General features: G+C 70.5%; 187 protein-coding genes and 4 pseudogenes (2 of these 191 only partly in view). 97 read left to right on the top strand and 94 right to left on the bottom strand.

Annotated features, from left to right (window positions below; translation table 11 throughout):
- Positions 1 to 1,292: the 3' portion of a rhamnogalacturonan lyase B N-terminal domain-containing protein gene (locus KCH87_RS05040; RefSeq protein ID WP_210584468.1), read on the top strand. It extends 388 nt beyond the left edge of the window; only the last 1,292 of its 1,680 coding nucleotides appear in the window; the start codon falls outside the window, past its left edge; its stop codon occupies positions 1,290 to 1,292.
- Positions 1,293 to 1,304: 12 nt separating this feature from the next.
- Here the strand turns inward: KCH87_RS05040 and KCH87_RS05035 are convergent, their stop codons facing one another.
- Both KCH87_RS05035 and KCH87_RS05030 read right to left on the bottom strand, forming a co-directional pair.
- Positions 1,305 to 2,717 carry an RICIN domain-containing protein gene (locus KCH87_RS05035; protein WP_210584467.1) on the bottom strand — a complete coding sequence of 471 codons (1,413 nt, stop codon included), beginning with the start codon at positions 2,715 to 2,717 and terminating at the stop codon, positions 1,305 to 1,307.
- 1 nt (position 2,718) lies between these two features.
- Positions 2,719 to 3,807, bottom strand: coding sequence for a family 43 glycosylhydrolase (locus KCH87_RS05030; RefSeq protein ID WP_210584465.1), 1,089 nt, complete (start codon positions 3,805 to 3,807; stop codon positions 2,719 to 2,721).
- Positions 3,808 to 4,014: 207 nt separating this feature from the next.
- Between KCH87_RS05030 and KCH87_RS05025 the strand changes: the two genes are divergently transcribed.
- From KCH87_RS05025 to KCH87_RS05005, 6 genes are all read left to right on the top strand, one after another.
- Complete coding sequence (locus tag KCH87_RS05025) at positions 4,015 to 6,117, top strand: autotransporter (protein ID WP_210584463.1); 2,103 nt, start codon at positions 4,015 to 4,017, stop codon at positions 6,115 to 6,117.
- A gap of 142 nt (positions 6,118 to 6,259) precedes the next feature.
- Positions 6,260 to 6,463, top strand: coding sequence for a hypothetical protein (locus KCH87_RS50695; RefSeq protein ID WP_374198955.1), 204 nt, complete (start codon positions 6,260 to 6,262; stop codon positions 6,461 to 6,463).
- A gap of 78 nt (positions 6,464 to 6,541) precedes the next feature.
- Positions 6,542 to 7,450 (top strand): homocysteine S-methyltransferase, encoded by a 909-nt coding sequence (gene mmuM / locus KCH87_RS05020; RefSeq protein ID WP_210584461.1) that lies wholly within the window; start codon positions 6,542 to 6,544, stop codon positions 7,448 to 7,450.
- A gap of 86 nt (positions 7,451 to 7,536) precedes the next feature.
- Positions 7,537 to 7,824 carry a hypothetical protein gene (locus KCH87_RS05015; protein WP_210584459.1) on the top strand — a complete coding sequence of 96 codons (288 nt, stop codon included), beginning with the start codon at positions 7,537 to 7,539 and terminating at the stop codon, positions 7,822 to 7,824.
- A complete protein-coding gene (locus tag KCH87_RS05010) occupies positions 7,821 to 9,380 on the top strand; it encodes an amidase (protein ID WP_210584457.1) in 1,560 nt (519 codons plus the stop codon). Before KCH87_RS05015 ends, KCH87_RS05010 begins: the two co-directional genes overlap by 4 nt.
- A 205-nt stretch (positions 9,381 to 9,585) precedes the next feature.
- Positions 9,586 to 10,635 carry a LacI family DNA-binding transcriptional regulator gene (locus KCH87_RS05005; RefSeq protein WP_210584456.1) on the top strand — a complete coding sequence of 350 codons (1,050 nt, stop codon included), beginning with the start codon at positions 9,586 to 9,588 and terminating at the stop codon, positions 10,633 to 10,635.
- 15 nt (positions 10,636 to 10,650) lie between these two features.
- Here the strand turns inward: KCH87_RS05005 and KCH87_RS05000 are convergent, their stop codons facing one another.
- The 7 genes from KCH87_RS05000 to KCH87_RS04970 all read right to left on the bottom strand — a co-directional run bounded on the left by KCH87_RS05000 (position 10,651) and on the right by KCH87_RS04970 (position 21,772).
- The gene (locus KCH87_RS05000) at positions 10,651 to 12,255 is read right to left on the bottom strand and encodes a carboxylesterase/lipase family protein (protein ID WP_210584454.1); all 1,605 of its coding nucleotides are present in this window, start codon (positions 12,253 to 12,255) and stop codon (positions 10,651 to 10,653) included.
- A gap of 95 nt (positions 12,256 to 12,350) precedes the next feature.
- Entirely contained in the window at positions 12,351 to 13,601 is a 1,251-nt protein-coding gene (locus KCH87_RS04995; RefSeq protein WP_210584452.1) for an alginate lyase family protein, read from the bottom strand.
- 26 nt (positions 13,602 to 13,627) lie between these two features.
- The gene (locus tag KCH87_RS04990; RefSeq protein ID WP_210584450.1) at positions 13,628 to 16,960 is read right to left on the bottom strand and encodes an alginate lyase family protein; all 3,333 of its coding nucleotides are present in this window, start codon (positions 16,958 to 16,960) and stop codon (positions 13,628 to 13,630) included.
- A complete protein-coding gene (locus KCH87_RS04985) occupies positions 16,957 to 18,486 on the bottom strand; it encodes a glycosyl hydrolase family 28 protein (protein ID WP_210584448.1) in 1,530 nt (509 codons plus the stop codon). Before KCH87_RS04985 ends, KCH87_RS04990 begins: the two co-directional genes overlap by 4 nt.
- A gap of 33 nt (positions 18,487 to 18,519) precedes the next feature.
- Positions 18,520 to 19,344, bottom strand: a complete 825-nt coding sequence (locus tag KCH87_RS04980; RefSeq protein ID WP_308298769.1) for a carbohydrate ABC transporter permease — start codon at positions 19,342 to 19,344, stop codon at positions 18,520 to 18,522.
- Between the two features lie 80 nt (positions 19,345 to 19,424).
- Positions 19,425 to 20,426, bottom strand: a complete 1,002-nt coding sequence (locus KCH87_RS04975; RefSeq protein WP_210584444.1) for a carbohydrate ABC transporter permease — start codon at positions 20,424 to 20,426, stop codon at positions 19,425 to 19,427.
- Positions 20,423 to 21,772 (bottom strand): ABC transporter substrate-binding protein, encoded by a 1,350-nt coding sequence (locus tag KCH87_RS04970; RefSeq protein WP_210584442.1) that lies wholly within the window; start codon positions 21,770 to 21,772, stop codon positions 20,423 to 20,425. Before KCH87_RS04970 ends, KCH87_RS04975 begins: the two co-directional genes overlap by 4 nt.
- Before the next feature lie 418 nt (positions 21,773 to 22,190).
- Here KCH87_RS04970 and KCH87_RS04965 point away from each other — a divergent pair, with 418 nt between their 5' ends.
- The 8 genes from KCH87_RS04965 to KCH87_RS04930 all read left to right on the top strand — a co-directional run bounded on the left by KCH87_RS04965 (position 22,191) and on the right by KCH87_RS04930 (position 31,589).
- A complete protein-coding gene (locus tag KCH87_RS04965; protein ID WP_210584440.1) occupies positions 22,191 to 23,204 on the top strand; it encodes a hydroxyacid dehydrogenase in 1,014 nt (337 codons plus the stop codon).
- A gap of 362 nt (positions 23,205 to 23,566) precedes the next feature.
- Positions 23,567 to 24,661, top strand: a complete 1,095-nt coding sequence (locus tag KCH87_RS04960) for a LacI family DNA-binding transcriptional regulator (RefSeq protein WP_210584438.1) — start codon at positions 23,567 to 23,569, stop codon at positions 24,659 to 24,661.
- Positions 24,662 to 24,957: 296 nt separating this feature from the next.
- Positions 24,958 to 26,289: an ABC transporter substrate-binding protein gene (locus KCH87_RS04955; protein WP_210584437.1), complete on the top strand. Its 1,332-nt coding sequence runs from the start codon at positions 24,958 to 24,960 to the stop codon at positions 26,287 to 26,289.
- A gap of 10 nt (positions 26,290 to 26,299) precedes the next feature.
- Positions 26,300 to 27,184 (top strand): carbohydrate ABC transporter permease, encoded by an 885-nt coding sequence (locus KCH87_RS04950; protein ID WP_210584436.1) that lies wholly within the window; start codon positions 26,300 to 26,302, stop codon positions 27,182 to 27,184.
- The gene (locus tag KCH87_RS04945; RefSeq protein ID WP_210584435.1) at positions 27,184 to 28,098 is read left to right on the top strand and encodes a carbohydrate ABC transporter permease; all 915 of its coding nucleotides are present in this window, start codon (positions 27,184 to 27,186) and stop codon (positions 28,096 to 28,098) included. Before KCH87_RS04950 ends, KCH87_RS04945 begins: the two co-directional genes overlap by 1 nt.
- Entirely contained in the window at positions 28,095 to 29,732 is a 1,638-nt protein-coding gene (locus tag KCH87_RS04940; RefSeq protein ID WP_210584434.1) for a glycoside hydrolase family 43 protein, read from the top strand. Before KCH87_RS04945 ends, KCH87_RS04940 begins: the two co-directional genes overlap by 4 nt.
- A gap of 314 nt (positions 29,733 to 30,046) precedes the next feature.
- Entirely contained in the window at positions 30,047 to 31,099 is a 1,053-nt protein-coding gene (locus KCH87_RS04935) for a LacI family DNA-binding transcriptional regulator (protein ID WP_210584433.1), read from the top strand.
- A gap of 91 nt (positions 31,100 to 31,190) precedes the next feature.
- Positions 31,191 to 31,589: a VOC family protein gene (locus KCH87_RS04930; protein ID WP_210584432.1), complete on the top strand. Its 399-nt coding sequence runs from the start codon at positions 31,191 to 31,193 to the stop codon at positions 31,587 to 31,589.
- Here KCH87_RS04930 and KCH87_RS04925 read toward each other — a convergent pair.
- Both KCH87_RS04925 and KCH87_RS04920 read right to left on the bottom strand, forming a co-directional pair.
- Positions 31,575 to 32,258 (bottom strand): helix-turn-helix transcriptional regulator, encoded by a 684-nt coding sequence (locus tag KCH87_RS04925; RefSeq protein ID WP_210584430.1) that lies wholly within the window; start codon positions 32,256 to 32,258, stop codon positions 31,575 to 31,577. The genes KCH87_RS04930 and KCH87_RS04925 overlap by 15 nt on opposite strands.
- A gap of 78 nt (positions 32,259 to 32,336) precedes the next feature.
- On the bottom strand, positions 32,337 to 33,272 hold the full coding sequence (locus KCH87_RS04920; protein WP_210584428.1) for an AraC family transcriptional regulator: 936 nt from the start codon (positions 33,270 to 33,272) through the stop codon (positions 32,337 to 32,339).
- A gap of 80 nt (positions 33,273 to 33,352) precedes the next feature.
- Between KCH87_RS04920 and KCH87_RS04915 the strand changes: the two genes are divergently transcribed.
- Positions 33,353 to 34,189, top strand: a complete 837-nt coding sequence (locus tag KCH87_RS04915; protein ID WP_210584425.1) for an NAD(P)H-binding protein — start codon at positions 33,353 to 33,355, stop codon at positions 34,187 to 34,189.
- Positions 34,190 to 34,206: 17 nt separating this feature from the next.
- Here KCH87_RS04915 and KCH87_RS04910 read toward each other — a convergent pair whose 3' ends face one another.
- On the bottom strand, positions 34,207 to 35,355 hold the full coding sequence (locus KCH87_RS04910) for a YihY/virulence factor BrkB family protein (RefSeq protein ID WP_210584423.1): 1,149 nt from the start codon (positions 35,353 to 35,355) through the stop codon (positions 34,207 to 34,209).
- Positions 35,356 to 35,711: 356 nt separating this feature from the next.
- Between KCH87_RS04910 and KCH87_RS04905 the strand changes: the two genes are divergently transcribed.
- The 15 genes from KCH87_RS04905 to KCH87_RS04835 all read left to right on the top strand — a co-directional run bounded on the left by KCH87_RS04905 (position 35,712) and on the right by KCH87_RS04835 (position 50,642).
- Entirely contained in the window at positions 35,712 to 37,361 is a 1,650-nt protein-coding gene (locus KCH87_RS04905; RefSeq protein WP_210584422.1) for an acyl-CoA dehydrogenase family protein, read from the top strand.
- Between the two features lie 354 nt (positions 37,362 to 37,715).
- Entirely contained in the window at positions 37,716 to 38,975 is a 1,260-nt protein-coding gene (locus KCH87_RS04900; RefSeq protein ID WP_210584421.1) for a GAF domain-containing protein, read from the top strand.
- 177 nt (positions 38,976 to 39,152) lie between these two features.
- A complete protein-coding gene (locus tag KCH87_RS04895; protein ID WP_210584420.1) occupies positions 39,153 to 40,463 on the top strand; it encodes a hypothetical protein in 1,311 nt (436 codons plus the stop codon).
- A gap of 48 nt (positions 40,464 to 40,511) precedes the next feature.
- On the top strand, positions 40,512 to 41,084 hold the full coding sequence (locus KCH87_RS04890; RefSeq protein ID WP_210584419.1) for a GNAT family N-acetyltransferase: 573 nt from the start codon (positions 40,512 to 40,514) through the stop codon (positions 41,082 to 41,084).
- A gap of 127 nt (positions 41,085 to 41,211) precedes the next feature.
- Positions 41,212 to 41,295: a putative leader peptide gene (locus KCH87_RS50690; protein WP_310591794.1), complete on the top strand. Its 84-nt coding sequence runs from the start codon at positions 41,212 to 41,214 to the stop codon at positions 41,293 to 41,295.
- A 126-nt stretch (positions 41,296 to 41,421) separates the two neighbouring features.
- Entirely contained in the window at positions 41,422 to 43,119 is a 1,698-nt protein-coding gene (locus KCH87_RS04885) for a nitrite/sulfite reductase (RefSeq protein WP_210584418.1), read from the top strand.
- A complete protein-coding gene (locus KCH87_RS04880; RefSeq protein ID WP_210584417.1) occupies positions 43,116 to 43,295 on the top strand; it encodes a hypothetical protein in 180 nt (59 codons plus the stop codon). The genes KCH87_RS04885 and KCH87_RS04880 overlap by 4 nt, the downstream gene beginning before the upstream one ends.
- Entirely contained in the window at positions 43,292 to 44,002 is a 711-nt protein-coding gene (locus tag KCH87_RS04875) for a phosphoadenylyl-sulfate reductase (protein WP_210584416.1), read from the top strand. The genes KCH87_RS04880 and KCH87_RS04875 overlap by 4 nt, the downstream gene beginning before the upstream one ends.
- A gap of 41 nt (positions 44,003 to 44,043) precedes the next feature.
- Complete coding sequence (cysC, locus tag KCH87_RS04870) at positions 44,044 to 44,586, top strand: adenylyl-sulfate kinase (RefSeq protein ID WP_210584414.1); 543 nt, start codon at positions 44,044 to 44,046, stop codon at positions 44,584 to 44,586.
- Positions 44,583 to 45,518, top strand: a complete 936-nt coding sequence (gene cysD / locus KCH87_RS04865; protein WP_210584412.1) for a sulfate adenylyltransferase subunit CysD — start codon at positions 44,583 to 44,585, stop codon at positions 45,516 to 45,518. The genes cysC and cysD overlap by 4 nt, the downstream gene beginning before the upstream one ends.
- A gap of 2 nt (positions 45,519 to 45,520) precedes the next feature.
- Positions 45,521 to 46,873, top strand: a complete 1,353-nt coding sequence (locus KCH87_RS04860) for a sulfate adenylyltransferase subunit 1 (protein WP_210584410.1) — start codon at positions 45,521 to 45,523, stop codon at positions 46,871 to 46,873.
- Positions 46,874 to 47,096: 223 nt separating this feature from the next.
- Entirely contained in the window at positions 47,097 to 48,200 is a 1,104-nt protein-coding gene (locus tag KCH87_RS04850; protein WP_210584406.1) for an ABC transporter substrate-binding protein, read from the top strand.
- 36 nt (positions 48,201 to 48,236) lie between these two features.
- On the top strand, positions 48,237 to 49,025 hold the full coding sequence (locus KCH87_RS04845; protein ID WP_210584404.1) for an ABC transporter ATP-binding protein: 789 nt from the start codon (positions 48,237 to 48,239) through the stop codon (positions 49,023 to 49,025).
- On the top strand, positions 49,012 to 49,896 hold the full coding sequence (locus KCH87_RS04840; RefSeq protein WP_210584402.1) for an ABC transporter permease: 885 nt from the start codon (positions 49,012 to 49,014) through the stop codon (positions 49,894 to 49,896). The genes KCH87_RS04845 and KCH87_RS04840 overlap by 14 nt, the downstream gene beginning before the upstream one ends.
- Before the next feature lie 5 nt (positions 49,897 to 49,901).
- Positions 49,902 to 50,642, top strand: coding sequence for a sirohydrochlorin chelatase (locus tag KCH87_RS04835; protein WP_210584400.1), 741 nt, complete (start codon positions 49,902 to 49,904; stop codon positions 50,640 to 50,642).
- A gap of 18 nt (positions 50,643 to 50,660) precedes the next feature.
- Here the strand turns inward: KCH87_RS04835 and KCH87_RS48850 are convergent, their stop codons facing one another.
- A complete protein-coding gene (locus KCH87_RS48850) occupies positions 50,661 to 51,851 on the bottom strand; it encodes a ketopantoate reductase family protein (RefSeq protein ID WP_247195708.1) in 1,191 nt (396 codons plus the stop codon).
- Between the two features lie 38 nt (positions 51,852 to 51,889).
- Here KCH87_RS48850 and KCH87_RS04820 point away from each other — a divergent pair, with 38 nt between their 5' ends.
- On the top strand, positions 51,890 to 52,729 hold the full coding sequence (locus KCH87_RS04820; protein ID WP_210584398.1) for an aldo/keto reductase: 840 nt from the start codon (positions 51,890 to 51,892) through the stop codon (positions 52,727 to 52,729).
- Positions 52,730 to 52,769: 40 nt separating this feature from the next.
- Here the strand turns inward: KCH87_RS04820 and KCH87_RS04815 are convergent, their stop codons facing one another.
- Both KCH87_RS04815 and KCH87_RS04810 read right to left on the bottom strand, forming a co-directional pair.
- Complete coding sequence (locus KCH87_RS04815) at positions 52,770 to 53,099, bottom strand: DUF4440 domain-containing protein (RefSeq protein ID WP_210584396.1); 330 nt, start codon at positions 53,097 to 53,099, stop codon at positions 52,770 to 52,772.
- Positions 53,092 to 53,637: a DUF1697 domain-containing protein gene (locus KCH87_RS04810; protein WP_210584394.1), complete on the bottom strand. Its 546-nt coding sequence runs from the start codon at positions 53,635 to 53,637 to the stop codon at positions 53,092 to 53,094. The genes KCH87_RS04815 and KCH87_RS04810 overlap by 8 nt, the downstream gene beginning before the upstream one ends.
- 385 nt (positions 53,638 to 54,022) lie before the next feature.
- Here KCH87_RS04810 and KCH87_RS04805 point away from each other — a divergent pair, with 385 nt between their 5' ends.
- Positions 54,023 to 56,278, top strand: a complete 2,256-nt coding sequence (locus KCH87_RS04805) for an MMPL family transporter (protein ID WP_210584392.1) — start codon at positions 54,023 to 54,025, stop codon at positions 56,276 to 56,278.
- A gap of 79 nt (positions 56,279 to 56,357) precedes the next feature.
- Here KCH87_RS04805 and mgt read toward each other — a convergent pair.
- From mgt to KCH87_RS04785, 4 genes and pseudogenes are all read right to left on the bottom strand, one after another.
- Positions 56,358 to 57,588, bottom strand: a pseudogene (gene mgt, locus KCH87_RS04800) (macrolide-inactivating glycosyltransferase).
- A gap of 30 nt (positions 57,589 to 57,618) precedes the next feature.
- The gene (locus KCH87_RS04795; RefSeq protein ID WP_210584388.1) at positions 57,619 to 58,899 is read right to left on the bottom strand and encodes an ABC transporter substrate-binding protein; all 1,281 of its coding nucleotides are present in this window, start codon (positions 58,897 to 58,899) and stop codon (positions 57,619 to 57,621) included.
- Entirely contained in the window at positions 58,899 to 59,732 is an 834-nt protein-coding gene (locus tag KCH87_RS04790; protein WP_210584387.1) for a carbohydrate ABC transporter permease, read from the bottom strand. The genes KCH87_RS04795 and KCH87_RS04790 overlap by 1 nt, the downstream gene beginning before the upstream one ends.
- The gene (locus tag KCH87_RS04785) at positions 59,729 to 60,664 is read right to left on the bottom strand and encodes a carbohydrate ABC transporter permease (RefSeq protein ID WP_210584386.1); all 936 of its coding nucleotides are present in this window, start codon (positions 60,662 to 60,664) and stop codon (positions 59,729 to 59,731) included. Before KCH87_RS04785 ends, KCH87_RS04790 begins: the two co-directional genes overlap by 4 nt.
- A 171-nt stretch (positions 60,665 to 60,835) precedes the next feature.
- On the opposite strand from KCH87_RS04785, the gene KCH87_RS04780 reads away from it, so the two are divergent.
- A complete protein-coding gene (locus tag KCH87_RS04780; protein ID WP_210584385.1) occupies positions 60,836 to 61,699 on the top strand; it encodes a phosphotransferase enzyme family protein in 864 nt (287 codons plus the stop codon).
- 103 nt (positions 61,700 to 61,802) lie between these two features.
- Here the strand turns inward: KCH87_RS04780 and KCH87_RS04775 are convergent, their stop codons facing one another.
- From KCH87_RS04775 to KCH87_RS04760, 4 genes are all read right to left on the bottom strand, one after another.
- Entirely contained in the window at positions 61,803 to 62,525 is a 723-nt protein-coding gene (locus KCH87_RS04775; RefSeq protein ID WP_210584384.1) for a 3'-5' exonuclease, read from the bottom strand.
- 103 nt (positions 62,526 to 62,628) lie between these two features.
- Positions 62,629 to 63,867: an SAV2148 family HEPN domain-containing protein gene (locus KCH87_RS04770; RefSeq protein WP_210584383.1), complete on the bottom strand. Its 1,239-nt coding sequence runs from the start codon at positions 63,865 to 63,867 to the stop codon at positions 62,629 to 62,631.
- Positions 63,868 to 63,969: 102 nt separating this feature from the next.
- The gene (locus KCH87_RS04765; RefSeq protein WP_210584382.1) at positions 63,970 to 65,289 is read right to left on the bottom strand and encodes a copper amine oxidase; all 1,320 of its coding nucleotides are present in this window, start codon (positions 65,287 to 65,289) and stop codon (positions 63,970 to 63,972) included.
- 56 nt (positions 65,290 to 65,345) lie between these two features.
- Positions 65,346 to 66,158 (bottom strand): Tat pathway signal sequence domain protein, encoded by an 813-nt coding sequence (locus KCH87_RS04760; protein WP_210584381.1) that lies wholly within the window; start codon positions 66,156 to 66,158, stop codon positions 65,346 to 65,348.
- A gap of 182 nt (positions 66,159 to 66,340) precedes the next feature.
- Between KCH87_RS04760 and glgX the strand changes: the two genes are divergently transcribed.
- Positions 66,341 to 68,449, top strand: a complete 2,109-nt coding sequence (glgX, locus tag KCH87_RS04755; protein WP_210584380.1) for a glycogen debranching protein GlgX — start codon at positions 66,341 to 66,343, stop codon at positions 68,447 to 68,449.
- On the opposite strand, the gene KCH87_RS04750 is transcribed toward glgX, so the two are convergent.
- On the bottom strand, positions 68,446 to 69,522 hold the full coding sequence (locus tag KCH87_RS04750) for an MFS transporter (protein WP_247195706.1): 1,077 nt from the start codon (positions 69,520 to 69,522) through the stop codon (positions 68,446 to 68,448). The two genes, glgX and KCH87_RS04750, sit on opposite strands and share 4 nt — an antisense overlap.
- An 81-nt stretch (positions 69,523 to 69,603) precedes the next feature.
- Between KCH87_RS04750 and treY the strand changes: the two genes are divergently transcribed.
- Positions 69,604 to 71,952, top strand: a complete 2,349-nt coding sequence (treY, locus tag KCH87_RS04745) for a malto-oligosyltrehalose synthase (RefSeq protein WP_210584379.1) — start codon at positions 69,604 to 69,606, stop codon at positions 71,950 to 71,952.
- 327 nt (positions 71,953 to 72,279) lie between these two features.
- Positions 72,280 to 73,530, top strand: a complete 1,251-nt coding sequence (locus KCH87_RS04740; RefSeq protein WP_210584377.1) for a M14 family zinc carboxypeptidase — start codon at positions 72,280 to 72,282, stop codon at positions 73,528 to 73,530.
- 92 nt (positions 73,531 to 73,622) lie between these two features.
- Here the strand turns inward: KCH87_RS04740 and KCH87_RS04735 are convergent, their stop codons facing one another.
- The 3 genes from KCH87_RS04735 to KCH87_RS04725 form a co-directional block, all read right to left on the bottom strand.
- Positions 73,623 to 74,042 carry an SSI family serine proteinase inhibitor gene (locus tag KCH87_RS04735; RefSeq protein WP_210584375.1) on the bottom strand — a complete coding sequence of 140 codons (420 nt, stop codon included), beginning with the start codon at positions 74,040 to 74,042 and terminating at the stop codon, positions 73,623 to 73,625.
- Positions 74,039 to 75,409: a M14 family zinc carboxypeptidase gene (locus tag KCH87_RS04730; protein WP_210584991.1), complete on the bottom strand. Its 1,371-nt coding sequence runs from the start codon at positions 75,407 to 75,409 to the stop codon at positions 74,039 to 74,041. The genes KCH87_RS04735 and KCH87_RS04730 overlap by 4 nt, the downstream gene beginning before the upstream one ends.
- Positions 75,410 to 75,534: 125 nt before the next feature.
- Complete coding sequence (locus KCH87_RS04725) at positions 75,535 to 76,086, bottom strand: DUF1707 and FHA domain-containing protein (RefSeq protein WP_210584373.1); 552 nt, start codon at positions 76,084 to 76,086, stop codon at positions 75,535 to 75,537.
- A 174-nt stretch (positions 76,087 to 76,260) separates the two neighbouring features.
- On the opposite strand from KCH87_RS04725, the gene treZ reads away from it, so the two are divergent.
- A complete protein-coding gene (gene treZ, locus KCH87_RS04720) occupies positions 76,261 to 78,006 on the top strand; it encodes a malto-oligosyltrehalose trehalohydrolase (RefSeq protein ID WP_210584371.1) in 1,746 nt (581 codons plus the stop codon).
- Positions 78,007 to 78,118: 112 nt separating this feature from the next.
- Here the strand turns inward: treZ and KCH87_RS04715 are convergent, their stop codons facing one another.
- The 4 genes from KCH87_RS04715 to cyc2 all read right to left on the bottom strand — a co-directional run bounded on the left by KCH87_RS04715 (position 78,119) and on the right by cyc2 (position 83,428).
- The gene (locus tag KCH87_RS04715) at positions 78,119 to 79,069 is read right to left on the bottom strand and encodes an aminoglycoside phosphotransferase family protein (RefSeq protein ID WP_210584369.1); all 951 of its coding nucleotides are present in this window, start codon (positions 79,067 to 79,069) and stop codon (positions 78,119 to 78,121) included.
- A gap of 50 nt (positions 79,070 to 79,119) precedes the next feature.
- A complete protein-coding gene (locus KCH87_RS04710) occupies positions 79,120 to 80,244 on the bottom strand; it encodes an aminopeptidase P family protein (RefSeq protein WP_210584367.1) in 1,125 nt (374 codons plus the stop codon).
- A gap of 191 nt (positions 80,245 to 80,435) precedes the next feature.
- Positions 80,436 to 81,044 carry a PDZ domain-containing protein gene (locus KCH87_RS04705; protein ID WP_210584365.1) on the bottom strand — a complete coding sequence of 203 codons (609 nt, stop codon included), beginning with the start codon at positions 81,042 to 81,044 and terminating at the stop codon, positions 80,436 to 80,438.
- A 227-nt stretch (positions 81,045 to 81,271) separates the two neighbouring features.
- Entirely contained in the window at positions 81,272 to 83,428 is a 2,157-nt protein-coding gene (cyc2, locus tag KCH87_RS04700) for a germacradienol/geosmin synthase Cyc2 (protein ID WP_210584364.1), read from the bottom strand.
- 166 nt (positions 83,429 to 83,594) lie between these two features.
- Between cyc2 and KCH87_RS04695 the strand changes: the two genes are divergently transcribed.
- Positions 83,595 to 84,833: an endonuclease/exonuclease/phosphatase family protein gene (locus KCH87_RS04695; RefSeq protein WP_210584363.1), complete on the top strand. Its 1,239-nt coding sequence runs from the start codon at positions 83,595 to 83,597 to the stop codon at positions 84,831 to 84,833.
- A gap of 12 nt (positions 84,834 to 84,845) precedes the next feature.
- On the opposite strand, the gene KCH87_RS04690 is transcribed toward KCH87_RS04695, so the two are convergent.
- The 5 genes from KCH87_RS04690 to KCH87_RS04670 form a co-directional block, all read right to left on the bottom strand.
- The gene (locus KCH87_RS04690) at positions 84,846 to 85,595 is read right to left on the bottom strand and encodes an ABC transporter ATP-binding protein (RefSeq protein WP_210584362.1); all 750 of its coding nucleotides are present in this window, start codon (positions 85,593 to 85,595) and stop codon (positions 84,846 to 84,848) included.
- A gap of 9 nt (positions 85,596 to 85,604) precedes the next feature.
- Positions 85,605 to 85,781 (bottom strand): hypothetical protein, encoded by a 177-nt coding sequence (locus KCH87_RS04685; RefSeq protein ID WP_210584361.1) that lies wholly within the window; start codon positions 85,779 to 85,781, stop codon positions 85,605 to 85,607.
- Complete coding sequence (locus tag KCH87_RS04680; RefSeq protein WP_308298748.1) at positions 85,778 to 86,620, bottom strand: ABC transporter permease; 843 nt, start codon at positions 86,618 to 86,620, stop codon at positions 85,778 to 85,780. The genes KCH87_RS04685 and KCH87_RS04680 overlap by 4 nt, the downstream gene beginning before the upstream one ends.
- A gap of 505 nt (positions 86,621 to 87,125) precedes the next feature.
- Positions 87,126 to 87,926, bottom strand: coding sequence for an ABC transporter permease (locus KCH87_RS04675; protein ID WP_210584359.1), 801 nt, complete (start codon positions 87,924 to 87,926; stop codon positions 87,126 to 87,128).
- Positions 87,923 to 88,894 (bottom strand): ABC transporter substrate-binding protein, encoded by a 972-nt coding sequence (locus KCH87_RS04670; RefSeq protein ID WP_210584358.1) that lies wholly within the window; start codon positions 88,892 to 88,894, stop codon positions 87,923 to 87,925. The genes KCH87_RS04675 and KCH87_RS04670 overlap by 4 nt, the downstream gene beginning before the upstream one ends.
- A 183-nt stretch (positions 88,895 to 89,077) precedes the next feature.
- On the opposite strand from KCH87_RS04670, the gene KCH87_RS04665 reads away from it, so the two are divergent.
- A complete protein-coding gene (locus KCH87_RS04665) occupies positions 89,078 to 90,340 on the top strand; it encodes a cytochrome P450 (protein ID WP_210584357.1) in 1,263 nt (420 codons plus the stop codon).
- Here the strand turns inward: KCH87_RS04665 and KCH87_RS04660 are convergent, their stop codons facing one another.
- The 3 genes from KCH87_RS04660 to KCH87_RS04650 all read right to left on the bottom strand — a co-directional run bounded on the left by KCH87_RS04660 (position 90,341) and on the right by KCH87_RS04650 (position 94,283).
- Positions 90,341 to 91,519 carry a damage-control phosphatase ARMT1 family protein gene (locus tag KCH87_RS04660; protein ID WP_210584355.1) on the bottom strand — a complete coding sequence of 393 codons (1,179 nt, stop codon included), beginning with the start codon at positions 91,517 to 91,519 and terminating at the stop codon, positions 90,341 to 90,343.
- 22 nt (positions 91,520 to 91,541) lie between these two features.
- Entirely contained in the window at positions 91,542 to 92,189 is a 648-nt protein-coding gene (locus KCH87_RS04655; RefSeq protein WP_210584353.1) for a ScbR family autoregulator-binding transcription factor, read from the bottom strand.
- A 288-nt stretch (positions 92,190 to 92,477) separates the two neighbouring features.
- Positions 92,478 to 94,283, bottom strand: a complete 1,806-nt coding sequence (locus KCH87_RS04650; protein WP_210584351.1) for a S8 family serine peptidase — start codon at positions 94,281 to 94,283, stop codon at positions 92,478 to 92,480.
- Between the two features lie 410 nt (positions 94,284 to 94,693).
- Between KCH87_RS04650 and KCH87_RS04645 the strand changes: the two genes are divergently transcribed.
- Positions 94,694 to 95,614 carry a lytic polysaccharide monooxygenase gene (locus tag KCH87_RS04645; protein ID WP_210584350.1) on the top strand — a complete coding sequence of 307 codons (921 nt, stop codon included), beginning with the start codon at positions 94,694 to 94,696 and terminating at the stop codon, positions 95,612 to 95,614.
- A gap of 18 nt (positions 95,615 to 95,632) precedes the next feature.
- Here KCH87_RS04645 and KCH87_RS04640 read toward each other — a convergent pair whose 3' ends face one another.
- Positions 95,633 to 96,286: a Tat pathway signal sequence domain protein gene (locus KCH87_RS04640; RefSeq protein ID WP_210584348.1), complete on the bottom strand. Its 654-nt coding sequence runs from the start codon at positions 96,284 to 96,286 to the stop codon at positions 95,633 to 95,635.
- A gap of 539 nt (positions 96,287 to 96,825) precedes the next feature.
- Here KCH87_RS04640 and KCH87_RS04635 point away from each other — a divergent pair.
- The 8 genes from KCH87_RS04635 (at position 96,826) to KCH87_RS04600 (ending at position 104,152) form a co-directional block, all read left to right on the top strand.
- Complete coding sequence (locus tag KCH87_RS04635) at positions 96,826 to 97,503, top strand: DUF6230 family protein (protein ID WP_210584347.1); 678 nt, start codon at positions 96,826 to 96,828, stop codon at positions 97,501 to 97,503.
- Positions 97,503 to 97,943: a DUF6114 domain-containing protein gene (locus KCH87_RS04630; RefSeq protein WP_210584346.1), complete on the top strand. Its 441-nt coding sequence runs from the start codon at positions 97,503 to 97,505 to the stop codon at positions 97,941 to 97,943. The genes KCH87_RS04635 and KCH87_RS04630 overlap by 1 nt, the downstream gene beginning before the upstream one ends.
- 143 nt (positions 97,944 to 98,086) lie before the next feature.
- A complete protein-coding gene (locus KCH87_RS04625; RefSeq protein ID WP_210584345.1) occupies positions 98,087 to 98,902 on the top strand; it encodes an SAM-dependent methyltransferase in 816 nt (271 codons plus the stop codon).
- A gap of 226 nt (positions 98,903 to 99,128) precedes the next feature.
- Positions 99,129 to 100,139: a substrate-binding domain-containing protein gene (locus KCH87_RS04620; protein ID WP_210584344.1), complete on the top strand. Its 1,011-nt coding sequence runs from the start codon at positions 99,129 to 99,131 to the stop codon at positions 100,137 to 100,139.
- 145 nt (positions 100,140 to 100,284) lie between these two features.
- Positions 100,285 to 102,783 (top strand): nitrate- and nitrite sensing domain-containing protein, encoded by a 2,499-nt coding sequence (locus KCH87_RS04615; RefSeq protein WP_210584343.1) that lies wholly within the window; start codon positions 100,285 to 100,287, stop codon positions 102,781 to 102,783.
- A gap of 11 nt (positions 102,784 to 102,794) precedes the next feature.
- On the top strand, positions 102,795 to 103,226 hold the full coding sequence (locus KCH87_RS04610) for a roadblock/LC7 domain-containing protein (protein WP_210584342.1): 432 nt from the start codon (positions 102,795 to 102,797) through the stop codon (positions 103,224 to 103,226).
- A gap of 1 nt (position 103,227) precedes the next feature.
- Positions 103,228 to 103,590 carry a DUF742 domain-containing protein gene (locus KCH87_RS04605; protein ID WP_210584341.1) on the top strand — a complete coding sequence of 121 codons (363 nt, stop codon included), beginning with the start codon at positions 103,228 to 103,230 and terminating at the stop codon, positions 103,588 to 103,590.
- A complete protein-coding gene (locus tag KCH87_RS04600; protein WP_210584340.1) occupies positions 103,577 to 104,152 on the top strand; it encodes an ATP/GTP-binding protein in 576 nt (191 codons plus the stop codon). Before KCH87_RS04605 ends, KCH87_RS04600 begins: the two co-directional genes overlap by 14 nt.
- Before the next feature lie 22 nt (positions 104,153 to 104,174).
- Here the strand turns inward: KCH87_RS04600 and KCH87_RS04595 are convergent, their stop codons facing one another.
- Together KCH87_RS04595 and KCH87_RS04590 are read right to left on the bottom strand one after the other, a co-directional pair.
- A complete protein-coding gene (locus KCH87_RS04595) occupies positions 104,175 to 105,695 on the bottom strand; it encodes a M81 family metallopeptidase (RefSeq protein ID WP_210584339.1) in 1,521 nt (506 codons plus the stop codon).
- Positions 105,696 to 105,715: 20 nt separating this feature from the next.
- Positions 105,716 to 106,912, bottom strand: a complete 1,197-nt coding sequence (locus KCH87_RS04590) for an ROK family transcriptional regulator (RefSeq protein WP_210584338.1) — start codon at positions 106,910 to 106,912, stop codon at positions 105,716 to 105,718.
- 183 nt (positions 106,913 to 107,095) lie between these two features.
- Between KCH87_RS04590 and KCH87_RS04585 the strand changes: the two genes are divergently transcribed.
- Genes KCH87_RS04585 through KCH87_RS04565 form a run of 5 tightly spaced genes read left to right on the top strand, consistent with a single transcriptional unit; the run spans position 107,096 to position 113,214 of the window.
- Entirely contained in the window at positions 107,096 to 108,838 is a 1,743-nt protein-coding gene (locus KCH87_RS04585; RefSeq protein WP_210584337.1) for a peptide ABC transporter substrate-binding protein, read from the top strand.
- 2 nt (positions 108,839 to 108,840) lie between these two features.
- Complete coding sequence (locus KCH87_RS04580) at positions 108,841 to 109,800, top strand: ABC transporter permease (RefSeq protein WP_210584990.1); 960 nt, start codon at positions 108,841 to 108,843, stop codon at positions 109,798 to 109,800.
- Between the two features lie 56 nt (positions 109,801 to 109,856).
- Positions 109,857 to 110,681 (top strand): ABC transporter permease, encoded by an 825-nt coding sequence (locus tag KCH87_RS04575; protein ID WP_210584989.1) that lies wholly within the window; start codon positions 109,857 to 109,859, stop codon positions 110,679 to 110,681.
- Positions 110,678 to 112,312, top strand: a complete 1,635-nt coding sequence (locus tag KCH87_RS04570) for an ABC transporter ATP-binding protein (RefSeq protein WP_210584336.1) — start codon at positions 110,678 to 110,680, stop codon at positions 112,310 to 112,312. Before KCH87_RS04575 ends, KCH87_RS04570 begins: the two co-directional genes overlap by 4 nt.
- Positions 112,309 to 113,214 (top strand): ROK family protein, encoded by a 906-nt coding sequence (locus tag KCH87_RS04565; protein ID WP_210584335.1) that lies wholly within the window; start codon positions 112,309 to 112,311, stop codon positions 113,212 to 113,214. Before KCH87_RS04570 ends, KCH87_RS04565 begins: the two co-directional genes overlap by 4 nt.
- Before the next feature lie 100 nt (positions 113,215 to 113,314).
- Here the strand turns inward: KCH87_RS04565 and KCH87_RS04560 are convergent, their stop codons facing one another.
- Both KCH87_RS04560 and KCH87_RS04555 read right to left on the bottom strand, forming a co-directional pair.
- Positions 113,315 to 113,518, bottom strand: a complete 204-nt coding sequence (locus KCH87_RS04560) for a hypothetical protein (RefSeq protein WP_210584334.1) — start codon at positions 113,516 to 113,518, stop codon at positions 113,315 to 113,317.
- 49 nt (positions 113,519 to 113,567) lie between these two features.
- Positions 113,568 to 114,491, bottom strand: coding sequence for an ABC transporter substrate-binding protein (locus KCH87_RS04555; protein ID WP_210584333.1), 924 nt, complete (start codon positions 114,489 to 114,491; stop codon positions 113,568 to 113,570).
- Positions 114,492 to 114,862: 371 nt separating this feature from the next.
- Here KCH87_RS04555 and KCH87_RS04550 point away from each other — a divergent pair, with 371 nt between their 5' ends.
- From KCH87_RS04550 to KCH87_RS04535, 4 genes are read left to right on the top strand one after another with little or no spacing between them, the layout of a single operon-like run.
- Positions 114,863 to 117,226 carry an ATP-binding protein gene (locus tag KCH87_RS04550; protein WP_308298747.1) on the top strand — a complete coding sequence of 788 codons (2,364 nt, stop codon included), beginning with the start codon at positions 114,863 to 114,865 and terminating at the stop codon, positions 117,224 to 117,226.
- Positions 117,223 to 117,699, top strand: coding sequence for a roadblock/LC7 domain-containing protein (locus KCH87_RS04545; protein ID WP_210584332.1), 477 nt, complete (start codon positions 117,223 to 117,225; stop codon positions 117,697 to 117,699). The genes KCH87_RS04550 and KCH87_RS04545 overlap by 4 nt, the downstream gene beginning before the upstream one ends.
- 40 nt (positions 117,700 to 117,739) lie before the next feature.
- Entirely contained in the window at positions 117,740 to 118,174 is a 435-nt protein-coding gene (locus KCH87_RS04540; protein ID WP_210584331.1) for a DUF742 domain-containing protein, read from the top strand.
- Positions 118,161 to 118,769: an ATP/GTP-binding protein gene (locus tag KCH87_RS04535; RefSeq protein ID WP_210584329.1), complete on the top strand. Its 609-nt coding sequence runs from the start codon at positions 118,161 to 118,163 to the stop codon at positions 118,767 to 118,769. Before KCH87_RS04540 ends, KCH87_RS04535 begins: the two co-directional genes overlap by 14 nt.
- Before the next feature lie 146 nt (positions 118,770 to 118,915).
- On the opposite strand, the gene KCH87_RS04530 is transcribed toward KCH87_RS04535, so the two are convergent.
- The 3 genes from KCH87_RS04530 to KCH87_RS04520 are packed head-to-tail and all read right to left on the bottom strand — an operon-like array spanning position 118,916 to position 121,388.
- Positions 118,916 to 119,584 carry an ABC transporter permease gene (locus tag KCH87_RS04530; RefSeq protein WP_210584327.1) on the bottom strand — a complete coding sequence of 223 codons (669 nt, stop codon included), beginning with the start codon at positions 119,582 to 119,584 and terminating at the stop codon, positions 118,916 to 118,918.
- The gene (locus KCH87_RS04525) at positions 119,581 to 120,267 is read right to left on the bottom strand and encodes an ABC transporter permease (protein WP_210584325.1); all 687 of its coding nucleotides are present in this window, start codon (positions 120,265 to 120,267) and stop codon (positions 119,581 to 119,583) included. The genes KCH87_RS04530 and KCH87_RS04525 overlap by 4 nt, the downstream gene beginning before the upstream one ends.
- Positions 120,264 to 121,388: an ABC transporter ATP-binding protein gene (locus tag KCH87_RS04520; RefSeq protein WP_210584323.1), complete on the bottom strand. Its 1,125-nt coding sequence runs from the start codon at positions 121,386 to 121,388 to the stop codon at positions 120,264 to 120,266. Before KCH87_RS04520 ends, KCH87_RS04525 begins: the two co-directional genes overlap by 4 nt.
- A 268-nt stretch (positions 121,389 to 121,656) precedes the next feature.
- Here KCH87_RS04520 and KCH87_RS04515 point away from each other — a divergent pair, with 268 nt between their 5' ends.
- Complete coding sequence (locus KCH87_RS04515; RefSeq protein WP_210584321.1) at positions 121,657 to 123,594, top strand: glycosyltransferase family 39 protein; 1,938 nt, start codon at positions 121,657 to 121,659, stop codon at positions 123,592 to 123,594.
- Between the two features lie 129 nt (positions 123,595 to 123,723).
- Here the strand turns inward: KCH87_RS04515 and KCH87_RS04510 are convergent, their stop codons facing one another.
- From KCH87_RS04510 to KCH87_RS04500, 3 genes are read right to left on the bottom strand one after another with little or no spacing between them, the layout of a single operon-like run.
- Positions 123,724 to 124,443, bottom strand: coding sequence for an FAD:protein FMN transferase (locus KCH87_RS04510; protein ID WP_210584319.1), 720 nt, complete (start codon positions 124,441 to 124,443; stop codon positions 123,724 to 123,726).
- A gap of 1 nt (position 124,444) precedes the next feature.
- Complete coding sequence (locus KCH87_RS04505) at positions 124,445 to 125,149, bottom strand: FMN-binding protein (RefSeq protein WP_210584317.1); 705 nt, start codon at positions 125,147 to 125,149, stop codon at positions 124,445 to 124,447.
- 10 nt (positions 125,150 to 125,159) lie between these two features.
- The gene (locus KCH87_RS04500) at positions 125,160 to 126,497 is read right to left on the bottom strand and encodes a ferric reductase-like transmembrane domain-containing protein (RefSeq protein WP_210584315.1); all 1,338 of its coding nucleotides are present in this window, start codon (positions 126,495 to 126,497) and stop codon (positions 125,160 to 125,162) included.
- 154 nt (positions 126,498 to 126,651) lie between these two features.
- Here KCH87_RS04500 and KCH87_RS04495 point away from each other — a divergent pair, with 154 nt between their 5' ends.
- From KCH87_RS04495 to KCH87_RS04485, 3 genes are read left to right on the top strand one after another with little or no spacing between them, the layout of a single operon-like run.
- Positions 126,652 to 127,359: a response regulator transcription factor gene (locus KCH87_RS04495; RefSeq protein ID WP_308298746.1), complete on the top strand. Its 708-nt coding sequence runs from the start codon at positions 126,652 to 126,654 to the stop codon at positions 127,357 to 127,359.
- Positions 127,356 to 128,801 (top strand): HAMP domain-containing sensor histidine kinase, encoded by a 1,446-nt coding sequence (locus KCH87_RS04490; protein ID WP_210584311.1) that lies wholly within the window; start codon positions 127,356 to 127,358, stop codon positions 128,799 to 128,801. The genes KCH87_RS04495 and KCH87_RS04490 overlap by 4 nt, the downstream gene beginning before the upstream one ends.
- Positions 128,802 to 128,854: 53 nt before the next feature.
- On the top strand, positions 128,855 to 129,874 hold the full coding sequence (locus tag KCH87_RS04485) for an NAD(P)-dependent oxidoreductase (protein WP_210584309.1): 1,020 nt from the start codon (positions 128,855 to 128,857) through the stop codon (positions 129,872 to 129,874).
- 92 nt (positions 129,875 to 129,966) lie between these two features.
- Here KCH87_RS04485 and KCH87_RS04480 read toward each other — a convergent pair whose 3' ends face one another.
- Both KCH87_RS04480 and KCH87_RS04475 read right to left on the bottom strand, forming a co-directional pair.
- Complete coding sequence (locus KCH87_RS04480) at positions 129,967 to 131,079, bottom strand: sensor histidine kinase KdpD (protein ID WP_210584307.1); 1,113 nt, start codon at positions 131,077 to 131,079, stop codon at positions 129,967 to 129,969.
- Positions 131,080 to 131,081: 2 nt separating this feature from the next.
- A complete protein-coding gene (locus tag KCH87_RS04475) occupies positions 131,082 to 131,789 on the bottom strand; it encodes a response regulator transcription factor (protein WP_210584305.1) in 708 nt (235 codons plus the stop codon).
- Between the two features lie 103 nt (positions 131,790 to 131,892).
- On the opposite strand from KCH87_RS04475, the gene KCH87_RS04470 reads away from it, so the two are divergent.
- The 3 genes from KCH87_RS04470 to KCH87_RS04465 are packed head-to-tail and all read left to right on the top strand — an operon-like array spanning position 131,893 to position 133,963.
- Positions 131,893 to 132,603, top strand: coding sequence for a glycosyltransferase family 2 protein (locus KCH87_RS04470; protein WP_210584303.1), 711 nt, complete (start codon positions 131,893 to 131,895; stop codon positions 132,601 to 132,603).
- The gene (locus KCH87_RS48845; RefSeq protein ID WP_308298745.1) at positions 132,600 to 133,208 is read left to right on the top strand and encodes a DUF2064 domain-containing protein; all 609 of its coding nucleotides are present in this window, start codon (positions 132,600 to 132,602) and stop codon (positions 133,206 to 133,208) included. Before KCH87_RS04470 ends, KCH87_RS48845 begins: the two co-directional genes overlap by 4 nt.
- A 5-nt stretch (positions 133,209 to 133,213) precedes the next feature.
- Positions 133,214 to 133,963 (top strand): methyltransferase domain-containing protein, encoded by a 750-nt coding sequence (locus tag KCH87_RS04465; RefSeq protein ID WP_374198968.1) that lies wholly within the window; start codon positions 133,214 to 133,216, stop codon positions 133,961 to 133,963.
- On the opposite strand, the gene KCH87_RS04460 is transcribed toward KCH87_RS04465, so the two are convergent.
- Positions 133,852 to 134,310 carry a hypothetical protein gene (locus KCH87_RS04460; protein ID WP_210584299.1) on the bottom strand — a complete coding sequence of 153 codons (459 nt, stop codon included), beginning with the start codon at positions 134,308 to 134,310 and terminating at the stop codon, positions 133,852 to 133,854. The two genes, KCH87_RS04465 and KCH87_RS04460, sit on opposite strands and share 112 nt — an antisense overlap.
- Positions 134,310 to 135,539: a molybdopterin-dependent oxidoreductase gene (locus tag KCH87_RS04455; RefSeq protein ID WP_247195704.1), complete on the bottom strand. Its 1,230-nt coding sequence runs from the start codon at positions 135,537 to 135,539 to the stop codon at positions 134,310 to 134,312. The genes KCH87_RS04460 and KCH87_RS04455 overlap by 1 nt, the downstream gene beginning before the upstream one ends.
- Before the next feature lie 113 nt (positions 135,540 to 135,652).
- Between KCH87_RS04455 and KCH87_RS04450 the strand changes: the two genes are divergently transcribed.
- Both KCH87_RS04450 and KCH87_RS04445 read left to right on the top strand, forming a co-directional pair.
- Positions 135,653 to 137,017, top strand: coding sequence for a hypothetical protein (locus KCH87_RS04450; protein WP_210584296.1), 1,365 nt, complete (start codon positions 135,653 to 135,655; stop codon positions 137,015 to 137,017).
- 168 nt (positions 137,018 to 137,185) lie between these two features.
- Positions 137,186 to 138,223 (top strand): lysylphosphatidylglycerol synthase transmembrane domain-containing protein, encoded by a 1,038-nt coding sequence (locus KCH87_RS04445; protein ID WP_210584294.1) that lies wholly within the window; start codon positions 137,186 to 137,188, stop codon positions 138,221 to 138,223.
- A gap of 94 nt (positions 138,224 to 138,317) precedes the next feature.
- Here KCH87_RS04445 and KCH87_RS04440 read toward each other — a convergent pair whose 3' ends face one another.
- The 11 genes from KCH87_RS04440 to KCH87_RS04385 form a co-directional block, all read right to left on the bottom strand.
- Positions 138,318 to 139,574, bottom strand: a complete 1,257-nt coding sequence (locus KCH87_RS04440) for a phosphodiester glycosidase family protein (RefSeq protein WP_210584292.1) — start codon at positions 139,572 to 139,574, stop codon at positions 138,318 to 138,320.
- 560 nt (positions 139,575 to 140,134) lie between these two features.
- Positions 140,135 to 141,214 carry a class I SAM-dependent methyltransferase gene (locus KCH87_RS04435; RefSeq protein ID WP_210584290.1) on the bottom strand — a complete coding sequence of 360 codons (1,080 nt, stop codon included), beginning with the start codon at positions 141,212 to 141,214 and terminating at the stop codon, positions 140,135 to 140,137.
- Positions 141,215 to 141,278: 64 nt separating this feature from the next.
- Positions 141,279 to 142,478, bottom strand: a complete 1,200-nt coding sequence (locus KCH87_RS04430; protein ID WP_210584288.1) for a glycosyltransferase — start codon at positions 142,476 to 142,478, stop codon at positions 141,279 to 141,281.
- Positions 142,475 to 143,281, bottom strand: coding sequence for an alpha/beta fold hydrolase (locus KCH87_RS04425; RefSeq protein ID WP_210584287.1), 807 nt, complete (start codon positions 143,279 to 143,281; stop codon positions 142,475 to 142,477). The genes KCH87_RS04430 and KCH87_RS04425 overlap by 4 nt, the downstream gene beginning before the upstream one ends.
- A gap of 2 nt (positions 143,282 to 143,283) precedes the next feature.
- Positions 143,284 to 143,595, bottom strand: coding sequence for a phosphopantetheine-binding protein (locus tag KCH87_RS04420; protein WP_210584286.1), 312 nt, complete (start codon positions 143,593 to 143,595; stop codon positions 143,284 to 143,286).
- On the bottom strand, positions 143,595 to 148,466 hold the full coding sequence (locus KCH87_RS04415; protein ID WP_210584285.1) for a type I polyketide synthase: 4,872 nt from the start codon (positions 148,464 to 148,466) through the stop codon (positions 143,595 to 143,597). Before KCH87_RS04415 ends, KCH87_RS04420 begins: the two co-directional genes overlap by 1 nt.
- Positions 148,467 to 148,486: 20 nt before the next feature.
- Positions 148,487 to 155,776 (bottom strand): type I polyketide synthase, encoded by a 7,290-nt coding sequence (locus tag KCH87_RS48840; RefSeq protein WP_247195703.1) that lies wholly within the window; start codon positions 155,774 to 155,776, stop codon positions 148,487 to 148,489.
- Between the two features lie 490 nt (positions 155,777 to 156,266).
- Positions 156,267 to 156,674, bottom strand: coding sequence for a peptide-methionine (R)-S-oxide reductase MsrB (msrB, locus tag KCH87_RS04400; RefSeq protein ID WP_210584284.1), 408 nt, complete (start codon positions 156,672 to 156,674; stop codon positions 156,267 to 156,269).
- Between the two features lie 13 nt (positions 156,675 to 156,687).
- A complete protein-coding gene (murC, locus tag KCH87_RS04395; RefSeq protein WP_210584283.1) occupies positions 156,688 to 158,073 on the bottom strand; it encodes a UDP-N-acetylmuramate--L-alanine ligase in 1,386 nt (461 codons plus the stop codon).
- 44 nt (positions 158,074 to 158,117) lie between these two features.
- Positions 158,118 to 158,591, bottom strand: a complete 474-nt coding sequence (locus KCH87_RS04390) for an indole-3-glycerol phosphate synthase (RefSeq protein ID WP_210584282.1) — start codon at positions 158,589 to 158,591, stop codon at positions 158,118 to 158,120.
- A 146-nt stretch (positions 158,592 to 158,737) separates the two neighbouring features.
- The gene (locus KCH87_RS04385; RefSeq protein ID WP_210584280.1) at positions 158,738 to 159,517 is read right to left on the bottom strand and encodes a pyrimidine reductase family protein; all 780 of its coding nucleotides are present in this window, start codon (positions 159,515 to 159,517) and stop codon (positions 158,738 to 158,740) included.
- Between the two features lie 152 nt (positions 159,518 to 159,669).
- Between KCH87_RS04385 and zapE the strand changes: the two genes are divergently transcribed.
- The 5 genes from zapE to KCH87_RS04360 all read left to right on the top strand — a co-directional run bounded on the left by zapE (position 159,670) and on the right by KCH87_RS04360 (position 165,960).
- Complete coding sequence (gene zapE, locus KCH87_RS04380; RefSeq protein ID WP_210584278.1) at positions 159,670 to 160,776, top strand: cell division protein ZapE; 1,107 nt, start codon at positions 159,670 to 159,672, stop codon at positions 160,774 to 160,776.
- Positions 160,777 to 161,430: 654 nt separating this feature from the next.
- Positions 161,431 to 162,009 (top strand): carbonic anhydrase, encoded by a 579-nt coding sequence (locus KCH87_RS04375; RefSeq protein ID WP_210584276.1) that lies wholly within the window; start codon positions 161,431 to 161,433, stop codon positions 162,007 to 162,009.
- 5 nt (positions 162,010 to 162,014) lie between these two features.
- Positions 162,015 to 163,508 (top strand): SulP family inorganic anion transporter, encoded by a 1,494-nt coding sequence (locus KCH87_RS04370; RefSeq protein WP_210584272.1) that lies wholly within the window; start codon positions 162,015 to 162,017, stop codon positions 163,506 to 163,508.
- Positions 163,509 to 163,651: 143 nt separating this feature from the next.
- Positions 163,652 to 164,488, top strand: a complete 837-nt coding sequence (locus KCH87_RS04365) for a slipin family protein (protein WP_247195701.1) — start codon at positions 163,652 to 163,654, stop codon at positions 164,486 to 164,488.
- A gap of 89 nt (positions 164,489 to 164,577) precedes the next feature.
- Positions 164,578 to 165,960 carry an alkaline phosphatase PhoX gene (locus KCH87_RS04360; protein ID WP_210584271.1) on the top strand — a complete coding sequence of 461 codons (1,383 nt, stop codon included), beginning with the start codon at positions 164,578 to 164,580 and terminating at the stop codon, positions 165,958 to 165,960.
- A 109-nt stretch (positions 165,961 to 166,069) separates the two neighbouring features.
- Here the strand turns inward: KCH87_RS04360 and KCH87_RS04355 are convergent.
- A pseudogene (locus tag KCH87_RS04355) lies at positions 166,070 to 166,671 on the bottom strand (DNA-binding response regulator).
- On the bottom strand, positions 166,668 to 167,864 hold the full coding sequence (locus KCH87_RS04350; RefSeq protein ID WP_210584269.1) for a histidine kinase: 1,197 nt from the start codon (positions 167,862 to 167,864) through the stop codon (positions 166,668 to 166,670). The pseudogene KCH87_RS04355 and the gene KCH87_RS04350 overlap by 4 nt, the downstream one beginning before the upstream one ends.
- 233 nt (positions 167,865 to 168,097) lie before the next feature.
- Between KCH87_RS04350 and KCH87_RS04345 the strand changes: the two genes are divergently transcribed.
- The 3 genes from KCH87_RS04345 to KCH87_RS04335 all read left to right on the top strand — a co-directional run bounded on the left by KCH87_RS04345 (position 168,098) and on the right by KCH87_RS04335 (position 169,664).
- On the top strand, positions 168,098 to 168,499 hold the full coding sequence (locus tag KCH87_RS04345) for a hypothetical protein (RefSeq protein ID WP_210584267.1): 402 nt from the start codon (positions 168,098 to 168,100) through the stop codon (positions 168,497 to 168,499).
- 73 nt (positions 168,500 to 168,572) lie between these two features.
- Positions 168,573 to 169,430, top strand: a complete 858-nt coding sequence (locus KCH87_RS04340) for a polysaccharide deacetylase family protein (protein ID WP_210584265.1) — start codon at positions 168,573 to 168,575, stop codon at positions 169,428 to 169,430.
- 18 nt (positions 169,431 to 169,448) lie between these two features.
- Positions 169,449 to 169,664, top strand: coding sequence for a hypothetical protein (locus KCH87_RS04335; protein WP_210584264.1), 216 nt, complete (start codon positions 169,449 to 169,451; stop codon positions 169,662 to 169,664).
- Here KCH87_RS04335 and KCH87_RS04330 read toward each other — a convergent pair.
- Positions 169,656 to 170,111: pseudogene (locus tag KCH87_RS04330) on the bottom strand (ABC transporter); the annotation flags it as partial. The gene KCH87_RS04335 and the pseudogene KCH87_RS04330 sit on opposite strands and share 9 nt — an antisense overlap.
- A gap of 92 nt (positions 170,112 to 170,203) precedes the next feature.
- Between KCH87_RS04330 and KCH87_RS04325 the strand changes: the two are divergent.
- On the top strand, positions 170,204 to 170,944 hold the full coding sequence (locus KCH87_RS04325; RefSeq protein ID WP_210584262.1) for a peptidyl-tRNA hydrolase: 741 nt from the start codon (positions 170,204 to 170,206) through the stop codon (positions 170,942 to 170,944).
- Between the two features lie 163 nt (positions 170,945 to 171,107).
- Positions 171,108 to 172,559 carry a rifampin monooxygenase gene (gene rox / locus KCH87_RS04320; protein WP_210584260.1) on the top strand — a complete coding sequence of 484 codons (1,452 nt, stop codon included), beginning with the start codon at positions 171,108 to 171,110 and terminating at the stop codon, positions 172,557 to 172,559.
- A 33-nt stretch (positions 172,560 to 172,592) separates the two neighbouring features.
- On the opposite strand, the gene KCH87_RS04315 is transcribed toward rox, so the two are convergent.
- Positions 172,593 to 172,979 carry a VOC family protein gene (locus KCH87_RS04315; protein WP_210584258.1) on the bottom strand — a complete coding sequence of 129 codons (387 nt, stop codon included), beginning with the start codon at positions 172,977 to 172,979 and terminating at the stop codon, positions 172,593 to 172,595.
- Entirely contained in the window at positions 172,976 to 173,278 is a 303-nt protein-coding gene (locus KCH87_RS04310) for a helix-turn-helix transcriptional regulator (RefSeq protein WP_210584257.1), read from the bottom strand. Before KCH87_RS04310 ends, KCH87_RS04315 begins: the two co-directional genes overlap by 4 nt.
- Positions 173,279 to 173,424: 146 nt before the next feature.
- On the opposite strand from KCH87_RS04310, the gene KCH87_RS04305 reads away from it, so the two are divergent.
- From KCH87_RS04305 to KCH87_RS04285, 5 genes are all read left to right on the top strand, one after another.
- Positions 173,425 to 174,219 carry an SAM-dependent methyltransferase gene (locus KCH87_RS04305; RefSeq protein WP_210584255.1) on the top strand — a complete coding sequence of 265 codons (795 nt, stop codon included), beginning with the start codon at positions 173,425 to 173,427 and terminating at the stop codon, positions 174,217 to 174,219.
- Between the two features lie 269 nt (positions 174,220 to 174,488).
- Positions 174,489 to 175,805 (top strand): DUF692 domain-containing protein, encoded by a 1,317-nt coding sequence (locus KCH87_RS04300; protein ID WP_210584253.1) that lies wholly within the window; start codon positions 174,489 to 174,491, stop codon positions 175,803 to 175,805.
- A 269-nt stretch (positions 175,806 to 176,074) separates the two neighbouring features.
- Positions 176,075 to 176,866, top strand: a complete 792-nt coding sequence (locus KCH87_RS04295) for a DUF4142 domain-containing protein (RefSeq protein ID WP_210584251.1) — start codon at positions 176,075 to 176,077, stop codon at positions 176,864 to 176,866.
- A gap of 97 nt (positions 176,867 to 176,963) precedes the next feature.
- Positions 176,964 to 177,740 (top strand): TIGR04222 domain-containing membrane protein, encoded by a 777-nt coding sequence (locus tag KCH87_RS04290; RefSeq protein ID WP_210584249.1) that lies wholly within the window; start codon positions 176,964 to 176,966, stop codon positions 177,738 to 177,740.
- A gap of 116 nt (positions 177,741 to 177,856) precedes the next feature.
- The gene (locus KCH87_RS04285) at positions 177,857 to 179,548 is read left to right on the top strand and encodes an alpha/beta hydrolase (protein ID WP_210584247.1); all 1,692 of its coding nucleotides are present in this window, start codon (positions 177,857 to 177,859) and stop codon (positions 179,546 to 179,548) included.
- Here the strand turns inward: KCH87_RS04285 and hemQ are convergent.
- Both hemQ and hemG read right to left on the bottom strand, forming a co-directional pair.
- Positions 179,545 to 180,276: a hydrogen peroxide-dependent heme synthase gene (hemQ, locus tag KCH87_RS04280; protein WP_210584246.1), complete on the bottom strand. Its 732-nt coding sequence runs from the start codon at positions 180,274 to 180,276 to the stop codon at positions 179,545 to 179,547. The genes KCH87_RS04285 and hemQ overlap by 4 nt on opposite strands.
- A gap of 5 nt (positions 180,277 to 180,281) precedes the next feature.
- A pseudogene (hemG, locus tag KCH87_RS04275) lies at positions 180,282 to 181,794 on the bottom strand (protoporphyrinogen oxidase).
- 160 nt (positions 181,795 to 181,954) lie between these two features.
- On the opposite strand from hemG, the gene KCH87_RS04270 reads away from it, so the two are divergent.
- Together KCH87_RS04270 and KCH87_RS04265 are read left to right on the top strand one after the other, a co-directional pair.
- On the top strand, positions 181,955 to 182,926 hold the full coding sequence (locus KCH87_RS04270; protein ID WP_210584244.1) for a DUF4349 domain-containing protein: 972 nt from the start codon (positions 181,955 to 181,957) through the stop codon (positions 182,924 to 182,926).
- Between the two features lie 39 nt (positions 182,927 to 182,965).
- Positions 182,966 to 184,363, top strand: a complete 1,398-nt coding sequence (locus tag KCH87_RS04265) for an FAD-dependent oxidoreductase (protein ID WP_210584243.1) — start codon at positions 182,966 to 182,968, stop codon at positions 184,361 to 184,363.
- Positions 184,364 to 184,445: 82 nt separating this feature from the next.
- Here KCH87_RS04265 and KCH87_RS04260 read toward each other — a convergent pair whose 3' ends face one another.
- Complete coding sequence (locus KCH87_RS04260; RefSeq protein WP_210584242.1) at positions 184,446 to 184,763, bottom strand: hypothetical protein; 318 nt, start codon at positions 184,761 to 184,763, stop codon at positions 184,446 to 184,448.
- Positions 184,764 to 184,882: 119 nt separating this feature from the next.
- Here KCH87_RS04260 and KCH87_RS04255 point away from each other — a divergent pair, with 119 nt between their 5' ends.
- Positions 184,883 to 185,704, top strand: coding sequence for a rhomboid family intramembrane serine protease (locus tag KCH87_RS04255; protein WP_210584240.1), 822 nt, complete (start codon positions 184,883 to 184,885; stop codon positions 185,702 to 185,704).
- An 11-nt stretch (positions 185,705 to 185,715) separates the two neighbouring features.
- Here the strand turns inward: KCH87_RS04255 and hemE are convergent, their stop codons facing one another.
- On the bottom strand, positions 185,716 to 186,783 hold the full coding sequence (hemE, locus tag KCH87_RS04250; protein ID WP_210584238.1) for a uroporphyrinogen decarboxylase: 1,068 nt from the start codon (positions 186,781 to 186,783) through the stop codon (positions 185,716 to 185,718).
- Between the two features lie 241 nt (positions 186,784 to 187,024).
- Here hemE and KCH87_RS04245 point away from each other — a divergent pair, with 241 nt between their 5' ends.
- From KCH87_RS04245 to KCH87_RS04225, 5 genes are all read left to right on the top strand, one after another.
- Positions 187,025 to 187,648 carry a DUF3000 domain-containing protein gene (locus KCH87_RS04245; protein WP_247195699.1) on the top strand — a complete coding sequence of 208 codons (624 nt, stop codon included), beginning with the start codon at positions 187,025 to 187,027 and terminating at the stop codon, positions 187,646 to 187,648.
- Positions 187,649 to 187,873: 225 nt separating this feature from the next.
- A complete protein-coding gene (locus tag KCH87_RS04240; protein WP_210584235.1) occupies positions 187,874 to 188,536 on the top strand; it encodes a response regulator transcription factor in 663 nt (220 codons plus the stop codon).
- 167 nt (positions 188,537 to 188,703) lie between these two features.
- Positions 188,704 to 190,005, top strand: a complete 1,302-nt coding sequence (locus tag KCH87_RS04235) for a ribonuclease D (RefSeq protein WP_210584234.1) — start codon at positions 188,704 to 188,706, stop codon at positions 190,003 to 190,005.
- Positions 190,006 to 190,423: 418 nt separating this feature from the next.
- Positions 190,424 to 191,650 carry an acetyl-CoA C-acyltransferase gene (locus KCH87_RS04230; protein WP_210584233.1) on the top strand — a complete coding sequence of 409 codons (1,227 nt, stop codon included), beginning with the start codon at positions 190,424 to 190,426 and terminating at the stop codon, positions 191,648 to 191,650.
- Entirely contained in the window at positions 191,647 to 193,773 is a 2,127-nt protein-coding gene (locus KCH87_RS04225) for a 3-hydroxyacyl-CoA dehydrogenase NAD-binding domain-containing protein (RefSeq protein WP_210584232.1), read from the top strand. The genes KCH87_RS04230 and KCH87_RS04225 overlap by 4 nt, the downstream gene beginning before the upstream one ends.
- A gap of 65 nt (positions 193,774 to 193,838) precedes the next feature.
- Here the strand turns inward: KCH87_RS04225 and KCH87_RS04220 are convergent, their stop codons facing one another.
- Positions 193,839 to 194,855 carry a hypothetical protein gene (locus KCH87_RS04220; protein ID WP_210584231.1) on the bottom strand — a complete coding sequence of 339 codons (1,017 nt, stop codon included), beginning with the start codon at positions 194,853 to 194,855 and terminating at the stop codon, positions 193,839 to 193,841.
- A 166-nt stretch (positions 194,856 to 195,021) separates the two neighbouring features.
- Here KCH87_RS04220 and KCH87_RS04215 point away from each other — a divergent pair, with 166 nt between their 5' ends.
- Both KCH87_RS04215 and KCH87_RS04210 read left to right on the top strand, forming a co-directional pair.
- Positions 195,022 to 195,963 carry an NAD(P)-dependent oxidoreductase gene (locus tag KCH87_RS04215; protein WP_374198967.1) on the top strand — a complete coding sequence of 314 codons (942 nt, stop codon included), beginning with the start codon at positions 195,022 to 195,024 and terminating at the stop codon, positions 195,961 to 195,963.
- Positions 195,964 to 196,362: 399 nt separating this feature from the next.
- Entirely contained in the window at positions 196,363 to 196,737 is a 375-nt protein-coding gene (locus KCH87_RS04210) for an NTP pyrophosphohydrolase (RefSeq protein WP_210584228.1), read from the top strand.
- Here KCH87_RS04210 and KCH87_RS04205 read toward each other — a convergent pair.
- The 10 genes from KCH87_RS04205 to ngcE all read right to left on the bottom strand — a co-directional run bounded on the left by KCH87_RS04205 (position 196,706) and on the right by ngcE (position 209,200).
- Positions 196,706 to 197,011 (bottom strand): hypothetical protein, encoded by a 306-nt coding sequence (locus tag KCH87_RS04205; RefSeq protein WP_210584226.1) that lies wholly within the window; start codon positions 197,009 to 197,011, stop codon positions 196,706 to 196,708. The genes KCH87_RS04210 and KCH87_RS04205 overlap by 32 nt on opposite strands.
- Before the next feature lie 114 nt (positions 197,012 to 197,125).
- Positions 197,126 to 198,652 carry an amino acid permease gene (locus KCH87_RS04200; protein ID WP_210584225.1) on the bottom strand — a complete coding sequence of 509 codons (1,527 nt, stop codon included), beginning with the start codon at positions 198,650 to 198,652 and terminating at the stop codon, positions 197,126 to 197,128.
- A gap of 149 nt (positions 198,653 to 198,801) precedes the next feature.
- A complete protein-coding gene (gene dxs, locus KCH87_RS04195; RefSeq protein WP_210584222.1) occupies positions 198,802 to 200,721 on the bottom strand; it encodes a 1-deoxy-D-xylulose-5-phosphate synthase in 1,920 nt (639 codons plus the stop codon).
- 190 nt (positions 200,722 to 200,911) lie between these two features.
- Positions 200,912 to 202,207 carry a sugar ABC transporter permease gene (locus tag KCH87_RS04190; protein ID WP_210584220.1) on the bottom strand — a complete coding sequence of 432 codons (1,296 nt, stop codon included), beginning with the start codon at positions 202,205 to 202,207 and terminating at the stop codon, positions 200,912 to 200,914.
- Positions 202,204 to 202,995, bottom strand: a complete 792-nt coding sequence (locus KCH87_RS04185) for an ATP-binding cassette domain-containing protein (RefSeq protein WP_210584218.1) — start codon at positions 202,993 to 202,995, stop codon at positions 202,204 to 202,206. Before KCH87_RS04185 ends, KCH87_RS04190 begins: the two co-directional genes overlap by 4 nt.
- A 191-nt stretch (positions 202,996 to 203,186) precedes the next feature.
- Positions 203,187 to 204,284, bottom strand: coding sequence for a sugar ABC transporter substrate-binding protein (locus KCH87_RS04180; RefSeq protein ID WP_210584986.1), 1,098 nt, complete (start codon positions 204,282 to 204,284; stop codon positions 203,187 to 203,189).
- Between the two features lie 133 nt (positions 204,285 to 204,417).
- On the bottom strand, positions 204,418 to 205,617 hold the full coding sequence (locus KCH87_RS04175) for an ROK family transcriptional regulator (protein ID WP_210584216.1): 1,200 nt from the start codon (positions 205,615 to 205,617) through the stop codon (positions 204,418 to 204,420).
- A gap of 182 nt (positions 205,618 to 205,799) precedes the next feature.
- Complete coding sequence (locus KCH87_RS04170) at positions 205,800 to 206,723, bottom strand: carbohydrate ABC transporter permease (protein WP_210584215.1); 924 nt, start codon at positions 206,721 to 206,723, stop codon at positions 205,800 to 205,802.
- Between the two features lie 4 nt (positions 206,724 to 206,727).
- Positions 206,728 to 207,654 (bottom strand): carbohydrate ABC transporter permease, encoded by a 927-nt coding sequence (locus KCH87_RS04165; RefSeq protein WP_210584214.1) that lies wholly within the window; start codon positions 207,652 to 207,654, stop codon positions 206,728 to 206,730.
- Between the two features lie 58 nt (positions 207,655 to 207,712).
- Positions 207,713 to 209,200, bottom strand: a complete 1,488-nt coding sequence (gene ngcE, locus KCH87_RS04160) for an N-acetylglucosamine/diacetylchitobiose ABC transporter substrate-binding protein (RefSeq protein ID WP_210584213.1) — start codon at positions 209,198 to 209,200, stop codon at positions 207,713 to 207,715.
- Between the two features lie 392 nt (positions 209,201 to 209,592).
- Here ngcE and KCH87_RS04155 point away from each other — a divergent pair, with 392 nt between their 5' ends.
- Complete coding sequence (locus KCH87_RS04155; RefSeq protein ID WP_210584212.1) at positions 209,593 to 213,411, top strand: GH92 family glycosyl hydrolase; 3,819 nt, start codon at positions 209,593 to 209,595, stop codon at positions 213,409 to 213,411.
- A gap of 27 nt (positions 213,412 to 213,438) precedes the next feature.
- The gene (locus KCH87_RS04150; RefSeq protein ID WP_210584211.1) at positions 213,439 to 215,421 is read left to right on the top strand and encodes an alpha-glucuronidase; all 1,983 of its coding nucleotides are present in this window, start codon (positions 213,439 to 213,441) and stop codon (positions 215,419 to 215,421) included.
- Here the strand turns inward: KCH87_RS04150 and KCH87_RS04145 are convergent.
- Genes KCH87_RS04145 through KCH87_RS04125 form a run of 5 tightly spaced genes read right to left on the bottom strand, consistent with a single transcriptional unit; the run spans position 215,415 to position 221,676 of the window.
- Positions 215,415 to 217,433: a beta-galactosidase gene (locus tag KCH87_RS04145; protein WP_210584210.1), complete on the bottom strand. Its 2,019-nt coding sequence runs from the start codon at positions 217,431 to 217,433 to the stop codon at positions 215,415 to 215,417. The two genes, KCH87_RS04150 and KCH87_RS04145, sit on opposite strands and share 7 nt — an antisense overlap.
- The gene (locus KCH87_RS04140) at positions 217,430 to 218,128 is read right to left on the bottom strand and encodes a hypothetical protein (protein WP_210584209.1); all 699 of its coding nucleotides are present in this window, start codon (positions 218,126 to 218,128) and stop codon (positions 217,430 to 217,432) included. Before KCH87_RS04140 ends, KCH87_RS04145 begins: the two co-directional genes overlap by 4 nt.
- Positions 218,125 to 219,780 (bottom strand): extracellular solute-binding protein, encoded by a 1,656-nt coding sequence (locus KCH87_RS04135; protein ID WP_210584207.1) that lies wholly within the window; start codon positions 219,778 to 219,780, stop codon positions 218,125 to 218,127. The genes KCH87_RS04140 and KCH87_RS04135 overlap by 4 nt, the downstream gene beginning before the upstream one ends.
- A 37-nt stretch (positions 219,781 to 219,817) precedes the next feature.
- On the bottom strand, positions 219,818 to 220,690 hold the full coding sequence (locus tag KCH87_RS04130) for a carbohydrate ABC transporter permease (protein ID WP_210584205.1): 873 nt from the start codon (positions 220,688 to 220,690) through the stop codon (positions 219,818 to 219,820).
- Positions 220,684 to 221,676: a sugar ABC transporter permease gene (locus tag KCH87_RS04125; protein ID WP_210584204.1), complete on the bottom strand. Its 993-nt coding sequence runs from the start codon at positions 221,674 to 221,676 to the stop codon at positions 220,684 to 220,686. Before KCH87_RS04125 ends, KCH87_RS04130 begins: the two co-directional genes overlap by 7 nt.
- A gap of 227 nt (positions 221,677 to 221,903) precedes the next feature.
- Here KCH87_RS04125 and KCH87_RS04120 point away from each other — a divergent pair, with 227 nt between their 5' ends.
- Positions 221,904 to 222,890 (top strand): acetylxylan esterase, encoded by a 987-nt coding sequence (locus KCH87_RS04120; RefSeq protein WP_210584202.1) that lies wholly within the window; start codon positions 221,904 to 221,906, stop codon positions 222,888 to 222,890.
- 60 nt (positions 222,891 to 222,950) lie between these two features.
- Here the strand turns inward: KCH87_RS04120 and KCH87_RS04115 are convergent, their stop codons facing one another.
- The gene (locus KCH87_RS04115) at positions 222,951 to 226,253 is read right to left on the bottom strand and encodes a GH92 family glycosyl hydrolase (RefSeq protein ID WP_210584200.1); all 3,303 of its coding nucleotides are present in this window, start codon (positions 226,251 to 226,253) and stop codon (positions 222,951 to 222,953) included.
- A 572-nt stretch (positions 226,254 to 226,825) separates the two neighbouring features.
- On the opposite strand from KCH87_RS04115, the gene KCH87_RS04110 reads away from it, so the two are divergent.
- Positions 226,826 to 227,914: a lytic polysaccharide monooxygenase gene (locus KCH87_RS04110; protein WP_374198952.1), complete on the top strand. Its 1,089-nt coding sequence runs from the start codon at positions 226,826 to 226,828 to the stop codon at positions 227,912 to 227,914.
- Between the two features lie 64 nt (positions 227,915 to 227,978).
- Positions 227,979 to 228,320, top strand: a complete 342-nt coding sequence (locus KCH87_RS04105) for a hypothetical protein (RefSeq protein WP_210584195.1) — start codon at positions 227,979 to 227,981, stop codon at positions 228,318 to 228,320.
- A 2-nt stretch (positions 228,321 to 228,322) separates the two neighbouring features.
- Here KCH87_RS04105 and KCH87_RS04100 read toward each other — a convergent pair whose 3' ends face one another.
- From KCH87_RS04100 to KCH87_RS04090, 3 genes are all read right to left on the bottom strand, one after another.
- Positions 228,323 to 228,925: a bifunctional 2-polyprenyl-6-hydroxyphenol methylase/3-demethylubiquinol 3-O-methyltransferase UbiG gene (locus tag KCH87_RS04100; RefSeq protein WP_210584194.1), complete on the bottom strand. Its 603-nt coding sequence runs from the start codon at positions 228,923 to 228,925 to the stop codon at positions 228,323 to 228,325.
- A gap of 75 nt (positions 228,926 to 229,000) precedes the next feature.
- Positions 229,001 to 230,518 (bottom strand): cell wall metabolism sensor histidine kinase WalK, encoded by a 1,518-nt coding sequence (locus KCH87_RS04095; RefSeq protein ID WP_210584193.1) that lies wholly within the window; start codon positions 230,516 to 230,518, stop codon positions 229,001 to 229,003.
- Positions 230,515 to 230,686: the final stretch of a response regulator transcription factor gene (locus KCH87_RS04090; protein WP_210584192.1), read on the bottom strand. Its footprint extends 554 nt past the window's final position; the window shows 172 of its 726 coding nt (coding positions 555-726); its start codon lies off the right edge, out of view — the gene reads right to left on this strand; it ends in the stop codon at positions 230,515 to 230,517. Before KCH87_RS04090 ends, KCH87_RS04095 begins: the two co-directional genes overlap by 4 nt.

Here is a 230,686-nt window from a genome sequence, read left to right as displayed (position 1 = left end):
TGTGGACCAACAAGGCCGACACCTCTGTTTCGGCAACCCGTTACATCCTGCGCGTCAAAGCGGGCCTGTTCCGCAACGACGAGCCCGACTCCTACACCTACGCGCCCACCACCATCGAGGCCTCGGACGTGTTCGCGAAGTCCGACGGCCAGACCCGCTCGAAGCACTACTCGAAGCTCCGGGTGACGGACTACGACTACATCGGCTGGACGACGGGCAGCGTCGGCCTGTGGATCGTGCGCAGCAACCACGAGAAGGCCTCCGGCGGCCCCTTCTACCGCTCGCTCCTCCGCCACCAGAGCGCGGACGGCGGCGGCCTGTACGAGATCCTGTACTACGGCCAGAACCAGACGGAGGCCCAGCGCTTCGGCCTCCAGGGCCCCTACGTCATCGCCTTCACGGACGGCGGAGCGCCGTCGTCCGCGCTGTTTCCGGGCACGCTCACCACCTCGTGGGCGGACCCGCTCGGCATCTCCGGGTACGTCGGCGCGAGCGGCCGGGGCCGCGTGGCGGGAGTCGGGATCTCCGGGCGGAACACCTCGTACGCGTATACCGTCGGGCTCGCCAACTCGGCGGCACAGTACTGGGGTTCGGCACGTTCCTCCGACGGCTACTTCGCGATCGGGGGCGTCCTTCCGGGGACGTACACGCTGACCGTCTTCAAGGGTGAGTTCGCCGTGTACACGGCCTCGGCAACGGTTTCTGCGGGCACGACGACCACGCTCAACTCGATCGCGATCCCCTCCTCGAACGACCCGAGCAACGCGAGCGCCCTCTGGCGGATCGGCGACTGGAACGGCTCGCCGAGCGGTTTCAAGAACGCGGACCTGATGACGTACGCGCATCCGTCCGACGTCCGGGCCGCCTCCTGGACGGGCAACGTGGTGATCGGCAGCGGCAGCGAGACGTCCGCCTTCCCCTGCTACCTGTGGAAGGACGTCAACAGCGGGCTGATCGTGTACTTCCGGCTGACGGCCGCGCAGGCCGCCGCCGCACACACACTGCGGATCGGCGTGACGACGGCCTACGCCAACGGCCGGCCGCAGGTCGTCGTCAATGACACCTGGACGTCGGCGATCCCCTCGCCGCCCACGCAGCCGGGCACCCGGTCGCTGACCAACGGCTCGTACCGCGGCAACAACAACACGTTCACCTACAGCGTGCCGGCGTCCGCCTGGCTGACGGACACCGGTGCCTACAACACGCTGAAGATCTACGTGGTGAGCGGCTCGGGATCGACCGGCTATCTCAGCGCGGGCACATCGATCGACGCGATCGATCTGCTGGCCTGATGTCAAGAAGGCTCATGTCCCGCGCGTCCACTGCTGGTTGGTCGCTCCGCTGCACGTGTACGTGATGACCGCAGCGGAGTTGGCGGTGGACGCGCCGGACACGTCCAGGCATTCGCCGGTCGCGCGGGACGTGATGGTCACGTAGCTGCCCGAGGTGGTGAGCGACCACTGCTGGGCGGTGACGGATGCGTTGCAGTTCTCCTGGGTGACCGTGCTCGCGTTCTCCTGCACGCACAGGGAGCTGTTCCTGACGGCCAACTGGTAGTAACCGCTCCCGACCGACTTGAACCAGTACCTCTGGTTGGTGCCACCGTTGCAGTCGTACTGCTTGATCTGCGCGCCCTGCCACAGCGACTGGCTGGTCACGTCGGCGCATCTGGAACTGTGCCGGGCGATCAGGGTGTTGTATGTGGCGCTCGTACCGCTGATCGCCCCGGTGGCGGTGTCGACGGTGACCTCCGGGGACCAGGACATCGACATCGAGGTGGAGGTCGGGAAGGCCAGCGGCAGCCAGACGTACCGGGAGTCGTTGACGGTGCCGCCGAAGGAGTTGCCCCAGCGGTCGCCCAGGTAGAGGTACGAGGTGCCCGAACTGCCCTGCACGGGAAGGACGTACGCGGTCTGCGAGCCGTACGCCGTGGAGTCGCCGACGTTCGTCATGGCCGACCAGGGACCGGCGAGGCTGGTGGCGGTGGCGTACTGCTGCTGGTTCGGGCTCCAGCCGGTCGCGCCCGACGTCAGCATGAAGTAGACGCCGTTCCGCTTGAACAGGGCCGGGGCCTCGCGGTGGCCGCCGTGCCAGGGGTCGGCGACCAGGGCGGCGATGCCCGTGTAGTCGGCGGTGAGCCGGTAGATGTGCAGGTCGTAGTTCTCGCGGGCGGCGGAGACCATGTAACCGGTTCCGTCGGTGTCGACGAAGACGGTGATGTCGCGGGACATGTGGGTGTTCAGCGGGCGGAAGCTGCCCTGCCAGGTGTAGTTGCCGTCTACGGTGTCGGAAACGGCTACGGCCGCGCGGGCCTCGCTGTAGTCGGAACCGTTTTCCTTGTGCATCCACATCACGAACTTGCCGGTGGCCGCGTTGTACATGACCTTCGGCCGCTCGATGTTGGCGGTGGCCAGCTCGGAGTTGCTGGACTGGGTCAGGACGTGGTTCCTGAACTCCCAGCTCTTCAGGTCGGTGGAGCGGTAGGCGTCGACGTAGCGGAAGGTGTTGTCGGCGTTGCGGTGCTCGCCGAACCAGTAGTAGTACGAGCCGACCTTGATGACGCCGCCGCCGTGGGCGTGCACGGGCGAGCCGTTCACATCGGCGAACTGCGTGCCGTTCGCGATGGTCTGAGGCGCGGCCTGGGCGGGTCCCGCGGTGGCCAGGGCGCCGAACAGCGCCAGGCAGAGGGCGAGCAGTACCGCGTATGCACGTCTCATCTCACGCACTCTCCTTCGCGGCGCCGGCGGACGTGTCCGCCACGGGGATGCCGAAGTCGGGGGTGCCGTCCGGTTTCCAGCCCAGTTTCTGGATGCGGGTGTGCCGGTTGGGGTCGTTCAGCGGGTCGCCGACGATCTCCTTGTACTGGCGGGCGTGGTAGACGAGGACGTCGGTGCGGCCGTCCTCGGCGACGGTGAAGCTGTTGTGGCCGGGGCCGTACTGCTTGGTCGTGTCGTTGCTGGTGAAGACCGGGGTCGGCGACTTGGACCAGTTCGCGGGGTCCATCAGGTCGGCGTCCGCGTCGACGGTCAGCAGGCCCATGCAGTAGTGCCAGTCGGTGGCGCTGGCCGAGTACGACATGAACAGCCGGCCGTTGCGCGCGATGACCGACGGACCCTCGTTGACCTTGAAACCGATGCGCTCCCAGTCGTACTCGGGCGTGGAGAGCCTGACTTGAGGACCCGTCAGGGTCCACGGGTTCGCCATCCTGGACAGGAAGATGCCGGTGTTGTTGTCCATGCCGGGCTCGTGCTGGGCCCAGGCGAGGTAGCGGGAGCCCCGGTGGGTGAAGGTGGTGGCGTCGAGGGAAAAGGTTTCCCAGGCCGTTTTCAGCTGGCCCCGCTCCACCCAGGTCCCCTTGAAGGGATCACGGCCCGCGTTCTCCAGGACCCAGATGCGGATGGCCCAGATGTCCTCTGCGGGCGCTGCTGCGAAGTAGATGTACCACTTCCCGCCTATGTGATGGATCTCCGGCGCCCAGATGTGCGCGCCCATGTCGCCGGTGGCGTGCTTGGTCCAGATGACCGACTCGGCAGCGGTGGCGAGGCCGTTCAGGGTGCGGGAGCGGCGCAGGATGATCCGGTCGTACTCGGGGGCGGTGGCCGTGAAGTAGTAGTGGCCGTCGGCGTGGCGGTGGATGTGCGGGTCGGCACGGTTGCGAACGAGCGGGTTCACGAACGGTGCGGCCTTCCGGCCGGGGGCGTCGGTGGCGGCGTGGGCCGCCGCGGGGGCGGCGGCCAGAGCGCCCGCGGCCAGGGCACCCTTCAGCATCAGTCTGCGGTCGAGGGCATGGGATTCGTCGCGGCTCATACGGGCTGCCTCTCGGGGGGAAGCGAGAAGGTCGGTGGTCGGTGGTCGGTGACCAGTAACCGCCGTTCGTCATTCCGAACGACATCTGTCATTACGAACGCCGAAAAGGTAAGGGGGTGTCACGAGGAGGTCAACGGGACCGACGAGCCGAATTTCGGTCGGAGAAGTTTCTGTTATCCACCGCCGCGCCGGACCGTCTCCCATGGCGTGAGCACCTTCCCCCACAGAACAGCAGCGGCCGCGGGCGCCTTCGCGGCGGTCGCCCTCCTGGTAACCGCTCCCGCGGCCGAGGCCGCCGGCACCCGGGACGTCACCGCCGACGTGCTCGCCGACCGCGATGTGACGCTCACCGGCGACACAGTCGTCACCGTGCCGTCCGGGACAACGACGTACGACGGAGTGTTCCGCGGCGAGGGCACACTTACCGTCCGCGGCAGCGGCACCCTGGTCCTGACCAAGGACAGCGACTTCGCCCTGCCGAAGTCCCGGCAGCGGCAAACGGTGACGACGCAGGGCGGCAACCACCCGTACGTCACCACGACCGACCCGGATCCGCCCGCGATCACGGTCGAGCGCGGCGTGACGCTTCAGTACGGAAACGGCGGTACGACCGGGCTGATCGGCCATTTCCCGTACAACACACCGGCGTTCCGGCTCAACCAGGACAACATCCGGGTCGACGGCACACTGCGGCTGTCCCTGAAGAGCGCCTACAACCTGGGCACGATCAGCGGCTCCGGACTGGTCACCCAGCCGCGTTTTCTGTGGGGCACCTGGGACCTGTCGGGCACCCACTCCTTCTCCGGGGTGATCGACAACGGCACGCAGGCCAACGCCGGACGGCCGGAGTTCGCGACGTCGCTGCCGAACGTGCGCAAGGTCCTCAACCAGGGCACCTGGACCGTGGACACCCCGCTGGGCCAGACCGTCACGATGGGCATGGACTTCTACCAGCGCGAGTACGGCAGCGACATCAACGTCCAGTCCCGGCCCGGCAGCAAGGTCGTTCTCACCGGCCAGTACAGCTGGTCGGACCAGGGCGGCGACAGCGACCCCTCGCTCAGCGACCCGGCCCTGAACTGGACGCCCGCGCGGAAGAACGTCAACAAGCGCGGCACCAACATCAAGGGCGCGAACGTCCAGTGGGGCGACGGCACCACCAGCAAGATCTTCATGCCGGGCACCGCCGAGACCGTTTACATCAACCTCCTCGCCGCCCGCTCCCGTTCGACGCTCACCTTCGACTACAACGGGCCGGTGACGCTGGGCGCCCCCATCGGCGGCGGCCGCTTCCACGACACGCTGTCCGCACCCGGCGCCGGGGACATCGTCATCGCCGGGACACGCGGCAATGACGTCACCTTCGCGGCCAAGCAGTACTACGACGGCTCGACGACGGTCGAGAAGGGAGCGGTCCTGCGGCTGGGTTCCGGCAAGCGGGGCGGCGACGGCTCACTGCTGACGGGGACGGAGCAGCGGCGGATCGTGAACGCCGGCACTCTCGTCGTACGGAACGTGACGGACCCCGTGAAGCTGACGCATGTCAGCGGCAGCGGATCGCTCGTGCAGTCGGGCGCGGCGACGACCACGCTCACGGGCGGCTCGGTGGCGTACACCGGGGTGACGACCGTGAAGAAGGGCACCCTCGCACTGCGGAACGGGGCAACTCTCGTACGCAGCAGGGCGATTCGGCTCACCACGGCGGGGGCACGGCTGGACGCGGGTACGGGGGTCCTGCGTGTAGCCACCGCGCTCTCCGGTCAGGGCACGGTGCGGGGCTCGGTGACGAACGACGGCGTGGTGGCGGGCGGTGTCACCGTAACCGGTGACTACACGCAGCACGCGAAGGGCCAACTGGTCCTCGGGGACAAGCCGTTGAAGGTCGCCGGATCCGTCCGACTGGCCGGGGACCTCGACGTATCCGCCGCCGGTACGCGACCCGCGCGTGAGATCAGGATCGTCAACCACACGGGCCGAGCGAAGACCACGGGCACGTTCACCGGTCTCCGGGAGGGCGCCAGGCTGAAGCTCGCGGACACGACGTACCGGATCAGTTACCGCGGCGGCGACGGCAACGACGTCGTTCTGAAAACGACGGCGAACACCGCGAGCCCTTCCCCGACGGTCTCCACCCGTGCGGCGGCCGGTGCGGCGCCCGCGGACCCGCGCACCGCGAGCGCGAAGAGCGAGGCGTTCGGCTGGTGGCCGTATGCGATGGGGCTCGGGTTGCTGGGCGGGCTGATGGTGCCGGCGACGCGTCGGGCACGGGGCCGCGGGGGCCGGCGTCGGGGCGGCAGGCACGCGGCGTAGGGGCACGCTGTGATCCACATGCCTGATGGGCCCGCGCGGAGATGGTGACCGGCCTCGGGGTGCGGAACAGGCTCACGGACAACCGCTCCACACTCGACGCGTTCGACGAGTGGTTCATCCTGCTTTTCCCTGACCCTCCCACTTGGAGCAGCAAACGACCGCACCGCGGCCGCTGCGCATCGAGCCCCTCCCCGCCGAGCACGCCGGTCTCTGCGGCCTCGGGCCTGACGGAGCGCTGCTCATCCGACCCGACGGCCATATCGCCGCCCGCCGGCCCGACGCCCCAGCCGGCGGCTCCGACCTCCAGCACACACTCACCACGATCACTCGCTCGACAACCCCCTGACATTCCCACATGATGGGCATTCCGTTCACTCACTGGACGCGGACGGCCGCCCGCCTCGCCTTCGACTAGCGTCGTTGCATGACCAGCGACACCCCTCTCCCCCTCGCGGACGCCCTGGCCGCCGGCACGGTCGTCCTCGACGGCGGTATGTCCAACCAGCTGGAGTCCGCCGGGCACGACCTGAGCGACGAGCTGTGGTCCGCACGGCTGCTCGCCGAGCAGCCCGAGGCGATCACCGAGGCCCACCTCGCCTACTTCGAGGCCGGCGCGAACGTGGCGATCACCTCCAGCTACCAGGCCACCTTCGAGGGCTTCGACCAGCGCGGGATCGGCCGGGAGCGGGCCGCCGAGCTGCTCGCGCTCAGCGTGGAGCTGGCGCGCGAGGCCGCTCGCCGCGCGCGGACGGACCGGCCCCTGTGGGTGGCCGCGTCGGTCGGCCCGTACGGGGCGATGCTCGCGGACGGCTCCGAGTACAAGGGGCGGTACGGGCTGAGCGTGGCTGAGCTGGAGCGTTTCCACCGCCCACGGCTCGAGGTGCTGGCGGGCGCCCGGCCCGACGTACTCGCCCTGGAAACGGTTCCCGACGCCGACGAGGCGGAGGCGCTGCTGCGGGCGGTGCGCGGACTCGGCGTTCCGGCCTGGCTGTCGTACACCGTCGACGGGGACCGCACGCGTGCCGGGCAGCCACTGGAGGAGGCGTTCGCCCTGGCCGCCGACGCGGACGAGGTCATCGCGGTCGGGGTGAACTGCTGCGCGCCCGGGGACGTCGACGGCGCGATCCGGATCGCCGCCCGGGTAACCGGTAAACCGGTCGTCGTCTACCCCAACAGCGGAGAGGCGTGGGACGCCGAGGCCCGCACCTGGGTCGGCCGCTCCTCCTTCACGTCCGACCAGGTGCGGGGCTGGCAGGACACGGGGGCGCGTCTCATCGGCGGGTGCTGCCGGGTGGGGCCGGAGGCGATCGCCTCGATCGCGCGCTCGCTGTAGTAACTCATGTGAAGCACGGGCTCAATGGGGACTTCACGTGCCGGTGATGAAGTCCCCTTACCCGTCCGCCGATCATGGAGGCCGTCGTGTCCGAGCCGCCCACGCAGGAACAGTTGGACGCCTATGTGAGAACCCGGCTGGCACTGGCCGGATTCGATCTCGCCCTGCTGCCGAAGGAGGCGGATCCCGGCACCGGCGTGCCGACGCAGACTCAAGTGCTCGCCGCGCTGCGGTCGTTCGTGGCGGCCACGCCCGGCGCGATATCCGGCTGGGTTCCGTCGGCCGACGGCCCCGAGTACACCCAACAGGCCTCGCCGCCGCTGCTGTACCCGTCGATCACCGAGGCGTGGACCGGGAAGGCGGACCAGCGATGAGCCGTGCTCTCAACCGGCGTGTTTTTCTGGCCAGTTCGGTGGCGGTGGCGAGCGGAGTGGCCCTCCAGGCGTCCGCGACCTCGGCACGGGCCGCCTCAACACCCGTACGCATCCCCGACGTCGACGTACGACAGGCTGCCCGGACCGACCCCACGGAGGCCACCCTCGCCGAGGCCGTCACCCTCATCAGGCGCGGCAGGCTCACCGCCTCGGAGCTGACCGAGGCGTACCTGGAACGGATCGAGCGCCACGACGCCACCTACCAGGCGTACGCGGAGGTCACCGGAGAGGCCGCGCTGAAGGCGGCGCGTACGGCGGACCGCGGATCGCCAGGCGTCCTGCGCGGCATTCCGCTGTGCATCAAGGACAACTACTTCACGCGAGGCGTACCGACGCGCTGCAACTCGTACATCTTCGAGGACTTCGTCCCGGACGAGGACGCCACAGCCGTGGCCCGGCTGACCGCGGCCGGCGGGATCGTGCTCGGCAAGGGGCAGATGGGGCCACTCGCCACGACCCGGGCCACGAAGCCGAACGGCACGGTGACCACGGTCAACGCATGGACGCCCGAGGACCCGTCCGTCGACCCGGGCGGTTCCTCGACCGGTCCGGCCTGCGCGGTGGCCGGGCGGCTCGCGGCCTCGTCGATCGGGACGCAGACCGGCGGTTCGATCGTCCTGCCGTCCAACCGGCAGAACCTCACGGGACTGAAGCCGACGATGGGCCGGGTGTCCGTCCACGGCGTCATCCCGCTCTCCTTCACCCGCGACCACGCGGGACCGCTCGCGCGGGACGCCATGGACGCGGCGGTCATGGTGCAGATCATGGCCGGCCCGGACCCGAAAGACCCCCGTACGCTGGGGCTGCCCGCCGTGCCCGACCTCGTCCGCGCCGCCACGCCCGTCGTCTCCCACAAGGGCACGGTCCGGATGCGCCGGGCAACGCGGATCGGGGTGCCCGCCGACTTCCTGTCCGTACAGAAGGAGCTGCGCGGCGCGTTCCTGGACCGGCTGGAGGCACTTGCGGGCGTGACGCTCGTCGAGGTCGCCTACCCGGACGACTGGGCTCTGCTGACGGACACCTTCAACGCCGCCCGGCTCGCCGAACGCACCGAGCCCTTCCGGCACTGGCTGCGTACGGATCCGACCAAGTTCGGTGTCTCGCTGCTGAGTTGGCTTCAGGGCCTGATGCTGTCGGGCGACGAGTGGATCACGGCCCAGCGCGCGAAGAACCATCTGCTGCGGGAGGTGCTGGACGGGGTCATGAACCGCTGCGACGTCGTCCTGCAGACCGGCCCGGTCCCCTTCGACATCCTCGGGCTGCCCGAGATCGCCTTCCCCATCGGGTTCGACGGCGCCGGCGTCCCGGTCGGCGCGATCCTGGGCGGCCACCCGTACGAGGAGGACCGGCTGCTGGAGGTCGCGGCGGCCTATCAAGCGGTTACCGACTGGCATACGCGGCGGCCGGCGGATCCGGCGACGACGACGGCCCGGCTCAAGGCTGCTGTGGCGCGTCCGCGGCTGTCGGCGGAGGAGGCCGCGGCGACCTCGGCGTAGCCCGGCGGCCCCTCCGGCGAGAAACCGGCGACTCCGTCGACTCCGCTCGGCCACTTCGCCGACGAGGGGACCGTTTCCGCACCGCCACTCCGGCGAACAGACCACCGCAGCCATCTCGTCCCCCGCCCTCCCCCACTGCTAGCCTCCGCAGCGGGAACCGGTTTCCACCGTGTTGCCACTGCTGAAAGACGGGGCGGGGCCGAGTATGACGAGGAAGAGCGCAGACGCGAGCCGCAGCAATATCCGGGACGTGGCGGCGCGTGCGGGGGTGTCCGCGTCCACGGTGTCGCGGGTGCTCGGCGGGGTGTATCCGGTGAGCTCGGCGACCCGTACGCGGGTGATGCGGGCGGTGCGTGAGCTGGACTATGTCGCCGACGCGCGCGCCAAGGCGGTCGCGGGTGTCGGCACACCCACGCTGGCGTTCGTGCTGGAGGACATCACCGGACCGTCGTTCGCGCACATGGCGCACGGCGTGGAGCGTGAGGCGACCCGGCTCGGGCATCTGTGCGTGGTGTGCAGCACGGAGGGCGACGTGCGGCACGAGCTGGAGTTCGTCGAGATGATGCGTGCCCAGCGGGCAGCCGCCGTGATCCTGGTCGGCGGCTCCGCCGACACCCACGAGTACCGCGAGCGCACCCGCCGGATGGCCGACTCGCTGGCATCGGCGGGCTCCCGGCTGGTGCTGTGCGGCCGCCCGCCCCTGGGGCCGGGCGCGCCGGTGTCGGTCATCGAGTACGACAACGAGGGCGGCGCCTATGCCCTGGTCGCCCATGTCCTCTCCCAGGGCCACCGCCGCGTCCTGTTCCTCGGCGGCAAACCGGATCACACCACCGCGCAGGGCCGTGAACGCGGTTACCTCGCCGCCCACCGCGGCCGCGGCCTGGAACCGGACCCGGCACTCCTCCTCCACGGCGACTTCACTCGCGACTCCGGCCACCGTCTGATGCGCGAAGCCCTCAAGCGGGAGCTGGAGTTCACGGCTGTGGTGGCGGCCACGGACATGGTCGCGGCAGGCGCACTCACCGCCCTGCACGAAGCGGGCCTGGACGTGCCTGGCGATGTTTCGCTGGCCGGTTACGACGACATTCCCTTCGCCCGCGACCTCCACCCCGCCCTGACGACGGTCCACGTCCCGTACCAGGAACTGGGCCGCCTCGCCGTCCGCACGGCACTGGGCCGCACCCCGGAAACCCCGGACGAGCACCTGCTGTTGGGCACGCATGTGGTGGTGCGGGACTCGGTGGCGTCGAAGTAGTCGAAGTAGCGGACGTCAGGACCGCCGTACCGACCCCGGCAGCCGCAGCCGTCGTACGACCGACCGCAGTTCCGCACCGCGCGCGACCGCACCATCGGCAGGAGCCGATTCCGGAACCGCTTCCCGAGCCTTTGCGTCGGCCGCCCACAGGGCGAGTTCCGCATCGCGCGGGCCGAGAGCGGTGTGCGGCTCGCCGTCGTCGAACACGCGGACCGGGTGGGTGACGTCCCAGTGCTGCCAGCCCGGGTCGCCGTCGGTCGCGAACCGCACCCAAGCCGAGTGCATCGTGTCCGCCAGCTCCGGCGGTGCGCCCTCGCCGGCCAGTTTCCGCGCGTCGGGGACGTCGCCGGTGTCGAAGACGAAGCCGAGTTCCAGGGAGTGGCAGGAGCCGAGGTCGGGGAGGCTGGAGGGCCAGGCGAACTCGTAGACGTACGACGACTGCGGGCGGGCGTCGGCCAGGCGGTGCAGCGGCAGGCGCAGCAGGTGGTCGGTGACCAGCTGGCCGACGATCTCGGCGGTGCCGGCGTCCGGGTGCAGGGCTCGGTAGCCGCGGGGTACCTCGTGGCCGCAACGGCAGCGGGCCATGGCGCCGGCCAGGGCGACCGGGCCGAGCCGGTCGACGCGTTCCAGGAGCCCGCCGGGGACCAGCCAGAGCCGGTACTCGTCGCGGGTCCAGCCCATCATCAGGTCGACGTCCCGAGCCGCGTCGCCCTCGACCAGGGCCTCCAACGGGTCGCGGGGGACGACGTCGCCGTCGACCACGATCCCGAAGGCGGGCCCGCCGAGCACCGGGCTGCTGAGTTTGCCCACGTCGGCCTGGGTGCGCTGGAGCAGCTCCCGGTCGACGTCGGCGAAGGCTGCGGCGGTGGCGGGGATCTTCAGCCGGGTGGCCATACGGCGCACCATGCGCCGTACCTTGTCCCGCTCGGCGGCCTCCGGCGGCCCGCTCTGAAGTACCGCCCGCCGGACCAGGCCCTGCGCCTGCGGGGCGGCGAGCAGCGCACCGATGCTGATCGCGCCGGCCGACTGACCGAACAGCGTCACCCGATCGGGGTCGCCACCGAAGGCCTCGATCGAGGCGCGCACCCACTCCAGCGCGGCGAGCTGGTCGCGCAGGCCGGGGTTGGCGGGGGCGTCCGGGAAGAGTCCGTAGCCCTCGACGCCCAGCCGGTAGTTGACCGAGACGAGGACGACGCCGTCGCGGGCGAAGCGGCTTCCGTCGTAAACGGGTACTGCGGAGGATCCGCGGGTCAGGGCGCCGCCGTGCAGCCACACCATGACCGGGAGCCTGGCCCCCGGGCCGGGCCCGGGGGTCCAGACGTTGAGGTTGAGGCAGTCGTCGCCGGGGACGACCGGGTCGGACAGGTACTGCGCGAAAGCCTCGGAGTACGGCGGTTTCGGCGGGGTCGGCCCGAAGGCGCCCGCGTCCCGCACCCCGTCCCAGGGTTCCGGCCGCTCGGGCGGCCGGAACCTGCGGGGGCCGAACGGGGGCGCCGCGTACGGGATGCCCCGGAACACCGCGACGCCCTGCTCGTACCGGCCGCGTACGGCCCCGTACGGCGTCCTGACCACGGGATCTGCCGCCGGCTCGGGCACCTGCCCCACCTGGTCTGCCGTCATGCGCCCACCTGCTCTCGCCGCACTTCGTGCACCCTCCACAGATCAGAGCACCACATCACGAGCGACTATTCCGGTGGGCGAGGTGGAGTAGAGGGCTATTTGGCGTACATCAGCGTGCCGAGGCCGAGCTGGTCGTAGCCTCCGCTGGCGGAGCCGTAGTCACCTCCTCCGCCCTCGGGAGCGACCGAGAAGCACATCTGGGAGATGTACTTGTCGTCGAGGTTCACCCGCCGGTTGTAGTGGTAGTGCAGCATCGCCCAGACCGGGCGGACCTGGCCGCGGGAGGCGGAGGAGATCGCCGTGTGGGACTGCTGGGCGCAGTTCTGGCCGGTGCCCCAGGTGTAGGTGGTGAAGGGCACGTCGCTGCCCAGGTTGTACTTGGCGACGTACTGGGCCGCCTTCATGAAGCGGCGGCCGTCGTACGAGTACAGGTCCTCGCCCTGGTTCCAGGCCATCTCGCAGATCGCGCCCATCTGCCCCATGCCCATGACGGTGTGACCCTGGTCGCGGCCCGACTCCTGCCACTGCCCGAGGGCGTAGCCGTCGGAGTCGGTGTGCAGATAGGGCACGGCGTGGGCGATGGAACCGTTTCCCGCGCCGGACTTGAAGTACGAGACGGCCTGGTCGTACTTGGCCGCGTCCTGGTTGAGGATGCCGATGGCGAGGATCGACGCCATGTTGCACAGATCCCAGTTGGCCCAGTAGTTGGTGATGCAGGCGTCGTTGTGGTTGAGCAGGAACTGGTTGTTGAGCGGGTAGAAGACGTTTGCCATCATCTGCTGAAAGCGGCCGAGGTCGAATGCGTCGTAGTCCCGCATGAGTTCGGCCGCGTTGGCGAACTGCCAGCCGTAGAGTCCCGCGGCGAGGAACCGGTCGGCGTTTCCGGTGACCGTCGTCAGGGTCGACGACCATGCGTTGAGGATCCTGGCGGCGCACTGGGCGTTCGCCTCGGTCCCGCCGACGTGCCAGCGCAGGGCGTTCTGGTAGGCGGCGGCGATGTCGTTGTAGAGGATGCCGTAGTTCTGGCCGGTGCCTCCACGGATGATGGTGGCCTGGGGATTGGGCGTCCAGGTCGACTGGGAATGGGAGTTGGCGGTCAGCCGGTTCCAGCCGGACAGCCAGGGGTCGGTGCCGGCGGCCACGCGCACCCGGGCACGGTTGATGTCACCCGTGTTGTGCAGCATGCCCGGGTGGGTCCAGGTCGCCGGCGCGGCGTCCGCCCGGGTGAGGGCGGAGGTGCCGACGCCGAGGGCGAGTGCGGCGCCGAGGCCGCCTGCGGTCCGGAACAGACCGCGGCGGCTCAGCTCGTTCTGCTGGAGGTGCCGGTGGGGGGATGTGCGGCTCATAGCTGTGCATCTCCAATCCGTGGGGATCAGTCGGGGTTGATGCTCACCTCGTCGAACTCGGTGGTGCCGAGGGCCAGCGGGCTGCGGGAGCAGACCACGAGGCCCACGTGGTAGGGGGCGTCACCGAACCCGGGTATCTCGTCGGAGGCGAGGGCGGTCCAGGTGGCGCCGTCATCGGCGGAGACAGATGCGGCGAAAGCGGTTCCCGTGCGCTTCAGCCGCAGCAGCAGGGGCAGTTGGACGGTCGCGGTGCCGGAGAAGGCGGAGGCTCCTGCGACGGTTTTCCGCAGCATGAGCTGCGCGGTCGTTCCGCCGGTGACGATCACCCGGGCCGCCTGGTCGAACGGTGACAGCGATTTGGCCATCAGCAGCCCGACCCGGTCGGCGGTGGCTCCGGTACGGGAGACCAGCCGGGCGGTGAGCGTGCAGTCGCCGGTGACGGGCTGCCGCACGAACTGCCCTGTCATGCCTTGGTTGTTGACGGTCAGGTCCACTCCCGCGCCGCGCACCGTGAAGGTTCCGTCGTCGTACGCCGTGCTGCCGGGGGTACAGACGGCGACCACACCCAGCGTCCCGAAGGCGCGGTCGTCCCGGACCACGTCTCCGAGGTCGCCGTAGGTCCATGGCGCGGGCGGAGGTGTGCCGACCGTGAGGGTGAGGTCGCCGGTGCCGTCGCCTGCCGCGTTGCCCGCGGCGGTCGTGACTTCGAACTCGCCGGTCTGCCTGGGAGTTCCGGAGACGTGGCCGGTGCGTTTGTCGACGCGGAGGCCGTCGGGGAGGCCGGTCGCGGTGAACCGCACAGGTTCGTGCGAGGCCCGGAGCAGGTGACGGAAGGGCACCCCCTTGTTGGCGAACACGGTGGTGGCGGAGGTGGGTTGGGGCACGGACGGCGTCGGCATCGGTGCGGCGGCCGTGTGCGACAGTGGGCCCCGCCCTGCCGTGTTGGTCTTCGCGACGGCGTAGTGGTACGTCGTCCCGGGCGTGCCGGTGGCGTCCGCGTACCGGACGCGGGTGCCGAAGCCGACCGGGCCGACGCTGGTCGCGATGGTCACGTACGGGCCGTCGGGATCGGTGGCGCGCAGCACCTTGTAGCGGGCGGAGAGGTCCGGGTCGGTCCAGGCCAGCTCCACGGCGTCGGCGCCGGTAACGGCTTTCAGGTCGCCCGCCGCGCGGTCGGGTCTCGGCACGGACCAGACCTCACCGGACGCCGACGTCACACTGACGTTGTCGAAGGCTCCGGTGCCCGTCTCGGCGTACTCCTCGTCTACACCGAGACAGGAGGTGAGGACGAGGCCCGCGTACGCCGTCCTCCCCAACTCGACTTCCGTGGCGCCGACTTCGGTCCAGCGGATGCCGTCCGGGGAGATCGCGCCGGTGCAGCGACGGCCCCTGCGGGTGATGCGCACCCAGTAGGGCGCGCGCAGCCGGTAACCGTCTCCCGCGCCCTCGACATACGGGGCCTCGAGCGGGGTCGCCGACTCGGGCAGCGTGCCGAGGCCGGCGATCGGGAAGGCGGCGTCCACCGTGATCGCCGCCTGCTGCGAGGGGGGAACCGGTGTACCGCCCGTTGCGGAGACGGACGCCCCGGCCGTCGGCCGTACGGTCCACACGCCGCTCCAGGTGTGCAGCGGCAGCCCCTGGATGAGCATGGCGGCGTGCGCGGCGTCCGCGTCGAGGGAGGCCCGGAGGCCGACGCCGATCTTGGAGTACTGCGAGCTGAGCGGCCACACGATCCGTGCGGTGACCGTGCCGTCGCCGCGCAGCGGCAGGTGGGCGAGACGGTGGGTGTCGGCGGTGCCGGACGCCTCCAGGACGAACCGCTCGCCGTCGAAGTGGGCCGAACCGGGGATCTTCACGTCCCCGACGTCGTGGGTGGACCAGGGCGCGGGGAGCCCTGCGGTGGCGGAAGCGACTGCCGAATCGCCGCTGCTGCCCTGGGAGTTGGTGGCACTGACGACGTAGTTGTACGTCCGTCCGCCGCGGGTGTCGCGGTCGGTGTACGTCGGCTTGCCGACGCCGGCGGCGATCTCCTCGTACGGGCCTTCGGGACGCGCGGACCGGCGGACGGTGTACGAGCTCGCCCACGCGGACGGCAGCCAGCTCAGCGTGACTGACCTGTCGTAACCGGTTGCGGTGACACCTGCCGGGGCCGTCGGGACGGTCGGCGCGGGCGTCTTGGTGCCGGCGTAGGTGAAGGTGCCCCAGCTGGGCAGGTCGTCGTTGCTGCCCTCGACGACACGGGCGCCGCCGCTGCCGCGGAAGACGGCCGCCTCGGTGTACGGGGTGGCGAGGCCGCGGACGCCGGCGTAGTGGGCGTAGGCCATCTCGTAGATCGGCGGCAGGGTGCCGCGGGCCTTGTCGGAGACGGTCGTCTTGATGTACTTGCCGGTGCGGTCGAGGTCGGGGACGAAGGGGACGTCGCCGCCGAGGTTGTAGCGGGCGGCGTACTCGAAGTTGGCGAGGATACGGTTGTCGTCGTATCCCCACAGGTCGACGCCCTGGTGCCAGGCGACCTGGGCGAGGTCGCCGGTCAGGCCGGCCGCGAGCTGCTCGTGGCCCTGGTCACGGCCTGACTCCTGGCCCTGGCCGGCGTCGGTGACGATGCGGTGACCGACACTTCCGTTGCCGGCTCCGGCGGCGGCGAAGCGAAGGGCGTCCTCGAAGAGGGTGGGCTCCTCGCAGAACACGCCGATGGCCAGGACGGACTGGACGGCCGTCAGGTCCCAGTTGCCATTGGCGTAGAGCATGTAACCGGATACCGCCGGATACCAGATGTCCAGGAAGGACTCCTCGCAGCGCGCGATGTCCGCGTCGGCCCATCCGTCGTAGCCGCTGTGTCTGAGCAGTTCGGCCGCGTTGACGAACTTGAAGGCCTGGAGCCCGGCGCCGAGGGGGCCGTCGGCCCCGGTGATCATGGTCAGGGAGGCCGACCAGGCATTGAGGATGTCGCGTGCCTTGTCGGCGTGGGCGCGGTTGCCGGTGACGCACCACATCAGCGCGTTCTGGTAGGCGGCGGCCGAGTCGGCGACGGCCTGGTTCTGGAAGTTGGTGGGGCCGCGTCCCCAGGAGGTGATCTGGCCCGTGTTCTGGACCGAGTACGTCGCCTGGGAGCGGGCGTGCGCGGCGAACGCGAGGTAACCGTTGTAGATCGGTGATTCCCGGTCGGCGACCGCGGCCTTCATCCGGGCCAGGTCGCCGGCGCTGTGCAGCAGACCGGGGTGGGTGAAGGATCTGGAACCGGTCTTCTTCTCGGCCGCCCGGGCCGTGCCGGGCTCGAGCAGTCCGCTCGCGCCCGCCACCAGCAGCAGGGCGGCCGTGCCGCCGAGGAAGCCCCGGCGACTCGGAGCGGGGACGGTCATGACGCGGTGGCCGCCTCGGCCTCGGCGGTGGTGAGGAACTTCAGGTTCGTCACGTGCTCGTTGTAGAACCACTGGATCGCGTCGGTGGTGTAGTACCAGCTCGGCTTCTTCATCGAGTCGGCGATGACGACGCCGTTGATCACCAGGTTCTCGAAGGTGACGTTCTTGATGGCGTGATCGGCGTCGTAGCCCAGGAACATCGACGGATTGGCGTGGGTGCCCGTGTAGCTGAGGTTCTTGACGTAGACGTTTTCGATGCCGCGGCCGATCCCGGTGTTGTACTTCGGGTTGTACATCACCTTCATGTAGATGACCTGGCCCCAGCGGAAGTCCTCGATCCGCACGTCCTCGATACGGACGTTCTTGATCAGGTTGGCGTCGCCGGGGTTGAGGGCGATACAGCCCTGGTAGTTCATCTGGGGCTCACGGTGGTCAAGGATGTCGAGGTTCCTGATGACCAGGTTCTCGATCACCTCCGGAGCGTCGGTGTTTCCGTGGGTGCCGACATTGATCGGGTGGGCGACGTCGGCCCACAGGGTGCAGTTCTGGATGGTGATGTCGCGGGTGTCGCCGTAGTAGTCCCAGCGGTGGGTGTAGATGGCGAAGCAGTCGTCGGAGTTGCGCATGAAGCAGCCGTCGAAGACGATCCGGCTGGAGGAGAAGACGTCGAAACCGTCTCCGTTGCCCTTCGAGCTGAACGAACGCGCCTTCTTGACGTGGATGTTCTCGCTCTCGCCGAAGGTGCCCGCGTAACCGTTCGGGTTCATGATGATGACGTCCTGGACGCGGATGTTCTTGCTGCCTTCGCAGAGGACACCGCCGGGGCCGGCGTAGAGCATGCCGTGGCCCTTGAGGGCCGCCTTCTCGACGTCCTTGAAGAACACCTGCGCCCTCAGGACCGCGCCGCCCGCGAGGTACACGGTCTTGCCGCTGGGGACGGTGAGGATGTTGCCGCTGACGGTGTGGTCGCCGGGGCCGAAGTAGATGACGTCGGGGTCATCGGCCGACGGCGGGTTGCAGTCGACGTGGTTGGTGATGACGTGCAGGGCGTCGAAGATCTCGTCGTTGATCTGGACGACCACGTCACATGGCTCGTCGAGGGTGAACACCAGGGTGTCGCCGCCGAGTTCGGGCGTGATGCCCAGCGCGTCTGGCCGGACCCGGGCCTTGGTGGTGCCGCCCTTCAGATAGGTGACCTCGATCTCGACGGAGCCCTGGAAGTCGAAGTACACCATCGAGGTGTTGTAGACCTTGCCCGACCCGGTGGTCGGGTTGATCTCCTCCAGCTGGGGCCGCCAGATGTCCAGGGTCTGCCAGTCCCCGTCGGGAGCGGTGCGGACTCTCACCTTGAAGCTGGTGTTCGTCGGCATGGAGCTGGGACGCGGGTAAGTCACCAGCTTCCGCGCGGCGTGGCGGCCGGATTCGTCTGCCCGGGCCGCCGTGGCCGTCAGGTTGGTGAGGCCGGCGGCGAGGGCGGTGGCGCCGGCCGCCTGAAGGGCCGTACGGCGTGACAGGGGCGTGTTCATGTGTGACTCCTTGCAACAGGTCGGCAAGAACGGTTACTTGAGGCCCGAGGTGGACATCCCGGCGACGAACCCGCGCTGGGCGACCAGGAAGATCAATAGGATCGGCACGACGTACATCACGGAGGCGGCGGCCTGGAGTTCGGGAACGGGCTGTCCGGCCGGGGTGACATAGGCGGACATGATGGCGACGGCCAGCGTGGAACGGTCGCTGGACAGCAGCAGCTGCGGGGCGATGTAGTCACCCCAGGTCCAGGTGAAAGCGATGACGAAACTCGCGGAAACGACCGGCCAGGACTGGGGCAGGAAGATCCGCCAGAACATCCGGTTGTAGTCGCAGCCGTCGACGATCGCGGCCTCCTCCAGTTCCCGCGGCAGTCCCGCGAAGAACTGCCGGAAGAGAAAGACCAGATACGGGGCCGAGGCGAGGCCCCACAGCACCCACGGCCAGTACGTGTCGACCATGCCGAGCTTCGCGAAGATCAGGTAGGTCGGCAGCAGGGTGACCATCTGGGGCAGCATCATCGAGCCGATCAGAACGCCGAACAGCGTCTTCTTGCCAGGTGCGTCGAGACGGGCGAAGCCGAAGCCCACCCAGGCGGAGCTGAGGGTGACGAGGACGGCATAGATGAGGGCGATGATGAGGGAGTTACGGGCGTAGCCGAGGAAGTCGATCTGGCTGAAGGCGTCGGCGAAGTTGTGCCACTGGACATGCTCGGGCAGCCAGCGGACCGGCGAGGAAGCCAGCTCGGCCGGGGTCTTGAGGCCGGACACGACGAGCCAGCCGAAGGGGCCGAAGAACAGCCCGGTGATCACGACGAGGACCGTGTAGAGGACAAGGCGGTTGACGCGGACCCGTATCGGGGCCGCCGGCCGCTCGGACTCCGAGAGCTTCGTGGACTCCTGGGGCGTCGAGGGCTTCGCGGACAGGCTGGTGGCCGTCACTTCTTCGCCTCCGGGGCTACGTTGTAGAACACCACGCCGGACGTGAACCTGAAGATGAGGCCGGTCGCGACGAGGATCAGGACGAAGAGCACCCACAGCAACGCGGAGGCGTATCCGTAACGGCCGATCGCGAAGTACTGCGCGAACACATGCATCATGTACAGGTAGTTGGACTGCGGTACCAAAGTGACGCCGGCCGTGGTGCTTTCGGGGGCGAGCAGCAGCGGCATGATGGTCTGCACCGAGGCGATCACTCCGGTCACCGTCTGGAAGAGCAGCACGGGTGAGAGCAGCGGCACGGTGATGCTGCGGAAGGTCCGCCAGGCGCTCGCGCCGTCGATACGGGCCGCCTCGTGGAGTTCGCGGGGCACGTCCTGAAGTCCGGCAAGCGAGATGATCATGATGTTTCCGGCGGTCCACAGCACCGTCATCAGCAGTACGTAGCGGGCGTAGGGGTCGGCCAGCCAGCCGAGGGCGTCCATCCCGAAGAGGTTCAGCACGCCGTTCGCGGCGCCGGAGTTCTGGTCGAAGACCTGCTTGAACGCTATGCCCGCGCCCACGGGCGGCACCACGGCCGGAAGGTAGAGCAGGGTGCGGAAGACTCCGCGCGCCTTGAGCGGCCGGTTGACCAGGACCGCGAGAGCGAGGCCCGCGATGATCGACAGCGGCACCGAGGTCACCGCGAACAGGCCAGTGCGGCCCAGGGCGTTCCAGGTCACCGAGTCGGACAGCAGCTCGCGGTAGTTGTCGAGCCCGACGAAGCGCCAGTTGGGCGAGAGGCCGTCGAAGGTGGTGAAGCTGAGCCACAGCGCGTATGCCATGGGGGCGACGGTCAGGAGCAGAAACCCGATGATCCAAGGCGAGGCGAACATGAAGAAAGCGCGATGCCTGCGGACCGTCATGGAGGTCCTCGGCCGGTCTGCGGCTCGCCGGGCCGGCCCTCCGGCCGCAGTCGAGTCCAGCCGGTCGACGACGGAGGTGATCTGCTCGGCTCTCATCCCACCTGCTCCTTCCCCCGCTTGAGCTGTTCGTTCATAGCCGAGTTGAGGCGTCCGGCGAGGGTGTCGACGGATATCCCGCCGGTCATCGCCGCCGGGGCGGCCTGGTTGAAGAGGGCTTCGAAGGCGTCCGCCGTGGCGTACGGCGTGAAGGAGATCACCGAGAAGTGCGACAGCTCGGCGTCCTGCACCTTCAGCGCCCGCTGCTGGTAGTCCTCCTGGGCCGGCATCAGCGGGCGCAGTGACTTCAAGGACGGGATGCCCCAGCCGCCGGACGCGCGGGCCTTGGCCGGCGCCTCACCGAAGAACCACTCGAAGACCCGCCATGCGGCGTCCTTGTTCCGTGCCTTCTTCGGCATCCACAGGCCGGTGCCGCCCTGGCAGGGGCTGATCCGCGGGCCGCCCTCGAAGACCGGGGCGGGGGCGAGGCGTGACGTCTCGGCCAGCTTCGGGACGGTGTTGATCAGGCCGCCGAGCCAGTAGCCCGAGTTCGACATGGCCATCCGGTTCGCCTGGTAGGTGGGTCCGTCCCAGGTGTTGGGGTCGGGCTGGACGGGACTCGGTCCGACCTTGGTCCGGCAGTAGTCGATGTACCAGCCCAACGCCTTGCGGGCCTCGGGGACGGTGAAGTCGACGCGCGCGTAGTCGTCGGTGAAGAGGTTGCCGCCGGCCGCTGCCGTCAGACATGCCAGGAGGCTCGCCTTCATCAGGCCGTTGTAGCTGCCGCCGAAGACTGTCGTCTGGCCGTTCTTGCGCTGAGTGAGGCGCTTCGCGCTCTCCAGCCACTCCTCGAACGTAACCGGTTCCAGCTCCGCGGGCAGGTCGACGCCCGCCTGGTCGAAGAGCGAGGTGTTGTACCAGTACATGGCGTCCTGGGAGAAGTCCTTCGCCATGCCGTAGCGCGGGCCCTTGCCCTGGGTCCGGCCGTCGTAACGCCACAGGTCGTTGGCCGGATCCAGATCATCGAGCCTGAGCACGCCACTCCCGGCGAAGTACGGATCCAGATCTTCCATCAGGTCCCGCGCCGCGAAGTACGGCGTGTCGACGGCGCCGACGCCGCGCACCAGGTCGGGCGGGTTGCCGGTGGTCATCATCGCGATCAGCTTGGTGATGTCGTACTTCACCAGGACGATCTTGATGCCGAGGTCCTTCTGCGCCTGCTTGGCATCATCCGTGGTGATCTCCCCGGACTTGACCATCACCGTGACGGTCTCCCCCGGGCCGCTGACCCCGGTGGAGACCTGCAACGCGCAACCGCTCAGCGCTGACGCGCCGCCGACCGCCGCGAGGGACAGAAGCCGACGGCGACTCAAGGGAGCACCAAGGGCACCAACATGTGGGCGCATGGACGCACCACCTCCTGCTCCATCGGGTTCGAGCCGCTCCACGGTTCGGCACATCGGCCAAGAGTCGGGGCATCGAAGGGAGATTCAGCCAACTGGACAACCGGTTGTCTGGCGTTGGGGCAGAGCTTCTTCCCGTCCCGAACCAGCGTCAAGAGGCTTGACGAACTTTCGAAAAGTCTGTGTAACCTCGGCGACATCACGGAAGGCGCGGAACCGGTTGCCACCTGCGGTGACTCCGTAGCGGCAGGAACCGGTTACTGCACCGACGCCCCGAAACCCTCGGGAACGGTCGGTAACCGATTTCAACTCAGCCCGGCTTCCCACCGATTGACCACCGCTTCCCAGCAGATCTACGGTAGAAGACGCTTTCTGAAACCGTTTCCGATGATCTGTTTCCACTCAGTGCGTCAGGAGAGACATGCCCAGCCCCCAGCAGCCGCGGGCCGTGTTCGCGATGGATCCGGTGCACCTCCCCCTGCTCTTCCCTCCACCCCTCATGGAACGGCTGCGGAAGGCCGCCGACATCGACACGGCGCTTGTCGTAAGGGACTTCGCCGAACCCGCGACGGCGGACATCCTCGCCACCGCCGAAGTGCTGGTCACCGGCTGGGGCTGCCCGCGCCTCGACGCCGGCCTCCTCACCGCGGCTCCCCGCCTGCGCACCGTCCTGCACGCGGCGGGCTCGGTGCGCTCACTGGTCGGCGAGGCCCTGTGGCAGCGCAAGATCACCGTCTCCAGCGCGGTCACCGGCAACGCCCTGCCCGTAGCGGAGTACACCCTCGCGATGATCCTGCTGGCCGGGAAGGACACCTTCACCCACCGCGAACGATTCCGCGCCACCCACGCCCAGCCCACCCAGGCCGAGACCGCACACATCGGCAACGTCGGCCGCCGGATCGGCGTGATCGGCGCCTCACGCGTGGGCCGCCGGCTCCTCGAACTCCTACGGCCGTTCGACTTCACGGTGCTGCTGCACGACCCCTACGTCAGCCCCGCCGAGGCCGACGCACTGGGCGCCCGCCTCCTGCCACTCGACGACCTGCTCGGCACCAGCGACATCGTCACCCTGCACGCCCCCGACATCCCCGAGACCTACCGCATGCTCGACGCCGGCAGGCTGGCCCTGATCAAGGACGGCGGCGTCCTCATCAACACCTCCCGCGGCGCCCTGATCGCCCCCGACGCACTCACCGACGAACTGGTCTCAGGCCGCCTGCACGCCGTCCTGGACGTAACCGAGCCCGAACCACTCCCCGCCTCCTCACCCCTGTACCGACTTCCCAACGTCTTCCTCACACCGCACATCGCCGGCTCCCTCGGCAACGAACTCGAACGGCTCGGCCGCATCGTCGTAGAGGAGCTGGAACGCCTGGCCACAGACATGCCGTTGATGCACGAGGTACGTCAAACGGACCTGACCCGTGTCGCCTGAACCACTGACACAACGCACCCGCAGCCGCCAACGGCGCGAAGGGGACGTGGCGGGGGGTGTCCGCCCGCAGCGGTTGTCGCGTCAACACGGTCACCTCCATGAGAGACCGAGTCGCGACGTTCCGAGGACGGACACCCCCCGCCGCGGCCCCGACCCACGACAACCGCCAGGCGCAACACGCACCCCCATGCACCCGCACAGGCCGCCGCAGGCACAACGCACCCAAGGTCAGCGGGCCTTTGCCGGAGGTTATCCACAGGCCAAATGGCCCGGAGAGAGCATGGGATACGGTCTTTGGACCCGGCGCCGAACGACGTCTGGACACGGGTTTGAACAGGTCACGACGGTGAAGGAGCCGCAGGGTGAGTCAGCGCAAGGCGGCAAGTGAAGTCGGACGAGCCACCATCCGTGATGTCGCGTCAAGGGCTGGGGTCTCCGTCGCGAGCGTCTCCCGTGTGCTGTCCGGCAATTACCCGGTCTCCGAGGACCTGCGCCGCAGGGTGATGAAGGTCGTCCGGGACCTGGACTACGTGACCAACGCGCACGCCCGCTCCCTCGCGGGCGGCGGCACACCCACCGTGGCCATACTGATCAACAACATCACCGGCGCCGCGTTCGCCCACGTGGCCAAGGGAGTCGAGGGCGCCGCCACCCTGCGCGGCTGGCTCTCCCTAGTGGGCACGACAGGGGACGACCCCGAGCGAGAACTCGCCCTGGTCAACCTCATGCGCCAACAGGGCGTCGCGGCAGTGGTGTTGCTGGGCGGGGCCTACGACTACGACGAGTACCAGCTGCGCATGGCCCGCTTCGCCCGTTCCCTGGACGCGGCCGGCTCGCATCTGGTGCTGGTAGGCCGTCCGCCACTGGAGGGCGACGTCCCGGCGACGACGGTCGACTACGACAACGAGGGCGGCGCCTACGCCATGGCCAGCCACCTGCTCTCGGCCGGTCACCGACGGGTGCTCGTCCTCCCCGGGCACTCCGAACTCACCACTGCTCAGGGGCGGTTGACGGGAGCCCGGCGCGCGTTCGAGGCGTACGGCGTGGCACTGGACCCGGGTCTGGTGCGACACGGGCCGTACGACTACGAGCACGGGTACGCGGCCGTCGAGCGGGCGCTGCACGAAACGCCGGACTTCACGGCCGTGCTCGCGGGCACCGACGTGGTCGCCGCCGGCGCGATGCAGGCGCTGCGCGCGGCCGGGTTGCGGGTGCCCGAGGACGTCTCGATCGTCGGTTACGACGACATTCCGCTGGCCGCCCAGCTCACCCCCCAACTCACCACCGTGCATGTGCCGTACGAGGAGATGGGCCGGGTCGCCCTGCGCGCCGTCGCCGACCGCCGTGAGGTGGGCGCGGGCCGCCGCAAGGGCGCCGACGGCGACCATCTGGTGCTGGGCACACATGTCGTCGTACGCAACTCGGTGCAGCCCCCGCCGACGCGGCGCCGCCGCTAGCCCTCTCCCCTCGCCTCCCGCTCCGCCATCGCCACCGCCACCGCCACCGCCACCGCAGCGAACGTTTCGTAAACGTTTTCCCTTCACCTCCCCGTCTTCGCCGAACAAATCGCGCCCCACCTCTTGCTAGGACCGCGCGCGTCGGCCTACCGTCCCATAGCAACCGGTTACTACAGCTTGCGCTTGGCCGGCCCCACTGGGCCGTGAGCCAACGCCCTTCGGCCGTCTTTCCTGGCCAGTACCGAGCCGCCGTCCTCTCGTTCTGAGAACGCCTACTTCCGAAGGATCACGGTCAGATGAACTTCACCAGCCCCCGGAGAAGGTTCGCCCGCGCCGCAGTGGCGGGACTCGCACTGACAGGTCTGCTCTGTGCCTGCGGCGGATCCGACACCGGGGACTCCAAGGCCTCGGGTCCGGTCACCCTGCCCTTCTGGGGCTGGGCCAACGGCCAGGAAGCCGTCGTCAAGGCGTTCAACGCCAGTCACAAGGACGTCCAGCTCAAGTACACCAAGGTCACTGACCAGTTGACCATGCAGAAGCAGCTGACCAACGCGGTCAAGGCGGACAACGCGCCCTGTCTGGTGCAGAACACCGCCGAGTACGTGACGAGTTGGGTGTCGCAGGGTGCGCTCGCCGACATCACGCAGTACGTCGAGGGTGAGAAGTCCAAGTTCAACACCGGTTCCTGGGCAGGCGCGCAGGTGCAGGGCAAGCTGTACGGGGTCCCCACCAGCTCGTCGCCCAACTTCACGATCTACCGCACCGACATCTTCCAGAAGTACGGCATCAAGCCCCCCGTGACCTGGGACGACTTCATCGCCGCGGGCAAGGAACTGAAGAAGCACGGCGTCAAGATCACCAACTACGCCGGTGAGGACCCGAGCACCCTGGAGGTGCTGGCCATGCAGGCCGGGGCGCACTGGTACGCGATCGACGGGAACTCCTGGAAGGTGGACTTCCAGGACGCCGGCACTCTCAAGGCCGCCAAGGTGATCCAGGAGATCATCGACAACGACCTCAACGCCAAGCTGTCCTTCGCCGACTACGCGGCCGTGCAGCGCAGCTTTGACAACGGCTCCACCGCGACCCGGCACATCTCCACCTGGCAGATGGCGGGCATGGTGCAGAACTTCGACAAGTCCTTCGGGAAGTGGGCGCTTTCGCCGTGGCCCACGTTCGCCGGTGAGACGGCGAAGACTCCGGCCGGCACCAACCTGACCGGCAGTGTGACGCTGGTGACCGAGCAGTGCGAACACCAGGAGCAGGCCGCCGAGGCCGCGCTGTGGATGTCCACCGACCCGGGCGCTGTGAAGACGATGGCGAGCCCGGAGACGGGCAACGGCGTGATGCCGGCCCTGGCCGACAGCGACGCGTACGTCGGGGAAGCGGTTTCCGAGAAGCTGCTCGGCGACAACTACGAGCCGGCCCAGAAGGTCGTGAAGGACAGCCTGGGCACCGTCACCACGGACTGGGCCTTCGGCCCCGACTGGACCGCGATGTTCACCGAGATGCAGAGCGGCTGGGCCAAGGTCGTCAACAAGGAGCAGAAGGTCACCGATCTGCTGGCGCACATGCAGGAATGGACGGTCGATGACCTGAAGTCCCGCGGTATCAGCGTCAAGGGCTGAGGCACTCCCGATGATTCGTTCCCTGCGCTGGAAGGGTGCCGCCTTCACGGTGCCCTTCCAGCTCGGCTTCGTGTTCCTGTACCTCCTCCCGATCGGGTACGCCGTCCATCAGTCGCTCTTCGTCGAGCAGCAGTCGGGCCTCGGTCTCGGCGGTGCGACGGAGAAGTTCGCGGGTCTGGACAACTACCAACAGGGCCTGACCGACTCTGCGTTCATGGGTTCCGTGCTGCGCGTGGTGCTGTTCGCCTGTGTGCAGATCCCGGTGATGCTGCTGATCAGCCTGCTGCTCGCACTGTTTCTGGATGCGCTCACATCGCGGACGGCGGGCCGGTTCCGGGTGCTGCTGCTGGTGCCGTACATGATCCCGGGTGTCGTGGCCGCGCTCGTGTGGATCAACCTCTACAGCCCGGATGTCGGTCCGTTGACGCCGCTCGGTGAAGTATTCAGTTTCGACTGGAACTTCTTCTCACCGTCAATGGTCTGGCCGTCCATCGGCAACCTGCTCACCTGGCACGGAATCGGCTACAACATGGTGATCATCTACGCCGCGCTCCAGGGCGTGCCCCGGGAGCTGTTCGAGGCGGCACGGCTCGACGGGGCCTCCGAGCGGCGGATCGCGCTGAGTATCAAGATCCCGCATGTGCGAGGGGCGCTGGTGCTGACCGGCATGCTGTCGATCATCCAGATGCTCCAGATCTTCAACGAGCCCGCGCTGTTCCGGAACGTGACACCGCAGACGGTCGACGACAGCTTCACTCCGATCATGATCATCTACAACCAGGCGTTCAACGCCGGCGACTACCACTACGCCGCGACCCTGTCGGTGCTGCTCGCCCTCATCCTCGGCGTCGCCTCCTTCCTCTTCTACCGGCTCACTTCGAGGGAGGTCGACTGATGACGCTCACCGAAGACCGCGCCCAGCAGCCCCCGACGCACTCCGTCCGGCGGCTCATCCAACCGGACCCCGCCGGTCGCACACGCGGGGGCCAGCGTTTCCTGCTGGTCGGGCTGATCCTCTCAAGCGCTTACAGCCTGTTCCCGGTGTGGTGGCTGATCGTCGCCGCCACCAAGGACCGCACCGGTCTCTATCAGAGCAACGGCCTGTGGTTCTCCGGCTGGCATCTGTGGGACAACCTGCATCAGCTCTTCACCTACGAGGACGGGATCTTCCTGCGCTGGACGGCCAACTCGCTCCTGTATGCGGGCGTCGGCTCCCTCGGCGGCACACTGATCGCCCTCGCAACCGGTTACGGACTGGCACGCTTCCAATTCCCGGGCCGCAACCTGGTGTTCGCGTGTGTAGTCGGTTCCTTCCTGATTCCGATCGCCCTGCTCACCCTCCCCCTCTATCTGCTGTTCTCGGAGATCGGGCTGGTCGACACGCCCTGGGCGATGCTGATCCCCTGTCTGATCAGCCCGTTCAGCGTGTATCTGGCCAAGGTGTACACCGAGGCCACGATCCCCTTCGAGCTCCTCGAGGCGGCCCGCATCGACGGTGCGGGCGAACTGCGGATCTTCTTCAGCATCGTGCTGCGAATGATGACGACGGGCGGTGCCACGGTGTTTTTGCTCGCCTTCGTGAACACCTGGAACGCCTTCTTCCTCCCCCTCACGGTGCTGCGCGGCGAGGAGAACTGGACGCTCAATCTGGGCCTGTACAACTGGTCCGGGAAACGCCTGGAATCCGGTGTCGACCTGACCAGCCTGGTGCTGACCGGTGCGCTGCTGTCCATAGTCCCGATGGCGATCATGATGGTCGCGATGCGCCGGTACTGGCGGACGGGTGTCACGTTGGGAGCCCTCAAGTGACCGTGCTGCGTAATCCCGTCATCCGTGGCTTCGCACCGGACCCGTCGCTCGTCCGGGTCGGCGACTGGTACTACGTGGCCACCAGTTCCTTCGAGTGGTTCCCGACGATCCCGGTCCATCGCTCGCGGGACCTGGCGCACTGGCAGTACGCGGGGCATGTCCGGGGCGCGGTCCCCGGCGACTCGCTGGCCGGCGTCCCCGACTCCGGCGGTGTCTGGGCACCGTCCCTGAGCTGGGACGGGGAACGGTTCTGGATGACGTACTCGATCGTCCGCTCGGTCGGGACGCCGTACTTCGATCTGGACACGTACGTCAGCACGGCCACGGAGGTCGGCGGCAAGTGGACGGCGCCGCGCCGGGTGGTGAGTCACGGTTTCGACCCGGCGCTCTTCCACGACGAGGGCCGGCTGTGGCTGCTCAACATGCAGAGCGATCACCGTCCCGGCGGCCGGCGCTTCGCGGGCATCGTCCTGACGGAGCTGGATCGGGACACCCTGGCGCCCGTCGGCGGTACGCATCTGCTGCTCCAGCACGAACGGCTGGTCGAGGGGCCGAAGCTGCTCAGGCGTGACGGCTGGTACTACCTCGTGCTGGCCGAGGGCGGGACGGGGTTCGAGCACGGGGTGCTGGTGGCACGCAGTCGCTCCTTGACCGGCCCGTACGAGGTGGACGACCGGCCGCTGCTGACGTCACGGGACGATCCGTCGCTGCCGTTGCAGAAGGCCGGACATGGCGAACTGGTTCAAACACCTGATGGTGACTGGGTGTTGAGCCATCTCGCCGCCCGTCCGTTACGGACGCCGGACGGCCTGCGCTGCCCCCTCGGCCGCGAGACGGCGATCGTGCCGGTGGTGTGGGACGCCGAGGGCTGGCCGAGGTTGCGGCACGGGGGACATCATCCGGTGGTCGAGGTCGATGTATCGACACAGCCTGTCAAGGTCAGCGTATCGATACAGCCTGTCGAGGTCGACGTAGCGGAACAGCGTTTCGATCCCGAACTCCCGGCTGACGAGGAGCCGTTGGACTGGCCCTGGAGTTCCCTGCGCGGCTGTCCCGACCCATCCTGGGCCGACACCGCCGCACGCCCCGGCTGGATCCGGCTGCGCGGACGGCACGGTCCGGAGTCGCGGTGGGCGCACAGCCTGCTCGCGCAGCGCATCACCGAGCACCGCGCGGAAGCCGAAGTCACGCTGGAGGCAAGGCCGTTCAGCTATACGCAGGGCGCCGGGCTGGTGCTCTGGTACAACACCGAGGCCTATTTCGCCCTCGCCCTGACCTGGGCGGAACCGGAGGGTGAGGGGCAGCACGGCCAGCAGTGGCGGGGCGCGGGGCGGACGGTGCTGCGTCTGGTGGAGCGCGACGAGGAGAGCACCCGGCAGATCGCGGTGGTCGACTCGACGACGTCCGTCACTCTCGGCGTGACCGTCGAGGAAGTCGAGGCCCGCTTCTGGTGCGTACAGGACGGTAAACGCATTCCGATCGGACCGCCGCTGGACTTCGGCAAGCTCTCCGACGACCACGGTTCACGGCTGCGTTTCACCGGCGCGATGGCCGGCATCCACGCATGGGACCTCGTCGACGCGGAGTTCACCGCCGACTTCACGGGGTTCCGGCTCGACTGCCCACCCGGCTGACCTCCCACCGCACTTCGCCACCAGCCACCAGCCATCCGAAAGCCCACGCCCCACGCCCCTCACCCGCTCTCCGCCGCCCACCACCCTGCCCTCTGCTCCCCTGCTCCCCTGCCCCCTGGCCTCGGCCACCTCCCCCTTGCTCGACCCTGCCCTCTGTTCGAAGTTTCGAAAGCCCAAGCCCGCGGATCCCTCCGAACTCCGGCCTCTTCACGTCGAACTGCGGCGAACCTAGGGTAGGAAGCGCTTACTATCAGCGCTTACTGTCTGGTCGAAGCGTTCGATGGCCCTCGGGCGGGCCGGAGAGGTGGTTCCCGATGGTCCGTACGGGGAGTGCGAGCGTGACGGCCGGGCCGACCCTGGCGGTCGTGGCGCGTGAGGCCGGGGTGTCGGTGCCGACCGCCTCCAAGGTGGTCAACGGCCGGGAGGATGTCGCGCCGGAGACCCGCCGTCGGGTCACCGAGGCGCTGCACCGGCTCGGCTATGTCCGCAGACCCCGGTTCGACGGGGGAAAACCGCCGGGTCTGGTCGACCTCGTGGTGCACTCGCTGGACAGTTCGTGGTCGGGCGCCGTGCTGCACGGGGTGGAGGAGGCGGCCCACGACGCGGGCCTGGAGGTGGTGGTCTCGGCCGGGCTGTCCCGGAGCCGGGGCGGCCGCCCGGAGCGCGGCTGGCTGGACAAGCTCACCGCGCGCGGTTCGTCGGGGGTGCTGTTCAATCTGGCCGAGCTGACGCCTCCCCAGTACTCCTGGCTTGACCAGCACCGCATCCCGTTCGTGATGATCGACCCGGTCCTCGAACCGCCGCCGGGCATGGTGTCGGTGGGCGCGGCGAACTGGCAGGGCGGCGTCACCGCGACCGAGCACCTCCTGTCGCTCGGGCACGAGCGCATCGCCGTCGTCGCCGGCCACCGACGCACCATGGCCGGCAATGCCCGCCTCGCCGGCTACCGCTCGGCACTCGCGTCGGCGGGCCTGCGGCAACGCCCCGAATACGTCCGCCATGCCGGTTTCGACGAGTCGGTCGCCCGTGTGCGCATGCTCGAACTCCTCGACCTGCCCGAGCCGCCGACCGCTGTCTTCGTCTGCTCCGACCGGATGGCTCTGGGGGTGTACGAGGCACTGTCCGAGCGTGCTTTGAAGGTCCCCCACGACATGAGCGTCGTCGGCTTCGACGACCTCCCCGAGTCCCGCTGGGTCACCCCCGCCCTCACCACCGTCCGCCAGCCCCTCTCGGAGATGGCGGCCACCGCCCTGCGTCTCCTGGTCCGCATGATGGACGGCCACCGCCCGGAGAGCACCCGGACGGAACTGTCCACTCGGCTGGTGGAACGCGCGAGTACGGCCGCTCCGGCCGAACGGCCCGGTTGAGTACTGGGGGCGCGGGCGGGCAGGGCCCGGGCTGCCGGGCCTGTCCGATTCCTTCAAGACCCGCCGCCGCAGTGCTGCCTACGGTGGCCGCATGACTCCACGATTCGATGCCATCGGCCTGGTCGTCTCGGACATGGCCGCCTCCGTCGCCTTCTACCGCCGGCTCGGCTTCGCGTTCCCCGAAGGGGCCGAGAACGAGCCGCACGCCGAAGCCCCACTGCCCGGCGGGCTGCGGCTGATGCTGGACAGCGAGGAGATGGCCCGGTCCATCCACGCCGGCTATCAGCCGCCGTCCGGTGGCGGCCGGCACTCGCTGGCGCTGCTCTGCGACCACCCGGCAGAGGTGGACACGGTGTACGAGAAGCTGGTCGGCGCCGGGTACCACGGTGAGCTCAAGCCGTGGGACGCCTTCTGGGGCCAGCGGTACGCGGTGGTGCACGACCCGGACGGCAACGGGGTCGATCTGTTCGCCCCGCTACCGGCCCAGTAGCTCCGTTAGCGGCATACCCGCCAACTCCCGTACGTCCCGGGCGAGATGGGCCTGGTCCGCGAAGCCCGCCCGGACCGCCGTCTCGGCGAGCGGCACACCGTCCCGGGCCAGCGTCAGGGCGCGTTGCAGTCGCAGCACGCGGGCGAGCGTCTTGGGGCCGTAGCCGAAGGCGGTCAGACAGCGGCGGTGCAACTGGCGGGCGCTGAGCTCGAGTTCGTCGGCGGTGGCGGAGACCGCGTGTCCCGTGTCGAGCGCCGCGACGACCCGCAGCAGCAGCGGGTCGGGCGGCTCGACGTCGGCGGCGCGCTCCAACGCCGTGTCCTCCAGCGCGGTCACGGGGTCCGCGGCCGCGTCGATACGGCCGTACAGGCGCCGCACCTCCGCGGCGGGCCAGAGGTCGGCCAACTCGACGCGCCGGTCCCGTAGTTCGTGTGCCGGCACGCCGAGGAAAGCGGGCGCGGTGCCGGGGTAGAAGCGGACGCCCGCCCAGTGCCGCGGGCCGCCCTCGGGAACGTACGCCTGTGTGTCGGGTCCCGCGACGAGCAGCCGGCCGTCGTTCCACAGCAGGTCCATGCAGCCGTCGGGCAGCACCGGCCGGACGACCGGATCCTCGATGGTCCGGCTCCACACGACCGCGCCCGGCAGCCTGGACGCCCGCTCCGTGTACACATGGAAAGGCTACGACGCCGCCCGCGGCAAGGACACTCGCGTCCAGCGCTCTAGCGCGCCCCCCAGCGACACCGCCGCCTACGCCACCCGCGTCCGGTGTTCCTGCGGGCTGATCCCGTACACCCTCTTGAAGGCGCTGGACAGCGCGAACGCGCTGCCGTAGCCGACCTGGCGGGCGATGGCGGCGATGGTGTCGCCGGAGGTGCGGAGGCGGTCGGCGGCGAGGGCGAGGCGCCAGCCGGTGAGGTACGACATCGGGGGCTCGCCGACCAGGTCCGTGAAGCGGCGGGCGAGGGCGGCACGGGAGACGCCGGCCTTGGCGGCGAGGGAGGCGACCGTCCAGGGATGGGCCGGGTCGTCCTGGACGAGGCGCAGGACACGGCCGACGACCGGGTCGGCCAGGGCCCGGTACCAGGCGGGGGCCGCCGCGTCGGGGCGGGAGAACCAGGCCCGCAACGCGGCGATGACCAGCAGGTCGAGCAGCCGGTCCAGGACGACCTCCTGGCCGGGTTCGTCGCGGACGACCTCCTCCAGGAGGAGCGGCGTGAGCGGGCACTGCCAGACGTCGGAGGTGAGGGTGATCAACGGCGGCAGCGCGTCCAGCAGCCGGCCGCTGATCTCGCCCTGCATCGGGTACGTGCCGATCAGCATCACCGCGGAACCGTCGAGCCGGTCGCCCCAGGTGCGGACGCCGAGGTCCATGGAGCCGTTCAGGGAGCGGCCGTCGGGGTAGCGGCACTCCTGGCCCGGCAGGATCAGGGCCTGCGGGGCCGTGCCCGGGTCGTCGGCGCAGGTGTAGAAGTCCGGGCCGCGGGCGATGGACAGGTCACCGGGGGCCAGCCGGACCCGCTCCCCCGTGTCCGGCATGATCCACATGCCGCCGCGGACCATCAGCATCACCGTCAGCGGGGCGCGGTCCTCGATGCGAATCGCCCAGGGCGGTTCGAAGCACGCACGGATCATGAAGGCGCCACGCGCGCGTGGACCCTCGAGAAGGCCTGCGAGAGCGTCCATGGGGCCAGCGTAGACGCGCTCGTATGGGAATGAGCCGTTCAGCGATGGGCTGTTGAAGCACGGGGCCGTTGACTGGATGCATGACGGAAAACACGCAGAAGACGACAGTTGTGGTGACCGGCGCCTCCGGGCGGACCGGCAGCCGGGTCGCCGACGCCCTGCGGAGCGCCGGCCTGACCGTGCGCGCGGCGTCCCGCGCCCGCGGTTTCGACTGGGAGAACCCGACGACCTGGGCGGACACCCTGCGCGACGCCGACGCGGCGTACCTGATGTACCCGTCCGACGTCGGCTCCCCGGCGGCGGCCGAGGGCATCGGCGCGCTCGCCCGGGAGGCGGTGGGACTGGGCGTACGCCGGCTGGTGCTGCTGTCGGCGCGGGGCGAGGAGCAGGCGCTGGCGACCGAGGAGGCGCTGACGTCGTCCGGGGCGGACTGGACGATCGTGCGGTGCGCGTGGTTCGCGCAGAACTTCAGCGAGGGGCCGCTGGTGGAGGGGCTGGTGCAGACGGGCGAGCTGGTGTTCCCGGCCGGTGAGGTGCCCGAGCCGTTCCTCGACGTGCGGGACATCGGGGACGTGGTCGCTGCTGTGCTGACGTCCGGGGACCTGTATGTGGGGCGGACGCTGGAGCTGACGGGGCCACGGCTGCTGAGCTTCCGGGAGGCGGTGGCGGAGATCGCCGCGGCCACCGGGAGCGAGCTGACGTACACGCCGGTGCCGGCCCGGGCCTACGGGGAGTTCCTGACCGGCATGGGGGTTCCGGCCGAGGAGGCGGACTTCCTGGTGGAGGTCTTCGCGGGGCTGCTGGACGGGCACAACGCCCAGGTCACGTACGGGGTGCGGCAGGTGCTGGGACGGGAGGCCCGGGACTTCTCGGAGTTCGTACGGGAATCCGCGGCGGACGAGGTCTGGAAGCGGTAACCGCTTCCGAGCGGTCCTCATTTCTCCGGTGTCCCCACGTCCTCCCCCTTCGGTGAGTTCTTCACATGGGTGCGGAGTCTGGATGTGACGTCCTCCGGGGGGAGGAAGCGGGACCAGCGTTCGGGGAATTCGGAGGGCATGTCCGGGTCGTCGGGGTCGGTGTCACCGCGGTGGGCGGCGGCGCGGGCCACGTACTCGGCGACCTGGGCCTCGCGCATCCGCTCGTTGGCGGCGCGGGCCGCGGCCGTGGCGGCGGCCGGCCAGACACGGTCGATGGCGGCGTTGACGGCGGCGCCGACGAGGACGGCGAAGGCGGACACGCCGATCCACAGCAGGACGGCGACGGCGGCGGCCAGCGAGCCGTAGATGGTGGCGCCCTCGACCGTGTTGGTCAGGTAGATCCGCAGCAGGAAGCTGCCCAGGACCCACATCCCGAGGGCCACCAGGGCGCCGGGCACGTCCTCGATCCACGGCGAGCGCACCGGCACGGACACGTGGTAGAGCGTCGTCAGGAAGGCGATGGACAGCACGATGACGACGGGCCAGTACAGCACCTGTACGAGGGTCTCCGACCACGGCAGGACATTCAGTACGGCGTCCGGCCCGGCCACCATCAGCGGCAGCGCGACCGAGCCGATCACCAGGGCCACCAGGAAGAGCACGAAGGCGACCAGCCGGGTCCTGACGATGCCGCGGACGCCGTCGAGGCCGTACATCACGGTGATCGTGTCGATGAAGACGTTCACCGCGCGGGAACCCGACCACAGGGCGAACAGGAAGCCGATGGAGATGACGTCGGGGCGGCCGCCCTTCATCACGTCGTCCAGGATCGGCTGGGCGATCTGGGCGACGCCCTTGTCCGACAGGACGGTGCGGGAGGCCTCCAGGAGGTTCGTCTCCAGGCTGCTGATGGTGTCGGTGCCGGTCCAGTCGTCGACGTAACCGAGCAGCCCGATCATGCTCAGCAGCAGCGGCGGTACGGACAGCAGTGTGAAGAACGCCGCCTCCGCCGCCAGACCCAGGATCCGGTACTCGATGCACGAGTTGACGGTGTCCTTGAGCAACAGCCAGGCGGTCCTGCGCTTGGAGACGTTCCGGTAGAGGGCACGAGCCCGGTGGAGACGGCCTGAGGGGGGCGTCTCGGAGGATTCACTTGCTGGCTGCACGACCTAAAGGTATCCGCCGCGGGAGGCTCGGCTCATCCCCCGGTGCCGCGGCCGGGTCGCCCAGGGCCTGTCCGGCGGATCAGGTCGCGGACGCAGGGCCTGCCACGCCGATCTGCGGCGTTGTCGTCGGTTGCCGACTCCCCCACGCTCGAATGCGCTCGCGCGGAAGGACCCCCATCGCGTCGACGCCCTCCTCCGCCTTGCAGCTCGACGCACCAGACCCCGCTCACCTGCGCCGATGAGGCACCGTTGGTTTCCTGCGACCTGATCCGCCGGACAGGCCCTGGTCCGCCGCCGGTGAGGGGCGGCGTGCCAGTGTGGTGACCATCGCCGTACCGAGGGGTAGGTTCGCAGACATGTCCGGCAACACCCATACCGTGACCAACCAGACCCCACCGCTGGTCGGATACGACGTCTACAGCGCCGACAAGGTCCTGACCGAGGCCGTCGAACGGCATCTCGACCCCGTCCTGCTCGACGAGGTCCGCGGCGAACTGGCGGCGCTCGGCCGGGCCTCCGGGTCGGCGCAGGTGCAGGAGTGGGGCGTCCAGGCCAACGAACATCCGCCCCGGCTGCGTACGCACGACCGCTACGGCCATCGCGTCGACGAGGTCGAATTCCACCCTGCCTGGCACCGGCTGCTCGGCAAGGGCGTCTCGGCGGGGCTGACCGCGGCCTGGAGCCGGCCCGGCGGTCAGCTGCGGCGGGCGGCCGCGTTCCTGGTGTGGACACAGGTCGACGCGGGCAACTGCTGCCCGCTGTCGATGACCCACGCCGCGGTGCCCGCGCTGCGCACCGACCCGGCTCTCGCCGCCGAGTGGGAGCCGCGGCTGACGTCCATGGTCTACGACCGTGAGCTGCGACCCGCGCAGCTGAAGGCCGGGGCGCTGTTCGGGATGGGCATGACGGAGAAGCAGGGCGGCAGCGACGTACGGGCCATTACGACGTCCGCGGTGCCGCTCGCCGAGGCCGGGACGTATGCGCTGACGGGGCACAAGTGGTTCTGTTCGGCGCCGATGTCGGACGGGTTCCTGGTGCTGGCGCAGGCAGCCCCTTCAAAGGGAGAAGGCGGGCTGACCTGTTTCCTCGTACCGCGGGTGCTCGAAGACGGTTCCCGCAACGTTTTCCTTCTCCAGCGGCTGAAGGACAAGTTGGGCAACCGGTCGAACGCCTCCAGCGAGGTCGAGTTCGACGGGACCTGGGCGCGCCGGGTCGGCGACGAGGGGCGAGGGGTGCGCGCCATCATCGACATGGTGGCCGCGACCCGGCTCGACTGCGTGCTGGGCTCGGCGGGGCTGATGCGACAGGCCGTCGCACAGGCGGTGCATCACTGCACGTACCGCGAGGCGTTCGGCGGGAAGCTGCTCGACAAGCCGCTCATGCGCAACGTACTCGCCGATCTGGCCCTGGAGTCGGAGGCGGCGACCACGCTCGCGCTGCGCCTGGCAGCCGCCCATGACGACGGGAGCGAACAGGAGCGGGCACTGCTGCGGTTGGCGGTGCCGGCCGCCAAGTACTGGGTGACGAAGCGTTGTACGCCGGTGACGGTGGAGGCGGCCGAGTGTCTGGGCGGCAACGGTTACGTCGAGGAATCCGGCCTGCCGCGACTGGTGCGCGAGTCACCGCTCAACTCGGTCTGGGAGGGCGCGGGCAACGTCCAGGCACTGGACGTGCTGCGCGCCCTTCAGCGGGAGCCGCAGGCACTCAACGCCTATCTCCAGGAGGTCGGCCGGGCCCGCGGCGCCGACCACCGCCTGGACGCGGCCATCAAGGACCTGCTGACCGAACTCGCCGACCTGAACGGCATCGAGGGCCGGGCCCGCCGTCTGACCGAGCGCCTCGCGCTGGTACTCCAGGGCTCACTGCTGGTCCGCTACGCACCACCGGAGGTAGCCGACGCATTCTGCGCCTCCCGCCTCGGCACCGACGGCGGCATGGCGTTCGGCACGCTGCCGTCCAGTCTGGATCTGACGTCGGTGGTGGAACGCGCCAGACCGGTGACCTGACCAACGCAGGATGCGCTGTCCGACCTTCAGGGGCGCGGGGAACTGCGCGACCAGCCACAACGGACCGTCAGCCGCCAACGCACCCCTGCCGGCATCCCCCTGACGCGAAATACGGCCCAACCGCCGGAGGCAGTTGGCGGGGGTGGTGCTGCGCCGACACGGCACCACCCCCGCCGCTGGCCCATTCGAGGCCACGAACGCCGCCCGGGGGCAGCGTTGCTCAAGTTTCAGTCAGGGCGCGCGCAGACCACCAGGGTTGCAAGGGGTTGCAACTTGTTGGCGTCTGTGTGCGGACTGTGTCCTTCCGCACAGGGCAGGCGGCACCATAAGACGAACATTCAACAAGGGACCGGAATGAACGTGACGCAACTCGCCGCCGTCGACGCGGCGCAGGCGGCGCGGGTCCTCAGCGAGGTCCGCGACGCGACCCTCGCCGGACAGCGCGCACGGCTGCCTCCGCGCCCGGTGATCGGAGAGTCCTGGGGGCGCATGCTGCGCGGCGGTGTCGACCCCGACCACGACTTCAGGTCCGGACTGCTCGACACCGAGGAGATCCAGCGGCGCCGGGAGGAGTCGCCGCTCAGACAGGTGCTTCCGATGCTGCGGGAAGGGCTGTTGTCGGTCGCGGACGTCGCCCACCACATCATGGTCGTCGCGGATCCGGACGGCCGGGTGCTGTGGCGCGAGGGGTGTTCGCCGGTGCTCCGCAAGGCCGACGGACTCGGATTCGAACTCGGCGCGGACTGGCGCGAGGACGTCGTCGGCACGAACGGCGTGGGCACGCCGGCGGTGGTGCGCCGGCCCGTACAGGTCTTCGCCTCGGAGCACTTCGTACGGTCACACGCCTCTTGGACCTGTACGGGCGCCCCGATCACCGACCCCAGGGACGGCCGGCCGATCGGTGTCGTCGATGTGAGCGGCCCGCTGGAAACCATGCATCCGGCCACGCTCGCCTGGGTCGACTCGGTGGCCAAGCTCGCCGAGGCCAAGCTCCGCGAACTGCACCTGGTTTCGCTGGAGCGGCTGCGCGCGGTCGGGGCGCCGGCGCTGGCCCGGATCACCGGCCGGGCCCTGGTGGTGGACCGGGACGGCTGGACGGCAGCGGTGACCGGGATGCCGTACACGAACCGGATCGCGCTGCCCAAGTCCCTGTCGCCGGGCCGCCGGTGGATGCCGGCGCTGGGCATCTGCTCGGTGGAGCCGCTGGCCGAGGGCTGGCTGGTGCGGGCCGACGACGAGCCGGTGGCGCACGGTGCCACCCGGATCGTGCTGGATCTGTCGCAGCCGCGCCGCTGGTCGGTGACGGTGTCGGGCGGCGCGGGCTCCTGGACCCGCGAACTGAGCCCCCGGCACGCCGAGTTGCTCTATCTGCTGGCCCTGCATCGCAGCGGACGCAGCGCGGCCGGGCTGGCCGAGGACCTGTTCGGTGATGCGGGCCGCACGGTCACGGTGCGCGCCGAGATGTCGCGCGTACGCCGCTATCTCGGGGGGTTCCTGGAACACCGGCCGTACCGTCTCTGCGAGGACGCGGAGGTCGAGGTGGTGCTGCCGGACGACCCGCACGAGTTGCTGCCGCACTCCACGGCTCCGGCGGTGGCCAGGGGACGGATGTAGATTCATGTGCCCCGAGGGGTACAAGAGGTGGCATCTTCCGCATAATTGCAGGGTCATTGCAGGGTCTTCGTCACGAGCCGCCGCCGACTGCCGTAGCATCCCCGTACGGGCCACCCCACCTGCTCCTCGGTCAACGCACGGATCGTCAGGCGCAGTTGGCTCTCGTCTGGAGGTTGGATGATGAGTCGCGGCCGACACCGTCGACGCAGGCGGGGCAGGGCGCTGCGCGGTGCCCTGGCCGGGACCGCCCTCGCGCTCACCGCCGCCGCCACCATGATCAGCGCCTCGCAGGCCACGGTCGGTGAGGGCCCCGGAGCGCTGAAGCCGCTCACCTCCGCCGCGGACATCGACCCGCTCCGGCTCCAGGAAGACCTCGTGCCCGAGCGCACGCTCGACCGGCTCGCCGCCGCGATGGGCACGCCCGTCGGTGTCGGCGCCGTCCTCGACAGCGCCGACCGCACCCTGCACTCCGCCTCCGACTGCACGGCCGGCGAGCGCACGGCGCTGCCCGTCGAACCGGCGGCCACGCGCGCGTACTGCTGGGACGAGGCCGACACCGCGGGCTGGCGGGCCGGCGCTGTCACCACCTCCGGGGACGCCGACGACGACGGCCGATGGGGCGAGAACCGGGCGCTCCTCTCCGGCTGGAGCTCGGCCGACGGACAGGGCCTCGCCCGGGTCGCCTTCGTCGACGCGAACGACCTGAGCCGTCTCACCTACGCCTCGGCGCTGCTCGCCGTGCCGGTCGACGGCGGACGCGACTACCGCGCCCTCGCCTCGCAGGTGTCCGGCATGGTCTGGTACCAGGACAAGCTGCTGGTCACCGCCGACGACGGGGACGGCACCGCGCTGTACGTGTACGACATGGACCGCGTCCAGCGCGCCACCGTCGCCGATGCCGCGGTCGGCCGGGTGCCCGGCGGCTGGTCGGCGCACGGCTACCGGTGGATGCTGCCGGCCGTCGGCTCGTACCGTCTGCCCGGCGGGACGTGCGAGCCGGCGACGGACACCGGCGCCCCCTGCCTCGGCGGTATCTCCCTCGACCGCAGCTCGGCGCCCGACAGCCTGGCCGTGAGCGAACGGGCCACCGCGGACAGCGACCGGGCCACCCGGCTGTGGCGCTACCCCTTCAGTACCGACCCCGAGCGCTCCGGGCTGCTCGCCACCGACCCGGCAGGGCGCGTACGCGCGGACGAGGCGTACCGGACGAAGACGGCCGGTATCGCGGGCGTCCTCTCCTACCGGGAAGCCGGAGCCGACCGCGCCGACTGGTACCTCGCCGGCACGGGAGCCGGACGCGGCGCGCTGTGGCGGCAGAACGCGAACGGCGCCCGGGCCACACAGTGCGGGGCGGACGAAACCCACCGCTGCTGGAGCGCCCGCACCGCGTCCCTTTCCTACTGGGAGGCGATGGGCGAGGTCTGGTCGCAGTCGGGACGGACGCTGTTCGCCGTGCCGCTGACGTCGGTCGGCAGGGCGCTCGACTGAGGCGCAGGCGATCGACAAGGCCCCCACCCGGATGATTCCCTGACCGACATGCCCAACATCGCCGTGACCACCTGGTCCCTGGAACAGACCGCACCCACCGACCTCCTTCCGGCCCAAGCCCCGCAGGGCGATGTACGGGTCGTGCGCGCCGAGGTGCACTCGCCCGAGTTCAGCCGGTTCCTGTACGCGTCCGTCGGCGGTGACATCCTCTGGATCGACCGGCTCGGCTGGACGTACGCGCAGTGGCTGAAGCATCTGGACCGGCCGGGCGTGGAGACGTGGGTCGCCTACGACCGGGGCACGCCCGCGGGGTATGTGGAGCTGGGCCCGCAGGACGACGGGGTCGTCGAGATCGAGTACTTCGGGCTGATCCCGGCCTTCCGCGGACGGCGGATCGGCGGGCACCTGCTGTCGTACGGCACCGCCCGTGCCTGGGATCTCGCGGACCGCTGGCCGGGGCTGGCGCAGACCAAGCGGGTGTGGCTGCATACATGCAGCAAGGACGGCGAGTTCGCGCTGGACAACTACCGGCGCCGGGGCTTCACTCTCTTCGACACCAGGGTCGAGGAGGAGCCGGAGGCGGCCACGCCGGGCCCCTGGCCTGGGGCGTACCCTGTCTGACCTGGGCGGACACCAGCCGCTTCGGGCCATGTGACCGACACCACCCACGTCCCACGATGCGAGACTCGGATGTCCGCATGATGGACGAAGCTGGACTGTGTCCAGATCGCCGTGACACGCTTCCGTCATGTCTGGAACTGGAATTGCCTTGGTGAGTCGGCGGCACGTCGACCTCGGCCGCATGTCCAGCGCCATCTGTCCGGCCCGCTGAGAGCCGAGGCCGCGCCGACATCTCCCCGTTCCATCAGAATTTCCCGCGCAATGTCGCGCACCTATACCCATGCGCTGTATGCGCGGGTCAGAGCCGCTTCCCGCCTGTCCGAAGGACTTAAAAACCATGGCCGCCACCCCGCAGAAGCCTGCCGCCGCGACTCCACGCCGCAAGGTGAGCCGTCACCGCGGTGAGGGCCAGTGGGCGGCGGGGCACCACACCCCGCTCAACGGCAACGAGCAGTTCAAGAAGGACGACGACGGTCTCAATGTGCGGACACGCATTGAGACGATCTACTCGAAGCGCGGCTTCGACTCGATCGACCCCAACGACCTGCGCGGCCGGATGCGCTGGTGGGGCCTGTACACCCAGCGCAAGCCCGGGATCGACGGCGGCAAGACCGCGATCCTGGAGCCGGAGGAGCTGGACGACGAGTACTTCATGCTGCGCGTCCGCATCGACGGCGGCCGGCTCACCACCGAGCAGCTGCGCGTGGTCGGCGAGATCTCGCAGGAGTTCGCCCGGGGCACCGCCGACATCACCGACCGGCAGAACGTCCAGTACCACTGGATCCGGATCGAGGACGTGCCCGAGATCTGGAACCGCCTGGAGGCGGTCGGCCTGTCCACCACCGAGGCCTGCGGTGACACGCCCCGCGTGATCCTCGGTTCGCCCGTCGCCGGTATCGCCGAGGACGAGATCATCGACGGCACCCCGGCGATCGAGGAGATCCACCGCCGGATCGTCGGGAACAAGGACTTCTCGAACCTGCCCCGCAAGTTCAAGTCCGCGATCTCCGGCTCGCCGCTCCTCGACGTGGCGCACGAGATCAACGACATCGCGTTCGTCGGCGTGAACCACCCCGAGCACGGCCCCGGCTTCGATGTCTGGGTCGGCGGCGGCCTGTCCACCAACCCGAAGATCGGCCAGCGCCTCGGCGCCTGGGTCCCGATCGACGAGGTCCCGGACGTCTACGAAGGCGTCATCTCGATCTTCCGCGACTACGGTTACCGGCGGCTGCGCACCCGCGCCCGGCTGAAGTTCCTGCTCGCCGACTGGGGCGTGGAGAAGTTCCGCCAGGTCCTGGAGGACGAGTACCTGAAGCGCAAGCTCGTCGACGGCCCCGCGCCCGCCCAGCCCGTGGAGCGCTGGCGCGACCACGTCGGCGTGCACCGGCAGAACGACGGCCGTTTCTACGTCGGTTTCGCCCCCCGTGTGGGCCGCGTGGACGGCGCCACCCTGACGAAGATCGCCGAGGTGGCCGAGGCGCACGGCTCGGGCCGGGTGCGGACCACCGCCGAGCAGAAGATGCTCGTCCTCGATGTCGACGAGGCGCAGGTCGAGTCGCTGGTCGAGGGCCTGGAGGCGCTGGACCTCACGGTGCATCCCTCGCCCTTCCGGCGCGGCACCATGGCCTGCACCGGCATCGAGTACTGCAAGCTCGCCATCGTCGAGACCAAGGCGCGCGGCGCCTCGCTGATCGACGAACTGGAGCGCCGGATCCCGGACTTCGACGAGCCGATCACCATCAACCTCAACGGCTGCCCGAACGCCTGCGCCCGTATCCAGGTGGCGGACATCGGTCTCAAGGGCCAGCTGGTCCTCAACGACCAGGGCGAGCAGGTCGAGGGCTTCCAGGTACACCTGGGCGGCGCGCTCGGTCTGGAGGCCGGCTTCGGCCGCAAGGTCCGCGGTCTGAAGGTGACGTCGGAGGAGCTGCCGGACTACGTGGAGCGCGTGCTCAAGCGCTTCGAGGCCGAGCGCGAGGAGGGCGAGCGGTTCGCCGCCTGGGCCTCGCGGGCCAGTGAGGAGTCCCTCTCATGAGCGAGCGTGCGGCCCCCTTCTACTGCCCCTACTGCGGGGACGAGGACCTTCGTCCCAGCGAGCAGGGCCACGGCGCGTGGGAATGCGCGGCGTGCAACCGCGCATTCCAGTTGAAGTTCCTCGGGCTGCTCGCCCGGGGGCTTCGACCGAACGACGCAGGGGGAGAGCAGATATGAACACCGTTCAGGAAGATCGCACGACCGAGGATCTCAAGGCGCTCGCCGAGCAGGCGGGCCGTGACCTGGAGGATGCCTCGGCGCTGGAGATTCTCCAGTGGGCCGCCCGCACCTTCGGTAACCGTTTCTGTGTTACCTCTTCCATGGAGGACGCGGTCGTCGCGCACCTGGCCTCCCGTGCGTTGCCGGGAGTTGACGTGGTGTTTCTCGACACCGGCTATCACTTCCCGGAAACGATCGGGACCAGGGATGCGGTGGAGGCGGTGATGGACGTCAACGTCCTCACCCTGACCCCGCGTCAGACGGTCGCCGAGCAGGACGCCCAGTACGGTCCCCGGCTGCACGACCGCGACCCCGACCTGTGCTGCAAGCTGCGCAAGGTCCAGCCGCTGGAGGAAGGCCTCAAGAGCTACGCGGCCTGGGCGACCGGACTGCGCCGTGACGAGTCCGAGTCCCGGGCGAACACCCCGGTCGTCGGCTGGGACGACAAGCGCCAGAAGGTCAAGATCTCGCCGATCGCTCGCTGGAGTCAGGACGACGTGGACGCCTACGTCGCCGAGCACGGCGTGCTGACCAACCCCCTGCTGATGGACGGCTACGCGTCCGTCGGCTGCGCCCCCTGCACCCGCCGTGTCCTGGAGGGCGAGGACGCCCGCGCCGGCCGCTGGGCGGGCCGGACCAAGACCGAGTGCGGACTGCACCTGTGACCGGGCCCGCGGATCCGACGGACCCTTCGAGCAACCAGGAGATGCAAGTGACGACCGGAGCCACCGTCTGGCTCACGGGTCTGCCGAGTGCCGGCAAGACCACGATCGCGTACGAGCTGGCCGGCCGGCTGGGCGCGCAGGGACACCGCGTCGAGGTCCTCGACGGCGACGAGATCCGCGAGTTCATCTCGGCGGGCCTGGGCTTCTCCCGCGAGGACCGGCACACCAACGTGCAGCGCATCGGCTTCCTCGCCGAACTCCTGGCCCGTAACGGCGTCATGGCCCTGGTCCCGGTGATCGCACCGTACGCCGACAGCCGCGAGGGGGTGCGCAAGCGCCACCAGGACAGCGGGGCACCGTACATCGAGGTGCATGTGGCCACGCCGGTCGAGGTGTGCTCCGTACGCGATGTGAAGGGTCTCTACGCCAAGCAGGCCGCCGGCGAGCTGTCCGGGCTCACCGGGGTCGACGACCCCTACGAGGAGCCCGAGTCGCCCGACCTGCGCATCGAGTCGCAGCACCAGACCGTGCAGGAGTCCGCGGCCGCGGTCCACGGCCTGCTCACCGAGAGGGGACTGGCATGACGACCGTGGTCACAGCGCAGGAGGGTACGGACACCCCGTACGCCCTGAGCCATCTGGACGCGCTGGAGTCCGAGGCGGTGCACATCTTCCGTGAGGTGGCGGGTGAGTTCGAGCGGCCGGTGATCCTGTTCTCCGGCGGCAAGGACTCCATCGTCATGCTCCACCTGGCGCTGAAGGCGTTCGCCCCGGCGGCGATCCCGTTCTCACTGCTGCACGTCGACACCGGGCACAACTTCCCCGAGGTGCTGGAGTACCGCGACCGTACGGTCGCCAGGCACGGCCTGCGGCTGCATGTCGCTGAAGTGCAGGACTACATCGACCGCGGTGTGCTGCGCGAACGTCCCGACGGCACCCGGAATCCGCTGCAGACCCTGCCGCTGACCGAGAAGATCCAGTCCGAACGCTTCGACGCGGTCTTCGGCGGCGGACGCCGGGACGAGGAGAAGGCCCGCGCCAAGGAACGCGTGTTCTCCCTGCGGGACGAGTTCTCCCAGTGGGACCCGCGCCGCCAGCGCCCCGAGCTGTGGAACCTCTACAACGGCCGGCACGCGCCCGGCGAACACGTCCGCGTCTTCCCGCTGTCCAACTGGACCGAGCTGGACGTGTGGCAGTACATCGCCCGCGAGGAGATCGAGCTTCCGGAGATCTACTTCGCGCACGAGCGTGAGGTGTTCCAGCGGGCCGGGATGTGGCTGACCGCCGGTGAGTGGGGCGGGCCCAAGGCGACCGAGACGGTCGAGAAGCGGCAGGTCCGCTACCGCACCGTCGGCGACATGTCCTGCACCGGCGCCGTCGACTCCGACGCCACGACGCTGGACGCCGTGATCACCGAGATCGCCGCCTCCCGGCTCACCGAACGCGGCGCCACCCGTGCCGACGACAAGATGTCCGAGGCCGCGATGGAAGACCGTAAGCGCGAGGGGTACTTCTAACCATGTCCACCACCGAACCCACCGAGACGCTGTCGGTCGAGCAACTGTCGGAGACGACCCTGCTGCGGTTCGCGACCGCCGGTTCCGTCGACGACGGCAAGTCCACGCTCGTCGGCCGGCTGCTGCACGACTCCAAGTCGATCCTCACGGATCAGCTGGAGGCCGTGGAGCGCGCCTCGGCGAGCCGCGGCCAGGACGCCCCCGACCTCGCGCTGCTGACCGACGGGCTGCGCGCCGAGCGCGAGCAGGGCATCACCATCGACGTGGCCTACCGCTACTTCGCCACCCCGCGCCGCCGGTTCATCCTCGCCGACACCCCCGGCCATGTGCAGTACACCCGCAACATGGTGACGGGTGCCTCCACCGCCGAGCTGACGGTGATCCTGATCGACGCGCGCAACGGCGTCGTCGAGCAGACCCGCCGCCACGCCGCGCTGGCCGCGCTGCTGCGCGTCCCGCACGTGGTCCTCGCCGTGAACAAGATGGACCTCGTCGACTACAAGGAATCCGTGTTCGCCGCGATCGCCGAGGAGTTCACGGCGTACGCGACCGAACTGGGCGTCCCCGAAGTCACCGCCATCCCGATCTCCGCGCTCGCCGGTGACAACGTGGTGGAGCCGTCCGCGACCATGGACTGGTACGGCGGCCCCACCGTGCTGGAGCACCTGGAGACGGTGCCGGTCGCCCACGACCTGAGCCACTGCCACGCCCGGCTGCCCGTGCAGTACGTGATCCGGCCGCAGACCGCCGAGCACCCCGACTACCGGGGGTACGCCGGCCAGATCGCCGCCGGTTCCTTCCACGTGGGTGAGCAGATCACGGTTCTGCCGTCCGGCCGTTCGACGAAGATCAGCGGTATCGACCTGCTCGGCAAGCCGGTCGACGTCGCCTGGACCACCCAGTCGGTGACTCTCGTCCTCCAGGACGACATCGACATCTCGCGCGGCGACCTGATCGTGCCCAGCCAGGACGCGCCGCCCACCACGCAGGACATCGAGGCGACCGTCTGCCATGTCGCCGACGCCCCGCTGACCGTGGGCCACCGCGTGCTCCTCAAGCACGGCACGCGCACAGTCAAGGCGATCGTCAAGGACATCCCGTCCCGGCTCACGCTCGACGACCTGTCCCTGCACCCGCACCCGGGACAGCTCGTCGCCAACGACATCGGCCGGGTGAAGATCCGCACCGCGGAACCGCTGCCGGTCGACTCCTACGCCGACTCCCGCCGCACCGGTTCGTTCATCCTGATCGACCCGAACGACGGCACCACGCTCACCGCGGGCATGGTCGGCGAGTCGTTCGCGTCTCCGGAGCCGGTCAAGGACGCGTCCGAGGACGACGGGTGGGACTTCTGACCATGAACTCCCTCGATTTCTACTCCATGTTCGCGAAGGAGGGCGGCCGCGTCGGCAGCGGTGCCCTCGGCAGCGGACAGGGCGGAGTGGCCCGATGTGTGTGCTGACGTACGCGCACTGCCTGCGCGCCCTCACCCCCCACCGCCGTAGACGAAAACCTGCCGACCTCCCGGCCACGACCTGAGAGACCGTGACCGCCGGGCCTCCGAGAGGAACACCTCCCGTGCCTGCCACATTCGCCGTACGTCGCACACTCGTGGTCATCGCCGCGCTCCCTCTCCTCACCCTCGCCGCCTGCGGTTACGGCTCTCAGGCCGATGACGACGACACCTCCAAGGTGGCCGCCGGGGCGGAGAAGATCGACGGGCTCGACTCCGTCAGGATCGGCTACTTCGGGAACCTGACCCACGCGACCGCGCTGGTCGGCAACCAGAAGGGCTTCTTCCAGAAGGAGCTGGGGGCCACGAAGGCCTCGTACACGCCCTTCAACGCCGGCCCCTCCGAGATCGAGGCCCTGAACGCCGGTTCCATAGACGTCGGCTGGATCGGCCCGTCCCCGGCGATCAACGGCTACACCGCGTCCAGCGGCAAGAACCTGCGCATCATCGGCGGTTCGGCGTCCGGCGGAGTGAAGCTCGTGGTCAACCCGGACAAGATCAAGTCCCTGAAGGACGTCAAGGGCAAGAAGATCGCGACCCCGCAGCTGGGCAACACGCAGGACGTGGCGCTCCTCAACTGGATCGCGGAGCAGGGCTGGAAGGTCGACGCGGAGAGCGGCAAGGGCGATGTCTCGGTGGTCCGCACCGACAACAAGGTGACGCCGGACGCCTACAAGTCCGGTTCCATCGACGGCGCCTGGGTGCCGGAGCCGACCGCGTCCAAGCTGGTCGCCGAGGGCGGCAAGGTGCTGCTGGACGAGGCGGACCTGTGGCCGGACAAGAAGTTCGTGATCACGAACATCATCGTGCGGCAGGAATTCCTCAAGGAGCACCCGAAGGCCGTCGAGGCCGTGCTGAAGGCCTCGGTCGAGGCCAACAAGTGGATCAACGCCAACCCGGACGCGGCCAAGGCCGCGGCGAACAAGCAGCTGGAGGCGGACTCGGGCAAGGCGCTGCCGGCCGACGTCCTGGACCCGGCCTGGACGTCGATCCAGTTCACCAATGACCCGCTGGCCTCCACGCTCAACACCGAGGCGGAGCACGCGGTCAAGGCGGGCCTGTTGGAGAAGCCCAACCTGAACGGCATCTACGACCTCACGCTGCTCAACAAGGTCCTCAAGGCCGAGGGCGAGAGCACCGTCGACGACGCCGGTCTCGGCGCGAGCTGACCGAACGACCCGATGAGTTCCCAGGAGGTGACGACCATGGCCACGACCCTCGCCAAGGCCGCCGACGGTACCGCGACGGCCGAACACGCCGCCCGGATCGAGCACGTCTCGAAGTCGTTCGCGGGCCCCGCTGGACAGCAGCTCGTGCTGGACGACATCAGCATCGATGTCGCCCCCGGCGAGTTCGTCACACTTCTGGGGGCCTCGGGCTGCGGCAAGTCCACGCTGCTGAACCTGGTGGCGGGGCTCGACGAGCCCACCGTCGGGTCCATCACGACGGACGGCCGTCCGGCCCTGATGTTCCAGGAGCACGCCCTCTTCCCGTGGCTGACCGCGGGCAAGAACATCGAACTCGCCCTCAAGCTCAGGGGCGTCGCGAAGAACGAGCGGCGCGACAAGGCCGAGGAGCTGCTCGAACTCGTACGGCTGAAGGGCGCGCACGGCAAGCGGGTGCACGAGCTGTCCGGCGGTATGCGCCAGCGCGTCGCTCTGGCCCGCGCGCTGGCGCAGGAGAGCCGGCTGCTGCTGATGGACGAGCCGTTCGCGGCGCTGGACGCCATCACGCGGGACGTGCTGCACGACGAGCTGACACGGATCTGGGCGGAGACCGGCGTGTCCGTTCTCTTCGTCACGCACAACGTGCGTGAGGCGGTGCGGCTCGCGCAGCGCGTCATCCTGATGTCGTCCCGGCCCGGCCGGATCGCGCGCGAGTGGACGGTCGGCATCCCGCAGCCTCGCCGTATCGAGGACGCGCCCGTGGCGGAACTGTCCGTCGAGATCACCGAAGTACTGCGTGGGGAGATCCGCCGACATGGCCAGCACTGACACGAAGACGACCGAGGACCCCGGGAGCATCGAGGCGGGCCTCGACGCGCTGGAGACCTCGCTCAGCGGCCGGCCGCCCTTCCGGCAGACCTTCCGCGAGAAGATCCTGCCGCCGATCATCGCGATCGCCGTGGTCCTGGTCGTCTGGCAGGGACTGATCTCCCTGAAGATCGTCGACGACCCCGCGAAGCTGCCCTCCCCCGGTGCCGTGTGGGCAGAGGTCGAGGACGCATGGCTGAAGGGCACGCTGCTCGACTACATCTGGACGAGCGTCTCGCGGGGCCTGTTCGGCTTCGCGCTGGCCCTCGTCATCGGCACTCCGCTCGGCCTGCTGGTGGCACGGGTGAAGTTCGTGCGTGCGGCGATCGGCCCGATCCTGTCCGGCCTGCAGTCGCTGCCGTCGGTGGCGTGGGTGCCGGCCGCCGTGATCTGGCTGGGCCTGAAGCCCGAGATGATGTACGCGGTGATCCTGCTCGGCGCGGTGCCGTCGATCGCCAACGGTCTGGTGTCCGGCGTCGACCAGGTGCCGCCGCTGATCCTGCGCGCGGGGCGGACTCTGGGGGCGACCGGTCTGCGCGGCACCTGGCACATCGTGATGCCCGCGGCGCTGCCCGGCTATGTGGCGGGGCTGAAGCAGGGGTGGGCGTTCTCCTGGCGCTCTTTGATGGCCGCCGAGATCATCGCGCAGGCGCCGGACCTGGGCGTGGGCCTCGGCCAGCTGCTGGAGGTGGGCCGCACCAACAGCAGTATGGCGACGGTCTTCCTGGCGATCCTGCTCATCCTGTTCGTCGGCATCGCCATCGACCTGCTGATCTTCAGCCCGCTGGAGCGGTGGGTGCTGCGCACTCGCGGCCTCCTGGTGAAGAGCTGAGTCCCATGCACAAGAGGCCGGTCCTTCTCGTCATCGCCCACGGCAGCCGCGACCCGCGGCACGCCGCGACCGTCCATGCCCTGGTGCGCCGGGTACGGTCGCGGCGGCCGGAGCTACGTGTAGAGACCGGTTTCCTGGACTTCAACATCCCGTCCGTGCAGGGCGTGCTGGAGTCCCTGGCGGCGGAGGGCGTCCGGGATGTGGTCGCGCTGCCGCTGCTGCTGACGCGCGCCTTCCACGCGAAGGCCGACATCCCCGCCGTACTGCGGGACGCACCGCCGCAGCTGCGGATCCGCCAGGCGGAGGTGCTGGGCCCGTCGCCGCTGCTCCTCCAGGCCCTCGAACGGCGTTTGTACGAGGCGGGGTTGACGCCCGCCGACAAGTCCTCGACCGGGGTCGTACTGGCCTCGGCGGGGTCCACCGACCCGGAGGCGATCGCAGTGATCGCAGAAATCGCGCGGGAGTGGCGGCACACCGGTTGGTGCGCCGTGCGGCCTGCGTTCGCCTCCGCATCCCTCCCGCGTACCGAGGACGCGGTCCGGGAGCTCAGCTCCCTGGGCTGCTCGAAGATCGCCGTGGCCCCGTACGTCCTGGCCCCCGGCTTCCTGCCGGACCGGATCGCACGGGGCGCGGCCGGGGCGGATGTCCTCGCCGATGTGCTGGGTCCGGCGCCGGAGGTGGCGCGGGTGCTGCTGGAGCGGTACGACGCGGCGCGCGCGCCGATGCTGTCAGCGGTCGGCGCCTGACCCTCACCTTGACCGCATTCACGAGGACAGCTGCGCCTCGTCGGCGAGCCGCACCAACTCCCCCACCGGCATCGACGCCGGCGCCCGTCGCTCGCGCGCGAAGGTGTCGGCGAGGTGCTGCAACAGCTCGTTCAGCGGGGTGGGTACGCCGTGCTGCCGTCCCAGCAGGACGATCTCGCCGTTGAGGTAGTCGGCCTCGATGGTGCCGGTACCGCGGCTGAGGGACTGCCAGGAGGAGCCGCCGCCGCGGGGGGCGCCGTCGAGCGGCACCAGGGTGACCTTGTCGCCGCGCACCTCGCGCTGCTCCTCGACGCTCGCGTACGGGATTCCGGCGGCGTCCAGCACGGTCGCACCCTCGGCCCGCACCCGCTCCAGCAGCGCCGCGGCCTCGTCGACCGGTCCGGCGACGGCCTCGATCGCGTTGCCGAGGTTGGCCAGCAGCTTGGCGTACTGCCAGCGGGCCACGTCCGGTACGACCGGCGCCTCGAACCGCGACTTCTCCAGGTCGGCGGCGATCAGCCGGGCGGTCTCGTCGGTGCCGTGGGGGTGACGGCCCAGGGCCTGTGTCGAAAGTGGCGTCGTCGGCCCGAAGGGCGGGCCGGGCGGCGTCCGGTGCGTGCTCTCGCCGTGTCGGGCGGAAGGCCCCGTCGATGGACCGGACGTACTTGGGCTTTCGCCCGGTGCGGCGAGAGGGCGTGCCAGGCGTCGGCCGGCAGGCGCCACTTTCGACACAGGCCCGAGGTGCAGGATGCCGGTGAGCGGGGTGCCGGCGGCGCTGACGACGCCGGGTTCGACATGGGTCGCGGGCAGCCAGACGCAGACGCCGTACACCCGCCGGAACAGCCTGAGTGCGAGCCGCTGGCTCTCCACGCCGTTCTGCGCGCAGACGACCGGCAGCCGCTGGGCCGCCGTACCGCCGCCCGCGACCGGGGCCGGGGCCCAGGCCCGCAGCGCGGCCGCGCTGTCCTGTGTCTTGACGGCGAGGACGAGTACGTCGTCGGCGCGCAGTTCGCCGAGTGCCGCCGGCCCGTCGACCGTCGGCAGCCGGTAGGTGAACTCGCCGTCCGGCACCCTGAGCCGCAGTCCGCCGTCCCGCAGGGCCGCGTGGTGCGCGCCGCGTGCGACGAGGACCACCTCGTGTCCGGAGCCCGCGAGCCGCCCGCCGACGACGCCGCCGACCGCCCCCGCACCGATGATGATGTAGCGCATGGGACGAGCCTCGCACAGCCGTGTGTACTCTCCGTCAAATGGTCCAGGAACGCTTCATGATCGGCGGGGATATGCCGGTCCGGCGGCTCGGCTACGGCACCGCGCAGCTCACCGGACCCGGCTACTGGGGCCCGCGCCCGGACGCCCGGGACGCGACTGCGGTGCTGCGGCGGGCGGTCGAGCGCGGGGTCACGCTGATCGACACGGCGGACAACTACGGGCCGTCGATCGCCGAGGAACTGGTCGCCGAGGCCCTGCACCCCTATTCCGAGGGCCTGTTGATCGCCACGAAGGGCGGCGTCGTCCGCACCGGCGCCGACGCCTGGCACGTCGACGGGCGGCCCGAGCGGCTGCGGGCGATGTGCGAGGCGAGCCTGCGCAGGCTGCGGCTCGACACCATCGGCCTGTATCAGCTGCACCGGCTCGATCCGGACGTCCCGATGGCCGAACAGCTGGGTGCGCTCGACGAGTTGCGGGCCGAGGGCAAGATCCGGCATATCGGCCTGGACACGGTCACCGCGGAACAGCTCACGCAGGCCCTGGAGTTGACCGACATCGCATCCGTCCAGAACCGCTACAACCTCCTCGACCGCTCCTCCGAGCCGCTGCTGAAGCTGTGCGAGGCGCGCGGGATCGCGTTCCTGCCGTGGTTCCCGCTGGGCAACGGGTCGTTGACGTCGGATCCGGTGTGCGCCGGGATCGCCGCCGCGCACGGTGCGACGCCCGGCCAGATCGCCCTGGCCTGGCTGCTGCACCGTTCCCCCGTGCTCTGCCCGACGCCGGGCACCGGGTCCCTCGTACACCTGGAGGAGAACCTCGACGCCGGGGCCGTACGGCTGACGGAGTCCGAGCTGGCTCGGCTGGCGGAACCGGGGTGACCTTGCTCCAGGGGCAGAGCCAAGGGTCCGGGGATGACATCTACCCGCCCTGGTCGGTGAGGCGCCACAGGGAACTGCGGTGTGCGCGGCGGCCGTTGTTGTCGGTGTCGAAGGTGAGATGGACGAGGTCGGGCGCGAGTCGGACGCCTCTCATGCGGGAGGTGACGCTCGGCCGCGCCCCGGGCTCGGTGGTCGCCGCCAGGGCGGCGGTGATCGAGGCCCGGTCCCATACCCGTCCGGACGCGCCGAACTCGTGGAAGTCGGGGTGGAGCAGCGCCCCGAGCAGCTCGGGCGAGCGGCGGACTTCGGGGTCCAGCAGCCTCAACTCGCCGTCGATGGCCGTCTTCACGGCGGAGTCGTAGTCAGTCACCGGTCATCTCCACGAGTTTGACCACGGTGTTCCAGTTGCGGCTGGTGGCGATCAGACCCTTGTTGAGCCGGGGGCGCGACAGGATGTCGGCGAGCTTGGAGCGCCCGAGGCCGTTCGGTGCGTACAGATACAGCGCACGGTCGCCGAGCCGGAACTCCTCGGGGAGGTGGGCGGCCCGGTCGATCTCGGCGAAGCGCTCCGCGTCGACCGGCGCGGAGAAGTAGGTGACGTGGAGTTGTTTGGGCTCGAGGTCGGCGGCCGGGAAGGGGCAGGCCTCGGCGATCGCTTTCAGATAGGCGTGGTCGCGGACGATCACGTCGACGGCGAAGCCGAAGTGCTTCTCGATGGCCCGCGTCAGCTCCGCGGCGAGGGACTCCGCGTCGCCGTGCCCGCTGGAGAACACGGCCTGGCCGCTCTGTAGATAGGTGCGTACGGCGTCGTGGCCGAGGCCCTCCATGAGCGTACGCAGCTCGGCCATCGGGACCTTCCTGCTGCCCCCCACATTGATCCCGCGCAGCAGCGCCGCATACGTCGTCATCCGCTCAGCCTATGCGGCCGTCGTGCCCCGTGGGGGTGGGCACGACGGCCGCGTCCGCGTGGAGGCGGACTGCGCGAAACTCTGGCCGATCGGCGGGGCGGGGTTCAACCGGAACGGGCACCTGTGACTCATTCAACAGGTTGTGCAATGGCAGGGCGGCACGGCCGGCCGGGACCGGACACCCTGGTCCTCGTCCCCGAGAACTCCGGGTAGATGTAAGGGGCCACGGTCCTCCCCAGTGCGGAGACATCGGGGTCCGGGGGGATGAGTCCCGGCCACGGCACCTCACCGGGCAGCACGACGAGATGCGTTTATCCGGCCCATACCTTCGAAACGAAAGGTGACGGCAGGGGGCCGTCGCCGCTGACGAGGGGGCAAGCCCGTCATGGGGAACGGAGATACAAGGGTGCGGGGCATCGCCGCCCGGGCCGGCGGCTGGAGCGCCCGGCACCGATGGGCTGCCGTCGGTATCTGGGTGCTGTTCGTCGTCCTGGCGATGGGGCTGGGCTCGGCCGCGGGCCGGGTCGATGTCAAGGACAGCGACCAGCTCAAGGGTGAGACACACACCGCCGCCACGATCATCGAGGACGCCGGGATCGACGAGCCGGCCGGTGAGACCGTCCTGATCCAGGCGACGGACGGCGGCGTCAAGGCCACGGACGCCGGCTTCCGGGCCGCCGTCGAGTCCGTGGTCAAGGCGGTCGAGGCGACCGGTGAGGTCACGGACGTGACATCGCCGTACGAGACCGACACGATCTCGAAGGACGGCCGCAGCGCGCTCGTGCAGTTCGACATGCGCGGTGACGCCGAGACGGCGGGCGAGCGGGTGGAGCCGGTCCTGAAGGCCGTCGAGGACGTCCAGAAGGGCCACGAGTCGCTGCGGATCGAGGAGATCGGCGGCGCCAGCATGAACAAGACGTTCGACGACGCTTTCGGGGACGACTTCAAGAAGGCCGAGATCTCGGCGGTACCCGTGGCCCTCGGTATTCTGCTGATCGCCTTCGGCGCGCTGGTGGCGGCACTGCTGCCGGTGCTGCTCGCGATCACCGCGATCATGGCGACGATGGGTCTGATGGGCATCGTCAGCCATGTGATGCCGATGAGCGAGACCGCCAACTCCGTGATGCTGCTGGTCGGTCTGGCCGTCGGTGTCGACTACTGCCTGTTCTACCTGCGCCGCGAGCGCGAGGAGCGGGAGGCCGGCCGGGACGCGCAGACCGCGCTGCGGGTGGCCGCCGCCACCAGCGGGCGCGCGATCATCGTCTCGGGTGTCACGGTGTGCGTGGCCATGGCGGGCATGCTGTTCACCGGGCTCGCCGAGTTCGAGGCGATGGGCCTGGCCTCGCTGATGGTCGTGGCGGTCGCCATGGTCGGGTCCGTGACCGTCCTGCCCGCGCTCCTCTCGCTGCTGGGCGGACGCGTGGAGAAGGGGCGGATTCCGTTCCTGCGCCGCCGTCAACGGAGCGGCGGCGGCTCCGAGAGCCGGTTCTGGACGGCCGTCCTCAAGGGCGTGCTCGCCAAGCCCCTCGTCTCCGTCGTCGTGGCGGCCGGGGTGCTGCTGGCGATCACGGCTCCGGCGGTCGGCATGAAGACGCAGAACCTCACACTGGACCAGGAGTTCGGCGACTCACTGCCCATCGTTCAGACGTACAACCGCGTCAACGACGCCTTCCCCGGCGGCTCCGAGCCCGCCGAGGTGGTCGTCAGGGCCGATGACATCAACGCTCCCGAGGTGCGGTCCGCGATCGCCGACTTCCGTGAGCAGGCGATCAGTTCGGGCGCCTCGCGCGGCCCGGTCGACATCAAGCTGCACGACGCGCAGAACGTCGCCTTCGTCTACGTCCCGCTGGTCGGCGGCTCCGACATGGACAAGGCGAGCGCGAGTTTGGACAAGCTGCGCGACGAGGTACGGCCGGCCACGCTCGGCGAGGTCGACGGCGTCGAGGCGCCGGTCACCGGCGGGGTCGCCATGTCGAAGGACTTCAACGACCAGTTGGTCGGCTCGGTGGTCCCGGTCTTCGCCTTCGTCGTGGTCTTCGCCTTCCTGCTGATGCTGCTGTGCTTCCGCTCGCTGACGATCGCGATCACTTCGATCGTGCTGAACCTGCTGTCGGTGGGTGCGGCGTACGGCATCCTGGTCGCCGTCTTCCAGCACGGCTGGGGCGCGTCGCTGGTGGGCGCGGAGGGCGTCGGCGCCATCGTCAGCTGGCTGCCGCTGTTCCTCTTCGTGATCCTTTTCGGCCTGTCGATGGACTACCACGTGTTCGTGGTCTCGCGGATCCGCGAGGCGCGGCTGCGCGGCCGTACGACGAAGGACGCGATCCAGCACGGTGTGGTGACCACGGCCGGCGTCGTCACCAGCGCCGCGGTCATCATGGTCGCCGTGTTCGCGATCTTCGGGACGCTGTCGATGCAGTCCATGAAGCAGATGGGCGTGGGCCTGGCGGCCGCGGTGCTCATCGACGCGACGATCATCCGGGGCGTGCTGCTCCCGGCGGTGATGGCGCTGCTCGGCGAGCGCAACTGGTATCTGCCGAAGTGGCTGAACCGGATGCCCGACCTCACCCACGACGAGGCACCCGAGGCCGTGACGCGGGGAGCGGCGTCGCGGGACGACGAGGGTGAGCCGATCAGGGTCTGACCCGAAGGACCGCGGGAGTGTGAACTCCCGTTGACAGAGGGCCCGTTGGCCACCGGGGAGCCAACGGGCCCTCTCCTTCTCACTTCTCGGGCAGCTCCGCCTCGATGAGGTCCGCCGCACGCCGGGTGCCGCCCTCCTGGGCCATCTCGGCCTGGAGGTCCTTCAGCCGCCGGGCGACCTCGGGGTCGTCGACGAGCGCGAGGGCGGCGGTGCGCAGGGCCTCGGCGGTCGCCTCCTCCGTGGGGAGGTGACGGGCGACGCCCAGGGCCTGGAGCATGTCCGCGTTGCCGAACTGGTCCACCGCCTGCGGTACGGCGATCATCGGCGTGGCGGTCGCCAGTCCCTCCTGGCTGCCGCCCGCCCCGGCGTGTGTGACGAACAGGTCTGCCTGCCTGAGGACCGCCAACTGCGGGACCCAGGACAGCACTTCCACGTTCGTCGGTACGTCTCCCAGCTCCGCCGGGTCGACATGCCGGCCGATCTGGAGCACCAGGTGCCAGCCCGGCAGCTCGCCGAACGCCTTGACGCACTCCCGGTAGAAGGCCGGCTGCTTGGTGAAGGACGACCCGAGCGACACCAGCACGACCTTCTCGGCGGCGGGCCGCTGCCAGTCGCCCTCCGCGGTGCGGTCGCCCTGACAGGCGCCGACGAAGGTGTACACGCTCTCGTCGACCCGGTCGGCATGGGGCTGAAGGGCCTTCGGGATGAGGACGAGGGAGCGGGCGGGGCGGCCGGCGAAGGGGTCGGGGGGCAGGGTGATGCCGTTCTCCTCCAGCCAGTTGTGGAACTTGGCGTAGTAGGCACGCCCGCGCTCGGTCTTCTTCGGCTCCTCCCACATCGGTTCGGCGACCTCCTCCTCGTAGCCTTCCCAGGCCACGAGGTTCGGCGAGAGCGAGATCGCGGGGACGCCCCAGCGGTGGGCGAGGACGCGGGCCGGGTAGGAGGTGATGTCCTGAAGCACCAGGTCCGGCTCATCGCCCTCGTAGGCCGCGATCAGCTGGGGCAACGCCTGGATCGCGTCGTCGAGGAACGGCTCGACGTTGTCCAGCAGGGTGCTCCCCCACGCCTCTGGGTCGTCGTCGGGCGAGGGCAGCGTCGAGTTCCACAGCTTGGGCTCGGCGCCGGTCTCGGCGACCTTCTCCGCGAACACCGGAGGGATCGCGTAGGTCACCCGGTGCCCGCGCGCGACGAGCTCGCGGATCACCTCGAGGCTCGGGTTCACGTGGCCGTGGGCAGCGATGGAGAACATGGCGATGTGCGCCGGAGTGGTCATGTGGTCGACGGTATGAGAGACGAAACGTCTCGTGCAACTTGCATGACCCGCCTGCGCACCTTCCGCCTCACCGCTGGTAGCGCGCCAGCACCAGGTTCCCGTCCTCCTCCAGCCGCTCCCGCAGCTCGTCCGGGCCTATCGCCCCGCTGTAGTACTCCTGGAACGCCGGTGTGGCCACCTTGTCCTTCCACTCGGGATAGCCCCGGACGGACTGTGCGGGTGCCGAGCGGAGGTGGGCGGCGAGGGCGGTGCCGGTGGCCCAGTCGTGCTCGGCCGTGTGCAGGGCCGGGTCCTTCAGGGCCTGCGTGCCGGTGGGCAGCATCCAGTCGCCCAGCGCCAGCCGGACCATGTTCTCCGGCCGGAGCAGGAAGTCGATGAACTCGGCGGCCTCCTTCTTGTGCGGACTGTCCTCGGCGACGGACAGCGTCTGCGGACTGACCCCCTGGGCGAGCCCGTCGGCCCCGGCGGGGGCGGGCAGCACCTGCCAGTCGAAGCCCTCGGGCGCCTGCTGCACGATCTGCTGGCGGTACGAGAAGCCGAGCGGGACCATCGCGTACTTCCCGCCGAAGAACCCGGGCAGGGTGTCCGAGCCGCCGCTGCCGAGGGTCGTGGGCGAGGCGCTGCCGTCGGCGTTGACCTGGTCGTGAACGGTATCCGGCACCACCTGGTCGGCCGCCTCGAAACGCACGGTGACCCTGCCGTCCGCGTCCCGGTGGAACAGCTGCCCGCCGGCCGACAGCGACAGGTTGAGCGTGGCGGAGACCGGCTCCTTCAGCGGCCAGGCCACTCCGTACTTCCCGTCGCCGCTCAGCTCCTCGGTGACCTGCCGGAACTCGGCCCAGCTCCAGGGCTTTTCGGGCGTCGGGATCCGCACCCCCGACTCCTTCAGCCAGGTGGCGTTGGCGATGAGCACGCGTGGCTCCTGGAGGAACGGCACGCCGTAGATCCCGTCCCCGAAGGTCGTCGTACGCCAACTGCGCTGCGGGATGTCGGACTTCAGCCGCTGGGGCAGAAGATCGGTCAGGTCGGCCAGATAGCCGCCGTACGCGAAGTCGGCGAGGTCGTCCGAGGCGTCGTGGATGATGTCCGGTGCCTCACCGCCCTCGAAGGAGGTGAGCAGCTGGTCGTGGACGCTGTCCCAACTCCCCTGTACGTACTCGACCTTGACGTCGGGATGGGACGCGTTCCACTGCTCCACCAGCTCCTTGTTGGCGGCGACGGACTCCTCCTGCCAGGCGAGGGACTGGAAGCGCAGCGTGATGCGGCCGTCCTCGGCCACGTCGTCGCCGCCGGTGCAGCCGGTGAGCAGCAGCCCCGTGACCAGCGCGGCGATCCATCGGATCCGCATCAGCTCTTCACCGCCCCGGTGAGCATGCCGCCCGTGATCCGGCGCTGGATGACCGCGAAGACGACCAGCGAGGGCAGGGTGGCGAGGAACGCGGCCGCGGCCAGCGGGCCGAGGTCGGCGACGCCCTCCGCGCCGATGAAGTGGGTGAGCACGACCGGCAGGGTCTGCTTCTCCGGCGTCTTGAGCAGCACCAGCGCGAAGAAGAACTCGTTCCACGCGGTGATGAACGCGAACAGCGCCGTCGCCACGATTCCCGGCGCGAGCAGCGGCGCGGTCACCGAGACGAGAGTGCGCAGCCGCCCGGCACCGTCGACGGCGGCCGCCTCCTCCAGCTCGGCCGGCACCGCGCGTACGTACCCCACGAGCATCCACAGCGCGAACGGCAGCGCCCACACGACGTACACCATGACCAGTCCGGGCACGGAGTTGATCAGCCGCAGGTTCTTGAGCACCAGGAACAGCGGGATGATCACCAGCACCAGCGGGAACGCCTGGCTGACGACCACCCAGCCGGTCGCCGCTTTCGCGAGCCTGGTGCGGTGCCGGGCCATGACGTACGCCATCGGTGTCGCGATCAGTACGGCGATCAGCGCGGCCCCGAGCGCCGCGACGAGGGAGTTGAGCGCTGCGTTCAGCAGCGGCTGTTCGTCGAAGGCCTGGCGGAAGTTGGCCAGGGTGGGGTTCTCCGGGATCCAGGTGGGGTGCAGGCTGCCCAGCTCGCGTGGCGGCTTGAACGCGGTGGAGATCAGCCAGAGGAAGGGGAAGGCGAGGAAGACGAGATAGGCGAGCAGCGCGACGTACTGGCCCGCGCGGGCTGTTGGGCTGGTCCTCATGTGTCCCGCTCTCCCTTCAGGCGGCCGACGAGGAAGACGGCGAGGAGCACCGAGATCACCGCCACCATCACGCATCCCATCGCCGCCGCGTAGCCGAACTGCCCGTAGCGGAAGGCCTCTTCGTAGGCGAAGAGCATGGGCAGGCGGGTGCGGCCGCCGGGTCCGCCGCTGGTCAGCACATAGACCAGTGCGAACGAGTTGAAGTTCCAGATGAAGTTGAGCGCCGTGATGGCGAGCGCGACCGGTCTGAGGGCGGGCCAGGTGACCGTGCGGAACCGCCGCCAGGCGCCCGCGCCGTCCATCGCGGCCGCCTCGTGGAGTTCGCGCGGGGTGTTCTGGAGCCCGGCGAGCAGCGCCACCGTCGTCTGCGGCATACCCGCCCAGACGCCGACGACGATCACCGCGGGCAGGGCGGTCGCCAGGCCGCTGAGCCAGTCGCGCCCGTCGCCGAGGCCGAGGTCGCGCAGGGTTTCGTTGAGGATGCCCGCGTCCGGGTTGTAGACGAGCCGCCACATCACGCCGACGACCACCTCGGGCATCGCCCACGGGATGATGGCGAGGGCACGGGCCAGCCATCTCAGGCGCAGCTCCTGGTTGAGCAGCAGGGCGAGACCGAGCGCGAGCAGGAACTGCGGCACGGTCACGCCGACGGCCCAGACCAGCCCGATCCGGAACGAGTCCCAGAACAGCGTGTCGTGCAGCAGATCCCGGAAGTTGAGCGTGCCGATCCACTCGGTGGGCTCGGTGCGGCCCGACTGGGCGTCGGTGAACGCGAGCAGGATCCCGTACAGCAGCGGTCCGACGCTCAGCACGAGGATCGGGATCAGCGCGGGCAACACCAGGAACCAGGCACCGTGGCCGGCGGCCCGGTGTTCCCGGCCGGTGGTCGGCGCGCGATTCGCCGCGCCTCTCACCTCGGTCACCGATGTCACGGAATCAACCCCTTTGCGCGGCTCGGACGGGCCCCGTCATGGTCGTGAAGGCGATCGGCGGCGTCAAGACACCGTGCGCCCGGCGCGACCTGTGCGAATGCGACACTGACCGGCGGATGGCGGGAAGGTGACGCCGTACGCAGGCGCACAGGGATCACACGGAGGCGGACGATGGACGAGGCACGGGCGCGGGACGTACTGGCCGCGGCAGGCGTGCTGCCCGGACCGGCACGGGATGCGCGGTTGCTCGCCCTGGGCGAGAACGCCGTGTTCGCCGCCGGTGACCTGGTCGTCAAGGTGGGCCGCGACGCCGAACTCCTGGACCGGGCCCGGCGGGAACTGGACATCGCGCTCTGGCTCGAAGCAGCGGCCGTGCCGACGGTACGTGCCGCCGAGCCCAAGGCGCGGCTGGTCGAGGGGCATCCGGTGACCCTGTGGCACCGGCTGCCCGATCGGGTACGGCCCGCGGAGCCGCGGGATTTGGCCGAACTGCTACGGGTCGTCCACGCACTGCCCTCCCCCTCCTTCGAACTGCCGCCCCGCGAGCTGCTGGGCGGTGTGGAACGCTGGCTGCGGCTCGCCGGCGACGCGATCGACCCGGCGGACGCGGCCTATCTGCGCGAGCGCCGCGACGGCTTCGCGACGGCGGCCTCCGCCCTCACCCCGCAACTGCCGCGCGGCCCGATCCACGGCGACGCGCTGCCCCGCAATGTGCACGTCGGGCCGGAGGGTCCGGTCCTGGTCGACCTGGAGACCTTCTCCGCCGACCTGCGCGAGCACGACCTGGTGGTGATGGCCCTCTCCCGCGACCGCTACGGGTTGCCTGCGGCGGCCTATGACGCGTTCACCGAGGCGTACGGCTGGGATGTGCGCGAGTGGTCGGGCTGCTCGGTGCTGCGCGGGGCCCGTGAGACCGCCAGCTGCGCGTGGGTCGCCCAGCACGCACCGAGCAACCCCGACGCGCTGGCCGAGTTCGAGCGACGGGTGGCGTCGTTGCGGGACGGGGACGAGTCGGTGCGCTGGTATCCGTTCTGAGCGCCTATTGGGCGGGGGCTTGTCGTTGTCGGGCGGCTGCGGGTCCTATGTGGCTGGTCGCGCAGTTCCCCGCGCCCCTTTGGGCGCTTCGGAGCACGGCGACTCAGACCGGCTCGTCCGCCGGCTCCCGCAACGGCCATGTGCCGTCCACCACCGCGTCCGTTTCTCCCTTGCGGCGCAGGAAGTTCTGGAAGTCCGCCGCCCGTTCCGCGAACCACTCGATCTGCCGGCGGTGCAGTTCCGCCGGGCCGAGGGACGCGACCTTGGGGTGGCGCTCGGCTATCGCGCAGGCCAGCTCGGCCGCGGCGAGGGCGTCGGCCATGGCGTCGTGGGCGGAGTCGAGTGCCACTCCGTACTCCGAGCAGACCGCTTCCAGGTTGCGCTTGCCGCGGCGGTAGCGGTCGACGGACCGGTCGATGGTGTACGGGTCGATGACCGGGGCGGGGTCGCGGCCGTCCAGGCGGTCACGCAGCGACGGCAGGCCGTGGCGCCGCAGCTCGGCGGCGAGCAGGCTCAGGTCGAAGGCCGCGTTGTAGGCGACGACCGGGACGCCCGTCTTCCAGTACGTCACCAGGACGTCCGCGATGGCGTCCGCGACCTGGTCGGCCGGCCGGCCCTCGGCGGCCGCGCGCTCATTGCTGATGCCGTGTACCGCCACGGCGTCCGCCGGGATCTCCACTCCCGGATCCGCCAGCCACTCCCGGCGCCCTATCGGCTGCCCCGCCCTGACCTCGATCACGGCCGCCGTGACGATCCGCGCCTCGCGCGGGTCCGTGCCCGTCGTCTCCAGGTCGAAGCCGATCAGCAGCTCTTGGTGCCAGCCCATGCCTGGCCCCCCTTCTCGGTGGTGCTTTCCCCCAGATGTCTCCACGATCCCATGCGCCACTGACAATCAGAGGACCGCATTCCGCTTACCCGGCGGGGACTTGTCAGGACACCGGCCGCGAATCCGCCCAAGCCAGCTCGAACTCCTCGCGGTACGTCGGGAACAGCCCGCTCTCGTCCACTTCGCCCGGCTTGACCACCTTGTTGCCGTTGCGCAGCACCAGCACCGGCGCCTCCATGCCCCGCGCCCGCCGTAGATAGGACTGCACGACCGCGATCCCGTCCGAGCCGTCGCCGTCGACGAGGTAGGCCGTGAAGCGCGGCGTCTCGTCGTAGACCTGGATCTCGAAGGCGCCCGGGTCGCGCAGCCTGGACCGCACCCGCCGCATGTGCAGGATGTTCATCTCGACGGCCCGGCTCAACTCCCCCCGCTTGATGGCGAGTTCACGCTCACGGCGCTTGACCGCGCTGGAGGCCGGGTTGAGGAACAGCAGCCGTACCCGGCAGCCCGACTCGGCCAGCCGGACCAGCCGTCGCCCGGAGAAGTTCTGCACGAGCAGATTGAGGCCGATACCGATGGCGTCGAGCCGGCGGGCGCCGCCGAAGATGTCCTCGGCGGGGAACTGCCGCAGCAGCCGCACCCGGTCGGGGTGCACGGCGACCACATCCGCGTACCGCTCTCCGACGAGGTCCTCGACCGCGTCGACGGGCAGCCGCCGCGCGGACGGTACGTCGCCGCCCGTGCCGAGCATCTCCAGGAGACGGGCCGAGGCCCGCTCGGCCTGGTTGAGGACGGCCTCGGACAGTGCCCGGTTGCGGGAGACGACGTTCCGGGTGACCTCCAGCTCGTCCAGGGCGAGTTCGACGTCCCGGCGCTCGTCGAAGTAGGGCTCGAAGCACGGCCAGTGCTGCACCATCAGCTCGCGCAGCTGCGGCAGGGTGAGGAAGCTGAGGACGTTGTCGTCGGCCGGGTCGAGCAGATAGCCCTTGCGGCGGCTGACTTCGCGTACGGCGACCGCGCGCTGCACCCACTCCTGTCCGGCGGGTCCGGCCGCGGCGACCACCCACTCGTCGCCGTGGACGGGTTCGTAGATGGGACGCAGAACAGCGGCCACTACCGCACGCAGCCGCTGTTCGACGAGATTCAGCCAGATGTAGGCCCGGCCGGCTCGCTGAGCGCGCGTACGCACCTCGCGCCAGGCGTCGGCGTCCCAGTCCAGCTCCGGTCCAATGGAACCCGTGTCCATCGGACGGGCCAAGGACACCGTGCCGGGCGGGACGTCTGCGGAGTTCCCCTCGTGACCCTCGTCACCAGGGGGCAACTCCAGCCCTCCCGAGCCCACCCGCGCACCGCCTTCCGCTCCCCCGAGCACTCCCCGTCTCAACGATCAAGGAAGGGTACTCCGGGAGTGGTCGGCGGTGCAGCAGGATGGACGGACCGTTTCTCAACTGCGCGGCTGCCAGTGGCCGTTCTGCCACCCGAGCTCGGCGGGAGTGAGCGGATTCATAGCCGTGACGTCCCTCGGGGCGATGGAGAATCCCTGCCAGTGGACCGGCATGGGCTGCTGGTCCTCGTCCCGGGCGATGTGGTGGAAGCCCACGTTCGTCCAGACGATCGGGTGCGTGAGGGTCTGGCCGCCCACCCACTTGTCGACGGACTTGCCCGCTCCTGTACCGCAGTTGCCCGTGTTGTTGCTGGCGAACAGCTCGCACTTGTTGTACTGGGTGAAGTACAGGTCGTGCTTGGTGAAGCTGCGCCCCGGGTACTTGGTGGTGACGCCGGGGACGATCTCGTACGACCTCGGGTGCCCGTCCTTGTTCTTGCCGGCCGCGCTGACCACCCGCCACCAGCGGTAGTTCTTGGCGTCGCCAGAGAGTTCCTTGGTGACCTTGGTGCGGGTGGTCTTGGTGGACGGGGCCTGCTGGCCGCTGCCGGGGGCGGTGACGGCCGAGTCGTACTGCTCGATCCCGTTCTTGGAGGAGCCGTCGAGGCCGAAGTCGAGCCGCCAGAAGACGTTGTGGCTGTGGCTGGTGGCCTTCGCCTGATCGCCCTTGCCGATGGGCCAGCCGCGTCCGTCGCCGGCGTCGTAGTCCTCGTAGGAGAGGCTGCCGGTCGCACCGACGTTCATGTTGACCGTGCCGTCGTCCTGGAAGCGCCACTCGGTCATGTACTCGTACCAGCCGACCTGGTTGACCGTGTAGACGAGGAGGTCCTTGCCCTGGGCCTGGTAGACCTTGGTCGCGCTGTCGCCCTGCATACGGTAGGCGTGGCCGCGGGAACGGGTGGTGGTGCACAGCCCCTTGACGTTCGGATGCGCCGGATCGAAGGCGTCCGGGACCTTGACCGTCTTGATGGTGCCGCCGGGGCACTCGCCGGGCGCCAGGTTCATGAGCCCCTGGGCGAAGCCGAAGCCCGTCAGGTCGTCGTACTCGACGCTTCCGTCGTCGTAGGGCACGTGTATCTGCCCGAGCCTGGCACTGTTGAGGACCTTGATCGGCTTGGTCTCGCCCTTGGGCTGATAGGAGATCTTCTCCAGGACGAGCCCGGCGTATTTGTCGTAGCGCCAGCACATGCGCCAGGTCGTACCGCCGGAGAGCTTCTGCTCGATGCGGTACGCGGCGCTACAGTCCGCGGCCGCCGCGGCGGCGGCCTTCGGCTGGGCGGCAGCCGGCCCGGCAGCGGTCGTGACGCCGGCGGCCAGCGCAGCCAGCGACAGGCCCACGGCCCCCGTCCTGCGGGCGCGGCTGAGTCTGTTCACGTGCATGAAGAAGTGACTCCCTTACAGGAAGAACAGAGTTGGAAAACTGAACGGAGGGCGGGTCAGCCGCGGAGCGACGCAACCTTGCGGGCGCTCAGGTCGATGACGAGAGACCGGGCGTCGATCCAGGAGCCGTTCTTGATCTTGGGGAAGAGCCGCACGCAGCGGTGCTCGCCGCACTGGTCGAGTACGGCGGGCTGCGCGCCCGGAACGGCCCGGTACACCGCGCCGGCGAGCAGCAGCTGGTCCGGGGAGGTCAGCTCTTTGTCGACGGCGTCCTTGTAGTCGGCCTTCAGACCCGCCCCCAGCGGGTCGTCGATCAGGAGCTGTGCGGCCTCGGACAGTTCGGCACGGCTCAGCGGCGGCTGCACCCCGTGCTGCGTGCCGGTCTGCTCGACTTTCCCGGTGTCGAGGTTGACGGTCCTGGTGACGAGCGTGTCGTCCTTGTAGTCGTAGAACGTCACGTCCGCGCGCCGCGGCGCGTCGGGGTCGTCCACCTCGCCGGCCTCCGGCTCGGCCAGGTCGACGCCGAGCCGCTGCGGGCCGCGCTTCCCCTCGGCGTTCTCGCTGGAGTTGAACAGCTGCGGGCTGACCGCGAGCCGCTCGACCCGCTTCATCTCGTCGTCGGTGAGCGGGTCCCGGCCGGTGCCCTCGTCCCCTTGGGCCGGGGCCTCCTCGACCACCCCGGGCCGGACATCTGCCTGCCCCTGTTCCTGCCCCTGGGCGGCCTGCTGGGCGCCCGCCCTGTTCCCTCCCGCGTCGTCGGCCCCTGCCGTGCCCGGCAGGGTCACCGCGACCATCGCGGCGGTTCCGGCCACCGCGATGGCCGCACCGGCCACCACCTTGCCCAGATGGCGGTGCACTACGTTGCGCACGTCGATCCCCCTACTCCCCCTGGAATCCCGGGAGTACGTGTTTGCCCCACTGGTTCGGCATACCGCGTATGCACTGGTCGATCGGTAAGAGGGACGTAAGTCATAGGAGGTTCCCTCACTTTCGGGGAGACTCGGGTCCAAGGCGCCCCCGGCAGTGGGGCACACCTGAAAGAGTCGTATCCATGCAGGTCTGGCCTGGAGAGGCGTATCCACTCGGTGCCACGTACGACGGCGCCGGGACCAACTTCGCGGTCTTCACCGAGGCCGCGGACCGAGTAGAGCTGTGTCTGCTGCACGACGACGGCTCGGAGACGGCGGTGGAACTGCGGGAGAGCGACGCGTTCGTGCGGCACGCGTACGTGCCGGGCGTCATGCCGGGGCAGCGGTACGGATTCCGTGTGCACGGCCCGTACGCCCCCGAGCGCGGCCTGCGCTGCAACTCCGCGAAGCTGCTGCTCGACCCGTACGCGCGCGCGATCAGCGGTTCCATCCACTGGGGCGAGGAGGTGTACGGCTACCACTTCGGAGCCCCCGGGGAGCGCAACGACCTGGACTCGGCGCCGCACACCATGTCGTCGGTCGTGGTCAACCCGTACTTCGACTGGGGCGACGACCGACGACCGCGCACCGAGTACCACCACACGATCCTCTACGAGGCCCACGTCAAGGGCCTGACGATGCGGCACCCGGGGCTGCCGGAGGAGCTGCGCGGCACCTACGCGGCCCTCGCGCATCCGGCGGTCATCGAGCACCTCACCGAGCTGGGCGTCACCGCGCTGGAGCTGATGCCGGTCCACCAGTTCGTGAACGACCACCGTCTGGTGGACATGGGCCTGAACAACTACTGGGGCTACAACACGATCGGTTTCTTCGCCCCGCACAACGCGTACGCCTCCTGGGGCGACCGCGGCCAGCAGGTCCTGGAGTTCAAGTCGGCGGTGCGGGCGCTGCACGAGGCCGGCATCGAAGTCATCCTCGACGTGGTCTACAACCACACGGCCGAGGGCAATCATCTGGGCCCCACGCTGTCCTTCCGGGGCCTGGACAATCCGCAGTACTACCGGCTGGCGGACGACCCGCGCTACTACACGGACACCACCGGCACCGGCAACTCCCTGCTGATGCGCTCCCCGCACGTGCTTCAGCTGATCATGGACTCGCTGCGCTACTGGGTCACCGAGATGCACGTCGACGGCTTCCGCTTCGACCTCGCGGCAACCCTGGCCCGGCAGTTCCACGAGGTGGACCGGCTGTCGTCGTTCTTCGACCTGGTCCAGCAGGACCCGGTGGTCTCGCAGGTGAAGCTGATCGCCGAGCCGTGGGACGTGGGCGAGGGCGGCTACCAGGTGGGCAACTTCCCGCCGCTGTGGACCGAGTGGAACGGCAAGTACCGCGACACGGTTCGGGACGTCTGGCGGGGCGAGCCACGCACGCTGGCGGAGTTCGCCTCCCGGCTGACCGGCTCGTCCGACCTGTACCAGGACGACGGGCGGCGGCCCCTGGCCTCCATCAACTTCGTGACCTGCCACGACGGGTTCACCCTGAACGACCTGGTGTCGTACAACGACAAGCACAACCAGGCCAACGGCGAGGACAACCGGGACGGCGAGAGCCACAACAGGTCCTGGAACTGCGGGGCCGAGGGCGAGACCGACGACCCGGCCGTCCTGGAACTGCGGCAGCGTCAGATGCGGAACTTCGTCGCGACGCTGATGCTGTCCCAGGGCGTGCCGATGATCAGCCACGGCGACGAGTTCGCACGCACCCAGCACGGCAACAACAACGCCTACTGCCAGGACAGCGAGCTGGCCTGGGTCGCATGGCCCGAGGACGACAGTGAACTGCTGGCCTTCACGCGCGCGATGGTGTGGCTGCGCAAGGACCATCCGGTCTTCCGCAGGCGGCGCTTCTTCCACGGACGGCCCGTCGAGGGCACCCACGACGAGCTGTCGGACATCGCCTGGTTCACGCCCGAGGGCAAGGAGATGACCCAGCGCGACTGGGACTCGGCGCAGGCGTCGGCGCTGACGGCGTTCCTCAACGGCAACGCGATCTCGGAGCCGGGATCACGCGGTGAACGCATCGGCGACGACTCCTTCCTGCTGATGTTCAACGCCTCCCACACATCGCTGGACTTCGTGGTGCCGGTCAACCACGGCCGCCAGTGGCAGGTGATCGTCGACACCGCCCGCCCTGACGGCGTCCCACCGGACACGGACGCGAAGGTGCAGGCCGGGGACCGGCTGACGCTGGTGGACCGGAGCATGACGGTATTGCAGCGGCCCGTCTAGGAGGACGTGTTCGTCTTCTCGCCGGGCACGCACGCGTGACGGTCGCTTTCGGCGCGCACGGCGTACGACGCCGGGCGCGCCGTCAGCGCGATCGCGCAGGCGAGTGCGGCCGCCAGGCGTGACGACGACGTACAGGCACCGAGGCTGTCCGTCCAGAGCAGCGGCAGCGAGAGCGCGAACGCGGCCGCGGTGGCCGTCCGCCGGCGGGTCCCGAGCCCGACGCGCGCGGGCACTGCGGCCATGGAGAGCCCCGCGGCAGCGCTCTTCACGCCCATCGCGGCGTACACGAGCCCGGCCTGGTCCGGCTGCCCGAGCCGTTCCGTCAGCGCGGTGATCCCGGCCTGGCAGGCACCGAACATCGCCCCCTGGAAGGCCAGGGCGGCGCGCAGGGCGTGGACGGAGCGGGGGATGCGCGGGCGGACGGCGGCCGCGGCGGCCGGCCGGGGCAGCGACGCCGTCGCCGTCGGATGCAGTGCGAAGCCGCTGCCGCACCGGGCCACCAGCGCCGCGGCGGCGGCCAGGGCGTACGCCGGATGGGCCAGTACGGCTGCCAGGCCGACCAGGGCCGGGCCCAGGACGAAGGAGATCTCGTCCAGGGTGCTCTCGAAGGAGAGGGCGGCGGCCACCGTGGTGTCGGGCGCTCCGGAGCGGCGGGCCAGGGCGACCAGGCGCGTGCGGCCCAGCGGACCGATGAGCGGTACGCTCGCGCCCGCCGCCGCCCCCACGAGCGCCAGAACCGGCGTCGGCAGCCCCGCGAGCGCCCCGGCCACCAGCGCGGCGATCGCGAGGGCGTTGACGAAAGAGAAGGCCGGCACGACGGTCCGCTGCCCGTGCCGGTCGGCGAGCCGCCCCATCGGCGGCCCGCAGGCCACCTGTCCCAGCGCGAGCGCACCGCCGGTCAGCCCCGCGGCGGCGAGGGAGCCGCTTGTGCGGGCGACGAGCAGCACGCTGCCGAACTGGATGGTGGCCGTCGGAAGGCGCCCCAGGAAGGACACCACCGGCAGCAGCGGGCCGGTGAGCCCGATCACTTCGCGGTAGGTCTCCAGCGCCCTGCGCCGCCCCGTGGTCGTCATCGCTCGAAACCAGGCACACGCGCGTGGCAACGTGCACCGGGCGATGACACGAAAGAGGGCAGGGCGGGTACGTAGGTTCCCATGACACCTGAGCGTCCTGACCCGGTGGTGCCGACGGCCACCTACCGGCTACAGCTGCAGCCCGACTTCCCCTTCGAGGCCGCCGCGGCTGCCGTACCGTACCTGGCCTCGCTCGGCGTCTCGCACCTGCATCTGTCACCCGTCCTGGAGGCCGTCCCGGGCTCCGCGCACGGCTACGACGTCGTGGACCACGCGCGCGTGCGCGGCGAACTCGGCGGCGAGGACGGGCTGCGCGCGCTGGCGCGCACCGCGCGGGAGCACGGTCTCGGGCTGGTGGCGGACATCGTCCCGAACCACATGGCGATGGCCCCGCGCCACAACCACGCCCTGTGGGAGGTGCTCCGTGAGGGCCCCAAGTCGCCGTACGCGCGGTGGTTCGACATCGACTGGGAGGCACAGGGCGGCCAGGTGCTGCTGCCGGTGCTGGGGCATCCACTCGGCACGGAGATCGACGCCCTGGCGCTCGACGGCGACGTCCTGCGCTACTACGACCACGTGTTCCCGCTGCGCGAGGGCACCGAGGGACTGCCGCTGCCGCAGCTCCTGGACGCGCAGTGGTACCGCCCTGTGTGGTGGCGGCTGGCGCGTACGGAGCTGAACTACCGGCGGTTCTTCAGCATCTCGGAGCTCATCGGAGTGCGGGTGGAGGACCCGGAGGTCTTCGAGGCCACCCACGCCAAGATCCTTCAACTGCTCCATGAAGGCGTGCTCGACGGGCTGCGCATCGACCACCCCGACGGACTCGCCGACCCCGACGGGTATCTGCGGCGTCTTCACGAGGCGACCGGCGGCCGGTGGACGGTGGTGGAGAAGATCCTTTCGGACGGTGAGCACCTGCCGGCCTCCTGGCCGGTGGCGGGCACCACCGGCTACGACGCCCTGCGGCACGTGGACGGCCTCTTCACGGATCCGGCGGGGTTCGGGGAACTCCTCGGCCAGTACCGGCGGTTCGCGGCCCCCCAGACCGACCGTGGCGGGCAGTGGGAGGCGACCGTGCGGCGGGCGGCGTACAAGGTGCTCACGCACGAGCTGGCGGCCGAGGTCGAGCGGCTGACCCGGGTCGCGGGCCACCTGTGCGACGCGTCGCCGGACCCCGCGCTGCGCGACCGGGCTCCCTGGGCCCTGCGCACCGCCCTCCAGGAGCTCCTGGTCCGCCTCGACGTCTACCGTCCGTACGAGTCCGGCGACGCCGCCTCGGTCGTCTCCGAGGAGGCCGCTGCCGAAGCCCGGCAGGCCTTCGTCGTCCCCGAGGAGGCCGGCGCCGTCGACGTCGTACGCGACCTGGTGCTCGGACGGGCAGGTGACGGGCCCGGACACGCCGAGTTCCGGGCGCGGTTCGCACAGACCGCGTCCGCACTGCGCGCCAAATCCGTGGAGGACACGGCGTTCTACCGCTATGTGCCGCTGTTGTCGGCGACCGAGGTGGGCGGCAACCCGGGCGGCCCGGCCGTGTCACCGGAGGACTTCCACGCCTACTGCGCGCGCGTGCAGCGCGACTGGCCGGCGACCGGGACCGTCGTGTCGACGCACGACACCAAGCGCAGCGCCGACGTACGGGCCGCGCTGGCCGTGCTCACCGAGTGTCCCGAGCGCTGGGCGGACGTCCTGGCCGAGGTGACACGCACCGGCGAGGGCGTCCCGGACGCGCAGCTGGCGTGGGCGGCCTGGCAGACCGTGTTCGGGCTCGGCCCGGCGGACGCGGACCGTGTACAGGGGGCGCTGCTCAAGCACGTGCGCGAGGCCGGGCTGTACACGAGCTGGACGGAGCAGGAGCCCCCGTACGAGGACGCGGTGGCCGCGTTCGTGGCGGCGGGGCCGTGCGGGGCGCCGGGCGGACGTGTGACCGACTTCCGCGCCACGCTGGAGCCCCACATCCGGGCGAACATGCTGGGCACCGCCCTGGTCCAGCTGACGATGCCCGGCGTGCCGGACCTGTACCAGGGCACGGAGGGCGAGTACCGGGCGCTGGTGGACCCGGACAACCGGCGGCCGGTGTCCTTCCCGCCGGACGATCCCGGTGACAAGGGTGAGGTGAGCGCGGCGGCCCTGCGGCTGCGCGGGCGGCGTGCCGACGTCTTCGGGGACTCGGCGACGTACGCGCCGCTGCCCGCGGAGGGGCCGGGGGCGGCGCACTGTGTGGCGTTCGCGCGGTCGGGCGAGGTGGTGACCGCAGTGACACGGTTGTCGCTGCGGCTCGCGGAGGCGGGCGGCTGGCGCGACACCCTGCTGCCGCTGCCGCCGGGGCAGTGGGCCGATGTGCTGGCTCCGGAACGGGAGTTCACGGGGCACGCGCGCGTGGACGAGTTGTTCGAGCGGTTGCCGGTGGTGCTGCTGGAGCGGGTGGGTTAGAGCCGGGAGGGCGCGCAGGCCCTGTACGGCGGTGAGCCGGGCCGGCGCGCCGTCTGGGCGGGTACCTCGTACACGAGCTGCCCGCCGCAGCCTCCATACACTCATTCGGGTGAATCTGAAACGAGCGGCGGAGAGCCGCTGCGGTGAGCGCCGGGGCGCCCACGCCCCGGGTCGGACGGGTACCGGCAACCCTGCTGGCACCAACGGCCCTACCTACTGCCGGTAAATGCATCTGGGCGCCCCCTGGAGCCTCCCCCGCCACCTCCTTGACACTGTCCGGCCACCGTGGGGTACTGCGGATTGCGAAGCCGGGCGGATGTGTCGGGGGTGAGTCTCCTGCCGGAGCTGCGCTACCCCACCGTTTCCGAACTTGTCTCGTCCGCCCGGGCGCTGGCCGCTCACCGGCCCGGCCTCAGTGCCCTGAGACAAGTGGGTGTCTCCCGCGCGGGCAGACCCCTGCACCTGCTGTCGATGGGCCATGCCCGCCACGCCGTCCTGGTCGTCGCGGGCGCCCACTCCAATGAGCCGACCGGGGGCTCGACGGCTCTGGCCCTCGCGGAACGGGTGCTGCACGAGCGGCGGTTGCGGGCCGACACCTCCTGGCACTTCCTGTTGTGCGCCGACCCCGACGGGGCGAGCCTGCACGTGACTCCGGCGCCGCGCAGCCTCCACGACTACCACCTCGGCTTCTTCCGGCCGGCGGGACCCGAGCAGCCGGAATGGTCACCGTCCGTCCTGCCGCCGGACCGACTGCCGCCGGAGACCCGCGTCCTGACCCGCGTCATCGACGAGCTGCGCCCCTACCTCCAGGTGACTCTGCACGGCACCGATCTGGGCGGCAGCTGGGTGCAGCTGACGAAGGACCTTCCCGGCCTCGCCGAGCCGTTCGCCAAGTCCGCGGCGGAGCTGCACATCCCGGTGGAGACGGGCGCCTCGGATGCCGCGGGCTGGCCCGCCTCCGGGCCCGGGGTGCATGTGATGCCCGGCCCCGGTGCGGGCGCGGCGTATCCGAGCATGCCGGACGACGCGCGGCACAGCACCTGGTACCACGTGCACCGGTACGGCGGTCTGACCGCGGTCGTCGAGGTACCGATGTGGGCGAGCGACCTGGTGGACGATCCGGCGCCGCATCCGGCGCCGGCGGCGGAGATGCGGCGGCTGGCGGGACGGCTGCTGCGCGACTCGCTGGAGGTGGAGCGCGTGCTCACCGAGGTGCTGCCGCGGCTCCAGGGCGTCGACGGGCCGCTGCTGCGGGCCGCCAGGTGGGCGCTGGAGCTGGTTCCGGGGCTGGCCGCGGACTGGATGCACACGGCGCCCGCCGACAATTCGATGGCGTACATCGGAAGCGTGGACGCGTTCGCGCGCCGGCTGCCGCTACGGGCGGCGGCCATGCTGCTGCGGGTCCTTCAGGAGAGCGGCGACCGCGCGGCGCCCCGGCTGGAGCGGCTCGTCGCGACCTGGAGCGACGCCTTCGCGGAGCGCTTCCGCGCCCGCTGGGTGCCGCTGGAGCACCAGGTCGAGCACCAGTCCCGTACGGTCGTCGCGGCGGTGCGGCACGCGCGCGACCGGGCGGCGTGACGACAGGCCGGGGGACGCCGTGAGGACACCCGGCACGCGCGCGTGACGGGGAAGACCACCACGCGCGTGCGTACACCGGTCGACCCTGACTTTCAGTCCTGGCGCCCGAACACCGACCCCGTCGACGCCGCCATCGCGCACGGGTTCGAGAAGGTCTTGGTGTACTGGACCGGCCGTCCGTTCCACTCCCCGCGCGCGGTGGCGGTCACCGGCGCGTAGATCATCGTGCAGAAGGTGTCCTTCTGCGGGATGCCGCCGATGTCGCCGCCCGCGGCCGCCAGTTCCGCACAGGCCTCGGCAGCGCGGGCGTGTCCCCGGGGCGGGTTGCACAGGAGCAGCTTGCCGGGCGCGTCACCGGCCCGGGCCTCGCCCTGGGTGACGGTGAGGTAGAGCCAGCTGCCCGGAGGGGCCTCCTGAGGCGTCGCCAGCGCCGGAGTCGCGGAGGCGACGAGGAGGGCAGCTGCCGCGAGCAGGCCGCCCCGTACCGCTTTCGCCGTGGTGAAGTACGTCATTCCTGATGCATCGGCACGGCGGCCTCCGCACCCCACCCCTGCTCACCCGAACGGGAGCGCACCGGCTCCTGCCGTCCGGCCAGCTCGAACGCGGCGAGCACCACTCTCGCCTGGTACTCCACCTGGCGGGCGACCGGCACCCAGCGGGCCCCGCAGCCGTCGCGGTAGTCCGCGCACCACGCGTCGATCAGCCGGTCCAGCTCCGGCAGCACCCCGGCCGGATCGCGCCCCGCGCCCGCCACGAGCTGGTGCAGCAGCCCCGCCGTGCGCAGCGCGAGCCGGCGTCCGGCGATGCGCAGGGTGGCCAGATGGGCGGTGCTGAGCGGGGGCAGCGGACGCGTGCCGTCGGTTCCCTTGACGTCCGGGTCCCAGGCGTCGGCGAGGCCGGGGCAGACCAGTAAATAGTCGTCGACCGGAGCGAGCAGGCGCGCCGCGTCCGGTGCGCCTGCGTGATGGGGCCGGATCCGCGCGAGGAGCCGCTGAAGGACCTCGGTGTCGTGCCGCAGCGTGTGACTGACGGTCCGCAGCACGCCGGCCGGGTCGGCGGGCTCGGTGGCGTCCTCCACGGCGGCCACGCTCCACATGGGCGCCTCGACGACCGCGGTCACCGTGCCGTACGAGTGGGGGTGGAACCACGTCGATTCGACGGCGGCCTCGGTGATGGCCGCGGCCAGGTCACCCCGGCGCGGTGGCGGTATCCGGTAGACGGCGGGTCCCAGGCCCGGCCAGTACAGGGTGTCGTACGGGCCGAGTTCGCGCGGTATGCCGAGACGGGCCGCGGTCTGCGCGATACGCCCGGCGAGACCGGGCAGGTCGCGGGTGAGTTCCACGAAGCCGCCGCCCACGTCGACCCCGTGCAGCGAGCACTGGAGGAACGGCCGCAGTTCGTCCTGGAGGCCGAGCAGGGTGCGGGTCTCCGGCAGTACGGCGGCGGCCGCGCCGTCGGGCAGCCATTCGGGCTGTTCGAGGAAGCCGGGCCGAAAGAAGCGCCGGAAGTAATGGCCAAGGGTGTACGGGCCGTGCAGCCAGCCCTCGTTGCGGCGCAGACCGTCGGGGTCGAGGCACAGCAGCAGGTTCCAGGTGGCGTCGGCTCCCTCGGTGAGCCGGGGGTCGGCGAGGACCCGTTCGGCGAGCCGCAGGGCGGTGGCGCCGCCCACTGGTTCGTTGGCATGCGGACCGGCGACGACGAGCGCCTGGCGGCTGCCATGACCGACGGACAGCAACGACAGGGGTGTGCCCGCGCGGGAGCTTCCGACACGGCGCAGTCGGGCGTCCCGGGGATGCCGGGCGACGAGCGTCGCCGCCCGGGCGTCCAGTTCGTCGACGGTCGGGTAGCGGAGGAGTGGCGGCAGGACACACCTCCACAAGTGGTGCCGTCGGTTCACCTGGTGTGCATGGTGTACGCACAGTCAGTCACGAGTTGACGGGTACGTCAACACCGCAAGAGGCAAAGGGATTTCGGCCACCGAGGCGGGATCCGGACCGGCCGTTCTCAGTTCGAGGCGAGCCGGAACGACATCCGTCCGAAGCCGACCTGATCACCCTCGCGGACGACTGCGGCGCCGATGACGCGTCGCCCGTTCACCGTCGTCCCGTTGGTCGAGCCGAGGTCCCGCAGCACCCACAGGCCGCCCTGCCGACTGAGTTCGGCGTGCACCCGGGACACCGTCTCGTGGGTCAGCCGCAGCCCGTTGGCGGGGTCGCGCCCTATGCGCAGCGAATGGCCGTTCCCGGGGTGGGGCAGCAGCAGCTTGGGCAGCCGCTCGGCCTGCCAGGCCCTGCGCAGCCGTACCGTGAACCCGGAAACGGCCTCCACCGTGCCGAACACCAGCCGCGAGAAACGGCTCTCGGTGGGCAGGTCGGCGGTGATGGCCGCGAGGTCCTCGGAACGGCGGGCGGCGAGGACCACCTCCATGCGCCGGATGAAGGTGTCGTGCGACAGACGGCCCATGGCGACGCCGTCCCGGAGCACCTTCAGCACCCTGTCGCGCTCCGCGTCGGAGAGCCGCGCGGGGTACGTGTTGAACTCGAAAGACGACATCACGTTCGTGATTGTCGGGCAGTGAACGCCGGGTGTCCAGAAGACATGGGAACAGCCGCCACGCGCGCGTATTCCGACGACACCCGCCGCAAAAGGGAAGATTCAAAAGCGGATTGATCTCGTTTGAAGCACCATGGACGGGCTACATCACGGTGAGCAGACGAAGGGGAACCGTCCGTGCAGTTCGAGGTGTGGGCACCGCAGACCGACCGTGTGACGCTCCAGTGCGACGGCGCCACGCGCGCGTTGGAGCGCGATCCTGACCGAGCGGGCTGGTGGAGGGGGGAGGCTGAGGCGCACGACGGCACTCGGTACGGCTTCGCGCTGGACGACGGCCCCGTGCTGCCCGACCCGCGTTCACGCCGACAGCCGGACGGCCCGGACGGGCCGAGCGCGGTCGTCGACCACGAGCGCTACGCGTGGCGCAGTGAGTGGGCCGGGCGCCCGCTGCCCGGCGCGGTCCTGTACGAGCTGCACGTGGGCACGTACACGCGCGAGGGCACCCTGGACGCCGCCGCCGAGCGGCTCGGACATCTCGTCGAACTGGGCGTCACGCACGTCGAGTTGATGCCGGTGTGCCCCTTCCCCGGGCGGCACGGCTGGGGGTACGAGGGGGTTTCGTTGTGGGCGGTGCACGAGCCGTACGGCGGCCCCGAGGCGCTGAAACGGTTCGTCGACCGGGCTCACGAGCTGGGCCTGGGCGTGGTCCTCGACGTGGTGCACAACCACTTGGGGCCGTCCGGCAACTACCTGCCCCGGTTCGGCCCGTACTTCACAGACACGCATCACACGCCCTGGGGTTCCGCCGTCAATCTGGACGCGCCCGGCTCGGACGAGGTGCGCGCGTATCTGCTGGGCAGCGCGCTGGCGTGGCTGCGGGACTACCGGATCGACGGGCTGCGCCTGGACGCGGTGCACGCGCTGGCCGACACGCGCGCGTGCCACTTCCTGGAGGAGCTGTCGACGGCCGTGGACGCCCTGGCCGCCGACCTGGACCGGCCGCTCTTCCTGGTCGCCGAGGCCGACCTCAACGACCCACGGCTGGTCACCCCCCGTGAAGCGGGCGGCCTGGGCCTGCACGCGCAGTGGAACGACGACTTCCACCACTCCCTGCACTCGACGCTGACCGGCGAGTCCCAGGGCTACTACGCCGACTTCGCGCGGGCCCCGTTCGCGGCGCTCGCCAAGACACTCACCGGCGGCTACTTCCATGACGGCACGTTCTCGAGTTTCCGGGGCCGGCAGCACGGGCGCCCCCTGGACCGCGCGCGCGTGGCCGGGCACCGGCTGCTCGGCTACGGCCAGACCCACGACCAGGTGGGCAACCGGGCCCTGGGCGACCGGCTTTCGGCGTCCCTCTCCCCCGGCCTGCTGGCCTGCGCGGCGACGCTGATCCTGACCGCCCCGTTCACGCCGATGCTGTTCATGGGCGAGGAGTGGGCCGCGGGCACGCCCTGGCAGTTCTTCACCGACCACACCGACCCCGAGCTCGCCGAGTCCGTACGGCGGGGCAGACGGCGGGAGTTCGCCGCGCACGGCTGGGCCGAGGAGGACGTTCCCGACCCGCAGGACCCGGCGACCCGCGACCGCTCCTGCCTCGACTGGTCCGAGCCGGAGCAGGAGCCTCACGCGCGCGTGCTGGCCTGGTACCGCCGGCTCATCGCCCTGCGGCACGAGCAGGCCGACCTCACCGATCCCGACCTGGCCGACACCAAGGTGGCCTACGACGAGGCGGGGCGCTGGCTCGCCTTCCGGCGCGGGGACGTCCGTGTGGCCGTCAACCTCGCCAAGGAGCCGGCGGCGATCCCCCTGGGCCCGCGTCCGGCGGAGGTGCTCGCCGCATGGGAGCCGGTCGACGCGCCGGGCCAGGACGGGCTGCTGCATCTGCCCGGGGAGTCGTGCGTGGTGCTGTTGCAGGCGTGAGCGGTGAGCGGTGAGCAGTGGGCGGGTCGGCGCGGACGGGGGCACGAAGGGCTGCGCGTAAGCGATTGCGCAAACGCTTACGCGCAGCCCTTCGTCCCCGGACCGGCTGCCCCTATGACTCCTCGTCCGTCTCGTCGTCCCGCAACTCCGTCACCCGTTCCAGCAGGATCGCCTCCCAGGCTCGCTCCAGCTGCTCCCGCAGGAGCGGCGGAGGGCTGCCGCCCCGGCCTTCGAGGCGTTCGGCAAGGCGGAGGAGGCTGTCGCAGCGGGCGAGCCAGAGGCCGCGCAGGCAGGGGCGAGCGCCGTAGCCGGCGAGAGTGGCGGCGCGGACGGCGGCGGGCGAGCCGACGGCGAGCGCGAGACCGGCGATGTCCTCGGCGGGGTCGCCGAGGACCGCGTCGGTCCAGCCGAGGACACCGCGCACCCGGCCGTCGGCGCTGACCACGAGGTGCTCTCCGGTGAGGCCGTGGTGGACGAGGATCGCGGTGCCGGGCTGTGCGGCGAGCTGGACCGCGGCGGGTGCGGTGAGCTGGTGGAGGCGTACGGCGTCGAACTCGTCGGCGGCGGCGAGACGACCGGCGGCGCGTTCGGCGGCCCGGCGCAGGGCCTCCAGGGAGCGCGGTGCGGCGCGCGGGACGCCGAGGGTCTCGGCCTGCCGTACCGGTACCTCGCGCAGTCCGGTGAGCACCCCGGCCAGGTCGGCCTCCCCGACGGCCGACACGTCGTGCTCCTCGCCCGAGCCGCCGGGAACCTTGGTGTCCAGCGTGTATGTCAGCCCGGGCGCCCACTCGCCGTGCGACACGCTCGTCGGCACGGCGACCGGGACGTGCGGGCGGACGAGGTCGCGCAGGCGCAGTTCGCGGCGTTGACGGACGGCGGCGTCGCGGTCGGGGGCGAGACGCAGGACATGGCGGGTGCCGACCCACCACGTGGCGTGCCCGCCGCCTTCTGCGACCGGCCGGACGTCGGGTCCGGCGGCGCCCTTCGCTGCGGCCCCGTCCTTGAGCAGGGAACGGACCAGTCGTCGGACGGTGTCCGCGGTGGGTGTCGGTGCCTGGGTCATGGTCACGCCGTCGTCGCTCGAAGTCGTCGTGGGAGGCTCCTGATGCTCGGTCAGTTCACTATGACCATTTCGCGGGCGGTGTCGTTGAGGCGGCGACCGCCGTCCTCGGTGACCGTGACGATGTCCTCGATGCGGACGCCGAAGCGGCCGGGCAGATAGATACCGGGCTCGACGGAGAAGCACATGCCCGGCACCAGGGGCTGCTGCTCGCCCTCGATCATGTACGGCGGCTCGTGCGTGGTGACGCCGATTCCGTGTCCGGTGCGGTGGATGAAGTACTCGCCGTATCCGGCGTCGGCGATGACCGCGCGGGCGGCCCGGTCGACCTCCTGGCAGGCGACGCCGGGCCGTACGGCCCTGAAGCCCGCCTCCTGGGCCGCGCGCACCAGGTCGTGGACCTGGCGCTCCTCGTCGGTCGGTTCGCCGACGTGGACCGTGCGGGAGGTGTCGGAGCCGTAGCCGTCCTTCAGGCCGCCGAAGTCGAGGACCACCATGTCGCCGTGCCCGATGACCCGGTCGCCCACTTCGTGGTGGGGATTGGCACCGTTCGGGCCGGAGGCGACGATCGTGAAGTCGACCTGGGAGTGCCCGAACCGGCGTAGCAGGCCGGCGAGGTCGGCGGCGACCTCGGACTCGCGGCGGCCGGCGAAGGGAACCTTCCGGATCTCCTCGAACGTCGCGTCCGCGGCCGCGCCGGCGGCCGCCAACAGCCGGAGCTCCGCCGCGTCCTTGACGGCACGGAGCATGGGCAGGGCGTCGGTGAGGGAGGCGTGGGAGGTGCCGGGCAGCGCCTTCTGCAGGCCCAGCAGATGCATGGCCCAGGCGTTGTCGCTGATGCCGAAGCGCCCGGTGGAGTCAAGGAGCGCCGCGGTGGCGGCGTAGGGGTCCTTGCCGTCGGTCCAGTCGCGCAGTGTCAGCGCGGGCGCGCCGGCCGCCTTGGCCGCGTCCGGTGCCTCCAGCGTGGGCACCACGAGCACGGGGTCCTGTCCGGGGGTGAGCACCAGCAGGGTGAGCCGTTCGGTGACAGCGGTGGGTGCGTAGCCGGTCAGCCACACCAGGTCGGGCCCCGGCGTCACGAGCAGCCCGGCGAGCCCCGCCTCGGCGGCCGCCCGCGCTGCGCGCTCCATACGGGCCCGGTAGTCGTCGGCGCCGAAGGGCGCCGCAGTGCCGGTCATCCTGGCCTCCCTGTGCGGCTGAAGGGACTACGGCAGCATCCTGCCCGCACGGCGGGGGCCGCGCGAGCCGGTTTGCAGGTCCTTTCAGCGCGTCACCGACCACCACCCCTGACGGACGACCACTGATCCACCATGAGGGCTAATGCCTGGATGGCTCCCAGGCATTACGACAAGCCCGGGTTCCAGGACGGTCAGGTGACGACGCCCGGGACGACCGTCAACTGCTGATAACCACCGCTCTCATGACGCACTGTCAAGGTGACCTCGGATCCGGGGCGGGTGTCGGCGACCGCTCGCGCGAGGTCGGCGGCCGTGTCGATCCGGGTCGTGTCGAACGCGAGGAGCACATCGCCCCTGACCAGGCCCGCCGCGTACCCGGGGCCGGGGACGTGGACGCCGACGACCATGGCCCCTGACTTCTCGGCGTCCACGGCCTCCACACCGAGGGTGGCACCGGCGGGCGCCGGTGACGGGGTGGGCGTGGTGGGCGGCGGGGTGGGGCCGGGGAGCGCCGAGGCGGACCGGGGAGCCGGGGCCGGGCCATCGCCGGGCTGACCCGCCTGCCCCGCTTGGCGTTGCAGGTCGGCGAGTTTGCTCATGCCGATCACGGTGGCGCCCACCGTCCCGAGGCCGACCCCGGACAGGACCAGGACCGCACCGACGAACAGGCCGAACAGCAGGGTCGTGAGCCGTCGGCGACGTCGGCGGGCCGCGTGCGGGCGGCGTGCGGGGTCGGACGCGGGGCCGCCGCCGGACTCCTGACCGGGCATCGGCTTGGGACGCAACGCAGTCTGTTCCATGTCTTCGCCTCCGGCTGATGAACTACCCGGAGCGCCGGCGCACGACGAGCCACGAACGAGTGAGACTGACCCATGGTCAAGAACGGGAAGTCATAGTGACTCACCCCCGTTCGGTCAGTGCCTCCACCACCGTCGCCGCCGCTCGGCGAGCTACCGGTGAACGCCGCGAGCGGCGTCCGGGAGCTCGCCGAGTAGACCGCGGAGCGGCCGCGGGACGTCGGCTGACCTCAGCTGACGGGCAGAGCGGGCGGCCGGTCCGGGAGGAAGCCGTGGGCGCGCCGGGCCAGCCAGTGGGACTTGTAGCGGTCGACCTCCCGGTGCCAGTTCAGGATGCCCGCCATCCAGTGCTGAAGATCGACCACATAGCCCCGCATGACCCCGCGCGCCTCGTCCGAGAGGTCGAAGTCGTCGTAGACGAGCGGCAGTTCGTGCGCGGCCACGTGCTGGAACTGCTGCATGCGCTGGGTCATCAGGTCATGGACGACGCCCAGGGCGGACGGGTAGTCGCAGCCGAAGAAGTTCTGGACGACAAGGATCGCGTTGTGGATCTCACCCTCGTACTCGATCTCCTTCTGGTAGGAGAACACGTCGTTCAGCAGGCAGGCGTAGTCGACGGCGGCGTTCTCCAGGGAGCGGACGGAGCCGCTGCGGTACACCTCCGGTGGGACGGCGGGGCCGTGGCCCATCCGGCAGAGGCTCATGGTGAGGTCGGCGCCGAAGGTGGCGCGCCGCATCTCCAGGTAGTCGACCGGGTCGGGGATGCGGTTCTGGAGCTGGTTGGACAGCTCCCACACCCAGCTGTCGGTCATGACGTCCACCGTGGTCTTCAGGGTGCGCCGTTGCTCGGAGGTCATCTCCGCCGTCGTACGGGCCCACAGGTCGATCAGTCCGCGCTCCATCGCGTTCGCGGGGACGGGGGCCTCCTCGCCGTCGACGGGCATGCAGTCGGACAGGCGTGTCGTGGTCAGCCGGGCGGCGGCCAGGTCGCGGCGGTGGCCGAAGACGAGCGGGTAGTAGTCGTCGCCGTAGGTGCCCCAGGCGAGCCACTGCGCGCTGAGGTCGAGGGCCTCGGCGGTGGCGTCCGGGTCGAGGCCCGCGGAGCACAGCGCGAGGTCGTACGCACGGAGTTTGTCCTCGTCCCAGACGCCCTCCTGGAGGATGCCCATGCGGTGCGCCCAGCCCTTGAGGCGGTGCCGGGAGTCGTCCAGGTGGGGGCTGAGCTCGACCTGGAAGGGCATGTGGAAGTCGGGCAGCAGGGACGGGCCGACCTTCTGGAACGGCACGTGCGTATAGGCGCGCAGGCGCTCGGCGCCTGCCGCGGCGAGCAGCGCGCCGACGTCGGCGGCGGCGGTACCCGGGCCGGTCAGGCCCTGCCAGGGCGAGGTGGAGCGGGCGCGCTCGTTCATGTACCGGCTGGAGCGCATGTGCCATTCGTGGCCGCCGGACTGCCAGTCCTGGAGTCCCTTGGTGTACGCGGCGACCGCGGCGAGGTCCTGGGGCGTGAGGCCCTGCTCCAGGGCCAGTGCGGGCACTTCGGTGAGGGCGGTGTGCTCGAACTGGTGCAGTCGGGAGGTCAGGATGTCGTTGACGGTGTCGGCGGCCTCCTGGGTGGTGCAGCCGAAGAAGGTCTCCAGGACGAGCACTCCGTTGCTGAGCTCGCCCTCGTCCTCCACCTCCCGCTGGTAGGAGAACAGGTCGTTGCGCAGGTGCACCGCGTCGGAGAACGTCTCCATCAGGACCCTGAGCGGCCTCGACCCGGCGACGGCCCCGGGCACTTCGGCGTTCGCGTACTCCACGAGCCCCGCCGACCAGGGGGCGCCGCCCACCTTGCGGCGCATCTCGACATACTCGACGGGGTTGGCGATCCGCCCCTCGTTGATGTTGGACAGTTCCCACAGGGACTCGTTGAGCAGGTGCTCGGTGGCGACCGAGAAGCGGCGCCGCCAGTCGGCGGACATGGCGGGCACCGTGCGCGCCCACAGGTCGGCGAGGCCCGCCTCCACCGGGTTCTGCGGCTCGGGTACCTCGGCGGACAGGTCCATCGGCATGAACAGCGGCAGCCGGTCCAGGTAGGCCTTGCCGCCGGCGCGGTCCTGGGTGCGCTTGAAGATCTCCAGGAAGTGGTCGTCGAAGAAGAAGACCCACACGTACCAGTCGGTGACGAGGGAGAGGGCGGGTCCGTCGCAGTCGGGGTGGGTGTAGGCGCAGAGCAGGCCGTAGTCATGCGCGTCGAGGTCGGACTGCTCCCAGATCCCGGACCCTTCCAGCATGCCCATCTCGCGTGCCCAGGCGGTCGAGTGGGCGCGGGCCTCGTCGACATGCGGATTGAGCCGTGCGGGATACGGCATGTAGAAGTGCGGGAGTTCGAAGGGCTGCTGCGTCATGGCCGGGCCCTACCCGCGGGTTTCCGGGGACATCCGCGGCCCCGGACATGATCACACCATCGCGTGAATCAAGGGTGAATCCGGGAGTTCTCGGGGGGACTTGTGGCGTTCATCTCTACGCGCGCAGACTACGGAAATTCACGTGCCTCTCCTCAAGGGAGTTCCGATGGACCAGCCCAGATCCCTCTCCCGTCGCGCCACGCTCACCGCACTGGCCGGGGCGGCGCTGGCCGGCACCTCGGCCCTGCCCGCCGCGGCATCGGACCGCCGGGGGCGCACGGTGCGCTTCGCCACGTTCAACGCCTCCCTGAACCGCGGCACTCAGGGCGCGCTCGTCACCGACCTGTCCACTCCGGACAACACCCAGGCGAAGAACGTCGCCGAGACGATCCAGCGGGTCGACCCGGACGTGCTGCTGATCAACGAGTTCGACTACGACGAGTCCGGCACGGCGGTCCGCCTCTTCCTGCGCAACTACCTCGCCGTCGGACAGAACGGCGCGAAGCCCGTGAGCTACCGGCACCACTTCACCGGGCCGGTGAACACGGGCGTGGCCTCGGGGCTGGACTTCGACGGACGCAACGGCGCGGTGACGACGCCCGGTTCGGACGCGTACGGCCAGGACGCGTACGGATACGGCTGGTTCCCCGGGCAGTACGGCATGGCGGTGCTCTCCAAGTACCCGATCGACACGCGCGCGGTGCGCCCCTTCCAGCGTTTCCTGTGGCGGGACATGCCGGGCCACGTCATGCCTCCGGGCTACTACAGCGCCGAGGCCCAGGCGGTCTTCCGGCTCTCCTCCAAGAGCCACTGGGACGTGCCGCTCAGCATCGGCCACGAGACCGTGCACTTCCTGGTGTCGCACCCGACGCCGCCCAGCTTCGACGGCACCGAGGACCGTAACGGCCGGCGCAACCACGACGAGATCCGGCTGTGGGCCGACTACATCGGCGGACGGCGCCGCAGCTCGTACCTGTACGACGACAAGGGGACGCGCGGCGGGCTGCGGCCTGGGGCGCGCTTCGTGCTGGCCGGGGATCAGAACGCCGATCCGTACGACGGCGACAGCTACGACCACGCCATCCGTCTGCTGCTGGACCACCCGGCGGTCAACGTGCCCAAGGCGCCGCCCACGAGCAAGGGCGCGGTCGAGGCGGCGCGGCTCCAGGGCGGTGCCAACTCCTCGCACACCGGCGATCCCAAGTACGACACGGCGGACTTCAACGACACCGCGCCGGGTAATCTGCGCGTCGACTACGTCCTGCCGTCCAAGGGGCTGATACCCGGGTCGAACGGCGTGTTCTGGCCGACGTCCGACGACCCGCTGTACCGGCTGGTGGGCGGCGGGGCGAACGTGCCGACGTCGGACCACCGGATGGTGTGGCAGGACGTGCGCGTGGTCTGACGGCCGTCCGCGTCAGGACCCCCGCACCGCCCGCCCCACCTGCGTCCGCAGCGCCACGAACTCCGGCAGTCCCCGGGTGGTGATCTGGTCCCGCTTGCCCGGGAGTTCGACCGGCAGGTCCCCCACGACGCGGGAGCCGGGGCCCGGGGAGAGGATGACGACGCGGTCGCCGACGTAGACGCTCTCGTCGATGTCGTGGGTGACGAAGACGATGGTGGTGCCGTCGGTGCGGTGGACCTCCAGGAGGAGGTCTTCGAGGTCTTCGCGGGTCTGGGCGTCGAGGGAGCCGAAGGGTTCGTCCATGAGGAGGAGCGAGGGGCGGCAGACCAGGGCGCGGGCGATGGCGACACGCTGCTGCATGCCGCCGGAGAGCTGCCAAGGGTGACGGCGGGCGGCGCCGTCGAGGCCGACGCGTTCCAGGATCCGCTCGGCCTCGGCGCGCCGCTCGGCCCGGCCGAGGCCGCGGCGGCGCAGCGGGAGGGCGACGTTCTCGCGGACGGTGAGCCAGGGGAAGAGGGAGCGGCCGTAGTCCTGGAAGACGACGGCGAGTTGGTCGGGTACGCCGGTGACCGGTGTGCCGTCGATCGTGACCGTGCCCTCGCGCGCGGGGAGCAGGCCCGCGATGGTGCGCAGCAGGGTGGACTTGCCGCAGCCGGACGGGCCGACGACGCTCAGGAGTTGGCCGTCCGGCACGGTGAGGGTGATGTCGTGCAGGACGGGATGGTCGCCGTAGTGCTGGCCGACTTCGTCGAGGCTGAGCATCCGGAAGCGTCACCTGTCCCTGGAGTCGTGGAGCGCGCCCTCGCCGGCGGTGACGCGGAGGTGGAGGGGGTGCGGGGCCGCGTCGTCGCCCGCGCTGGGCGCACGGTCGAGGGCGGCGGGGAGATCGTCGGGCCGGTCGCGGACCGTGCGCGGTTCAGTGGAGCCGCGGTTGCCCTGTGCCCTCATATGGACCTCCCCGTGCCGATCAGCCGTTTCTCGACCGCCAGCAGGCCGGTGTTGAGCAGATAGCCGAGGGCGCCGAGCAGGACCAGCGCCGCCCAGACGGTGAGCAGGTCGGAACGCGACTGGGCGTCGGTGAGCGTGAAGCCGATGCCGTTCGCGGTGCCCGGCAGCAGTTCCGAGAACACCATGAGGATGAGGGAGAGCGAAAGGCTCAGGCGCAGGCCCGCGAAGATGCGGGGCAGCGCGGAGGGAAGGAGGAGGAAGCGGAGCCTTTCCACGGCGTTCAGGCGCAGGACGGCGGCGACGTCGAGCCGCAGCGGGTCGGTGTTGCGGGCCCCCTCCGCGGTGTTGATCAGCACCGGCCAGACGGCGCTGAAGGCGATCGACGCGACCTGCATCTGCGTACCGAAGTCCAGGACGACGACGAAGACGGGGACGAGGGCCGGGGGTGGTACGGCCCGCGCGAACTGGAGCACCGGGTTGCACAGCGCGTACGTCCGGCGCGAGCGGCCCACCGCCACACCGAGCGCGATGCCGGCGACGGCGGCGATCGCGAACCCCGCGGCCATCCGGCCGAGGCTGGGCCCGATGTTGTCGATGGCGGCGTCGGTCAGGAACACCTGCCGGACGGGGCCGGAGAACCACAACTCGTAGGCGCGGTGCGCGATTCGGCCCGGCGGCGGGAAGTAGACGCTGTCGTGGGCCCGGGCGGCGACCTCCCAGCAGCCGACGGCGACGGCGAGCACGATCCAGCGCAGCAACGCACCTCGGACGGCGACCCCACCGACCGGCCGCCGGGCACCGCCCCGCACCGCCCGCACGGCAATCCCGGCCCGGCTCACACGCACCTACCTCGCCGCACAGCCCCCGGACACAGTTCCAGGCCCGCCCATCCCACCCGCGCCCATCCCAGCCGCACAGCTCGCGGACGCGGTCCGGGTGCCGGCGCACGCAAGCGCTCCGCCCTCAGCACACGGTCCCGACTCACACAGCCCTCCCCCACCGCACGGCCCACAGACAACGGACACGAATCCGGGCCCACCCAACGCACCCGCACCCATCCCAGCCGCCCGGCTTGCGGACGCAGTCCGACCCCCGGCCCACGCAAGCGCCCCATCCTCAGCGCCCGGTCCCGACTCACACAGCCCTCCCCCACCGCACGGCCCACAGACAACGGACACGAATCCGGGCCCGCCCAGCGCACCCGCACCCATCCCAGCCGCCCGGCTTGCGGGCACAGTCCGACTCCCGGCCCACGCAAGCGCCCCATCCTCAGCGCCCGGTCCCGACTCACACAGCCCTCCCCCACCGCACAGCCCACGGACACGGGGGCAAGTGCCGCCGCCCTCACGCGCCCCTCCCGCCATAGGCCGCCGCCCGCTCCCGCTGCTCCGGCGTCCACGGGAACAGTCGGCGTTCGCCCCACACCAGGACGCCGTTGATGACGAGGCCCAGCGCGCCCGCCCACACCACGCCGGCGAGTACGTCCCGGGTACCGTCCGTCGACAGGCTCGCCTGGGCGATGAAGATGCCGAGGCCCTCGCCGAAGCCCGCGAGGATCTCGGTGGCGACGGCCAGGATGAGCGCGACGGCGGCCGAGATGCGGATGCCGGCGGCGATGAAGGGGGCCGTGCCCGGGAGTTCGACGCGCAGCAGGACCGCGAGCCGCCCGAAGCCGAAGGCGCGCAGGGTGTCCTTGGCGAGAGGGTCGGTCTCGCCGAGGCCGTAGATGGTGTTGAAGAGGATCGGCCACACACAGGCGTACGTGATGAGCGCGACCTTGGTCTCGGTGCCGGAGCCGAGCAGCAGCGAGACGAGCGGGATCAGCGCGACGGACGGCAGCGGGCGCAGGAACTCGACGATCGCGCGTACGGCGGCGTCGACGAGGGGCACGCTGCCCAGCAGCAGACCGAGCGGGACGGCGATCGCGCAGGCGAGGCCGAGCCCCAGCACCCAGGCGCGCAGGGTGGCCCCGATGCCGTCCAGGAAGACGCTGTCGCCCGCCAGCTCGAAGGCTCTGGAGAGGACTTCGGAGGCGGGCGGCAGATAGCTGCGGCGCACGATCCCGGCCCGGCTCACCGCCTCGCACACCCCGAAGGCAAGGAGCACGCCGAGCACACCGAGCCCGAGTTCCTGACGCCGTTTCACTTCACCACGAGGGTCGCCGGGTCGATCGGTTTCTTCAGCAGCCCCTGTTTTGTCATCAGGTCGGTGAGCCGGGAGATCTCCTCGGCGTCCACGGTGGGCGGGAAGGTCGGCAGTCCGATCTGCTCCGCCTGGGCATCGGTCACCTTGGTGTACGTCGGCACGGTCTCGCGCACCGCCGAGGGGTCCTTGGCGGCGATCTCCGCGGCGGCCTTGAGGGCCCGCTGGAAGGCGGCGAGGGTCTCCTCGTTCTCGCCCACGTACTGGCTCGTGGTGATGTACCCGCTGAGCGGGATGTCCTCGACGGGCGCGGCCGCGCCGTCGACCACGACCCTGGCCTGCAACTCGTCCTGGATGACGCTGTCGAAGGGCTCGACCGCGTGAACCGCGTCGACCTGCCCCTTCTCCAGGGCGGCGCCCATCTGCGGGAAGGCCACCTGCCGGTAGACGGGTTTGCCGACGCCCTCCTTCTCCAGGATCTCGTTGAGGGTGAGTGACTGGACGTTGTTGAGCACGTTGACGGCGAGCTTGCGGCCCTCGAGGTCGGCGGCGGTCCTGATGTCCGAGTCCTTCGGCACCAGTACGTCCATCATGTGCGGCGCGGCCCGGATCGATTCGGCGACGATACGGATGTCGAGGGTGCCCTGCTCATGGGCCTGGAAGTAGGTGACGTAGTTCGCGCTCGCGACCATGTCGACCTGCCCCTTCGCCAGCGCGGGCAGCGCCTGGAGGCTCTGCTGGATCTGCTGGATCCGGACGTCCAGGCCTTCCTTCTCGAAGAGCCCGCGGTCCCGGGCGATGTAGAGCGCGGCGCAGTCGATCAGCGGCAGGGCGGCCACGGTGACGGTCTTCCCGCCGCCGGACGAGGATCCGGAGTCCCCGTCGTCGCCGCAGGCCGTGAGGGCGAGGGTCAGGGCGGCCAGGGTCGCCGCGAGCTTGCGCGGTCCCGCACATAAGTGGCGTGACGTCATGCGCGCATGGGTATCAAGGATCTGTCATGATCACCACATGCTCATGCGCCATTCCGCGCCGGGGTGAAGAGATTGCGCGCCCCTTGCCGAGCACTCTCCCCCGGGTGACGGTAGTCGCATGACCTCCCGCGTGCTCCCCCTCGGCCACGAAACATTCACCGCTGCGCGGGCCGCGGAGCCGGCGTGACGGTGCACGAGGCACCGCCCGTCCCCGACGTCTTCGATCCACGCCGGTACGCCGCCGGAGTGCCGTACGCCGCCTACCGCGTCCTGCGCGACCACCACCCCGTGGCCCGGCAGGAGGAACCCGAGGTGCTGGGCTGGCCGGCCGGTCCCGGGTTCTGGGCGGTGACCCGGCATGCGGACGTCGTGCGGGTGCTCCGGGACTCGACGACGTACTCCTCCCGCCTCGGCGCCACGCAGATCCGGGATCCCGACCCGGACGACCTGCCGTTCATCCGGCGCATGATGCTCAATCAGGACCCGCCGCAGCACGGCCGGTTGCGGCGTCTGGTGAGCCGGGCCTTCACTCCCGGGCGGATCGAACACTTCACGGCCCTCGCGCGGGAGCGGGCCCGGACGCTTTTCGCGCGGGCCCTGGAGACGGCCCGCGCGGCGGACGGCACCGTCGACCTCGTCACCGCCGTCACCGACGACTACGCCCTGCTCAACCTCGCCGATCTGCTCGGCGTCCCCGAACGGGACCGCGGGCTGCTGCTGCACTGGACCCGGCGGGTCATCGGCTACCAGGACCCGGACGAGGCCGGAACGCCGGTGCTGGACACGGACGGCAAGCCGGTCAATCCCCGGTCGCCCGCCATGCTGAAGGACATGTTCGCGTACGCCCGGCAACTCGCCGCCTACAAACGGCGGTACCCGGCCGACGACGTCATGACCATCCTCGCCCATGACCCCGAACTCGCCGACGCCGAGCTGGAGATGTTCTTCTTCCTGCTCACGGTCGCGGGCAACGACACCGTCCGCAGCGCCGCGCCCGGCGGACTGCTGGCACTGGCCGAGCACCCTCGGGCGTACCGGCTGCTGCTCACGAAGAAGGCCGAACTCACCTCCGCCGTCGACGAGTTGCTGCGCTGGCATCCGCCCGTCCTGACCTTCCGCCGTACCGCCGCGCAGGACACCGAGCTGGCGGGGCAGAGTATCCGCAGGGGCGAGAAGGTGGTTGTCTTCCATGCCGCCGCCAACCGCGACGAGCGGGTCTTCGCCCATCCGGAACGGCTGGACCTGTCCCGCTCGCCGAACCCGCATGTGTCCTTCGGGGACGGACCGCATGTCTGCCTGGGTGCGCACTTCGCCCGGCTTCAGTTGCGGGTGCTGTACGGGGAGGCGCTGCGGACGCTGCCCGGTCCGCGGCTCGCGGGGCGGCCGGAGCGGCTGGTGTCGAACTTCATCAACGGGCTCAAGTCGCTGCCCGTGCGGGTGGCTTGATCAGCCGCGGACCTGGATCAGCGCATGGGTGCCGCCGGTCCGCCAGCGCTGTCCTTCCGCGGCGACCAGTGCGGCCTCCGTGGCGGCGTTGAGGCCGGTGATCACATCGGACTTCAGCGTGCGCAGCGCGGCGACCGGGCCGGGGAAGTACGCGGTGACCTCGGCGAACGGTGTGGTCGGCGGCCACCTCCGGTCGCCCACCAGACGCCGGTAGTTGAGATCGCCCTTCACCACGGTCAGCGTGGCCGAGGCGAACTCCGCACGGAGGTCGTCGGGCATGTCCGCGTACGGCAGCGGGGCGCAGGAGAAAGGGTGGGCCCGTACCGCCAGGCGTCCGTCGGTCATCGCCGCCCACAGCTCGCGGCCGTACCTCGCGGCCGCGCCCGGTGCGGCGGCGATCCGGCGCAGCGCGTCGAGGACGTCGCTGGTCGTGGCGTCGGAGACGTAGTACGGGTACGGCTTGATGTGCAGCACCGCCCGCTCGATGTGCCCGTGCGCGAGGAGGTGGGCGATGAGGAGCAGGTCGGGGATGAGTTCGCGGCCCGCGTTGTCGGCGACGAGGCAGAGGGTGCCGGTGCCGGAGGGCGGGAGGAGCGAGAAGAGGGTCTCGCTGTCGTCGGCGACCAGGGCGGGCGTTGCGGCGGGTGTCCCCGCGTCCACGGCGGACAGCCGGAAGCCGAGGTCCGCGCGGTTGCCCCACAGGGAGCCGTGCAGCAGGGCGCGCGCCCGCAGGCCGGCCTCTTTCCCCTCCAGGTCGTCGAGTGCGGCGAGTTCCTGGTCCGTCTCCGGGGCGTCGAGTTCGGCGAGTTTGGAGGGGCGGAAGGGGTCGATGCCCTGCCAGGTGCCGGGGCCGAAGTAACCGACCGCGTCGAGGAGCCGGCGGTAGAAGTAGCTCTCGGACCACAGCCAGGGGATGTCGAACCAGGACCGGCCGGTGTACTCGGCCGCGCCCCAGGCCGCCCAGCGGTCCCGGTCGGGCGCGTCGGCCGGGAGCGGTTCGAGTACGCCCTTGGTGCAGCTGTCGAGGAGCGCGTCGAGCGCCCGCCGCCGCTCGGGTCCGTACGGAAAGGCCTCCCGGACCTGCGCCACGATCGCGGGGTGGCGCTCGGCGAGGACGCTGTGCGGGAACGAGCCGGGTTCGTTGCCGAAGATCACGGGCGCGGACGGGGCGAGGGGCATGCGCGTCACCGTATCGCGCGGATCAACCTGCGCCGATCTCCCGCTCCAGTCGGGTGGCGAGGCTCAGATAGCGGGCGCGCCGGGGAACCGGCACCAGGCCGCGGATCAGGACGTGCCACATCTCGGCCATCCTGCGGGGCTGCCGGGCAAGGGGGTCGAGGGAGCGCCCCACGACCCGGGTGCCGATGAAGAAGGAGACCAGGGAGTGGGCGACGGCGTCGACGTCGATGTCCTGGTGGATGTCGGATTCCCTGACCGCGGCGACGAGTTTGCGGGAGATGATCTCCAGCCACTCGGTGAAGGGGTGCCGCAGCGGCGGCCGTATGACGACCCCGCCGGTGGCGAGCCGGAGGCCGGCCCGGTGGACCGGGCCCTCCACGGACAGGCGGGCGATACCGAACGTGGTGCGGATCAGCGCTTCGAGGGAGGTGTAGCCTCGGCTGTCCATCTCCTCCGCCAGCCGGCGGGCCACCGCGGACTGGATCTCCATGATGGCGTGGGCCAGGTCTTCCTTGGCCGCGAAGTGGAAGTACAGGGCACCCTTGGTGACTTGGGCGTGCTCGACGATGTCGCTCAGGCTGGTCGACTCGTAGCCCTGACGGTCGAACAGGTCGGCGGCCGCGGCGATGATCGCCGCGCGGGTCTGTTCGGCGCGTAACTGCCTGGCCATCGTGGGGCTCCTGTAAAAAAGACGGCTCATGCCGTTTGTTCTTACTCCCCGTAGACGATAACTCACCGTACAGCGGCTCCGATGGACTGATGACCGACCGCCGACTTTCACTCCATTCCCGCGACTTGCAGATTCATACTCTTCGCATCGTGTGGTGTGCGTGAAGGGATGGCCAAAAAACGGGGTGGACGGTATCGAGTGACGGCGAAAAATGACGGGCCGGCCAGTGCCCATCCGCACCGGCCGGCCCGCCCGTCTCTGGCAGTCCGCTAGTTCATGACCGTCCGCTCAGAAGGTCAGCTTCCAGCTGTTGAGCGTGCCCGTGTCCTGCGCCGCCGTGTCCTGGACGCGCAGCTTCCAGGTGCCGTTCGCGGTCTCGGTCGACGCGTTCACCGTGTAGGTGGCGATGACGTTGTCGGCGGAGTCCGAGCCGGCCGACTTCAGACGGTAGGTCGAACCGTCCGGCGCGACCAGATCGATGACCAGGTCACCGCGGTAGGTGTGGGTGATGTCCACACCGACCTGGAGGGCCGAGGGGGCGTTGCCGCTGCGACCGCTGACCGCGATCGACGACTCGATCGCCGAGCCGTTGTCCGGGACGGAGACGGCCGTGCCGCTGGAGAAGGTGGTGCCCCCCGAGGAGCCGCCGGAGCCGCTCACCGCCTGCACCGTCTTGGCCGCGTCCGCGAGGCCGGCACCGCAGCCACCAGAGCAAGTACCGGGAAGAGTACGCGAGTTGGTCTTGATCGCGGACTCGATCTGGGCCGGGGTCAGTGACGCGCCGGCCGACTTCATCAGCGCGGCCAGGCCCGCGATGTGCGGGGCGGCCATGCTGGTGCCCTGGTAGTACTCGTAGCTTTCGGTGGACGGGCCCTGGGCGCCGGAGTTCAGCGTGGACAGGATGCCGTTGGAGGCCACGGAGTTGGTCTCGCCGCCCGGGGCGGCGATGTCGACGACCGAGCCGAAGTTGGAGTAGTAGGAGCGGTTCCCCTGGCGGTCGGCGGCAGCCACGCTGATCACGTTGTTGCAGCTGGCCGGCGAGTAGTTGGCGGCGTTGGCGTTGCTGTTGCCTGCCGCGACGACGACCGCGGTGCCACGGTTCACGGCGCCGTTGATGGCGTTCTGGGTCGCGCTGGAGCAGGCACCGCCGCCGCCCAGGCTCATGTTGATGACCTTGGCGACGTTGGTGTTCGCCGGGACACCGGAGACCGTACCGCCGGACGCCCAGGTGATGGCGTCGACGATGTCGGAGTCGTAGCCGCCGCACTTGCCGAGCACCCGCAGTGGGGAGACCTTGGCGCCGTACGCGATGCCCGCGACGCCCTTGCTGTTGTTGGTGACGGCTGCGATGGTGCCCGCGACGTGGGTGCCGTGCCAGGAGGAGGGGTAGGCGGGGTCGCCGGACGCGCACTCGTTGGCCGCGGTCCAGTCGCCCGGGTCGGCCGGGTTGCTGTCGCGGCCGTTGCCGTCGTTGCCGACGGTCGCGTCGGAGATGAAGTCGTAGCCCCCGACGATGTTGGCGCCGACGTCGGAGTGGGTGACGTAACCGGTGTCGATGACGGCGACGGTGACCCCGCTGCCGGTGGAGACGTCCCAGGCGCCCGGTACGTTCATGCCCGCAGCGGTCTCGAACAGGTCCCACTGCTTGGTGTACTCGGTGTCGTTGGGCGTGGCCAGAGGCTTGTTCAGACGGTCCGGTACGACATAGGCGACCTGCGGGTCGGCCTGGTACTCGGCGACGATGTCGGCGACATCCGTCCTGGTGAGGTCCGCGCCGAGGTCGACCAGGGCGGCGCCGGTGCCGAGCCGGCGCTGGAAGTCGAGGTCTTCGCCGGCCCCCTTGCCCTTCGCCACGGCGTCGGCGTCGGCGGCCTTGTTCGACTTGGCCTCGGTGGCGCCGGACTTGTAGCCGACGATGAGGCGTTCGGCGACGGCGCCGGGGGCGGCCTCGGTCTGCGCGGCCGGAACGGCGGCGGCTTCCCGGACGGGGGTTTCCTGGGCGACGGCGACCGACGCGGTGGCGGCCGTGAAGAGTGCGGCGGAGACCGCCGCGACGGATATCAGCTTCCGTCTGAGGGAGGGGGAAGTGCGCAAGGGCTTGCCTTTCGTGGCCGTACTCCGGACAGCGCGGAGCGGCGGTCGATTCGCTTCGTCCTCGAAGCGGCGGGGGGTGAACCGAAAAGCAGTGGGGACGAACCCCGACCGAGCGACGCCAGGACATGCAGGACATGCGGGTCGCTCGACGACGCGTTGGCCGGCCAGGCGCGGGCAGCGACCCGTTTCGGGGTTACCTATGGGTCAGCTGTGGTCGAACGATAGGCAAAGAAAAGACCATCCGGATACAGGGGAAACCCTCGATCCGGCCGGAAACTCACCCTAGACACCGGACAGTTGACCGGTTACAGCCCGTTTCGCCCCCGGCCGTCGCAGGGTGAACGCGCCGGGCCGGTTTTCCGTACTGACACAGCAGACCGTTCCCGTGCCCGGCCGAGGAGACGTTCCGGATGTCCCGGATGACCGCATACCGCAGAGCCCTGGGGGCCGTAGCCGTGGCCCCGTTCCTGCTTCCGCTCTGGGCGGCGGGACCGGCGCAGGCGCACGGTGCGCCCACCGACCCGGTCAGCCGGGTGTTCGCCTGCTCCCCCGAGGCCGGCGACGCAACCGGTTCGGCGGCGTGCAAGGCGGCCGTCGCCGCGAACGGCGCGCCCTTCACCGCCTGGGACAACCTGCGGATCGCGAACGTGAACGGCCGGGACCGGCAGACGGTCCCCGACGGACAGCTGTGCAGCGGCGGTCTGTCCCCGTACCGGGGACTCGACCTCGCCCGCTCCGACTGGCCGTCGACCAGCCTGAAACCCGGTGCCACGCTGACGATGCGGTACGTCTCGACGATCCCGCACACCGGCACGTTCCGGCTCTACCTGACGAAGCAGGGCTACGACCCGGCGCAGCCGCTCACCTGGTCCGACCTGCCGTCCCAGCCGTTCGCCGAGGTGACGGACCCGGCCCTGACGGACGGCGCGTACCGGATCACGGGGAAGCTGCCGTCCGACCGGACGGGGCGGCATGTGCTGTACACGATCTGGCAGAACAGCAGCACGGCGGACACGTACTACTCGTGCTCGGACGTGGTGTTCCCGGCGTCGGAGAAGGGCGGGGGTGCGGCGTCGCCGAAAACGCCGGCTTCGGCGACGCCTTCGGCATCGGCCGCCAAGAAGAGCACAGTCCCGTCACCGACGCCCACCCGGACCAGCACACCGCCGAGTCCGGCGGCCTCCGCCCCGCAGACCCCCGACAGCACTCCGCTCGCCTCCACCCCCGACGACGACTCCGGCCCCTCGGCCCCGATGCTGGCGGGCGGCGCCGCGGCGGTGCTGGTGCTCACCGGCGGCGCCGCCCTGGCCCTGCGTGTGCGTCGGCGCTGAACGCCGGGCCTACGAGGGTCAGTTGACGTAGACGAGTGCGCCCGCGTCGGTCACCGGGGAGTACTTGGCGGTGAAGTAGCCGTTGGCGAAGCAGAGCGAGGAGCCGGACGTCTTGGTGAACTGCTGGGCGGCGAAGGCGATGCTGTTGTCGGCGTTGCCCGCCGTGCCGGTCAGGCTCGGGGCCTGGTAGACGCAGTTGATGCTGCCGAGGAGGGTGCGCAGCACGACCGTGGTCTGGATGGCGGAGCCGCTCGCCGGGGTGACGGTGAGCGTGCCGTCGGAGGACACGGAGGTGGTGTAGGGCAGGTTGTCGACGGAGATGCTGGTGACGCCGAGCACGCCGACGACATTGGTGGTGCAACTGCTGCTGTCGAAGGTGTGGCCGGTGACCGACTCCGTGGCGGTGCCGGGCGCGGTCGGGTTGTCGGTGACGGTGGCGGTGAACTGCGACGCCGTGCACGAGATGCCGCTGGTGCCGGTCGCGCTGGAGTAGAGAGTGGCGGTGGTGCCACTGGCCAGCGGTGCGGTGAGGACATCTCCGACGGCGACGGGCGTGCCGGCGAGGCCGCCGGTGGTGAGGACCGGGGTGTCGGCCGCCGAGGCGGGGACGGCGGCCGGGAGGGTCAGGGCGGTGACGGCGGCGGTCAGGGTGAGCAGGGTGCGCGTACGCATGCGGGTGCCTCGTTTCTGAGGTGGTGGGGGTGGGGGCGCGTGCGGGCGTCCGTCGTTGCCGGTCCATGACGCCTTCTCCGTACGTGACGGACCGGCAACGACAACCGGCCTGGAACGGCCGGGGGAGGAGGGCAGAGAACGCCCGAAAGGGACAGGAGTCCGGGAGAACGCGGGCAGTGCCGCGGGACGGATCCGGCGCCACGGATCCGGGGAGAGCAGTGCAAGTTGTAAACCTGAGGGTTGTTCAACGTCAAGGGTTCTCAAGGGAGTTGGGACCCGAGCTGGGATCTTTACGGAAGCCCGGGAAGCCCTTGGTGCACAGGTGGCGCACAATCGGCACACTTTTTCCACAACTCCCTTGACCCTCAAATGTAACCCCCGGTAACTTCCTCGGCGGCTACTGCTGCGTAACCAGAAAGCCCTTGCGCCCGCCGGGAGTTGCGAGGAGGTGTGCGTGGCAGCCGCTGTCCGCGCCAGGACGCCGTGCCGTGCACCACCCGACCTGTACCGACCCGCACCGACTACGCCTGGGAGCTGACATGGCCTCGTCATCAGACGGCTCGCTGTCCGCCGACCACACCCCCGAGAATCCGGAAAGCGGTTCCACAACCTCGGCAGACCCGGACAGACGCGGCCGGGTGAGGCTGCGCCGGGCCGCGGTGATGGCGGTGCCCGCCACGCTGGCCGCGGCCACGCTTCTGGTCCTCACCGCCGAAGGCGCGCTGGGCGTGCAGTTCGCGATCTCCGGCATGCCCTTCACCGTCACCGCGACCGAGCTCAGCGGCACCGGGTTCGAGCAGTTCGGCGCCCTCGACAACATGGTGGAGGGCAGCCCGAACGAGGGCGACACCGGCGGACAGGTGCTGGTCATCACCTCCGTGATCAAGGACGCCAAGCTCACCAAGCTGTGCCAGAGCGTCGACCTCGGCGGTACGAACCTGTTGATCAAGGCGGGCGGCGGCAAGGACAAGGTGACCGCCAGCGACCTGACCACCGACTCGACCGAGCTGTCCGGCAACGCCGCCTTCCGGGGCATCGAGATCGGCAATGACGCCAGCACGCTCAGCAAGGGCGGCGTGACGGGCCCGATCGGTGTGTTCAGCCAGCAGGCCGACGAGGTGGTCATCGGCGATCTGCGGCAGACCAACTACGCGACCACGGCCGGGGTGTTCAAGCTTCCCGGCCTGCAACTCGGCTTCAGCAGCAAGGGTTGCTGATGTCGGGTCCCCGACGTTTGGGTGTTCGGCCCGCCTTCCGGCGCTGGCGGGCCGAACGCCCCTTTTGGGGCGGGCTGTTGCTCGCCCTGGGCGGGGCGGAGATCCTGCTCACCATGAAGGCGTCGATGAAGGTCGTCCTGCACGTCGGGATGCAGGGGCTGGCCGGGTATCTGCTCCCGGCGCTGATGCTGCTGCTGGGTCTGCTGATTCTGTTCAACCCGGCGCAACGGTTGTTCTACTCGATCACCGGAGTGCTGGTGTCGCTGGGGACCTGGCCCACGTCGAACCTGGGCGGCTTCTTCATCGGCCTGCTGCTGGGCGCCGTCGGCAGCTCCCTGGCCTTCGGCTGGCTGCCCGACCAGGAACCGCGCCGAAGCCGACGGCAGCGGCGGCGGGAGGCGGCGGTTCAGCGGCGGGAGGCGGCGGCGCAGCAGTCGTAGGGCAGATGGACGCGAAGCAGAGTCGTACGGACGTGCCGGCGCGAGAGCGCCTACGATGCAGAAGTCGCACTCGCCGCGTCAACTCCCGCCTTCTGTTGGGTAGTTGAACCCGCACATCGACAACCACCCACGGAAGGAGCCCTGTGCCAGCCGACGAACGGCCGAGCGGCCGCATCGACACCGAGACCGCGCACTCCGCGCGGATCTACGACTACATCCTGGGCGGAACGGACAACTACCCCGCGGACCGGGAAGCGGGCGACGCCATGGCGCGGGAGTGGCCGGCCATGCCCATCCATATGCGGGCCAACCGCGACTGGATGAACCGCGCGGTGCGGTGGCTGGCGGAGAAGGCCGGCACACGCCAGTTCCTGGACATCGGCTCCGGCATCCCCACCTCCCCCAACATCCACGAGATCGCCCAGGCGGCGGCGCCCGACTCCCGGGTCGTCTACGTGGACAACGACCCGCTCGTCCTCGACCTGTCCCGGGATCTGCTGACGAGCACGCCCGAGGGCCGGACCGGCTATGTCGAGGCGGACATGCGCGACCCTGCGGCCATCCTCGACGCGCCCGGACTGCGCACCACCCTGGACCTGTCCCAGCCCGTCGCGCTGACCGTGATCGCGATCGTCCACTTCATGCTGGACGAGGACGACGCGGTCGGTACGGTCCGCCGCCTGCTCGAACCGCTCCCCTCCGGCAGCCACCTCGCGATGTCCATCGGCACCGCCGAGTTCGCGCCGGAGGAGGTCGGCCGCGTCGCCCACGAGTACGCGTCCCGGGGCATGCCGATGCGGCTGCGCACCTTCGCCGAGGCCGAGGAGTTCTTCACCGGCCTCGAACTCGTCGAGCCGGGCATCGTCCAGGTCCACAAATGGCATCCGGACGGCACGGGCACCGAGACGATCCGGGACGAGGACATCGCGATGTACGGGGCGGTGGCGCGCAAGCCCTAGGTGTCCGAGCAGCACACCCAGGACGACCTCCCGAGGCCGGGCATCATCACGATGCGGGAGCAACGTCTCACGCCAAGTGGCCGATCACTTGACTACCGGCGGTCACACGCGATTGGCTCCGGCCAGCGAGAATCATCCGGTCGGCGTACAGCATGCCGAACGCCGACCGGATGGTCCGTCTCGCCGTTCCTCTTGCTCGGCCAGCACAGCGAGGTGCCGCACCCTCATGATCACTCCCCCACCTCCCGCCTCCCGCAGATCCGTTCGCGTCGCCGCGCTGGCCTCCGCCGTCGCCCTGCTCCTCGCGGCCGGCTGCTCCGGGTCGGGCGACGGATCGGACTCCGGCACGGACCCCACCGTCCAGGCCGGCACCACCCGGCTCAAGGTCACCCTGATCACCCATGCGACCGAGGGCGACACCTTCTGGGACCTGGTGAAGAAGGGTGCGGAGGCGGCGGCCGCCAAGGACGACATCGACCTCACGTACGCCAACGACCCCGATACGGCGGGCCAGGCCGAGCTGGTACGGGAAGCCGTCCGCGGCAAGGCCGACGGCATCGCCGTGACCCTCGCCAAACCGCAGGCGATGCAGGGCCCGGTCGCCGCGGCCACGGCCGCCGGCATACCCGTGGTCGGCCTCAACTCCGGTATCGACGCCTGGCAGTCGGCGGGTCTCCTGGAGTACTTCGGCCAGGACGAGAGCGTCGCCGGCCAGGCGGTCGGCGACAAGCTGGACGACCTCCGGGCCAAGCACGCCCTGTGCGTCATCCACGAGCAGGGCAACGTGGCCCTGGAGGCGCGCTGCGCCGGTGTGAAGAAGACCTTCGGCGGGCAGACCGAGATGCTCTACGTGGACGGCGCCGACACGGACACGGTCGCCGCCGCGATCACCGCCAGGCTCCAGCAGGACCGGACCATCGACGAGGTCATCACGAACGGAGCACGGTTCGCGCTCACCGCGGTCAAGTCGGTGAAGGAGACGGGCAGCAGGGCCCGTGTCGCCACCTTCGACCTCAACCAGGACCTGGTGAAGGCCGTCCAGAGCGGTGATGTGCAGTTCGCGGTGGACCAACAGCCGTATCTCCAGGGCTACCTCGCGGTCGACGCGCTGTGGCTGTACAAAACCAACGGCAACATCAGCGGCGGCGGTGTCCAACCCGTGCTCACCGGACCGGCGTTCGTGACGAAGACGAACGTGGCCGCGGTCGCCAGATTCGCGGCGGGCGGAACCCGCTGACCAGTGCGTCGTCCGTCCATGCCGCCTCTGCCGCTCGGGATTCGGCGACATGCGCTACGTGCGGTCACTTGTGCGGATAGCATCCTGTCCACACCTCCTCCACCCGTCTCCCCCTCCCCCTCCCCGCTGATCGCCTAGGACGACGATGTCTCCACGGACAGGTGCCCGGCGCCGCCTCGGCTCCATACGTCTCTCCCTGATCCTTCTCGCGCTGGTACCCAGCGTCACGCTCGCCGCCATATGGGGCGTGACGACGACCCAGATGTTCACCGAGGGGCTGCGGCTGCGCGGGCAGACCGAGCTGAGCCTGTCGACCGGCGCCATGGGCACCGAGGCGACGCTCGCCCTCCAGACGGAGCGCAGGCTGTCGGCCGCGTGGCTGGCCTCGCCGCACGGCTCGCGGGCCGCTCTGGACGAGCAGCGGCAGAAGACGGACGAGGCGGTCGCCGAAGTGGTCGGCGAGAGCGACGCGATCGAGAACGCGCCCGCCCGTATCTCGGACCGGATGACCTCCGTCATCGGATCGGTGAGCAGCCTGGAGTACTACCGGGACCAGGTCGACGACCCCACCGACATCTCCCCGGACCAGGCGCTGGACCAGTACAGCGCGATCATCGACCAGCAGATCCACGCCTTCCAGGCGCTCTCCCAGGTCGACGACGGCGACCTCACCGCGCAGGCCGGCCCGCTCGTCGCGATCGAGCACGCGGCGGAGCTGGCCTCCCAGGAGGATGCCCGGCTCACCCTGGGCTGGTCGACCGGATACCTGGACGAGGAGGCCTGGTCCCGGTTCGCGGAGTCGGTCAACACCCGCCGCTGGCTGGTCCAGGACCAGATCGTTCCGCAGATGAGCGGCAGCGTGAAGACGCAGACCGAGCGGATCCTTCAGAGCCCTCAGTGGCAGACGCTGGAGTCCCTGGAGGACAAGGTGCTGGCGGCCCGGGCGGGCAGCGCCGACGCGGGCCGGATCCCCCTGCCCGATGTGGAGCAGCAGTGGAGCGCGGCGTTCTCGAAGCTCGCCGACGAGTACGGGCTGCTGATCACGCAGCAGACGTCCGCACTGCTCGACCGCAGCGCCGACAAGGCCGACAACCTGCTGCTCACCGCCGCATCGCTCAGCGCGGGCGGGCTGCTGGCCCTGCTGGTGTGCGTGGGCATGTCGTGGCGGATCACCCGCTCCCTGTCCCGGCGGCTGCGCGGCCTGAGGGTGGCCACCCTGAGCCTGGCGGAGGAGCGGCTGCCGGACGTGGTCGCCCGGCTCGACCGGGGCGAGACGGTCGACGTGGACCTCGCGGCCCCGCCGCTGGACTACGGCCGTGACGAACTCGGCCAGGTGGCACGGGCGTTCAACAAGGCGCAGCGTACGGCGGTGCACACCGCGGTCGAACTCGCGGACACCCGGCGCGGCTTCCAGAAGGTGATCCTGGGCATCGCCCGGCAGAGCCAGAACCTGGTCAACCTCCAGCTCACCAAGTTGGACTCGCTGGAGCGCCGGCACTCCGACCCCGACGTCCTCAAGGGCCTGTACGAACTGGACTCCACGGCCAGCCAGTTGCGCCGGTACGAGGAGAACCTGGTCATCATCAGCGGTGAACAGCCGGGTCGCAGCTGGCGGGAGCCGGTCGCGCTGATGGACATTCTGCGCAGCGCCGTCGGCGAGGTCGCCCAGTACCAGCGGGTGGAGGTGCACACCGACGAGGACGTGTACCTGGCGCCGCCCGCGGTGGCCGACGTGATCCACCTGTTGGCCGAGCTGATCGACAACGCGACCGTGTACTCGCCCGCGCCGAGCCCGGTCGGGGTGCGGGCCGCGCTGGTGTCCAAGGGCCTGGCCGTCGAGATCGAGGACCGCGGCATCGGCATGTCCGACGAGGACTACGCCTCCCTCAACGGCCAGTTGGCGGTGCAGCCGCAGTTCGACGTGGTGGCTCTCGCCGACGACCTGAGGCTCGGTATGTTCGTGATCGCCCGGCTCGCGACCCGGCACGGCATCACCGTCACGCTGCGTCCCTCGCCGTACGGCGGGACGACGGCGATCGTGCTGCTGCCGCACGAGATCGTCGTACAGGATGCTCCGCAGACCCCCGCTCCGGAAGAGCCCGCCCGGCCCACCCGCCCGGCCCGGGCCGCGGACGGCACCCCTGCCCTCGCGGCTCTCGCGGCCCGGCTCGGGGAATCCGCCCATGACGCCGAGCATGCCCGTGCGGGAGAGAACGGCCGTACGGAGGAGCCCGGGCATGCGGAACCGGTCGAGGACGACCGTATGGAAGAGCCGGGGCTTGCGGACTCGGCCGAAGAGCCCGGGCACGCGGAACCGGGAGAGGCCGGGCGCACCGCGGGTGCCGGGCGTCGCGCAGGCCTCGTCCCGCTCCCCCGCCGGGTTCCGCAGACCAGCCTGGCCGCCGAGCTGCGCGAGGAGGCCGCTCCCGCCGAGGAGAACGGCAACGCCGACGAGTTCACCGCGGAACGCGCCGCCTCCTCGCTCGGCGGCTTCCAGCGCGGCACGCTCCGCGCACGCGACGACGGCGCCGAGGGCCCGTACGACCAGGACCAGGAGGAACCACCCGAGCCTCGGGAGCCGGGTGCACCGACGTCCGCCACAGGTGCCCATGTCCCCGCTTCTCCGCCCGCCGACCGCCGATGAAGGACATCGCCATGACACGCCCCACCCCCGCCACCCACACCCAACTCGACCAGCTGCTGACCGGACTCGTGGACCGGGTGGCCGAGGTGAACCAGGCCGTCGTGCTCTCCGATGACGGGCTGGTGGTCAGCAAGTCCACCGGGTTCGTGCGGGACGACGCGGAACGGCTGGCGGCGACCGCGTCCGGTCTGATGAGCCTCAGCAAGGGCGTGAGCATGGACTTCGGCGGCGGCCCGGTGCGCCAGGCGCTCATCGAGATGGCCCACAGCTACCTGATCCTGACCGCCGCCGGTCCTGGCGCCCATCTCGTCGTCCTCACCAGCGCGGGCGCGGACGTCGGTGTGGTGGCGTACCAGATGAACATGCTGGTGAAGAAGATCGGCGAGCACCTCAGCGCGGCTCCGCGGGCCGGTATCGGGCCCACCACCGGATCCGGCGCGTGAGGTGAGCGGAGGCGACACGGCGGGCCGGCTGGTACGGCCGTTCGCCCTGACCGGCGGACGGACCCGGCCCAGCCGCGCCGACTTCACGCTCATCACGACGGTGACCGCGGTGGACCCGCCGCCGACCTGGGCCACCCGGCAACAGCCCGAGCAGCAGCGCATGCTGCGCCTGTGCGCCGAGCCGATCGCCGTCGCGGAGCTCGCCGCCCTGCTGGACCTTCCGGTGAGCGTGGTCGTCATCATGCTCTGCGACCTGCTGGAGTCGGGCCGGATCACCGTCCACCCGCCCCATCCCGTTTCCCAGGACCCGGGCCTGGACATGGACCTGCTGGAGAAAGTGAGGGACGGCCTTGGCCGACTCTGACACCGTCACCCGGACGGCACCCGACACGGTCAAGATCCTGATCGCCGGGGGCTTCGGCGTCGGCAAGACCACCATGGTCGGGTCGGTCAGCGAGATCGCCCCGCTGCGCACCGAGGAGCCGCTGACCGCCGCCGGACTGGGCGTCGACGACCTCGACGGCATCGAGGAGAAGACGGCCACCACCGTGGCCCTGGACTTCGGCCGCATCACCATCAGCCAGGACCTGGTGCTGTACCTGTTCGGTACGCCCGGTCAGCAGCGGTTCTGGTTCATGTGGAACGACCTGGCCCTCGGGGCCCTGGGCGCGGTCGTCCTCATCGACGTCCGCCGCCCGGAGTCCAGCTTCGCCGCGATCGACTTCTTCGAGCGCCGGAAGATCCCCTTCGTCGTGGGCGTCAACGGCTTCTACGGCGACCACCCCTACCCGCCCGAGGAGATCCGCGACGCCCTGGCCCTCCCGGACCATGTCCGGGTCCTCCTGTGCGACGCCCGCGAACGCACGTCGAGCCGGGACGTGCTGATCGCGCTGCTCGATCAGCTGATCGCCGGCCGACAGAGCTGAGTTCCGGGTGAGCCGGCGGTCCTCACTCGTCGGTTCCGGTGAGCGGCTCGCAGGAGGACGGGACGATCCGGGCCGTGAGGTCGGGTGCCGGCATGTCCGGGTCGAAGGGGAACATCGGGCGGCGGATGCGGTGGTGGCCGAGGCGGAGCAGGTCCTGGTCGACGCCGCCCGGGGTGAGGGCCATCTTCCAGTCGGCGGCCAGGGCGAAGAGTTCGGGTTCGAGGTAGCCGATCTTGACGATGACCAGGTCCGCGGCACGGGGGTTCAGGTCAAGGTCGGTGAAGTCGTGTTCGTGGTGGTACGGCTTGCGCAGCCGGGTGAGGATCACATGCACGCTCCCCACCCGCAGGACGACCTCCACCTCGGCGTCCCGGTCGCCGTGCCGGATCGCGTGGACCACGCCGGTCATGGTGAGCGGACCGGCGTGGCGGTCGTCGACCTCGGCGCCGGCGGTGACGGTGACCGTGGCGCCCACGTCCGCCTTCACCGCCGTGTCGACCGCGTCTGGGCCCGGCAGTGAGGCGTAGAGGACCGTCGGACCGCTCGGGTCCTTGAACTCCGGGCGGGCCAGGACCCGTTCGAGCCCCCAAGTGACGTCGCCGGCCCCGCCCGCCGTCGGATTGTCGCCGGTGTCGCTGATGAAATACGGGCGTACGGCCGACGCGAGCGCCTCGTCGAGGCACTCGCCGAGTGTGCCGGTCGGCGCGACGAAGGCGAACTCCCGCCGCGCCGCCCAGAATTCGCGGGCCAGGCGTTCCGCGCCCGCCGCGACCGCGGGCTCCGAGGGGCCGGTGACCACGATCGCGGCCCGGTTGCGCGGCTCGTCCGCCCACGCGTAGCCGACCCAGATCGCCGCGTCCGTCACGCCCTCGGTGGCCTCGGCCTCCGCCACGGCCGCGTACACGCTCTTCGCGGGTTCGATACGGGTCGAGGTCTGCTCCCCGGCCAGCAGCACCGGCACCGGGATCCACGCCTTGACCGGGCGGGGCGCGCCGCTGTGCAGAAGGTCGACGAGGTTGCGGGCGGCGCGCTCCTTCGTCTCCATGGCGTCCTCGTGCGGGGCCATGCGGTAGCAGGTGATCAGGTCGGAGCCGTGCACCAGTTCGCGGGAGACGTTGCCGTGCAGGTCCATGGAGGTCGACACCAGCACGTCGGAACCGATTACGTCACGGATGCGGGCCAGAAGCACTGCCTCGGCGTCGTCCAGGCCCTCGACCGTCATCGCGCCGTGGATGTCGAACCAGAGGCCGTCGACCGGGCCCGACTGCCGTAGCCGGTCGATGAGTTCACCGGACAGATCGGCGAACGCGGCCGCCGTCACCGTACCGCCCGGCAGCGCCTTGCCGACCAGGGCGCCGCGCCAGTCTGCGGCCGCGCGCAGTGGCTGCCCGGGGGCGAGGAAGGGGTAGCGGGTCAGCACGTCGGCGCCACGCAGCGGGTGGAAGGCGGGGGCCTCGGTACGGGCGGGCGAGAAGGTCGAGGACTCGATGCCGAGCCCGGCTACGGCGATGACGGGACGGGCGGGGCGAAGGGGGTCGGACATGGGTCTTTCCTCCGGGAGCGTCAGGAGTGGGTTCCGGTCACCGCGTGCAGGGCGTGTGCCAGTGCCCGTTGGAGGGCGAACTGGCCCGCGCCGACCAGGCCGGCGTCGGCGCCGAGGCTGGCGCGTTCGATGACCAGGTGCTCGGTCACCAGCGGATGGCAGTCCTGGTAGAGCTGGCTGCGGACGGCGGCGACGAACGGCTCCAGCGTGGAGAGGATGCCGCCGAGGTACACCGCGTCGGGGTTGAAGAAGTTGACGTTCGCGGCCAGCACCATGCCGAGATAGCGGCCCGCCTGCCGGACCGCGCGTGTCGCCTCGGGGTCGGCGTCGGAGGCGAGCCGTACGACGTCTTCGGTGGACGCCACGTCGAGGCCGCGTTCGCGCAGGATGCGCACCAGCGCGGCGCCCGAGGCGACGGTCTCCAGGCAGCCGGTGTTGCCGCAGGAGCAGGGGGTGTCGTGCCCGGCCTCGACGCGGACGTGGGTGATCTCGCCCGCGGCGCCGGACCCGCCCCGGTAGAGCCGTCCGTCGGCGATGACGCCCGCGCCGATGGCGGTACCGGTCTTGACCATGATCGACTGACGGCGCTCCGGGGGCTGGACGGTGTGTTCGCCCACGGCCATGCAGTTGGCGTCGTTCTCGATGGCGGCCGGGACGCCGAAGTGGTTCTCCAGCCAGGAACGGACGGGAAAACGGTTCCAGCCGGGCATCCGGGACGGGAGCGTGACGACACCGGACGCCACGTCCACCGGGCCGGGGAGGGAGAGGCCGACGCCGCGCAGCAGGTGCCGTCCGTGCAGGTCGGCGAGGGACTCCAGGGTCCCGGCGAGTCCCGGCAGCGCGGACTCGGGGCCGTCGGCCGTCGGGAACGCCACGGTGGAGACGTCGGTGAGGCCGCCGCCGGGCAGCACGACGCCGACATGGGCGTGCCGGCCGCCGAGTTCGGCGGCGACCGCGAATCCGTCGCTGCCGCCGAGGCGGAGCACCTTCTGCGGCCGGCCGCCGTTCGAGGAGCGGGTGCCCTCCTCGGCGACCAGACCGTGGGCGACCAGCTGGCCGACGGTGAGGGAGATCGTCGATGGGGCGGCGCCGAGGAGCCCGGCCAGCTCGGTGCGTGTGGTCGCCTGGCCGGAGGCGAGCAGTTCGAGGACGCGTTCGGCCAGTACGGAGACGCCGCCCGTGGCGGTCCGGCGGTGCGGCACGCTTTTTTCAGGCATCTGCTGAGTTACTTCCGTCCCGGGGGTGCGAGGCGACGAGCGTAAGGCCGTTCGACCCTCTGGTGACTTTTTCCAGAACAGCAGAAACAGACTTTTTACAGCAGCGCGTCTGTTTCTTCGACCACAGCGGTCGTTGACTGGCTCCGCCATCCCGCCTTCGCTGATTTCACGCCGAGGAGTGCCATGTCCCCCGCTCGCACGAGGCTTGTCGCCGGTGCTGTCGTCTCCGCGAGCACGCTGCTGCTCGCGGGCTGCTCCGGGTCGAGCGACACCCCGTCCGCGTCACGCGACGCCATCAACTACGCGCTGCCCGCGAACTTCACGCCGAACTGGATCCTGCCGATCGGCACCGCGGCGCACCTGAACACCAACAACCGCTCCATCGCCGACAGTCTGTGGGAGCGGCTCGTCGCCTATGACGGCTCCACCGGCAAGATCGCGTGGAACAAGAAGGCGTCCATCGCCACCGCCGCCGACTTCGCCGCCGACCAGAAGAGCGTCACCATCACGCTCGGCGACCGGCACTGGAGCGACGGCAAGCCCATCACCTCGCGCGACGTCGAGTTCTGGTTCGACCTCATCAAGGCGAACAAGACGGAGTGGGCGGGCTACACCCCCGGCCAGGCGCCGGACACCTGGACGTCCTTCAAGACGGTCGACGACCGCCACTTCACGATCACGTTCGACAAGGCCTACAACCCCCAGTGGATGCTGGCCAACGAGCTGAGCGAGGTCACGCCGCTCCCGGCGCACGCCTGGGACAAGGGCGGCGACGCCAAGCAGGTGTGGAAGGACCTCAACAACGCCGCGAAGAACATCTCCGGCTACGCGAGCGACCCGCTCTGGAAGACCATCAGCGGCCCCTACACGGTCAAGTCCTTCACGACCGCGGGCAAGGTCGTCCTCACCGCGAACAAGAAGTACGACGGCGGCGAGAAGCCCGGCATCAGCACAGTCAACCTGCTGCCCTTCACCACGGCGGACGCCGAGAAGAACGCGCTGCGCTCGGGCAGCGTCGACTACGGCTACATCGAGGCGACCGACCTCGACCAGAAGGACAGCTTCACCGCGCAGGGCTACGAGGTGAAACCCTGGTCGGGCTGGGCGATCACCTACATGCCGTACAACTTCAACAACCCCGCGATGGGCGCGGTGTTCAAGCAGCTCTACGCCCGGCAGGCCGTGCAGCACTCGATCGACCAGGCCAGTCTGGCGAAGGTCGTCTACAACGGCACGGCGGTGTCCGGATACGGGCCGATCCCGCAGGGACAGGCCTCCGACTTCGTCTCGCCGACGCAGAAAGACAACCCGTATCCGTTTTCTACGGATTCTGCGCGCACGCTTCTCACCGACCACGGCTGGAGCGAGCAGGGCGGCGTCATGACCTGCACCGAGCCCGCGAAGTGCGGTGAAGGCATCGCCAAGGGAACGAAGTTCGAGATGCAGGTGCTGTCACAGTCCGGCTCGACGGTGACGGACAACATGATGAGCGCGGTCCAGTCCTCGCTGGCGAAGACCGGCATCAAGTTCTCGATCAAGACCGCTCCGGTCAATTCGGTGCTGTCGCAGACCCCGCAGTGCACCTCCGGCCAGTCGATCTGCAAGTGGCAGCTGTCCTTCTTCGGTACGGCGGGCAGCTGGTACTTCAACGCCTTCCCGACCGGTGACTCGCTGTTCCAGACCGGCGGCGGCTCGAACTTCGGCAACTACTCCAACCCGGCGGTCGACAAGCTCATCTCGGCCTCCACGACATCGAGTTCGAACCAGGCGATCCAGGACTACAGCGCGGCCCTGGCCGAGGACCTGCCGGTGATCTGGCTGCCGGAACCGGTCTACCAGGTCTCGGTCACCAAGAACGGTCTCGGCGGTTTCTCGCAGGACTCCCTCGCGAACTTCCACCCCGCGCAGTGGAAGTGGACCAGCTGACGATGGACACGGTCTTCTACCTGGCCCGGCGGCTCCTCCAGGCCCTGGCCGTCATCCTGATCGTCACGATCGTGGTCTTCTGTCTGCTGCACGCGCTGCCCGGGGGTCCCGCACGCGGGATCCTCGGCCCGCAGGCGACGGCCCAGCAGATCGCCGCGTTCAACCACGAACAGGGCCTGGACCGCTCGCTGCCCATCCAGTACCTCTACTACCTGGGCAATCTGCTCCAGGGCGACCTCGGCACCTCGTTCACGCTCAACGAAGCGGTCTCCCGGCTGATCGAGCAACGGCTGCCGAAGACCCTGGTGCTGACCGTGCTGTCCGCGCTGGTCGGCCTGCTGCTCGCGATCCCGCTCGGCATGTGGCAGGCGGTGCGGCGCAACAAACCCGTGGACTACACGATCACGACGCTCAGCTTCGTCGCGTACTCGACGCCCGTGTACTTCCTGGGCCTGGTCCTGATCCTGCTCTTCACCCAGGTCCTGCGCTGGTTCCCCTCCCAGGCGCCCCAGGGAGAGACGGTGGCCCAGGTGTTCGCGGACCCGGCGGCGCTGGTGCTGCCGGTGGTCACGGGCGCCGCTTCCATGGTGGCCGTGTTCAGCCGGTACATGCGGGCCGCGACCCTGGAGAACCTCTCCGAGGACTACGTCCGCACCGCGCGGGCCGGTGGCGCACGGCGGCGGGCGATCCTCTTCCGGCATGTGTTCCGCAACTCGCTGACCCCGGTCGTGGCGATGCTCGGGTACTACGTGCCGGTGCTGTTCGGCGGTGCGCTGGTTGTTGAGCAGTTGTTCAACTACCCCGGGATGGGGCTGCTGTTCTGGAGTGCGGCGCAGTCGTCGGACTATCCGGTGCTGCTCGGGTGCGTGCTGGTCATTTCTGTGGCGACGGTTGTGGGCACGTTGCTTGCGGACGTGGTCCAGCGGATCGTCGATCCCCGCGTGAAGGAGGGCCGCACGTGAGTGGCCGTGTTGAAGCCGCGGGCCGGTGGGGGCTGGTCGCGCAGTTCCCCGCGCCCCTGACAGCGCGCTTCGCGCGCAACAGGCTCGCCGTGGCGGGCCTCGTCGTCGTCTGCCTCTTCCTGCTCTTCTGTTTCGTCGGGCCGTTGTTGTACTCCACCGACCAGACCCATACCGACCTCACCCAGGTCAACCTCCCACCCGGCGGTGCCCATTGGCTGGGTACCGACGCCGTGGGGCACGACGAGCTCGGGCGGCTGATGTACGGCGGGCAGGTCTCGCTGCTCGTGGGGCTCGCGGCCGGGATCCTCGCGACCGTCATCGGCACGTTGTGGGGAGCGGTCGCGGGGTATGCGGGCGGCTGGGTGGACGCGGTGATGATGCGGGTCGTGGACGCGGGGATCGCCATCCCGGCGCTGTTCATCCTGCTGGTCGTCTCGGCGATCACCACGCCGGACACAGCCGGCCTGATCGTCGTCCTCGGCCTGGTGTCCTGGCTGGTCCCCTCCCGGCTGGTGCGGGCGGAGACGCTCACGCTCAAGAGCCGCGACTACGTGCTGACCCTGCGCGCGACCGGCGGCACGCACGGCCGGGCCATCGCCCGGCACATCCTGCCCAACTCGGTGTCGACGATCGTCGTCGCGGCCACCTTCCAGGTCGCCGACGCGATCCTGCTCGTCGCGTACGTGTCGTATCTCGGCCTGGGCGTCCAGCCGCCGGCGACGGACTGGGGCGGCATGCTGTCGTCCGGTCTGACGGCGGCGTACTCGGACCGCTGGTGGCTGATCGTGCCGCCCGGCCTCGCGATCATCCTCGTCGTCTGCGCGTTCAACGCGATCGGCGACGGACTGCGCGACGCCTTCGACGTGAGGGGACGCGGATGAGCATCCTGGACATCGAGGACCTGAACGTGACCTTCTCCACCGAGACCGGCGACGTACCCGCCGTACGCGATGTCTCGCTGCACGTACGGCCGGGCGAAACCCTCGCGCTCGTCGGCGAGTCCGGGTCCGGCAAGTCCACGGTCGCGCTCGCCGCGATGGGACTGCTGCCGGGCACCGCGCGGGCGTCGGGCCGGGTGACGGTCGACGGCACGGATGTCGTAACCGCTTCCGAAACCGAACTCGCCCGGCTCCGCGGCCGTACCGCGTCCATGGTCTTCCAGGAACCGGCGACCGCACTCGACCCGCTGACCCGAATCGGCAGGCAGATAGCGGAAGTCGTACGCAACCACCGTCCCGTCTCCGCCAAGGAGGCCGCCCGCGAGGCGGTCGAACTGCTGCGCCGGGTCGGCATTCCGGAGCCGGAGCAGCGGGCGTCCGCGTTCCCGTTCCAGCTGTCGGGCGGCCAGCGGCAGCGCGTCGTCATCGCCATGGCGATCGCCAACTCGCCGGGGCTGCTGATCGCGGACGAGCCGACCACCGCGCTGGACGTGACCGTGCAGGCCGAGATCCTGGATCTGCTACGGGAGTTGGCCGCCGACTCGGGTACCGGCGTGCTGCTGGTCACGCACAACATGGGCGTGGTCGCCGACTTCGCCGACCGGGTCGCCGTGATGCTTCAGGGCGAGGTCGTGGAGAGCGGGCCGGTGGAGGACGTACTGCTGCGTCCGACGCACGAGTACACACAACGGCTGCTGGCGGCCGTGCCACGGCTGGCGGTGACCGAGCCCGGTGAAGTGCAGGCCCCGGCGAAGGCGGGCGCCCCGGTGGTCGAACTCCGGGACGTGACCGTGCACTTCGGCCGGGGACGTCGTACCGTACGGGCCCTTGAGGACGTGTCCCTCACGGTCGGAGCGGGCGAGACGGTGGGGCTGGTCGGCGAGTCCGGGTCGGGTAAGTCGACGGCCGCCCGGGTGGCACTCGGACTCGTCCCGCCGGCCTCCGGTTCCGTCGCGTTGTTCAACACCGACCTCGGGAGGACGCGAGGACGGGCGCGCCGGGCCCTGCTGGCCGGCGTCGGTGTGGTGCTCCAGGACCCGGTGGCCTCGCTGGACGCCCGGATGAGCGTCGCGGAGTGCGTGGCCGAGCCGCTGCGGGTGCACCGGCGCGGGATGCGGGCGGCCGAGCGGCGGGCCCGGGTCGCCGAGGTGCTCGAACGCGTGCGGCTGTCGAAGGAGTTGATGCAGCGGGGTCCCCGCGAGCTGTCCGGAGGCCAGCGGCAGCGGGTGAGTCTGGCGCGGGCCCTGGTGCTGGAGCCGCGGCTGCTGGTGGCGGACGAGCCGACGAGCGCGCTCGACGTGAGTGTGCAGCGGACGGTGCTGGAGGTGATCGCCGAGTTGCAGGCCGAGCTGGGGTTCGCCTGTCTGTTCGTCTCGCACGACCTGGCCGTGGTGCAGGAGTTCGCCGGTCGCGTCGTCGTGATGCGGGCGGGGCGCGTCGAGGAGCAGGGGCCGACCATGACCACACTGCTGCGTCCGGAGACGGAGTACACACGACGGCTCATCGCGGCCGTACCGGTGCCGGATCCGGTGCTGCAACGCAGGCGCCGGGCCGAACTCGGAGCCACCGCGTGAAGGCGGTCGCCGGCATCGACATCGGCGGTACGACCACCCAGGTGGTGCTCTGCACACCGGACCTCGACGTCGTCGACCGCCAAGGGGCGCCGACCCCCGCGGCCGAGGGCGGTACGGCGATGATCGGCACCGCGCTCGACGCGCTACGGCTGCTGCTCGACCGGACACCGGCCCGGCTGCTGGGCGTCGGAGTGGGCGCGGCGGGCCTGGTGGACGTGCGGGCGGGACGGATCCTGGTCGCGTCCGACTCGTTCCGCGGGTGGGCCGGGTTCGCGGTGACGGAAGCGGTCGAGCAGGCGCTGGGCGTACCGGCGTTCCTGGACAACGACGTCAACGCGTTCCTGCGCGGCGAGGTCGCGAAGGGCGCGGCCTCGGGCGGGACCCATGTCCTCGGGATGACCCTCGGCACCGGGGTCGGCGGGGCGCTGTGGCTGGACGGCTCGCTGTACGACGGCCCGCACGGCGCGGCGGGCGAGATCGGCCACATTCCCGGCTTCGGCGAACTGCCGTGCACCTGCGGCGGCCGGGGCCATCTGGAGACCGTGGCGTCGGGCCGCGCGATCGCCGCGCGGTGCGGCGCGCGCACCGCGCGGGAGGTGGCGGAGGCGGCCCACCGGGGCGACCCCGACGCACTCGCCGCGTACCAGGCGGCGGGCACGGCGGTGGCCCGCGCGCTGCTGATCACCGCGGGCCTGCTGGACGTCACCACCTGCGTCATCGGCGGCGGGGTCGCCCGCACCTGGCCCCTCCTCGAACCGCCGATCCGCGCCGCCCTCGCCGCCGAACCCCCTGTCAGCGGACACCCGCTCCGCGTCCTGCCGGCCCGTCTGGGCGAGGACGCGGTGGCGATCGGCGCGGCGGCGAGGGCGGCAGCGGAACTCGGGGTGGGCATACCGGTGTAGGGCGGCCGCGGGGCACCTTCGTCAGGGGTCCGAAGAGGATCAGGGGTGGATCCCCGACGAGGCGTCCTGCACGATCGTCGCGCCCGACAGGTTCATCGCCTCACCGAGCAGCAGCGCGGTGAGCGCCGTCCACCGTCGTCGCGGGGCCGAGCGCCGACAGGGGCGTCGGGCGGACCACGGGTGAACTCCCCGACGGCAGCGGCCGGTCACCGGCGTCTCGCGCCGACCGGACCGGCAGCGCATCTGCGGGGCGGTGTTCTTCGGCGTCGGACCCGGCCCCGCGCACGCCGAAGGCGGTGGGCACGAGCGCATCGGTCTCGGGCCCACCGCCTCTACGCGGCTGAACGCCGGGGTCAGCTCAGGCCGGCCGTCTTCAGCCAGGCCTTGGCGACGTCCAGCGGGTCCTTGTTCTCGAGCTGCACCTGGGAGTCCAGGTCGAGCAGCGTCTTGGTGTCGAGCTTGGCGGAGACCGCGTTGAGGGCGGCGATGCCGTCCTGGGAGAGTCCGCTCTTGTAGACCAGCGGGGTCACGTTCGCGAAGCCGAAGAGGTTCTTCGGGTCCTGGAGGACGACGAACTTCTCCTTGATGATGTTCGGGTCCGTGGTGAAGATGTCCGCGGCCTGCACGGTGTTCTTCTTCAGCGCCGCCGTGGTCAGCGGGCCGCCCGCGTCGAGCGCCTTGAAGGTCTTGAACTCCAGGCCGTACACGTCCTTCAGGCCGAGCAGGCCCTGCTGGCGGGTCTGGAACTCGGGCGAGCCGCCGATGACCATGTCGGGGGCGACGTCCTTGAGGTCCTCGAGGGTGGACGACGAGGTGAGGCTGTACTTCTTGGCGGTCTCCGCGTTCACCGACACGGAGTCCTTGTCCTCGGCCGGCGAGGGGTCGAGGAGCGTCAGCTTGGAGTCGAGCTTGGCCTTCACCGCGGCGCCGACGGCCTCGATGGAGGCCTGCTCCGCCTTCGGGTCCAGGTACGCCAGCAGCGAGCCGTTGTACTCGGGCAGGACGGTGATGGAGCCGTTCTTGAGCAGGCCGTAGGTCGTCTCACGGCTGCCGATGTTGGGCTTGTACTCGACCTTGACGCCCTTGGCCTTCAGAGCCTCGCCGTAGATGTCGGCGAGCAGGATGCTCTCAGCGAAGTTGTTCGAGCCGACGACGACCGTGCTGCCGTCCGCCTTGTCTTCCGCCAGCGGGTCGTCGGCGGAGTCGGACGAGCCGCACCCGGCCACGAGCGCCGCCACTGCGGCGAGGGCGACCGCGGCCGCGCGGGGGTTTCGCATGCTGGACCAGCTGCTCTTCACGGTAGAAGTCACAATTCCCGTTCCGGGCTCAGAGAGTTGGATGACCTTCATCTGATCCAATCCAGCCACTTCTTGGTCAGTCAAGAGCAGCCGGGTCACCAATTGGCTTCGATGCGTACCCGATCGTGAAGATAACGGGGAGGATCCGGCAAGGTACCGCAGTCGGGTTGTAATGGATTCTTGACTGAGGGTGCGGAGTGCACGCTTCCGAAGAGGCTGTAGTCTCGCCGGAGTTGGCGCGGCACAGTGGTGTGCAGGCGCCGCTCCCATGACATCGCCTACCAGCCCGAGTCGATCAGAAACGGTCGCGTGCGTTCGCGCGCCGTGAGATACCCCACGAAGGAGGCCTGGTGTCCACGAACGAGGTGGGCCTAAGGCGCTTCGCCGACCGCTGGCCGTTCCGGCGCAAGCTCAATGTGCTGGTCGGTGTCCCGCTCGCCGTGGTCGCCGTACTGCTGGCGTATCTCATCACCGACCAGGTGGGCCAGGCCCGGGACGCTGCCGCCGCGGCCCGGCTGGTGCGGGACAGCGCCCAGGTGGCGGAGCTGGCCGACCGGGTGAACGCCGAGCACCAGCAGGCGATCCTGCTGTCCGTACGGTTCGAGGCCACCGAGTCGGGTGCCCGGCCCGGTCTCACCGCCTACCGCAAGGCGCAGGCCGCGGTGGACGAGCAGGTCGAGACGGTGCGCGACACCTTCGACGACCGGCTGCCGGACACCGAGGCGCAGGCACTCAAGGAGATCAACGGCCTGTCCAGCCTGCGGGCGACGATCGAGCAGGGCTATCTGCCCGCCGACAACATCGACCCGGCCTACATGAACGCCGCCAAGGGCGTGATCGACGGCCTCGAACTCGACCGCAACGCGGCCCTCGCCGCCACCTTCACCGGCAATCTGCTGGACTCCCTGCTGCGCGCCGACGCCGCCCACAGCGCCTTCGAGACCAGCGTGTTCTCGGCGCGAACCGGTGACTCCAACGCGCTCATCGAGTTCATCGCCGCGGTCGGCAACTACGAGCTGTACACGCACCAGGCCGAGCGCTTCGCCCGGTTCGCCACCGAGGCGCAGGCCGACGAGCTGAGCGGTATCGAGCACAACACCGCCCAGGCGGAGATCATCCGGCACTACTCCGAGCTTCAGATCGACCCCAGCAACCTACAGGCCGGTTCACCGCAGGAGATCCGCACCGCGTTCGCGGAGGCCCTGGACGGCTACGCCGACTACCGCGCGCAGTCCCAGACCCGGCTGAAGATCACCTCCTCGCTCATCGGCCAGATCGCCGACCGCGCCGACGACGCCTCCAGCGACGCCTGGCGGAACGCCGCCTGGCTGCTGGGGATCGCCCTGTTCGGCTTCGCGCTCTGGCTGGCCCTCTCCGTGGCGGTGCGCCGCTCGGTGGTCCGCCCGGTGCAGGCTCTCACCGGTGCCGCGCAGGAGGTCGCCGAGGTCGCCGGGCGCGAACTCGCCCGGGTGGCCGACGACGACACCGAGGACGACGGTCCGCCGCTGCTGCGGGACGTCCCGGTCACGGCGCGCGACGAGATCGGCGACCTCGCCGAGGCCTTCAACCATGTACAGGCCACGGCGGCCGCGCTGCTGGAGCGCCAGGTGCTCAGCCGCCGCAACACCGCCGAGATGTTCGGCAACGTCGGCCGCCGGGTCAGCAACCTCACCACCCGCCAGCTGGCCCTGATCGACGCCGTCGAGCGCGGCGAGACCGACCCGGCCCTCCTCGAACGCCTCTACTCCATCGACCACATCGCGGTCCGGCTGCGCCGCAACGCGGACAGCCTGATGCTGCTGGCCGGCATCCGCGAGACGGTCCTCGACTCCGGCCCCACGTCGCTCACCAACGTGGTGCGGGCCGGACTCGGCCAGATCGAGGGCTTCCAGCGGGTGCAGCTCGACGCGCGCACCGACGTCATGGTGGAGCCCGACATCATCGGCGACCTGACGCTGATGGTGGCCGAACTCCTGGAGAACGCCGTGTCGTTCTCGCCGGCCGGCAGCCCGGTCGAGGTGACCGTGCACACCGGTGACGGGGGCGGCGCGTCGATCGTGATCGCCGACCACGGCCTGGGCATGAGCGCCGAGCGGCTCGCCGAGGAGAACGCCCGGCTGATCCGCCGTGAGCGCCTCGACCTCGTCCCGACGAAGGTGCTCGGCCTGTTCGTGGTGGGTACGCTGGCGCGCCGCTGGTCGGTCGGGATCACGCTGACCCGGACACCGGGTGGCGGGGTGACCGCCGAGGTGGCCATCCCGTCGTCGCTGCTGCTCGCGATGAGCCCGGTGACGGCGGCGCCCGCCGCCGGACCGGCCGGTGAGGCGGCATCGGGCCCCCGGCCCTCGGCCGCCGCACCGCAGACAAACGGCGCCGCCCCGCTCCCCCGCCGGGTGCCCAAGCGGGAGTCCGCCCCTGACGAGGGGACGTCCCTCATCCCCAGGCCTCGAGAAGAGTCCGGCGGGGAGCCCGAACCTCCCGGTTCCGCCCGCCCGCTGCGCCGCCGTGTCCGCGGCGCGACACTCCGTACGACCGTCGGCGACACCGACCGCGAGGCGAGCCCCGCCGCACCTCCCGCCGACGCGGACGCCGTCCGCAGCGCGCTGGAGGAGTTCGAGGCGGGCGTGGAGCGGGCACACCGGGACAGCGGCAGTGAGCCGGACTCGAAGACGCCGCAGGACCAGAACCACCTCCCGGAAGGAGCGGAGCAGTGAGCACGTCGACAGGTGACACTCCCACGGGAGGCGCCACGCCGGACGAACTGCGGGCCGCAGCAGCTGACTTCACCTGGCTGCTCAACCGTTTCGCCACCGAGACCGCAGGTGTCGTCGACGCCATCGCGGTGTCGTCCGACGGTCTGCTGATCGCGGTGGCACAGCTACGGGAGCGGGCGCACTCCGAGCGGCTGGCCGCGATCGTCTCCGGCCTCACCAGCCTGGCCGCCGGAGCCTCCGGCAACTACGGCCTGGGCGCCCTGAACAAGGTCATCATCGACCTGGAGGGCGGCCATGTCCTGGTCTCCGCGATCGGCAGCGGCGCCGTGCTCGGCGTGGTCGCCGACAAGGAGGCCAAGCTGGGCAACATCGCCTACGAGATGACGCTGTTCGCCAACCGTGCCGGTGCCGCGCTCAGCCCTCAGCTCGTGCTCGAACTGAAGAACACCGTCGGCGTCCCGTCGTCGGGCTGACCGGGCACCGCCCGGTCCAGGAAAAAGAGGAAGCAGACCCATGGCGGACGGCCGTACGCCGAGCGGTGCCGGCGAGGACGGCTCACCGGACCCGGTGGGCCCCGCCTCCGCCGTACGGCCGTTCCTCGTCACCGCCGGCCGGGTGGCACCGAGTTCAGCCGGCCGGACGATGCCCGTCGAAACCCAGGTGGTGGCCACCGCCGAGGGCCTCGCCGCACTCGACCGGCTCTCCTTCGAACAGCACGACATCGTTGCTGCCTGCCGGCAGCCGCAGTCCATCGCGGAGATCGCGGCCCGGCTGCGGCTGCACCTCAACGTGGTCCGTATCCTCTCCGAGGACCTGCGGGCGGCAGGGCAGTTGACGGTGCACCTGCCCAACTCCGACGTCACCCATGACTCATCCGTCCTGCGACGGGTTATCGATGGCCTCCGTGCCATCCCCGACTCCCGGGGGGTACTCCGTGACTCCGACTGAACCGGTCACCCGCGGCGCGGCTGCGCAGACCGCCGTACGACCGCCGCTGCCGGTGAAGATGGTGATCGCGGGCGGCTTCGGCGTGGGCAAGACCACGGCGGTCGGCTCGATCTCCGAGATCGAGCCACTGACCACCGAGGCCGCGATCACCGAGGTCGCCGCGGGTGTGGACGACCTGTCCCACACCCCCCGCAAGACCACGACCACGGTCGCCATGGACTTCGGGTGCATCACCGTCGACCCGACCCTGAAGCTGTATCTGTTCGGCACGCCCGGGCAGGACCGGTTCGGGTTCATGTGGGACGACCTCGTCGAGGGTGCGGTGGGCGGGCTGGTCATCGTCGACACCCGCCGCCTCGACGACTGCTACGCCGCGGTCGACTACTTCGAGCACAAGCAGATCCCGTTCGCGATCGCCGTCAACGCCTTCGACGGCAGGGTCGAGCACGAGCTTGACGAGGTCCGCTGGGCGCTCGATGTCTCCGACGGGGTCCCGGTTGTCGTCTTCGACGCACGGGAACGGGGCTCTGTGCGGGACGCTCTGCTGGTGGTGCTGGAACTGGCGCTGGCTCGCTCCGCGGGGGGTGCCGTATGAACATGCGGGCCGTATCAACAGTGCGGGCCGGTGGGGGCTGGTCGCGCAGTTCCCCGCGCCCCTTCGGGGGCGCTCCCGAGACGCCCCTTTAGGGGCGCGGGGAACTGCGCGACCAGCCACGACGGCGCCGCAGCGGACGGACTGCCTCAGCCGCTGTGGCGTACTCCCCGTGACACCGAGAAGCGGCCCGCCGCCCAGAACGCCCCGAGCGTGACCAGGGCGAGCGCGGCGACCAGCGTGGCACCGCCGACGACCTTCTCGTAGTTGCGCTGGTAGAGGCCGTCGACGATGTAACGCCCGAGGCCGCCGAAACTGACGTACGCGGCGATGGTGGCTGTCGAGACGATCTGGATGGCCGCCGAGCGCAGGCCGCTGAGGATCAGCGGGAGTGCGACCGGGAGTTCGACGCGGAACAGGACCTCGGTCTCGGCCATGCCCATGCCCCGGGCGGCGTCGACCGGGGCGGGGTCGACGGAGCGCATCGCCTCGTAGGTGGTGACGAGGATGGGCGGGATGGCCAGGACGACCAGCGGGATCATGACGGGGGCCAGGCCGAGCCCGAGCAGCACGAACATCAGCACCATCAGGCCGAAGCTGGGCAACGCGCGGCCCGCGGTGGCGATGAGGGCGAGTGTGTTGCCGCCGCGTCCGGTGTGGCCGGTGAGCAGACCGACCGGCAGTCCGACGGCGGCGGCGATGGCGAGCGCCTCCAGCGTGTACTGGATGTGCTCGGCGACGCGCGTCGGGATGCCGTCGTAGCCCTGCCAGTGGGCGCTGTCGCTGAAGAAGGCGTCGATGTAGTTCAGTACGTTCACCGGGCGGCTTCCTTCACGGGGAGCGGGCGCACGTTCTTACGGCTGCCGCGCGGCATCCAGGGCGTGAGCAGCACGCGGACTCCGATCAGCGCGGCGTCCACGAGGATGGCGAGGACGGCCGTGCCCACCACGGAGAGCCAGATCAGGCGCGGCTGGTTGTAGATCATGCCGCTGTTGAGCAGGTTGCCGAGGGCACCCTGGTTGCCGATCAGCATGCCGACGCTGACGAGGGAGATGCTCGACACGGACGCCACCCGCAGCCCGGCGATGATCGCGGGCGCCGCGATCGGCAACTGCACCTGGACATAGCGTCGTACCGGCCCGAAGCCCATGGCGGTGGCGGCGGCCAGGGTCTCCTGCGGCACCGACCGCACCCCGTCCACGATGGCGGGCACCAGCACCACCAGGCTGTAGACGGCCAGCGGGATCATCACCGTGAGTTCGCTGAGGCCCGTGTAGTCGATGAGGATGACGAAGAAGGCGAGGGACGGGATCGCGTACAGCACGGTCGTCACCCACAGCACCGGCGGATACAGCCAGCGCAGCCGCACGCACAGCTGGGCGAGGGGCAGCGCCACCAGCAGTCCGGCCAGCACCGGGAGCAGCGCTTCGCGCAGGTGCAGCAGGACCAGTCCGAAGTAGGTGTTCTGGAGGTCGCTGGGCAGGTCGAAGAGTTCGCTCATGGCGCGACCTTCTGCGCGTTCTTCTCATGAGCACCGCGGATCGCCTCGGCGATGCTCGCCTGTGAGACGACCCCGGCGGCCCGCCCCTCCGCGTCCACGGCGACGGCCCACCCGGTGGGCGAGAGCACGGCGCAGTCGAGCGCGGCCCGCAGCGAGTCCGTACCGGCGACGAACGGCCGTCCGTGGGCGAGGAGTCGGTCCTGCCGGATGTCCCCCGCGGCCAGGTCCTCCGGTTCGGCCCAGCCGAGCGGCTTGCCGTCCAGATCCGTTACGAGGAGATAGGGCGCGTCCTGAGTCCCTCGGCCGGCGATCTGCTCGGCCGTGGCGTCGATGGCGACGATCGGCGCGGTCAGCAGCTCCAGACCCGCGGACGGGAAGAACGACAGCCGCCGGATGCCGCGGTCGGCGCCGAGGAAGTCCTCCACGAAGGCGTCCGCCGGGTCGGTCAGCAGCTCGGCCGGGGGCGCGAACTGGGCGAGATGGCCGCCGGTGCGCATCACAGCGACCATGGTGCCCAGCTTGACGGCCTCGTCGATGTCGTGGGTGACGAAGACGATGGTCTTGCCCAACTCCGCCTGGATCCGCAGGAGTTCGTCCTGAAGGCCCTTGCGGACGATCGGGTCGACGGCCGAGAACGGCTCGTCCATCAGCAGCACCGGCGGATCCGCGGCGAGGGCCCGCGCCACACCGACGCGCTGCTGCTGACCGCCGGACAGCTGGTAGGGGTAGCGCTTGGCGAGCGCGGCGTCGAGCCCGACCCGCTCCATCAGCTCCCTGGCCCGCGCCCGGGCCTTGTCCTTCCCCCAGCCCAGCATGCGGGGCACGGTGGCGATGTTGTCGACGATCGTCCGGTGCTGGAAGAGTCCCGCGTTCTGGATGACGTAACCCATGGACCGGCGCAACGTGTTGACCGGCTGCTTCATGATGTCGACGTCGTCGAGGGTGATGGTCCCCTCGCTCGGCTCGACCATCCGGTTGATCATGCGCAGGGTCGTCGTCTTCCCGCAGCCCGACGGTCCCACGAGGACGGTGATCGAGCGGTCGGGTATCTCCAACGAGAGCCGGTCGACCGCCACCGTGCCGTCCGGATACCGCTTGGTGACTGAATCTATCCGTATCAAAACGCCGAATACCCTTCGGGTCTGGCAGAAGTTGCCCGCTTTCGGCCACGGCGCGGGCCGTTGGGGGGAGAGTCTAGACGGCCTGTGTTGCGGGCGGCGGGGCGGTCACGACCGGGGGAAACCTCTGGGTCCGCCACCATCCCTCTGTGCGTGAACTGTGAGTTCGCTGATTCTCACGGTGTCCTCAGAGCGGGCTCAGGGATCCCCCAGACGCCGCCTCGACCGTCGTCGTCATGTCCTTCCCGTCCGGATCCCTGGAGCATGTGTCATGACGACCCTCGCCCCGCCGCCCGCGCCCGTGCGGGACAGCGGCCCCCGGCACCGCGCGGCCCTGCCGGACGACCCTCGCTGGGCGCGCCCGGCGCTGTGGGCGGTCCTGGTGCTGGCCGCGGCCCTGTACGCCTGGAACCTGACCTCGGTCACCGGCAACACCTTCTACAACGCGGCCGTCTACAGCGGCACGCAGAGCTGGAAGGCGTTCTTCTTCGGCGCCCTGGACGCCGGGAGCTTCATCACGGTCGACAAACCGCCGTTCGCGCTGTGGGTGATGGGCCTGTCGGCCCGTGTCTTCGGCTACGGGACCTGGCAGTTGATGCTGCCGATGGTCGCGCTGGGCGTCGGGTCCGTGGCGCTGCTGTACCGGCTGGTCAAGCGGGACTTCGGACCGGTGGCGGGCATCATCGCCGCACTCGCGCTGACCCTCACCCCGATCACGGTGGCCATCAGCCGGGACACCAACCCGGACCCGGTCCTGGTCTTCCTGATGCTGCTCGGCGCCGCCGCGCTGCTGAAGGCCGTGCGCACCGGGCGGATGATGCCGCTGGTGTGGGCCGGGGTCGCGATCGGGTTCGCGTTCAACACGAAGATGATGCAGGCCTACGTCGTCCTGCCCGTGTTCTTCGTCGTCTACCTCTGGGCGGCGCAGGGAAGTGTCGGGCGGCGCATCCGCAACCTCGCGGTCGGCACGGTCGCGCTGGTCGTCTCCAGCGCCTGGTGGATGGTGGTCGTCGATCTGGTACCCGCCTCCTCCCGGCCCTACATCGGCGGCTCGACCGACAACACGGTCTGGGACCTGGTCATCGGCTACAACGGCTTCGGCCGCATCTTCGGGGCGAGTTCGTCGGTGGGCTCGCAGGGCAACGGGGCGAGCTTCGGCGGCGACGCGGGCCTGTACCGGATGTTCAACGACATCATGGGCGGCCAGATCTCCTGGCTGATCCCCTTCGCCGTGGTCGCGCTGATCGGCGGGCTGGTGCTGCGCGGACGGGCGCCCCGTACGGACGCCAAGCGGGCGGCGCTGATGCTGTGGGGCGGCTGGTTCGTGCTGCACTATCTGACGTTCGCCCTCGCCGAGGGCACCTTCCACCCCTACTACGTCACCGCCATGGCCCCCGGCATCGCGGCGCTGGCGGGCGCGGGCGGGGTCATGCTGTACGACGCCTTCCGCTCACGTCCGGCGGTGAAGTGGGGGTGGGTGCTGCCGGCGGCGATCGCCGTGAGCGCCATCTGGGCGGTCGTGCTGCTCCAGCGGGTCTCCGGCTCCGGCACGCTGTACACGGTCGCGCAGGTCGTGGCCGGGGTCGCCGGTGCGGCCGCCGTACTCGGGCTGCTGCTCGGCCGGTTCACCAAGCGGCGCCGGCTGATGGGGCTTGCGGCACTGGCGGCGGTCGTGGCGCTGCTGGCGGGGCCGGCCGCGTACTCGGCGTCGGCGGCGACCTCCTCGACCAACGGGACGAATCCGACCGCGGGGCCGAGTACCGGTGGGGGCATGGGCGGGGGCGGCGGAGGCCAGGGCAAGGGCGGCGGTGCGCCCACCGGCTCCGCGTCCAAGCAGGCACCCTCCGGCAACCGGACCAGCGGTGGCGGCGGCACGGGCGGCGACACCCAGGTCTCGTCCGAGATGATCACGTACCTCAAGAAGCACCAGGACGGCGCCACTTGGCTGGTCGCGGTCGCCACCGACCAGACCGCCTCCTCGATCATCCTGGAGTCCGGCGAGCCCGTCATCTCCATGGGCGGCTGGTCCGGCACCGACGACGCCATGACCCTCGCCAAGCTCAAGAGCCTGGTGAAGACGGGCAAGCTGCACTACATCGTCATCACCGACAGCGGCCAGGGCAGCGGCACCAGCTCCGACATCACCGAGTGGGTCAAGGAGAACGGCACGGCAGTGAGCGCGTACACCGGCCTGTACCGCCTGGGCTGAACCGGCCACACAAAGGGGCGGTACGGGTTCCCGTACCGCCCCGCGCAACGTGCCCCATAGGGGCGCGGGGAACTGCGCGACCAGCCCCCACAGACCCGCACCCGCAAGCCGACCAGACGCACCGAGCTCTTAGGCGACCGGCACCCGTTCAGTACGCAGCACCCGCCGCTCGGCGTCCACCGCGAACACCTCACACCCCACCCGCCCAGCCGCCCAGGCAACCCCCTCCGCACCCATCGCGAACGCGGCAGTCGCCGCCGTGTCCGCCTCGGTGAGCGTGGACGCCACGACGGTCACCGAGAGCAGTCCGGTCGCCGGACGCCCCGTCCGCCCGTCGACGATGTGATCGCCCCGCTCATAGCGCCCGGAGGTCGCGACCGCGCCGTCCCTGATCTCCAGCACCGTGCACAGCTGATCGGCGTGTTCGGGGTGCCGTATGCCCACGCGCCAGGGACCGCCCGCCGCGACCACGTCGCCGCCGGCGTTGAGGCAGAACCGCCGCATGCCCGCCGCCGTGAGGAGTTCCGCCGCCCGCTGCACCGACCAGCCCTTGACGACCGCGCACGGGTCGAGGCCCTCGCCGGGCCGACGGGCGTCGAAGGCGCCGCCGGTGGCGAGACGGTACTGCTCGCACAGGTCGAGCACCTCGGCGAGATCGGCACTGACCTCGCCGAGCGCGATGTCGCCCCGGTCGAGCCGGGACACCTCGCTGTCGGGCTTGAACGGGCTGAACCGTTCGTCGACCTCGCGCAGCCATGCGAAGACCTCGTCCGCGAGAGCGGCGGGGACCTCCTCGTCGTCGATGCGCAGGGAGACGGGGAAGCCCATCACGTGCTCGACCCGGTGCATGTCAGGCGCCCTTCGCGTCGATCGCGGCCTGGAGGGACTCCTTGTAGCCGTCACTGGTGATCGTGGCACCGGACACCGTGTCGATGTCCGCGCTCTGCGCCTCAAGGGTCTCGGCGATCAGCTTCGGTACGGCGGCCGTCGTCTGGGGATGGTTCGGCTGCTGGAGCATCCGCACGGACTTGATGGCGTCGCCCTCGAACGTCACCTCCACCTGCACCGGCCCCTTTTCGGTGCTGAGGGTCGAGCCCGCGACGGTCTCGGTCGTCGTCTGTGGAGAGGCGGACTCCGAAGCCTCCGCGGAAGAGGCGTTCTTGTCGATCGCCGCCTGGAGCGACTCCTTGTAGCCCTCGGTGGTGATCGTGGCACCGGACACCGTGTCGATGTCCGCGCTCTGGGCCGTCAGCGTCTCCGAGATCAGCTTCGGCACGGCCGCGGTGGTCTGCGGGTGGTTCGGCTGCTGGAGCATCCGTACGGCGGTGATCTTGTCGCCCTCGAACGTCACCTCGACCTGCACCGGACCCTTGTCGGTCTGGATGGTCGAGCCGGTGACCACGGTGGAGCCCGAGGACCCCGATGAGGACGCCGAGGGCGTGGACGCCGGCGCCGCCACTTCCGTGGACGCGCCGGTGTCGACCGACGGCTCGTAGCGCCAGACGGTGACCAGGCCCGCGGCGGACAGGACAAGGGCGGGAATGACTCGCTTCACAATGTCCCTCTCATCCAGCCAGGCTGAAGCGCTCGAAGTGGATCTGCGGCTTGGGCACGTCCAGCTCGCGCAGGCTGCCCAGCACCGCGTTCATCATGGGCGGCGGCCCGCACAGGAAGACGTCCCGGTCGGCGATGTCCGGCACGAGCCGGCCGAGTTCGGGTGCGGCCAGCCGGTCCGGGACGGGCGGCCCGGTGACCAGGTGCAGTTCGGCGCCCTTGGTGGCGGCGAGGTCGCGCAGCTCGTCGTAGAGGACGGCGTCCCGGTCGTTGCTCACGCGGTAGATGACGACCGCGTGGCCGTCCAGCTCCTCCAGCAGGGCGCGGATCGGGGTGACACCGACGCCGCCGGCGATGAGGAGGGACTCGGGCCGGGTGCGGTGCATCGCGGTGAAGGCGCCGTAGGGGCCCTCGGCGAAGACCCGCGTACCGACCTTCACGTGCCGCAGGGCCGCGCTGCCCGCGCCGGCCGCCTTGGCGGTGAGCCTGAGGCCGCGGCCGTCGGGCGCGGCGGACAGCGAGAAGGGGTTGGCCTGCCACCAGCGGTCGCGGGTGAGGAACCGCCACAGGAAGAACTGCCCGGCCCGTGCGCCCATCCGGTCCAGGTCGCGGCCGGTGATGTAGACGGAGACGACGTTGTCGGACTCGGGGACGACGGCCGAGACACGCAGCTGGTGGCGCCAGTTCCGCCACAGCGGCAGCACGGCACGGCCCAGGACCACCGCGCCGAGCGCGAAGCCCCACAGGGTCCACCAGTAGGCGGTGGCCAGGGACGACGCGACGAACGTCGTACCGACCGCCACCTCGTGGGTGAACGCCAGCACCACGGCGGCGTAGGTGTACAGGTGGAGGAAGTGCCAGGTCTCGTAGGCCAGCCGGCGCCGGGCCCAGCGGGCCGAGACGGCGCCGATGCCGATGATCAGCAGCCAGGCGACCAGCGCGCGCAGCACGCCCTCGGTGGTCTCGGCGAGGTCGACCAGCTGGTTGACCGGGTCCAGGCCCGAGGAGTCGCCGTAGCCGAAGGTGATGAAGACCACGTGGCCGACCAGCGTCCACAGCAGCGAGAAGCCGGTCCAGCGGTGCCAGAGGGTCATCCGGTCCATGCCGATACGGCGGTCGAACCAGGGCAGCCGGGCCACCAGCAGCAGCTGGAAGGCCATCAGGAGTCCGCCGAACAGGCCGCACAACCGGCCCAGCACGATCAGGGTGTTGGAGGCGAATCCGGCCTGGACGAAGAAGTAGGTCACCACGGCAACGTTCACGGCCAGCACGGCGTACAGACCCGTGCGGGCGGCCACCCTGGGGCGTATCGCCGTGGGGGGCGCAGGGGGCGTTTGGACGGTTGTCACGGTCGGCAGCTCCTTGGTCAGAGGTCCTGGGACACTGAGCTTCGCTGGCGGGAGCTGTCGAATACCTGTCGTTGTACTTTCAAGTGGTTATCGATGTGGTCCCGGCCGTGACCTGGCTCATGGCGCCGACGGGCGCGTGCCGCACTATGTGGAGGTGGAGAAAGTACGACTGCTCGTCGTGGACGACGACCCGCCGATCGCCGACCTCGTCGCGACGGTCGCCCGCTACGAGGGCTGGGACGCGGTCACGGCGAACTCCGGTGAGGAGGCACTGCGGGCTGCCGCCGAGTTCCACCCGGACATCGTGGTGCTCGACCTGATGCTGCCGGACGTGGACGGCTTCGGCGTGCTCGACCGGCTCCGCCGCTCCGGGACGATGGTGCCGGTGGTGTTCCTCACCGCGCGTGACGCCGTCGCCGACCGGGTGGCGGGGCTGACCCGGGGCGGCGACGACTATCTGGTCAAGCCGTTCGCGGTGGAGGAGCTGATGGCCCGGCTGCGGACCGTACTGCGGCGCAGCGCAGGGCCCGGCTTCCAGCGGTCCGTCCTCCAGGTCGCGGACCTGACGATGGACGAGGACACCCGCGAGGTGCGGCGCGGCGACCGGCTGCTGACGCTCACCCCCACCGAGTACGAGGTGCTGCGCTACCTGATGCGCAAGTCGCCGACCGTGCTCACCAAGGCGCAGATCCTCGACCATGTGTGGGAGTACGGCTTCGGGGGCCGCTCGAACGTCGTCGAGCTGGTCGTCAGCCGGCTGCGCCGCAAGCTCGACGAGCCCGATGAGCCCGTCGCGGACGCGGCACCGCTGATACACACCGTGCGGGGCTTCGGGTACGTGATCCGGCAGGCAGCCGAGTGATCGGGCGGATCAGGCAGACGTACGACAGAACGGGGCTCGGCACCCGGCTCGCGCTGAGCCTCGGGGTGCTGTCCCTGATCGTGTTCGCGGTCGTCGGGACGGCGCTGACGGCATATATGCGGGACTACCTGGAGCACCAGCTCGACGACCAGCTCAAGCTCGTCCAGACCGCGCAGACCACGGACGCCCAGGTGCACGGGATCGTGGAGGAGAAGCCGTACTGGGGCTGGTACACCGCCGTGTACGACGTCACGGACGACTCGGCCGTCCTGCGCAAGCCCTCCGACGTACCGGACGACAACAGCGCGCTGACCGCGCTCGCCCGGTCGATGGCGCACTCGGACGACGAGATCCAACGCACCGCGAAGATCGACGGGAAGGGCGAGTACCGGCTGCGGGGCTGCGAGGTCCAACCCGGTGTGGTCCTGGTCAGCGCGGCGCCCATGGAGGACATCGAGGACACCGTGGGGCAGCTGCTCACGGTGCAGGCCATCACGTTCGCGCTCGCGGTGCTGGCGCTGGTGGTGGTCGGCCGGAAGATGCTGCGGCGCGGTCTGAAGCCGCTGAGCGACATGGCGTCCACCGCCCACGGCATCGCCTCGCACAACCTGACCGAGTCGGCGGCCCGGCTGCCGCTGCGTGCGGACGGCAGGGACGGCGGCCCGGAGGTGGCGGAGCTGCGCACCGCGTTCAACACGATGCTGGAGCACATCGACGACTCCCTCGCGGTCCGCGCGGAGGCCGAGCAGCGGCTGCGCCGGTTCGTCGCGGACGCCTCGCACGAGCTGCGCACACCGCTGATGTCGGTACGGGGCTATGCGGACCTCTTCCAGTACGCCGCCGCCAACGCCCCCGAGGAACGGGACAAGCATCTGGCCCGGCTGCGCGCCGAGGCCGCCCGGATGGGCTTCCTCCTGGACGACCTGCTGCTGCTCGCCCGTCTCGACGCCGCCGAGGTGGAGGCTCCGCTGCGGATCGCGGACGCCGACCTGGTGGAGCTGGTGGGGCACGCCGCCGACGCCTTCCGGGCGGCCCACGCGGACCATCCGCTGACGGTGGCCCCCGGTCCCTCCCGGCTGTCGATGCGGCTGGATCCGCAGCGCATCCGGCAGGTCCTGGACAACCTGCTCACCAACGCGGCCGTGCACACCCCGCCCGGCACGCCGGTGTCCGCGTCCGTGTCCGTCACGGACGGCCGGGCCGTCGTCCGGATCGCCGACGCAGGGCACGGCATCCCGCCCGCCGACCGGGAACGGGTCTTCGACCGCTTCTACCGGGTCGACAAGGCCCGCAGCCGCGACCGGGGCGGCAGCGGTCTCGGCCTGGCCGTCGCGCACTCCCTCGTGTCCGCGCACGGCGGCACGATCGACCTCACCAGCGAGCCGGGCGCGACGGTGTTCACGATCTCGCTGCCGCTGCCGAAAGGTCTTACGGACCGGTGACATGACGGGCGCGGCCCATCCGTAACGGCTGGTCGGGGGCCTACGTTGAGGGCATGCGCGTACTGGTCACCGGCGGTGCCGGGTTCATCGGGTCCCATGTCGTCGAGGCGCTGAAGGCCCACGGGCACGAGCCCGTCGTCCACGACATCCGCACCGACCCGGCGTCGGACGTGCGCGACCCCGACACCGTCCGCACCGCCCTGACCGGTGTGGACGCGGTCTGCCACCAGGCGGCGATGGTCGGCCTCGGCGTCGACTTCGGTGACGCGGCCGACTACGTCTCCCACAACGCCCTGGGCACCGCGGTCCTGCTCTCCGCCATGGCGGAGACGGGCGTACGACGTCTGGTGCTGGCCGGGTCGATGGTGGTGTACGGCGAGGGACGGTACTCGTGCGAGTGGCACGGGGTGGTGCGGCCCGGCCCCCGGTCGGTCGCCGACCTGGAGGCGGGCCGCTTCGAGCCGCTCTGCCCGGTCTGCGGCGAGGAGCTGTCCCCCGGGCTGGTCGGCGAGGACGCCCCGGTCGATCCGCGGAACGTGTACGCCACGACCAAGCTCGCGCAGGAGCATCTGGCGGCGGCCTGGGCCAGGTCGACCGGCGGCTCGGCGGTGTCGCTGCGCTACCACAACGTCTACGGCCCGGGCATGCCCCGCGACACCCCGTACGCCGGCGTCGCCTCCTTCTTCCGCTCCGCCCTCGCCCGCGGCGAGTCCCCCCGCGTCTACGAGGACGGCCGCCAGCGCCGTGACTTCGTACACGTACGGGACGTGGCCTCGGCCAACGTGGCCGCCCTGCAAGCGGATCCAACCCCGGGCGCGCTCACCGCGTACAACACCGGCAGCGGCGACCCGCACACGGTCGGCGAGATGGCCGAGGCCCTGACGGCGGCGTACGGCGGCCCGGACCCGGTGATCACCGGGCAGTACCGACTGGGGGACGTCCGTCACATCACGGCCGACTCGTCGAGGCTGCGGGCGGAGTTGGGGTGGAAGGCGGAGGTGGGATTCGCGGAGGGGATGCGGGAGTTCGCGGGGTCGGAGATGCGAAAGGTTAGAGAATCACCCTCCGGCTGAAACCCAGCCCCTCCGGCGTTTGAGGAGCGGGGTCTGGGGCGGAGCCCCAGGGACGGGAAGGGAAGGGGCGGAGGGGGCGAAAAAACCGCCCGTCACACCCCGCCCACCGGCAAGGTCACCACGAACCGGCACCCACCGGGAACGTTGTGAACCGCAGCCCTCCCCTGATGCGCCTCCACGATCCCCCGCACGATCGCCAGCCCCAACCCCGCCCCCGCCGGCGGCGTCCGCGCATCGCTCCCCCGCCACCCGGTATCGAACACCCGCGGCAGATCCTCCTCAGGAATCCCCCCACACCCGTCCGTCACGGACAACACCACACCATCGCCCGACCGTTCGGCGGCCACGGCGACGGTCCCGTCGGCCGGCGTACGCCGGATGGCGTTGACCAGCAGATTCCCGAGCACCCGGCTCATCTCCTTGCCGTCCACCTCGACCGGCACCGGTTCCACCAGATCGCCGACAAGCCGTACGCCATGCTCACGCGCCAGCGGATCGGCTCCCGCAAGGGCATCCCCGACGAGGTCGTACAGCGAGATCCGGCTGGGACTCAGCGCCAGCGTCCCCGCATGGATGCGGGAGAGTTCGAAGAGGTCGCCGACCATGTCGTTGAGGCGTTCCACCTCGGTGCGGATCTGACGGAGGTAGCGGTCGGGATCGGCGGCGACACCGTCCTCCAGCGCCTCGGCCATCGCGCGCAGCCCGGCGAGCGGGGTGCGCAGATCGTGCGAGATCCAGGCGACGAGCTCACGCCGGGAGGACTCCAGGGCGCGTTCCCGGGTGCGGGACTCGGCGAGCTTGGCGCTGGTCGTCTCCAACTCCCGGCTCAGTGCGGCGAGTTCGGCGGTCGCGGGACCGGCGGGCGAGGTGAAGTCGCCGCCGTCGCCGAAGGAGCGGGCGGCGAGCGCGAGGGCCCGGCTGCGGGCGACGACCCAGCGGCCGAGCAGCAGGGCGGTGACGAGGGAGACGACGGCGGCCATCGCGGCGACCAGCGTGACGACCTTCAGATCGTGCTCGGACAGGAACATGGCCTGTGCGACCACCAGCGTGCCCGCGAGCATCGCGGTGACGGCGACGGCGGCGATCACGGCGAGGTGCACGGCGAGCGACCGGCGCCGGATCAGCCGCAGCACACCGGCGCCGAGCACACCGGCGGCGGCGGCGCCGAGGAAGGCGAAGAGGGCGATGAGGAGTGTGTCGCGCATGGTCACGCCTCCTCGATGTCGAAGCGGTATCCGACACCCCACACCGTCTGGATCAGCCGGGGCCGGGCCGGATCGTCCTCGACCTTGCCGCGCAGCCGGCGGACATGGACGGTGACGGTCGACAGGTCGCCGAAGTCCCAGCCCCACACCTCGCGCATCAGGTCCTCCCGGCTGAAGACCCGGCCGGGATGCCTGAGGAAGAACGCGAGGAGGTCGAACTCGCGGACGGTGAGGGCGAGTTCGGTACCGTTCTTGGCGGCGCGCCGGGCCGCCGGGTCGACGGTGAGGCCGGCCGCGTGCAGGCTGGCGGACGGCTGGGCGGGGCTGGCGCGGCGCAGCACGGACTCGACGCGCAGAACCAGCTCCCGGGGGCTGAAGGGTTTCGTCACATAGTCGTCGGCGCCGACCTCCAGGCCCAGGATCCGGTCGTCCTCGTCGCCGCGCGCGGTGAGCATGATGACCGGCACGGGTCCGCGCACCCGCATCTGCCGGCACACCTCCAGGCCGTCCATGCCCGGCAGCATCAGGTCCAGCACCACGAGGTCCGGCCAGTGCGCGGCGGCCCGGTCGAGTGCGTCGGGACCGTCCCCGGCCCGGTCGACCACGTATCCGGCCCGGTCGAGGTACCCGGACACGACCTCGGCGACGGTCGGATCGTCGTCCACGACGAGGACCCGGGCTCCGGCCCTCACCTGCTGCTGCTCTTCCATGCCGCCAGCCTCGCACCACGCGCGCGCCGATGGCGTCCACCCCCGCTGACGTCCTTGTTTCGTAAGAAGCCGAAGTCCGAAATGTCCAGTTCACGCTCGTAGGGTGAGATCCGTGACGACCCCTTCCCCCGCGGACCAAGAAGTCGACGTGGTCCTCCCCTGTCTCAACGAGGCCGAGGCGCTGCCCTGGGTCCTGGAGCGCATCCCGCCCGGCTGGCGGGCCCTGGTCGTGGACAACGGATCCACGGACGGCTCGGCCGACATCGCGCGCGCCCTCGGCGCGAGAGTCGTGCACGAGGAGCGGCGCGGCTTCGGCGCCGCCTGCCATGCGGGCCTGACGGCGGCCACCGCCGGCATCGTGTGCTTCTGCGACTGCGACGCCTCCCTCGACCCGGGTGACCTCGTGCCCTTCGTACGGGAGGTGGCCGGCGGCTCGGCAGACCTGGTGCTCGGCCGGCGGCGCCCGCAGGGCCGGGGCGCGTGGCCCGCGCACGCCCGCGCGGGCAACCTGGCGCTGACCCGGATGCTGCGCCGCCGCACCGGACTGCGCCTGCACGACCTGGGCCCGCTGCGCGCCGCCCGGCGCGAACACCTGCTCGGCCTCGACCTGACCGACCGGCGCAGCGGCTATCCGCTCCAGATGGTGGTGCGCGCCGCAGACGCCGGCTGGCGCATCGCCGAGCACGACGTCCCCTACCTCCCGCGCACCGGCGCCTCCAAGGTCACCGGCACCTGGCGCGGAACCTGGCAGGCGGTACGGGACATGAGCCGGGTACTGACCGAGACCGCCGCCGAGCAGGGAGCCCGCCTGTGACCACGCTCCTCGTCATCGCCAAGGAGCCCCGGCCGGGCCGGGTGAAGACCCGGCTGACACCGCCGTTCACACCGCGGGAGGCGGCCGCGCTCGCCGAGGCCTCGCTGGCGGACACCCTGGACACGGTGGCGCGTACGCCGGCCACACGCCGGGTGCTGGTACTCGACGGGGCTCCAGGCCCCTGGCTGCCGCCCGGCTTCGAGGTCGTACCGCAGTGTGCGGGCGGCCTCGACGAACGTCTCGCCGCGGCGTTCGCTGCCTGCACCGGCCCGTCCCTGCTCATCGGCATGGACACCCCCCAGGTGACCCCGGAGCTCCTGACCGTGGACTTCGCCGACTGCGACGCGTGTTTCGGCCCCGCCGAGGACGGCGGCTTCTGGGCCCTGGGTCTCGCCGCACCGGACCCCGCCCTGCTGCGCGGCGTCCCGATGTCGACCCCGCACACCGGCGCCGTGCAGCGCGGCCGCCTCGCGGGCCTGCGGGTACGGGACTTGCCGTGTCTGCGGGACGTCGACACGGCGTACGACGCGGAGGTGGTCGCCAAGGCGGCGCCGGGCGGGCGTTTCGCGGCGGAGCTGGAGCGGCTGACGACAGAGGCGCGGTGAGTGCGGTGAGCGGGGTGCGGCAGGCGACGGCGCTGGTGAGGCAGGCCTCCGCCGACGACCGCCCCTGGACCGCGGACGCCTACACCGACGCCCTCCTCACCGGGCGCGGGCCGCTCTTTCTGCGCCGTACGGACGGCTGGCTCCTGCCGTTGGATGTGGAGCGCTGGTGTGCGCGTGCCGACGCGGTGGACCTGGAGGTGCTGGCCCGGTGCGAAGGTGCGGTGCTCGACGTGGGCTGCGGTCCCGGACGGCTGGTCGCCGAACTCGCGGTCCGGGGCCGGCACGCCCTCGGCATCGACGTCAGCGAGGCGGCCGTCGCCCACACGGTGCGGCTCGGCGGACAGGCGCTGCACCGCTCGGTGTTCGAGCCGGTTCCGGGAGAGGGCCGCTGGGGTACCGTCCTGCTCGCCGACGGCAACGTGGGCATCGGCGGCGATCCCCTCGCCCTGCTCGACCGGCTGGGCCAACTACTGGCTCCTGGCGGCCTGTTGATCGCCGAGACGGCTCCGGTGGACGTGGACGAACGCATCCACGTGCAGGTCACCGACGGGCGGGGCGCGGCCGGCGCCCCGTTCCCCTGGGCCCGCCTCGGCACGTCCGCGCTGCTGCGGCAGGCGCACCGCGCGGGCTGGCGCGCCGTCGATCAGTGGACCTCGGGCGGCCGTTCCTTCGCGGTCCTGCGCAGCCGTCGTACGAACAGGACCGCGGAGCCTGCGAACAACGCGGCCGTCACCAGCAGCCAGCGGGCGGGGTAGCCGTCGGCGGAGAGGCCCGTGGCGGACTCGTAGCGGTGCGCCACTCGCCCGCTGATCAGCGGGAACCACACGAGCAGCAGCAGGAGGGACAGGGCGGCCGGCACCCGGACGTAGCCGACCGCCCAGCGCCGCCCGGCCGCGCCGAACGCGGTCACCAGGGCCCGGTCCGCCGCCGAGTACAGCGGCACCAGGGCCAGGTCGTGGACGAGCGCCGCACCCACGAACCACAGGGCGACCTCGAACCAGTCCCCCTCCAGCAGCCGCACCCCCGCATACCCGGCGAGCGCGAACGACGCGGCGAGCAGGAGCAGTTGGAACGGACTGCCGACGGCGGGACGAGCGCGCATCACAGATCTCCGAACGTCATCCGGGCCACCCACTTGGTGTTCAGCACACCGGGAGCCGCGGGCACGATGACCCGGGCCGGATAGCCGTGGTCGGGGGACAGGTCCTCGCCGTTGACGGTGAGGGCGAGCAGGGAGCGTTCGTCGGCGACCTGGTTGGCGCGCAGGGCGGCGTGGCGGAAGGCGCCGCGCTGCTGGAGCGACTCCACGAACACGTCGGGCGGATCGTCGTGACCGACGAGTGCGGCCAGATCCCGCAGCCGTACGCCGCGCCACCACTGGTCGGAGGTCGACCAGCCCTCGACGCAGGCGATGGGCAACGAGGAGGAGTGCAAGGGGAGTCGGAGCAGGTCGGCACGGGTCAGCCGTACGGTGCCGGTGCGTCCGGTGACGACCAGCCGCCAGGCCTCCTCCTCCGTGTCCGCCGTGCGGATCCCGGCGTACCCGGCCGTCTTGTTGATCTGGAATCCGTTCGGTCCCGAGCCCGGTTCGGCGCCGCCGTGCGGGGCGAGGAGGGCGGTGCGGCGCAGGAAGCCGTCGAAGCTCTGCCCGACGGTCGTGGCGAACAGCAGCAGCGAGCCGCCCCCGACGAACCACAGGGCCCCGCGCCGGGACACCGTCGGCTCGTCGGGCTCCGGGGCCACCAAGTCGTCTTTCTCCTCCCGCAGTTGCCGCAGATTGCGCAGCGCCTGCGGGAGCTTCAGTACGACGTGCGCGACGAACGCGGCGAAGAACACCCACGCCCCGTAGAAGTGCAGGGGGTAGAAGGAGCCCGGGAAGATGTAGTCGAGCTGGACGTTCAGCACACCCGTCACGAACTCGAAGAGGGCGCCGCCCACCAGCAGGACCAGCGAGAGCCGCTCAGCCGCGTGGGCGAGCGAGCGCGCGGGCGGCAGGGTGAACAGCCTCGGCACGACCGACCACAGCTTGGCCAGCAGGACGGGGATGAGGGTGATGCCGAGGGTGACGTGGATGCCCTGGTTGAGCCGGTAGAGCCAGTGCGGGTCGGTCGGCCAGGAGAAGAGGTAGAAACCGAGGATCCCCTTGTCGGGCGTCTGGTCGTTCACCGGATCCAGGTCCGGGTTGTAGGCGGCGTACGACACCAGGCCCGTCAGGAACAGCAGCGTTATCCCGCCGAGCAGCACCACACCGAGCACCGAAGTGAGCCAGGGGCCGCGCAGCGGGCTGCGCCAGAAAGCTGGGGAGAACGGGGTGGGAGCCGTACGTCGCATGTCCCGACCGTAGGCCCGCATCACCCCAGGACAGTGTTCGCGAACCATGACGAATCTCTTACGTCCGCGCCCGTCACACATCCGGCGGACGCCGGGCGTCCTAGCGTTCTCGCGTGACCCGCGATCTTCTGCCCGACACCGGTCCCGACGCCCTCCCGGACACCCGCCGGGACCTCCGCCGTGACCTGTACGCGGCCTGCGCCGCCGCCCTGCTCTTCGTCACCGCCGCCCTGGTCGGTACCGCCGTCGAACACCGGGACGGCTCGCTCTTCGTCGACTGGCCGCCGCTGCTCGCCGACTGGTACCCGCATCTCGGCCCCGGCACCCCGGCCGCGATCGCCGTCGCGGTGGCCGTGGTGGCGTACGGCCCGCCCCTGGCCGCCGGTCTGCGCTGGCGCCGCCTCCTGCTCACCGTCTGGGGAGCGGGCACGGCCTGGACCTTCTCGCTGGCGCTCGTCGACGGCTGGGAGCGCGGCATCGCCCGGCGACTGACGACACGCTACGAATACCTCCAGGTCATCGACCGCTTCCACGACATCCCGGCGGCACTGCGCGACTTCACCCACCACATCCTGCTCGACTCCCCCGACCACTGGCCCGCGCACATCGCCGGCCACCCTCCGGCGGCCACGCTCACCTTCGTCTACCTGGACCGCATCGGGCTGGGCGGCGGCGCCTGGGCCGGGGTCTTCGTCATCATCGTCGGCGCGACCGCCGCCCTCGCGATCCTCCTCACCGTCCGCACCCTCGCCGACGAGAAACTCGCCCGCCGCGCCGCGCCCTTCCTGGTTCTGGCCCCGGGTGCGGTGTGGCTGGGCACCGCCGCCGACGGCTACTTCGCGGCGGTCGCCGCCTGGGCGGTCGCGCTTCTCGCGCTGGCGGTGACGGGCCACCGGCCCCGCTGGACGGGCCTGGCCTCCGGCCTCCTCTTCGGCCTGCTGGTCTATCTCTCGTACGGCCTGACGCTGTTCGTCGTGATCGCCGCCGCCGTACTGCTCCTGGGCTCCGACCGGATCCGTCCGCTCCCCTTCGTGCTGGCCGGTTTCCTGGTTGTCCCGATCGTGTTCACCGCGCTGGGCTTCTCCTGGTGGGAGGCGTACGACCTGCTGGTCACCCGCTACGACCAGGGCGCCGGCGGCACCCGGCCGCAGGCCTACTGGGTGTGGGCCAACCTCGCCTGCCAGGTCCTCGTCGTCGGCCTGGCGACAGCGGCGGGGCTACGGCGGACCGGAGTGACCCTGCTCCGCCGGGACCGTACCGCCGCGTTCCGCCTCGGCGTGCTGGTGCTCGCCGCACTGGTCGCGCTGCTCGCCGCCGACCTGTCCGGGATGAGCAAGGCCGAGACGGAGCGGATCTGGCTGCCGTTCGCGCTGTGGCTGTTGCCGGCGTGTGCGCTTCTCACGGGGGTGCGGGGGTGGCTGGTGGCGCAGGCGGTGCTCGCGCTGCTCGTCAATCATCTGCTGCTGACGGGCTGGTGACCCCGGTCACACCGTGACGGCGTTGCCCGTCCGCCCTCGCCTCGTCGGTTCCCGGCCACCATCCCGTCACACGGGAAGGGAACGCTCCCCGCGTCCCCCTTTGCTCGCCTCCTCGTACACGTCAGTCCCGCCACAGCGCGGGCACGACGCGGAAGGACGACGTGCGCCGTGTCCCCGCTCCAGCTCGACGACTTCCCCAAGCCGTCGCTCACGCCCATCCCCATCCCCGCTCAAGCCTCGGTCAGTGCCCCCACACCGACCCCGACGCGGCGGCGGCAGCGCCCGCTCCGCTGGGCGCTGAGTCTGCTGCCGCTTCTGCTGATCGGCGCGTACGCGGCGTTCGACTGGCCCACGGTCCATGACAGCGCCGTCCGTCTGGCCGGTGCCGACCTCTGGTGGCTGCTGGCCGGAACCGTGTTCAACATCCTGTGCTGGATGGCCGCTTCCGTGACCCGGCAGGGCGCCCTACCGGAACGGCTGCCGCCGGGGCCATTGCTCGCGTCGCAGTTCGCCGCCGGCGCCGCCAACCACGTCCTGCCGGCCGGCCTGGGCGCACACGCCGTGACCCTGCGCTTTCTACAGAAGCAAGGGATATCCATCCCCCGGGCGACGGCGTCGCTGGCGCTGTACTCGCTGGTCAAGCCCGTCGCGAAGACGCTGCTGATCCTCGCGTTCCTCGTCGCGTTCCCCGGCACGCTGCGCATCGGTCAGCTCGTCCCGGACGCGGAGACGTTGACCGTGGCCGCCATCGGCATCGTCTGCGCGCTCGCCGCCGCGGCCCTGCTGCTGACAGCCGTACGCCCGCTGCGCCGGCCGCTGCTCGACTGTCTGAACACCGCCCTGACCGACGCCCGGCTGCTGCACGCCCGCCCGGTCCGGGTGCTTCAGCTGTGGGGCGGGGCGGCGGCGTTCCCGCTGTTGCAGGCCTGTGTGCTGGCCTCGGTGGGGTCTTCGCTCGGGCTGGAGTTGCCCTGGGTGCATGTGATCTTTGCGTATCTTGCCGCCAGCGCCGCGGTGGGGGCGGTGCCCTCGCCGGGCGGCATCGGCCCTGTTGACGCGGCGCTGGTCTTTACCCTCGTCGTGTTCGGCGCGCCCATGGTGCTGGCGACCGGCACGGTGATCGGGTTTCGGGTGATCACTGTGTGGCTGCCATTGCTGCCGGGGGCACTGGTGTTGTCGGGGATGGTGAGGCGGAAGATGTTGTGAGTGCTTCCGCCGGTAGTCCTTTCGCCGCGGGTCCGTTGTGGCTGGTCGCGCAGTTCCCCGCGCCCCTGAAGGGGCGCTTCATTGGAGCGCGTTTTTAGGGGGCGTCCTTGAAGATCAAAGCGTCCCCTACCGGTCGCTCCGTCGTTCCGCTCGGCTGGTTCACCAGGGTGCCCTGCACCGACATGGCCGTGGAGCCGCCGCCGTCCAGGTTGATGGCGTCGTGCAGGCCCAGTGCGTCGGCGACGGCCGCGGTTTCGTCCATCGTCGTGCCGACGCTGGTGGTCATACGGCCGTCGATCGTCGCAAGCACGATCCTGCCGTCCCGTGTCGTTCCGGCGACGGTGCGGGGGTTGCGGTCGAAGAAGCTGCCGGAGCCGGGCGGCACGACGATCTCGCCGTTCGCGGTGAGCCGGTAGCGCCCGTTGACGCCGGACAGTCCCGGCCGGACCTGAAGGGTCTTGCCGCGTTCGTCGGTCAGCGTCGAGGTGAGCTTGAGGCAGCCCTCTCCCGCCGCCTGCAACAGGGTTGACGCCTCCCTGCCGGTCGCCTGGACGGACGTCTGGCCGGCAGCCAGTGCCGTGCCCCGGGTGGTCGACGTACGGATCACGCAGCCGCGCCGGTCCAGGACGACCTCGGCCCCGGCGCCCGCCGGCGTGGACTCGGCGAACTCCGGCGTGAACCGGCTGACATCGCCGGGTTCGGTGCACTCGGCCGTCCCGGCGCAGGCCGCGGGGACGACGGGCGGGTGGTTGAGGTACTCCAGCGGGAGCGAGGCGCCGGTCGCCCGGTTCGTCACGCTGCCCGACCAGCTGAGCTTGCCCATCAGGACGCGGTCGGTGCGGGAGTCGACGACGAGGTCGGCTTCTGCGGGGTCTGCCGTGGGCTCGCTGAGGAGTCGCCCGTCGTACAGGCCCAACCCGACCGGGTCGCCCGGGTATTGGACGCTGGCCGTGAAGGTGAAGAAGGAGGCGTTGACCCCCGCGAGCGCTCCGGAGGAACGGACGAGGTCGGTGGTCTTCTCCGTGCGGGCCAGGTCAGGTCCGTAGGTCGCCTTCAGATGGCCGCGGGTCCTGCGGGGGTCGATGGTCAGCACGTTGACCACCCAAGGGCCGCGGGTCGTGGTGTTGATCTGGTCGGCGGGGGCGGGCTCGGTCCCCCGCACGATCCGGGTCAGGGTGACGCCGTCGGCGAGCGCCCGGCTGCTGCGCGTCTCGACGAGGTCGCCGTCACCGAGGGGAAGAGTCCGGTCGGCGGCTTGGGCGTGGCCGCCCGGAGCGACCAGGACGGTCATTACGGCCGTCGTCACAGCCGCGGCACGAGTGATCCCGAGTCTGTACGAGCTGGATGTCATGTCCGCGAGCTTCTTCCGCCCGGGGAACGACCGGTAGGCCCACCTCACCCACCCGGGTGAACAACTGCCGAAGCGGCACACGGATTTGCCGTAAGCGGAACCAGTCGGGCGCGCAAGGGCGCCCCGTCAGGGGCGCGGGGAACTGCGCGACCAGCCCCCACCGACCCGCGGACAACCGAACCGCGCAACCAGCCGAAGCCGCACACTGAGTTGCCTCTTGGCAGGTCGGATGGCCGACAGCGCCCCGAAGGGGCGCGGGGAACTGCGCGACCAACCCCCACCGACCTGCGGACAACCGAACCGCGCAACCAGCCGAAGCCGCACACCGAGTTGCCTCTTGGCAGGTCGGATGGCCGACAGCGCCCCGAAGGGGCGCGGGGAACTGCGCGACCAACCCCCACCGACCCGCGGACAACCGAACCGCGCAACCAGCCGAAGCCGCACACCGAGTTGCCTCTTGGCAGGTCGGATGGCCGACAGCGCCCCGAAGGGGCGCGGGGAACTGCGCGACCAACCCCCACCGGCCCGCGGACAACCGAACCGCCTGTCCAGCGGAGCGCTCAGTCCCGCCGGGCCACCAGCCGGTACGCGTTGGACACCCCGAGCCGAGCGGACAGGGGCCGGATCGCGAACCGGTCCAGCAACGTGCCCGCGACCAGGGCCGGGATACCGGCGATCAGCAGCGCGCCGCGCAGGGTGCGCTTCAGCGCGTTGGGCGCGGACGGCAGCCAGGGCAGGTTGTCGCGGGGAGCCGCCGCGTCGAGTGCGAGCCAGGCGCCTGCCAGCAGATCGACGGGGTCGTGCGGCTCGGCGTGCTGTTCCGCCACGACCGTGAAGCCGAGGTCGGTCAGCCGCTGCCGCAGATTGCCGACCGGCACGAAGTGCAGATGCTGCGGCTGGAGCCACGGCAGCCACCACCGCCCGAGGATGCGGGCGTAACGGCTGTCGGGGTCGGGCACCTCGATCAGCAGATGCCCGCCGGGCCGCAACGCCTCGCGCGCGGCCCTCAGTTCACGGTCCGGCTCGGTGCTGTGCTCCAGGTAGTGGAACATGCTCACCACGTCGTAGTGCCCGGCGAACCCCGCCGCCAGCTCGGGGAAACTCCCCCGGTAGCCCCGCTCCACCCGCCCGGCCCGCTCGGCGAGTTCGGCCCCGTCGGTGAAGTCGAGCCCGTCGAAGGTCGTGCCGGGATGGACGGTGCGGGCGGACTCGCAGAAGTGGCCGTGCCCGGTGCCGACGTCGAGCCAGTTCTTCGGGTCGGAGGTGTGCGGCAGCAGGGACGCGGCCCGCTGCTCGTACATCTTGCTCCGGCCCGCGAAGGTGTTGCCCAACTGCTTCTCGCCCAGGCCGTCGTAGAAGTCCCGGTAGTAGAACTCCAGCCCCTCGGCGCTGAGCCGGGGGTTCTGGAAGGTGTGCCGGCACTCCCCGCACCGGTCGAGCACGAACCGGCCGGGCTTGTGCTGGAGCAGATCGGTGGTGCGCAGCCGGGTGGTCAGGTCTTCCGAACCGCACCAGGGGCAGGTGGTGCGCCGGGGTTCGAAGAACCGGTCGAGGCCGTCGGCCAGGTCGGCCTGGTAGCCGGGGCGCAGGGCGGCGACCTGTTCCGCACGGCTCGGCGACTTGTGCTCTTCCTCATTCATGACGCCTCCTCGTTCATGACGCTTCCTCATTCATGACGCCTCCTCGTTCATGACGCTTCCTCGTTCATGACGCTTCCTCGTTCATGACGCTTCCTCGGGCGACCAGTTCTTCGAGACGGGAGGCCGCCGCGGTGGCACCCCCGGCGGCCCGGAATCCGGTACGGATGCGTAGCGCCGCGGCCCGGTGGCCGGGTTCGTGCAGGACGGCGTCGAGTGCCTCGCCCAGCTGCACCGCGGTGACCCGTCCGAACCGGACCCGGATCCCCGCCCCGGCCCCGGCCACCTGCCCGGCCACCACCGGCTGGTCGTCCCGGATGGGTGCCACGACCAGGGGCACACCGTGCCAGAGGGCTTCGCAGACGGTGTTGTGCCCGGCGTGACAGACGACGGCGTCGACCCTTTCCAGCAACGGGAGTTGGGGCACGGACGGCACGATCAGTACGTCCTTGTCGGCGGCCGCCGTGAGTACTCCCGCAGGATCCACGATCACCGCCTGCATCCGGTCCGCCCGGGATCGTACGGCCTCATGGCACTCCCCGAGGAACCGCGCCCCCACATCGGTGTTGGCGGTCCCGAGCGTGACGAGGACCGTCGCGCGGGACGGGTCCAGCCAGTCCCAGGGAAAACCGGCCTGGGCGGGTCGGGCGGCGATGGACGGGCCGACGTACCGGATCTGTTCCCCCGTCCGGGCATCCGGCCCGACGAACTCCCGGGTGCTGAAGGCGAGCACGAGATGGGGCGAGAAGCGTGGATCGGCGGTACCGGCCGGGTCACCGATCCCGGCCCGCAGCTCGCTCAGGAGTCCGTCGATCCAGTCGGCGACCTTCGGCATGCCCGCCAGGACGTCGGTGAACTCGGCGGAGGTGGTGGCCGAGGTCGCCCACGGCACGCCCAGCCGTTCGGCGACCAGCCCGCCGGCGAGGGCCTGCTGGTCGGCGACGACCACATCGGGGCCGAACTCCCGCACCGCGGCGGTCACTCCGGGCGCCATCGCCTCGGCGAGCGGGGCCAGAAACCGTTCCCAGAGGAACTTCAGCGCCTCGGGACCGCGGAGCTCCGGCGGTCGTACGCCGTCCCCCTCCCCCGGCACGGGCCCGTCGCAGGAGAACACGACGGATGTCTCGCCCGCGAGCCGCAGGAGCAGGCCCGGATCGGCGCAGGCCCAGGCCACCTCATGTCCCCGGCCGGTCAGTTCGGCGGCGACCCCCACGGCCGGGTTGATGTGACCCACGAGCGGCGGCACGACGAACAGGAACCGGCTCACCGCACCTCCGCCAACGGCGGCTGTCGGATCAGCTCGAGGATGTGACCGCCGACGACTCCGGCCGCTTCCACCAGTACCGAGTGCTCGTGCCCCGGCACCACCACGGTCCGGCAGTCGGGCAGCAGCGCCTCCAGCCACGGCGCCAGTTGGGCAAGGTCGGAGTCACCGCCGTACAGGGCGAGTACGGGACAGGTGACGGCCCGGATCGATTCCTCGGTGAGCACGCGGCTGGCCGGGATGTCGTGCGGGAGGCTGGTGGTGCGGGCCAGCCTGGCCGCGCCCTTGGCGAGGCGGGCGGTGTTGTGGCTGCGGTGCGCGGTGATCCAGGCGAGGGCGTCCTCCTCGTTGAGCGCGAGCTGGGTCAGCACACGGTGCAGGATGCCGCCGATCTTCACCGCCCAGGCCTCGGTGGCCGGTTCCGACTCGATGAGGGTGAGGCTCGCGACGCGCTCCGGGTGGCGGGCGGCGTAGCCGAAGGCGACCGTGCCGCCGTAGGAGTTGCCGACCAGATGGACCGGGCCGTTGACCGCCAGCCGGTCGAGCAGCGCCTGGAGGTCGTCGATGTTGTCGTCGAGGCGGTAACCGGTGTCGGGGCGGGCGCTGCGGCCGTGGCCGCGCAGGTCGTACATGACGACGTCGATGCCGGCCAGCGCGAACACGGGGGCCACGGTGAAGTAGTAGCTGGCGAGGCTGTCGGTGAGCAGACCGTGTACCAACACCGCCGTGGCAGTGGCGGGTTGACCGTCCCTGGGACCCATTCTCTGCACGTGCAGCCGGATGTCGCCGGTGTCGACGAAGGCCATGATCAGGCCGCCTCGGCCGCTTCGAGGCTCTGCACGATGTGCTCGACGAGCCGGCCGACGGTGAGTTCGATGATCTCGTCGAACTCCATCCCGGCCAGGAACTCGGCGAAGTTGACCCGTCCGGCGTACCGCTCCTCCAGGAGCCCGGCGAGCGTGACGAGGTCGATGCTCTCCAGCTCCAGATCGCGGTTGAAGGTGGTCTGCATGCCGATCTCGACGTCGTCGAGGCCGTACTCGTCGAGGAGCGTGCCGAGCATGCCGGTGATGTCGGCGAGCACGGTTGCCTCGTCGGTGGCCCGCGGGGTGTGCTGCATCAGTCCCTCTCCTCGTCGTGCGGTTGCGTCGGTCCCGTCGTCCAGGCCACGACGTACTCCCTGCTCGGCAACCCGGGCGGATTGCCGGTCCGTTCGCAGCGCACGGTGTACGCGCGCTCCAGCCGCCCCGAGACGACCAGGCGGTCCGCGTCGGCCGCCAGCACGGTGAAGTCGCGCGGCCGCCCGCCGAATCCGGTCCCCTCCGCCTTCGCGACGGCTTCCTTGGCCGCCCAGAACCGGGTGAACCACAGCGCCTCGGAGTCGGCGGTGGCATCGCATCGCGTCCGCAGCAGGGCGAGTTCGTCCGGTCCGAGAGCGGTGGCGAGGGTCCCCCGGTCCCGCTCGACGACTTCCTCGATGTCGATGCCGGGCCCGGCGCCCGGGGTGTGCGGCCGTACGATCGCGACGCCGGCCTCCGCGCAATGGGCGAGCGAGAGATCCAGCGGCGGCAGGCTCCTCCCGTGCAGGCCTTCGACGTACGGTCGCCCCGAGTCGTCGTTGAGGACCCGGATCTCGGCCGGGAAGACGGGCCCTTCACCCTGGTCCCAGAGCCATCGCCGTACGGCGTCCTTGGCGGCGATCCTGCCGAGCAGCCACTGTCGGCGGCCCCGGGGCGCATGCGCCTCGTACTCCGAACGCTCCGCGCTGCTCAGGGAGTTGCGCATGATGAGATTCCGCGAGGCGAGGTCCGGCCAGCGCTCGTGCAGCAGCATCCAGCCGTCCGGCCGGGCCTCGGAGAGGGTGTTGCGCTCGGGGAAGCGTTCGACGGGCCGGGTCTGCGGGTCGTTGTCGAAGCGGCGGTCCTGCCAGCCGGTGAGCTCGGCCCAGACCTCGCCGCCGACGGTCAGCTGGACGTCCGCTTCGAGGACGGTGTCGGTGAGGGACGTGATCCTCACGAAGCAGCCGACGTCCGTGCCGGGGTGTGGCTGCGGACCGTAGAAGCGCATCTGCCGCATCTGGACGGGGAAGACGACGGACCGCTCGGTGCGGGTGGCCATGATCCAGTAGCCGAGGATCTGACCGACGTTGTCGAGGAGCGACCCGGGCGCGGGCGGGGTCGTGATCACCCCTCGTACATGCGCCTCGCCGATCGCGGTGAGCTCGCTGACGCCCTGGAACGCCGGGCCGTGGAACATCCAGCGCTCGGCGTACAGCTGCACGGCGGTGTGGTCGGGGGTGCGTTCGGCGGCGTGGTCCGGGTGCCAGGGGGTGGGAGGTGTCGCCGGGTAGCGGTCGGACAGCTCGACGACCGAGCGGGCGCGAGGGCCGAAGGAGACGGCGAGCCGGGCGGGGGTGTCGGGGACGGGGGTGACGGTGACCTCGACGTCCACGGACGGGGTGGCGGTGAGCCACTGGTCGAATCGCGCCCCGTGCACGGCGACCGCCCGGCTGCCGGGGGCGACCTGCTCGGCCGCCTCCATCATGTGCTGCACGATCGTCGTCGCGGGCACCACCGGCCAGCGGTCGGGCACGTCGGGCCAGCCGGGACGTTGGGGGAAGAAGCAGTGGTCGAGGAGGTAGGGCATGGTGTCGGGGGAGACGTGGACGGTGGTGCGGTGGGGTTGTGGGTGGCCGTCCCCAGGATGTCCGTCCCCAGGGTGGATGCCCGCGGGGTGACCGTTCGTCCGCGGTCCCGGGCCGACTGAAGCAGGAACGGCCGGCGCAGGCTGGACGGGATGCGCGGGCGCGGGAACCAGTGCGGCGGGAGCGGGCGCTGTGACGGAACCCGCGGCCGTACCGCTGCTGCCCGCCGCGATCAGCGCGACCGCCGCGTCCGCGGTCTCGCGCAACAGCGCGCCCAGTTCGGCGGCAGCCGGGAATCGTCCGGCCAGCGCGTCCAACCCCGAGGGTTCGGCCACGGAGGTCGCCAGCTGGGGTGCCGGAGAAGCGGCCTGCAACTCTACGCGCAGCTCCCCCAGGACCCGCTCGTCGAGGGAGACGAGCGCCCCTCCCAAGTCGAGCCGGACCGGCTGCCGGTCCCCTCGCGCGGAAGCTGCGCGGTGGCCGACTTCCGCGGCGGACGGTTCGGCAGCGCCCCGAAGGGGCGCGGGGAACTGCGCGACCAGCCCCCACGGCGCCGCAGACGAACGACGCCCCACCGCGGCACCCCCAGCGGAGCCCCCCGCGGAGCCCGTCGTCCAAAGTGCCGTCGCCACCCGGTGGAGCTGGGCGAGACCCGTGCGGTGGGGGGAGTTGGCGGGCACGACGAGGTGGTCGCGGCCGGACAGGGTGTCCCCGATGAGGGAGCCCAACTGGCCCGGGCCGACCTGGACGAAGGCGCGGTGGCCGGCCGCGTACATCGCCTCGACGAGCTGCCGGAAGCGCACCGGCTCCAGCAGATGCCGGACGAACAGCTCGCGGACCGCCGACTCCCCGGACGGGAACGGCGCCCCCGTGGTCCCGGACCACACCGGCACGGTCGGCGGATGCAGCCGGAAGCGGCTCGCCGCGTCCCTGATGGGGCCGAGGTACGGCTCCAGCATCGGCGTGTGGAAGCCGGACCGGAACGGCAGCACCTGGCTGATCACGCCCTGCGCGCGGAAGGCCCGTACGAACTCCGTCACGGCCGTGTCCGGACCGCACACCATCGACTGGGCGGGCGCGTTGTCGTGGGACAGCACGATCCCGGCGTCCGGCCAGTCGGCCTCCAGCGCCGTCAGCACCCGCTCGGCGGACGCCCCGATCGCGCCGAACGCCAGCCCCGGCACGGTCAGCGCGTCCGGATCGAAGGACGACATGAAGCCGTCCACCTCGTCCCCCGAGTACAGCCCGGCCGCCGCCATCGCCGTCCACTCACCGACACTGTGCCCGGCGACCGCGTCCGGCACGACCCCCATCCGCCGCAACGCCCCGTCGAGCAGCCGCCCGACGGCGACGACCCCGAGCCCGTGCCGGCCGATGTCCCCCACCCGGGCGGACCCCGGTACGGGCCCGGACAGACCGAAGTGTGCGGCGACATCGTCCACCCGGGGTTTGAAGTCGCCTTCGAGCCCCGGGAAGACAAACGCGAGCTTCCCGCCCAACGGGGCAGGAGAGAACCAGACGTCGTTACGACCCTGCCAGGCCCGTCCCCGCCCGACCGCCCGCCGGGCGAGCGCCAGCCGCTTGGCGGTGGGGTCTACGATGCCCAGCCGGGCCGGCCCGGCAGGCGCATGGGGATCGAGACCGGCGGTGCGTACGGCCGCGTCATCGGCGTCCAACAGCACGGCGAGGCCCTCAGGGCTATCGGCGGCGAGGAGCAACACACGCTCCGGCTCGGCAGAACGCGTCGGCTCGGCAGAATGCGTTGGCTCAGCAGAACGCGTCGGCTCAGCAGAACACTCCGGCACGGCAGAACGCGTCGGCACGACAGAAGGCTCCCGCACGACAGAACGCGCCGAGCCGGCAGCGCCCCGAAGGGGCGCGGGGAACTGCGCGACCAGCCCTCGCGGCGCCGCAGACGACCGACTACCCACCGCGGCACCACCAGCGGCCGGAGCCTCCAGCACTACATGCGCATTGATTCCCCCGAACCCGAACGCGTTCACAGCCGCCCGCCGCACCACACCGCCGTCCCACGGCTCCGCCTCCTCCAACGGCCGAAACCGCGTAGCGAAAAGCGCCGGATTCGGCTCATCGCAGTGCAACGTCGGCAACAGCACCCCGTGGTGGACCGCGAGAGCCGCCTTGACCAGCCCCGCCACACCCGCCGCCGGCATCGTGTGACCGATCATCGACTTCACCGAGCCGATCACCGCAGCGTCACCACGCCCGAACACCTCGGCCAGCGTGGCCAGTTCCGCCGCATCCCCCGCCGGCGTCGCCGTACCGTGCGCCTCCAACAGCCCGATGGAACCAGCAGCCGCAGGATCGAGCCCCGCCGCCCGCCAAGCCTGCCGCACGGCACTCGCCTGACCGCCGGGATCGGGGTTGACCAGCCCGCCGGCACGCCCGTCGCTCGCGACCCCCGTACCCCGGATGACGGCGTACACGCGATCCCCGTCGCGCTCGGCGTCGGCGAGGCGCTTGAGGACGACCACGCCCGTGCCCTCACCGATCAGGATGCCGTCGGCGTCCCGGTGGAAGGGGCGGATGCGCTGGCTCGGGGAGAGTGCGCGGAGCTGGGAGAAGACGGACCACAGGGTGATGTCGTGGCAGTGGTGCACTCCCCCGGCGAGCATCACGTCGCAGCGCCCGGCGGCGAGTTCGCCCACCGCCTGATCGACGGCGACCAGTGAGGACGCACAGGCGGCGTCCACGGTGTACGCGGGTCCGCGCAGGTCTAGCCGGTTGGCGACCCGGGAGGCCGCGAGGTTGGGGACGAGCCCGATCGCCGACTCGGGGCTGTCGGGCCCGAGTCGCTCGGTGAACGCCGTCCGGATCCGGTCGAGTTGACCGGAGTCGAGATCGGGCAGCAACTCCCCCAGCGTACGGACGAGTTGACCCGCCGTACGGACCCGCTGGTCGAGCCGCACCAGGCCGGGCGTGAGATATCCGCCCCGGCCGAGCACGACCCCGATCCGCTGCCGGTCGGGCAGCCGCTCCTCGCCGCCCGCGTCGGCGAGCGCGGCGGCGGCCACGTGCAGCGCGATGAGCTGGTCGGGCTCGGTTCCGGAAACCGATTTCGGCATGATCCCGAACCGGGTGACCTCCACCTCCGCGAGGGTGTCGACGAATCCGCCGCGCCGGCAGTACACCTGGTCGGCGACCGCACGGCCGGTGGCGGAACCCGGACGGTAGTAGTCGGAGTCCCACCGCCCTTCGGGTACGTCGGTGATGGCGTCCGTGCCGGCCAGCAGGTTCCGCCAGTACATGTCGAGGTCGGCGGCTCCGGGCAGCATCACCGCCATCCCCACGATGGCTATGGGCGGCTGTGGCTGACGACGTGTCATTTCCGCCGTGTCCGTCATGTTCACCAGCCCGAGGAGGTGTAGACGACCGCGCGCGCCGACTCGTCGCCCCAGGCGAGTTCGCGCAGCAGCGCCGCGGTGCCCTCCTCGGGGTCGATCAGCTTGATGCCGCGCCGGGCATACTCCCGGCCGAGTTCCGGACTGACCATGCCGGTGTGGCCGCCGGTCGGCGCCCACGGACCCCAGTGCACGGTCAGCGCCCGGCGGCCGGTGCGCGCGGCCCACGCGGAACCGAGGCTCTCCAAGGCGTCGTTGGCGGCCGCGTAGTCCGACTGGCCCCGGTTGCCGAGGACGGCGGAGATGCTCCCGAACAGCACGGCGAACGCGGGCCCGCCCGGCAGTTCCTCCAGCGCCGTCAGCAGCGTTTCGGCGCCGACGGTCTTCGTGCCGTACACCCGCTCGAACGACTCGGTGGTCTTCTCGGCGATCACCTTGTCCTCGATCACCCCGGCCGCGTAGACGACCCCGTCGAGCCTGCCGTGCTCGGCGTGGATCTCCTTCACCGCCTGGAGGGCGGCATCCGGCTCCCGGAAGTCGACGGAGTGGTAGCGGGCCGGGCTGCCTAGCGCTTCCAGTTCGTCGAGCGTGGCGGTGATCTCCCGCTGGGCCAGCAGGAGTTCGGTCGCGCGGTTGATCTCGGCGGGCGTCAGACCACCGCGGGCCGCAAGGGCCGTACGCAGGGCGGCCCGGTCGGGGGCGGCGGCGGTCGCCGGGTCCTCGGGGCCGTCCGGTGCGGGTGTCCGGCCGAGCAGTTCGATACGGCAGCGGGAGGCGGCCGCGAGCGAGACGGCGAACTTGGCGGTGATCCCACGGGCACCGCCCACCAGCAGCACGACCGAGTCACGGTCGATGCCGAGCGCGGCGGCCTCGGCGGCGCCGTCCCCGGCCGGCCCGGCACCGGTCGTACCGAGGGTGCCGAGCGGCGTCTCCACCAACTCCAGCCCGTGGCGGCCGGATTCGGTGCGCAGGACGACCGGGGCCGCCGGTTTTGGCGCGAGCAGTTCGGCGAGCAGCGCGTCGGCGACGGCGGCGGGCGCGGTGTCGTCCAGGTCGACGATCCGCACGCTGGTCTCCGGGTACTCGCGGGCGACGGTGCGGAAGAGGCCGTGCAGACCGGCCGACCGCGGGCCCGGGCCGGCGGGCCGTACGGCGAGAAGGTGGCGCGGGGCGCGGCCGAGGGCCGCCTGGAGGACGGGGAAGGCGTCCGGCAGTACGGCCGGCGCGGAGGTGGCGAGCGGGTCGAGGAACAGCACGCCGTCCAGCCGGCCGTCGGCCTCGGTGAGTTGGTGTTCCCGGCCGAGGGACAGGGTCTCGGCACCGTACGAGGTCAGCCGGGCCGTGACCTCCCGGGCCGCGGCGCCGCCCTCGTCGTCGCCGAGCAGCACGAAGCGCTGCCCGGCCAGGACGGCGGACGGTTCCGCGGCGGCCGACTCCAGGAGGACGGGCCGGAGCACGAGCCGCTTCGGGGCCTCACCGGTCACCGGGGCGGGTTCCACGACTTCCTCGACCTCGGCCTGCCTCGGGGCGAGCCGCCCCGCGAGCCAGTCGGTGACCGACGCCGCCGTGCGCGCCTTCGCCAGCTCCTCCAACTCGGCGTCGTCGAGCGCGGCGAGGTCGGTGCCGCCCCCGGCGCCCAGGCGCTTGGCCAGTTCACCGGCGATCTCGGCGCGCTTGATGGAGTCGATGCTGAGGTCCGCCTCAAGGTCGAGGTCGGGCTCGATCATGTCCATGGGGTATCCGGTGCGCTCGCTGATGATCTCGAGCACGACGGAGAGGACGTCGACCTCTTCGGGCCCTTGAGGCGCTACGGGTGCTACGGGTGCTACGGGTTCCGGAGTGGCGGGCTGCAAGGCCGGTTGTTCCACCGGAAGTTGAACGGGAAGCTGGACAGCGGGCTGCTGTGCCGGCACCCACTGCCCCGCGGCCGCCGCTCCGCCGAAGTACGTCAGCAGTACGTCCCGCTGGGCCGCCACCATCTCCCGGCTGGTGCGCAGGAACTCGGAGATCAGCGCGTCCTTGTCCGAGTGGGCCGGGGTGCCGTTCGTGTGGTTGGTCGTCACAGTCGTCTCCACGACTCGTCGGGCCGGCGCGAGGGCACCGGGGAGGAGTTCTCCGGCGGCGGTGCGGACCAGCTGGCCGTCGACCGTCCAGCCGGGCCGCTTCGGCGCGGGGGTCCGGACGGCGTCGACGGCGTCCCGGCCTCGTAGCAGCCATGCGGTGCGTACCGGCAGCCCCGCGACGGCCAGTTGGGCCAGTGCGTCGAGCCAGCCGCGCAGTCCACTGCCCGCGCGCGGCTCGCAGGCGACGGTGCGGTGCGGACGGTCGCCGAGGATCTGCCCGACCAGCCGGGTGAGCACGGACCCCGGGCCCGCCTCGACGAAGACCCGCGCTCCGGCCTCGTACATCGCCTCGATCTCCGCGACGAAGGCGACGGGTGCGCCGATCTGGGCGGCCAGTTCGGTCCGTACGGCGTCTGCGTCGTCGGCGTACGGGCGGCCGGTGCGGTTGGACCACACCGGGAACTCGGGTGCGCGCACGGTCTGTTGGGCCAGAACCCCGGCGAACCGCTCACCGGCGCCCGCCACCAGCGGGCTGTGGAAGGCGCAGGCCACGGGGATGCGCTTGGCGCCGACACCGGCCGCGCGCAGCTGTCGTACGGCCTCCTCGACCGCCGCCGTGGGTCCCGAAATCACCGTCTGGCCGGGTGAGTTGTGGTTGGCGACGACGACCCCGGCCGATGCGTCGAGCACCCGCTCGATGTCCTCGGCACCGGCCGCCACCGCGGCCATCGTCCCGGGATCCGCGCCGGCCGCCCCGAGGATCGCTTCCGCCCGCTCGGCGCTCAGCGTCAGCAGCGTCTCCGGGTCGAAGGCCCCGGCCGCACACAGGGCGACCAGCTCGCCGTAGCTGTGTCCGGCGGCCATGTCGGGCCGTATCCCGGCCATGGTGAGCAGGTCGTGGGCGGCGAGGCCGACGATGCCGAGAGCGGGCTGCGCGACCCGGGTGTCGGTGAGCCGGGCCTGCTGACGCTCTCGCTCGGTGTCGTCGAAGGCAGTGGGCGGATACAGCAAGTCGGCGTGTCCGCCGCCGAGTTCGAGGTAGTGCTGGAGTTCGGGAAAGGCGATGAAGACGTCGGCGAGCATGCCGGGCCGCTGGCTGCCCTGCCCGGGGAAGAGGAAGGCGACTTTCCCCGGGAACACCGGGCCGGCCTCGCCGTTGGGGGTTGGGTGGGCTTGGCCCTTGGGGCTTGGGTGGGCTTGCCCCTTGGGGGTTTCGTCGGCTTGAACGGCGGCGCCTTGGACGACCTGACCCCCGGGAACTTGGCCAGCGTGACCGCCGGAACCTTGGCCGGCGTGACGCCCGGGACCTTGACCGGTCTGACCGCCGGAACCTTGGTCAACCTGACCGCCGGAATCTTGATCGACCTGACCCCCGGGACCTTGGCCAGCGTGACCGCCGGAACCTTGATCGACCTGCCCCCCGGGACCTTGGCCGACGTAAGCGCCGGAACCTTGATTGGCCCGGCCCCCAGGACCTTGACCGGCCTGAGCGCCGGCGCCTTGGACGGCCCTGGCCCCCGAGGCTGCGTTGGCATCACCCTCCGAGCCCGAATCGGCATTGCCCAGCAAGCCCCCGTCGGCCTCGTCCGCCGAGCCCGGACCGGCCAGATGAATCCCGGCGGCCGGATCGTGCTCTCCCGCCAGCGCCCGCCGCAGCTGCCCGGCCAGTCCGGCCACGTCCGTCGCGACGACGGCGACCCGCACCGGATCGTGCCCGGCGTCGGCCCGGCGAGACGCGCTCAGCGCCAGGTCCCGCAGCCGCCAGGGCCACCCGCCGTCCGTCCCGGCAGACTCGGCGGCCTTGAGTACCTCCTCGATGGCCCGCCGAGCCGTCGCCGCATCCTTCCCGCGGAACACGAACAGCTCCGCGGGCCACGCGTCGAGCCCCTGCGCCGACGGCACGGCATCGCCGTAAGCCTCCAGCACCGCATGGAAGTTGGTGCCGCCGAACCCGAACGCGCTCAGCCCGGCGAGGCGTTCCTCGGCCGGAGCCGCCCAAGGGCGGGCTCGGGCGTGGAACACGAACGGGCTGTCGCCCTCCCGCCACCCGGAGTTGGGCCGCTCCACATGCAGCGTCGGCGGCTTGACGCCGTGGTGCAGCGCCAGCACGGTCTTGATCAGCCCCGCGAGTCCCGCGGCGCATTTCGTGTGCCCGATCTGCGACTTGACCGACCCGAGCGCACACCCGCCCGCCTCGGCCCCGGCCTCGCTGAACACCTCGCTGAGGATGGTGAGTTCGGTACGGTCGCCGACGACGGTGCCGGTGCCGTGCGCCTCGACCAGACCCACGTCGGCGGGCGAGACCCCGGCGTTGCGGTAGGCCCGCTCAAGGGCGGCGCGCTGGCCTTCGGGGCGCGGCGCCGTGAGCCCCAGCGACCGCCCGTCGCTGGAACTCCCCACTCCCTTGATGACGCCGTAGATCCGGTCCCCGTCCCGTTCGGCGTCCGCCAGCCGCTTCAGCACCACGCACGCGACGCCCTCACCGAGCGCGATACCGTCCGCCGAGCTGTCGAAGGCCCGGGACCGGCCCGTCGGGGACAGGGCGTGCACGGAGGAGAAGAGCACATAGTCGTTGATGCCGTTGTGCAGATCCGCGCCGCCGCACAGCACCACGTCGCTCGTCCCGCCGACGAGTTCCTTGCACGCGACGTCGACAGCGGCCAGCGAGGACGCACACGCCGCGTCGACGGTGAAGTTGGCGCCGCCGAGGTCGAGCCGGTTGGCGATCCGGCCGGAGATGACGTTGGCCAGCATGCCGGGGAAGGAGTCCTCGGTGAGCCTCGGGAGTTGCTGCTCGACGCCGTCGGGGATCGTGCCGTAGTACGACGGCAGTACGGCCCTCAGCGTGGTCGCGTTGGACAGGTCGCTGCCCGCCTCCGCGCCGAACACGACGGAGGTGCGCGCCCGGTCGAACGCCCGCCCCCGCTCGCCGTATCCGGCGTCCTCCAGCGCACGCCGGGCGGCCTCCAGGGCCAGCAGCTGCACGGGCTCGATGTTGCCGAGGGACGTGGGCGGAATGCCGTAGCGGAGCGGATCGAAGGGGATGCGGGGCAGGAAGCCGCCCCACTTGGACGTGGTGGCGCCCCCACCGTCGGAGTCGTAGTGCACGGCGGGGTCCCAGCGCTCGGCCGGGACCTCCGTGACCGCATCGTGCCCGCCCAGGACGTTCGCCCAGAAGGCGGCGAGGTCGGGGGCCTCGGGGAACATACAGGCCATACCGACGACAGCGATGTCGAGGGGCGCGGGGGCGGAGGGTTCCTCGACGCCGCCGCCGAAAACTGCACGCAACTCTCGCGCGCGTTCGTCGAGGAAGTCGGCAGCCCCTTCGGCCACCGACCGGTGCAGCGCGTCGATCGAGGTGGTGGCCGAGCGCAGCACCGCGACCTCCCCGGCCATGAACATCCCCTGGGCGAGCTGCCGTTCCTCGTCCACGGCCGCCAACTCACCGGAGGTGTCCCGGTCGACGCCCTTGCTGGCGATCCGCAGCCGCCCGACGTTCAGCCGCTCCAGTGCCTCCCAGATCCCCCGGTCCGGCACGCCTTCGGCACGCAGCTGGGCCTCGCGCTCCCGGTAGTCGTCACTGAAGGGGCTCGGCACGCAGCGGGTGGCATGGCCGGGCGCGGTCTCCAGCAGGGCGGTGCCGGTCGCGGCGACGACCTGGCGCTGGAAGAGGGGCTGGATCGCCCCGCAGTCCACGGCCTCCTCGGTGAACAGGTAGGCGGTACCCATGAGGACGCCGACGGCGGCGCCGCGCGCGGTCAGCGGCGCGGCGAGCGCGGCGACCATCGCCGCCGACCGCTCGTCATGGACGCCGCCCGCGAAGAACACCTCGATGCCCGCGCCGTCCTCCGCGTCCCCCAAGTGGTCCTCGATGACAGCGAGTTGGGCCTCCCACAGCGGAAAACTCGCCCGTGGCCCGACATGGCCGCCGCACTCCGAACCCTCGAACACGAACCGGCGCGCCCCGGCCTGGAGGAACTGCCTCAGCAGCCCCGGCGAGGGCACGTGCAGGAAGGTGCTGATCCCCTCCCGCTCCAGCGCCTCGGCCTGGGAGGGCCGCCCGCCCGCGATGATCGCGTGTGTCGGCCGCAGCTCTCGTACGACGTCCAGCTGGGCGTTCCGCGTCTCCTCCGGCGCGAAGCCGAGCACGCCGACGCCCCAGGGCCGCCCGGCCACGGCGTCCCTGGTCTCCGCCAGCACGGCCCGGGTCTGCTCCCCGTTCGCGAGGGCGAGTGCGATGAACGGCAGGGCGCCGTCCCCGGCCACGGCCGCCGCGAACCGCGCCCGGTCGCTGACCCGGGTCATCGGACCCTGCGCGACCGGCCTCCGGGTGCCGAGGGCCCGGCTCATCGGGGACCCGTCCCGCAGCGCCCGCGCGGCCACGTCGTCGCGCACCGCTTCTCGTACGGCTTCGGTGAGCGCACGCACCACCCGCCCCGCGTCACCCCACCGTTCGGCGAACCGTGCCGCCAGGAAGCCGTCCTGCCCCACCGGCAGCACCTGCCTGCGCAGATCCTGCGCACCGAGCAGCTCCACCACCGAGGCGTCGTCCGGCACCGACGGCGCATCCGGCCCCCGGCGCCGCAGCACACGGTGACCGCCGGCCACGACCGTTTCGGAGCCGTCCATCGACCGCAGCGCGGCGGCGGCCGCCTCGGGCAGCTCCGACTCGGCCAGCAGGGCCAGTTGACTGTCGAGTACGACTCCGGCGGCGCCGCCCGCGACGGCGGCGGCGGCGGTACGGGGGCCGATGCCGCCGCAGGCCCACACGGGCAGGCCGACATCGGACAGCAGCTGCTGGAGCAGCACGAACGTGCTCAACTCCCCGATCCGGCCGCCGCTTTCGGAGCCGCGGGCGATCAGCCCGTGCGCCCCGGCGTGCACCGCCTCGCGGGCCTGCTCCAGACTGGTGACCTCGGCCAACACCCGGATTCCGGCGGGGAGTTCGTCGATCCGCCAGGCCGCGTCCACGGAGAGGACCACCGTGCCGGGACCGCCGTCGGGGAGCTCTTCGGGCCGGATCCGGCAGCGCGCTCCGACCCGCACCCCGTACGGTCCGGGCCCGAGGCGTCGTATTCGCGCCAGCGCTGCCCTTGTTCTTCGGTCGCCGGCACCCAGGTCCAAGATCCCGAGCCCTCCGGCACGGCTGACCGCCGCGGCCAGACGGGCGTCGGGTTCACCGAACGGGGTGACTCCAATGATCATGTCCTCGGCGTGCACAGCAGACGTCATGACGCTCCCGAATAATCGGTGAGACCGCACGGTGGGGGGCAGGAATTCCGTTGGAGACGCTGGCCTAAACCATGCGGCAGCCAACACCAGAAATTACCGGCCGGTCAACAAGGCCCAGGCTTTCGGCAGACCGCTGTATGACATTCGGCCAGCGCCGACGGACGCCCCCAAGAGCCGAAAAATCCGGCCAATCCCAATCAGGCGCGACGCGGGCCGGATGCACGGAAACAGGGGCCCGGCGCCGGGATTCTGACAAAGCGCTGACCAATTCACTCGTGTCTCATGCTTTCGAAACACGGTCGACCGCTCTTCAACGCTTTGTAAACTTTGCATGTCCACCTCATCCCGGCCGGAAAAGGCCGGGTGGAGAGGGTGCAGAGAGAGCGCGAAGACATTAGGGACATGCCCCTGTAGATGTCCCTAATGGTTCACGCGAAATTCGACAAGCGGAAACACACCGGGCGGCGTCAGGTGGCTTTCGTAAATCCGCTCAGCCCTCGTCCGGCGCCAACCGCACAGCGATGCTGTTGATGCAGTAGCGCTGATCCGTGGGCGTCGCATATCCCTCGCCCTCGAACAGGTGACCGAGATGCGAGCCGCACCGAGCGCACCGCACCTCCGTCCGCACCATCCCGTGCGAGCGGTCCTCGATCAGCTCCACCGCATCGGTGTCGCGTGCGTCGAAGAAACTCGGCCAGCCGCAGTGCGACTCGAACTTCGCGTCCGAGGTGAAGAGTTCGGCGCCGCAGGCCCGGCAGGAGTAGACGCCCTTGGTCTTGGTGTCGGTGTACTCACCGGTGAACGCGGGCTCGGTCGCGGCCTGGCGCAGCACCGCGTACTCACCCGGGGTCAGCTCCGCGCGCCACTGCTCGTCCGGCTTCTCGATGTCGTACGACATGGGTGTCAGCCCCTCACTGCGACAGACGGTCCAGGATCAGCGGGCCCAGGTCTGTCACATCGCCGGCGCCCATGGTGAGAACGAGATCGCCTGCCTTGGCCATTCCCGCGATCACCGACGGGGCCTCGGCCTTGTCGTGGACCGCCGTCACGTCCGCGCCCGCCGCCCGCGCCGCCTCGATGATCACCTCGCTGGTCACACCCGGGATCGGGTCCTCGCGGGCCGGGTAGATGTCCAGGACGACGGAGGCGTCCGCCAGGGCCAGGGACTGGCCCATCTCCTTGCCCAGCTCCTGGGTGCGGGAGAACAGGTGCGGCTGGAAGACCACCAGGATCCGGGCGTCGCCGGCCGCCGACCGCATCGCCTCCAGGTCGGCCGTCATCTCGGTCGGGTGGTGCGCGTAGGAGTCGATGACCTGCACGCCGGCCGCTTCGCCCTTCAGCTGGAGGCGGCGCTTGACTCCGGTGTACGCGGCCAGCGCGGGGGCGAGCTCCGCGGCGGGGACGCCCAGCGCCACGCCCGCGGCCAGCGCGGCGACCGCGTTGTGCGCGTAGTGCCGGCCGGGCACCGAGACCGTGAAGGTGATCTCCGCGCCGTCCAGGACGACCGTGACCTCGCTCTTCAGCCCCTGGGCCCGCACCGACAGGATCCGTACGTCCGCGTCCGGCGACTCGCCGTACGTCACCACGCGGACGCCCTCGATCCGGCGGGCCAGCTCGCGCGCGCCCTCCTGGTCCGCGGCGATCACCAGCGTGCCGCCGGGCACGATCTTGCCCGCGAAGGTCGCGAAGGACTCGTAGATCTCGTCCATCGACGCGTAGTTGGCGTGGTGGTCGAGCTCCACGTTGAGGACGATCGCGACCTCGGGCGCGTACTTGTGGAAGCTGCGGTCGCTTTCGTCCGCCTCGGCCACGAAGATCTCTCCGTCGCCGTGCAGGGCGTTGGAGCCGGGGGCGTCCAGGTCGCCGCCGATGGCGTACGACGGGTTCAGGCCCAGCTCGGACAGCGACACGGCCAGCATGGAGGTGGTCGTGGTCTTGCCGTGGGTGCCCGCGACCGCGATCGGCCGCAGGCCCCCCATCAGGTCGGCGAGGGCGTCGGAGCGGTGCACCACCGGGATGCCCAGCTCGGCCGCGCGGGCGAGCTCCGGGTTGTCCTTGCGGATCGCCGACGACACCACGACACAGCTGGCGTCGTCGGCGAGGTGCTCGGTGGCATGCCCGATGTGCACGGTCACGCCCAGCGCGCGCAGCGCCTCGGCGGTGGCGGACTCCTTCGCGTCACTGCCCGCGACCTTCGCGCCCCGCTGCGCGAGGATCTTCGCGATCCCCGACATTCCGGCCCCGCCGATGCCGATGAAGTGCGGTCGGTCCATGGCGGTAGGAAGGCCGGGTGCCATGTGTGTTTCTCCCCAAGTGATGCGACACGTGTCGAGGGGTCAGCCTATGCCTTGCTGTGGGAGAAGAGCTTCAGCACCGGCACCCCCACCTTGTGCCGGGCCCGCGAGGCCCAGTCCCGGTGGAAGAACTCCTCCACATAGTGGGGATCGGTCAGCACGATGACCTCGTCGGCCCCGATCTCCTCGACCGTGGCCCTGAGCGAGTCCAGCGGGTGGTCCTCGACGAGACGGCCCTCCGCCTCGTTGCCGGAGCCGCGCAGGGCCGTGAGGGACACCTCCAGGGCCCGTTCGCCGAGGGCGGCCGCGTCCTCGCCCTCCGGGGTCTCCCGCTCGCGTGCGGCCTCGTCGAGCTCGCCGAGTGCGATGTCGTCGATGGCCCGCAGCAGGCGGTCGGCCTGGTCACCGCGCGGCTGGAGCAGAACATGGAAGGAGACCGGCTCTTCCCCGTGCAAGGTCGTGACGAACTCGACGTCGGCGGATGTCAGGGCCTTCTCGATCATCAGTACGCTTGTGAACACGACAGGCGTCCTTCTCCTCCGTGGGCCGTCCGTAGGCCCCTGCGGAAACCATCCTGCCCCGCGATCGCACGGGGACTGCGAGTTTTAGTGTGCCCGGCGGAAGCTAAACGGAACGGGAGATTCCGCCGATCACCGGACCGGCCTGCTCAAGCCCGCCGGTACCGGCCGAAGAGGAACCCGTCCTCCTCCAGCAGGGACGCCAGTGCGAATCGCCGCGGTACCGCGACGGACGGGCCGCCGGCGATCCGCTGCGCGTCCCCCACGGTGAGCATCGGGGACACGGTCAGACACAGTTCGTCGAGCACCTCGGCGGCCACCAGCTGACCGAGCAGCCGCGGGCCGCCCTCGCTCAGCAGCCGGGTGTGTCCGAGGCCGGCGAGGGCCCGTACGGCGCGGGCGGGGTCGACTCCGGCCCCGTCTCCCGCGATCACCACCCGGGCGCCGGCCTTCTCCGCCGCCGAGATCCGGTCGGGGGCCGCGGCGGCGCCCGTGAGGATCAGGGTCGGCACCAGGGGCGAGGTGAACAGCGGAAGCGAGAAGTCGAGGTTCACGCTCGCGGTGACCACCGCTATCGCCGGTGCGGGCGCCTGCCCGGCCGCCGCACGCCGCTCAGCGAACTCCGCACGCGCGCGTGCCGGTCGGTAACCCTCCTGACGTACCGTTTCCGCGCCGACCACCACCACATCCGCCAGCGCCCGCAACATCCCGAAGATCCGCATGTCGGTCGCGTTGGAGATGGGCTGTGAGCGGCCGTCGTGCTGGGCGGCGCCGTCGAGCGTGGACACCATGTTGGCGCGCAGCCAGGGTTCCCGCCCACCGGGCGCGGGGGTGGGTGCGGGATAGGCGTAGGCGTCGGCCAGCTCGTCGAGGCTCCATTCACGGGCGTCCGGGGCTGTTTCGTAGGTCACAGGGAACAGACGTCGCATGTCGTGCAGTCTGGCACGGCGTCAAGCAGGTCTGGCGAGGTCGGGCGCGGTGCGACCGCGCCCCGAAGGGGCGCGGGGAACTGCGCGACCAGCCACAACGGACCCGCAGACAGAGCACCGGCCTGCCGGCGGAACGCTTAGAGTTGGGAAGCGTGCGTAACTCCACCGCCGACTCCGGGCTCGGTCAGATATCCGACGTGAGCCCCGTCTCCCTGTGCGCCCGCGAGCCACACGTCCCCGCGGAGCGCCTCGTCGCCGAGATGGTGCCGCCGCCGCGCTTCGACTCGGTCCGCTTCAGCACGTACCTCCCGGACCCGAACCAGCCCAGCCAGACCGAGGCCGTCCGGGTCCTGGAGAGCTTCGCGGGCGGGCTGGGCGGCGCGCATGCGACCGGCACCGCCAGGCGCGGCTTCTTCGGCTTCGGCAGGGCGAGGGCCCCGAAGGCTCCGGCCGGCCCCCGCGGCGTCTACCTCGACGGCGGCTACGGCGTCGGCAAGACCCACCTGCTCGCCTCCCTCTGGCACGCCACCCCGGCCGAGCCCGAGTTCAAGGCGTTCGGCACGTTCGTGGAGCTGACGAACCTGGTCGGCGCGCTCGGCTTCCAGAAGACCGTCCAGACCCTGTCCGGGCACCGTCTGCTGTGCATCGACGAGTTCGAGCTGGACGACCCCGGCGACACCGTCCTCGTCTCGACGCTGCTGGGCAAGCTGGTCGACGCGGGCGTGGCGCTCGCCGCCACCTCGAACACGCTGCCGGGCAAGCTCGGTGAGGGCCGGTTCGCGGCCGTCGACTTCCTGCGCGAGATCCAGGGCCTGTCCGCGCACTTCCGCCCGCTGCGCATCGACGGCGAGGACTACCGCCACCGGGGGCTGCCCGAGGCGCCGGCGCCGTACTCCGACGAGCAGGTCACCAAGGCGGCGTACGCCACGCAGGGCGCCTCGCTCGACGACTTCCCGCATCTGCTGGAGCACCTCGCCCGGATCCATCCCAGCCGGTACGGCGCGCTGACCGACGGCATCACGTCGGTGTGCCTCACCGACGTCCAGCCGATCCCGGACCAGTCGACCGCGCTCAGGCTCGTCGTCCTCGCGGACCGGCTGTACGACCGTGAGGTGCCCGTCCTTGCCGCGGGGCTGCCTTTCGACCAGCTGTTCAACGAGGAGATGCTGAACGGCGGTTACCGCAAGAAGTACTTCCGGGCGATCTCCCGGCTCACCGCGCTGGCCCGGGACGCCAAGGGGCTCGTCGAGGCCGGCTAGTCGACCGACTCCCCCAGGTCAAGAGGAAGATCACGCCAAGAAACCCGCCCTTTCAGGCTCTCTTCAGCCTGAAACGTTAAGTTAACCCTGCAAACAACTTCGCAGGGTTAACGTGTTTCTTGACCAGCCATTGACCAAGTGTTGGCGCGTGCATAAGTCGTGAACTGCCTGGAGGGGGGCGCATGTTCCGAGGTACGACGACCCGGACCGTCATTTCGGCCCTCGCCGCCGTCCTGCTCGCCCTACAGTTCTTCGCTCCCTCCACGTCATTCGCATCCGCGCACACGGTCGGTCATATCGAGGCCAAAGCTCAGCCCGGATCCAAGCTGTCACCCAAGGCACTGCGCGACGGAGTCATCACGTTCCGCGACGCGAGTTGCTCCGGGGATCCGACCGGTCCCCAGCACAGCCGAGAGCGGAACCGCACCTCCGTCGCCTGGCCCGGGGCGCAAGAGCGCCCGCTCGCGGCCCCGGGCACGGCAGCCGCACTTCTCCCGGCCCTGAGCGCCGCGCAACGTAGCGTGGCGAGACCCTCGACAGGCCTTTCTCCGGCCGCACTTCAGGTCTTCCGCTGCTGAGAACAGAGCAATCCCCACACCACTCTGTCTTGTAAGCCCGACGCGCCTTTGGCGCGCCAGGAGGAATCACCACGTCATGCAGCCCCTCATCGACAACGCCCGCACATTCGGACAGCGCCCTGAGGAGTTCGCCAAACTGGCCGAAGGCCAGTCCCCCGAGGTCCTCTTCATCACCTGTTCCGACTCCCGGGTCGTACCGGCCCTGATCACGGGCGCCCGCCCCGGCCAGCTCTTCGAGCTGCGCACCGCGGGCAACATCGTCCCGCCGTACGCCTCCGAGCACCCCACCAGCGAGGCCGCCACCATCGAGTACGCGGTGGAGGTGCTCGGCGTCCGCTCCATCGTGGTCTGCGGCCACTCCCACTGCGGAGCGGTCGGCGCACTGGTGCGCGGTGACGATCTGGACGCCGTACCCGCCGTCCGCGACTGGCTCGTCAGCGCGACACCGCGCCCGAAGGGGGCGGCCGACGACCCGACCGTGACCGAGGGAGTCCAGAGCCACGTCCTGGCGCAGCTGCTGCGGCTGCGCTCCTACCCCTGCATCGCGGAGAAGCTGGCACAGGGCCAACTCGCCCTGCACGCCTGGTTCTACGAGGTGCACACCGGCGCCGTACTGACGCACAGCCCGCAGACCGACACCTTCAAGGCCCTGTGAGCACCATGAGCACCTCTACCCTCACCAAGTTCCCTGATCTGCGGCGGGACTTCGCCGCGTCCCTCGTTGTCTTCCTGGTCGCGCTCCCGCTGTGCGTGGGTGTGGCCGTCGCCTCCGGTGTGCCGGCCGAGCTCGGGCTCGTCACCGGCATCGTGGGCGGCATCGTCACCGGGCTGATGCGTGGCAGCAGCCTTCAGGTGTCCGGCCCGGCCGCCGGTCTGACCGTGCTGGTCTTCGAGGCGGTGCGCGAGTTCGGGCTGCCGGTGCTCGGCGTGATCGTGCTCGCCACCGGCCTGCTCCAGATGCTGATGGGCGCCCTGAAGCTGGGGCGCTGGTTCCGGGCGATATCCGTCGCCGTCGTCGAGGGCATGCTGGCCGGTATTGGACTCGTCCTGATCGCAGGACAGCTGTATTCGGTCGCGGGCGCCGAGGCGCCCGCCTCCGGGATCGCGAAGATCACGGGGCTGCCCGGGGCGCTCGTGGACGCCGTCCAGGACACCGGGGCGCTGGCCTCGCTGGGCCTCGGCGCGGGCACGATCGCCGTTCTGGTGCTGTGGAAGCGGATGCCGCGCCAGGTGCGCACGGTGCCCGGTCCGCTCGCCGCGGTGGGCCTGGCGACACTGGTCGCCGTGCTGTTCGGCCTGCCGGTGGCCACCGTCGAGGTGCAGGGCCTGCTGGGGTCCATCCAGCCGCCGTCACTGGATGCCTTCGGTGAGCTCGCCGACATCGGCCTGCTCGCCACCATTGCCGCCTTCACGCTGATCGCGTCCGCCGAGTCGCTTTTCAGCGCGGCGGCCGTGGACCGGCTGCACGACGGGCCGCGCACCGAGTACGACAAGGAGCTGCTGGCGCAGGGCGCGGGCAACACCATCTGCGGCGCGCTGGGCGCGCTGCCGATGACCGCGGTGATCGTGCGCAGCGCGGCGAACGTCCAGGCGGGCGCGCGGACCAAGGCGTCCCGGGTGCTGCACGGCGTATGGCTGCTGCTGTTCGCGGCCCTGCTGCCCGCCGCTCTCGCCTACATCCCGATACCGGCCCTGGCGGGCATCCTGGTGCACGCCGGCGCCAAGCTCATACCCGTCCGGGGGATCGTGTCGCTGTGGCGCGAGCACCGCGGTGAGGCGCTGATCCTGGTGATCACGGCGGTGTCGATCGTCGCGGTCAGCATGTTCGAGGGCGTCCTCATCGGCCTCGCCCTGGCCGTCGCCAAGACCGCCTGGGAGGCCTCGCACATCAAGCTGGACGTCATAGACAAGGGCGCCGGGCCCGTCCAGGCGTATCTGTCGGGCAACGCGACCTTCCTCAGGCTGCCGAAAATACTCGACAGCCTGGAGGCCCTGCCCCAGGACCGGCCCATCGAGCTGAACCTCTCCGGGCTGCACCACCTGGACCACGCCTGCCGTACGGCGCTGGAGAACTGGGCCGAGCGGCACAGCGCGGCCGGCACCGATCCGGTACGGCTCGACGGTGCCGTGGTGGCACCCGAGGCGCAGAGGTAACGGCACCTGACGCCCGGCGATGCCCGGCTGAAGCCCCGACTCGGGGCTTCAGCCGGGCATACCGTTGCGCCATTCGGGCATATCGTTGAAACAGGTGCATATCCCGCATTTCTGTGCAGGGCGGCTGAACAGGGGTCGTCATCATGTTCGAAGAGTTGCTGGCCGCGGTTATCGCCGCCGGGGCGGCCGGGGCCGTCTACTTCGCCGCCGCCGCGCGCGTCGTCAAGCAGTACGAGCGCGGCGTGGTCTTCCGGCTCGGGCGGCTGCGCGGCGCCGTGCGCGAGCCGGGGCTGGCCATGATCGTCCCCGGCGTGGAGCATCTGCGCCGGGTCAACCTACAGATCGTGACGATGCCGATCCCGGCCCAGGAGGGCATCACCCGGGACAACGTCACGGTGCGGGTGGACGCGGTCGTGTACTTCAAGGTCGTCGACGCGGCCGCCGCGATCGTCAACGTCGAGGACTACAAGTTCGCGGTCTCCCAGATGGCCCAGACCTCGCTGCGGTCGATCATCGGCAAGAGCGACCTGGACGATCTGCTGTCCAACCGCGAGAAGCTCAACCAGGGTCTGGAGCTGATGATCGACAGCCCTGCCGTCGGCTGGGGGGTGCAGATCGACCGGGTGGAGATCAAGGACGTCTCCCTTCCGGACACGATGAAGCGCTCGATGGCCCGGCAGGCGGAGGCCGACCGGGAGCGCCGGGCCCGGATCATCAACGCCGACGCCGAGCTCCAGGCGTCCAAGAAACTCGCCGAGGCCGCCCAGCAGATGGAGGACACGCCCTCCGCACTCCAGTTGCGGTTGCTCCAGACGGTGATGGCGGTGGCGGCGGAGAAGAACTCCACGCTGGTGCTGCCCATCCCGGTGGAGCTGCTGCGGTTCCTGGAGAAGGGAGCGGGGCCGCCCCCCGACCACTCCGGGCAGACCCCGCCCGACCGCCCGGGCCCGACCCCTCCCGACCGCTCCCTCGAGGCATGACACGTTCTACGCGCGTGGTTCACGCGGCCGTGACCAGATGATAGACACGGCGGCATCACAGTCCTGTCCGCCAGCAGGAAGGTTGCCCCATGCCCGAGAACGGCCTGACGACACGCCGTCAGCTGCTCGCCCGCACCGGCGCGTCGGTCGCCTCGATCGCCTTCGCCGGAAACCTCACCGAACTCTTCGCGGGCACCGCCGCCGCGCAAGCGGACCTGGGCCACACCGATTACGGCCCGCTCGTGCCCGACCCGAAGGGCCTGCTCGACCTGCCGAAAGGCTTCCGCTACCGGGTCCTCTCCCGCGAGGGCGACCCACTGCGCTCCGGCGGGGGCACGGTGCCCTCCCACCCCGACGGCATGGCGGCCTTCGCGGGCCGGCACGGTCGCGTCCACCTGGTCCGCAACCACGAGAACAGGGCCGATGCCGAGATCCCGGTCCCGACGGTCGGCGGCCTCACCTACGACCCCGCGGGCAAGGGCGGCTGTACGACACTGACGCTGGACGGCGGCGGCGAGGTCCGCGCCGAGCGGGTCGCGATCGCCGGTACGGCCGTCAACTGCGCGGGTGGGCCCACTCCTTGGGGCACCTGGCTGACCTGCGAGGAGACCGAGGACCGGGCCGGCACCGCCGGCTACGCCAAGGACCACGGCTTCATCTTCGAGGTCGACCCGGCCGAACCGCACCGCAGCGGGGCCGTGCCGCTGACCGCGATGGGCCGCTTCCAGCACGAGGCGGTCGCCGTCGACCCCCGGCGCGGCATCGTCTACGAGACCGAGGACGCCTTCGAGAAGCCCTTCGGTCTGTTCTACCGCTTCCTGCCCAACCTGCCGCTCGGCAGCCTCGGCTCGCTCCGCGCGGGCGGCCGCCTCCAGGCGATGCGGGTGCCCGGCGTCCCCGACCTCTCCTCGGTCCAGGAGGCCGGCACCCGCTTCGACGGCGTCGAGTGGGTCGACGTACCGGATCCCCTCGCGGCCCGGACCCCCGTCCGCCTCCAGGACTTCGGCCCACGGGGCATCACCCACGCGCAGAAGCTGGAGGGCTGCTACTGGGGCGGGCAGTCCGTGTACTTCGTGTCCTCGTACGCACGCCGCACCGAGGGCTCGGCAGCCGATCACTTCGGGCAGATCTGGCGGTACGACCCGTCGGCGCGCGCCCTCACGCTGGTGGTCGTGTTCGGCCCGGACACCGACGTCCAGCTGCCCGGCGAGTCACCGGACAACATCTGCCTCGCACCGAGCGGCGGGCTCATGGTGTGCGAGGACGGGAACGGCGCCCAGCACGTGTTCGGGGTCACCCGGCAGGGGGAGGTGTACGCGATGGCCCGCAACCGCCAGAACCTGGGCACCGAGCAGGAGCCGGAGTGGGGCGAGTTCGCCGGAGTCACGTTCGCCCCGGACGGCGGGACGATGTACTTCAACTGCTACTCGCCGGGCACGACGTTCGCGGTGACGGGGCCCTGGCGAAGCTGAGCGCTCCGCTGTTCATGCAGTTCGTTCACCGCGGGCCGGTGGGGGCTGGTCGCGCCGTTCCCCGCGCCCCTTACGGGCGCTGTACCGCGCCGGCCTTCACCAGTTCCGCTCAGATCCAGCCCTGCTCCCACGCTCGGTGGGCGGCGGCGTGGCGTGTGGGGGTGCCGAGTTTGGACATGGCGGCGGAGAGGTGGTTGCGGACCGTTCCGGGTGCCAGGTGGACCGCGGCGGCGATCTCGGTGATCGAGGCGCCGGTGCGGGCCGCCCGCAGGATCTCCAGCTCCCGGTCGGTGAGGGGGCAGTCGTCCTCGGTGAGGGCGGAGGCGGCGATGTCGGGATCCACGTAACGGCGGCCCGCGGCGATGTCCCGGATGATCTCCGCCAGCCGGGCCGCCGGGGTCGTCTTGGGCACGAAGCCGCGCACGCCCGCGGAGAGGGCCCGCCGCAGAACCGCGGGACGGGCGTGCCGGTGACGAGGACGATCTGGGTGCCGAGTTCGGCCCGGATCTCCTCGGCGGCCCGCAGTCCGTCGGTGGGTGGCATCTCCAGGTCGAGCACGGCGATGTCGTGGCGATACTCGCGGGCCGGCAGCACCGCGTCCGTGGCGGTGGCGGCCTCGGCGACCACGGTCAGATCGTCCTCCAGCGAGAGCAGCGCGGCCAGGGCACTGCGGAGAACGTCCTCGTCGTCGGCGAGCAGCAACCGGATCATGTCACCTCACGGGAGTCCACGGGCAGCGCGGCCCGCACGACGAACCACTCGCCGTCACGTTCCCACGTCAACTCGCCTCCGGCAGCCCGCAATCGTTCGTCGAGCGACCGCAACCCGGTACCCGTGGTGTCCGAACGCCCTTCTTCGGCACCGTCGTTGCTGACCCGCAGAGAGGCGACACCGCCGGTGACGCGGTACACGACGGCTGCGTGCCGCGCCCGGCTGTGCCGCAGCACATTGGTGGTGGCCTCCCGCATCACCATTCCGAGGAGATGGCGGACCGAGTCGGCGAGCCCGTCCGTGGGGGCGTCGAGGCGCATCCCGGCGTCGATGTCCGCCGCCGCCAGGACCCGCGTCGCGTTGGCGATCTCGTCGTCCAGCGTCGTACGGCGGTAGCCCTGCACCACGGCCCGGGTGTCACGCAGCGCGTCGTAGGACAGCTGTCGTACCTCCTTCATCTCACCGGCGGCGCGCACCGGGTCGGACTCGACGAGCCGCGCGGCCAACTCGCTCTTCAGCGCGATGACTTGCAGATGGTGTCCCTGGATGTCGTGCAGGTCCGCGGCGAACCGGAGGCGCTCGTCCTTCACCGCCAGCTCCGCCTCCAGCCGCCGGGCCCGGTCCAGCCGCCCCGCGATGTCCCAGGCCCACAGCGGCCCGAGGGTCAGCCAGACGGTGCAGGCGACCAGCCCCGCCGGAAACAGTGCCGCATACGTCAGTTGCCCGTCCCCGGCGACCAGGCTGACGATGCCGCCGGGCAGCGTGGCCAGGACCACCGCCCCGGCGATCGCCTGCCGCCTGCGGCGCGGCGTGAGAAAGGTCGCGGCGATCGCCACCGTCACCCCCGGCGCCACCGCCCAGACCCCGTACTCGCGCCGCGTCAGTGGCAGCACCGCGAGCACGAGCGCCGCCGCGCCCGCGACCAGCAGCCAACCCACAGGCGGACGTGGGGAGTTCAGCTCCGCCGGGGGCGGATCCAGCCGTCTGCTGAGCAGCACCACACTTGCCAGCGTCTCGACCACCAGGACAGGGGCGCCGACGGCCCGGATCCAGAGCGGCCAGTCGTCGTCCAGGATCCAGTCGCCGATCAGGACGACCAGAACCAAGGCAGTGGTGCCTGGCACGGCCCACCACGTATAGCGGCGGAAGCTGGTCAGCCCCGTCGCTCCGCGCTCTCCCGGCCCGTCGCCCACCCGGTCATTGTCGCAGCGGCACACCGTCCGGGCGGAGTGCCGAACGGCCCCTCCCCGCATGACAGATGTCATGCCGGACGGTGACAACTCCACGGGCGTGCATGCCGTTTCGGCACTACTGGCGATCCCCTCCCGTCCGCAGTCTGAGGGCGTGCGAGACACCCCGGACCCGTTCACACCTGGACTCCTCAGGAGGTACGTCATGCCTGCCGCTCCTGCTCACGGTTCCCGGCATGGTCATCGGGGGCTCGGGCGACGGCGACGTGGCCGACTCGGTCGAGATGTTCGGCGAGGGCCTGCCTCTGCTGCCCCTGCTGTACCTGATCGTCCACCAGCTGGGAAAGCCCCGGCTGACCTGGCCCGTTCTCGGAGTGGGCGTGGCACTGGTCGTCGCCCTGCGGGCGCTGGACATGGTGTCCCAGTCCATGGCCCTGACCGTCGTCGCACTGCTCGTCCTGGTCCTCGGCGCCGTCCGCGGCACTCCGCACGGACCGGCCGTCTTCCGGATCCAGACCGCCGGGGCGTTCGTCTTCTGCACGCTGGCCCTTGCGGGCCTGGCCGTGGACCCCGACCTGGGCCGCTACCTGGTGGCCGCGGGCTGGTTCTTCCACGGCCTGATCCCGTCGGACGGGTGAATTCGGCGAGAGACATCCGGAGAGAACCCTCAAAAGACAAAAGCCATATTCCACACATAGTTACGTTCATGAGGTGATCACACTTGTACGAAGAGTAGCCACCGTCTGCGTCCTGGGTGCCACCCTCGCCGCCTGCGGGACGGCCGAAGCACCGCGCCGTCCCGCCCCCTCGAAGCCGGTCGTCGCTCCGTCGCGGCCCCCCACCCTCGCCCCCGGGCCCGCGGGCCTGACCCCCGTGTTCGAGAACGGCCGGCGAACGGAGGACAAGACCGTCGCCCTCACCTTCGACGCCGACATGACCGCGGACCAGGGGCCGCGGGCGGCGGCGGGAGAGCACTTCGACAATCCGCAGCTCATCGCGGCGCTCCGGGCGCTGAAGGTTCCGGCGACCGTGTTCATGACGGGCCGATGGGCCGAGGAGTATCCGGTCCAGGCCCGGACCATCGGCCGCGACCCGCTCTTCGAGATCGCGAACCACTCGTACAGCCACTACGCCTTCACCGCCGACTGCTACGGCCTGCCGACCGTGCCCGAGGACCGGATGCGGGCGGACGTGGAGCGGGCGTTCGCGGCCTTTCACAGGGCCGGGGTGCGGGCGCCGATGCCGTACTTCCGCTTCCCCGGCGGCTGTTACGACGGCCGGGCCCTGAAGGCGCTGAGCGCGACCGGCGTCACCGCCGTGCAGTGGGATGTGGTGGGCGGGGACGCCTTTGCGACCGACGCGGACGCCGTGGCCCAACAGGTGCTGGACGGCGTGCGGCCGGGCTCGGTGGTGGTGCTGCACTGCACGCGCAGCGCCGCCCCGGCGACCGAACGCGCCCTCCACACGATCGTCCCCGAGCTGCGCCGCAAGGGCTTCCGGTTCGTGAAGGTGTCCGAGCTGATCGGGGCCGCGGGCGGGCACGCCGACCCTCGCACGACGGACGGCTGACCCTCGTACGCTGGGCATATGAGCGACGACGACTACTGCCTGATCGACGCGACCAGGCCGCCGAGGGCCGACGGGCCGCCGTACGCGATGGGGGTCCCCCCGCTCGAGCGAAGCCGAGAGTGGGGGAGTGTGCTCTGCCAGGAGCCGACGGAGTACCCGGAGTCGTACAAGGGCATCACCCTCTGCCCGGTCTGCGAGTGGCAGGAGGCCCAGCGCACCGCCTGCTCAGGGTGACCTGCGGGACGTGAGCGCGCAGGCCACGGCGACCGCCGCCGTGGTGAGCAGGGCCGAGGCGGCCAGCGGCAACAGGGGCAGCGGCACCCGGCCCGACTGCGACCCCGTGACCAGTCCGCTGACCGCCGCCTGCGCCGGGGACCCGGTGACGACCACGGACAGCAGAGCCGCGAGCAGCATCGCCGGGACCGCCCGGACGGGCGAGCGCAGCAGCGGCCAGGAGGTGAGCGCGCCGACGGCCGTGCCGAGCAGCGCACAGGCCGGCGTGGCGACCAGCCCGGCCGCGCCCGCCGGGAGCGGCGCCACCCGGGTCTGGTGGTCGGAGCTCACCGGATCGCCGATCAGCGTCACGACGAGGGTCGCGACGGTGCCGAGCGCCGCGGTCGAGGCCAACGCGACCAGCAGACAGGCCAGGTGCACCCGCCCGGGCCCGACCGCGGCGGCCACCGGGTCCGACGCCCTCCAGCCGTAAGTCACGTCGCATGCGCTCATCCTCTCGCGCCCGGAGGAACGATCTTCCGCCTGGCAGACTGGAGGACGTGACCAGTGATCCCACCGTTCCCGGCGAGAGCCCCTTCCGTTCCGAGCCGTCCGTGCGCGACGCGGCGCCGCAGTTCGTGCTGCCGCTGGTCGCGCGGATCGAGCGGGCGGCTCCCCCGGCCCGTACGGACGCGTTGGAGACCGCGGCCCGCGCGGTCCTGGTGCTGCTCAGCGACGAGCGTGCGCTGGGCGACGGGGAGTGGGCGCAGGCCGTGCGGGACTGGCAGGACGCGCGGATCCGCAAGGTGGTTCGGCGGGCGCGGGGCGCGGAGTGGCGGCGGGCCGAGGCGCTGCCCGGCATCACGGTCACGGGCAAGTCCGCGGAGGTACGGGTCTTTCCGCCCGTCCCGCTGGACGGCTGGCCCAAGGACCTCGCCCGGCTCCAGGTCTCCGGCACCGACCTCGACGACCCGGAGCCGCCGGCCGAGGCCGACCCGGGCGCGCCGGTGCTGTGGCTGAGCCCGGACCTGGACATGACGGCCGGCAAGGCCATGGCGCAGGTCGGGCACGGCGCCCAACTCGCCTGGTGGGAGCTGTCGGACGAGGACCGCGCGGCCTGGCGCGACGCGGGCTTCCCCCTGTCCGTCCGCACCGCACCCACCGACCGCTGGCCCGAACTCACCACTCGCGGCCTGCCGTTGGTCCGCGACGCGGGCTTCACGGAGATCGCGCCCGGGCTGACCGTTGCCGTCGAGGGCGCCCACCGAGTCGGGTCTCTGCCGCGCCCACCACACGCGTGAGGCAAGGAGCTTTCCCACTCCTTGCCACTCTCAACGTATAGCGGACAGGGGGCCTTGCGGCAAGGCCCCGGTCGTGCCGCAGAATGACCGGCCAAGGCCAGGACCTGCGGGAATCGCGTGTTCGCGCATTGCGTGCGCTGTCGTTGGCGTATTGGGGGTTTCGATGACTGACGTGATCGTGGTCGGCGGTGGGCCGACCGGCTTGATGCTCGCCTGCGAACTGCGGCTGCACGACGTGCACGTGGTCGTGCTGGAGAAGTTGACGGAGCCGACCAAGGAGTCCCGGGGGCGCGGCCTGCACGCGCGCAGCGTCGAGTTGATGGACCAGCGCGGCCTGCTGGACCGGTTCCTCGCGGTCAGTGAGAAGTTCCAGGTCGGCGGTTTCTTCGGCGGCATCCACAAGCCGTGGCCCGACCGGCTGGACACGGCTCACCCCTACGGCCTGTCCACTCTGCAACCGGTCACCGAGCGGCTGCTCAAGGAGCGTGCGCTCGAACTCGGTGCCGAGATCCGGTACGGCCGCGAAGTGGTCGGGGTGGACCAATCCGACGACGAGGCCGGGGCCGGGGCCACCGTCGAGCTGGCGGACGGCACGCGCCTGCGCTCGCGCTACCTCGTCGGGTGCGACGGTGGCCGCAGCCTGGTGCGCAAACTGCTCGGCGTCGGTTTCCCCGGCGAGCCCTCCACGGTCGAGACGCTGCTCGGTGACATGGAGATGTCCGAGGATCCGGAGACGGTCGCCGCCGTCGTCGCGGAGGTCCGCAAGACCCAGCTGCGCTTCGGCACCATCCCCAACGGGGACGGGACGTACCGCGTCGGCGTGCCTGCCGACGGTGTGGCCGAGGACCGTGCGGCCGCGCCGACCCTTGATGAGTTCAAGCAGCAGCTGCGGGCGTACGCCGGTACCGACTTCGGTGTGCACTCGCCGCGCTTTCTCTCCCGGTTCGGCAACGCCACCCGGCAGGCCGAGCGCTACCGGGTCGGCCGCGTGCTGCTGGCCGGCGACGCGGCGCACATCCACCCGCCGACCGGTGGGCAGGGGCTCAACCTCGGCATCCAGGACGCGTTCAACCTGGGCTGGAAACTGGCCGCCGCGGTGGAGGGCTGGGCGCCGGAGGGGCTGCTGGACAGCTACCACACCGAACGGCACCCGGTGGGCGCCCGCGTGCTGGACAACACCCGCGCGCAGATGACCCTGCTGGGGACCGGTCCGGGCGTGGCCGCACTGCGGGAGCTGTTGTCGACGCTGATGGACTTCGAGGAGGTGAACCGGTACATGACCGGGATGGTCACCGCGGTCGATGTCCGCTACGACCTCGGCGAGGGCCACGAACTGCTCGGCCGGCGGCTGCGGGACGTGAAGCTGAAGCGGGGCCGCCTCTACGAGCTGATGCACGGCGGCCGCGGGCTGCTGCTCGACGGGACCGGCCGGCTTTCGGTGGCGGGCTGGGAAGACCGGGTCGACCACGTCGTCGACGCCGGCGAGGAACTGGACGCGCCCGCGGTGCTGCTGCGGCCGGACGGCCATGTGGCCTGGGTCGGCGAGGATCAGCAGGACCTGGAGAGCCGGCTGCCCGAGTGGTTCGGCGCGGTCCGGTCCCGTACTTCCCACTGACTCTGCCTGACCGCCGACACCACGGCCGGCGCCTTACTTGCTGTGCACGATCTGGATCAGGTTGCCGCAGGTGTCGTCCAGAACCGCAGTGGTGACCGTGCCCATCTCCAGCGGCTCCTGCGTGAACCGCACCCCGAGCCCGCGCAGCCGCTCGAACTCCGCCTGTACGTCGTCCACGGCGAAGGAGACGGCCGGGATGCCGTCCGCGGCCAGCCCGTCCTTGTACGCCTTCACCACGGGGTGACGGGAGGGCTCCAGGAGCAGTTCGGTCCCGTCGGGCTCCTCCGGCGAGACCACGGTCAGCCACCGGTCGTCGCCCAGCGGGACGTCGTGCTTCTTCCGGAACCCGAGCACGTCGGTGTAGAAGAGCAGGGCCTTTTCCTGGTCGTCGACGAAGGCGCTGGTCAGGTGGATCCTCATGATGTGTCCTCCGGTGTCTCGGCTGTGCCGGGCCTGAGCCATCGGGTCACGATGAGCTCAAGCGGTTGGGTGTTCAGATCGTGGAACTTGTAGCGGCCCTCGCGCCGTGAACGGACCAGACCCGCGGATTCCAGTACGGCCAGGTGCTGGCTGACCGCCTGGCGGGACAGCCCCAGACCGTGCTTGGTCACCAGCCGGGTGCATATCTCGAACAGGGTCTGCCCGTCCCGTTCCACCAGCTCATCGAGGATGCGTCGACGGGTGGGGTCGGCCAGCGCCTTGAAGAGATCCTCCGACATGACCACCACCATAGGCAAGTGACGGCTTGCCTATCAAGTCGTACGGCCTTGTCGTCCCCCTCCTTCGCCCGGCGCGGATCATCGGGCTACCGTGAGACCCGCGCCGCTGGGAACGCGCAACGCCGAGGGTATGTCCGGGAGTTGTCATGTCAGTCGACCGTCCGCCGATCAACAGCAATGTGCCGCACTCCGCACGCATCTGGAACTACTGGCTGGGCGGGAAGGACTGCTACGAGATCGACCGGCAGGTCGGCGACCAGATGCGTGAGCTCAACCCCGAGATCGTCGACATCGCACGCGCCCAGCGGGGGTTCCTCAAACGCGCGGTCACGTATCTGGCCGCGGAGGCCGGGATACGGCAGTTCCTCGACGTCGGCACCGGTCTGCCCACCCTCGACAACACCCACGAGGTCGCCCAGGGCATCGCCCCCGAATCGAGGATCGTGTACGTCGACCACGATCCCGTCGTGCTCACCCACGCCCACGCCCTGCTCACCAGCACACACGACGGCGCCACCGACTACATCGACGCCGACCTGCGCGACCCGGAGTCCATCCTGCGTGGCGCCGAGCGCACGCTCGACTTCGGCCGGCCCGTCGCGCTCATGCTGCTCGGCATCGTCGCGCACGTGCCGGACGACACCGCCTACCCGATCGTGGAACGGCTCAAGGAGGCCCTCCCCGCCGGGAGCCACCTGGTGTTCTGCGACAGCACCGAGGTGTTCCACGCGGACGAGATGCGGGCGATGGTCGGGCGCTGGAACGAGGCGAGCGACAACCCGCGGATCAACCGGGCCCCCGAGCAGCTGGCCCGCTTCTTCGACGGCTTCGACCTGCTGGAGCCCGGTCTGGTCCCGGTCGCCGAGTGGCGCTCCGGCCCGTCGGCCGCGGACGAGCGGCGGGACGTGGACAGCTTCGGAGGCGTGGCCGTCAAGCGCTGAAGGGCGGGCCCGTCCCCGCCGCCGTGAAGTGCTGAAGGATCCGGGCCTTCGTCCCCGCGGTTGAACACCGGCCGCTTCCCGCCCGTACATCCCGGCGTCGGCAGCCTCCCGTCCACGTCCGCCCCTCCCCGAACCTCAAATGTTGCTCTGAAGGCGCCCGGAGCGCGGTTCGGGCGGGCACGCCGGGGCCATACCCCCGTCACACAGCGGCGGCACGTCGAAGGAGACGACGCGGCGGAGCCAGGTGACACCGGGCGGAGGAGGGGACGATGGAGCGACTGGGGACGGGAATCGGGTGGCGGCCGGAGATCGCGGACGCCGTGGAGCGCATGCCGGGTATCGACTGGGTCGAGGCCGTGGCCGAGAACGTATGCCCCGGCCATCTTCCCGAGTCGCTGCTGCGGCTGCGCGAGCGCGGCGTGACCGTCGTCCCGCACGGCGTCTCCCTCGGCCTCGGCGGCGCCGACCGCCCCGACGGGTCCCGCCTCACGGCTCTCGCCGAGCGCGCCGAGGCGCTGGGCTCCCCGCTGGTCACCGAGCACATCGCGTTCGTACGGGCGGGCGGCTCCCTGACCGCGTCCCCTCGCCTGGAGGCGGGCCACCTGCTGCCCGTACCGCGCACGAGGGACTCCCTCGACGTCCTCTGCGAGAACATCCGTATCGCCCAGGACGCGCTGCCCGTACCGCTCGCCGTGGAGAACATCGCGGCGCTCATCGCGTGGCCCGGCGAGGAGATGACCGAGGGCCAGTTCCTGTACGACCTCGCCGACCGCACCGGCGTACGGCTCCTGATCGACGTGGCCAACCTGCACACCAACCACGTCAACCGCGCCGAGGACCCGGCCAAGGCCCTCGCCGAACTCCCCCTGGAGGCCATCGCCTACGTCCATGTCGCGGGCGGCTTCGAACGCGACGGCGTCTGGCACGACAGCCACGCCCATCCGGTCCCCGCCGCGGTCCTCGACATCCTGACCGACCTCGCCTCCCGCGTCTCGCCTCCCGGCGTCCTGCTGGAAAGGGACGAGAACTTCCCCCAACCGGCCGAGCTGGAGCGGGAGTTGGAGGCGATTCAGGGGGCGCTGGAGAGGGGGCGGGCGACTCGGGAGTCCTCGACGAGCAGCCCCTCCAAGGCGCCGCAAGGCTCCGCCGCCGAGCCTCCCGCCGACACGACCGCCGCCCGCCAGCGCCTCGCCCTCGCGCAGACGGCGCTCCTGTCCGCCCTGATCGCCGGCACGCCCGTCCCCGAAGGCTTCGACCGGGTCCGGCTGGGCGTACAGGCACGGGCCCTCACCGGAAAGCGCGCGGACGTCGTGGCAAAGGTCGCGCCGGAACTCCCGCACATCCTCGGCAAGGGATACCGCCCCGCCTTCCTCGCCTACGCCCAGGGCCACCCGATGACGGGCGGCTACCGCCAGGACGCACTGGACTTCGCGGGGCATCTGCTGGACGGGGAGCGGCCCGAGGACGCGGCAGCGCGACGAGAGCTCCACGAGTGGCGCCAGGAACGCTCAGGCCCGACCCCGCACTCCCACCGCCCCGCAGCCCGCCTGGCCCGCGCGACCCGCAAGGTGCTGCTACGCCGCTGAGCGGGGCCACCACACCTGCCGCCGGCCCAGCAGACGCGGACTCCCGCCAAATGTGCGGGACATAACACCCCACCCCCAACACACTCCCGGAACTCTGGCTTTGCCCACCTTTACCCCTGTATGCCAACCGCCTAAATCCCGCATACGGCGCCCATCACCCACGCCCCAACCCTGCTTGCCCCTGCCGCAGTCGGCGTAGACCGCGAAGTAACATGCCAACGCCGCACCCGAAAGCGCACTAGCGTGCGGTGCCGCAAGCAGGAGGCACCATGCGACCGCGACCCCCGATCAACGGCCGAGGCATATTCACCGGCACCGGGCTGATCATCACCGGACTGGCAGCGACCCTCGCGGCGCTGATCTTCCCGATCTGGTCGTACGCCGACCGTTCCGGAACCGGCGTGGACGTACTCAACGCCCAGACGATGTCGACGAAGTTCGGTCCGCTGTCGGGGCTCGACCGCGAGTTCATCACGAAGGTCCGGCTGGCGGGCCTGTGGGAGCTGCCCGCGGGCCGGCAGGCCCAGCAGAAGGGCACCACCCCGGCGGTACGCACGGCGGGACAGCACCTGATCGACGGCCATGTCTTCCTCGACGAACGGGTCCGCGACGTCGCGTCCAGGCTCGGGCTCGCGCTGCCCAACGAGCCCAGCGGCCAGCAGCAGGAGTGGCTCGCCACGCTCAGCGCGGCCCAGGGAGTGACGTACGACCGCGAGTTCGCGAACATCCTGCGCCTGGCGCACGGCAAGGTCTTCTCCGTCGTCGCCCAGGTCCGCGCAAGCACCCGCAACTCACTGGTCCGCGCACTCGCCGACGACGCGAACACCACCGTGCTGGACCACATCAAGGTGCTGGAGGCCACGGGCTACGTCGACTTCGACGGCCTGGCCCGGGACATGGCCGCCGGCAGCACTCCCCCGCTCACCCGCCCCCCGGCCCCGCCCGGCCCCACCACCGACCCGGGCCCGGCGATCCCGGTCACTCCGCCACCGTCCCCGACGTACCCTCTCCCGCCGCCCGTCGCCAGCCCGCCTCCGCCGGAGATTCCAGGCGGTACCTGAGGAAAACGCCCCAAAACCGCAACCATTGATTGAGGAACCCCCACCGCGAACAACCAAGTCCGCGAAAGCGGGGGCGGTTCAGCCCCAGAATGGGGCCATGTTCTGGGTCGTCCTCCTGCTGCTGGCCTGGGCCGCCGCCGGCACGTCGTGCACCCGGTTGTGCCTGGCCGCGGTACGTACGGCGGCCGCGGACGCCGATGCCGCAGCGGGCCGGGGGCACGACCTGACGCTGTACGAGGCGGCGTTCCTGTCCGGTGGCCCCCGCCGGGTCGCCGATCTGACCCTGGTGTCCATGGCCCGCCAGCACCGGCTGCTGCTCGCCCACACGGGCTGGGCGACGGTCGTCGACCCGCGCGGGCGGGACGAGATGGAGCGGACGGTGATAGGGGCCATCGGGCCGGAGGGGCAGTCGCCCATCGCCCCGGTACGGGACGCCGCGGCCGCCGCCGACGCGGTCGGCAGCCTCGCCGACCGGCTCGTCAGCGCGGGCCTCGCCGTACCCGTCGGCTCCCGTACGTCCGTCGGGGCCGCGGTCCGCAAGGTGCAGCTCGCCGCGGTGGCCGTCCTCGCGCTGGGCGCCGCGGCGCTGCTGACGCCGGCCCCGTCGGAGCTGCCGCGCAACCTGGTCGCCCTCTGGTTCGCACTCCCCCTCACCCTCACCCTGAGCTGCCTGGCGATCGCGCGGATCGAAATCCACCCGTGCTCCCGCTGGGCCTCCCCGGCCGGGCAGCACCTGCTGGGCGCCCTGGCCCGGCACGCAGGCGGCGGCGACCGTACGGACCTCACCTCCGTCGCCGTACTCGGGGTGCGCGCGATCGGCGAACCCGACCTGCGTGCGGCCTTCCGGGCCCATGATCCGTACTGGCGCCACTGACACGTCAGGGGGCGCATAGGGCGCAATGACGCCGACACCGGCGGGCGGTGCTTGCCTTCCCCAACCCGCGACCGAAACATCCCCTTTGTTGCTGCCGTGCACCGAAGGGATACGCGATGAGAGCCCCCGCCCTCCATTTGGCCGCCGGGTCCTTGCTCCTGACAGCCCTTGCCGGTGTCACCGCCCCGCCGGCCGGCGGGGCGGAGGCCGCTCCGGGCGCGTCCGAGCTGCACGGCACCACGGTGGCCGCCACGCGCGCCGAGGCGGCCGGGATCGACTTCGGCGCCTGCGCCGAGGGCCAGGACCTGCCGGGCCGCATGCAGTGCGGCACGGTGACCGTCCCCCTCGACTACGCGCAGCCGAACGGCAAGCAGATCGAACTCACCGTCAGCCGCGTGCCGGCGACCCGCAAGGACCCCCGCAACAGCAAGCGCAAGGTGCCCCGGCAGGGCGCCCTGGTCTACAACCCGGGCGGACCGGGCGCCACGGGCATGTACTTCCCGCTGATCGGCATGCTCCCCGAGTGGAAGCGCATCGCCGCGGCGTACGACCTCGTCGGCTACGCCCCGCGCGGGGTCGGCCGGTCCGCGCCGCTGTCCTGCCAGGACCCGAAGCAGTTCTCCAAGGCGCCCTCGCAGTCACCGACGTATCCCTCTCCGGCGTACAAGAAGGAGCGCATCGCGCAGGCCAAAGCGTATGCGCGCGGTTGCGCCAAGCGTTCGGGCGGTGCGCTGAAGCACTACCACTCCCTCAACAACGCCCGTGACCTGGACGTCCTGCGGGCGGCGCTGGGCGAGAAGAAGCTGACGTTCATGGGCGCGTCGTACGGGACCTACTTCGGGGCGCTGTACGCGACGCTGTTCCCCACGCACGTACGGCGCATGGTGTTCGACGGGCCGGTGAACCCGGCCCCGGAGCAGATCTGGTACCGCAACAACCTCGACCAGTCGGCCGCGTTCGAGGGTCGCTGGGAGGATCTGCGGGAGTGGATCGCCAAGCACGACGACGTGTACGGCCTCGGCGAGACCCCTGAGGACGTGCTGCGCAGCTTCGAGAAGGCGCGGACGCGGCTGGCCGCCGAACCGGCGGGCGGGAAGGTGGGGCCCGGGCAGTTGCAGGACGCGTTTCTCATGGCCGGGTACTACGACGACTACTGGCCGGGCCGCGCGCAGGCCCTGTCGGCGTATCTCAAGGGCGATCCGAAGCCGCTGATCGACATCGCCGGGCCACAGGCGGAGGCGGCGGCCGAGGAGGAGAACTCGGGCGCCGTCTACACGGCCGTCGAGTGCAACGACGGGCCCTGGCCGACGGACTTCAGGGTGTGGGACCGGGACAACACCCGGCTCGCGTGGAAGGCGCCCTTCGAGACGTGGGACAACGTGTGGCTCAACCTGCCGTGCGCCTACTGGCCGGTGCCGCGGCAGGAGCCCCTCGATGTCCGCACCGGACCGGGTGAGCTGCCGCCGACCCTGATCCTGGCCGCCGAGCGGGACGCCGCCACGCCGTACCGCGGCGCACTCGAACTGCGCGGGCGGCTGTCGGGCTCGGTGCTGGTGACCGAGGAGGACTCCGGCACGCACGGCATCGCGGGCGGGCCGAACGCCTGCGTCAACGGCCACGTCGACGCCTACCTGCTGGAGGGCCGGCTGCCGCTGCGGCGCGCGGACGCGGCCTGTGATGCCCATCCGGAGCCCAAGCCCGGCGCTCCGCGATCAGGCGGTCATGCATCTGCCGGCAGTCGGGGGCTGGGCGCTCCCGCGCCCCTTACGGGGCGCGGAACGGCACCGGACGTCAACAAGTCCGCCTAGGCCAGCCCGGCCACCAGCTCGGTCACCGACTTGCGGCGCCCGGTGTAGAACGGCACCTCCTCGCGGACGTGCATCCGGGCCTCCGACGCGCGCAGGTGGCGCATGAGGTCGACGATGCGGTACAGCTCGTCGGCCTCGAAGGCGAGGATCCACTCGTAGTCGCCGAGGGTGAACGAGGCGACGGTGTTGGCGCGCACGTCCGGGTAGCCGCGGGCCATCTTGCCGTGGTCGGCGAGCATGCGGCGGCGGTCCTCGTCGGGCAGCAGGTACCAGTCGTAGGAGCGCACGAAGGGGTAGACGCTGATGTAGTTGCGCGGCGTCTCGTCGGCGAGGAACGCCGGGATGTGCGAGCGGTTGAACTCGGCGGGGCGGTGCAGCGCCATGTTCGACCAGACCGGCTCGAGGGCGCGGCCCAGCCTGGTGCGGCGGAAGAGGTTGTACGCCTCCTGGAGCTGGTCGCTGGTCTCCGCGTGCCACCAGATCATGAGGTCGGCGTCGGCGCGCAGGCCCGACACGTCGTACGTGCCGCGGATGGTCACGTCCTTCGCGGCGAGCTGGTCGAACAGCTCCTGGACCTCGTCGGCGTAGCCCGCGCGGTCCTCGGGGAGGACGTCCTTCAGCTTGAAGACGGACCAGAGCGTGTAGCGGATGACCTCGTTGAGGTCCTTGGCCAGCTTGCCCTTGTTCGGGACCCTGGCGGACTCGGTGGTGGAGGCGTCGTCACTCATGTCCCTCATTCTCCCGCTCCGCCGTGCAGACTCTGCACCGGGTGTGCGGTGAGGTCTTCCGCCCACCCGTCGCCCGCCACCACCCTTGACCGAAGCGCTGCGCGCTGCCCCTTTTCATTGCAGGTCACCGTGGATCTGGTCCACCGCCGCGTACGCGCTCGCGATGCACGCCGGGATGCCGACGCCGTCGTACTGCGCTCCGCACACCGCGAGGCCCGGCAGCTTGGCGATGTGCTCGCGGATGCGGGTCACGCGCGCGTGGTGGCCGACGGGGTACTGGGGCAGGCCGTCGTCCCAGCGGGTGACGCGGGTCTCGACGGGGGTCGCGTCGAGACCGGTCGCCGCCTTCAGATCGTGCCGCGAGACGTCCACCAGGTCGGCGTCCGTCCGCTGGAGGATCTCGGTCTCGCCGTACCGCCCGACGGAGGTGCGCAGGACGACGAGGTCCGGGTTCTCGTCGGCGATCCAGCCCCACTTCTGCGAGGCGAACGTCGACGCCTTGATGGTGCGCCCGTCGACCGGCGGCACGAGGAACCCGCTGCCTTCGGGGAGCGCGGTCCCGGTGCGGCGGTAGGCGAGGGTGACCAGCGCCATGGAGGCGTACTCGACGGCGGAGAGCTCGGCCGCGGCGGTGGGGGCCTCGGCCCGCAGGAGGCCGGCCGCGGCGGGGGCGGGCACGGCGACGACCACCGCATCGGCGTGCAGCACGCGGTCACCGGCGACGATCCGCCACCTCCCGGAGGGCTCCCGGCGCAACTCCGTGACCGGCGCCCCCGTCACGATCTCGCCGCCCCGCGCCCGCACCGACTCCGCCACCGCGAGCGGCAGTCGGCCCACCCCGCCCTCGATGCCCATGAAGACCGGCCCGGTCTGCTGGGCGGCGGCCGCCTTCGCCTGGATCTCGCGGACCGCCTCAGTCAAAGAATCGTGCGTCCGGGCCGCCTGGAAGAGCTGCGGGACCGCCGAACGCATCGAGATGCGGTAGGCGTCACCCGCGTAGACACCGCCCAGCAGGGGTTCCACCAGACGGTCGACGACCTCTCTGCCCAGCCGCTCCGCCACGTACGCCCCGACCGCCACGTCCTCCCCCACCTCGGTGCGCGGCAGGTCGGCGTCGCGCTCGATGCGGCGCAGGCCGTCCTCGGAGAGGACGCCGGTCAGGGCGGAGGCGGTGCCGGGGACACCCATCACGTGGCCCTTGGGCATGGGGCGCAGGGCACCGCGGGTCCAGAGGGACGCGGACGCCGTGGCGGGCGGCTTGAGGCGGTCGGCGAGCCCCACCTCCCGCGCGAGAGCCACCGCTTCGGGGCGGCGCGCGAGCATCGACTCGGCGCCGAAGTCCACACGCGCGCCCGCGATCTCGCCCGGCAGCAGCTTGCCGCCGACACGGTCCGACGCCTCGAGGACGGTCACCCGCGCCCCCCGCTGCACCAGCCGGTGGGCGGCGGCCAGCCCGGCGACGCCCCCACCGATGACGACGACCTGCCCCGCACCCGAACGAGTCTCCACTTCGCGCATGTCCACAGCCTCTCAGACCCCACTGACAGTCCGTCCGCGCCCCGGTGTCCCGCACGAGTCCCGACCGTGACCTCTTCGGGACCGATTCCGGCCAACGTTCCAGCCCGCCCCGGCGTCGAAGGAACGTCAGTCGTCACCGACCCTCGGGGGGTAGTGCCACATGCGCACACGACGTTCCGTACGACCTGCTCCGGCGCTGGCCGGCATCCTGCTGGCCGCCGCCCTCGCGCTCACGGGCTGCACCGGAGCGGATGACTCCGGCACCACCAGCGACAGCGGCGGCGATGCGGCCGCCGCACCCGAAGGGCTCAAGGAGGGCGCCGCGGGCAGCGAAGGCGACGCGAGCGGCGCCAAGGCCACCGCCCCGCCCAAGCTGTCCGCGAGCCACATCATCCGCACCGCCTCACTGACCGTGCAGGTCAAGGACGTCCCCAAGACCCTGGACGAGGCCCGTACGACCGCCGAGAACGCGGGCGGCTACGTCGGCAACGAGACCACCAACCGGGACGAGAAGGGCAACGAGCGCACTCGGGTCGTCCTACGCGTGCCCGTCGAGCAGTACGAGGAGGTGCTCACCGACCTGGAGGGCGCCGGCAAGCTGCTCGACCGCACCGCGAAGGCGCAGGACGTCACCGACCAGGTCGTCGACGTGGAGAGCCGCATCAAGTCGCAGCGCGCCAGCGTCGCCCGGATCCGCGAGCTGATGGACCAGGCGACGAAGCTCAGCGATGTGGTCACCCTGGAGGGCGAGTTGAGCACCCGCCAGGCCGACCTGGAGTCCCTGCTCGCCCAGCAGGTGTCCCTGGAGGACCGCACGAGCCTGGCCACCATCACGCTCTCCCTCACGGAGACTCCGGTGAAGAAGGCCGTCGAGGACGACGACCCGGGGTTCGTGGACGCGCTGGCGGGCGGCTGGGACGCGTTCGTGACGATGCTGCGCTGGATCGGGGTGGCGATCGCGGCGGTGCTGCCGTTCGCCGCGGTGGCGGCGCTGCTCGTGCTGCTGTGGCTGCGCCTGGTACGCCCTCGGCTGCCGCACCGCCAGGCCCCCGCGCCCGCGATGAGCGCGCTGGGCCCGATCCCGACGGCCCACCCGGCACCGGAGCGCCCCAAGGGGAACGACGAGGACTGAGGACGGGCCTGAAGTGCCCGGCCCCCGTAGCGTGTTCGCATGAGCATGAGCACTGCACGGGATTCGCGGGAACGACTGGTCGTGATCGGCGGCGACGCCGCGGGAATGTCCGCGGCGTCGCAGGCCCGGCGTCTGAAGGGCCCGGACGAGCTGGAGATCGTGGCCTTCGAACGCGGCCACTTCACCTCGTACTCGGCGTGCGGCATCCCCTACTGGGTCGGCGGCGACGTCCCCGAACGGGACCAGCTGATCGCCCGCACACCCGAGGAGCACCGCGCTCGCGCCATCGACCTGCGCATGCGCACCGAGGTCACGGAGATCGACGTCGCCGGGCAGCGTGTACGCGCGCGTGACGTCGATTCCGGCGCCGAGTCCTGGACGTCGTACGACCAACTCGTGATCGCGACCGGCGCCCGCCCGATCCGCCCGGACATGCCGGGCGCCGACGCCCCCGGCGTCCACGGAGTCCAGACCCTCGACGACGGCCAGGCCCTCATCGACACGCTGGCACGCACGCGTGGCCGACGCGCGGTGGTCATCGGGGCGGGCTACATCGGCGTGGAGATGGCCGAGGCCCTCATCAACCGCGGCTACGAGGTCACGGTCGTCAACCGCGGCAGCGAACCCATGTCCACCCTCGACCCGGACATGGGGCGACTGGTGCACGAGGCCATGGAGGGCCTCGGCATCACCATGGTCAACAACGCGGAGGTCACCAAGATCCTCACCGGTGAGGACGGTCACGTACGCGCGGTGGCCACGGAGGCCGCCGAATACCCGGCGGACGTGGTCGTCCTGGGCATCGGCGTCCGCCCGGAGACGACCCTCGCAGCACAGGCGGGCCTCCCGCTCGGCGCCCACGGAGGCCTGCTGACCGACCTCTCCATGCGCGTACGCGGCCACGCCGACATCTGGGCCGGCGGCGACTGCGTAGAAGTCCTCGACCTGGTCTCCGGCCAGGAGCGTCACATCGCCCTGGGCACCCACGCCAACAAACACGGCCAGGTCATCGGCACCAACGTCGGCGGCGGCTACGCCACTTTCCCCGGCGTCGTGGGCACAGCCGTCAGCAAGGTCTGCGACCTGGAAATCGCCCGCACCGGCCTACGCGAAAAAGACGCCCGCCGGGCAGGCCTCCGATTCACCACGGTCACCATCGAATCCACCAGCCGCGCCGGCTATTACCCCGGCACCGACCTCATGACGGTGAAAATGCTCGCCGAACACCGAACGGGCCGCCTCCTCGGCGTCCAGATCGTGGGGAGGGAGGGCGCAGGCAAGAGGGTGGACATCGCAGCAGTAGCCCTCACGGCCCGAATGACGGTGGAACAGATGACGGCCCTGGACCTCGGCTACGCCCCACCGTTCTCCCCGGTCTGGGACCCGGTACTTGTAGCGGCCCGCAAGGCATCAAAGGCAGTAGAGCATCGCCGTTAAGGGGCGCGGGGAACTGCGCGACAAGCCACAACGAACCGGCACCCGGCAAAGCACCCGCACCCCTACGGCGCACCCCGAAACATCAGCCCGTCCCGTTGATCCGATCAATCGCCTGACGCGCCTGCTCCGCCGGAGGCCTCGCCGGCAACGAAGACACCGACGCCGGCGCCACCGCGGCCGGCTGCTCTCCGGAGGACCTCGCGTGCGCAGCGGCCCGCGCGGACCGCAACCGATGGCTCACGGCCTCATCCAACGTCACCGGCCGCTGCATCTGCGCCGCCAGCCGCCCCGCCTCCTGGCCGAGCCGGGCAATGTCCTCCCAGGGCAGATGCAGCACCAGGGAAACTTCGGCCTCACCGTCGGGCAAGGCTTGAATGGGAGGAGTAACTCGGTCGTTCATCGCCTGTTCCTCACGTCATCCCCGCGAAGCGCCATTCCGCGGTCGGTTGAAGAGACATACGCACGCAGACACGGCGACGTTCACCGATTCACCGCCCTCATCGGGGGCACACATTCCTTGTGGTCATCCCCGTCCATGACGTGAACCCGGTGCGCCGCACCCCCTGGGTGACGTACGCGCTGATCGCCGCGAACGTGGTCGTCTTCCTGTCCACGCCGGGCGTCGCCGGCTCCGTGGCGGGCGACAGCAGCCTGGCCCAGCTCTGCCATCTCCAGGCGTTCCTGGACCACTACGCGGCGGTGCCAAGGGAGTTGATCCACCACCAGACACCCCGGCTGGTGCCGACGGGCGACATCGGAGTCGGCCCCCAGGGAGCCGGCTGCCTGGTCGGCCCGCCGAGCTACGACAAGTCGCCGGAACTGAGCGTCCTCACGGCGATGTTCCTGCACGGCAGCTGGCTGCACCTGCTGGGCAACATGCTCTTCCTGCTGATCTTCGGCAACAACATCGAGGACCGCATGGGCCATGTGCGGTTCACGCTCTTCTACGCCGTCTGCGGCTACGCGGCGTCGTACGGCTTCGCGCTCCTCAACGACGACTCCGGAGACCCGCTGATCGGCGCGTCCGGGGCGATCGCCGGGGTGCTGGGCGCCTATCTGGTGCTGTATCCGAAGGCCCGCGTGTGGGTCCTCGTGCCCTTCCTGATCTTCCTGCCGCTCAGGCTGCCCGCCTGGCTGGTGCTGGGCTTCTGGTTCGTGCTCCAGGCGGTGTACTCGTCCGGCGAGGGCATCTCCGACGCGGGCACCGTGGCGTACGCGGCGCACATCGTCGGCTTCCTGGCCGGCATGCTGCTCGCGTGGCCGCTCAAGCCGGGCACTCCACCGCCACCGGAGCCGCGCGGCCTGCTGTTCGGCAGGCGGGCACGGCCCAGGCACCAGTAGTGATGGCAGCTTCAGCCGACGGTGTGCGTGTGGACGTACTCCACGAGGCGGGTCAGCGCGTCCGGGTCGGTGCTCGGCATGACGCCGTGGCCGAGGTTGAAGACATGCCCCTCAAGGCCGGCCGCCGCGTCGAGGACCTCGCGCGTCTTGGTCTCGACGGCTTCGGTGGAGGCGAACAGGACGGTCGGGTCGAGGTTGCCCTGGAGCGCCTTGCCGGGGCCGACACGACGGACGGCCTCGTCCAGCGGGACGCGCCAGTCGACGCCCACGACGTCCGCGCCGGCCTCGCCCATGAGCTTCAGCAGCTCGCCGGTGCCCACGCCGAAGTGGATGCGCGGCACGCCGTACCCCTCGACCGCCCGGAACACCTTCGACGAGGCGGGCATGACGGAGCGGCGGTAGTCGGCGGGGGCGAGCGCGCCGACCCAGGAGTCGAACAGCTGGACCGCCGAGGCACCCGCCTCGATCTGGACCTTCAGGAAGGCAGCCGTGATGTCGGCAAGCCGGTCGAGGAGGTCGGCCCACAGCTCGGGGTCGCCGTACATCATCGCCTTGGCGTTCTCGTACGTCCGTGACGGACCGCCCTCTACGAGGTAGCTCGCGAGGGTGAAAGGTGCGCCGGCGAAACCGATGAGCGGGGTCGGGCCGAGCTCGCGCGTGAGCAGGCCGATGGCCTCGGTGACGTAACCGACGTCCTCGGGGGTGAGGTCACGCAGCCGGGCCAGGTCGGCGCGGGTGCGGATCGGCTGCTCGACGACCGGGCCGACGCCGGGCTTGATGTCGAGGTCGATGCCGATCGCCTTGAGCGGGACGACGATGTCGCTGAAGTAGATCGCCGCGTCCACGCCGTGCCTGCGCACCGGCTGAAGGGTGATCTCGGTGACCAGCTCGGGCCGCATACAGGACTCGAGCATCGGGATGCCCTCCCGCACCTTGCGGTACTCCGGCAGGGAGCGCCCGGCCTGCCGCATGAACCACACCGGCGTGTGCGGCACCGGCTCACGCCTGCACGCCTTCATGAAGGCGGAGTCGTACGTCGCTGTCGGCTGCTTGCCCGCAGGGCTCTCAATGACGCTCACGACGAAGAGTCTCGCACGCCGCACTGACAGCCGAGCCGAGGGGCAGCGCCCCGAAGGGGCGCGGGGAACTGCGCGACCAGCCCCCACCGGCCCGCAGCCGCCCCACAACACCAACCACCCCGCCCCGTAGGCGACCAAACCACCCCGGGCAAGGGTGTCTACCCTGCACCAAGCCCCCGTTCCGCTTAATCTGCACCGCATGGCTGCGGCTCAGGGACAACTGTCGGAAGGCGCTGACGGAATGGACGACGCGAAGGAGGGCGCTGGGCATGACAACACCGCTCCGCCACCCTTCCGGGCCGCGGTCGACGCGCTGCGAGGAGCACGGCTGCGGCCACAGATCGAGGTCGAGCCCACGCGCGCGCCTCAGCGGCTCGCCCCCTTCGCCCACGCGCTGGAGGCCACGGTCGTCGACGGCGAACAGGACCTGGCCGACGGCCGCCTGGTGCTGCTGCACGACCCGGCAGGACACGACGCCTGGCGGGGCACCTTCCGGCTGGTGACGCTGGTCCGCGCGGAACTGGAGCCGGAGATGGCCGCCGACCCGCTGCTGCCGGAGGTGTGCTGGTCCTGGCTGACCGGCGCGCTCCAGGCGCGCGGTCTGACGTACGGCGAGCCGAGCGGCACCGTCACGCGGGCGAGCTCGCACTACTTCGGCGGCCTCGCGGAGCGCCCGTCGGCCTCGCAGATCGAGATCCGCGCCTCCTGGACGCCCCGCGAGGGCCTGGGCGGCGTCCCGGACGCGGCGGCGCATCTGGCCTCCTGGTGCGATCTGCTGGCCCAGGTCGCGGGCCTGCCGCCGGCCGGTCCGGGCGACGCGTCGGTGGTGACGCTGCCGCAGCGACGGGGGCCACAGTCACGCTGACGACCGGCTCGACGAACGGCGACCCTCTCTCGCTTTGTCGATACGGCCACTTTCAGTCACGGACAGGCCCTCGAACGAACCGATTCGTTCATCGAGCGATCGACAGCCTGTCCGAATTGCCCTGATTGTTACTCACTAGATCGTGATCTTTCTCTAAAGAATCCGAGGTTTGGTGCCGAAGACGACTGTGACCTAGAAAGTCGTCCCCGCACCCCAGGAGGCCTGGTGTCCGTTCTCCTCGAGCAGCCCGCAAGCCTGGTCGCCTACCGCCCGAACAAGCCGACCGCCATGGTGGTCGTGGCCGACCCGCGCGTCCGCTCCACCGTCACCCGCCACCTGTGGGCGCTCGGTGTGCGCGATGTCATCGAGGCCTCGTCCATCGCGGAGGCTCGTCCCCGCATCGGCAACCCCCGCGACATCTGTGTCGCCGACGTCCACCTGCCCGACGGCTCCGGCCTCACCCTCCTGTCCGAAACCCGCGCCGCGGGCTGGCCCAACGGCCTCGCCCTCTCCGCCGCCGACGACATCGGCGCCGTACGCAACGCCCTCGCGGGCGGTGTCAAGGGCTACGTCGTCACCGGCACCCGTACGACCGTCGGGCTCCCCACCCGACCGGGCGCCGCCCCCATCGGCTCCGCCGCCGCCCGAATGCACCGCCGCCCGCCGGGTGCTCCGAGCCACCCGGGCGGCTACCGAGAACTGTCCGGCCGTGAGGTCGAGGTGCTGCGGCTGGTGGCGGAGGGCCAGTCGAACAAGGCGATCGGCGTCTCGATGGGCCTGTCCGCCCTGACCGTCAAGAGCCACCTCGCCCGCATCGCCCGCAAGCTCGGCACGGGCGACCGCGCCGGGATGGTCGCGGTCGCCCTGCGCACCGGAATCATCCACTGAGCCACACATTCACACACGTGAACGGGACCGGCCGCTGGTCCCGCCCACACCAACCCATGCGTCGTGAACCGGATCTATCACCGACCTGACTGGTTTACGACCCTCAGGCGCCCGTCGACGGAACGTTCCGTCGACGGGCGCTGTCCATACACAGATACCCTTGACATGTGACCGACGCCCAAGAGACCGCAGCAGACAGCTCACTGCGAACCACCGGAGGCGCCCCTCCGGACGACGGCGGATCTTCTGTTACGGGGGCGCCCGACCCTGAACCGATCCCTTTGCTGGAGCCGCGTGACGGTATTCCGCCGGTCATCGTGGACGACGCGTCGCTCGCCGAGGTGATCGCCGCCTTCGCCGCCGGCTCGGGCCCCGTCGCCGTCGACGCCGAGCGCGCCTCCGGCTACCGCTACGGACAGCGCGCCTACCTCGTCCAGCTGCGCCGTGAGGGCGCGGGCACCGCGCTGATCGACCCCGTGGCCTGTCCCGACCTCTCCGGCCTCGGCGAGGCGCTCTCCGGTGTGGAGTGGGTGCTGCACGCCGCCACGCAGGATCTGCCCTGCCTCAGGGAAATAGGCATGGTGCCCACGCGGCTGTTCGACACCGAGCTGGCCGGGCGGCTCGCCGGGTTCCCGCGGGTCGGGCTCGGCGCGATGGTCGAAAGCGTTCTCGGCTTCGTACTCGAGAAGGGGCACTCGGCCGTCGACTGGTCCACCCGCCCCCTGCCCGAGCCGTGGCTGCGGTACGCCGCGCTGGACGTGGAGCTCCTTGTCGACCTGCGGGACGCGCTGGAGAAGGAGCTGGACCGGCAGGGCAAGCTGGAGTGGGCCCACCAGGAGTTCGCCGCCATCGCGGCCGCGCCGCCTGCCGAACCGCGCAAGGACCCCTGGCGTCGTACGTCCGGGATGCACAAGGTGCGGCGGCGTCGGCAGCTGGCCGTGGTGCGCGAGCTGTGGCAGACGCGGGACCGGATCGCACAGCGCCGGGATGTCTCACCGGGCAAGGTGCTGAGCGACGCGGCCATCGTGGAGGCCGCCCTCTCGCTGCCGGCCAACGTGCACGCGCTGGCCGCCTTGAACGGATTCGGGCACCGGATGGGGCGACGGCAGCTGGAGCAGTGGCAGACGGCCGTCGACCGCGCCAAGGCCCTTACCGACAGCCAGTTGCCGCAGCCCGGACAGCCCGTTGCCGGGCCGCCGCCACCGCGCGCCTGGGCCGACAAGGATCCGGCTGCGGCTGCTCGGCTGTCTGCGGCTCGGGCCGGGGTTTCGGCGCTGGCCGAGCAGCTCAATATGCCGCAGGAGAACCTGATCACGCCGGACACCGTGCGGAGAGTCTGCTGGGAGCCACCGGTTCCGGCTGACGCCGAGGCGGTTGCGGGGGCGCTGGCCGGGTTCGGGGCTCGGGCCTGGCAGGTTGAGCTGGTGACTCCTGTGCTGCTGGAGGCCTTGTCCGCCGAGGCGCCGTAAACGGTTCCCCGCGCCGCAAACGGTTCCCCTATGTCTCTCAGCGCGTCGCATACGGGCCGTGCAAGCGGAACAGCGACGTCGAGATCACGCCAAGATCCTCGTCGGCCACGCGGAAGACGTCACTCCCGTGGAGCAACGTCAGATCGACGTCGCACAGCGGCTGTTCGTCGTGGCCGAGCGGCCACCACGGCCGTGGGGACGGGACGTCCAGCCGTACCGCTCGCCGGGGCTTCGCCTCCGTATATCCCTTCCCGCGCCCCTGACGGGGCGCTCCGTCACCCGCGCTCCGATGTGACCTTCGCCGCTCCCCCTGCCAGGGCTGTGCAGCCACGTTACCCACAAGTAGCATGGGCCTGAGCGCGCGCTCAGCGCAGCGCATCGCAGCAGTGCAGATCCCGCACCCTGGAGGAGAGCCATCGTGCCTCGTACCGTCAGGGACGTCGTCTTCGTCGACGGCGTCCGCACCCCGTTCGGCAAGGCGGGCCCGAAGGGCATCTACCACGAGACCCGTGCCGACGACCTCGTCGTGAAGGCGATCCGGGAGCTGCTGCGCCGCAACCCCGGTCTCGACCCGAAGGAGATCGACGAGGTCGCCATCGCCGCGACCACGCAGATCGGCGACCAGGGCCTGACCATCGGCCGCACGGCGGGCATCCTCGCCGGGCTGCCGCAGTCGGTCCCCGGCTACTCGATCGACCGCATGTGCGCCGGTGCGCTGACCGCCGTCACCACCGTCGCGGGCTCCATCGCCTTCGGTGCGTACGACGCCGTCATCGCCGGTGGTGTCGAGCACATGGGCCGTCACCCCATGGGCGAGGGCGTGGACCCGAACCCGCGGTTCGTCAGCGAGAAGCTGGTCGACGAATCCGCCCTGTTCATGGGCATGACCGCCGAGAACCTGCACGACCGCTACCCGACCATCACCAAGCAGCGCGCGGACGAGTACGCCGTGCGCTCGCAGGAGAAGGCCGCGAAGGCGTACGCCAACGGCAAGATCCAGCAGGATCTGGTGCCGATCTCGGTGCGCAACACCAACACGGAGGTCGGTGAGACGGGCTGGGGCCTGGTCACCGCCGACGAGCCGATGCGCCCGGGTACGACGCTGGAGAGCCTCGCCGGTCTGAAGACCCCGTTCCGTGTCCACGGCCGGGTCACCGCCGGTAACGCGGCCGGTCTGAACGACGGCGCCACCGCGTCGATCATCGCGAGCGAGGAGTTCGCCCGCGAGAACAACCTGCCCGTCAAGATGCGCCTTGTTTCGTATGCGTTTGCGGGCGTCGAGCCGGAGGTCATGGGTTACGGCCCGATCCCGGCGACCGAGAAGGCGCTCGCCAAGGCCGGTCTGTCGATCGAGGACATCAACCTCTTCGAGATCAACGAGGCCTTCGCCGTCCAGGTCCTGGCCTTCCTCGAGCACTACGGCATCGCGGACGACGACGCGCGCGTCAACCAGTACGGCGGCGCCATCGCCTACGGTCACCCGCTGGCCTCCTCCGGCGTCCGGCTGATGACGCAGCTGGCCCGCCAGTTCGAGGAGCAGCCGGAGGTCCGTTACGGCCTCACCACCATGTGCGTCGGCTTCGGCATGGGCGCCACGGTGATCTGGGAGAACCCGCACCACAAGGACGCCGGAGGCAACAAGTGAGCACCGCTGAACTCCTGAAGGGCGCGGCCGAGCTGTTCCCCGACGAGGTCGTGACGTCCGCGCACGTACGCCACCTCGACCTGCCGTACGGCGCCGGGCGCTTCGCGCTCATCACGCTGGACAACGGTTTCGACCACACCAAGCCGACCACCTTCGGCCCGGCTTCGCTGGCGAACCTGAACACCGCCATCGACCAGGTCGAGAAGGAGGCCGCGGCCGGCGAGATCGTCGGTGTCGGTGTCACCGGCAAGCCGTTCATCTTCGCGGTCGGCGCCGACCTCAAGGGCGTCGAGCTGCTGAAGAACCACGACGACGCGCTGGCCATCGGCAAGGGCGGCCACGAGGTCTTCAAGCGCCTCGCGGGCATCGCGGTCCCGACGTTCGCGTACTACAACGGCGCCGCGATGGGCGGTGGCGTCGAGGTCGGTCTGCACTGCGAGTACCGGACCGTCTCCAAGGCCCTCCCGGCCTTCTCCCTCCCCGAGGTCTTCCTCGGCCTGGTCCCCGGCTGGGGCGGCTGCACCCTGCTGCCGAACCTGATCGGCGCCGACAAGGCCGTTTCGGTGATCATCGAGAACAGCCTGAACCAGAACAAGCAGCTCAAGGGCCAGCAGGTCTTCGACCTCGGTATCGCCGACGCCATCTTCGAGGGTGCGGACTTCCTGGAGCAGTCGCTGATCTGGACCGCCCAGGTGCTGAAGGGCGACGTCGAGGTCGAGCGCCCGGTGATCGACCGCGGTGAGGCCTGGGACCAGGCCGTCGCCAAGGGCCGCTTCATCGCGGACTCCAAGGTGCACGGGGCCGCTCCGGCCGCCTACCGCGCCCTCGACATCATCGCCGCCGCCAAGAACGGCGACCTCCAGCAGGGCTACGACGCCGAGGACTTGGCGCTCGCGGACCTGATCATGGGCGGCGAACTGCGCGCCGGCATCTACGCGTTCAACCTGGTGCAGAAGCGCGGCAAGCGTCCCGCGGGTGCGCCGGACAAGAACCTCGCGCGTCCGGTCACCAAGGTCGGTGTCGTCGGCGCCGGTCTGATGGCCTCCCAGCTCGCGCTGCTGTTCCTGCGCCGCCTGGAGGTGCCGGTCGTGCTGACCGACATCGACCAGGAGCGCGTCGACAAGGGTGTGGGCTACGTCCACGCCGAGATCGAGAAGCTGCTCGGCAAGGGCCGTATCAACCAGGACAAGGCCAACCGCCTCAAGGCCCTGGTAACCGGTGTCCTGGACAAGGCCGAGGGCTTCGCGGACGCGGACTTCGTCATCGAGGCGGTGTTCGAGGAGATCGGCGTCAAGCAGCAGGTGTTCGCGGAGGTCGAGGCGGTCGCCCCGGCGCACGCGATCTTCGCCACCAACACCTCCTCCCTCTCGGTCTCCGAGATGGCGTCGAAGCTGAAGAACCCCGAGCGGGTCGTCGGCTTCCACTTCTTCAACCCCGTCGCGATCCTCCCGCTGCTGGAGATCGTCCGCGGCGAGCAGACCGACGACGCGTCGCTCGCGACCGCGTTCGCCGTCGCCAAGAAGCTGAAGAAGACCGCGGTTCTGGTGAAGGACGCCCCGGCGTTCGTCGTGAACCGCATCCTCACCCGCTTCATGGGCGAGATCCAGAACGTCATCGACGAGGGCACCCCGGTCGCGGTCGCCGAGAAGGCCGTGGAGCCGCTCGGTCTGCCGATGTCGCCGCTGGTGCTCCTCGAACTGGTCGGTCCCGCGATCGGTCTGCACGTCTCGGAGACCCTCAACCGGGCCTTCCCGGACCGCTTCACGGTCTCCCCGAACCTCGCGGCCGTCGTCAAGGCGGGCAAGCGCGGCTTCTACGTCTACGACAGCGGGAAGCCGGAGCTGGACCCGGAGGTCGCGGCGCTGCTGAAGCAGGGCGATGTCGTCCTGACCGAGGAGCAGGTCCGCGAGCGCGTACTCGACGCCGTCGCCCAGGAGATCGGGCTCATGCTCGACGAGGGCGTCGTCGCCGAGGCCCAGGACATCGACCTCTGCCTGATCACCGGCGCCGGCTGGCCCTTCCACCTGGGCGGCATCACGCCGTACCTGGACCGCGAGGGTGTGTCGGAGCGGGTGACCGGTAAGCGGTTCCTGGAGCCGGGCGCGGCCAGCGTTCCCGTGTAACCGCTTGTGATGTACGTCGGTGCCCCGCACGCCAACCGGTGTGCGGGGCACCGGCGTTGTCGTAGCTAGAGGTTCTCCTGCCAGGCCGCGAGCGCGAGGCCGGGCTCGTCCTTCTGGCGGGCGAGGCGCAGGACACCGTCCGGAGTCACGCTCGCGGCCACGACGCGTCCCTCGGCGTCCTCCGCCAGGGCGACCCGGGTGCCCGCCGGCAGCTGCGGGCCGGACTCCGTCCACCACAGGCCCGCCGACTCCTGTTCCGTCGGGTAGGCGGCGAAGGCGACCCGGCCGGAGGCCGAGCGCTGCGCGAGCAGGGTGCAGTCGTGGCCGTCCAGGACACAGCGGGCGGTGGAGACGGGCCCGGGGCCCACGGCGGCGATGAGGGCGCTCGGTTCGCCGCCCGGCCGCCACGCGTACAGCATGCCCTCCGGGTCCGCGAAGAACAGTGTCGTGTGCTCCTTCGAGGTCGGCAGCGCGCTCAGTGTCCCCGGCTCGATCCGGACGGGCAGCGGATCGGCAGCGACCGGGCGGGCGCCGGGCTCCTGCTGATGCCAGCTCAGGATGCCGGTGGGGTTGGTGGCGTACACCTCGACGAGGCCCGACTCCCCGGTGACGGCGACGAGTTCCTCGTCCACCCGGGAGCCCTTGAGGTCGTGCCAGCCGTTCCAGCCGCCGCGTTCCTTCTGGTTGATGGTGTGGACGCCCTTGCCGCGGTTGCGCACGAAGAGGTACGCCCGGCCCTCGGCGTCGACGGCCACGGCGGGCGTGCCGGTGCGCTCGCCCTTCTTGTTGGGGTGGCCGATCGGGGCCCAGTCCAGGGGCGCCAGCAGGGGCCGGAAGTGTGTGGAGTGCACCAGGCCCGACTCGCCCGACACGGTGGGCCGCCAGGCGGCCAGATGGGCGTAACAGTCGGCGCCCCGGCCGACCGCGAAATCCGCCTGCACGCTCTGCTCGCCGCCCACTTGGCGCGGGCTGTCCCACGGGCCGCCGGGGACGCGCTCCGCCCGGCACAGGACGGCGTCGTTCGCCGGCCAGTAGACGCTGAGGCGGCCGTCTCGGCCGCGGAGGAGCCAGTCGCCGTTCACCGCCTCACTGTAATCGGGGCGAACCACTCACCGTGGATCGGCCCCCACCTGGTCACGGACGTGCGGCGCAAACACGATCGACCGGCGCTCAACGGCCACCGGGCGCGGCTGGACGGCCTCGCCTGCGCCTTGCGGCGCGGAAACCGGGCAGGCTGGTTCCCAGCAGCTGTACAGAGGCAGCGCAGCCGCACACCCGCGACACAGAAAGTTGACGCAGATGACCGACCAGCTGACCGTGAGCGTCCTGGGCACCGGGATCATGGGGGCCGCGATGGCCCGTAACCTCGCGAAGTCCGGACACACCGTGCGGGCCTGGAACCGCACCCGCGCCAAGGCGGAGCCCCTTGCCGCCGACGGTGCGTACGTTGCCGGCACTCCGGCCGAGGCCGTCCAGGGCGCGGACGTCGTACTGACCATGCTGTACGACGGCCCCGCCGCGCTGGACGTCATGCGCGAGGCCGCGCCGGCCCTGCGTCCCGGCGCCGTCTGGATGCAGTCCACCACCTCCGGCCTCGACTCGATCGTCGATCTGGCCGCCTTCGCCCAGCAGAACGGTCTGGTGTTCTACGACGCGCCCGTACTGGGCACCCGGCAGCCCGCCGAGGCCGGGCAGCTCACCGTGCTTGCGGCGGGGCCCGAGCAGGGGCGGGAGACCGTGACGCCGGTGTTCGACGCGGTGGGGGCGCGCACCGTGTGGACCGGGGAGGACGGAGCTGCCGGTACCGCGACGCGGCTGAAGCTGGTGGCCAACAGCTGGGTGATCGCTGCGACCAATGCGCTCGGTGAGGTGCTGGCTCTGGCCAAGGCGCTGGAGGTCGATCCGCAGGGGTTCTTCGATCTGATCGCCGGGGGGCCGCTGGACATGGGGTATCTGCGGGCCAAGGCCGGGCTGGTGCTCAACGACCAGTTGACGCCCGCGCAGTTCGCGGTGACGACCGCTGCGAAGGATGCGCGGCTGATCGTCGAGGCGGGTGAGCGGCGGGGGGTGCGGCTGGATGTGGCTGCGGCGAGTGCGGAGCGGTTGGAGCGGGCGGTTGTGCTGGGGCATGGGGACGAGGACATGGTCGCGGCGTATTTCGCGAGCTTTGACGAGAAGGCGGAGGACTGAGCGGGCGTTGAGGGAGCCGGGGTTGGGGCGGGGCCGGGGGGTCGCGTCGCCCGGCGCCGACAAGGTGGCGCGGGTTGGTGCCGGCCGGGGGTGGGACGCGCAACCCGGCGCTGACGGGGTGCCGCCTGCGCCCACCCGTGCCGCCCCAGGCGGCACGAATGCCCGCAGCTGGGCGGGGACAACTGCACGCAGCTGGGCGGGGACAACTGCCCGCAGCTGGGCGGGGACAACTGCACGCAGCTGGGCGGGTACGACTGCACGCAGCTGGGGGGGCACGGCTGCACGCCACCTGGGGGGCACGGCTGCACGCCAGCTCGGCGAGCACAGCCGCGCGCGGCTCGGTGGCACACGGGGTCGATCGCCCGCAGGCTGACGGCGTTTGCGTGCGACCCTGGCGGCATGGATGACGATCCCCCGCTGCTCCTCATCGTCGATGCCGCCAACGTCGTCGGGTCGGTGCCCGATGGGTGGTGGCGGGATCGGCGGGGGGCCGCGGAGCGGTTGCGGGATCTGTTGGGTGCTGAGGGGTTGCCGGGGCATCCCGGGCCCGTGGAGACCGTGCTCGTGCTCGAGGGTGCGGCCCGTGGGGTCGAGTCCGTGCCGGGGGTTCGGGTCGAGTCTGCGCCTGGGAGCGGTGACGATCACATCGTCGAGCTGGTCGCCCGGGCGGGCGAGCGGGACTGTCTCGTCGTCACGGCCGACCGTGAACTGCGGCGCCGGGTGACGGAGTTGGGAGCGGAGGTCACCGGCCCCCGGACGATCCGCCGCCGGTGACCTCGTACCCGGCGAGCGACAGCCGCATCCCGCACTGGTCCTCGGCCCCCACGGTCACCCGCTGCCCCCAGTGGGCGGTGAGGCGCTCGGCCACGTCGACCAGACGGCGGCGCTCCTGAGGCGTGTAGGCGGGGAAGCGTGTCCAGCCGCGTTCGGCGATCTGGTTGCCGAGTTCGCGGAACAGGACGGCCCTGGCCCGCTGCTCCTCCTCGTCGGTGAGCGGAGTGAGCCCTTCGCCCGCCGCGTACCGCACGTTGTACAGATCTCGGATCACTGATCGCTCGCCGTTCCGGTGGGGTGCATGTCCGGCGAGCCTATCGGCCGGCCGTACGGCCCCGTAGTCCCCGCCGGAGCGGGACGTACGGGGCCGGATCGGCGACTCGGTCGGCTACTGGGCGTCTCCGGGCCTCGGCGGCTTCATCACGTCGCCGACCGTCGTCTCCTCGTGCCGTCCGAGACGGCTGTGGGAGCGGCCGTACAGGAAGTACACGACGAAGCCGACCACCATCCAGCCGGCGAAGCGGACCCAGGTCTCGGCGGGCAGGTTCAGCATCAGCCACAGCGAGGCGCACACCGACAGGATCGGGATGAACGGCACCCACGGGGTACGGAAGGCGCGGTGCAGGTCGGGGCGGGTCCGGCGGAGGATGATCACGCCGATCGCGACGACCACGAAGGCGAACAGCGTGCCGATGTTGACCAGCTCCGCGAGCTCGCTCAGCGGGGTGAAGCCGGCGAGGATCGCGATGAGCACACCGAGCAGGATGGTCGGCCGGTGCGGGGTCTTGAACCGCGGGTGGACCTGCGAGAAGAACCGGGGCAGCAGTCCGTCGCGGCTCATCGCGAAGAAGACCCGGGTCTGGCCGAGGAGCAGGATCATGCAGACCGTCGTCAGGCCGACCGCGGCGCCGAAGCTGATGAAGCCCGCGAACCAGGGGTGCCCGGTGGCCTTGAAGGCGTCGGCGAGCGGCGCGGTGATGGACAGTTCGGTGTAGTGCTGCATACCGGTCACGACGATGGACACGGCGACGTAGAGCGCGGTGCAGATGATGAGCGAGCCGATGATGCCGCGGGGCATGTCGCGCTGGGGGTTCTTGGTCTCCTCGGCGGCCGTGGCGACGACGTCGAAGCCGATGAAGGCGAAGAACACGACGGAGGCCGCGGTGAAGATGCCCATCACGCCGAAGTTGGAGGGTGCCCAGCCGAACATCAGCTGGATGAGCGGCGATTGGAGACTTTCGCCCGCCGGCACGGTCTGCGCCTTCGGGATGAACGGGTCGTAGTTGTCGCCCACGATGAAGAAGGAGCCCGCGATGATCACGGTGAGAACCACCGTCACCTTGACGGCGACGACCAGCGAGGTGACCCGCGCGGAGAGCTTCGTGCCGAGCACGAGGATGGCGGTGAGCACCAGGACCAGCGCGGCGGCGAGGATGTCGAAGCCGAAGCCGTCGGCGCCGTCTCTGCTGCCGAGCGCCTCGGGCAGGTGCCAGCCCGCGTTGTCCATCAGCGAGGCGATGTAGCCGGACCAGCCGACGGCCACCACCGCCGTACCGAGCGCGAACTCCAGCACCAGGTCCCAGCCGATGATCCAGGCGGGCAGTTCCCCGAGGGAGGCGTACGAGAACGTGTAGGCCGAGCCGGCGACCGGCAGTGTGGACGCGAACTCGGCGTAGCAGAGCGCGGCGAGCGCGCAGACGACGCCGGCCGCGACGAAGGCCAGTGCGACGGCGGGGCCGGCGTTGTTCTTGGCGACCGTACCGGTGAGGACGAAGATGCCGGTGCCGATGATGACACCGACGCCGAAGACCGTCAGATCGAGCGCGGACAGGGATTTCTTGAGCGCGTGCTCGGGTTCCTCGGTATCGAGGATGGACTGCTCGACGTTCTTCGTCCTGAAGAGGGTGCTGCTCACGGGCGTACCTCCCACGCTGTGTCGTCCTCGACATGATCGAGAGGGGGCGTCGTGCGTATGCCCCGGCGCGGGTTGTTTCACACGGATGGGCCGGTTCCACCACTCTTCGCGGTGGCGGAACCGGCCCATCCGGCCGTAGGTCCTGTCCGTCAGTCGCGCGCGGGCTCCACTTCGGCCTCCGCGCGGTCGAAGCGGCCGTCCAGCTTGGAGACAAGACCGGTGACCTGGCGGGCGATGTCCGGTGCGGTCAGGCCGATTTCCGCCATGACCTCCTTGCGGGAGGCGTGGTCGAGGAAGCGGGGCGGGATGCCGAAGTCACGCAGCGGAACGTCGACGCCCGCGTCGCGCAGGGCCTGGGCGACCGCCGAGCCGACGCCGCCGACGCGGGAGTTGTCCTCGACGGTGACGACCACGCGGTGCCGCTCGGCGAGGGGCGCCATGGCCTCGTCGACGGGCTTGACCCAGCGCGGGTCGACGACGGTCGTGGAGATGCCCTGCTTGTCGAGCAGGGACGCGATCTCCAGGCACATCGGCGCCAGGGCGCCGACGGAGACGAGGAGCACGTCGGGCGTGTCCGTCCCCGGCTCGCGCAGTACGTCCATGCCGCCGACCCGCCCCACGGCCGGTACGGCGGGGCCGACGGCGCCCTTGGAGAAGCGGACCACGGTCGGCGCGTCGGTCACGTCGACGGCCTCGCGCAGCTGGGCGCGGACCTGGTCGGCGTCGCGCGGGGCGGCGAGCCGCAGCCCGGGGACGACCTGGAGGATCGACATGTCCCACATGCCGTTGTGGGAGGCGCCGTCGGTGCCGGTGATGCCGGCCCGGTCGAGCACGAAGGTGACGCCGCACTTGTGCAGGGCGACGTCCATCAGGACCTGGTCGAAGGCGCGGTTGAGGAAGGTGGCGTAGACGGCGAAGACGGGGTGCACCCCGCCGGTCGCCAGGCCGGCCGCGGAGACGGCGCCGTGCTGCTCGGCGATGCCGACGTCGTAGATCCGGTCCGGGAAGGTGTCCGCGAACTTCTTCAGGCCGACCGGCTGGAGCATCGCCGCCGTGATGGCCACGATGTCCTCGCGCTCCTTGCCGAGCCGGACCATCTCCTCGCCGAAGACGGAGGTCCAGTCGGCGCCCGAGGCCTTGATGGGCAGGCCGGTGTCGGGGTGGATGGGGCCGATGCCGTGGAAGCGGTCCGCCTCGTCCTGGAGGGCGGGCTGGTAGCCGCGGCCCTTCTCGGTGAGGCAGTGCACGATGACCGGGCCGCCGAAGCGCTTGGCGCGGGCCAGCGCCGACTCCAGGGCCTCGATGTCGTGGCCGTCGATCGGGCCGACGTACTTCAGGCCGAGGTCCTCGAACATGCCCTGGGGGGCGATGAAGTCCTTCAGGCCCTTCTTCGCGCCGTGCAGCGTCTCGTAGAGGGGCTTGCCGACGACCGGAGTACGCCCCAGGAGGTCCTTGCCGCGGGCCAGGAAGCGCTCGTAGCCGTCGGTGGTCCGCAGGGTCGCGAGGTGGTTCGCGAGGCCGCCGATGGTCGGTGCGTAGGAGCGCTCGTTGTCGTTGACGACGATGACCAGCGGGCGGTCCTTGGCGTCGGCGATGTTGTTGAGCGCCTCCCAGGCCATGCCGCCGGTGAGGGCGCCGTCGCCGATCACGGCGACCACATGGTCGTCGCGTTTGCGGATCTGGTTGGCCTTCGCGAGGCCGTCGGCCCAGCCGAGGACCGTCGAGGCGTGCGAGTTCTCGATGATGTCGTGCTCGGACTCGGCCTGCGAGGGGTAGCCGGACAGACCGCCCTTCATCTTCAGCTTGCTGAAGTCCTGGCGGCCGGTGAGCAGCTTGTGGACGTAGGACTGGTGACCGGTGTCCCAGAGCACCTTGTCCTTGGGCGAGTCGAAGACACGGTGCAGGGCGATGGTGAGCTCGACCACACCGAGGTTCGGGCCGAGGTGGCCGCCGGTCTTGGAGACGGCCTCGACGAGGAAGGTCCGGATCTCCTCTGCCAGCTGGTCCAGCTCCTCCAGACTGAGCCGGTCCAGATCACGCGGTCCCCTGATGTGGGTCAGCAGCGGCACCCGTGCCTCCTTGCAGTAGAGCTGATCGAGCTGTTGCCGGGCTTGTCGAGTCTAATGTTCCGCCTCGGAGGACGGCGCCCGGGCGGTGCGTCATAGGTCACGCGATCGGCTGTACCCAAGTTGTGGCGTTCCTACGACATGACTGTGCCCGGCACCTCTGAAGGTGCCGGGCACAGGTCTACCTGACGCGCTACGCGCGACCGGCCGTCTTCTGCGTCCTACGGGTGATGGAGTCGATCACAACCGTGGTGAGCAGAACACCGGCGGTGATCATGTACTTCACCGGCTCGGCGATGGACTCCAGCTGGAGGCCGTACTGGATCGAGACGATCACCAGCACACCGAGCAGGGCGTTCCACGTACGCCCACGCCCACCGAACAGCGACGTACCACCGATGACCGCCGCGGCGATCGCGTTCATCAGCAGGTCACCGGTACCGGCGCTCTGGTTGGCGGACGCGATCTTCGACGCCAGGAACAGACCGCCGATGGCTGCGAAGCCGCCCGAGATCGCGAACACGGAGATCCGTACCGCGGTGACGTTGATACCGGCACGCCGGGACGCCTCCACGCTGCCGCCGAGGGCGAAGATCTTGCGGCCGTACGAGGTGCGGCGCAGCACGAAGTCGGTCAGGAACAGGAAGCCGAGGAAGATCACCGTGGCCAGCGGCAGACCCTTGTACTGGTTGTACATGGCCGCAGCGGCGAAGGCGACGACGGCCAGCAGCACCGTCCGCATGAGCGTGTCGCTGAGCGGCCGGGACGGGACGCCCGCGGCCTCCCGCCGGCGGTTGCCCAGGAAGGACGTGATGAAGAAGACGGCGACCATCACGACGGCGAGGCCGTACGCGGCTGCGACGTCGCTGAAGAAGTACGTCGTCAGATTGCCGATGAAGCCGTCGCTGTCGAGGTTGATCGTGCCGTTCTCGCCCAGCGTCTGGAGCATGAAGCCGAGCCAGAACAGCAGACCCGCCAGGGTCACGGCGAAGGCGGGGGCGCCGAGCACCGCGAAGAAGAAGCCGTGCGCCGCGCCGATGGCCGCACCGGCGGCGACGGCGAAGAGCACCGCCATCCACTCCGGCCAGCCCTGGTTGACGGCGAGGACCGCCGCGATGGCACTGGCCGCGCCACTGACCGAGCCGACCGACAGGTCGATCTCGCCGAGCAGCAGCACGAAGACGATGCCGACGGAGATCATGCCCGTGCCGACCATCGTGACGGTGATGTCGTTGATGTTCTGCGCGGACAGGAAGGCCGAGTTGAGGGTCTGGAAGATGATGCAGATGACGACCAGGCCGACGATGACCGGCAGGGAGCCCAGCTCGCCCGCCTTCATCTTGCGCTTGAACTCGCCGAGGTAGCCGGTGAGGCCCTGCTCCCGGACGAGGAGTCGCGGGTCGACCGCGGTCACCGCGGCCGCGGCGGCCTCGGGGTTCTCGACGAGGTGCTCGTCCTGCGGAGACGCGGAGGTCTTGTCGATGCTCACTGGGAACCCTCCCCGGTCGTGCGCGCCGCACGGCGGGTCACGGCATTGTCGGTGGCGCCGGTGATGGCGGAGATGATCTCCTCCTGCGAGGTCGTCTTGACCTCGAAGACGCCGTTGTTCTGGCCCAGGCGCAGCACGGCGACCTTGTCGGCGACGGCCTTCACATCGGCCATGTTGTGGCTGATGAGGATGACCGCGTGGCCGCGCTCGCGCAGCCGCTCGACCAGGTCGAGGACCTGGGCGGTCTGCTCGACGCCGAGGGCCGCGGTGGGCTCGTCGAGGATGACCAGCTTGGGCTCGCCGAGCATGGAGCGGGCGATGGCCACGGTCTGGCGCTGACCGCCGGAGAGCGAGGCGATCGGGATGCGGACGCTGGGGATGCGGATCGACAGCGTCTTCAGCAGTTCCAGGGAGCGGCGCTCCATCTCGACCTCGTCGAGGACGCCCCACTTCCTCAGCTCGTTGCCGAGGAACAGGTTGCCGACGACGTCGATGTTGTCGCACAGCGCGAGGTCCTGGTAGACCGTCGCGATACCCAGGGACTGGGCGTCGTGCGGCCGGTTGATCGCCACCGCCTTGCCCTGCCATTCGATGACGCCCTCATCGATGGGGTGCACGCCGGCGATCGTCTTGACCAGCGTGGACTTTCCGGCGCCGTTGTCGCCCACCAGGGCGACCACCTCACCGGCGTGGACCTCAAGCTCTACGTCGGTGAGCGCCTGAACGGCACCGAACCGCTTGGAGACCCCGCGCAACGCCAGCACGGGCGTAGCGGACACGTGAACCATCTCCTTCGCCGCCTGACCCGGCGGGAGGTTGTGCAGAAAGATTGGGGGATGTTCCGTCCGGCGCCCCGCAACTAGCTTGCGGGGCTGTGTGTATGCGGGGCGCCGGAGGAGCCTGGAGAGCGCCGGTCCCGGTACGGGAGTTCGGAAAAGGATTCCCGAATTCCCGTACGTTCACCGGGACTTGCGGCTGTTTACTTCAGACCGATCTTGTCGCAGGCCGCCTTGTACTTGGCCGTGCAGATCTCGTCGATCGTGTAGACGCCGTCCTTGATGACGGTGTCGTTGATGTTCTCCTGGGTCAGCGAAGTGACGGGGACCAGGACGGACGGAACGTCGTTGGCGCTGCCGCTGGAGACCTTGTCCTTGGCGACGGAGTCCAGGGACTCGCCCTTGGCGAGCGCGACGGCCATCTCGGCGGCGGCGTCGGCCTCGGGGGCGTACGGCTTGTAGACGCTCATGTACTGGTCGCCGGTGACGATGCGCTGGACGGCGGCGAGTTCGGCGTCCTGGCCGGTGACCGGGACGTCGATGCCGGCCGACTTCAGGGCGGTGATGACGCCACCCGCCATGCCGTCGTTGGCGGAGTAGACGCCGATGATCTTGTCCTTGCCGAGCGCCGAGATCGCCGACTCCATGTTGGCGTTGGCGGCCTCCGGGGCCCACTCCTTGGTGTCGTACTCCTTGCCGACGGTCACCTTGCCGTCGAGGACGGAGTGCGCGCCCTCCTTGAACTGAGCGGCGTTCGGGTCGGTGACCGAGCCGTTCATCATGACGATCTGGCCGTCCTTGGCCTTGTCACCCAGTGCGGTGAGCATGGCCTCGCCCTGGGTCTTGCCGACCGAGACGTTGTCGAACGAGGTGTAGGCGCTGATCGGGCCCTCGGCCAGGCGGTCGTAGGCGACGACCTTGATGCCGGCGTCCACGGCCTTCTGGACGGCGTTCTGGATGGCCTTGGCGTCAACGGCGTCCAGGATCAGCACGTCCACCTTGTTGGTGATCATCGTGTCGACCTGCTGCGCCTGGAGGTTGGCGTCCTGCCGGGCGTTGTTGTACTGGATCTCCGCCTTGTTGTTCGTCAGCTCCCCGATCTTCTTCTCGATCAAGGGGCGGTCGAACTTCTCGTAGCGGGCGGTCTTGTTCTCCGGGAGCAGGAGACCGACCTTGATGTTGTCGCCCTTGGCGGCGCTACCCGTGGAGTCACTGCCGCCGTCGGCCTCGTCCGCGCTGCCACAGGCGGCGAGGGAAACGGCCATCGCACCTGCGGCAATGGCAACGGCGGCACGACGCATACGCGTATTCACTTCAGAAACCTCCCTGACGAGGCCGCGTCGTTGCGGCCGAGGTGGCTGGAAGTCAACTCGGCCGCACGTGCGACGTCAAGAAGTAAATCCTTAACGGGTTGGCAACGGTGCCATCCGTTCTCTAAGTGAAGGCAGGAGCAACGGCTGTCAGCGACCCGTCCAAAAGGGTCGAATCGCCCATCTCACTGAGCGCCAGCGCGAGGGCCCCGAGGACCTCCGCGCGGCCGCCGAGTGCCCCTGGCAACACCGAGAGTTGACGTGCGGCACTGGGGATCGCGTACCGGCCGACCGACTCCCTGATAGGCCCGAGCACCAGCTCACCGGCCTCGGCGAGATCACCGCCGAGGACCACTCGGCTCGGGTTCAGCAGATTGCAGAGATTGGCGACTCCACTGCCGAGGTGACGGCCGACGTCGGCGATCACCCGACGGCAGCCCGGATCTCCGTCCCGCGCCAGTCGTACGACGCCTTCCATGGTCAGATCGGTGCCGTGGCTGGACTGGAGTAGCGGGAGCACATAGCGCGCGGCCGTGAACGTCTCCAGGCAGCCCCGGTTACCGCAGCGGCAGACGGGACCGGATTCATCAAGAGTAATATGCCCGATTTCTCCCGCGGTGCCACCGGGGCCCCGGTAGATCTTGCCGTTGATGACCAGGCCGGCGCCCACACCGCTGGCGACCTTGATGTACGCCAGGTCCTTCGCGCCGCGGCCGCTGCCCCAGACCATCTCGCCGAGGGCGGCCAGGTTGGCGTCGTTGTCGACGTGTACGGGCACCCCTAGGCGCCCCCGCAGCTCCTCGGCGGGTTTGGTGCCGGTCCAGCCCGGCAGGATCGCGGTGGAGCCCAGGGTGCCCGACTCGACGTCGATCGGGCCCGGCACGCCGAGGCCCACGCCGGCGACCTTGGACCGGTCGACCCCGGTCGCCGCGATCAGCCGGTTGACCAGCTCTTCCGCCCGGTCGAAGCTCTGGGTGGCGGAGGCGTCCACATCGAGCGGCTCGGCCTCCTCGGCCAGCACCTGATGGGCGAGATTCCCGACCGCGACGCGCAAATGCGTGTGCCCGAAGTCCACACCGATCACGATGCCGGCGTCCCCGCTCAGCGAGACGCTGCGGGCCCTGCGGCCGCCCGCCGAGGTGGGCGTGACCTCGACGGTTCCGCCGTCCTTGAGCTCACGCACGATGTTGGAGACCGTCGCCGCGGACAGGCCGGTCGTCCTCGCGATCTCCGCCTGGGTGAGCGAGCCCGCCAGCCGTACGGCACGGACGACCCGCTCCAGGTTGGCTCGGTGCAGCGACGACTGCGACCCCGGAGTCTCCACGACGACCTCCTGCGCGCGGGACCGCTTCGATGAGGCCCCGTCTATGTCCAACTAGTGAACTCTAAGCTGAGCCGTTCGGGTTGCCTCCCGTCAAGAGGTTGAACCGGATCGAGGGCGCCGCACACACCGGACGCGCCGCTCCCGCCCTCGGGAACGGCGCGCTCACAACGTGTTCCGGAGTGTTACTTCAGCGCCCCCGCCGTCAACCCCTGCACCACCTGCCGCTGGAAGATGATGTACGCGGCGAGCACCGGCAGCATCGCCATCACCAGACCGGCGAAGAGGCCGGACCAGTCGCCCTTGTATCCCTGGCTGACGGCCAGCTGGACCAGGCCCTGGGTGAGGACTCGCTTGTCGGGGTCGGTGTTGAGGACCGTGGGAAGCATGTACTGGTTCCATTGGCCCAGGAAGTTGAAGATGCCGACGCTGATCAGGCCGGGCTTGGCCATCGGGACCATGATCTGGAAGAACGTGCGGGAGTGGGAGGCACCGTCGACGAAGGCCGCCTCCGCCACCGACGTCGGCAGCGTGCGGAAGAACGCCGTCAGGAAGAACACCGTGAACGGCAGCGAGTACGCGATGTAGACCAGGATCAGTCCGTGGATGGTGTTCAGCAGCCCCATGTTGTTGACGACGTAGAACAGCGGGACCAGCGCGAGCATGATCGGAAAGCTCATGCCGCCGATGAACAGGTAGTAGATGAACCGGTTGCCCGGGAAGTCGAAGCGGGCCAGCACATAGGCCGCCATCGAGCCCAGCACCAGCGTGCCGATGAGCGAACCCCCCACCACCAGAATGGTGTTGAGGAAGTAGTCGCTCATGTTGGCCTCGGTCCACGCCCGCGACCAGTTGTCGAAGTGCAGCTTGTCCGGCAGTGACCAGGGCGAGCCGAAGATGGAGCTGTCGTCCTTGAAGGACGTCATCACCGCCCACAGCAGCGGCATGACCACCATGAACGCCCAGATGATCAGGACGCCGTGGGAGAAGGCGTTGAGGACCGTGCCTTCCTTCTTCTCCTTCGGGGGCGCGGCGGCCGGGCCACCGGTCTTGCTCACGGACATACCGGACTCGGTCGGCCCGGGCGCGGAGGTCTCGGTCGTCTTCATCTGATCAGTACTCCAACCGCTCGCGCCGGCCCAGCCGCATCACGACTGCGGCGAAGGCCAGCGTGACGACGAGGAGGGCGACGCCGATGGTCGTGGCGTAGGCGGCCTGCCCGTCACGGAACGCCTTCTGATACACGTACAGGACCATGACGGTGGTCGAGTAGTCGGGACCGCCGGGCCCGGTCGTCATGATCTGTACGACCGCGAACGACTCGGCGCCCAGGGCGAGAATGCCCATATAGACCCAGCCGGACTGCACGGTGTCCCAGAGCAGCGGCAGAGTGACCCGGAAGAACGTGGTACTCCGGTTGGCACCGTCGAGGAGCGCGGCCTCGTACAGATCCGCGGGGATCGAGGCCATGCCCGCGGAGAAGAGGACCACGAAGAAGCCGACCGTGGACCACACCAGCACCGCCATCACGGCCCACAGCGCGATGTTCGGGTCGCCGAGCCACAGCGGCTGAACGCTGTCGAGGCCGATCCCGCGCAGGACCGAGTTGATCGCGCCGCTGTCCGGGTTGTATGCGAAGGCGAACAGCAGGGCGACGATCGCGATCGACAGCACCTGCGGGAAGAAGTAGACGATCTTGTAGAACGAGGAGCCGCGGACACCGGTGACCACCGGGCCGCCCCTTCTCTTCCGTCCGCCCACATTGATCATGAAGGCGAAGAACAGCGCCAGGCTGATCGTCACCAGCGGCAGCAACATCGCGAACAGCAGGCTGTGCTGCAACGACTTCCAGAAGATGTCGTCGTCCAGCATCCTTTCGTAGTTGTCGAAACCGACCATCGTGAAGTCGGGGCTCAGCCCCGTCCAGTCCGTGAACGAGTAGTAGATGGACTGGATGAACGGCCAGACGACGAAAAGCGTGTACAGCCCCAGGGGTACCGCAAGGAACCCCACGATGAACCGGTACTTGCCGTGCTGCATTGCTACCGACCCCGTTCTGTGCGCGGGTGCCGCCGCTGGTGACGGATCCTCACCTGACCTACTGATGCTTGTAGTGCTTGATCGACGAGTCCTTGGCGGTCGCGTCGGCGAAGGCCTGGATCTTCTTGATGGCCTCCGCCGGAGTGAGCCGGCCGGCCATCATCTCACCGAGACCCGACACACCGATCTGCTCCTTCTGGAGCTGTACATACCAGTCCTGCATGCGCGGATTCACCACGTTCTCGCCGGCCTTCTCCAGCGCGGCGACACCGGACTTGAGGCCCGGGGTGAGGGTGATGCCGTCGGTGCCGCCGTTGTAGGCGGTGAGCGACTTGACCTTGGACGTGAAGTTCTTCGAGGACGCCTCGCTCAGCATGATGCGCAGCTGCTCCATGCCACCCGCGGTGTTCTTCCCCTTGGCCGGGACGATGAAGGGCTCACCGCCGGAGGCCCAGATGGTGCCGAAGGGCAGCTTGTCGGAGCTGTCGATACCGGTCGGAGCGGAGACGGCGAGGTTGAAGTCCTCCGGGATGACGTTCGCCGACTCGTTCTCCACCCAGGAGCCGTTCGGAATGAACAGCGCCTTGCCCTGGGCCCACGCGGTCTGCGACTGGATGTGGTCCAGGCCCGGCGTGCCCTTGAGGACGTAGCCCTTCTGGTAGAGCTCGTAGTAGGCGTCGAAGCACGCCTTGACCGCCGGGTGCTTCCAGGCGTTCGGCTCCAGGTTGTCGATGGCGTCGAGCACCTCGACCCCGCCCACCTTGCCGATCATCGGGTAGAGCGAGAAGGGGAGGTAGTACGGGTATTTGCCCGCATACGTCCAGCCCGCCATGCCCTTCTTCTTGGCCTTCTCGCAGACCGTGAGCATCTGGTCCCAGGTTTCGGGGTACTGCTCGTCGAGCGAGTCCAGGGCCTTCTGGGAGTACCAGACGCCGTACACCGTGTAGGCGTAGTACATGATCCAGACCGGATCGCCGTCCAGCTGGCCCATCTCCACGATGCCCGGACGCAGCGTGTCGCGGACCTTCTTGTTCGGGTCGTCGTACGACGGAGCGTCCAGCAGCGGAGTGAGGTCGGCGAGCTGCTTCTTGCTGGAGAGAACGCCCATGTCCATCTGCTCGGCACCGGAGTTGTCGATGAGGTCCGGCGGGGTGCCCTGGTTGAAGCGGGGCTGAAGCGTGGACTGGATCTTCTGTGTCGCGGCGAACTTCACCTTGGCCTCGGGGAAGTTCGTCTCGTAGATCTTCACGGCGTCCTCGGCATACTCCTTGCCGAAGCCGCCGTCGAACAGTACGAACTCCATCTGGGCGGTGTCGTTGACGGCGAGCGGGTTCTTGGCGGTCTTCTTCCCCGTTTCGGCCTTGTCCTCGTCACCCCCGCCGCCGCTGGCACAGGCAGACAGGAAACTCATGGTGGGTACGGCGATCAGGCCGAGCGCCGCCGACCGCTTGATCAGATCGCGGCGGCCGACGCCCGCGGAGCCGGTGTTCGCCGCGTTCGTGGTGTTCTCGGGGTACTCGGTGTTCTCGGCGGAAGTGGATCCCATGCTCAAGTCCTCGCCTTCTCCAGGACTCAGGCGGTGAACCGGATCCTTCCCGGCACCGCGGTCAGGTCAAGCAGGGTCGTGCAGGACGTGCGAATCGGACGTGCGGGTCACGCGTGCCGATCAGGATGTACGGATCGAGTGAATTGCCGACAGGTATAGTCCACTTCCCGCCAACGGAGCAAGATCGAATGCAAGGTTGGCTGTCGGTCTTTTCCGAGTTGAGACCTCGCGGAAATATGAGCTACCTGTGCCTTCCTTGGTGGATAAATCCCCGGCATTGCCCCCGAATGCCTCACCCAACACCCTTGACACGACTGACCACTTGCGCCACTACTGGTCCTTGCACACCGAGATTGACAACGTTGTCCAGGGTGCAGGGAGGGTGCTAACTCATGCAGCGCAGAAGTCGGCACAGATGGGGTTCGGCGGTCGTGATGGCGACCGCCTTTGCTTTGGCGGTGGGCTCGCAGGGGGTGGCGGTCGCGCTGCCCGGCGAGGCGGCCGCCGCCGACCGGGAGTTCGCCTCGTCCTTCGAGTCGGACGACCCGGCGCCCGACTGGCTGAACACCGTCGACACCGCACCGGACGGCAGCAAGCGCGCCTCCGGTGTCGACGGCGGGTACAGCAGCGGCATTCCGGGCAATGTGACCGACCATGTCACGGACGTCCGGGCCAGCGGCGAGAACACGGGCGCCGGCGAGGTGAAGGAGAACCTCGTCGACGGTGAGCCGAGCAGCAAATGGCTGACCTTCGCCCCCACCGGCTGGGCGGAGTTCGACCTGGACGCACCGGTCAAGGTGGTCACCTACGCGCTGACGTCGGCCAACGACCATGACGAACGCGACCCGCTGGACTGGACCCTGAAGGGCTCCACGGACGGCACGAACTGGACGACCCTGGACACCCGCACCGGCGAGAAATTCGCCGAGCGGTTCCAGACGAAGACGTACGACATCCCGGAGGCCGCGGCCGCCGAGTACCAGCACTTCCGGCTCGACGTGACCAAGAACAACGGCGCCCCGGACGCCCTCCAGCTCGCCGACGTCCAGTTCTCCAAGGGCGGCAGCGGCGATCCGATCCCGCAGGACATGCTCTCGCTGGTCGACCGCGGCCCGAGCGGCTCGCCGACGGCGAAGGCGGGCGCGGGCTTCACCGGCAAGCGGGCGCTGCGCTACGCCGGGCGGCACACCGCCGACGGGCAGGCGTACTCGTACAACAAGGTCTTCGACGTCAATGTGGCCGTCGAGCGCGATACGCAGCTGTCGTACCGGATCTTCCCGTCGATGGCGGACGGCGACCTGGACTATGACGCCACAAACGTTTCCGTCGATCTCGCTTTCACGGATGGCACGTATCTGAGCGATCTCAAGGCGACCGACGCGCACGGGTTCGCCCTGACGCCGCAGGGACAGGGTGCGGCCAAGATCCTCTACGTGAACCAGTGGAACAACGTGGCCTCGCGGATCGGGTCGGTCGCGGCCGGGAAGACCGTCGACCGGATCCTGGTGGCGTACGACTCCCCCAAGGGCCCGGCGAAGTTCCGGGGCTGGCTCGATGACGTAGCGCTGAAAGCGGTACCGCGAGAGAAGCCGAAGGCTCACCTGTCCGACTACGCGGTGACGACCCGGGGCACCAACTCCAGCGGCGGCTTCTCGCGGGGCAACAACTTCCCCGCGACCGCCGTACCGCACGGGTTCAACTTCTGGACGCCGGTGACCAACGCGGGTTCACTGAGCTGGCTCTACGACTATGCGCGCGGGAACAACGCCGACAACCTGCCGACCATCCAGGCGTTCAGCGCGAGCCATGAGCCCAGCCCCTGGATGGGCGACCGGCAGACCTTCCAGGTGATGCCGTCCGCCGCGTCCGGGACACCCGACAACGGCCGTGAGGCACGGGAGCTGGCCTTCCGGCACGAGAACGAGACCGCGCGGCCGTATTACTACGGAGTGCGTTTCGAGAACGGTCTCAAGACGGAGATGGCGCCGACCGACCATGCGGCGGTCATGCGCTTCACCTATCCCGGCGACGACGCGAGCGTCCTCTTCGACAACGTCACCGACCAGGCGGGTCTGACGCTCGACAAGGAGAACGGCACCTTCACCGGTTACTCCGACGTGAAGTCGGGGCTGTCGACAGGCGCGACCCGGCTGTTCGTCTACGGGGTGTTCGACGCGCCGGTGACGGAGGGGACGTCGAGCGGGGTCAAGGGCTATCTGCGGTTCCAGCCCGGCGACGACCGGACCGTGACCATGCGGATCGCCACCTCCCTCATCAGCGTCGACCAGGCGAAGGACAACCTGCGCCAGGAGATCCCGGACGGCACGTCCTTCGACGCCGTGAAGACGAAGGCACAGCAGCAGTGGGACAAGATCCTCGGCAAGGTCGAGGTCGAGGGTGCCACGCCGGACCAGCTGACGACGCTGTACTCCAGCCTGTACCGGCTGTACCTCTACCCCAACTCCGGCTTCGAGAAGGTCGGTTCGAAGTACCAGTACGCCTCCCCGTTCTCGCCGATGCCGGGTCCCGACACCCCGACGCACACCGGCGCGAAGATCGTGGACGGCAAGGTGTACGTCAACAACGGTTTCTGGGACACGTACCGGACGACCTGGCCGGCCTACTCGCTCCTGACGCCTGGTCAGGCGGGTGAGATGGTCGACGGGTTCGTGCAGCAGTACAAGGACGGCGGCTGGACCTCGCGCTGGTCGTCGCCCGGGTACGCGGACCTGATGACCGGCACCTCCTCGGACGTGGCCTTCGCGGACGCGTACGTCAAGGGCGTGGACTTCGACGCGAAGTCGGCGTACGACGCGGCCGTGAAGAACGCCACGGTCGTGCCACCCTCGTCGGGCGTGGGCCGCAAGGGCATGACCACCTCGCCCTTCCTCGGCTACACGAGCTCCGAGACGCACGAGGGGCTGTCGTGGGCGCTGGAGGGCTATCTCAACGACTACGGCATCGCGCAGATGGGCCGGAAACTGTATGAGAAGACGGGCGAAAAGCGTTACCAGGAGGAATCGGAGTACTTCCTCAACCGCGCCCAGGACTATGTGAATCTGTTTGATTCCGAAGCCGGTTTCTTCCAGGGCCGCGACGCCAAGGGTGACTGGCGGGTCGAGTCGTCGAAGTACGACCCGAGGGTGTGGGGCTACGACTACACCGAGACGAACGGCTGGGGATACGCGTTCACGGCCCCGCAGGACTCCCGCGGCCTCGCCAACCTCTACGGCGGGCGCAGCGGCCTCGGGGACAAGCTCGACGAGTACCTCGCCACCCCCGAGACGGCCTCGCCCGAGTTCGTCGGCTCGTACGGCGGTGTCATCCACGAGATGACGGAGGCGCGGGACGTACGGAAGGGCATGTACGGGCACTCCAACCAGGTCGCCCACCACGCCCTGTACATGTACGACGCGGCCGGACAGCCGTGGAAGACACAGGCGAACGTCCGTGACGTGCTGTCGCGGCTGTACACCGGCAGTGAGATCGGCCAGGGCTACCACGGCGACGAGGACAACGGCGAGCAGTCGGCCTGGTTCCTGTTCTCCGCGCTCGGCTTCTACCCGCTGGTGATGGGCAGCGGCGAATACGCCGTCGGCTCCCCGCTGTTCACCAAGGCGACGGTCCATCTGGAGAACGGCCGGGACCTGGTCGTCAAGGCGCCGAAGAACAGCGCGAAGAACGTGTACGTGCAGGGCCTGAAGGTCAACGGGCGTACGTGGACGTCGACTTCGCTGCCGCACTCGCTCATGTCCAAGGGCGGGGTCCTGGAGTTCGACATGGGGCCGAGGCCGTCGGCGTGGGGTTCCGGGAAGAACGCGGCGCCCCCGTCGATCACCCAGAACGACAAGGTGCCGACGCCGCGTGCGGACGTGCTGAAGGGCGACGGGGCGCTGTTCGACAACACGTCGGCCACGGAGGCGACGGTGACGTCGGTGGACCTGCCGGTGTCCGTTTCCGGTACCGGTTCCACCAAGGCCGTCCAGTACACGCTGACGTCATCGGATCACGCGAAGGCGCCGACCGGCTGGACACTCCAGGGCTCGTCGGACGGAACGACGTGGCGGACTCTCGACAAGCGGTCGGGCCAGTCCTTCACCTGGGACAAACAGACGCGCGCGTTCTCCGTGGGGCGGCCGGGTACGTACGAGAAGTACCGCCTGGTCCTGAACGGCGAGGCGACCGTCTCGGAGGTCGAACTCCTCGCCTGAGCCACGGAGTCGAGGAGTCGAGGTCCCATGCCGCTTGCCGTGCCCGTCCTGCCCGAGGGTGTCGACCCCGCCTGGCTGCCGGCGGCCGCCTTCCGGTCGCTCGGCACCCGGCGGACTCTGATCCGCGGATCGGGTCCGCTGGTGGAGACGGTGCACGGTGAAGTGGCGGGCGCCTGCGCCCGGTTCGGAGGTCGCGTCGAACGCGATCCGGAACCGGGCGCAGGCGCTTCGTACGACCTGGTGCTCGAGGTGGGCCCGGGGCTCGGGGACGAGGAGTTCGCGTACGAGCGCACCGCGGGCAGTACGACCGTCACCGCGTCCGGGCAGTCCGGGCTGCTGTACGGCCTGTTCCATGTCGTACGGCTCGGCGAGAACGCTTTCCATGGCGAGCGCGCCCGGGAAGTGCACGGCCCGGCTCTCCCGCTGCGCATGCTGGACCACTGGGATCACGTGGCCGTGCATCCCGTGATGGGTCAGGTAGAACGCGGTTACGCAGGTGGTTCGCTGTTCTGGGAGGACGGGCGGGCACGCGGCGGGACGGCGCGTGTGCGGGCGTACGGCAGGCTGCTGGCGGCCTGCGGGATCAACGCCGTTGCCGTGAACAACGTCAATGTGCACGAGACCGAGGCGCATCTGCTCACCGACCGGATCGGTGAAGTCGCCGCTCTGGCGGACGCGTTGCGGCCGTACGGGATCAGGACCCATCTGTCGGTGACCTTCGCCGCGCCGATCGTGCTCGGCGGTGTGGACACGGCCGATCCGCTGGACGCGCGGGTGCGGGAGTGGTGGGCACGGGCGACTGCCGATGTGTACTCGGCGATCCCGGACTTCGGCGGGTACGTGGTGAAAGCCGACTCGGAGGGGCAGCCGGGCCCGTTCGCGTACGGCCGCAGTCACGCGGACGGCGCGAACATGCTGGCCGCCGCGCTGGCCGAGCACGGCGGTACGGTCCACTGGCGGGCGTTCGTCTACAACCACCGCCAGGACTGGCGGGACCGCTCGACGGACCGGGCGCGGGCGGCGTACGACCATTTCGTGCCCCTGGACGGGCAGTTCGCGGACAACGCGGTGCTCCAGGTGAAGCACGGGCCGATGGACTTCCAGGTTCGGGAACCGGTTTCGCCGGTGTTGGGCGCGATGCCGCGGACGCGGCTGGCGCTGGAGGTGCAGGCGACGCAGGAGTACACCGGTCAGCAGCGGCACGTGTGCTGGCTGGGGCCGATGTGGAGCGAGGTCCTGGGGTTCCGGCCGGAGGGTGCGGCGCGCGTGGGTGAGCTGGCCGACGGTCTGGTCGCGGTGTCCAACGTCGGCGACGATCCGTTCTGGACCGGGCATCCGCTGGCCCAGGCGAACCTCTACACGCTCGGCAGGCTCGCCTGGCAGCCCGACGCGGACCCGTACCGGCTGCTGGACGAGTGGATCCGGCTGACCTTCCCTGCCGCAGCGCCACGGCTGGTCACCGGGCTTCAGACAGCGCTCAAGGGCTCCTGGCGGACGTACGAGAAGTACACCGCGCCGCTCGGCGTCGGTTTCATGGTGCAGCCCGGTCATCACTACGGGCCGAGCGTGGACGGCTACGAGTACAGCCCGTGGGGCACCTACCACTTCGCCGACCGGGACGGCGTCGGCGTCGACCGCAGCGCGGCGACCGGCACGGGCTTTGCGGCGCAGTACGCCAAGCCCTGGTCCGAGATGTACGAGTCCCCGGACACCTGCCCCGACGAGCTGCTGTTGTTCTTCCACCACATGTCGTACGGGCACATACTGCACAGCGGCAAGACGGTGATCCAGCACATCTACGACACTCATTTCGAGGGCGTGGCCGAGGTGGAGGAAGCCCGGGAGGCCTGGGCCTCGCTCGCGGACCTGGTCGGTCCGGCACGCCATGCGCGGGTCACTGAGCGGTACGACGAGCAGGTGCGCTCCGCCCGGGAGTGGCGGGATCAGGTGAACAGCTACTTCTTCCGCAAGTCCGGTGTGGTCGACTCACATGGGCGCCGGATCTACTGAATGCGCAGAACCGCTGTGCCGAGTGGGTCGAGGGCGAGCGGCTCTCCCTTCTCGAACCGTTTTCCGGTGAGCAGGTCGGAGGCTGAGGCGTGTGCCGTGAGGTGGGCCGGGTCCGGTGTGTGGTTGAGGAGGAAGAGCAGGCGCGTGCCGTCGGGGGCGGTGCGGGTGGCGGTCTCCAGGCCGGGGTGGCCGGTGTACGGGCCGAGCAGTCCGTGGCGGGTGAGGATGCGGCGTACGACCCAGTCGACGCCGGGCTGGTCGAGGGCGGTGGCGACGTACCAGGCCTCGCCCTCACCGTGCTGGTGGCGGGTCACGGCGGGGGTGCCCGCGTAGAAGTCGGCGCCGTAGGTGGCGACCGTTTCGGCGCCGCGTGGGAGCACCAGCTCGAAGACGAGCCGGGCCTCGGTGCGCAACTCCCCCAGTTCTATGGGCTGTACGACGTCCCGCGGGCGTGCGTCCCATTCGTCGACGCGGATGCCCATGAGCGGCGCGAGCGGGCCGGGGACGTCGGTGAGGAAGGCGCGGTCGTGTACGTCGACGCGGCCGGAGAGGAAGGTGGCCAGCACGGTGCCGCCCCTTTCCGTAACCGCTTCCAGGCGGGTGACGAGATCGCCCTTGATCATGTGCAGGACGGGGGCGAGGACCACTGCGTACGGGGTGAGGTCGGCGGTGACCGGGACGACGTCGACGTCCGCGCCGGCCTCACGCGCGGCCCGGTAGTAGGCGTGGACCACCTCCTGGTACCTGACGAGTCGCGAGGGGCCGTCGGAGATCTCCAGCGCCCACCAGCTGTCCCAGTCGAAGAGGAGGGCGGTGCGGGCGGGGGTGCGGGCGCCGAGGGTCGCGGCGCCCAGGAGGCCCAATTCCCCTCCCAGCTCGGCCACTTCGCAAAAGACGCGGGTGTCGTCGCGGCCCGCGTGGCCGATGACCGCGCCGTGGTACTTCTCGCAGGCTCCGCGTGCGGCGCGCAGCTGGAAGTACAGGGCGGCGTCGGCACCGTGGGCGATCGCCTGGAGGGTGGCGAGACGCAGTTCGCCGGGGCGGCGGAGCGGGTTGACGTCGCGGCAGGCGGTGGTGGACGGGGTCTGCTCCATGAGCCAGAAGGGGGCGCCGTCCTTGAGGCCGCGCATCAGGTCGTGGGTGAGGGCGGGCCAGGTGGGCGGGGCGTCGAGGGGCGGATAGCTGTCCCAGGACGCGAAGTCGAGGTGGGGCGCCCAGCGGTGGTAGTCGAGCGGGCGGAACATGCCCATGAAGTTGGTGGTGACGGGCGTGTCCGCGTCGTGGGCGCGAATCGCGTCCTTCTCGGCGAGGAAGCAGCCGAGCAGGGCGTCGGTGGTGAAGCGGTGGTAGTCGAGGGTGATGCCCTGGAAGGCGGTGTGGTCGGGGCCTCGCCAGTGCTCGGTGAGGGCGTTCGGGGGCTCGATCTCGGCCCAGTCCGTGTATCGGTGCGACCAGAAGGTGGTGCACCAGGCGTCGTTGAGGGCGTCGAGGGTGCCGTGGCGATCGCGGAGCCACTCCCGGAAGGCCTCGGCGCACCGGTCGCAGTAACAGGCGCCGCCGTACTCGTTGTTGATGTGCCAGGCGAGCAACGCGGGGTGCTGTGCATACCGTTCGGCGAGGCGGGAGACGAGAGCGGTGGCGGCCGTCCGGTACGCCGGTGAGCTGGGGCAGAAGTTGTGGCGCTGGCCGTAGCGGTGCCGGCGGCCCTCGAAGTCGGTGCGGTTGACCTCGGGGTACTTCTTCGCGAGCCAGGGCGGGAGGGCGGCGGTGCCGGTGGCGAGACAGACCTGGCGGCCCTCGGCTGCGGCGCGGTCGAGGATGCGGTCGAGAACGGTTAAGTCGTAGGTGGCTTCGGCGGGTTGGGTGAGGGACCAGGAGAAGACGCCGACGGTGAGCGTGTCGATGCCGGCCCGGCCGAACAGGCGGTGGTCCTCGTCCCACACCTCCTCCGGCCACTGCTCCGGGTTGTAGTCGCCGCCGTACGGGATCTTGGGGGTGCGGGGCGCAGTCATACGGTGAACTCCTCCTGGGTCTCGGCGATCACCGGGCGGCTGCTGTGCAGCAGGGAGAGCAGCAGCGGGGCGGCCAGCAGGGCGGGCAGGGCCTCGGTCAGCAGGGCGGTGAGTCCGGCGGCCAGAACGAGCAGCGAGGTCGCGCCGAGGGTGGCGCGGGCGTGCCGGAACAGGAAGTAGCCGGCGAGCCGGGCGGTGTCGCGGGCGCGGAAGGAGAACAGGGAGGTCAGCACGAGCGCGTGCGCGCCCCAGAGGAGCGAGGCGAGGCCGACGGCCACGAGCAGCACCGCCCACCAGCCGGGCAGGCCGGTCGAGGAGAAGCGGGTCAGCGTGAAGGCGATGACGGTGAGCCAGCCGAGCAGGGGCGCCCAGAGCTTGAGGACCGGCGCGGCGTTGAGCCGCCAGCCGCGCCAGTAGGTGCGGGCCGGGTGGAGGTCGGTGAGGTCGCGGCCGCGGTGGTGGAGTGCGTACAGGGCGGCGGAGAGGGCCGGGCCGAGCGGCAGCAGGCATACGGCGGCGAGGGGGAGGTTGGTTGGATCAGCACCCAGGAACAGCAGCGCGACCAGGCCCGGTGAGGCGGCGAGGAGCAGCAGTGCCTCGACGGTGACGAGGGTGTGGATCAGGGCGGCGGCGCGGGAGAGGGGGCCGTCGCCGACGGCCGTCGTACGGACTGTGCCGGCCGGGCCGGGGATCATCCGTTCTCCTGCTTGAACCGTTCGTAGGCCTTGTTGTGCAGGTCGATGAACTGGTCCATGTTCTTGGCCTTCAATTCGCCTACGTAGTCGTCCCATTCGGAGAGCGGGCGCTTGCCGAGGATGAACTGGAGGGCGTTCTGGGTGACGTGGTCCTTGAGGGGGGTGTCCCAGAGCGAGGCCTGCTCCTGCTCCACGGACTGGAGCGGGTGGGCAGGGTCGACGGGCAGTTCCCTGCGCTGAGCCATGGCGTCCTGGAACTTCTTCTCGTCCGGGGAGAAGGACGAGGAGACCAGGTCCCAGCTGCCGCCGTAGGTGAAGACACCGTTGAAGAAGCCGTAGTCCTTCTGGAGGTCCTTCGGCGCGTCCGGGTCGGAGCCCATGAGGCTGATTCCGTCGGTGAGTTCGTAGGTGCCGCCCGAGGAGGTGTACGTGACGCCCTGGACGCCCCACTTGGCGAACCGCTGGCCCTCGTCCGAGTACCACAGCCAGTCCACGAACTGCATCATCGCGACGAAGTTGGCACTCTCCAGCGCCTTGCTGGCGATCATGACACCGTTTTCCAGGCGGATACCGCCCAACACGACCGGGCCCGCGGGTCCGATCGGCACCGGCACCATCTCGATGGTCGCGCCCTTGACCTGGCGCTCGAGATTGTAACGGTAGTTCTGCACCAGCTCCTGCGGGTTGGCGCTGATCGCGAAGGACTTCTCGGACAGCAGCTTCTTCACCGCGTCGTCGTCGGTCTGGGTGAAGCTCTCCGGGTCCATCAGCTTCTCGCCGACCAGCTTCCGCAGATATTCGACGATTTGGCGGAACCCGTCGGTCGCGCCCGTGAAGACGAACTTCTGCTCCTTCTGGCCGAAGGTGATGTTGTCGTACGTCCAGCCCGCCTTGACCCCGTGCGCCTGGCCGAGATAACTGAGCAGGGCGGCGGCCGGGAAGGGCGTGTTGGTGCTCCAGCGGTCCGAGAAGGGGTAGCGGTCGGGGTACTCGGCCTTGATCGCCCTGAAGACGTCGTACACCTCGTCCCAGGTGGTGGGCAGGCTGAGGCCGAGCTTGTCGAGGACGTCCGTGCGGAAGGACATCGAGTAGCCGGGCTTGGGCTTCTCGTGCAGACCGGGCAGCAGGTAGTACTTGCCGTCGGACTGCCGGGTGGAGTCGAGCTCGGGCTCCAGCCTCCACTTCTTCACCTTGGCCTGGAAGTTGGGCATCAGGTGCACGTATTCGCTGACCGCGAGGATCGCGCCCGACGACACGAACGCGACCTCGGCAGGGTGGTACGTCTTGGGGATCAGGAACGGTGCGTCGCCCGCGCCGATGAGCAGACTGCGTTTCTTTTCGTAATCGCTCAGCGGGACGGCGATCGGTTTCAGCGTGACGCCGGTGCGCTTGGTGAGCTCCTGCCAGAACAGCCAGCTGTCCCTTAGCGGATACACCGGGTTGTTGTTGTGCAGCACCTCGAAGGAGAGCGGCTTGGCGGCCTTGAACTGTTCGCCCGCACGGTAGTTCTTCATCGCGCCGTCCTGCTTCTTGCTCAGGTCCTTTCCGTCCCCGCCGTCGTCGCCGCTGCCGCAGCCGGTGAGCGTGGCGAGTCCTGTGAAGCCGGCGGCGGCCAGGATCTGACGCCGCGACAGCTGTCCTGCGTTCTTCACGGAGACTCCTTTGTTCCGTAGTGGCGTGCGGCGGCTGTCAGCCCTTGACCGCGCCGAGCATCACGCCCGACACGAAGTAGCGCTGGACAAACGGGTACAGACAGAGGACGGGCAGCGCGGTGAGCACGATCGTGACCGACTGGATGTTCGCCGCGACCTGGCTGAGCTGCTCGGTTCCCGCGCCTGCGTTACCACCGGTGGTGGCTCCCGCGATGAGATTGCGCAGATAGACGGTGACCGGCATCAGGTCGGTCCGGTCCATGTAGAGGAAGGCGCTGAACCAGGAGTTCCAGAAGGAAACCGAGTAGAAAAGCACCATCGTCGCGACAACCGCTTTCGACAGCGGCAGCACGATCCGCAGCAGAATGCCGTATGTGCTCAACCCGTCTATCTGCGCGGCCTCTTCGAGTTCGTCCGGCAGGCTCTCGAAGAAGGCCTTCATCACCAGCAGGTTGAAGACGCTGATCGCGTTCGGGAGCGCGATCGCCCAGACCGAGTTCTTCAGGCCGAGGCTGGTGATCAGGACGTAGTTGGGGATCAGACCGCCGGTGAAGAACATGGTGAACACGGCGATACCGATGAGCAGTCCGCGTCCCTTGAGGTGCTTCTTCGAAAGGACATAGGCGTAACAGGTCGTCAGGACCATGGCGACGACGGTGGAGACGACCGTGTAGAACACGGTGTTTCCGTAGTTCCGCCAGAACATCGAGTCCTTGAACACGATCTCGTAGGTGGTGAGGTTGAAGCCCTTGGGCCACAACGTCACCTCACCGGCTCGGATCTGCCGCTCACCGCTGAACGAGCGGGCGATGATATTGACGAACGGGTAAAGGGTTACGACCACGACGGCGGTGAGGATGAAGCCGTTGACTCCCTGGAAGACGCGGTCACCGCGACTCGTCCTCACCACAGGCTCGTCCCCACCGTGCGGCGCGACAACTGGTTCGCGGACGTGATCAGCACCAGCCCGATGATCGCCTCGAACAGACCGATGGCGGCGGCGTAGCTGAAGCTGTTGGACTCGACACCCATGCGGTACACGTACGTCGAGACGACGTCCGCCGTCGGATACGTCAGCGGGTTGTACAGCAGCAGGACCTTCTCGAAGCCGACCACCATGAACGTACCGATGTTGAGGATCAGCAGCGTGATCATGGTGGGCCGGATGCCGGGCAGGGTCACATGCCAGATCTGCTGCCAGCGGTTGGCGCCGTCGATGCGTGCGGCCTCGTACAGGTCTTCGTCGATCGTGGTGAGCGCGGCGAGGTAGAGGATCGTGCCCCAGCCGGCGGTCTGCCAGATCTCCGAGCCGACGTAGACCGTGCGGAACCACTCGGGTTCCTGGATGAAACGGATCGGGTCGTGCCCGAACCAGCCGAGCATGGCGTTGACCGGGCCGTCCGTGGCCAGCATCTGCATGGTGATGCCCGCGACGATGACGATCGACAGGAAGTGCGGCAGATACGAAACCGATTGCACAAACCGTTTCAGCGCCCGTCTGCGTACTTCGTTGAGCAGCAGCGCAAGCACGATCGGGATCGGAAAGCAGAACACGAGGGTCAGCCCGCCGAGCCACAGGGTGTTGCGGAACACCTGCCAGAAGGTGGGGTCCGTGAGGAACATCTGCACATAGCGCAGGCCCACCCACTCCTCGCCCAGGATCGACCCGCCCGGCTCGAAGCGCCTGAACGCGATCACGTTGCCGATCATCGGCAGATAGCGGAAGACCAGGAAGAACAGCAGCGGCAGCACGACCAGCGAGTACAGCTGCCAGTCCCTGCGCAAGGCCCGTCGCCAACCGTTGTGCGTGGAAGGGGACTTGGCGGAGCGCGCGGGTTTCGGCGTCGATGGGTCCTGGGTTCCGGGCGGTGGCGTCGATCTGGTGGAGGTGCTCATGCTCGGTCCTCCCGGACGGATTCACGGAACCGAAACTTTCGAGCTATTACCGGCAACTTGCGGCAACTTAAAGCTCTCAGAAAGCGCTGTCAATGGGTGTTGCAGTGGTCGGTTGAGACAAGCAGGCAGCGTTGCAACCCACCGTTGCGTGGGTAAGTCATCGAGGCTTGCCCCGCTCAACCCATCGCAAGTTTCTGCATTGAGACCGACTCCTGCGAGGTGCCGACGTGCCAGCGTTCGACCTGCCCCTGCCGGAACTGGAGCACCACCGCCCGGACCTCGACGAGCCCGCGGACTTCGACGCGTTCTGGCGGGACACCCTGAAAGCGGCCGAGCAGGCCGAACCCCTGGTCTCGGTACACCCGGTGGACACCGGGCTGCGGCTGACCGAGACCTGGGACGTGACCTTCCGGGGCTTCGCGGGCGACGCCGTGCGCGCATGGTTCAGCAGACCCGCCGGGGTACGGGAACCCCTGCCCGCGGTCGTCGAGTTCGCGGGGTACGGACGCGGCCGCGGCCTCCCGCACGAGCGACTGACCTGGGTGAACGCCGGTTACGCGCATCTGCTGATGGACAACAGGGGCCAGGGGGACCAGTACGGCAACGGCGGCGGCACTCCCGACCCGCACGCCACCGCACCGGGCGGCCCCGGCCCGGCGGTACGCGGCCTGCTCGACCCGCACGACTACCACTACCGACGTCTCGTCACCGACGCCGTACATGCCGTCGCCACCGTCCGCGCCCTGCCCGGCGTGGACAGCTCACGGACCGCGGCCGTCGGCAACAGCCAGGGCGGCGGCCTCGCCCTGGCCGTCGCCGGACTCGTCCCGGACCTGACGGCGGTCCTGGTCACCGCGCCGCTCCTGTGCGGTATCCGGCGCGCACTGGACCTCACGGAGGCGGGCCCGTACGGCGAGATCGCCGCGTACCTCACCGTCCACCGCGGCACCGAACAGGCCGCGTACCGCACGCTCTCCTACCTGGAGGGCGTCTCCTTCGCCCGCCGCGCCCACGCCCCGGCGCACTTCGGGGTCGGCCTGCGCGACACGGTGTGCCCGCCGAGCGGCGCGTACGCCGCCTGGAACCGTTACGCGGAGCTGAGCGGCGTGGACCCCCGCAAGGAGATCCACGCCTATCCGTTCAACGGCCACGAGGGCGGCGACGCGTATCACGTACGCGGCCAGCTGGCCTGGCTCCGCGACCTGTTGAGCTGAATCGGCGCAACTCGACGCAGCTCAGCGCGACCCGGCCGGCAACGCTCACCTCAGCGCAACTCAACTCACCGCAAGCGTGAACACATGCACGTCCGCGTCGTCCGGCAGCGTCACGCTCTTGATGCGCTTGGCATCCGGTGCCGTAAACGGTTTCGTGGCGAAGACATACGTGTCGACTTGATCCCGGTCCGCACCGGCGACGTTCCGGTACGCAGCCCGCGCGACGATCTCATTGCCGTACTGGACGCTGCCGCTGCCACCGCCGACGGTCCAGTCCGTGAAGGCCAGATCGACCGTGCCGGTCGTGCCGTCGGTGTAGGTGACCGTCGCCTGCGACTGCTGGTTGCCGTTGACGGCGCTCCCGAGGAAGGACAACTGCGTGATGCCGTCGGCCAGTTCGACGGTCTGGCCGTCGGCCGTGGCGTTGTCCGGGCGGCCGCTCGGCGAGTCCGGCCAGGTGTAGCTCAGGCCGTTCACCGTGCCCTGTCCGCCCGGAGTGAGGCCCGCCGCGGCCAGGGCCTGGCGGGAGTAGCTCCAGCCGCCGCCGTCGTAGTCGGCCTCGTCATGATCGCCCTCGTCTTCCGAGACGCCGGTGTTGTTGTAGGCGGCGAGCAGGGAGCCGGGCGCGGCGACGGTCAGGGCGACGGGCTGCTCGTACGAGGTGCCGTCCGAAGTCACCGTGATCCCGACGTCGTAGAAGCCCTGCCGGATGCCCTCCGAGGCGGCGAGGGTGACCTCCTGCGATCCGTCGACGACCGTTCCCTCGCCGGGAGTTGCGGTGATCCCCTCGGGCGTCTCCACACGGAAGTGCACCTCGGGTCCCGAGCCGTCCCCGCTCATCGACAGGGCGCGGATGGCGGCCTTCGTGCTGCCGCCCGGCGCGATCGTCGCCGTGGTCGGGCCGACGCCGATCTGGTACGGCTGCTCGCCCTCACGGAAGGAGGGCGGTGTCTGGGACGCTCCCCAGGTGGGGTCGGGTGTGCCGGAGAGGGTGTAGTCCAGTCGGCCGCCGTCGCGTACGAAGGAGGCGGGCAGCCAAGGGCGGTCGCTCGCACGGCCGTCGACCTTCAGGGAGTGGATGTACGGTGCGTCGGCCGCCGCTCCCTCCGCGCGGACGGAGATGTCGTTGCCGTACGGGCGGTCGATCTCGATCCTCGGGAACAGCGGGGAGGCCAGGACGAGTTCGGCGCGGGACGGTACCTGGGGATACATGCCGAGCGCGGAGAAGACGTACCAGGACGACATGGCGCCGAGGTCGTCGTTGCCGGGGATGCCGCCGGGCTGCGTGGACCAGAGCTGCCGCATGGCCGCGCGGACCGTCTCCTGCGTCTTGTACGGGGCGCCCGCGTAGGCGTACAGGTAGGGGACGTTGATCGACGGCTCGTTGTCCAGTTCGGACCTCTCACCGCCGCTGCCGGTGAAGGCCCAGCTGCCGTCGGCGTTGTGGAAGAAGGAGTCGAGGCGTGCCATGGCCTCGTCCTTGCCGCCCAGCGCAGCGAAGAGACCGGCCGGATTGTGCTGCACCATCCAGGTGTACTGGGCGGCCGTGCCCTCGACGAAGCCGTTGCCGGTGGCCGGGGTGAATCCGGTTACCCAGCTGCCGTCGGCCTTGCGGTTGGCGATGTAGCCGCCGGTGGAGTCGGCGGCGATGTTGAAGTTGTTCTGCCACCACTGGGCCCGGGCCGCGAAGTCGCCGGCCGTGTCCTTCTCCCCTGCCGCCGAGGCGAGTTGGGAGAGCGCGAAGTCGGCGCCGGACATCTCCAGCGTCTCGGCCCCGCCGCCCCAGGCGTTGGAGACCGACGGCATGTAGTGGAGCTTCAGGTACTTGTCGAGGGAGGGGCGCTGGCCGACCGACAGCACCGGTTTCCCGGCGGAGGAGAGGTCCTGTTCCGTGGGCACGGTGGCCGCCCGGACCAGGGAGTCCAGTGCTCCGCGCAGGTCGAAGTCCTTGCCGCCGAAGGCGCGGATGCCTGCGAGGGCGATGGGTGAGGGATCGCCGTTCATGACGTGGGTGCCGCTCGCGCCGTGCAGCCAGCGGTCCCAGATGCCGCCGTTCTGCTCGGCGAGTTCGTACAGCGACTGCGCGATGTCCGACCCCGTACGCGGGTCGAGCAGGGTCAGCAGCTGGACCTGGGAGCGGTAGACGTCCCAGCCGGAGAAGGTGCCGTACTGCGCCTGACGGCCATGGCCGACGGTGTGCACCTGGCCGTCGCTGCCCCGGTATCTGCGGTTGACGTCGCTGATGACGTTCGGGTGGAAGAGGGAGTGGTAGAGAGCGGTGTAGAACGTGGTGCGCTCGGCGTCCGTGCCGCCACCGACGCGGATGGCGTCGAGCCGGTCGCGCCAGGACCGGTGGGCGGCGTTCTGCACAGAGGCGAAGGAACGGCCGGGCGGGTTCTCCGCCGCGAGGTTGGCCTCGGCGCCCGCTCGGCTGACGTACGAGATACCGACCTTGACGTTCACCGGACCGGCGCCGGGCTCGAACTCCACGTATCCGCCCGCGCCTTTGCCCGCGACGGGCCGCCCGCCGTTCGTGAATCCGCCGGTGCCGCCGCCGGCCGCCGTGGAGCCCGGGGCCAGCTTGTCGTCCTGCCAGGTGCCGGTCGCCTTGAAGGCCCGGTCGAAACGGGCGGTGAAGTGCAGGGTGTAGTAGGCGCGTTGGCCTTCGGGGTCGAGGTAGCCGCAGAAGTTGCCGGAGGTGACGGAACCGGAGACGGTTCGGGTCGCCGGGTCGATCTCGATCGACGAATCGGTGGAGCCCACCTCGGAGTTGGCGGTGCGGATCAGCAACGAGGCGGGCTTGTCGGCGGGATAGGTGAAGCGGCCCGAACCCGTGCGCGCGGTCGCCGTCAGGTCGGCCGTGACACCGGAGGCGAGGCCCACCTTGTAGTGGCCGGGCTCGGCCCTCTCGTCGGCGTGACTGAAGTCGGAGGCGTACACCGCGTCCTTGGTGTCGCTCGCCGGGGACGAGGTGACCTCACCGGCGTACGGGAAGAACGGGATGTCGCCGCTGCCGCCCGCGCAGCCCGTGCCGGACATATGCGTGAGGCTGAAACCCCGGATGCGGGTGGCGTCGTAGAGGTAGCCACCGGGCGCGGCCGTGCGGGTGGCATCGCCTCTGGTGTTCTCCGGGCTCCAGGAGAGCATGCCGAACGGAACGACGGCGCCCGGGAAGACATTGCCGCCGTTCTTGGTGCCGATGAGCGGATCGACGTACGCGGTGGGGTCCTGGACGAGTTCGTCGGGTGGCGCGGCGAGCGCCGGGGATGGGGGTCCCCCCGCTCGAGCGAAGCCGAGAGTGGGGGAGGCGCCGGCCACCGTGAGAACGGCGGCCAGCAGCAGGGACATAGGACGGAAACGCATGACGCGGCCCCTCCTCCTTCGGACGGGTCGCGCACCACAGGTCGCACAAGCCGCGGGGACAGTAGCGTGCGCCACCGGTACCACGGAAGACCGCGTACGGCCGTGCCGGCACGCGGCTCGGCCACACGGACGGGTCAACGCGGCAACTCGCTTGACATCGTTGTCGGTTGACGCGGTACAGTCACTTCACAGACTATTAGACAACGTTGTCGCACGGCGGTGTCGTCACAAGCCACACAACACCCGGGTCGGTCCCCCACCCCCCTTGCCGACCCGGCTCGCGGGCCCGGTGGACCAGTCCACCGGGTCCGCCCGGAGCGGCCAACGGGCCCGCGCTCGCACGCTGTCCGGATTTCCCCTGCTCCAACGAGGGCCGCACCCACCCCGGTGCGGCCCTCTTGCGTCAGGCGTTTACAAGTGGGCAACGCGGCGCTACTTTCCCCACAGCGGGGGGTGGGAGCGCTCCCACACCCGGTGGACCGGAACCCGCCCAGGACCACTCCCGTCCCCCGCATCCACGTGCGCACGTTCCTCACGACCGCCGAGCGAAGGGACGTAGAACTGTCATGTCCGTGACAGCCGCATCCTCAACTCCCCGCCCCCGACCCCGATTACCGCTCCCGACCCGCCGAGGAGCCCTCCTCCTCGTCCTCCTGTCCCTGCTCACGACGGTCCCGGCCCTCGGCCTGATCGTCACGGCCGGTGGCAAGGCGGAGGCCCACGGCACCCCGATGAAGCCCGGCAGCCGCACCTTCCTGTGCTGGCAGGACGGGCTGACCGACACCGGTGAGATCAAGCCCGTCAACCCGGCCTGCAAGACGGCACAGCAGGTCAGCGGCACCACGCCGTTCTACAACTGGTTCTCCGTGCTGCGCTCGGACGGTGCCGGCCGCACTCGCGGCTTTGTGCCGGACGGCGAGCTGTGCAGCGGCGGCAACACCAACTTCACGGGCTTCAACACCCCTAGTGCCGACTGGCCGTTGACCCATCTGACCTCGGGCGCGACCGTCGACTTCTCGTACAACGCCTGGGCCGCGCACCCGGGTTGGTTCTATGTGTACATCACCAAGGACGGCTTCGATCCGACCACGACGCTCACCTGGGACGACATGGAGGAGCAGCCGTTCCTGAGCGTCGACCACCCGCCGCTGAACGGTTCACCGGGCACGGTCGAGGCCAACTACTCCTGGTCCGGACAGCTCCCCGCGGGCAAGTCGGGGCGGCACCTCGTCTACATGGTGTGGCAGCGCTCGGACAGTGCGGAGACCTTCTACTCCTGCTCCGACGTCGTCTTCGACGGCGGCAACGGCGAGGTAACCGGTATCAAGGAGCCCGGCAACCCGACCGACCCGGTGCCGGGCACCTGCACGGCCGCCCGGAGGACGACCGGAAGTTGGAGCGGCGGCTACCAGTCCGAGGTGACCGTCACCAACTCCGGGGACGTCCCGATGCTCGGCTGGATGGTCGACTGGACACTGGCGAGCGGTCAGCGGGTCGACAGTCTGTGGAGCGGCAATCCGACGTACAGCGGGCAGGACGTGATGGTCCACAACGCCGACTGGAACGGATCGCTGGATCCGGGCGAGAGCACGACGTTCGGCTACGTCGTAACCGGTTCCGGCGGTGATTCGGCGGCGACCCTGCCCTGCCGGGTCGGCTGAGCGGGACGTTGCGGGCGGGCCCGGTGGGTGGTGTCCATCGGGCCCGTGTCGTCCGTTCAAGAGGGTGCTGCGCTCGGCCCGCGTCGGGCGCGTGGCGCAGGTGCTCGTCGTGGTTCTCGCGCCGTTGGTGCGCGTCGGTGTCGCGGTGGAGCCGCGCGAGGTGAACGGCCGGCCTGGGGCGGCGCTTTTCCGCGAGCGGGACGGCAAGGTCCTCAACGCCTTGGCGCTCGACATCCTCGGCGGCCGGAACCAGACGGTCCGCTCGGTGACCAACCCCGACAAGCTCGGGCACATGGGTCCGGTGACGGACGCCTGGGCGGTCGTGCGCGAGGCGAACCAGGCCGGCCCGCCCGTCGTGGCCGACGGCTTCGTCACCGGTCCCGGTTTCACCGTCGAACCGTTGTGACGTCACCCGGAGGCGAAGGCCTCAGTGGCCCGGTACACCAGCAGGTACCGCCAGAACAGCAGGCGGCGCATGGTCGAACCGGGCAGCAGACGGGCGGATTCGGCGCGGGTCTCGGCGTAGGTCAGGGGCGGTGGCCAGACGATCGGCACCTGAACGGGCGGGGCGGGATCGCGCCTGCTCAGGAGCCGGTCCGCCCTGAGCAGACACCTTGCCGGGAGTGCACACACGAAGTCGGTGGCCGTGCTGACCGGATAGACCCCCAGCACGACCAGAACGCCTCCCGGGGCGAGGGCCTTCCGCAAGGTCAGTACCGAGTCGAACGGCATGTGATGGAGGCTGGCGATGCACGAAATGACGTCGTAGTGCGCGTCCGGTAAGTCCAGTTGGCGTACGTCGGCCTGTCGGTAGCGAGGACCCCCGCCGGACGCTTGCGCCGCCTCGATGACGTCGGCATGGGCGTCCACGCCTTCGGTGTCGAGTCCCTGCCCTGCGAGCAGCCGGGCGAACTGCCCCGTGCCGCACCCGACATCCAGTGCCGTCAGCGCTCCTTCCGGCACCTGCTTCAGCAGCAGCGGATGATAGTGATCATTGAAGTTGACAGCCATGTGGTCGAACCCTAATCCGACTCAACTGCCTTCTGCCAGAAGGAGATTGGGCACTCGCCCCGGAATGCGGCCGGCTCACCGCACACCGGCCCTGGTCGGCTCCGCGACCGCGTCCACGCGTGGCACCGGCGCCTCGCTCCGCAGAGTCGGCAGCGTCACCGTGAACTCCGTGTGCCCCGGCTCGCTCCGTACGTCGATGCTCCCGCCGTGCGCCGCGGTGATCGCCGCCACGATGGCCAGCCCGAGCCCCGACCCGCCGCCTGTGCCCCCGGAGCGGGTGCGGGAGGCGTCGGCGCGGGTGAACCGTTCGAAGACGGTCGGGAGGAGGCCGGGCGGGATGCCCGGACCGTCGTCGTGGATGCGTACGACGCACTCGGCGGCCCCGGTCTCCACCGTCGCGACGACCCTCGTACCCACAGGTGTGTGCACCCGCGCGTTGGCCAGCAGGTTGGCCACCACCTGGTGGAGGCGGGCCTCGTCGCCCAGGACCAGCGGCGTTGCGTCCAGGCGGAGTTCCAGCTGCCAGTCGTGCCCGCCGCCCGCGGCCCGCGCGTCCCAGACGGCCTCGGCGACCACTGCCGCGACGTCCACTTCGGCGGACTCCAGCGGCCGGCCCTCGTCCAGCCGGGCCAGCAGCAACAGGTCCTCCACCAGCCCGGTCATCCGGGCCGACTCCGCGGAGACCCGGCGCCAGGCGAGCACGGGCTCGATCCTGTCCGTGCCGCGGTTCATCAGTTCCGCGTAGCCGGCGATCGACGCCAGAGGTGTACGGAGTTCATGGCTGGCGTCGGCCAGGAAGCGGCGCATGCGGTCCTCGCTGCGCTGGCGTTCCGAGAGCGAGGACTCCACGTGGTCGATCATGCGGTTGAGCGCTGCGCCGACCTGACCGGCCTCGCTGCCGGGGTCGGTGTCGGCAGCGGGGACCCGGGTCAGCCCGGCCACCTCGCCGCGGTCCAGTGGGGCCCGCGAGACCTCGACCGCGGTGGCGGCGACCCGGCCGAGCGGACGCAGCTGCCGTCGTATGACCACCGCGCAGACACAGCCCGCGACCGCGAGGCCGACGGCCGCGACGACCGCTTCGACCACGACCATGCCGCTGATCATGTCCTGTACGTCGTCCATGGGGAGGCCGATCAGGACGCGCACACCGCTGGAGTCGACGGCGGTGATCCGGTAGGTGCCCAGGCCGGGGACCGTTCTGGTGTGCTTGGAGCCGTCGGTCCGGATGCCCGACATGGCCTCGCGCTGGGCCGTCGTAAGCGGTTTCGGTTCGGTGTCCTGGCCGACCACCTCGCCGGAGATGATTCCGCCACTGTCGTCGACCCGCGCGGCGAGCATGCCGGCCGGATGGCCGCTCTCGCGGAGGAACGTCAGATCCCGCTCCAGGTCCGGATGGAGCGAGGCGCCGCCCAGGCTGCGTTCGACGGCGTTGGTGACGCGGTCGTCCAGGTTGCCCAGCAGATAGGTGCGTTGGACGAAAACGGTTGTGAGGGCCATCGCAGCGCACACGGCGACGAGCGTGGCGCTGATGAAGACGAGGAGGCGGGTGCGCATCGAGTGGGTGCGCAGGGCCATGCGGTAACGGACGGTCATCTGCCCTCCTCCCCCGGTCTGATGGCGTAGCCCATGCCGCGCATGGTGTGGATCATCGGCGCCCGCCCCTTGTCGAGCTTGCGGCGCAGGTTGGAGATGTAGACCTCGACGAGGTTGCCGCCGCCGTCGAAGGAGCTGCTCCAGACGTGGTCGAGGATCTGGGCCTTG

Origin of the sequence: Streptomyces sp. GESEQ-35, from assembly GCF_017948485.1 — a bacterium.
Lineage (GTDB): Bacteria > Actinomycetota > Actinomycetes > Streptomycetales > Streptomycetaceae > Streptomyces.
The sequence above is the reverse complement of the archived record's forward strand: the minus strand, read 5'-3'. Positions and strand labels throughout refer to the sequence as shown.

What these genes read in the sequence shown, in the direction of transcription:
- KCH87_RS04170 (WP_210584215.1), bottom strand. Translation starts at nt 206,723, where the DNA reads ATGAAGACGACCGAGACCTCCGCGCCCGGGCCGACCGAGTCCGGTATG.
- KCH87_RS04710 (WP_210584367.1), bottom strand. Translation starts at nt 80,244, where the DNA reads ATGACCGGCACTGCGGCGCCCTTCGGCGCCGACGACTACCGGGCCCGT.
- KCH87_RS04300 (WP_210584253.1), top strand. Translation starts at nt 174,489, where the DNA reads ATGGAGCGACTGGGGACGGGAATCGGGTGGCGGCCGGAGATCGCGGAC.
- KCH87_RS04310 (WP_210584257.1), bottom strand. Translation starts at nt 173,278, where the DNA reads ATGTCGGAGGATCTCTTCAAGGCGCTGGCCGACCCCACCCGTCGACGC.
- KCH87_RS04885 (WP_210584418.1), top strand. Translation starts at nt 41,422, where the DNA reads ATGGCCGCCACCCCGCAGAAGCCTGCCGCCGCGACTCCACGCCGCAAG.
- KCH87_RS04485 (WP_210584309.1), top strand. Translation starts at nt 128,855, where the DNA reads ATGCGCGTACTGGTCACCGGCGGTGCCGGGTTCATCGGGTCCCATGTC.
- KCH87_RS04440 (WP_210584292.1), bottom strand. Translation starts at nt 139,574, where the DNA reads ATGACATCCAGCTCGTACAGACTCGGGATCACTCGTGCCGCGGCTGTG.
- KCH87_RS05030 (WP_210584465.1), bottom strand. Translation starts at nt 3,807, where the DNA reads ATGAGCCGCGACGAATCCCATGCCCTCGACCGCAGACTGATGCTGAAG.
- KCH87_RS04835 (WP_210584400.1), top strand. Translation starts at nt 49,902, where the DNA reads ATGCACAAGAGGCCGGTCCTTCTCGTCATCGCCCACGGCAGCCGCGAC.
- KCH87_RS04965 (WP_210584440.1), top strand. Translation starts at nt 22,191, where the DNA reads ATGCCCAGCCCCCAGCAGCCGCGGGCCGTGTTCGCGATGGATCCGGTG.
- KCH87_RS04375 (WP_210584276.1), top strand. Translation starts at nt 161,431, where the DNA reads ATGCAGCCCCTCATCGACAACGCCCGCACATTCGGACAGCGCCCTGAG.
- KCH87_RS04975 (WP_210584444.1), bottom strand. Translation starts at nt 20,426, where the DNA reads ATGAGAGCCGAGCAGATCACCTCCGTCGTCGACCGGCTGGACTCGACT.
- KCH87_RS04420 (WP_210584286.1), bottom strand. Translation starts at nt 143,595, where the DNA reads ATGCAGCACACCCCGCGGGCCACCGACGAGGCAACCGTGCTCGCCGAC.
- KCH87_RS50690 (WP_310591794.1), top strand. Translation starts at nt 41,212, where the DNA reads ATGTCTGGAACTGGAATTGCCTTGGTGAGTCGGCGGCACGTCGACCTC.
- KCH87_RS04670 (WP_210584358.1), bottom strand. Translation starts at nt 88,894, where the DNA reads ATGACGTCACGCCACTTATGTGCGGGACCGCGCAAGCTCGCGGCGACC.
- KCH87_RS04735 (WP_210584375.1), bottom strand. Translation starts at nt 74,042, where the DNA reads ATGACGTACTTCACCACGGCGAAAGCGGTACGGGGCGGCCTGCTCGCG.
- KCH87_RS04640 (WP_210584348.1), bottom strand. Translation starts at nt 96,286, where the DNA reads ATGCGTACGCGCACCCTGCTCACCCTGACCGCCGCCGTCACCGCCCTG.
- KCH87_RS04570 (WP_210584336.1), top strand. Translation starts at nt 110,678, where the DNA reads ATGAGCATCCTGGACATCGAGGACCTGAACGTGACCTTCTCCACCGAG.
- KCH87_RS04620 (WP_210584344.1), top strand. Translation starts at nt 99,129, where the DNA reads ATGATCACTCCCCCACCTCCCGCCTCCCGCAGATCCGTTCGCGTCGCC.
- KCH87_RS04630 (WP_210584346.1), top strand. Translation starts at nt 97,503, where the DNA reads ATGTCGGGTCCCCGACGTTTGGGTGTTCGGCCCGCCTTCCGGCGCTGG.
- KCH87_RS05010 (WP_210584457.1), top strand. Translation starts at nt 7,821, where the DNA reads ATGAGCCGTGCTCTCAACCGGCGTGTTTTTCTGGCCAGTTCGGTGGCG.
- KCH87_RS04970 (WP_210584442.1), bottom strand. Translation starts at nt 21,772, where the DNA reads ATGCGCCCACATGTTGGTGCCCTTGGTGCTCCCTTGAGTCGCCGTCGG.
- KCH87_RS04370 (WP_210584272.1), top strand. Translation starts at nt 162,015, where the DNA reads ATGAGCACCTCTACCCTCACCAAGTTCCCTGATCTGCGGCGGGACTTC.
- murC (WP_210584283.1), bottom strand. Translation starts at nt 158,073, where the DNA reads ATGGCACCCGGCCTTCCTACCGCCATGGACCGACCGCACTTCATCGGC.
- KCH87_RS04365 (WP_247195701.1), top strand. Translation starts at nt 163,652, where the DNA reads ATGTTCGAAGAGTTGCTGGCCGCGGTTATCGCCGCCGGGGCGGCCGGG.
- KCH87_RS04750 (WP_247195706.1), bottom strand. Translation starts at nt 69,522, where the DNA reads ATGACGACCACGGGGCGGCGCAGGGCGCTGGAGACCTACCGCGAAGTG.
- KCH87_RS05035 (WP_210584467.1), bottom strand. Translation starts at nt 2,717, where the DNA reads ATGAGACGTGCATACGCGGTACTGCTCGCCCTCTGCCTGGCGCTGTTC.
- KCH87_RS04860 (WP_210584410.1), top strand. Translation starts at nt 45,521, where the DNA reads ATGTCCACCACCGAACCCACCGAGACGCTGTCGGTCGAGCAACTGTCG.
- mmuM (WP_210584461.1), top strand. Translation starts at nt 6,542, where the DNA reads ATGACCAGCGACACCCCTCTCCCCCTCGCGGACGCCCTGGCCGCCGGC.
- KCH87_RS04635 (WP_210584347.1), top strand. Translation starts at nt 96,826, where the DNA reads ATGGCCTCGTCATCAGACGGCTCGCTGTCCGCCGACCACACCCCCGAG.
- ngcE (WP_210584213.1), bottom strand. Translation starts at nt 209,200, where the DNA reads ATGGGATCCACTTCCGCCGAGAACACCGAGTACCCCGAGAACACCACG.
- KCH87_RS04955 (WP_210584437.1), top strand. Translation starts at nt 24,958, where the DNA reads ATGAACTTCACCAGCCCCCGGAGAAGGTTCGCCCGCGCCGCAGTGGCG.
- KCH87_RS04460 (WP_210584299.1), bottom strand. Translation starts at nt 134,310, where the DNA reads ATGCGCGCTCGTCCCGCCGTCGGCAGTCCGTTCCAACTGCTCCTGCTC.
- hemQ (WP_210584246.1), bottom strand. Translation starts at nt 180,276, where the DNA reads ATGAGTGACGACGCCTCCACCACCGAGTCCGCCAGGGTCCCGAACAAG.
- KCH87_RS04475 (WP_210584305.1), bottom strand. Translation starts at nt 131,789, where the DNA reads ATGGAAGAGCAGCAGCAGGTGAGGGCCGGAGCCCGGGTCCTCGTCGTG.
- KCH87_RS04585 (WP_210584337.1), top strand. Translation starts at nt 107,096, where the DNA reads ATGTCCCCCGCTCGCACGAGGCTTGTCGCCGGTGCTGTCGTCTCCGCG.
- KCH87_RS04315 (WP_210584258.1), bottom strand. Translation starts at nt 172,979, where the DNA reads ATGAGGATCCACCTGACCAGCGCCTTCGTCGACGACCAGGAAAAGGCC.
- treY (WP_210584379.1), top strand. Translation starts at nt 69,604, where the DNA reads ATGACACCTGAGCGTCCTGACCCGGTGGTGCCGACGGCCACCTACCGG.
- KCH87_RS04455 (WP_247195704.1), bottom strand. Translation starts at nt 135,539, where the DNA reads ATGCGACGTACGGCTCCCACCCCGTTCTCCCCAGCTTTCTGGCGCAGC.
- KCH87_RS04435 (WP_210584290.1), bottom strand. Translation starts at nt 141,214, where the DNA reads ATGAATGAGGAAGAGCACAAGTCGCCGAGCCGTGCGGAACAGGTCGCC.
- KCH87_RS05005 (WP_210584456.1), top strand. Translation starts at nt 9,586, where the DNA reads ATGACGAGGAAGAGCGCAGACGCGAGCCGCAGCAATATCCGGGACGTG.
- KCH87_RS04935 (WP_210584433.1), top strand. Translation starts at nt 30,047, where the DNA reads ATGGTCCGTACGGGGAGTGCGAGCGTGACGGCCGGGCCGACCCTGGCG.
- KCH87_RS04790 (WP_210584387.1), bottom strand. Translation starts at nt 59,732, where the DNA reads ATGAGGACCAGCCCAACAGCCCGCGCGGGCCAGTACGTCGCGCTGCTC.
- rox (WP_210584260.1), top strand. Translation starts at nt 171,108, where the DNA reads ATGACTGACGTGATCGTGGTCGGCGGTGGGCCGACCGGCTTGATGCTC.
- KCH87_RS04260 (WP_210584242.1), bottom strand. Translation starts at nt 184,763, where the DNA reads ATGAACGACCGAGTTACTCCTCCCATTCAAGCCTTGCCCGACGGTGAG.
- KCH87_RS04845 (WP_210584404.1), top strand. Translation starts at nt 48,237, where the DNA reads ATGGCCACGACCCTCGCCAAGGCCGCCGACGGTACCGCGACGGCCGAA.
- KCH87_RS04685 (WP_210584361.1), bottom strand. Translation starts at nt 85,781, where the DNA reads ATGAGGGCACAGGGCAACCGCGGCTCCACTGAACCGCGCACGGTCCGC.
- KCH87_RS04290 (WP_210584249.1), top strand. Translation starts at nt 176,964, where the DNA reads ATGTTCTGGGTCGTCCTCCTGCTGCTGGCCTGGGCCGCCGCCGGCACG.
- KCH87_RS04265 (WP_210584243.1), top strand. Translation starts at nt 182,966, where the DNA reads ATGAGCATGAGCACTGCACGGGATTCGCGGGAACGACTGGTCGTGATC.
- KCH87_RS04115 (WP_210584200.1), bottom strand. Translation starts at nt 226,253, where the DNA reads ATGCGTTTCCGTCCTATGTCCCTGCTGCTGGCCGCCGTTCTCACGGTG.
- KCH87_RS04185 (WP_210584218.1), bottom strand. Translation starts at nt 202,995, where the DNA reads ATGGTTCACGTGTCCGCTACGCCCGTGCTGGCGTTGCGCGGGGTCTCC.
- KCH87_RS04095 (WP_210584193.1), bottom strand. Translation starts at nt 230,518, where the DNA reads ATGACCGTCCGTTACCGCATGGCCCTGCGCACCCACTCGATGCGCACC.
- KCH87_RS04285 (WP_210584247.1), top strand. Translation starts at nt 177,857, where the DNA reads ATGAGAGCCCCCGCCCTCCATTTGGCCGCCGGGTCCTTGCTCCTGACA.
- KCH87_RS04145 (WP_210584210.1), bottom strand. Translation starts at nt 217,433, where the DNA reads ATGACTGCGCCCCGCACCCCCAAGATCCCGTACGGCGGCGACTACAAC.
- KCH87_RS04655 (WP_210584353.1), bottom strand. Translation starts at nt 92,189, where the DNA reads ATGGCCAGGCAGTTACGCGCCGAACAGACCCGCGCGGCGATCATCGCC.
- KCH87_RS04990 (WP_210584450.1), bottom strand. Translation starts at nt 16,960, where the DNA reads ATGACCGTCCCCGCTCCGAGTCGCCGGGGCTTCCTCGGCGGCACGGCC.
- KCH87_RS04595 (WP_210584339.1), bottom strand. Translation starts at nt 105,695, where the DNA reads ATGTCCGACCCCCTTCGCCCCGCCCGTCCCGTCATCGCCGTAGCCGGG.
- KCH87_RS04335 (WP_210584264.1), top strand. Translation starts at nt 169,449, where the DNA reads ATGAGCGACGACGACTACTGCCTGATCGACGCGACCAGGCCGCCGAGG.
- KCH87_RS04695 (WP_210584363.1), top strand. Translation starts at nt 83,595, where the DNA reads ATGGACCAGCCCAGATCCCTCTCCCGTCGCGCCACGCTCACCGCACTG.
- KCH87_RS04295 (WP_210584251.1), top strand. Translation starts at nt 176,075, where the DNA reads ATGCGACCGCGACCCCCGATCAACGGCCGAGGCATATTCACCGGCACC.
- KCH87_RS04210 (WP_210584228.1), top strand. Translation starts at nt 196,363, where the DNA reads ATGGATGACGATCCCCCGCTGCTCCTCATCGTCGATGCCGCCAACGTC.
- cyc2 (WP_210584364.1), bottom strand. Translation starts at nt 83,428, where the DNA reads ATGACGCAGCAGCCCTTCGAACTCCCGCACTTCTACATGCCGTATCCC.
- KCH87_RS04150 (WP_210584211.1), top strand. Translation starts at nt 213,439, where the DNA reads ATGCCGCTTGCCGTGCCCGTCCTGCCCGAGGGTGTCGACCCCGCCTGG.
- KCH87_RS48840 (WP_247195703.1), bottom strand. Translation starts at nt 155,776, where the DNA reads ATGACGTCTGCTGTGCACGCCGAGGACATGATCATTGGAGTCACCCCG.
- KCH87_RS04895 (WP_210584420.1), top strand. Translation starts at nt 39,153, where the DNA reads ATGATGAGTCGCGGCCGACACCGTCGACGCAGGCGGGGCAGGGCGCTG.
- KCH87_RS04905 (WP_210584422.1), top strand. Translation starts at nt 35,712, where the DNA reads ATGTCCGGCAACACCCATACCGTGACCAACCAGACCCCACCGCTGGTC.
- KCH87_RS04820 (WP_210584398.1), top strand. Translation starts at nt 51,890, where the DNA reads ATGGTCCAGGAACGCTTCATGATCGGCGGGGATATGCCGGTCCGGCGG.
- KCH87_RS04645 (WP_210584350.1), top strand. Translation starts at nt 94,694, where the DNA reads ATGTCCCGGATGACCGCATACCGCAGAGCCCTGGGGGCCGTAGCCGTG.
- KCH87_RS04705 (WP_210584365.1), bottom strand. Translation starts at nt 81,044, where the DNA reads ATGGAACAGACTGCGTTGCGTCCCAAGCCGATGCCCGGTCAGGAGTCC.
- KCH87_RS04765 (WP_210584382.1), bottom strand. Translation starts at nt 65,289, where the DNA reads ATGCACGTGAACAGACTCAGCCGCGCCCGCAGGACGGGGGCCGTGGGC.
- KCH87_RS04920 (WP_210584428.1), bottom strand. Translation starts at nt 33,272, where the DNA reads ATGGACGCTCTCGCAGGCCTTCTCGAGGGTCCACGCGCGCGTGGCGCC.
- KCH87_RS04305 (WP_210584255.1), top strand. Translation starts at nt 173,425, where the DNA reads ATGTCAGTCGACCGTCCGCCGATCAACAGCAATGTGCCGCACTCCGCA.
- KCH87_RS04360 (WP_210584271.1), top strand. Translation starts at nt 164,578, where the DNA reads ATGCCCGAGAACGGCCTGACGACACGCCGTCAGCTGCTCGCCCGCACC.
- KCH87_RS04140 (WP_210584209.1), bottom strand. Translation starts at nt 218,128, where the DNA reads ATGATCCCCGGCCCGGCCGGCACAGTCCGTACGACGGCCGTCGGCGAC.
- glgX (WP_210584380.1), top strand. Translation starts at nt 66,341, where the DNA reads ATGCAGGTCTGGCCTGGAGAGGCGTATCCACTCGGTGCCACGTACGAC.
- KCH87_RS04880 (WP_210584417.1), top strand. Translation starts at nt 43,116, where the DNA reads ATGAGCGAGCGTGCGGCCCCCTTCTACTGCCCCTACTGCGGGGACGAG.
- KCH87_RS04100 (WP_210584194.1), bottom strand. Translation starts at nt 228,925, where the DNA reads ATGGCTGTCAACTTCAATGATCACTATCATCCGCTGCTGCTGAAGCAG.
- KCH87_RS05000 (WP_210584454.1), bottom strand. Translation starts at nt 12,255, where the DNA reads ATGACGGCAGACCAGGTGGGGCAGGTGCCCGAGCCGGCGGCAGATCCC.
- KCH87_RS04165 (WP_210584214.1), bottom strand. Translation starts at nt 207,654, where the DNA reads ATGCAGCACGGCAAGTACCGGTTCATCGTGGGGTTCCTTGCGGTACCC.
- KCH87_RS04805 (WP_210584392.1), top strand. Translation starts at nt 54,023, where the DNA reads ATGGGGAACGGAGATACAAGGGTGCGGGGCATCGCCGCCCGGGCCGGC.
- KCH87_RS04875 (WP_210584416.1), top strand. Translation starts at nt 43,292, where the DNA reads ATGAACACCGTTCAGGAAGATCGCACGACCGAGGATCTCAAGGCGCTC.
- KCH87_RS04540 (WP_210584331.1), top strand. Translation starts at nt 117,740, where the DNA reads ATGGCGGACGGCCGTACGCCGAGCGGTGCCGGCGAGGACGGCTCACCG.
- KCH87_RS04950 (WP_210584436.1), top strand. Translation starts at nt 26,300, where the DNA reads ATGATTCGTTCCCTGCGCTGGAAGGGTGCCGCCTTCACGGTGCCCTTC.
- KCH87_RS04690 (WP_210584362.1), bottom strand. Translation starts at nt 85,595, where the DNA reads ATGCTCAGCCTCGACGAAGTCGGCCAGCACTACGGCGACCATCCCGTC.
- KCH87_RS04795 (WP_210584388.1), bottom strand. Translation starts at nt 58,899, where the DNA reads ATGCGGATCCGATGGATCGCCGCGCTGGTCACGGGGCTGCTGCTCACC.
- KCH87_RS04425 (WP_210584287.1), bottom strand. Translation starts at nt 143,281, where the DNA reads ATGGCCTTCGTCGACACCGGCGACATCCGGCTGCACGTGCAGAGAATG.
- KCH87_RS04480 (WP_210584307.1), bottom strand. Translation starts at nt 131,079, where the DNA reads ATGCGCGACACACTCCTCATCGCCCTCTTCGCCTTCCTCGGCGCCGCC.
- KCH87_RS04385 (WP_210584280.1), bottom strand. Translation starts at nt 159,517, where the DNA reads ATGCGACGTCTGTTCCCTGTGACCTACGAAACAGCCCCGGACGCCCGT.
- KCH87_RS04555 (WP_210584333.1), bottom strand. Translation starts at nt 114,491, where the DNA reads ATGCGAAACCCCCGCGCGGCCGCGGTCGCCCTCGCCGCAGTGGCGGCG.
- KCH87_RS04155 (WP_210584212.1), top strand. Translation starts at nt 209,593, where the DNA reads ATGCAGCGCAGAAGTCGGCACAGATGGGGTTCGGCGGTCGTGATGGCG.
- KCH87_RS04615 (WP_210584343.1), top strand. Translation starts at nt 100,285, where the DNA reads ATGTCTCCACGGACAGGTGCCCGGCGCCGCCTCGGCTCCATACGTCTC.
- KCH87_RS04590 (WP_210584338.1), bottom strand. Translation starts at nt 106,912, where the DNA reads ATGCCTGAAAAAAGCGTGCCGCACCGCCGGACCGCCACGGGCGGCGTC.
- KCH87_RS04915 (WP_210584425.1), top strand. Translation starts at nt 33,353, where the DNA reads ATGACGGAAAACACGCAGAAGACGACAGTTGTGGTGACCGGCGCCTCC.
- KCH87_RS04930 (WP_210584432.1), top strand. Translation starts at nt 31,191, where the DNA reads ATGACTCCACGATTCGATGCCATCGGCCTGGTCGTCTCGGACATGGCC.
- KCH87_RS04995 (WP_210584452.1), bottom strand. Translation starts at nt 13,601, where the DNA reads ATGAGCCGCACATCCCCCCACCGGCACCTCCAGCAGAACGAGCTGAGC.
- KCH87_RS04580 (WP_210584990.1), top strand. Translation starts at nt 108,841, where the DNA reads ATGGACACGGTCTTCTACCTGGCCCGGCGGCTCCTCCAGGCCCTGGCC.
- KCH87_RS04810 (WP_210584394.1), bottom strand. Translation starts at nt 53,637, where the DNA reads ATGACGACGTATGCGGCGCTGCTGCGCGGGATCAATGTGGGGGGCAGC.
- KCH87_RS04125 (WP_210584204.1), bottom strand. Translation starts at nt 221,676, where the DNA reads ATGAGCACCTCCACCAGATCGACGCCACCGCCCGGAACCCAGGACCCA.
- KCH87_RS04715 (WP_210584369.1), bottom strand. Translation starts at nt 79,069, where the DNA reads ATGACCCAGGCACCGACACCCACCGCGGACACCGTCCGACGACTGGTC.
- KCH87_RS04890 (WP_210584419.1), top strand. Translation starts at nt 40,512, where the DNA reads ATGCCCAACATCGCCGTGACCACCTGGTCCCTGGAACAGACCGCACCC.
- KCH87_RS04415 (WP_210584285.1), bottom strand. Translation starts at nt 148,466, where the DNA reads ATGACACGTCGTCAGCCACAGCCGCCCATAGCCATCGTGGGGATGGCG.
- cysD (WP_210584412.1), top strand. Translation starts at nt 44,583, where the DNA reads ATGACGACCGTGGTCACAGCGCAGGAGGGTACGGACACCCCGTACGCC.
- KCH87_RS48850 (WP_247195708.1), bottom strand. Translation starts at nt 51,851, where the DNA reads ATGCGCTACATCATCATCGGTGCGGGGGCGGTCGGCGGCGTCGTCGGC.
- cysC (WP_210584414.1), top strand. Translation starts at nt 44,044, where the DNA reads ATGCAAGTGACGACCGGAGCCACCGTCTGGCTCACGGGTCTGCCGAGT.
- KCH87_RS04525 (WP_210584325.1), bottom strand. Translation starts at nt 120,267, where the DNA reads ATGAGCGAACTCTTCGACCTGCCCAGCGACCTCCAGAACACCTACTTC.
- msrB (WP_210584284.1), bottom strand. Translation starts at nt 156,674, where the DNA reads ATGTCGTACGACATCGAGAAGCCGGACGAGCAGTGGCGCGCGGAGCTG.
- KCH87_RS04660 (WP_210584355.1), bottom strand. Translation starts at nt 91,519, where the DNA reads ATGCCCCTCGCCCCGTCCGCGCCCGTGATCTTCGGCAACGAACCCGGC.
- KCH87_RS04180 (WP_210584986.1), bottom strand. Translation starts at nt 204,284, where the DNA reads ATGCGTCGTGCCGCCGTTGCCATTGCCGCAGGTGCGATGGCCGTTTCC.
- KCH87_RS04245 (WP_247195699.1), top strand. Translation starts at nt 187,025, where the DNA reads ATGGACGACGCGAAGGAGGGCGCTGGGCATGACAACACCGCTCCGCCA.
- KCH87_RS04345 (WP_210584267.1), top strand. Translation starts at nt 168,098, where the DNA reads ATGGTCATCGGGGGCTCGGGCGACGGCGACGTGGCCGACTCGGTCGAG.
- KCH87_RS04510 (WP_210584319.1), bottom strand. Translation starts at nt 124,443, where the DNA reads ATGCACCGGGTCGAGCACGTGATGGGCTTCCCCGTCTCCCTGCGCATC.
- KCH87_RS04270 (WP_210584244.1), top strand. Translation starts at nt 181,955, where the DNA reads ATGCGCACACGACGTTCCGTACGACCTGCTCCGGCGCTGGCCGGCATC.
- KCH87_RS04515 (WP_210584321.1), top strand. Translation starts at nt 121,657, where the DNA reads ATGACGACCCTCGCCCCGCCGCCCGCGCCCGTGCGGGACAGCGGCCCC.
- KCH87_RS04945 (WP_210584435.1), top strand. Translation starts at nt 27,184, where the DNA reads ATGACGCTCACCGAAGACCGCGCCCAGCAGCCCCCGACGCACTCCGTC.
- KCH87_RS04840 (WP_210584402.1), top strand. Translation starts at nt 49,012, where the DNA reads ATGGCCAGCACTGACACGAAGACGACCGAGGACCCCGGGAGCATCGAG.
- KCH87_RS04985 (WP_210584448.1), bottom strand. Translation starts at nt 18,486, where the DNA reads ATGAACACGCCCCTGTCACGCCGTACGGCCCTTCAGGCGGCCGGCGCC.
- KCH87_RS04610 (WP_210584342.1), top strand. Translation starts at nt 102,795, where the DNA reads ATGACACGCCCCACCCCCGCCACCCACACCCAACTCGACCAGCTGCTG.
- KCH87_RS04780 (WP_210584385.1), top strand. Translation starts at nt 60,836, where the DNA reads ATGGACGAGGCACGGGCGCGGGACGTACTGGCCGCGGCAGGCGTGCTG.
- KCH87_RS04900 (WP_210584421.1), top strand. Translation starts at nt 37,716, where the DNA reads ATGAACGTGACGCAACTCGCCGCCGTCGACGCGGCGCAGGCGGCGCGG.
- KCH87_RS04775 (WP_210584384.1), bottom strand. Translation starts at nt 62,525, where the DNA reads ATGGGCTGGCACCAAGAGCTGCTGATCGGCTTCGACCTGGAGACGACG.